The 230,686-nt window shown below is 41.5% G+C and carries 225 protein-coding genes, 9 tRNA genes, 1 pseudogene and 1 riboswitch (1 of these 236 cut by a window edge); of the genes and pseudogenes, 111 read left to right on the plus strand and 124 right to left on the minus strand.

Features of this window, described 5'->3' with window-relative positions; translation table 11 throughout:
* Positions 1 to 250 precede the first annotated feature (250 nt).
* The 5 genes from KJK34_RS07320 to KJK34_RS07340 all read right to left on the minus strand — a co-directional run bounded on the left by KJK34_RS07320 (position 251) and on the right by KJK34_RS07340 (position 4,693).
* On the minus strand, positions 251 to 541 hold the full coding sequence (locus tag KJK34_RS07320) for a hypothetical protein (protein WP_223053217.1): 291 nt from the start codon (positions 539 to 541) through the stop codon (positions 251 to 253).
* A 68-nt stretch (positions 542 to 609) separates the two neighbouring features.
* Entirely contained in the window at positions 610 to 879 is a 270-nt protein-coding gene (locus tag KJK34_RS07325) for a hypothetical protein (RefSeq protein WP_223053218.1), read from the minus strand.
* A 233-nt stretch (positions 880 to 1,112) separates the two neighbouring features.
* Entirely contained in the window at positions 1,113 to 1,670 is a 558-nt protein-coding gene (locus tag KJK34_RS07330; RefSeq protein ID WP_223053219.1) for a hypothetical protein, read from the minus strand.
* Positions 1,671 to 1,728: 58 nt separating this feature from the next.
* Positions 1,729 to 2,844 (minus strand): hypothetical protein, encoded by a 1,116-nt coding sequence (locus KJK34_RS07335; RefSeq protein ID WP_223053220.1) that lies wholly within the window; start codon positions 2,842 to 2,844, stop codon positions 1,729 to 1,731.
* Between the two features lie 70 nt (positions 2,845 to 2,914).
* The gene (locus KJK34_RS07340; protein ID WP_223053221.1) at positions 2,915 to 4,693 is read right to left on the minus strand and encodes an AMP-dependent synthetase/ligase; all 1,779 of its coding nucleotides are present in this window, start codon (positions 4,691 to 4,693) and stop codon (positions 2,915 to 2,917) included.
* 266 nt (positions 4,694 to 4,959) lie between these two features.
* Between KJK34_RS07340 and KJK34_RS07345 the strand changes: the two genes are divergently transcribed.
* Positions 4,960 to 5,355, plus strand: coding sequence for a hypothetical protein (locus tag KJK34_RS07345; protein WP_223053222.1), 396 nt, complete (start codon positions 4,960 to 4,962; stop codon positions 5,353 to 5,355).
* Between the two features lie 42 nt (positions 5,356 to 5,397).
* Here the strand turns inward: KJK34_RS07345 and KJK34_RS07350 are convergent, their stop codons facing one another.
* From KJK34_RS07350 to KJK34_RS07370, 5 genes are all read right to left on the minus strand, one after another.
* The gene (locus KJK34_RS07350) at positions 5,398 to 6,291 is read right to left on the minus strand and encodes a hypothetical protein (RefSeq protein ID WP_223053223.1); all 894 of its coding nucleotides are present in this window, start codon (positions 6,289 to 6,291) and stop codon (positions 5,398 to 5,400) included.
* A gap of 245 nt (positions 6,292 to 6,536) precedes the next feature.
* Positions 6,537 to 10,214: a phosphoribosylformylglycinamidine synthase gene (purL, locus tag KJK34_RS07355; RefSeq protein WP_223053224.1), complete on the minus strand. Its 3,678-nt coding sequence runs from the start codon at positions 10,212 to 10,214 to the stop codon at positions 6,537 to 6,539.
* Between the two features lie 88 nt (positions 10,215 to 10,302).
* Positions 10,303 to 10,962, minus strand: coding sequence for a DUF7151 family protein (locus tag KJK34_RS07360; RefSeq protein ID WP_223053225.1), 660 nt, complete (start codon positions 10,960 to 10,962; stop codon positions 10,303 to 10,305).
* 269 nt (positions 10,963 to 11,231) lie between these two features.
* Positions 11,232 to 11,798, minus strand: coding sequence for a DUF1579 domain-containing protein (locus KJK34_RS07365; protein ID WP_223053226.1), 567 nt, complete (start codon positions 11,796 to 11,798; stop codon positions 11,232 to 11,234).
* A gap of 66 nt (positions 11,799 to 11,864) precedes the next feature.
* On the minus strand, positions 11,865 to 13,454 hold the full coding sequence (locus tag KJK34_RS07370; protein ID WP_223053227.1) for a choice-of-anchor Q domain-containing protein: 1,590 nt from the start codon (positions 13,452 to 13,454) through the stop codon (positions 11,865 to 11,867).
* Positions 13,455 to 13,618: 164 nt separating this feature from the next.
* On the opposite strand from KJK34_RS07370, the gene KJK34_RS07375 reads away from it, so the two are divergent.
* From KJK34_RS07375 to KJK34_RS07400, 6 genes are all read left to right on the plus strand, one after another.
* Positions 13,619 to 14,047, plus strand: a complete 429-nt coding sequence (locus KJK34_RS07375; RefSeq protein ID WP_223053228.1) for a hotdog fold thioesterase — start codon at positions 13,619 to 13,621, stop codon at positions 14,045 to 14,047.
* Between the two features lie 15 nt (positions 14,048 to 14,062).
* Entirely contained in the window at positions 14,063 to 15,121 is a 1,059-nt protein-coding gene (locus tag KJK34_RS07380; RefSeq protein ID WP_223053229.1) for an isochorismate synthase, read from the plus strand.
* A 47-nt stretch (positions 15,122 to 15,168) separates the two neighbouring features.
* Entirely contained in the window at positions 15,169 to 15,885 is a 717-nt protein-coding gene (gene bshB1 / locus KJK34_RS07385) for a bacillithiol biosynthesis deacetylase BshB1 (protein ID WP_223053230.1), read from the plus strand.
* Between the two features lie 64 nt (positions 15,886 to 15,949).
* Positions 15,950 to 16,025: transfer RNA gene (locus KJK34_RS07390), tRNA-His, on the plus strand.
* 196 nt (positions 16,026 to 16,221) lie between these two features.
* Positions 16,222 to 16,716, plus strand: coding sequence for a DUF4468 domain-containing protein (locus KJK34_RS07395; RefSeq protein ID WP_223053231.1), 495 nt, complete (start codon positions 16,222 to 16,224; stop codon positions 16,714 to 16,716).
* Positions 16,717 to 16,785: 69 nt separating this feature from the next.
* On the plus strand, positions 16,786 to 17,760 hold the full coding sequence (locus KJK34_RS07400; RefSeq protein WP_223053232.1) for a hypothetical protein: 975 nt from the start codon (positions 16,786 to 16,788) through the stop codon (positions 17,758 to 17,760).
* Here KJK34_RS07400 and KJK34_RS07405 read toward each other — a convergent pair.
* Together KJK34_RS07405 and KJK34_RS07410 are read right to left on the minus strand one after the other, a co-directional pair.
* Positions 17,757 to 18,272 carry a L,D-transpeptidase family protein gene (locus KJK34_RS07405; RefSeq protein ID WP_236937610.1) on the minus strand — a complete coding sequence of 172 codons (516 nt, stop codon included), beginning with the start codon at positions 18,270 to 18,272 and terminating at the stop codon, positions 17,757 to 17,759. The two genes, KJK34_RS07400 and KJK34_RS07405, sit on opposite strands and share 4 nt — an antisense overlap.
* Before the next feature lie 526 nt (positions 18,273 to 18,798).
* On the minus strand, positions 18,799 to 19,812 hold the full coding sequence (locus KJK34_RS07410; protein ID WP_223053233.1) for a 3-oxoacyl-ACP synthase III family protein: 1,014 nt from the start codon (positions 19,810 to 19,812) through the stop codon (positions 18,799 to 18,801).
* Between the two features lie 304 nt (positions 19,813 to 20,116).
* On the opposite strand from KJK34_RS07410, the gene KJK34_RS07415 reads away from it, so the two are divergent.
* Positions 20,117 to 20,368, plus strand: a complete 252-nt coding sequence (locus KJK34_RS07415) for an energy transducer TonB (RefSeq protein WP_223053234.1) — start codon at positions 20,117 to 20,119, stop codon at positions 20,366 to 20,368.
* Here KJK34_RS07415 and KJK34_RS07420 read toward each other — a convergent pair.
* Positions 20,365 to 21,324, minus strand: a complete 960-nt coding sequence (locus KJK34_RS07420) for an ABC transporter ATP-binding protein (protein WP_223053584.1) — start codon at positions 21,322 to 21,324, stop codon at positions 20,365 to 20,367. The genes KJK34_RS07415 and KJK34_RS07420 overlap by 4 nt on opposite strands.
* A 300-nt stretch (positions 21,325 to 21,624) precedes the next feature.
* Between KJK34_RS07420 and KJK34_RS07425 the strand changes: the two genes are divergently transcribed.
* Complete coding sequence (locus KJK34_RS07425; RefSeq protein WP_223053235.1) at positions 21,625 to 22,242, plus strand: hypothetical protein; 618 nt, start codon at positions 21,625 to 21,627, stop codon at positions 22,240 to 22,242.
* Positions 22,243 to 22,310: 68 nt separating this feature from the next.
* Here KJK34_RS07425 and KJK34_RS07430 read toward each other — a convergent pair whose 3' ends face one another.
* Both KJK34_RS07430 and KJK34_RS07435 read right to left on the minus strand, forming a co-directional pair.
* Positions 22,311 to 23,006 carry a YiaD family glycine zipper/OmpA-like lipoprotein gene (locus tag KJK34_RS07430; protein WP_223053236.1) on the minus strand — a complete coding sequence of 232 codons (696 nt, stop codon included), beginning with the start codon at positions 23,004 to 23,006 and terminating at the stop codon, positions 22,311 to 22,313.
* Positions 23,007 to 23,041: 35 nt separating this feature from the next.
* Positions 23,042 to 23,491 (minus strand): lipocalin family protein, encoded by a 450-nt coding sequence (locus KJK34_RS07435; RefSeq protein ID WP_223053237.1) that lies wholly within the window; start codon positions 23,489 to 23,491, stop codon positions 23,042 to 23,044.
* Between the two features lie 345 nt (positions 23,492 to 23,836).
* On the opposite strand from KJK34_RS07435, the gene htpG reads away from it, so the two are divergent.
* Positions 23,837 to 25,723, plus strand: a complete 1,887-nt coding sequence (htpG, locus tag KJK34_RS07440) for a molecular chaperone HtpG (RefSeq protein ID WP_223053238.1) — start codon at positions 23,837 to 23,839, stop codon at positions 25,721 to 25,723.
* 88 nt (positions 25,724 to 25,811) lie between these two features.
* Positions 25,812 to 26,324, plus strand: coding sequence for a PsbP-related protein (locus KJK34_RS07445; RefSeq protein WP_223053239.1), 513 nt, complete (start codon positions 25,812 to 25,814; stop codon positions 26,322 to 26,324).
* 28 nt (positions 26,325 to 26,352) lie between these two features.
* Here the strand turns inward: KJK34_RS07445 and KJK34_RS07450 are convergent, their stop codons facing one another.
* The 10 genes from KJK34_RS07450 to KJK34_RS07495 all read right to left on the minus strand — a co-directional run bounded on the left by KJK34_RS07450 (position 26,353) and on the right by KJK34_RS07495 (position 35,790).
* Positions 26,353 to 27,081 carry a DUF4369 domain-containing protein gene (locus KJK34_RS07450; protein ID WP_223053240.1) on the minus strand — a complete coding sequence of 243 codons (729 nt, stop codon included), beginning with the start codon at positions 27,079 to 27,081 and terminating at the stop codon, positions 26,353 to 26,355.
* A gap of 95 nt (positions 27,082 to 27,176) precedes the next feature.
* On the minus strand, positions 27,177 to 27,464 hold the full coding sequence (locus KJK34_RS07455) for a hypothetical protein (protein ID WP_223053241.1): 288 nt from the start codon (positions 27,462 to 27,464) through the stop codon (positions 27,177 to 27,179).
* 63 nt (positions 27,465 to 27,527) lie between these two features.
* Complete coding sequence (locus tag KJK34_RS07460; protein ID WP_223053242.1) at positions 27,528 to 29,357, minus strand: M61 family metallopeptidase; 1,830 nt, start codon at positions 29,355 to 29,357, stop codon at positions 27,528 to 27,530.
* Positions 29,358 to 29,445: 88 nt separating this feature from the next.
* Positions 29,446 to 30,837 carry an alpha/beta hydrolase family protein gene (locus KJK34_RS07465; RefSeq protein WP_223053243.1) on the minus strand — a complete coding sequence of 464 codons (1,392 nt, stop codon included), beginning with the start codon at positions 30,835 to 30,837 and terminating at the stop codon, positions 29,446 to 29,448.
* Between the two features lie 73 nt (positions 30,838 to 30,910).
* Positions 30,911 to 31,186 carry a TIGR03643 family protein gene (locus tag KJK34_RS07470; RefSeq protein ID WP_438839204.1) on the minus strand — a complete coding sequence of 92 codons (276 nt, stop codon included), beginning with the start codon at positions 31,184 to 31,186 and terminating at the stop codon, positions 30,911 to 30,913.
* A 209-nt stretch (positions 31,187 to 31,395) separates the two neighbouring features.
* Positions 31,396 to 31,749, minus strand: a complete 354-nt coding sequence (locus tag KJK34_RS07475; RefSeq protein ID WP_223053244.1) for a DoxX family protein — start codon at positions 31,747 to 31,749, stop codon at positions 31,396 to 31,398.
* Positions 31,750 to 31,771: 22 nt separating this feature from the next.
* Complete coding sequence (locus KJK34_RS07480) at positions 31,772 to 32,674, minus strand: EamA family transporter (protein ID WP_223053245.1); 903 nt, start codon at positions 32,672 to 32,674, stop codon at positions 31,772 to 31,774.
* Positions 32,675 to 32,756: 82 nt separating this feature from the next.
* Positions 32,757 to 33,926, minus strand: a complete 1,170-nt coding sequence (locus KJK34_RS07485; RefSeq protein WP_223053246.1) for a DUF1501 domain-containing protein — start codon at positions 33,924 to 33,926, stop codon at positions 32,757 to 32,759.
* 2 nt (positions 33,927 to 33,928) lie between these two features.
* Positions 33,929 to 35,314 carry a DUF1800 domain-containing protein gene (locus KJK34_RS07490; RefSeq protein WP_223053247.1) on the minus strand — a complete coding sequence of 462 codons (1,386 nt, stop codon included), beginning with the start codon at positions 35,312 to 35,314 and terminating at the stop codon, positions 33,929 to 33,931.
* Between the two features lie 68 nt (positions 35,315 to 35,382).
* Positions 35,383 to 35,790, minus strand: coding sequence for a DUF2721 domain-containing protein (locus KJK34_RS07495; RefSeq protein ID WP_223053248.1), 408 nt, complete (start codon positions 35,788 to 35,790; stop codon positions 35,383 to 35,385).
* A gap of 180 nt (positions 35,791 to 35,970) precedes the next feature.
* On the opposite strand from KJK34_RS07495, the gene KJK34_RS07500 reads away from it, so the two are divergent.
* A complete protein-coding gene (locus tag KJK34_RS07500) occupies positions 35,971 to 36,507 on the plus strand; it encodes a pyridoxamine 5'-phosphate oxidase family protein (protein ID WP_223053249.1) in 537 nt (178 codons plus the stop codon).
* Between the two features lie 53 nt (positions 36,508 to 36,560).
* On the opposite strand, the gene KJK34_RS07505 is transcribed toward KJK34_RS07500, so the two are convergent.
* The 8 genes from KJK34_RS07505 to KJK34_RS07540 all read right to left on the minus strand — a co-directional run bounded on the left by KJK34_RS07505 (position 36,561) and on the right by KJK34_RS07540 (position 41,183).
* A tRNA-Thr gene (locus tag KJK34_RS07505) sits at positions 36,561 to 36,634 on the minus strand.
* Between the two features lie 79 nt (positions 36,635 to 36,713).
* The gene (locus tag KJK34_RS07510; RefSeq protein ID WP_223053250.1) at positions 36,714 to 36,980 is read right to left on the minus strand and encodes a hypothetical protein; all 267 of its coding nucleotides are present in this window, start codon (positions 36,978 to 36,980) and stop codon (positions 36,714 to 36,716) included.
* Positions 36,981 to 37,034: 54 nt separating this feature from the next.
* Positions 37,035 to 37,997: a type I phosphomannose isomerase catalytic subunit gene (locus tag KJK34_RS07515; RefSeq protein WP_223053251.1), complete on the minus strand. Its 963-nt coding sequence runs from the start codon at positions 37,995 to 37,997 to the stop codon at positions 37,035 to 37,037.
* A gap of 1 nt (position 37,998) precedes the next feature.
* Positions 37,999 to 38,409, minus strand: a complete 411-nt coding sequence (locus KJK34_RS07520) for a 6-pyruvoyl trahydropterin synthase family protein (RefSeq protein WP_223053252.1) — start codon at positions 38,407 to 38,409, stop codon at positions 37,999 to 38,001.
* An 11-nt stretch (positions 38,410 to 38,420) separates the two neighbouring features.
* Entirely contained in the window at positions 38,421 to 38,957 is a 537-nt protein-coding gene (gene idi / locus KJK34_RS07525) for an isopentenyl-diphosphate Delta-isomerase (RefSeq protein WP_223053253.1), read from the minus strand.
* Between the two features lie 116 nt (positions 38,958 to 39,073).
* Positions 39,074 to 39,229 (minus strand): DUF2256 domain-containing protein, encoded by a 156-nt coding sequence (locus KJK34_RS07530; RefSeq protein ID WP_223053254.1) that lies wholly within the window; start codon positions 39,227 to 39,229, stop codon positions 39,074 to 39,076.
* Positions 39,177 to 40,511: an ABC1 kinase family protein gene (locus KJK34_RS07535; protein ID WP_223053255.1), complete on the minus strand. Its 1,335-nt coding sequence runs from the start codon at positions 40,509 to 40,511 to the stop codon at positions 39,177 to 39,179. Before KJK34_RS07535 ends, KJK34_RS07530 begins: the two co-directional genes overlap by 53 nt.
* Positions 40,512 to 40,520: 9 nt before the next feature.
* A complete protein-coding gene (locus tag KJK34_RS07540; RefSeq protein ID WP_223053256.1) occupies positions 40,521 to 41,183 on the minus strand; it encodes a TetR/AcrR family transcriptional regulator in 663 nt (220 codons plus the stop codon).
* Between the two features lie 172 nt (positions 41,184 to 41,355).
* Between KJK34_RS07540 and KJK34_RS07545 the strand changes: the two genes are divergently transcribed.
* Positions 41,356 to 41,586, plus strand: a complete 231-nt coding sequence (locus tag KJK34_RS07545; protein ID WP_223053257.1) for a hypothetical protein — start codon at positions 41,356 to 41,358, stop codon at positions 41,584 to 41,586.
* Here the strand turns inward: KJK34_RS07545 and KJK34_RS07550 are convergent, their stop codons facing one another.
* The 4 genes from KJK34_RS07550 to KJK34_RS07565 all read right to left on the minus strand — a co-directional run bounded on the left by KJK34_RS07550 (position 41,587) and on the right by KJK34_RS07565 (position 54,392).
* Positions 41,587 to 43,140, minus strand: a complete 1,554-nt coding sequence (locus KJK34_RS07550; RefSeq protein ID WP_223053258.1) for an NAD(P)/FAD-dependent oxidoreductase — start codon at positions 43,138 to 43,140, stop codon at positions 41,587 to 41,589.
* A gap of 90 nt (positions 43,141 to 43,230) precedes the next feature.
* Entirely contained in the window at positions 43,231 to 44,283 is a 1,053-nt protein-coding gene (locus tag KJK34_RS07555; protein WP_223053259.1) for a DUF2891 domain-containing protein, read from the minus strand.
* 111 nt (positions 44,284 to 44,394) lie between these two features.
* On the minus strand, positions 44,395 to 51,390 hold the full coding sequence (locus KJK34_RS07560) for a RemA C-terminal-like gliding motility protein (protein ID WP_223053260.1): 6,996 nt from the start codon (positions 51,388 to 51,390) through the stop codon (positions 44,395 to 44,397).
* A gap of 269 nt (positions 51,391 to 51,659) precedes the next feature.
* Complete coding sequence (locus KJK34_RS07565) at positions 51,660 to 54,392, minus strand: RemA C-terminal-like gliding motility protein (protein WP_223053261.1); 2,733 nt, start codon at positions 54,390 to 54,392, stop codon at positions 51,660 to 51,662.
* 306 nt (positions 54,393 to 54,698) lie between these two features.
* Here KJK34_RS07565 and KJK34_RS07570 point away from each other — a divergent pair, with 306 nt between their 5' ends.
* Positions 54,699 to 55,097 (plus strand): hypothetical protein, encoded by a 399-nt coding sequence (locus tag KJK34_RS07570; RefSeq protein WP_223053262.1) that lies wholly within the window; start codon positions 54,699 to 54,701, stop codon positions 55,095 to 55,097.
* On the opposite strand, the gene KJK34_RS07575 is transcribed toward KJK34_RS07570, so the two are convergent.
* From KJK34_RS07575 to dapF, 4 genes are all read right to left on the minus strand, one after another.
* Positions 55,094 to 55,789, minus strand: a complete 696-nt coding sequence (locus KJK34_RS07575) for a peptidoglycan-binding protein LysM (RefSeq protein WP_438839205.1) — start codon at positions 55,787 to 55,789, stop codon at positions 55,094 to 55,096. The genes KJK34_RS07570 and KJK34_RS07575 overlap by 4 nt on opposite strands.
* A gap of 225 nt (positions 55,790 to 56,014) precedes the next feature.
* Positions 56,015 to 57,055 carry an endolytic transglycosylase MltG gene (gene mltG, locus KJK34_RS07580; RefSeq protein ID WP_223053263.1) on the minus strand — a complete coding sequence of 347 codons (1,041 nt, stop codon included), beginning with the start codon at positions 57,053 to 57,055 and terminating at the stop codon, positions 56,015 to 56,017.
* Between the two features lie 11 nt (positions 57,056 to 57,066).
* Positions 57,067 to 57,597 carry a GNAT family N-acetyltransferase gene (locus tag KJK34_RS07585; RefSeq protein WP_223053264.1) on the minus strand — a complete coding sequence of 177 codons (531 nt, stop codon included), beginning with the start codon at positions 57,595 to 57,597 and terminating at the stop codon, positions 57,067 to 57,069.
* A complete protein-coding gene (gene dapF / locus KJK34_RS07590; protein WP_223053265.1) occupies positions 57,591 to 58,373 on the minus strand; it encodes a diaminopimelate epimerase in 783 nt (260 codons plus the stop codon). Before dapF ends, KJK34_RS07585 begins: the two co-directional genes overlap by 7 nt.
* A 118-nt stretch (positions 58,374 to 58,491) precedes the next feature.
* Between dapF and KJK34_RS07595 the strand changes: the two genes are divergently transcribed.
* Both KJK34_RS07595 and KJK34_RS07600 read left to right on the plus strand, forming a co-directional pair.
* Positions 58,492 to 59,883, plus strand: coding sequence for a trypsin-like peptidase domain-containing protein (locus KJK34_RS07595; protein WP_223053266.1), 1,392 nt, complete (start codon positions 58,492 to 58,494; stop codon positions 59,881 to 59,883).
* Between the two features lie 138 nt (positions 59,884 to 60,021).
* Positions 60,022 to 60,387, plus strand: coding sequence for a hypothetical protein (locus KJK34_RS07600; RefSeq protein ID WP_223053267.1), 366 nt, complete (start codon positions 60,022 to 60,024; stop codon positions 60,385 to 60,387).
* 78 nt (positions 60,388 to 60,465) lie between these two features.
* On the opposite strand, the gene KJK34_RS07605 is transcribed toward KJK34_RS07600, so the two are convergent.
* Complete coding sequence (locus KJK34_RS07605; RefSeq protein WP_223053268.1) at positions 60,466 to 60,981, minus strand: hypothetical protein; 516 nt, start codon at positions 60,979 to 60,981, stop codon at positions 60,466 to 60,468.
* 103 nt (positions 60,982 to 61,084) lie between these two features.
* Here KJK34_RS07605 and KJK34_RS07610 point away from each other — a divergent pair, with 103 nt between their 5' ends.
* The gene (locus KJK34_RS07610) at positions 61,085 to 61,645 is read left to right on the plus strand and encodes a DUF1543 domain-containing protein (protein ID WP_223053269.1); all 561 of its coding nucleotides are present in this window, start codon (positions 61,085 to 61,087) and stop codon (positions 61,643 to 61,645) included.
* Here KJK34_RS07610 and KJK34_RS07615 read toward each other — a convergent pair.
* Positions 61,642 to 62,877: a T9SS type A sorting domain-containing protein gene (locus KJK34_RS07615; protein WP_223053270.1), complete on the minus strand. Its 1,236-nt coding sequence runs from the start codon at positions 62,875 to 62,877 to the stop codon at positions 61,642 to 61,644. The two genes, KJK34_RS07610 and KJK34_RS07615, sit on opposite strands and share 4 nt — an antisense overlap.
* Before the next feature lie 164 nt (positions 62,878 to 63,041).
* Here KJK34_RS07615 and KJK34_RS07620 point away from each other — a divergent pair, with 164 nt between their 5' ends.
* From KJK34_RS07620 to KJK34_RS07660, 9 genes are all read left to right on the plus strand, one after another.
* Positions 63,042 to 63,581 carry an IS1096 element passenger TnpR family protein gene (locus KJK34_RS07620; RefSeq protein ID WP_223053271.1) on the plus strand — a complete coding sequence of 180 codons (540 nt, stop codon included), beginning with the start codon at positions 63,042 to 63,044 and terminating at the stop codon, positions 63,579 to 63,581.
* Between the two features lie 28 nt (positions 63,582 to 63,609).
* The gene (locus tag KJK34_RS07625) at positions 63,610 to 64,668 is read left to right on the plus strand and encodes a nucleoid-associated protein (RefSeq protein ID WP_223053272.1); all 1,059 of its coding nucleotides are present in this window, start codon (positions 63,610 to 63,612) and stop codon (positions 64,666 to 64,668) included.
* Between the two features lie 132 nt (positions 64,669 to 64,800).
* A complete protein-coding gene (locus KJK34_RS07630; RefSeq protein ID WP_223053273.1) occupies positions 64,801 to 66,663 on the plus strand; it encodes a BamA/TamA family outer membrane protein in 1,863 nt (620 codons plus the stop codon).
* A gap of 85 nt (positions 66,664 to 66,748) precedes the next feature.
* Complete coding sequence (locus tag KJK34_RS07635; protein WP_223053274.1) at positions 66,749 to 67,660, plus strand: ABC transporter ATP-binding protein; 912 nt, start codon at positions 66,749 to 66,751, stop codon at positions 67,658 to 67,660.
* Between the two features lie 11 nt (positions 67,661 to 67,671).
* On the plus strand, positions 67,672 to 68,511 hold the full coding sequence (locus KJK34_RS07640; protein ID WP_223053275.1) for an ABC transporter permease: 840 nt from the start codon (positions 67,672 to 67,674) through the stop codon (positions 68,509 to 68,511).
* A 16-nt stretch (positions 68,512 to 68,527) separates the two neighbouring features.
* Positions 68,528 to 70,834, plus strand: coding sequence for a T9SS type B sorting domain-containing protein (locus KJK34_RS07645; RefSeq protein ID WP_223053276.1), 2,307 nt, complete (start codon positions 68,528 to 68,530; stop codon positions 70,832 to 70,834).
* Positions 70,835 to 70,871: 37 nt separating this feature from the next.
* Positions 70,872 to 74,207: a T9SS type B sorting domain-containing protein gene (locus tag KJK34_RS15315; protein ID WP_223053277.1), complete on the plus strand. Its 3,336-nt coding sequence runs from the start codon at positions 70,872 to 70,874 to the stop codon at positions 74,205 to 74,207.
* A gap of 106 nt (positions 74,208 to 74,313) precedes the next feature.
* Entirely contained in the window at positions 74,314 to 77,649 is a 3,336-nt protein-coding gene (locus KJK34_RS07655) for an FIDD domain-containing protein (RefSeq protein WP_223053278.1), read from the plus strand.
* A gap of 112 nt (positions 77,650 to 77,761) precedes the next feature.
* Entirely contained in the window at positions 77,762 to 79,300 is a 1,539-nt protein-coding gene (locus KJK34_RS07660; protein WP_223053279.1) for a T9SS type A sorting domain-containing protein, read from the plus strand.
* 79 nt (positions 79,301 to 79,379) lie between these two features.
* Here the strand turns inward: KJK34_RS07660 and KJK34_RS07665 are convergent, their stop codons facing one another.
* From KJK34_RS07665 to typA, 3 genes are all read right to left on the minus strand, one after another.
* The gene (locus KJK34_RS07665) at positions 79,380 to 79,883 is read right to left on the minus strand and encodes a TlpA family protein disulfide reductase (protein WP_223053280.1); all 504 of its coding nucleotides are present in this window, start codon (positions 79,881 to 79,883) and stop codon (positions 79,380 to 79,382) included.
* 15 nt (positions 79,884 to 79,898) lie between these two features.
* Positions 79,899 to 80,702, minus strand: coding sequence for a hypothetical protein (locus KJK34_RS07670; protein WP_223053281.1), 804 nt, complete (start codon positions 80,700 to 80,702; stop codon positions 79,899 to 79,901).
* 104 nt (positions 80,703 to 80,806) lie between these two features.
* Positions 80,807 to 82,606 carry a translational GTPase TypA gene (gene typA / locus KJK34_RS07675; RefSeq protein WP_223053282.1) on the minus strand — a complete coding sequence of 600 codons (1,800 nt, stop codon included), beginning with the start codon at positions 82,604 to 82,606 and terminating at the stop codon, positions 80,807 to 80,809.
* Between the two features lie 232 nt (positions 82,607 to 82,838).
* On the opposite strand from typA, the gene KJK34_RS07680 reads away from it, so the two are divergent.
* Genes KJK34_RS07680 through KJK34_RS07700 form a run of 5 tightly spaced genes read left to right on the plus strand, consistent with a single transcriptional unit; the run spans position 82,839 to position 87,059 of the window.
* Positions 82,839 to 83,738, plus strand: coding sequence for a MerR family transcriptional regulator (locus KJK34_RS07680; protein ID WP_223053283.1), 900 nt, complete (start codon positions 82,839 to 82,841; stop codon positions 83,736 to 83,738).
* A 55-nt stretch (positions 83,739 to 83,793) separates the two neighbouring features.
* On the plus strand, positions 83,794 to 85,290 hold the full coding sequence (gene crtID / locus KJK34_RS07685; protein WP_223053284.1) for a bifunctional phytoene desaturase/3,4-desaturase: 1,497 nt from the start codon (positions 83,794 to 83,796) through the stop codon (positions 85,288 to 85,290).
* Positions 85,287 to 86,126, plus strand: a complete 840-nt coding sequence (locus tag KJK34_RS07690; protein WP_223053285.1) for a phytoene/squalene synthase family protein — start codon at positions 85,287 to 85,289, stop codon at positions 86,124 to 86,126. Before crtID ends, KJK34_RS07690 begins: the two co-directional genes overlap by 4 nt.
* A 10-nt stretch (positions 86,127 to 86,136) precedes the next feature.
* Positions 86,137 to 86,586: a sterol desaturase family protein gene (locus KJK34_RS07695; protein WP_223053286.1), complete on the plus strand. Its 450-nt coding sequence runs from the start codon at positions 86,137 to 86,139 to the stop codon at positions 86,584 to 86,586.
* Positions 86,586 to 87,059, plus strand: coding sequence for a YdeI/OmpD-associated family protein (locus tag KJK34_RS07700; protein ID WP_236937611.1), 474 nt, complete (start codon positions 86,586 to 86,588; stop codon positions 87,057 to 87,059). Before KJK34_RS07695 ends, KJK34_RS07700 begins: the two co-directional genes overlap by 1 nt.
* Before the next feature lie 69 nt (positions 87,060 to 87,128).
* Here KJK34_RS07700 and KJK34_RS07705 read toward each other — a convergent pair whose 3' ends face one another.
* The 5 genes from KJK34_RS07705 to KJK34_RS07725 are packed head-to-tail and all read right to left on the minus strand — an operon-like array spanning position 87,129 to position 89,668.
* On the minus strand, positions 87,129 to 87,677 hold the full coding sequence (locus tag KJK34_RS07705) for a GFO_1091 family lipoprotein (RefSeq protein WP_223053287.1): 549 nt from the start codon (positions 87,675 to 87,677) through the stop codon (positions 87,129 to 87,131).
* A 2-nt stretch (positions 87,678 to 87,679) separates the two neighbouring features.
* Positions 87,680 to 88,201 (minus strand): GFO_1090 family protein, encoded by a 522-nt coding sequence (locus KJK34_RS07710; protein ID WP_223053288.1) that lies wholly within the window; start codon positions 88,199 to 88,201, stop codon positions 87,680 to 87,682.
* A 30-nt stretch (positions 88,202 to 88,231) separates the two neighbouring features.
* Complete coding sequence (locus KJK34_RS07715) at positions 88,232 to 88,702, minus strand: DUF4252 domain-containing protein (RefSeq protein WP_223053289.1); 471 nt, start codon at positions 88,700 to 88,702, stop codon at positions 88,232 to 88,234.
* Positions 88,699 to 89,172 carry a PG0215 family putative anti-sigma factor gene (locus KJK34_RS07720; protein WP_223053290.1) on the minus strand — a complete coding sequence of 158 codons (474 nt, stop codon included), beginning with the start codon at positions 89,170 to 89,172 and terminating at the stop codon, positions 88,699 to 88,701. The genes KJK34_RS07715 and KJK34_RS07720 overlap by 4 nt, the downstream gene beginning before the upstream one ends.
* Positions 89,153 to 89,668 carry a GFO_1088 family ECF-type sigma factor gene (locus tag KJK34_RS07725; RefSeq protein WP_223053291.1) on the minus strand — a complete coding sequence of 172 codons (516 nt, stop codon included), beginning with the start codon at positions 89,666 to 89,668 and terminating at the stop codon, positions 89,153 to 89,155. Before KJK34_RS07725 ends, KJK34_RS07720 begins: the two co-directional genes overlap by 20 nt.
* Before the next feature lie 117 nt (positions 89,669 to 89,785).
* On the opposite strand from KJK34_RS07725, the gene KJK34_RS07730 reads away from it, so the two are divergent.
* Positions 89,786 to 91,234 carry a GFO_1087 family putative carboxy terminal peptidase gene (locus KJK34_RS07730; RefSeq protein WP_223053292.1) on the plus strand — a complete coding sequence of 483 codons (1,449 nt, stop codon included), beginning with the start codon at positions 89,786 to 89,788 and terminating at the stop codon, positions 91,232 to 91,234.
* Between the two features lie 89 nt (positions 91,235 to 91,323).
* Here KJK34_RS07730 and KJK34_RS07735 read toward each other — a convergent pair whose 3' ends face one another.
* The gene (locus tag KJK34_RS07735) at positions 91,324 to 92,394 is read right to left on the minus strand and encodes a YncE family protein (protein WP_223053293.1); all 1,071 of its coding nucleotides are present in this window, start codon (positions 92,392 to 92,394) and stop codon (positions 91,324 to 91,326) included.
* A 6-nt stretch (positions 92,395 to 92,400) separates the two neighbouring features.
* Complete coding sequence (locus KJK34_RS07740; protein WP_223053294.1) at positions 92,401 to 94,227, minus strand: TonB-dependent receptor plug domain-containing protein; 1,827 nt, start codon at positions 94,225 to 94,227, stop codon at positions 92,401 to 92,403.
* A 32-nt stretch (positions 94,228 to 94,259) separates the two neighbouring features.
* A riboswitch (cobalamin riboswitch) is annotated at positions 94,260 to 94,466 on the minus strand.
* A gap of 53 nt (positions 94,467 to 94,519) precedes the next feature.
* Between KJK34_RS07740 and KJK34_RS07745 the strand changes: the two genes are divergently transcribed.
* Genes KJK34_RS07745 through KJK34_RS07755 form a run of 3 tightly spaced genes read left to right on the plus strand, consistent with a single transcriptional unit; the run spans position 94,520 to position 97,496 of the window.
* Positions 94,520 to 95,659, plus strand: coding sequence for an ABC transporter substrate-binding protein (locus KJK34_RS07745; RefSeq protein ID WP_223053295.1), 1,140 nt, complete (start codon positions 94,520 to 94,522; stop codon positions 95,657 to 95,659).
* Positions 95,660 to 95,686: 27 nt separating this feature from the next.
* Positions 95,687 to 96,700 carry an iron chelate uptake ABC transporter family permease subunit gene (locus KJK34_RS07750; protein ID WP_223053296.1) on the plus strand — a complete coding sequence of 338 codons (1,014 nt, stop codon included), beginning with the start codon at positions 95,687 to 95,689 and terminating at the stop codon, positions 96,698 to 96,700.
* 4 nt (positions 96,701 to 96,704) lie between these two features.
* Positions 96,705 to 97,496, plus strand: coding sequence for an ABC transporter ATP-binding protein (locus KJK34_RS07755; protein ID WP_223053297.1), 792 nt, complete (start codon positions 96,705 to 96,707; stop codon positions 97,494 to 97,496).
* Here the strand turns inward: KJK34_RS07755 and KJK34_RS07760 are convergent.
* Entirely contained in the window at positions 97,493 to 98,143 is a 651-nt protein-coding gene (locus KJK34_RS07760; RefSeq protein WP_223053298.1) for a hypothetical protein, read from the minus strand. The genes KJK34_RS07755 and KJK34_RS07760 overlap by 4 nt on opposite strands.
* Before the next feature lie 172 nt (positions 98,144 to 98,315).
* Here KJK34_RS07760 and KJK34_RS07765 point away from each other — a divergent pair, with 172 nt between their 5' ends.
* The 3 genes from KJK34_RS07765 to KJK34_RS07775 are packed head-to-tail and all read left to right on the plus strand — an operon-like array spanning position 98,316 to position 99,520.
* A complete protein-coding gene (locus KJK34_RS07765) occupies positions 98,316 to 98,573 on the plus strand; it encodes a hypothetical protein (RefSeq protein ID WP_223053299.1) in 258 nt (85 codons plus the stop codon).
* Between the two features lies 1 nt (position 98,574).
* Positions 98,575 to 99,084 carry a hypothetical protein gene (locus tag KJK34_RS07770; RefSeq protein WP_223053300.1) on the plus strand — a complete coding sequence of 170 codons (510 nt, stop codon included), beginning with the start codon at positions 98,575 to 98,577 and terminating at the stop codon, positions 99,082 to 99,084.
* 25 nt (positions 99,085 to 99,109) lie between these two features.
* Positions 99,110 to 99,520, plus strand: coding sequence for a hypothetical protein (locus tag KJK34_RS07775; protein ID WP_223053301.1), 411 nt, complete (start codon positions 99,110 to 99,112; stop codon positions 99,518 to 99,520).
* Between the two features lie 64 nt (positions 99,521 to 99,584).
* Here KJK34_RS07775 and KJK34_RS07780 read toward each other — a convergent pair whose 3' ends face one another.
* Entirely contained in the window at positions 99,585 to 100,124 is a 540-nt protein-coding gene (locus tag KJK34_RS07780; protein ID WP_223053302.1) for a YceI family protein, read from the minus strand.
* Positions 100,125 to 100,368: 244 nt separating this feature from the next.
* On the opposite strand from KJK34_RS07780, the gene KJK34_RS07785 reads away from it, so the two are divergent.
* Positions 100,369 to 100,509 carry a hypothetical protein gene (locus tag KJK34_RS07785; RefSeq protein WP_223053303.1) on the plus strand — a complete coding sequence of 47 codons (141 nt, stop codon included), beginning with the start codon at positions 100,369 to 100,371 and terminating at the stop codon, positions 100,507 to 100,509.
* Between the two features lie 22 nt (positions 100,510 to 100,531).
* Complete coding sequence (locus KJK34_RS07790; protein WP_223053304.1) at positions 100,532 to 100,942, plus strand: hypothetical protein; 411 nt, start codon at positions 100,532 to 100,534, stop codon at positions 100,940 to 100,942.
* 90 nt (positions 100,943 to 101,032) lie between these two features.
* On the opposite strand, the gene KJK34_RS07795 is transcribed toward KJK34_RS07790, so the two are convergent.
* From KJK34_RS07795 to KJK34_RS07815, 5 genes are all read right to left on the minus strand, one after another.
* Positions 101,033 to 101,470, minus strand: a complete 438-nt coding sequence (locus KJK34_RS07795) for a DUF6526 family protein (RefSeq protein ID WP_223053305.1) — start codon at positions 101,468 to 101,470, stop codon at positions 101,033 to 101,035.
* Positions 101,463 to 102,077, minus strand: coding sequence for an N-acetylmuramoyl-L-alanine amidase (locus KJK34_RS07800; RefSeq protein WP_223053306.1), 615 nt, complete (start codon positions 102,075 to 102,077; stop codon positions 101,463 to 101,465). The genes KJK34_RS07795 and KJK34_RS07800 overlap by 8 nt, the downstream gene beginning before the upstream one ends.
* A 75-nt stretch (positions 102,078 to 102,152) precedes the next feature.
* Positions 102,153 to 102,851 carry an HAD family hydrolase gene (locus tag KJK34_RS07805; RefSeq protein ID WP_223053307.1) on the minus strand — a complete coding sequence of 233 codons (699 nt, stop codon included), beginning with the start codon at positions 102,849 to 102,851 and terminating at the stop codon, positions 102,153 to 102,155.
* Positions 102,852 to 102,936: 85 nt separating this feature from the next.
* Complete coding sequence (locus KJK34_RS07810) at positions 102,937 to 103,308, minus strand: nuclear transport factor 2 family protein (protein ID WP_223053308.1); 372 nt, start codon at positions 103,306 to 103,308, stop codon at positions 102,937 to 102,939.
* A gap of 73 nt (positions 103,309 to 103,381) precedes the next feature.
* Complete coding sequence (locus KJK34_RS07815) at positions 103,382 to 103,930, minus strand: HD domain-containing protein (RefSeq protein ID WP_223053309.1); 549 nt, start codon at positions 103,928 to 103,930, stop codon at positions 103,382 to 103,384.
* A 168-nt stretch (positions 103,931 to 104,098) separates the two neighbouring features.
* Here KJK34_RS07815 and KJK34_RS07820 point away from each other — a divergent pair, with 168 nt between their 5' ends.
* From KJK34_RS07820 to KJK34_RS07840, 5 genes are all read left to right on the plus strand, one after another.
* The gene (locus tag KJK34_RS07820; RefSeq protein WP_223053310.1) at positions 104,099 to 104,983 is read left to right on the plus strand and encodes an SDR family oxidoreductase; all 885 of its coding nucleotides are present in this window, start codon (positions 104,099 to 104,101) and stop codon (positions 104,981 to 104,983) included.
* Between the two features lie 24 nt (positions 104,984 to 105,007).
* A complete protein-coding gene (locus KJK34_RS07825; RefSeq protein ID WP_223053311.1) occupies positions 105,008 to 105,949 on the plus strand; it encodes a 1-phosphofructokinase family hexose kinase in 942 nt (313 codons plus the stop codon).
* Between the two features lie 157 nt (positions 105,950 to 106,106).
* Positions 106,107 to 106,331, plus strand: a complete 225-nt coding sequence (locus KJK34_RS07830) for a hypothetical protein (protein ID WP_223053312.1) — start codon at positions 106,107 to 106,109, stop codon at positions 106,329 to 106,331.
* A gap of 9 nt (positions 106,332 to 106,340) precedes the next feature.
* Entirely contained in the window at positions 106,341 to 106,580 is a 240-nt protein-coding gene (locus KJK34_RS07835) for a hypothetical protein (protein ID WP_223053313.1), read from the plus strand.
* A gap of 111 nt (positions 106,581 to 106,691) precedes the next feature.
* A complete protein-coding gene (locus KJK34_RS07840; RefSeq protein WP_223053314.1) occupies positions 106,692 to 107,588 on the plus strand; it encodes a hypothetical protein in 897 nt (298 codons plus the stop codon).
* Positions 107,589 to 107,643: 55 nt separating this feature from the next.
* On the opposite strand, the gene KJK34_RS07845 is transcribed toward KJK34_RS07840, so the two are convergent.
* Positions 107,644 to 107,717, minus strand: a tRNA-Met gene (locus KJK34_RS07845).
* Between the two features lie 151 nt (positions 107,718 to 107,868).
* Here KJK34_RS07845 and KJK34_RS07850 point away from each other — a divergent pair.
* Positions 107,869 to 108,261, plus strand: coding sequence for an START-like domain-containing protein (locus KJK34_RS07850; protein ID WP_223053315.1), 393 nt, complete (start codon positions 107,869 to 107,871; stop codon positions 108,259 to 108,261).
* 54 nt (positions 108,262 to 108,315) lie between these two features.
* A complete protein-coding gene (locus KJK34_RS07855; RefSeq protein WP_223053316.1) occupies positions 108,316 to 109,164 on the plus strand; it encodes an aminotransferase class IV in 849 nt (282 codons plus the stop codon).
* Here KJK34_RS07855 and KJK34_RS07860 read toward each other — a convergent pair.
* The 5 genes from KJK34_RS07860 to KJK34_RS07880 form a co-directional block, all read right to left on the minus strand.
* Positions 109,156 to 109,716, minus strand: a complete 561-nt coding sequence (locus KJK34_RS07860) for a YqgE/AlgH family protein (protein WP_223053317.1) — start codon at positions 109,714 to 109,716, stop codon at positions 109,156 to 109,158. The two genes, KJK34_RS07855 and KJK34_RS07860, sit on opposite strands and share 9 nt — an antisense overlap.
* 114 nt (positions 109,717 to 109,830) lie before the next feature.
* Complete coding sequence (locus KJK34_RS07865) at positions 109,831 to 110,109, minus strand: HU family DNA-binding protein (RefSeq protein ID WP_223053318.1); 279 nt, start codon at positions 110,107 to 110,109, stop codon at positions 109,831 to 109,833.
* Positions 110,110 to 110,296: 187 nt separating this feature from the next.
* Positions 110,297 to 111,244, minus strand: a complete 948-nt coding sequence (fmt, locus tag KJK34_RS07870; protein ID WP_223053319.1) for a methionyl-tRNA formyltransferase — start codon at positions 111,242 to 111,244, stop codon at positions 110,297 to 110,299.
* Positions 111,244 to 113,136 (minus strand): RecQ family ATP-dependent DNA helicase, encoded by a 1,893-nt coding sequence (locus tag KJK34_RS07875; protein ID WP_223053320.1) that lies wholly within the window; start codon positions 113,134 to 113,136, stop codon positions 111,244 to 111,246. Before KJK34_RS07875 ends, fmt begins: the two co-directional genes overlap by 1 nt.
* A 7-nt stretch (positions 113,137 to 113,143) precedes the next feature.
* The gene (locus KJK34_RS07880; protein ID WP_223053321.1) at positions 113,144 to 113,680 is read right to left on the minus strand and encodes an AAA family ATPase; all 537 of its coding nucleotides are present in this window, start codon (positions 113,678 to 113,680) and stop codon (positions 113,144 to 113,146) included.
* A 195-nt stretch (positions 113,681 to 113,875) separates the two neighbouring features.
* On the opposite strand from KJK34_RS07880, the gene KJK34_RS07885 reads away from it, so the two are divergent.
* The 10 genes from KJK34_RS07885 to KJK34_RS07930 all read left to right on the plus strand — a co-directional run bounded on the left by KJK34_RS07885 (position 113,876) and on the right by KJK34_RS07930 (position 122,204).
* Positions 113,876 to 114,043, plus strand: a complete 168-nt coding sequence (locus tag KJK34_RS07885; RefSeq protein WP_223053322.1) for a hypothetical protein — start codon at positions 113,876 to 113,878, stop codon at positions 114,041 to 114,043.
* A 208-nt stretch (positions 114,044 to 114,251) separates the two neighbouring features.
* Positions 114,252 to 114,725, plus strand: coding sequence for a hypothetical protein (locus tag KJK34_RS07890; RefSeq protein ID WP_223053323.1), 474 nt, complete (start codon positions 114,252 to 114,254; stop codon positions 114,723 to 114,725).
* Between the two features lie 93 nt (positions 114,726 to 114,818).
* Positions 114,819 to 115,313: a DUF5004 domain-containing protein gene (locus KJK34_RS07895; protein ID WP_223053324.1), complete on the plus strand. Its 495-nt coding sequence runs from the start codon at positions 114,819 to 114,821 to the stop codon at positions 115,311 to 115,313.
* Positions 115,314 to 115,457: 144 nt separating this feature from the next.
* Positions 115,458 to 116,729, plus strand: coding sequence for a T9SS type A sorting domain-containing protein (locus KJK34_RS07900; RefSeq protein ID WP_223053325.1), 1,272 nt, complete (start codon positions 115,458 to 115,460; stop codon positions 116,727 to 116,729).
* A 130-nt stretch (positions 116,730 to 116,859) separates the two neighbouring features.
* A complete protein-coding gene (locus KJK34_RS07905; RefSeq protein WP_223053326.1) occupies positions 116,860 to 117,636 on the plus strand; it encodes a ParA family protein in 777 nt (258 codons plus the stop codon).
* Positions 117,633 to 118,535 carry a ParB/RepB/Spo0J family partition protein gene (locus KJK34_RS07910; protein WP_223053327.1) on the plus strand — a complete coding sequence of 301 codons (903 nt, stop codon included), beginning with the start codon at positions 117,633 to 117,635 and terminating at the stop codon, positions 118,533 to 118,535. The genes KJK34_RS07905 and KJK34_RS07910 overlap by 4 nt, the downstream gene beginning before the upstream one ends.
* A 2-nt stretch (positions 118,536 to 118,537) precedes the next feature.
* The gene (locus KJK34_RS07915) at positions 118,538 to 119,110 is read left to right on the plus strand and encodes a DUF5683 domain-containing protein (protein WP_317196874.1); all 573 of its coding nucleotides are present in this window, start codon (positions 118,538 to 118,540) and stop codon (positions 119,108 to 119,110) included.
* 5 nt (positions 119,111 to 119,115) lie between these two features.
* Positions 119,116 to 119,814: a 4-hydroxy-tetrahydrodipicolinate reductase gene (gene dapB, locus KJK34_RS07920; protein WP_223053329.1), complete on the plus strand. Its 699-nt coding sequence runs from the start codon at positions 119,116 to 119,118 to the stop codon at positions 119,812 to 119,814.
* Between the two features lie 45 nt (positions 119,815 to 119,859).
* Entirely contained in the window at positions 119,860 to 121,578 is a 1,719-nt protein-coding gene (gene lepB, locus KJK34_RS07925) for a signal peptidase I (protein ID WP_223053330.1), read from the plus strand.
* Between the two features lie 8 nt (positions 121,579 to 121,586).
* Positions 121,587 to 122,204, plus strand: coding sequence for a WbqC family protein (locus KJK34_RS07930; protein ID WP_223053331.1), 618 nt, complete (start codon positions 121,587 to 121,589; stop codon positions 122,202 to 122,204).
* 5 nt (positions 122,205 to 122,209) lie between these two features.
* On the opposite strand, the gene KJK34_RS07935 is transcribed toward KJK34_RS07930, so the two are convergent.
* From KJK34_RS07935 to proS, 10 genes are all read right to left on the minus strand, one after another.
* Positions 122,210 to 123,250: an endonuclease/exonuclease/phosphatase family protein gene (locus KJK34_RS07935; RefSeq protein WP_223053332.1), complete on the minus strand. Its 1,041-nt coding sequence runs from the start codon at positions 123,248 to 123,250 to the stop codon at positions 122,210 to 122,212.
* 37 nt (positions 123,251 to 123,287) lie between these two features.
* Positions 123,288 to 124,199, minus strand: coding sequence for a rhomboid family intramembrane serine protease (locus tag KJK34_RS07940; protein WP_317196875.1), 912 nt, complete (start codon positions 124,197 to 124,199; stop codon positions 123,288 to 123,290).
* Positions 124,190 to 124,939, minus strand: coding sequence for a rhomboid family intramembrane serine protease (locus KJK34_RS07945; RefSeq protein WP_223053333.1), 750 nt, complete (start codon positions 124,937 to 124,939; stop codon positions 124,190 to 124,192). The genes KJK34_RS07940 and KJK34_RS07945 overlap by 10 nt, the downstream gene beginning before the upstream one ends.
* Positions 124,936 to 126,810, minus strand: coding sequence for a DNA mismatch repair endonuclease MutL (gene mutL / locus KJK34_RS07950; protein ID WP_223053334.1), 1,875 nt, complete (start codon positions 126,808 to 126,810; stop codon positions 124,936 to 124,938). The genes KJK34_RS07945 and mutL overlap by 4 nt, the downstream gene beginning before the upstream one ends.
* 144 nt (positions 126,811 to 126,954) lie before the next feature.
* Positions 126,955 to 127,407, minus strand: a complete 453-nt coding sequence (locus tag KJK34_RS07955) for a hypothetical protein (RefSeq protein WP_223053335.1) — start codon at positions 127,405 to 127,407, stop codon at positions 126,955 to 126,957.
* 94 nt (positions 127,408 to 127,501) lie between these two features.
* Positions 127,502 to 127,828, minus strand: a complete 327-nt coding sequence (locus KJK34_RS07960; protein ID WP_223053336.1) for a hypothetical protein — start codon at positions 127,826 to 127,828, stop codon at positions 127,502 to 127,504.
* Positions 127,829 to 128,013: 185 nt separating this feature from the next.
* Positions 128,014 to 128,265 (minus strand): 30S ribosomal protein S20, encoded by a 252-nt coding sequence (rpsT, locus tag KJK34_RS07965; protein ID WP_223053337.1) that lies wholly within the window; start codon positions 128,263 to 128,265, stop codon positions 128,014 to 128,016.
* 40 nt (positions 128,266 to 128,305) lie between these two features.
* Positions 128,306 to 128,377: transfer RNA gene (locus KJK34_RS07970), tRNA-Glu, on the minus strand.
* A 38-nt stretch (positions 128,378 to 128,415) separates the two neighbouring features.
* Positions 128,416 to 128,487, minus strand: a tRNA-Glu gene (locus tag KJK34_RS07975).
* Between the two features lie 84 nt (positions 128,488 to 128,571).
* Positions 128,572 to 130,047 (minus strand): proline--tRNA ligase, encoded by a 1,476-nt coding sequence (gene proS / locus KJK34_RS07980; RefSeq protein WP_223053338.1) that lies wholly within the window; start codon positions 130,045 to 130,047, stop codon positions 128,572 to 128,574.
* 100 nt (positions 130,048 to 130,147) lie between these two features.
* Here proS and KJK34_RS07985 point away from each other — a divergent pair, with 100 nt between their 5' ends.
* Complete coding sequence (locus KJK34_RS07985) at positions 130,148 to 131,197, plus strand: hypothetical protein (RefSeq protein ID WP_223053339.1); 1,050 nt, start codon at positions 130,148 to 130,150, stop codon at positions 131,195 to 131,197.
* A gap of 63 nt (positions 131,198 to 131,260) precedes the next feature.
* Positions 131,261 to 132,763, plus strand: a complete 1,503-nt coding sequence (locus KJK34_RS07990; protein ID WP_223053340.1) for an OmpP1/FadL family transporter — start codon at positions 131,261 to 131,263, stop codon at positions 132,761 to 132,763.
* Positions 132,764 to 132,842: 79 nt separating this feature from the next.
* On the opposite strand, the gene KJK34_RS15455 is transcribed toward KJK34_RS07990, so the two are convergent.
* Complete coding sequence (locus KJK34_RS15455) at positions 132,843 to 133,241, minus strand: Rieske 2Fe-2S domain-containing protein (protein ID WP_438839207.1); 399 nt, start codon at positions 133,239 to 133,241, stop codon at positions 132,843 to 132,845.
* A 57-nt stretch (positions 133,242 to 133,298) separates the two neighbouring features.
* Positions 133,299 to 134,219: pseudogene (locus KJK34_RS15465) on the minus strand (NAD(P)/FAD-dependent oxidoreductase); the annotation flags it as partial.
* Between the two features lie 316 nt (positions 134,220 to 134,535).
* On the opposite strand from KJK34_RS15465, the gene KJK34_RS08000 reads away from it, so the two are divergent.
* The 8 genes from KJK34_RS08000 (at position 134,536) to KJK34_RS08035 (ending at position 138,105) form a co-directional block, all read left to right on the plus strand.
* The gene (locus KJK34_RS08000; protein WP_223053342.1) at positions 134,536 to 134,760 is read left to right on the plus strand and encodes a hypothetical protein; all 225 of its coding nucleotides are present in this window, start codon (positions 134,536 to 134,538) and stop codon (positions 134,758 to 134,760) included.
* 21 nt (positions 134,761 to 134,781) lie between these two features.
* Entirely contained in the window at positions 134,782 to 135,066 is a 285-nt protein-coding gene (locus tag KJK34_RS08005; protein WP_223053343.1) for a SemiSWEET family sugar transporter, read from the plus strand.
* Positions 135,067 to 135,172: 106 nt separating this feature from the next.
* Positions 135,173 to 135,571, plus strand: coding sequence for a hypothetical protein (locus tag KJK34_RS08010; protein WP_223053344.1), 399 nt, complete (start codon positions 135,173 to 135,175; stop codon positions 135,569 to 135,571).
* Positions 135,572 to 135,760: 189 nt separating this feature from the next.
* Positions 135,761 to 135,970: a hypothetical protein gene (locus KJK34_RS08015; RefSeq protein WP_223053345.1), complete on the plus strand. Its 210-nt coding sequence runs from the start codon at positions 135,761 to 135,763 to the stop codon at positions 135,968 to 135,970.
* Between the two features lie 7 nt (positions 135,971 to 135,977).
* Positions 135,978 to 136,514 carry a CinA family protein gene (locus KJK34_RS08020; protein WP_223053346.1) on the plus strand — a complete coding sequence of 179 codons (537 nt, stop codon included), beginning with the start codon at positions 135,978 to 135,980 and terminating at the stop codon, positions 136,512 to 136,514.
* Complete coding sequence (locus KJK34_RS08025; protein WP_223053347.1) at positions 136,511 to 136,972, plus strand: hypothetical protein; 462 nt, start codon at positions 136,511 to 136,513, stop codon at positions 136,970 to 136,972. The genes KJK34_RS08020 and KJK34_RS08025 overlap by 4 nt, the downstream gene beginning before the upstream one ends.
* 91 nt (positions 136,973 to 137,063) lie before the next feature.
* Entirely contained in the window at positions 137,064 to 137,735 is a 672-nt protein-coding gene (locus KJK34_RS08030; RefSeq protein WP_223053348.1) for an MgtC/SapB family protein, read from the plus strand.
* A gap of 7 nt (positions 137,736 to 137,742) precedes the next feature.
* Entirely contained in the window at positions 137,743 to 138,105 is a 363-nt protein-coding gene (locus tag KJK34_RS08035; RefSeq protein ID WP_223053349.1) for a VOC family protein, read from the plus strand.
* Between the two features lie 44 nt (positions 138,106 to 138,149).
* Here the strand turns inward: KJK34_RS08035 and KJK34_RS08040 are convergent, their stop codons facing one another.
* From KJK34_RS08040 to KJK34_RS08140, 21 genes are all read right to left on the minus strand, one after another.
* Positions 138,150 to 138,869: an SRPBCC family protein gene (locus KJK34_RS08040; protein WP_223053350.1), complete on the minus strand. Its 720-nt coding sequence runs from the start codon at positions 138,867 to 138,869 to the stop codon at positions 138,150 to 138,152.
* A gap of 142 nt (positions 138,870 to 139,011) precedes the next feature.
* Complete coding sequence (locus KJK34_RS08045) at positions 139,012 to 139,380, minus strand: hypothetical protein (RefSeq protein ID WP_223053351.1); 369 nt, start codon at positions 139,378 to 139,380, stop codon at positions 139,012 to 139,014.
* 337 nt (positions 139,381 to 139,717) lie between these two features.
* The gene (locus tag KJK34_RS08050; protein WP_223053352.1) at positions 139,718 to 140,518 is read right to left on the minus strand and encodes a TIGR00266 family protein; all 801 of its coding nucleotides are present in this window, start codon (positions 140,516 to 140,518) and stop codon (positions 139,718 to 139,720) included.
* Between the two features lie 510 nt (positions 140,519 to 141,028).
* Positions 141,029 to 141,703, minus strand: a complete 675-nt coding sequence (locus KJK34_RS08055; RefSeq protein ID WP_223053353.1) for a response regulator transcription factor — start codon at positions 141,701 to 141,703, stop codon at positions 141,029 to 141,031.
* Positions 141,696 to 142,466 (minus strand): sensor histidine kinase, encoded by a 771-nt coding sequence (locus tag KJK34_RS08060; RefSeq protein ID WP_223053354.1) that lies wholly within the window; start codon positions 142,464 to 142,466, stop codon positions 141,696 to 141,698. Before KJK34_RS08060 ends, KJK34_RS08055 begins: the two co-directional genes overlap by 8 nt.
* Positions 142,436 to 143,098 (minus strand): hypothetical protein, encoded by a 663-nt coding sequence (locus KJK34_RS08065; RefSeq protein ID WP_223053355.1) that lies wholly within the window; start codon positions 143,096 to 143,098, stop codon positions 142,436 to 142,438. Before KJK34_RS08065 ends, KJK34_RS08060 begins: the two co-directional genes overlap by 31 nt.
* On the minus strand, positions 143,095 to 143,709 hold the full coding sequence (locus KJK34_RS08070) for a hypothetical protein (protein ID WP_223053356.1): 615 nt from the start codon (positions 143,707 to 143,709) through the stop codon (positions 143,095 to 143,097). Before KJK34_RS08070 ends, KJK34_RS08065 begins: the two co-directional genes overlap by 4 nt.
* A gap of 227 nt (positions 143,710 to 143,936) precedes the next feature.
* Positions 143,937 to 144,248, minus strand: a complete 312-nt coding sequence (locus KJK34_RS08075) for a hypothetical protein (protein ID WP_223053357.1) — start codon at positions 144,246 to 144,248, stop codon at positions 143,937 to 143,939.
* A 106-nt stretch (positions 144,249 to 144,354) separates the two neighbouring features.
* Positions 144,355 to 145,476, minus strand: coding sequence for a sensor histidine kinase (locus KJK34_RS08080; protein ID WP_223053358.1), 1,122 nt, complete (start codon positions 145,474 to 145,476; stop codon positions 144,355 to 144,357).
* Between the two features lie 21 nt (positions 145,477 to 145,497).
* Positions 145,498 to 145,944 carry a response regulator gene (locus KJK34_RS08085; protein WP_223053359.1) on the minus strand — a complete coding sequence of 149 codons (447 nt, stop codon included), beginning with the start codon at positions 145,942 to 145,944 and terminating at the stop codon, positions 145,498 to 145,500.
* An 18-nt stretch (positions 145,945 to 145,962) separates the two neighbouring features.
* The gene (locus tag KJK34_RS08090; RefSeq protein ID WP_223053360.1) at positions 145,963 to 146,520 is read right to left on the minus strand and encodes a helix-turn-helix domain-containing protein; all 558 of its coding nucleotides are present in this window, start codon (positions 146,518 to 146,520) and stop codon (positions 145,963 to 145,965) included.
* A gap of 201 nt (positions 146,521 to 146,721) precedes the next feature.
* Positions 146,722 to 147,525 carry a TIGR04290 family methyltransferase gene (locus KJK34_RS08095; RefSeq protein ID WP_223053361.1) on the minus strand — a complete coding sequence of 268 codons (804 nt, stop codon included), beginning with the start codon at positions 147,523 to 147,525 and terminating at the stop codon, positions 146,722 to 146,724.
* A gap of 7 nt (positions 147,526 to 147,532) precedes the next feature.
* The gene (locus tag KJK34_RS08100; RefSeq protein WP_223053362.1) at positions 147,533 to 148,621 is read right to left on the minus strand and encodes a CgeB family protein; all 1,089 of its coding nucleotides are present in this window, start codon (positions 148,619 to 148,621) and stop codon (positions 147,533 to 147,535) included.
* Positions 148,622 to 148,633: 12 nt separating this feature from the next.
* A complete protein-coding gene (locus KJK34_RS08105; protein ID WP_223053363.1) occupies positions 148,634 to 149,740 on the minus strand; it encodes a CgeB family protein in 1,107 nt (368 codons plus the stop codon).
* On the minus strand, positions 149,737 to 150,867 hold the full coding sequence (locus tag KJK34_RS08110; RefSeq protein ID WP_223053364.1) for a CgeB family protein: 1,131 nt from the start codon (positions 150,865 to 150,867) through the stop codon (positions 149,737 to 149,739). The genes KJK34_RS08105 and KJK34_RS08110 overlap by 4 nt, the downstream gene beginning before the upstream one ends.
* Positions 150,864 to 151,952: a glycosyltransferase family 4 protein gene (locus tag KJK34_RS08115; protein WP_223053365.1), complete on the minus strand. Its 1,089-nt coding sequence runs from the start codon at positions 151,950 to 151,952 to the stop codon at positions 150,864 to 150,866. The genes KJK34_RS08110 and KJK34_RS08115 overlap by 4 nt, the downstream gene beginning before the upstream one ends.
* 7 nt (positions 151,953 to 151,959) lie before the next feature.
* The gene (locus KJK34_RS08120; RefSeq protein ID WP_223053366.1) at positions 151,960 to 152,985 is read right to left on the minus strand and encodes a Gfo/Idh/MocA family protein; all 1,026 of its coding nucleotides are present in this window, start codon (positions 152,983 to 152,985) and stop codon (positions 151,960 to 151,962) included.
* Positions 152,986 to 152,988: 3 nt separating this feature from the next.
* On the minus strand, positions 152,989 to 154,011 hold the full coding sequence (locus KJK34_RS08125; protein WP_223053367.1) for an MDR/zinc-dependent alcohol dehydrogenase-like family protein: 1,023 nt from the start codon (positions 154,009 to 154,011) through the stop codon (positions 152,989 to 152,991).
* The gene (locus KJK34_RS08130) at positions 154,011 to 156,038 is read right to left on the minus strand and encodes an SDR family NAD(P)-dependent oxidoreductase (RefSeq protein ID WP_223053368.1); all 2,028 of its coding nucleotides are present in this window, start codon (positions 156,036 to 156,038) and stop codon (positions 154,011 to 154,013) included. Before KJK34_RS08130 ends, KJK34_RS08125 begins: the two co-directional genes overlap by 1 nt.
* A gap of 11 nt (positions 156,039 to 156,049) precedes the next feature.
* On the minus strand, positions 156,050 to 157,165 hold the full coding sequence (locus KJK34_RS08135) for an NAD-dependent epimerase/dehydratase family protein (protein ID WP_223053369.1): 1,116 nt from the start codon (positions 157,163 to 157,165) through the stop codon (positions 156,050 to 156,052).
* A 30-nt stretch (positions 157,166 to 157,195) separates the two neighbouring features.
* Positions 157,196 to 157,903: an SDR family oxidoreductase gene (locus KJK34_RS08140; protein ID WP_223053370.1), complete on the minus strand. Its 708-nt coding sequence runs from the start codon at positions 157,901 to 157,903 to the stop codon at positions 157,196 to 157,198.
* Positions 157,904 to 158,261: 358 nt separating this feature from the next.
* Here KJK34_RS08140 and KJK34_RS08145 point away from each other — a divergent pair.
* From KJK34_RS08145 to KJK34_RS08170, 6 genes are all read left to right on the plus strand, one after another.
* Positions 158,262 to 158,334: transfer RNA gene (locus KJK34_RS08145), tRNA-Met, on the plus strand.
* A 206-nt stretch (positions 158,335 to 158,540) separates the two neighbouring features.
* The gene (locus KJK34_RS08150; protein WP_223053371.1) at positions 158,541 to 159,002 is read left to right on the plus strand and encodes a hypothetical protein; all 462 of its coding nucleotides are present in this window, start codon (positions 158,541 to 158,543) and stop codon (positions 159,000 to 159,002) included.
* A 43-nt stretch (positions 159,003 to 159,045) separates the two neighbouring features.
* Positions 159,046 to 159,189 (plus strand): hypothetical protein, encoded by a 144-nt coding sequence (locus KJK34_RS08155; RefSeq protein ID WP_223053372.1) that lies wholly within the window; start codon positions 159,046 to 159,048, stop codon positions 159,187 to 159,189.
* 325 nt (positions 159,190 to 159,514) lie between these two features.
* Positions 159,515 to 160,096: a Crp/Fnr family transcriptional regulator gene (locus tag KJK34_RS08160; protein ID WP_223053373.1), complete on the plus strand. Its 582-nt coding sequence runs from the start codon at positions 159,515 to 159,517 to the stop codon at positions 160,094 to 160,096.
* A 67-nt stretch (positions 160,097 to 160,163) separates the two neighbouring features.
* Positions 160,164 to 162,542: a TonB-dependent receptor gene (locus KJK34_RS08165; RefSeq protein WP_223053374.1), complete on the plus strand. Its 2,379-nt coding sequence runs from the start codon at positions 160,164 to 160,166 to the stop codon at positions 162,540 to 162,542.
* 163 nt (positions 162,543 to 162,705) lie between these two features.
* Positions 162,706 to 163,485, plus strand: coding sequence for a M90 family metallopeptidase (locus tag KJK34_RS08170; RefSeq protein ID WP_223053375.1), 780 nt, complete (start codon positions 162,706 to 162,708; stop codon positions 163,483 to 163,485).
* Positions 163,486 to 163,495: 10 nt separating this feature from the next.
* Here the strand turns inward: KJK34_RS08170 and KJK34_RS08175 are convergent, their stop codons facing one another.
* On the minus strand, positions 163,496 to 164,026 hold the full coding sequence (locus KJK34_RS08175) for a hypothetical protein (protein WP_223053376.1): 531 nt from the start codon (positions 164,024 to 164,026) through the stop codon (positions 163,496 to 163,498).
* A gap of 156 nt (positions 164,027 to 164,182) precedes the next feature.
* On the opposite strand from KJK34_RS08175, the gene era reads away from it, so the two are divergent.
* Positions 164,183 to 165,067, plus strand: coding sequence for a GTPase Era (era, locus tag KJK34_RS08180; protein ID WP_223053377.1), 885 nt, complete (start codon positions 164,183 to 164,185; stop codon positions 165,065 to 165,067).
* Between the two features lie 108 nt (positions 165,068 to 165,175).
* Entirely contained in the window at positions 165,176 to 166,483 is a 1,308-nt protein-coding gene (gene der, locus KJK34_RS08185; RefSeq protein WP_223053378.1) for a ribosome biogenesis GTPase Der, read from the plus strand.
* Positions 166,484 to 166,516: 33 nt separating this feature from the next.
* Here the strand turns inward: der and KJK34_RS08190 are convergent, their stop codons facing one another.
* A complete protein-coding gene (locus KJK34_RS08190) occupies positions 166,517 to 166,744 on the minus strand; it encodes a hypothetical protein (RefSeq protein WP_223053379.1) in 228 nt (75 codons plus the stop codon).
* 186 nt (positions 166,745 to 166,930) lie between these two features.
* Here KJK34_RS08190 and KJK34_RS08195 point away from each other — a divergent pair, with 186 nt between their 5' ends.
* Positions 166,931 to 169,780, plus strand: coding sequence for an outer membrane beta-barrel protein (locus KJK34_RS08195; RefSeq protein ID WP_223053380.1), 2,850 nt, complete (start codon positions 166,931 to 166,933; stop codon positions 169,778 to 169,780).
* 26 nt (positions 169,781 to 169,806) lie between these two features.
* Positions 169,807 to 172,587 carry an outer membrane beta-barrel protein gene (locus tag KJK34_RS08200; RefSeq protein WP_223053381.1) on the plus strand — a complete coding sequence of 927 codons (2,781 nt, stop codon included), beginning with the start codon at positions 169,807 to 169,809 and terminating at the stop codon, positions 172,585 to 172,587.
* Positions 172,588 to 172,595: 8 nt separating this feature from the next.
* Here KJK34_RS08200 and KJK34_RS08205 read toward each other — a convergent pair whose 3' ends face one another.
* The 6 genes from KJK34_RS08205 to KJK34_RS08230 form a co-directional block, all read right to left on the minus strand.
* Positions 172,596 to 175,001: a DUF5686 and carboxypeptidase-like regulatory domain-containing protein gene (locus KJK34_RS08205; protein ID WP_223053382.1), complete on the minus strand. Its 2,406-nt coding sequence runs from the start codon at positions 174,999 to 175,001 to the stop codon at positions 172,596 to 172,598.
* A gap of 86 nt (positions 175,002 to 175,087) precedes the next feature.
* Positions 175,088 to 175,888, minus strand: coding sequence for a TPM domain-containing protein (locus KJK34_RS08210; RefSeq protein ID WP_223053383.1), 801 nt, complete (start codon positions 175,886 to 175,888; stop codon positions 175,088 to 175,090).
* A complete protein-coding gene (locus KJK34_RS08215; protein ID WP_223053384.1) occupies positions 175,888 to 176,328 on the minus strand; it encodes a TPM domain-containing protein in 441 nt (146 codons plus the stop codon). Before KJK34_RS08215 ends, KJK34_RS08210 begins: the two co-directional genes overlap by 1 nt.
* A gap of 1 nt (position 176,329) precedes the next feature.
* Positions 176,330 to 176,929 carry a LemA family protein gene (locus KJK34_RS08220; RefSeq protein ID WP_223053385.1) on the minus strand — a complete coding sequence of 200 codons (600 nt, stop codon included), beginning with the start codon at positions 176,927 to 176,929 and terminating at the stop codon, positions 176,330 to 176,332.
* A gap of 14 nt (positions 176,930 to 176,943) precedes the next feature.
* Positions 176,944 to 177,273: a MerR family transcriptional regulator gene (locus KJK34_RS08225; RefSeq protein ID WP_223053386.1), complete on the minus strand. Its 330-nt coding sequence runs from the start codon at positions 177,271 to 177,273 to the stop codon at positions 176,944 to 176,946.
* Entirely contained in the window at positions 177,273 to 178,250 is a 978-nt protein-coding gene (locus KJK34_RS08230; RefSeq protein WP_223053387.1) for a M23 family metallopeptidase, read from the minus strand. Before KJK34_RS08230 ends, KJK34_RS08225 begins: the two co-directional genes overlap by 1 nt.
* A gap of 165 nt (positions 178,251 to 178,415) precedes the next feature.
* On the opposite strand from KJK34_RS08230, the gene alaS reads away from it, so the two are divergent.
* From alaS to KJK34_RS08250, 4 genes are all read left to right on the plus strand, one after another.
* Positions 178,416 to 181,043 carry an alanine--tRNA ligase gene (gene alaS, locus KJK34_RS08235; protein WP_223053388.1) on the plus strand — a complete coding sequence of 876 codons (2,628 nt, stop codon included), beginning with the start codon at positions 178,416 to 178,418 and terminating at the stop codon, positions 181,041 to 181,043.
* Positions 181,044 to 181,134: 91 nt separating this feature from the next.
* Positions 181,135 to 181,869 carry a hypothetical protein gene (locus KJK34_RS08240; protein ID WP_223053389.1) on the plus strand — a complete coding sequence of 245 codons (735 nt, stop codon included), beginning with the start codon at positions 181,135 to 181,137 and terminating at the stop codon, positions 181,867 to 181,869.
* Between the two features lie 3 nt (positions 181,870 to 181,872).
* Positions 181,873 to 182,829, plus strand: coding sequence for a GSCFA domain-containing protein (locus KJK34_RS08245; protein ID WP_223053390.1), 957 nt, complete (start codon positions 181,873 to 181,875; stop codon positions 182,827 to 182,829).
* A 60-nt stretch (positions 182,830 to 182,889) separates the two neighbouring features.
* Positions 182,890 to 183,501, plus strand: coding sequence for a DUF4230 domain-containing protein (locus KJK34_RS08250; protein WP_317196876.1), 612 nt, complete (start codon positions 182,890 to 182,892; stop codon positions 183,499 to 183,501).
* A 46-nt stretch (positions 183,502 to 183,547) separates the two neighbouring features.
* Here the strand turns inward: KJK34_RS08250 and KJK34_RS08255 are convergent, their stop codons facing one another.
* The 3 genes from KJK34_RS08255 to KJK34_RS08265 form a co-directional block, all read right to left on the minus strand.
* On the minus strand, positions 183,548 to 185,311 hold the full coding sequence (locus tag KJK34_RS08255; RefSeq protein ID WP_223053392.1) for an aromatic amino acid hydroxylase: 1,764 nt from the start codon (positions 185,309 to 185,311) through the stop codon (positions 183,548 to 183,550).
* A gap of 186 nt (positions 185,312 to 185,497) precedes the next feature.
* Positions 185,498 to 186,781, minus strand: coding sequence for a citrate synthase (locus KJK34_RS08260; protein WP_223053393.1), 1,284 nt, complete (start codon positions 186,779 to 186,781; stop codon positions 185,498 to 185,500).
* Positions 186,782 to 186,972: 191 nt separating this feature from the next.
* Complete coding sequence (locus KJK34_RS08265; protein WP_223053394.1) at positions 186,973 to 189,246, minus strand: DUF7619 domain-containing protein; 2,274 nt, start codon at positions 189,244 to 189,246, stop codon at positions 186,973 to 186,975.
* 131 nt (positions 189,247 to 189,377) lie between these two features.
* Here KJK34_RS08265 and KJK34_RS08270 point away from each other — a divergent pair, with 131 nt between their 5' ends.
* On the plus strand, positions 189,378 to 189,614 hold the full coding sequence (locus KJK34_RS08270; RefSeq protein WP_223053589.1) for a hypothetical protein: 237 nt from the start codon (positions 189,378 to 189,380) through the stop codon (positions 189,612 to 189,614).
* 123 nt (positions 189,615 to 189,737) lie between these two features.
* On the opposite strand, the gene recQ is transcribed toward KJK34_RS08270, so the two are convergent.
* Positions 189,738 to 191,933, minus strand: a complete 2,196-nt coding sequence (recQ, locus tag KJK34_RS08275) for a DNA helicase RecQ (protein WP_223053395.1) — start codon at positions 191,931 to 191,933, stop codon at positions 189,738 to 189,740.
* Between the two features lie 89 nt (positions 191,934 to 192,022).
* On the opposite strand from recQ, the gene KJK34_RS08280 reads away from it, so the two are divergent.
* Genes KJK34_RS08280 through lptB form a run of 4 tightly spaced genes read left to right on the plus strand, consistent with a single transcriptional unit; the run spans position 192,023 to position 194,977 of the window.
* Entirely contained in the window at positions 192,023 to 192,988 is a 966-nt protein-coding gene (locus KJK34_RS08280; RefSeq protein WP_223053396.1) for a KpsF/GutQ family sugar-phosphate isomerase, read from the plus strand.
* Between the two features lies 1 nt (position 192,989).
* Positions 192,990 to 193,808 (plus strand): twin-arginine translocase subunit TatC, encoded by an 819-nt coding sequence (tatC, locus tag KJK34_RS08285; RefSeq protein WP_236937614.1) that lies wholly within the window; start codon positions 192,990 to 192,992, stop codon positions 193,806 to 193,808.
* Between the two features lie 5 nt (positions 193,809 to 193,813).
* Entirely contained in the window at positions 193,814 to 194,179 is a 366-nt protein-coding gene (locus tag KJK34_RS08290; RefSeq protein WP_223053397.1) for a carboxymuconolactone decarboxylase family protein, read from the plus strand.
* 12 nt (positions 194,180 to 194,191) lie between these two features.
* Positions 194,192 to 194,977, plus strand: a complete 786-nt coding sequence (gene lptB / locus KJK34_RS08295; protein ID WP_223053398.1) for an LPS export ABC transporter ATP-binding protein — start codon at positions 194,192 to 194,194, stop codon at positions 194,975 to 194,977.
* Here the strand turns inward: lptB and KJK34_RS08300 are convergent.
* Positions 194,974 to 195,474 carry a hypothetical protein gene (locus KJK34_RS08300; protein WP_223053399.1) on the minus strand — a complete coding sequence of 167 codons (501 nt, stop codon included), beginning with the start codon at positions 195,472 to 195,474 and terminating at the stop codon, positions 194,974 to 194,976. The two genes, lptB and KJK34_RS08300, sit on opposite strands and share 4 nt — an antisense overlap.
* A 152-nt stretch (positions 195,475 to 195,626) precedes the next feature.
* On the opposite strand from KJK34_RS08300, the gene KJK34_RS08305 reads away from it, so the two are divergent.
* Positions 195,627 to 196,466, plus strand: coding sequence for an energy transducer TonB (locus KJK34_RS08305; RefSeq protein ID WP_223053400.1), 840 nt, complete (start codon positions 195,627 to 195,629; stop codon positions 196,464 to 196,466).
* A gap of 166 nt (positions 196,467 to 196,632) precedes the next feature.
* On the opposite strand, the gene dnaB is transcribed toward KJK34_RS08305, so the two are convergent.
* From dnaB to tgt, 5 genes are all read right to left on the minus strand, one after another.
* Entirely contained in the window at positions 196,633 to 198,174 is a 1,542-nt protein-coding gene (gene dnaB, locus KJK34_RS08310) for a replicative DNA helicase (protein WP_223053401.1), read from the minus strand.
* Positions 198,175 to 198,327: 153 nt separating this feature from the next.
* Complete coding sequence (locus tag KJK34_RS08315) at positions 198,328 to 199,281, minus strand: acetyl-CoA carboxylase carboxyltransferase subunit alpha (RefSeq protein WP_223053402.1); 954 nt, start codon at positions 199,279 to 199,281, stop codon at positions 198,328 to 198,330.
* 79 nt (positions 199,282 to 199,360) lie between these two features.
* Entirely contained in the window at positions 199,361 to 200,245 is an 885-nt protein-coding gene (locus KJK34_RS08320) for a DMT family transporter (RefSeq protein ID WP_223053403.1), read from the minus strand.
* Positions 200,232 to 201,308: an LptF/LptG family permease gene (locus tag KJK34_RS08325; RefSeq protein WP_223053404.1), complete on the minus strand. Its 1,077-nt coding sequence runs from the start codon at positions 201,306 to 201,308 to the stop codon at positions 200,232 to 200,234. Before KJK34_RS08325 ends, KJK34_RS08320 begins: the two co-directional genes overlap by 14 nt.
* A 65-nt stretch (positions 201,309 to 201,373) precedes the next feature.
* Entirely contained in the window at positions 201,374 to 202,504 is a 1,131-nt protein-coding gene (tgt, locus tag KJK34_RS08330) for a tRNA guanosine(34) transglycosylase Tgt (RefSeq protein ID WP_223053405.1), read from the minus strand.
* 88 nt (positions 202,505 to 202,592) lie between these two features.
* Between tgt and KJK34_RS08335 the strand changes: the two genes are divergently transcribed.
* From KJK34_RS08335 to KJK34_RS08350, 4 genes are all read left to right on the plus strand, one after another.
* A complete protein-coding gene (locus tag KJK34_RS08335; protein ID WP_223053406.1) occupies positions 202,593 to 203,435 on the plus strand; it encodes a hypothetical protein in 843 nt (280 codons plus the stop codon).
* A 94-nt stretch (positions 203,436 to 203,529) separates the two neighbouring features.
* The gene (locus KJK34_RS08340) at positions 203,530 to 204,378 is read left to right on the plus strand and encodes a transketolase (RefSeq protein WP_223053407.1); all 849 of its coding nucleotides are present in this window, start codon (positions 203,530 to 203,532) and stop codon (positions 204,376 to 204,378) included.
* 103 nt (positions 204,379 to 204,481) lie between these two features.
* Positions 204,482 to 205,435, plus strand: a complete 954-nt coding sequence (locus KJK34_RS08345) for a transketolase family protein (protein ID WP_223053408.1) — start codon at positions 204,482 to 204,484, stop codon at positions 205,433 to 205,435.
* Positions 205,436 to 205,581: 146 nt separating this feature from the next.
* Complete coding sequence (locus KJK34_RS08350) at positions 205,582 to 206,004, plus strand: hypothetical protein (protein ID WP_223053409.1); 423 nt, start codon at positions 205,582 to 205,584, stop codon at positions 206,002 to 206,004.
* Positions 206,005 to 206,050: 46 nt separating this feature from the next.
* On the opposite strand, the gene KJK34_RS08355 is transcribed toward KJK34_RS08350, so the two are convergent.
* Positions 206,051 to 206,941 (minus strand): FKBP-type peptidyl-prolyl cis-trans isomerase, encoded by an 891-nt coding sequence (locus KJK34_RS08355; protein ID WP_223053410.1) that lies wholly within the window; start codon positions 206,939 to 206,941, stop codon positions 206,051 to 206,053.
* Positions 206,942 to 207,022: 81 nt separating this feature from the next.
* Here KJK34_RS08355 and KJK34_RS08360 point away from each other — a divergent pair, with 81 nt between their 5' ends.
* From KJK34_RS08360 to KJK34_RS08370, 3 genes are read left to right on the plus strand one after another with little or no spacing between them, the layout of a single operon-like run.
* On the plus strand, positions 207,023 to 207,418 hold the full coding sequence (locus KJK34_RS08360; protein WP_223053411.1) for an RNA-binding S4 domain-containing protein: 396 nt from the start codon (positions 207,023 to 207,025) through the stop codon (positions 207,416 to 207,418).
* A complete protein-coding gene (locus tag KJK34_RS08365; protein WP_223053412.1) occupies positions 207,408 to 207,989 on the plus strand; it encodes a methyltransferase in 582 nt (193 codons plus the stop codon). The genes KJK34_RS08360 and KJK34_RS08365 overlap by 11 nt, the downstream gene beginning before the upstream one ends.
* Before the next feature lie 7 nt (positions 207,990 to 207,996).
* On the plus strand, positions 207,997 to 208,494 hold the full coding sequence (locus KJK34_RS08370) for a phosphoribosyltransferase family protein (protein ID WP_223053591.1): 498 nt from the start codon (positions 207,997 to 207,999) through the stop codon (positions 208,492 to 208,494).
* On the opposite strand, the gene KJK34_RS08375 is transcribed toward KJK34_RS08370, so the two are convergent.
* Positions 208,491 to 209,003 (minus strand): shikimate kinase, encoded by a 513-nt coding sequence (locus KJK34_RS08375; protein WP_223053413.1) that lies wholly within the window; start codon positions 209,001 to 209,003, stop codon positions 208,491 to 208,493. The genes KJK34_RS08370 and KJK34_RS08375 overlap by 4 nt on opposite strands.
* Before the next feature lie 130 nt (positions 209,004 to 209,133).
* On the opposite strand from KJK34_RS08375, the gene KJK34_RS08380 reads away from it, so the two are divergent.
* The 5 genes from KJK34_RS08380 to porT all read left to right on the plus strand — a co-directional run bounded on the left by KJK34_RS08380 (position 209,134) and on the right by porT (position 211,070).
* Positions 209,134 to 209,206: transfer RNA gene (locus tag KJK34_RS08380), tRNA-Lys, on the plus strand.
* A gap of 28 nt (positions 209,207 to 209,234) precedes the next feature.
* Positions 209,235 to 209,307, plus strand: a tRNA-Lys gene (locus KJK34_RS08385).
* Between the two features lie 55 nt (positions 209,308 to 209,362).
* Positions 209,363 to 209,444, plus strand: a tRNA-Leu gene (locus KJK34_RS08390).
* Between the two features lie 184 nt (positions 209,445 to 209,628).
* Positions 209,629 to 210,360, plus strand: a complete 732-nt coding sequence (gene ubiE / locus KJK34_RS08395) for a bifunctional demethylmenaquinone methyltransferase/2-methoxy-6-polyprenyl-1,4-benzoquinol methylase UbiE (RefSeq protein WP_223053414.1) — start codon at positions 209,629 to 209,631, stop codon at positions 210,358 to 210,360.
* A gap of 2 nt (positions 210,361 to 210,362) precedes the next feature.
* Positions 210,363 to 211,070: a type IX secretion/gliding motility protein PorT/SprT gene (porT, locus tag KJK34_RS08400; RefSeq protein ID WP_223053415.1), complete on the plus strand. Its 708-nt coding sequence runs from the start codon at positions 210,363 to 210,365 to the stop codon at positions 211,068 to 211,070.
* On the opposite strand, the gene KJK34_RS08405 is transcribed toward porT, so the two are convergent.
* Complete coding sequence (locus KJK34_RS08405; protein ID WP_223053416.1) at positions 211,057 to 211,794, minus strand: TrmH family RNA methyltransferase; 738 nt, start codon at positions 211,792 to 211,794, stop codon at positions 211,057 to 211,059. The two genes, porT and KJK34_RS08405, sit on opposite strands and share 14 nt — an antisense overlap.
* Before the next feature lie 39 nt (positions 211,795 to 211,833).
* On the opposite strand from KJK34_RS08405, the gene tamL reads away from it, so the two are divergent.
* From tamL to accD, 3 genes are all read left to right on the plus strand, one after another.
* On the plus strand, positions 211,834 to 214,398 hold the full coding sequence (tamL, locus tag KJK34_RS08410) for a translocation and assembly module lipoprotein TamL (RefSeq protein ID WP_223053417.1): 2,565 nt from the start codon (positions 211,834 to 211,836) through the stop codon (positions 214,396 to 214,398).
* A 49-nt stretch (positions 214,399 to 214,447) separates the two neighbouring features.
* Positions 214,448 to 215,515 carry a class II fructose-bisphosphate aldolase gene (gene fbaA / locus KJK34_RS08415; RefSeq protein WP_223053418.1) on the plus strand — a complete coding sequence of 356 codons (1,068 nt, stop codon included), beginning with the start codon at positions 214,448 to 214,450 and terminating at the stop codon, positions 215,513 to 215,515.
* A 66-nt stretch (positions 215,516 to 215,581) separates the two neighbouring features.
* The gene (accD, locus tag KJK34_RS08420) at positions 215,582 to 216,436 is read left to right on the plus strand and encodes an acetyl-CoA carboxylase, carboxyltransferase subunit beta (protein WP_223053419.1); all 855 of its coding nucleotides are present in this window, start codon (positions 215,582 to 215,584) and stop codon (positions 216,434 to 216,436) included.
* Positions 216,437 to 216,594: 158 nt separating this feature from the next.
* Here the strand turns inward: accD and KJK34_RS08425 are convergent, their stop codons facing one another.
* Together KJK34_RS08425 and KJK34_RS08430 are read right to left on the minus strand one after the other, a co-directional pair.
* On the minus strand, positions 216,595 to 216,882 hold the full coding sequence (locus KJK34_RS08425) for a hypothetical protein (protein WP_223053420.1): 288 nt from the start codon (positions 216,880 to 216,882) through the stop codon (positions 216,595 to 216,597).
* A 59-nt stretch (positions 216,883 to 216,941) separates the two neighbouring features.
* A complete protein-coding gene (locus tag KJK34_RS08430; RefSeq protein ID WP_223053421.1) occupies positions 216,942 to 218,192 on the minus strand; it encodes an ABC transporter permease in 1,251 nt (416 codons plus the stop codon).
* 157 nt (positions 218,193 to 218,349) lie between these two features.
* On the opposite strand from KJK34_RS08430, the gene purH reads away from it, so the two are divergent.
* Genes purH through rodA form a run of 6 tightly spaced genes read left to right on the plus strand, consistent with a single transcriptional unit; the run spans position 218,350 to position 225,431 of the window.
* Entirely contained in the window at positions 218,350 to 219,876 is a 1,527-nt protein-coding gene (gene purH, locus KJK34_RS08435; RefSeq protein ID WP_223053422.1) for a bifunctional phosphoribosylaminoimidazolecarboxamide formyltransferase/IMP cyclohydrolase, read from the plus strand.
* 53 nt (positions 219,877 to 219,929) lie between these two features.
* Positions 219,930 to 220,958, plus strand: coding sequence for a rod shape-determining protein (locus tag KJK34_RS08440; protein ID WP_223053423.1), 1,029 nt, complete (start codon positions 219,930 to 219,932; stop codon positions 220,956 to 220,958).
* Positions 220,959 to 220,969: 11 nt separating this feature from the next.
* Positions 220,970 to 221,797, plus strand: a complete 828-nt coding sequence (gene mreC / locus KJK34_RS08445; protein ID WP_223053424.1) for a rod shape-determining protein MreC — start codon at positions 220,970 to 220,972, stop codon at positions 221,795 to 221,797.
* Positions 221,790 to 222,296 carry a rod shape-determining protein MreD gene (locus KJK34_RS08450; protein ID WP_223053425.1) on the plus strand — a complete coding sequence of 169 codons (507 nt, stop codon included), beginning with the start codon at positions 221,790 to 221,792 and terminating at the stop codon, positions 222,294 to 222,296. The genes mreC and KJK34_RS08450 overlap by 8 nt, the downstream gene beginning before the upstream one ends.
* Positions 222,293 to 224,152, plus strand: coding sequence for a penicillin-binding protein 2 (mrdA, locus tag KJK34_RS08455; protein WP_223053426.1), 1,860 nt, complete (start codon positions 222,293 to 222,295; stop codon positions 224,150 to 224,152). Before KJK34_RS08450 ends, mrdA begins: the two co-directional genes overlap by 4 nt.
* A 22-nt stretch (positions 224,153 to 224,174) precedes the next feature.
* Entirely contained in the window at positions 224,175 to 225,431 is a 1,257-nt protein-coding gene (rodA, locus tag KJK34_RS08460) for a rod shape-determining protein RodA (protein WP_223053427.1), read from the plus strand.
* Positions 225,432 to 225,507: 76 nt separating this feature from the next.
* Here rodA and KJK34_RS08465 read toward each other — a convergent pair whose 3' ends face one another.
* Together KJK34_RS08465 and KJK34_RS08470 are read right to left on the minus strand one after the other, a co-directional pair.
* On the minus strand, positions 225,508 to 226,617 hold the full coding sequence (locus tag KJK34_RS08465; RefSeq protein ID WP_223053428.1) for an ABC transporter permease: 1,110 nt from the start codon (positions 226,615 to 226,617) through the stop codon (positions 225,508 to 225,510).
* A gap of 3 nt (positions 226,618 to 226,620) precedes the next feature.
* Entirely contained in the window at positions 226,621 to 228,867 is a 2,247-nt protein-coding gene (locus KJK34_RS08470; protein ID WP_223053429.1) for a carboxy terminal-processing peptidase, read from the minus strand.
* Between the two features lie 138 nt (positions 228,868 to 229,005).
* Here KJK34_RS08470 and surE point away from each other — a divergent pair, with 138 nt between their 5' ends.
* From surE to lpxB, 3 genes are all read left to right on the plus strand, one after another.
* On the plus strand, positions 229,006 to 229,785 hold the full coding sequence (surE, locus tag KJK34_RS08475) for a 5'/3'-nucleotidase SurE (RefSeq protein ID WP_223053592.1): 780 nt from the start codon (positions 229,006 to 229,008) through the stop codon (positions 229,783 to 229,785).
* 68 nt (positions 229,786 to 229,853) lie between these two features.
* On the plus strand, positions 229,854 to 230,336 hold the full coding sequence (locus KJK34_RS08480; RefSeq protein WP_223053430.1) for a lipocalin-like domain-containing protein: 483 nt from the start codon (positions 229,854 to 229,856) through the stop codon (positions 230,334 to 230,336).
* 105 nt (positions 230,337 to 230,441) lie between these two features.
* Positions 230,442 to 230,686 carry the 5' portion of a lipid-A-disaccharide synthase gene (lpxB, locus tag KJK34_RS08485; protein ID WP_223053431.1) on the plus strand. The gene runs 868 nt beyond the window's last position, so the window shows 245 of its 1,113 coding nt (coding positions 1-245); its start codon is at positions 230,442 to 230,444; its stop codon lies off the right edge, out of view.

The raw sequence follows: 230,686 nt of genomic DNA on the forward strand, positions 1-230,686 counted from the left end.
ACTTTTTTTCAGGGCATTTCTTTGCTTTTGCCGCTTCTTTTATTATCAGTTTGTGTGTGAACGTTGCCTTGATTACTTCACCTAATCCATATGTTGTTTTGGAGTTCAGTGATACGCCTTATGGCTTTATTGCGGGTGCAAAAGTAGGCCCTTTTTTGCCTTTTCCAAACTTTTAAACACCTTTTTTTAATGTTTTTTTAACCTTAATCCGTAACTCGCTGAAATACCAGTAAATGCAGGTGAAAAAAAATCAGGCGGTATCTCCTGTAATTTTACTGAACTGCTCAATACAGTTCTTTGCATAGAGTTTGGTGATGGTTAAAACCCTTTTTTTAGCCTCGGGGTTGTCCTGCAAGTTTCTTTTATATATAAATGTTTCGGCAGCCTGCTCAAACTCTTTTTGCAACTCGTCTATAAAAGCATCAAGCTTCGCACCTCTTACAGATATATATGCACCGTCGTTAAAACGTTGCACGAATTTTTGATTTACCAATTCGCATGCTTCTTCAAGCTCCTTTTCTAATTTCTCGTAATCAAACATTGGTATTTGTTTTTACGCTGCTAAATTAGAAAAATTTTTAACTTATTTTTTGTAGTTTTTTTCTTTTGTTAAATGCCGGTAAATTGTGTGGCATATACTGCAACTGCACTTTCTATAAGTATATTGAGTGATGTGCATACATTTTTAAGGTCTAAAAGTGCTGCGTCCGGGGTTTTAAAATTGTGCCAAAGTGTGTTAGATGGCAGCAGATGCACTTTATTGTTAGACATTTCGCCCCACCTGTCCATATATCCTTTTTTTTCGAGCTGCTTCACTACATCCGCATGACGGCTATGAACTTTAAATACCAGAAGTATTGTACTTACCGATGATCCCATATTAAGTGATTACTATCTATTTAAAATTTGAATTAACAAAAATAGATATATCTCTCAATTTTAATGATAAAGGAACATTATTTTTAAGCAATAATTTGTTTTATAAATAATGGCTGTCTCAAAATGTGATTTTTTAAAAAAAAGGATAAAAACCTCATCAATATTTAATCTTTCGTTAGATTGAACACTATAGATTTAAAAGCATTTTGAGACAGTTATTTTATTTTAATGATTTAAAAACTGTAACCTATGCGAATACCTGCCCGCACGGCCCACTCGTCAGTATAACGGTTATCTACATCGCCACTGCCTTTTATCTCGATTTTCCACATGGCACCTATGGACGGGTCTATAGAGAAATCTCCTAAAAATATTTTATATCCAATTTCGGGTGAAAAGAAAGAAAAGTAACTGTAGTTGCCTTCAAAATCATCTTCATCAAATTTTATATTACCGTAGGTTAGGTAATTTGCCGAGTAGAATCCCTGCCTTGTATTAGACTTATTATAATAAGACCTGCTTCCGAATTCAAGAACAAAACCGGTTCCGTCTATATCAAAAACATCAGCATCATAATTCATGCTTCCGTACGACAGGTTTATTATTGTACTGGAGTCAGATTCCCCGGTTATAAAATCAGGAGCTTCATAAGTAAGCCCGAGTTGAGACGGGTCTGAATAATTTGCATGAACCGATATTGTGTGCGGTTTTAGTGCTGCATCATCATCATTTTCCTGCGAAAACAACAGGCCGCATGCAGACAGCGCGGCAAGGGTAAAAAGTTTTTTCATAAGATTTTGTGTTTGGTTATTGCTATTGAAAGATGGAAAAACAAATTTTATGCCTAAATTATAATTGCAGAAAACGGGTAGCTTGTTTTACTTCATCATAATACAAATCATCCGGGTTTATGAGTATGCTTTTGATAAGTTGTTTCCATGACTCGCTACCTAAAATAGCAGCACAGTTGATAAGTGAATTAGTTATGGTGCTGTCATTCCAGCCATTATTCCTGTCAGTATCTACTAACTGCTGCTCAAGGTAAAATTTAATGTAAGATACCGTAAGAAAATGCTTTATTGCTTTTGCGTGGGTTGTAGCATGCACCAAATAAGAAGTTATTGCCTCGGCTGCATGCGGATAAGTAGCTATACATTCTGAAGGGCTGCCAATCAGCATGGCCTGAAGGATATCTGTAGCCTCATTAAAGAATTTAATATCTATAACATCTTTACCAAGTTTGATATGCAATCCTCCGTATAATGCACAAGTGCAGGCAAGGTAGCCGTTATCTACTGTATTTTTGTATCCCTCAGCTATAAGCCAGTCTTTTATTTTGTCTCTTTTACAAACAACCGCAAGGCGGCTTACCAGTTTTATCTTTCCCCAGCCATGCAGCTTGCCGGCTATATGAAATAGATCATCTTCCGGATTAGCAGATAAGTTTAATAATGCAATTGTGCTGTAAACGGTAAGCTCTTCATAAACCGCCATAACCTTAAGCTTATCGCTAACAATACGGTTTTGGCATAAGCCCAAAACAGCTATGCCAAACTTTGCGCTGTTGATATGTGCTGTACAGAAAGCCATATCGTGCGCAAAAGAAAAAAGATAAGGCTCAATAGGTAATGCGTAGTTAGAAATTTCTTCAAGAAATACATCAATAACATTTAATACATCGGGTAAAGCAACAACATCCTGAAAAAATGCGGCTGCCGTTGCTTCATCTCCTGTATTGGCAATCTTTTTAAGTTGTTTTGCCAGCTCACGTATCTTTTCGGCAGGAACTACTGCTCCTTCCGGAAAATATACTGAAGTGACTGTACTGGTGTATATGTATAATTCAGGCAATTCAAAATCTACAGGCAGCTTTCCGCTAGTATCAAGCGCGTCTGCAATATACAGGTAGAGCGACTGCCGCGTTCGCCACCTGTATATGGTTTGCGGTTGTTCCCTTCGGAACATTTTGAAAAGCCTTTTTAGCATAGCTAAAGCCTGTTAAACTGAAAAGATGTATCAGAGACATTGAAAAAGATTATGCCGACCTGTATATTTTATCGTATAAAGCTTGGTATTTCTCTTTTATAGCTTTACGCTTCAGTTTAAGCGTTGGTGTCATTTCTCCTTCATCTACCGACCATGGTTTAGGTGTAAGCTCAAATTTTTTAACCTGCTCCCAGTGGCCGAACTTCTTGTTGATGCCCTCTACTTCCTCCCCTATCCTTTTAATCACATCAGGATTATTGATAAGATCTTCGTTTGTACTGCCATAATTAATGCCTTTACGCTCTGCCCAGTGCTTTACAAACTCAAAATCAGGCTGAATAAAGGCCGCAGGCATTTTCTCCCCGTCGCCAATTACCATTATCTGCTCTATAAAGCGCGACTGTTTCATGGCGTTTTCTATAAGCTGTGGCGCAATGTACTTACCACCGCTTGTTTTAAACATTTCTTTTTTCCTGTCGGTTATTTTAAGGAAACCATCTTTATCTATTTCCCCTATATCTCCGGTATGAAAATAACCGTCTATAATTACCTCATTTGTTTTTTCTTCATCTTTAAAATACCCCATCATTACATTAGGGCCTTTGCAAAGTATTTCGCCATCCTGGGCAATTTTAACCTCAACACCTTTAAGCGGCCTGCCCACAGTACCAATGCGGAAACCACCATTACGCTCGTCGTTAACCGCGATAACGGGAGAGGTTTCGGTAAGGCCGTAGCCTTCCATAACGGGTATGCCTGCTGCGGCAAATACCCTTGCAAGGCGTGGCTGTATGGCCGCGCTACCCGACACCATAAGACCAAGCCTGCCACCTAAGCCTGCCTTCCATTTGCTGAAGATAAGCTTTCGTGCCAACCACAATTTTGCGGCATATATCGGGCCGTTGGCGCCATAAGGCTCATACTTAAGCCCTACCTCAACAGCCCAAAAGAAAAGTGCTTTTTTAATTCCGGTAAGGTCAGAGCCTTTGGCAATAATCTTGTCATATACTTTTTCAAGAAGCCTCGGCACTGCCGTAATAACATCTGGTGTGGCTTCTTTAATATTATCGCTTACTTTTTCGATAGATTCGGCAAAATATATAGATACGCCATAGTACTGGTACAGGTACAATATCATACGCTCGTAAATATGGCACACCGGCAAAAAGCTCAGCGCCCTGAATTTACCCGCTTCAAAAGGAACCCTTTCAGCACTCATTAATACATCTGAAGTGATGTTCTTGTGCGAAAGCATTACACCCTTTGGCCTGCCTGTAGTACCCGAAGTATATATTACAGTAGCAAGGTCATTTTCGGTAATACTATTTTTTATGGCCTCAACTTCCTGCTGGTTGCTTTCGTCTTTGCCAAGCTCCAGTATTTCGCTCCAGTTTTTGCAGCCGTTTATGGTATTAAAGGAATATATCTCTTTCAACCCTGTAAGATTGTGGCGTATAGACATCAGTTTGGTGTACAGCTCTTCATCAGAAACAATGCAATATACCGCGCCGCAATGGTTAAGTATGTATTCGTAATCTTCTTCTGATATGGTAGGATAAACCGGAACGTTTTGCGCCCCTGTCTGTAATATCCCGATATCAACAATATTCCACTCAGTGCGGTTGTTAGAAGATATTACGGCTATTTTATCATCTTTATTAACGCCCATGCGCAACAGTCCGCGCGAAAAGGCATTTGCTTTATCGAGATACTCCTTTGTAGAAGTTTTAACCCATTCATTACCATACTTAGTAACCAGTGCCTCAGGCAGGTTATATTTTTCGAGCTGGTAGTACGGAAAATCAAAAAGGCGTGTGATGGTTGTCATATATTTACATGATTTACTTTATGCAAATTAGGAAAATATATTTTATAAAGCAATATATTACATTTTGAATAATATATTCAGAAATACATTATACATCTTTTATTTATAACATTCTCATAGTAAAGTTATAGCCGTAATAAAGCCAGATGTTTTGCTTGCAATACATCACAATTTTATATTTTTACGCAGACTAAAAAATAATGAAATATCTGATTATCCTCTGTCTTTCCCTTACAACAGTAATAAATGCTCAAAATACTAAAGGCGTGAGTAAAGAACAGCTGGCAGAAGCCGAAAAGTTATATTCTGAAATGTATGCTTCTCCGACTTTTAAAAAACTTGAAGTTGCCATGAAGACTTTAACTGAAAAAACTTATCCCGGTTTTTTTAATGAATATGGCAGATTGTATACCAAGCAAAAAGGCGAAGGAGATGTCACTTCGGCGATAATCAGTAAGCTAAAGAAAGAGCAGCCTGAAACAAAATTTTCTTCTAAGCAGGAAGCTTTTAACCTGATATTTAGTTTTGTGCAAATCTTCAGGCAGTTGTACAATGAAAATCAGGCTTTATTCACAATGTGGTATAATGCCACACCAAAACAAAGAATCAGTATTATGCAGGGCAGGCGTAGTGTTATGGTGCCGCGTTTGAGAAGTAATTAAAATAAATAAAATAAAGCCCCGCAATTGCAGGGCTTTATTTTATTAGAAGTTTAAGTCTGCAATTGTAGTTGCCTTTTGATCATAAATTTGCTGTAATGAACTGTCAAATTCGTTCAGAATATTACTATAATCTTTTACGATTTTATCAAGTTGCGCTTCAAGTTCTTTAACTTTATCATTAGCATTATTTTCCTTCAATGTTTTTATCGACGACTTCATCTTTGCTATAGCATCATCATACTGTTTACATATACCTTCTCTTTGTAATAGTAGTTCATTTATCATATCTTCAAATAGCTTGTCAATTTCAGAAGATAACTCTTTCTGCAGATTAAACCTAAACTTAGTTTCTTCTGCAGATATTTCAGATGTCATTTGATTTGATAATTTACGGGCTTTCTCTTCCTGTTCTTCAATTTGTGCATCAAGCTTCTTGAGGTAAAATTGTGGTAAATCAATCTTTATCTCAACTGGCTCCATTCTTATTTCAGGCAAATCAAGTTTTATTTCCACAAGTTTACTTGTAATTTTAGGTATATCGGTTTTTATCTCAACCGTATGCATATAAACTTCAGGAACCTTAGTTTTCATGACACAACCGCCAAACGGATTCTTAATAACACATTTTAACACCATTCGGGTTCTCGGTACATCAAACTTTATACTTTCAGTTTCCATTCGTATTTCTGGAAGATCAAATTTTATTGATTCCGTTTTCATTGAAAACTGTGGAACATCAAATTTTATTGATGTAGTTTTCCATTTAATATCGAAAGTAAAGTTTAAAATGGCTTCAACTTGGGAAGGATCAGGATTACCATCCTCAATCTCGTCCATTTCTCTTGCACTACTTTGCTTAATTTCCTCAATTTTCTGCTGAAATTGAGCTTTTAAGGTTTCAACAATCTCTTCAATTTTAATACGTGGAGTTTCCATGATTGGCATGTTTTTAGGTTAGGATATAAAGGTATTCTTTACTAAAAACACAATCAATACCCATTAAAGGTGATTTAAATAAAAAGGGGCTGTCTCAAAAGTGTCATTCAGAACGAAGCGATAGCGAGTGAAGAATCTTAAATGGTTGATTTCGTTAAGATTCCTCCTATCGTCGGAATGACAAAATGCTGGTAAAAGCACTTTTGAGACAGCCCCTTTCATTTTCAAATTTCCAAATTGGCAAATTACCTGTTCTCAATCCACTTACGGGCATTAACAAAGGCTTCGTGCCACGGTGAAACTTCATCATTGCGGCCTTCCGGGTAGTACGCCCAGTTCCACTGGAACATAGAGCGCTCTATGTGCGGCATCATTACCAGGTGGCGACCATCGTTACTGCACATCATGGCAATATCAAAGTGGCTTCCGTTAGGGTTGGCCGGGTAGCCGTTATAGGCATATTTAGCAACAATACTGTATTTGTCTTCCTCATACGGCAGGTCAAACCTGCCCTCGCCGTGGCTTATCCACACGCCAAGGGTGCTACCTGCAAGCGTATTTAGCATAACCGAATTATTTTCCTGCACCTTAACCGATGTAAAACCACTCTCGTGCTTGCGGCTGTCGTTATGCAGCATGCGGGGCTTCTGCTCATGGTCGGGGTTTATAAGTCCAAGCTCTATAAACAACTGGCAGCCGTTACAGATACCAACCGAAAGGGTATCCTCGCGCTTAAAGAAATTATCAAGGGCAGCCTTTGCTTTTTCGTTATACAAAAACGCACCCGCCCAGCCCTTAGCCGAACCAAGCACATCACTATTAGAGAAACCACCCACCGCACCGATGAACTGTATATCCTCCAGTGTTTCGCGCCCGCTGATAAGATCGGTCATGTGTACGTCTTTCACATCAAACCCTGCAAGGTACATGGCGTTTGCCATTTCGCGCTCTGAGTTACTTCCCTTTTCACGGATGATTGCTGCCTTTGGCCTTGGAGCCTCACCCCCGGCCCCTCTCCCAGAGAGAGGGGAGAGAATTTTACCTGTAAAATGTTCCGGGAATTTGTAAACCAGCGGCTGTGTTTTATAATTCACATAACGCTCTTTTGCTTTTTGCTCACCACTTTGCTTCTGGTCTAATAAGTATGATGTTTCAAACCATGTATCGCGTGTTTCTGCAATATCAAAAGTCAGTATATCATCCCCATTCTTAACGGTTACCGTATCTCCCTCTTTAGGCGCACCTATTTTTGTAAAGTTAATACCATTAGCTGTAAACACTGTTTCTACAGCGGCATCAGCCTGAACCACAACAGCAATATTTTCAGCAAACAAAGCCTTTACGGTATCTGCCTCATTAAGTGCAGTAAGGTCATATTCGGCGCCCAGGTTTACTTCTGCAAAGCTCATTTCCAAAAGCGTAGTAATAAGTCCGCCGCTTCCAATATCATGCCCTGCTACAATTTTACCTTCTTTAATTAATTTTTGCAGGGTATTGAAAGCTGTTTTAAACTTAGCTGCATCGGTAATGGTCGGCACTTCGTTACCTACTTTATTCAGTACCTGTGCAAAGCTTGAGCCGCCCAGCTTAAAGCTGTCGTTACTAAGATTGATATAGTAAATGTTACCGCCGTTTCTCTTTAGTACAGGCTCTACTACTTTGGTAATATCATTACAATTACCCGCTGCCGATATAATAACAGTACCTGGTGCAATAACATCGCCATCAGGGTACTTCTGCTTCATACTGAGCGAGTCTTTACCTGTTGGGATGTTTATACCCAATTCTATGGCAAAATCACTGCAACCCTGTACCGCTTCATAAAGCCTTGCATCTTCGCCTTCATTTTTACATGCCCACATCCAGTTGGCAGAAAGCGATACACTTTTTAAACCGTCTTTAAGCGGAGCAAATACTATATTGCTTAATGCTTCACCTATAGAATTACGGCTGCCCGCCACAGGATCTACCAGTGCCGATACCGGCGAGTGCCCTATTGATGTGGCAACACCTTCCTTACCATTAAAATCGAGCGCCATAACGCCCACATTATTTAGTGGCAATTGCAGCGGCCCGGCACATTGTTGTTTGGCAACGCGGCCACCAACACAGCGGTCTACTTTATTAGTAAGCCAGTCTTTACAGGCAACAGCTTCAAGCTGCAATACCTGGTTAAGGTATTCGTGAATTTTATTTTTATCGTATTGCGGAGCGTCATAATTTGCCGTTACGGTTTTATCGGTCATTATGGTTTTTGGTGACGAGCCAAACATATCCTCAAGGGCAAAATCCATTGGCTTGGCACCTGTGGTTGCACTTTTAAACGTAAACCTGTGGTCGCCCGTTACATCGCCTACGGTGTACATTGGCGAACGCTCGCGGTCGGCAATGCGTTGCAGTATATCAATATCTTTTGCACCGATAACAAGCCCCATACGTTCCTGGCTCTCGTTACCGATTATCTCTTTTGCCGAAAGCGTTGGGTCGCCAACCGGCAGTTTGTCAAGGTCAATTAAACCGCCTGTTTCCTCTACCAGTTCGCTAAGGCAATTAAGGTGACCGCCTGCGCCGTGGTCATGTATAGAAACTATTGGGTTGTTATCGCTCTCTACCAGCCCGCGTACTGCATTTGCGGCGCGCTTCTGCATTTCGGGGTTAGAACGTTGTATTGCGTTAAGCTCTATGCCTGTACTAAATTCACCCGTATCGGCAGATGAAACCGCAGCGCCACCCATACCGATGCGGTAATTCTCTCCGCCAAGTATCACTACTTTATCGCCTTCTTTGGGTTTTTGTTTTTTACTCTGGTCTTCTTTGCCATAGCCTATACCGCCTGCCAGCATAATCACTTTATCAAAGCCCAGTTTACGGGCATCTTCTTTATGCTCGAAGGTAAGCACCGAACCGGCAATCAGCGGCTGCCCGAATTTATTACCAAAGTCAGATGCGCCGTTAGAGGCTTTTATAAGGATATCCATCGGTGTCTGGTAAAGCCACTTGCGCTCTTCCATGCCTTTCTCCCACGGGCGGTTCTCTTCAAGGCGCGAGTATGATGTCATGTAAACCGCTGTTCCTGCTAATGGCAGTGAGCCCTGCCCACCGGCAAGCCTGTCGCGTATTTCGCCGCCACTGCCTGTTGCCGCACCGTTAAACGGCTCTACGGTTGTGGGGAAGTTATGGGTTTCCGCCTTTATAGATATTACCGAATCAAACGGTCTGGTTTCGTAAAAGTCGGGCTTGTCTGCGCTTTTAGGGGCAAACTGCTCTACGCGCGGGCCTTTAATAAAAGCAACGTTATCTTTATAGGCCGAAACAATATCATTAGGATTTTCCTGGCTTGTTTTTTTAATCAGCTTGAATAATGAAGATGGTTTTTCTTCGCCATCAATAACAAATGTGCCGTTAAATATTTTGTGGCGGCAATGCTCTGAATTGACCTGGCTAAAGCCGAAAACCTCGCTGTCTGTTAAGTTCCTGCCCAGCTTTTCAGAAAGGTTGCGCAGGTAGTCAACCTCTTCTGCACTCAGGGCAAGCCCCTCTTTTTCATTATAAGCCGCTATATCGGTAACCTCAAGTATGGCTTCGGGCTGAATGTTGATGGTAAATATATCCTGGTTAAGCTCTTTATACTTCTGCGAAAGCATAGGGTCGAAACCTGTAAAGCTTTCCTCTGTTTTATGGAATTCCTCTATACGCACAATACCGCTTATGCCCATATTCTGAGTAATTTCTACAGCGTTGGTACTCCAGGGGGTTATCATGGCGGCACGCGGGCCAACAAAAAAATCCGTCAGGACGGATTTTTCTATTTTATGTGCGTTGCCAAAAAGCCAGTTTAATTTTTGTACATCTTCTGCCGAAAGCTCGTTTTGCGACTGCACCGCAAAAACAGTATTGGTCTGGTTTCCGAAGAAATGGATCATCAGTTATGTAGTTATGTTGTTGAAAGCGCAAAAATAACTATTAATTTGATGATTTGGAAATGATTTTCTATATACAATGGTGCATTAATTATTCTCTTAGTATATATAAATATGAAAACGTACCAGTGCCTCCACAACTATCTTCAGTTTTATTTTTCACCCTTATACAAAGAGAAATAGGATAGTCAGGAAGATAATCATAAATATTTTCTGAATAGTGGAAAACAAAATTGGTGTTATTGTGTGTCAGCTCAGTATTTGCAATTGGAACATTATCTGTAAGATTAAATAGTTCTAATGTAGTCGAACTTCCTTCGTCATAACATACTATTGATGGAACAAATAATATTGACTTTACATTCTGGAAGTCCATTTTATTGAAATCATGTAGTTGCCAACTGTTATGCTCTGTATATTGCCATTCGGTACCACAAACTGCAAAGTCCGGCGACCCTAAATTAATACGAACTAAGTTATCCAGTTCAACTGTACCTGCACCACCACTTCCATTACATAAGTAATCTGTAGTCTGTATTTCTTCACCATCGAGAACATTATTTCTGTTACTATCTAAACCTGTATTAACTTTTATACCTCCGTTCAAGCAATTTGAGCCCGCCACTTCAATTTCTGTTGACATAAGAGAGTTCATACCAGCTGCACCATCTTCACCATCGCAGGCAAAAAATAAAACTGATGTTAATAATAAAATTTTACTTTTAATGTAATAGCCATGATTTGTTTTCATAGTAATTTTTTAATTTATTAGATTTAATTAGATATAAATATTTAACAATTACGCTAAATCACAAATTAATACTTTGCCAACAGCATATCCTAATTATCATTATATTAAATTTTCCTTCATCGCCAGCAGTTTGCTGCAAAAGGTTTTATAATGCCAGCCTGTGTGCTTCGGTAAGAGGCTCTCGGCTGTAACAGCTACATCAGGCTTACTCAACACTTCCAATGATACTAATAAAAATCCGGCACTATGGCCGGATTTTAGTATTTATTTTAAGCTCTTCTCTTCATTACAATCTCCATGCTCTTCACTTCTTTACCATCTTTGGTATCAAACATTTCGAGCTTGCGGGTATTTTTATCTACAATAGTATAGACCTCACGCACTTTGCATGGTTTGCCGGTCATTGGGTCGGTCATTTCACCGTTAAATGTTATTGTCTTACCGTCTTTAGACAGGTTGCCGTACATTACCATCATACCGGTACCCATGTTATCTACCCATGTAGAAATGAATTTTTTTGCTGCATTATCATAAGCTACCGTGCTTAAGCCCTCAAACGGCATACCCATCATACTGCCCGAATAACGGCCTTCCTGATAACGCCCGCCCATTACCATTTTTATGTCCGCTACAGATTTGTAGGTTTCCGGGGGAGCACCAGGTACCATCCAGAATTTCATCTCACAATCCCAGTTACCTGTTTCTTCCGCCAATAGCTGGTGTTGCTGTCCAGGAGTCATGTAAGCCATCCAGGCCTTCTCTTCCTCTGTTTGCGCATTTGCGTTAAAGCTAAGCATGCCAACGGCAAGCAAAGCTAAGGTGTACATTTTTTTCATATTTAATTGTTTAGCGTTTGTTGCGTTAAAAATATGAAAAAAAGGTTCCCGTTTTATAAGAATTTACTATTCGGCAGCATAATATTCATAAGCACCAATATCAGGAATTCCTGTTGAGGGGTTTGGCCTTACAGCAGTTGTTATATCAGTAATAATACCAATGTTTACAGCCGCATCAATAGCATCGGAATCTTCGCCCAGTGTTAGCACATTATCAAACGGCGCTGTAAAATCAGGCGTAATACTAAAGCCGTTTGCTATAATGCACCCATCGTTATAAGCCGCAAGTTCAGGTACATTACCATCAAACGGATACAGGCTGTTGTTGCGCAAACGGTTGGCGCTGTCAACAATTTTAATGAGGCAGTTGTTAAACCTTGTGCTGAAAGGCTCTTCTGCCCTGCGCTCTGACGAAAGCCCTAAGTTGCCCGAACCATACATAATGCAGTTATCGAACTGCGCATCCATTGCCGCTATATAAACCGCATCCGGCCTTTCTTCATAATCGTTAAGCGCAACAGGCACCTGGTTAAAATTATTAAAATAGTTTGCAAAGGTGCAGTGCTTAAAGCTATAGGTACCGCCCAGTGTGCAGGCAAGCGAGGCTACCCCGGCGTTATTAGCCGCAAGGTTAGTTCCGCTGATATTGGCATTAACTGCCCATATACAAAAGTTGCGGTTATTGTAAATCTGCGAGTTGGTAATGGTGAGCTTCGGTATTGTGGTATCATCGCCCTGCGGGGCTTTGGCATAAATGCCGACAGTAGCGTTTTTTAGTGTAAGGTTGCTTACAGTATTCTCTTCGCCTGACATCAGTAAAATACCGAACCATTGCCCTGCTATATCTGCAAAATCAGGCTCAAGCCTGTCGCCTTCAAAAATCACTTCGTTTTCCAGTACTTCAGGGTCAGCCGACGGGGCACCGTTTATAACAAGCCTCGCACCCGGGCGTACCATAAGCCCCGATTCGTCATGAAAATGTATTCGTGCCCCCGGGTCTACCGTAAGCGTTTCGCCATCAGGCACTGTCGCTATCCCATAAATAACATAAGGCTTGGTGTTGTTCCAGCGGTATTCATCGCCATTATTAGGGTCATTACGGTCAAGGTTAAAGCCTCTCAAAAAAACCGGGTCGCCCGGATTATCATCGCTGTCGTACCGCACTGCCTCATACTGCCCCTGCTCGTTACGTTGCGGAAACAGGAAATAAGCATCCTGAACAAGTGTTACCAGTTCTACCTTCTGGTAATTGGAGCCGTTATCAAACTCTATCCTGTCAGTATATAAAAATGTAGTATTGTCGTTAGCGTACTCGCTGTAATCTATTGTAGTTTCAATAAATATATACATACTGTCCTTTGCCAGCAGCTCTACATTGTTGAATACCTTGCCCGGCATGCCGTCTACCATAAGGCGGTATTTAGAGTCTTCGCCCTGCCCGAGGCGTATGCTCGGTATGCTTATATCTTTATTACTGCGATTGTACACTTTTAGCGTGTAAGTACTGGAGCCTATGTTGGTAAATACGGTGTCAAGGTAAACCGTATCGCGCGAAAATGAAAGGTCGCCCGTGCTGGGTTCAAATTCAAAATCGTTACGGCATGAAGCTGTAAGCAGCGCTAAAGCAGCAATAACAAAGAGTACACAATATCGCATAGCAATTAATTATTTTTGGTAAAAGTAGCTATTTCCTGTAAATAACAGTATATCATTTTGATTGTAACGCCTGTTTGGGTGTTTTAGTCTTAACACCTGCATAAACCTGCACGCCTTACTGATTTTTTGTATTTTTACGCTTCTTAAAATAACTGGATACCCTTATGGCATTTGATAAAGAAAAAGCGCTTGAAATGTGCAACCGCTATAGCAATAATACCCTGATGCAAACTCTTGAAATTGTTTATACCGATGCAGGCGAAGGCTTTCTTGAAGCTAAGATGCCTGTTAACCCTCGGGTGCACCAGCCAATGGGACTTTTGCATGGCGGAGCAACTGTAGCACTGGCAGAAAGCGTGGGCAGTGCGGCATCTTTACTGTTCGTAAACCCGGAGTTACAGGAGGTGCGCGGTATAGAAATATCGGCAAACCATTTGCGCAGCAAGCGCGATGGTATAGTTACGGGTACAGCCCGTATTGTGCACCAGGGGCGCAGCCTGCACCTGTGGGAGGTAAAAATTACCGACGAAGAAGGAAGGCTTATCTCCTTATGCAAAATAACCAACATGGTGCTGCCGCGCAAAAAGAGTTAACTCCCCTATTTTACAATGACTGAATTAACAGATAAAATTAAAGATCATCTTGAAAACCAACTGCCTTTTGCTGTGTATTGCAAACCGGGAGCAAGTGTTGTTACAGGTTTGTTTGGCAGTAAAAACAGCATAGAAACCACAACTGATTTGAGTGGCAAAGGCTTTGTTTTTGCACCATTCTCCAGAGATGAAGCTGTTTTTTTACCCGCAGCGGAATGTGAGGTACTAACTCAACATATAGATTTGCCTTTAGCAGAAATTCCATCTGCACCCGAATTTACTATTGATGCAACTGCAAAAGCGGCTTTTGAAGAGTTAGTGGCAAAATGTGTTACTGCTATTAAAAGCAATACTTTCACCAAACTGGTAGCCTCACGCACAGAAACGGTTGAGACCGATACAGATGTTGCTACAATTTTCAGGAGACTGCTATCGGCTTACCCAAATGCTTTTAGATATTGCTTTTATTCTGAAGCAACAGGGCTTTGGATGGGCGCAACGCCTGAACAATTACTGCAGGCAAATAATGATAAAATACATACTGTTGCACTTGCGGGTACACAGGTATATAACGCCGAAAAAGAAGCCGTATGGCAGGAAAAAGAGCAGGAAGAGCAACAAATTGTTACCGATTATATCACACAAGCATTACAGGAAAGCTGTACAAATATTACTGCCACCAGCCCATATACATTTCATGCAGGCAACATTGTCCATATAAAAACAGATATAACAGCACAATTAAAAAATGATATTGCGCTAAGCGATGTAATTAAAAAACTGCACCCTACTCCAGCCGTGTGTGGGATGCCCAAAGATGAAGCGGCTGTTTTCCTGAAAGAAAACGAAGGCTATAACAGGGAATTTTACTCCGGTTTTCTGGGGGAACTTAATACGGATTTTGCGAGCGGACAACAGGATAAATCGGATTTGTTTGTAAACCTGCGCTGCATGAAAATTAAGGATAGCACTACTCAATTGTTTATTGGCTGCGGTATTACAAAAGACAGTAACCCTGAAAAAGAATTTCTTGAAACCGTAAATAAAAGCATTACCATGCGCAGGGTTTTATAACACCTCCTGCTCATGTTTTTGTACCTTTACATCTTTAAACAGATAACATGAAACTAGATATACTTGTTTTTGGCTCGCACCCTGATGATGCAGAATTAAGCTGCGGCGCCACGATAGCCAAAGAAATTTCGCTCGGCAAAAAAGTCGGGATTATAGATTTAACCCGTGGCGAGCTGGGCACACGCGGCACTGCAGAAATTCGTGATGAAGAGGCTGCCGAAGCCGGCAGGATACTTGGTGTGGAAGTAAGGGAGAACCTGAGGTTTCGCGACGGTTTTTTCACCAATGATGAAAAGCACCAGCTTGAAGTTATAAAAATGATTCGCAGGTACAGGCCTGATATTGTGGTATGCAACGCTGTTGACGACAGGCATATAGACCACGGCAAGGGCAGCAAACTGGTTTCTGATGCCTGTTTCCTTTCTGGGTTAAGAAAGATTGAGACATCTTTTGAAGACGAGCCTCAAGAAGCTTGGAGGCCAAAGCTGGTGTACCACTACATACAATGGAAAAACCTTATCCCTGATTTTGTTGTGGATGTTACAAGCTTTATGGATAAAAAAGTAGCGTCTTTAATGGCATATAAGTCGCAATTTTATGACCCCGACAGCAAAGAACCTGTAACGCCAATAGCCACCAAAAACTTTAAAGAAAGCATACTTTACCGTGCACAGGATTTAGGAAGGCTTATAAATACCGAATATGGCGAAGGCTTTACCGTAGAAAGGTATGTGGCAGTGAACACTTTAAGCGATTTGATATAAAAAAGTTGGCTTTTTGCTTGCAGAAAAGCAAATTCGGGCTTATATTTGCACTCGCAAAATAAATGGTGATTGTAGCTCAGTTGGTTAGAGCGTCGGATTGTGGTTCCGAAGGTCGTGGGTTCGAGACCCATCATTCACCCTTAAAAGCCGGAACTGATGTTCCGGCTTTTTTTATTTATACTTCCTTAAAATCTTACTTTCCTCATTCTGCAAAGCATATACCCAAGTTTTAACTTTGATTAACTTTAGGTAATGTTAAACTACTGTCCGGTCTGTCTGGGTGTGCGTAATTTTGATATATATCAAAAATGAAGCGAACCCAAAAACCGAATTGATATGAAAAAGTTAAACTACATTACGATAGCATTAATACTGATGCTCACTACCATTACAGCAAATGCACAGCACAAACTCCCCGTAAATGCGGACAAGCTTATTGCCTATAAAGGCGAAATCAAATTAGATTCTGTTAAGCAGGATCTTATGGCAGAAAAAGCAGCAGAATGGCTGAGGGCGCATTATTTTTCGGGAGAAGTAGTACAGGATGAAACCGATAAAGCCCTTGTTGTAAGAGGCTTTTTCAGGATGCCTGAATTTAATGACGAAGGCACAATGTACCATGAATGCAGGATTAAGCTGGATGAAGGTAAATATACATACATGTTCCATAATTTCATTTATACAGAACCGGGCGGAGTATCTTTCCCTGCCGAATCATATCCCGCGGGATGGAAGGGCGATGAGCGGTTTTATGAGTTAATGAACAATGGCGTAACACTTATGATAGAGGACCTCCAGAAATATATGGCATCCGGTGTAGCCTCCAGATAAATCATCTCATTTGTGTTTGCAGTGTTAGTTTAAAATTGGTATAATTGCCTACCAATAAACCAAACACTAATGAACAAACTTATAACTTTATGCAAGGCTTTAGTTATGGTGCTGCTTTTACAGAGCTGCAACGGAACCGAAACCTTTACCGATAATGAAATTGACCCGAAGCTGCAGGAACTGATAAGCCGTAAAAACGACAGCCTGCTTGCCGCAATGAGCAACAGCGACCTGCAATCTTTTAAAGCTTTAGGCTCACCTGATTTTGTAAAGTTCCTCCGCAGCCGCATAGAAAGTTCAGTATGGGCATTCCGTAAAGGTGTACTGAATACCGAATACAAGATTTACAAACAATACTATAACAAGCACAGCAATACAAACAGTTATGCTAAGCTTGAATCTGAAGATGGTGATTATACTTTCACTTTTAAAAACAACACCAAAGAAACCTATGTAGCCTTACTGAAGACTTCTTACATGGGCATAGGAGATTATTTGGTGACGGTAATATATGAACTGCATGACAACCAATGGAAAGTAGATCATGTTAATGTGGGCGTTCTTGGGCAATTCGGTAAAAATGCCAGCGAATATTTCGAGCTTGCCAAACAAAAAGAAAAAGAGGGTTATCTTATAGATGCCTTGTTCTACTCTGATATTGCCATGAGTTGCCTTGAGCCTGCCGGAAAGATGATGGTATATGAGAATATAGATAAAATGCAGTATTACCAAAAAGAATGGCAGAACAGGGTTAGCAGCCAGTATAAATTTCCGCAGGTTGTAAGTGGGGTGAGAAGTAATCCGCAGATAGTAGATTTAAAACCTGTAGTAAACACAGAAGGCATGTTCCCTATGTTCAGCTATGTAACTCCTGTTCCCCTTGCGGACAAAAAAATACTTACTATGGAGTTTGAAGATATAAAGCGTGAAGTAAGAAATTTATATCCCGCACTGGATTTCAATGCCAAATACATTTACTACAGAGCGTATAATAGCCCATCGCCCGGTGCCGACTATCACGAATTTAAAGAAACTCAAAACTAAGGATTGATTTCAATTTCAGCGCCCGGCACCACTGCTTTATACAGTTCATCTATTTCAGTGTTGGTAACTGCTATACAGCCTGCTGTCCAGTTTTTCCACCTGTGAAATTTAGATATATAACCCCTGCCGTTACGCAGCCCGTGAATCTTTATATCGCCGCCGGGAGGTTTTCCCAGCATCGCTGCATTTTTCTTGTCGGCCTCGTTAGGATATGATATGCCTAAGTTTTTATGATAGGCGCTATTCGGGTTACGGTCGTTTATCGTATAAACACCTTCAGGTGTACGGCAGTCGCCTTCGTACTGCTTATGCCCTATGGAATTTTTGCCAAGTGAAATAGTATATACCTTTAGTAACGCATTGCCATCATACGCATACATTTTTCGTTTGCTTTTATATACAACCAGCTTATTTATAGTGCTTCCTTCAGGCAGCCTTTTCTCAGGGAGGAAGTAATAAACTACTGTCAGAGCAAAGAGCAATAGTAAAAGCCAAAGCATTTTGCGTATCATTAATTAATTTACTTTTAGTGAAAGTACAAAAAAACAACTTCACATTATAAAAGTTAATTGCGTAAAAACCGCACTCTTCATACCTACCTGACCCATACATTTGCATCCTTAAATTACGTTGAGATGAAGAATGCTGTAAACTGGTTATTGGCGATATATTTTATCGGTTCTTTTATTACTTATAAGTGGGGCACGCCCAAACTGCATGATAATTACATGCTTGGTGCTATAATAGTATTTTTGTTACTTGTAGTAGCAAAACTATATCTGTTGTTAACCCGTGCTAAAAAAGAGGATTATAGAGAACAACTCTTTAAATACATATTTTCATTAGTTATCCTGGTGGCGTGCCTGGCTCTATTCGTCATATAAAAAAGGGCTGTCTCAAAAGTGTCATTCTGAACGAAGCGTAGCGAAGTGAAGAATCTTAAATAATTGATGTTTCAAGATTCCTCCTATCGTCGGAATGACAAAATGCTGGCAAAAGACTTTTGATACAACCCCAATATTATAAATAACTACTTTTTTACCACCTAATAATAGCACTGCCCCAGGTAAACCCGCTGCCAAAAGCTGCAAGCACTACGGTATCACCTTCTTTTATCCTGCCCTGCTCCCATGCCTCGGTAAGCGCAATAGGCACAGATGCAGCCGTGGTATTACCATACTTCATGATATTATTATATACCTGATCATCCGTAAGCCCAAACTTTTGCTGAATAAACTGTGAAATACGCAGGTTAGCCTGATGCGGTATAAGCATATCGATATCGCTCACTTGTAGGTTATTTGCTTTTAATCCTTCCATAATTACCTCACTAAAGCGCACAACGGCATTTTTAAATACAAACTGGCCGTTCATGTACGGATAATAGCTTTCATCGTCAGGGTTATTATCGGCAATTATATCAGTAACCCAACGCTTACCCATGCCCGGCGCTATAAGCGAAAGTTCTTCGGCATGTTGCCCTTCGCTATGCAGGTGGGTAGAAAGTATGCCTTTAGTATTATCTTCTTCCCTGCTTAAAACAGCGGCTCCTGCACCGTCACCAAATATAACCGATACAGCACGACCGCGTGTGGTCATGTCAAGCCCGGTTGAGTGAAGTTCAGAACCTATTATCAGGATGTTTTTATACATCCCGGTTTTAATAAACTGGTCGGCTACTGATAGCGCATATATAAAACCCGAACACTGGTTGCGCACATCAAGCGCCCCAACAGTACGTTTCATGCCCAAATCACGCTGTACCAGTACACCCGGCCCCGGAAAGTAATAATCAGGGCTCAGTGTTGCAAATACTATAAAATCGATATCCTCAATACCCAGCCCTGAACGTTCTATGGCTACCTTTGCGGCTTTTACCCCCATAGTTGTGGTAGTATCGCCATCGCCTTTAACTACGTGCCTTCTTTCTTTTATCCCGGTACGCTCCTGTATCCACTCATCATTGGTATCCATCATCTTAGACAGGTCGTTATTCGTAACAACATTTTCGGGAACGTAATAACCAAGCCCGGATATTTTCGAATTATACATCTATTCTTATTTTAAATAATTGAACTGCAAAATTAGCAATTATGTAATTTAGATACTGTTATCTACTACCATTTTAGCAAAAATAAAAAAACACTATTTACTAAATTCACTTATTTTTACAGAAAAAAAAAATGACAAAAGCATTATATAGCTTATTCTTTACTTTAGCATTTAGCCTGGTTTAAAAGCACAGGAAACGGTTTCAGATTCTACGAGTACATTAATAGAAGTAAAAGATTCAACTTCAGTAAATAAAAGACTTTTAAAGTCCGGAGTTAATTCTATGCCCGAACCCCCGGGAGGTATGAAAGAATTTTATGCATACGTAGCCCGAAAAATGAAAAACCATCGCCCTGCACAAAGAGGAAAAATGAAGATATCATTTACTGTTGAGAAAGATGGCAGTATAACCGGAATTAAAATTATTGAAGGCCTTGATGAGAAAACCAATAAAAAAATTATAAAAATTATAGCATCAAGCGGCAAATGGACTCCGGGCTTTCAGTTTGGAAAACCCGTAAGGGCCACGTTCATTTACCCTATCACAATCAATTAACCAAAAGCATTCCTGTCAACCGCAAGGCTTACTTCTTTATCTACAGGTAATGCTGTGTAATGTTCAAAGAATATAACCTGCCTGCCCAGAGCCGATTTTATAAGGTACCTGCTGCCTTTAAAGTAGCTTTGCTTAACAACAACTTTAAGCGGTCCGCCTTCTGTAATTTTTAGCTGGTGCGGGTATATCAGTACGGTTTCATCACTTTTGTTTGTGAGCGTTAACAGTTCCAGCTTAATTTCGTTTACCTCTCCAAACAAAGAGGCGGTATATTTATCTTTAGGATTGTAGTAAATATCTTTGGGCGCTGCTTTATCGATCAACCTGCCGTTTTTAAGCACGATGGTTTCATCTGCAAAAGAAAGTGCATCGGTGCTGTCATGCGTGGCTACAATGCATATAATCCCTTTTTGCTTCAGGTAAGCAAAAAGATTACGGCGCAGTGCATTCTTCCTGAAGTTATCAATATGACTGAAAGGCTCATCCAGCAAAAGCACTTCCGGCTCCAGCGCCAGCACCCTTGCCAAAGCAATGCGCTGTTGCTGTCCGCCGCTAAGGTATTGTGCCTTAACATCGGCAAAACCATCCATTTCCACTATCTGTAACAATTCCTTGATGCGTTGTTGTTTCTCTTCAGGATAAAAATTCGAAAGAAACTTGCCCACATTCTCAGCCGCGGTTATATAAGGCATAAGGTCGAAATCCTGCGCCAGGTATTTCATATAAGGCATACCGGGTATCAGGTTATTCGCCGGCCCGAGCACAGGCTCATTTTTATATGTTATAGTGCCGCTATCAAGGTCATAAAGTCCGTAAACCAGTTTCAGCAATGTGCTTTTACCACATCCGCTTTCACCTATAACAGCGATATTCTGGCCTTTTTTAGCAGTAAAAGATATATTATGGAGTATGGTGTTCTCGGTATAGCCGAAAGATATGTTTTGTACAGCAAGCATAACAATTTTATTACGCTGCAAAAATATTCAATTTACAGGCTTTAAAGCCTAATACTCTATTAAAAAAGTAAGGTGCGGCTTAATGGCCGCACCTACCGTCAACCTAACCAATAAATAAAACACACATCATAAAATGTTTTCATTAATACTGAAACCATTTTGAAGTTATTTACGTAAAAATGAGACAGATGGTTTTAAATTATGTAGGAAAACAAAATTACAAACTGTTAATTTTTTAAAATTTTTTATTGATTAAATACCACATAATAATATCTTTACACAAATTTAAATACGCTGTTTATGGTAAGAAAGATTACTTTATTTTTGCTATTTATTTCTTTTTCAGTTTCTGCGCAACGAAAATTTGACCAATATTCGATTGAAGCAGGATTTGGGTTAGGAATGTCCGGAAGTCCCGGTATTACACAATTTGGGCACTTTGATGTCGGTTTCCGCTATATGGTTGATGAAAGCTGGGGGATTAAGTTTGACTACGGCCAGGACAAATTCAGGACAGGAAGCAACCCTGAACTGGGTACAGACTATTCAAGGTATTCGGTACAGGCTGTTCATAACCTGGGCAGGACACTGGCAATACCTTATGCTACCAACAACTATTTTAACATGCTGGCACATGGCGGGCTAGGTTATTCTTCATTAAAGTCTATAAACAGTAGCGGTACAGATAATATTGGTAATGTTATTGTTGGTGTAACACCTCAGCTATATCTTAGTGAAGATTTTGCACTTATGTTAGACCTTTCTTTCATAATGAACTTTTCTCAGCACTATGATTTTGACGGAACATACCCGAAAGGAAAACCAAGCAATAATGCATTTATGGGTACTATTTTTAATGCTTCTTTCGGATTAACATATTATTTCGGGAGAAACAAGAATGCACCTGATTGGGACTAAAACCAAATTAAGATTAAAACAAAACGGCAGCCAATGGCTGCCGTTTTGTTTTATCTGATATTGAATAATTATTGTTTTGCTTCTTTTTGTGCATCCTGTATCATTTGCTCGTTTGCAGTAATGGCAAACTCTACTCGCCTGTTCTGGCTCCTGCCCTCAGCTGTTTCATTTGTGGCAACAGGATCTGCGATACCTTTACCAATAGTACTGAACCTTGAAGCACTAATACCTTTACTGCTCAGGTAATCTTTTACAGATTGTGCCCTTTGCTCACTAAGCCTTAAGTTATAATCTTCCGGGCCTGTGCTGTCAGTATAGCCGAATATCATAATGTTAGTGTCCGGATATTCTTTAAATACATTTACAAGCTTATCAAGGTTTGCCTTTGCTGTAGGCGTTAGTGACGATTTGTTAGTATCAAACCTTACAGAGTTTTCGCCAAGTGTAAGTTTGATACCCTCGCCTACCCTTTCAACTTCTGCACCCGGTAAAGCCTCATCTATCTTTTGGGCCTGCTTGTCCATCCTGTTACCGATAACACCACCTACAGTACCACCTACTACACCGCCGATAATGGCACCTAGTGCAGTATTACCGCCTTTACCTACGTTATTACCTATAACGCCACCAATTACAGCGCCTGAGGCAGCACCTATACCTACGCCCCTTTGTGTATTGTTAGTATTTTTAACTGCTTCGCACGAACTGATACCGATGCTCACTATAAAAGCCAGTGCCAGTAAATAAATTTTTGTTGTTTTCATACCTGTCAATTATTATTATTTTCTGTTTTACTGATTTACATTTTCTGGAACTGGTAAACAACCTCTACATTGTTACCGCCCACATTTACATTATCCACAAGCTGGAAAGAGCTCTCACTCTGGTTCCTGAGCTTAAGATAATAACCCTGTGCCACACGCTTTGCTTTTTCACCTTCGGTAATTTTAAGTGTGAAATCGCCTTCTTTGGTTACTGTCCACACAATCGGGCTGCTGAAAGAAGGGCATCCGGCCTTAGCAATGTTCATAGTACCGGTATTGTTGTTGGAAACAAAGTTCCACGAACTGCCTTCAAGGCATTTAGAGTCGGCAATGTCAAAAGAGTTTACCTTTATGTACTCCGAGCCCGGATAACTAACCTGGGTAATTGTCCAGTTGCCTTTAATGCCCACCTGAGATTTGTGGTCTATAGAACCGCACGATGCCAATACGGCTACAAATAAAGAAAGGATAAGAAATTTTTTCATAGGTTATTCAAGGTTTAATGTTTATAACTGCATGCAAAATCAGGAATAAAGTTACTAAGATAATAACCTAATATACAACAGTGCACATTATTTTTTAACAGGAAATATTTTAATATTGGCAGTGCTGATAATCAGCCACAATGGCTAAAATATTTTATTTAAAGGTATTTATAATACAGCGGTATAGCTCTTGCGGCAGTACTAATCTTTTCTTAAAACGATATTTCTTTAACAATTAGAGGCGAGAGTTGCGTTTATATCTTTTATAAAATGTCAATTTGTCACTTCTGTAAAGATGGTATTTTATTTGAAAGACAACAGGCAGAACAATAAATTACTTATAACATGGCAACAGGAAAAATTAATGTTTCTGTAGAAAACATATTCCCCTTAATTAAAAAATTTCTTTACAGCGATCACGAAATCTTTTTGCGTGAACTTGTATCTAATGCTACCGATGCAACGCTAAAGCTGAAACATTTAACCAGCATAGGCGAAGCAAAAGTAGAATATGGTAACCCTATTATTGAAGTTAAGGTTGATAAGGAGAATAAAAAAATCCATATCATTGACCAGGGTATAGGTATGACCGGAGAAGAAGTTGAGAAATACATTAATGAAGTTGCTTTTTCGGGTGCGGAGGAGTTTTTGGAAAAATATAAAGACTCTGCCAAAGATTCAGGTATTATAGGCCACTTCGGACTTGGTTTTTATTCAGCCTTCATGGTAGCCGAAAAAGTAGAGATAATCACTAAATCGTATAAAGATGAGCCTGCTGTACACTGGGTATGCGACGGTAGCCCTGAATTTACGCTTGAAGCGGCAGACAAACAGGAACGCGGTACCGAAATTATACTGCATATTGCAGAAGACAGCACAGAGTTTCTTGAAAAGCACCGCATAAGTGAACTCCTTAAAAAATACAACAAGTTTATGCCGGTGCCTATTAAATTTGGCACTAAAACAGAAACACTTCCTAAGCCTGAAGATGCAGGAGATGATTACAAACCTGAAACAATTGAGGTTGACAACATAATAAACAACCCTAACCCTGCATGGACAAAGCAGCCTACCGACCTTAATGATGAAGATTATAAGGCTTTTTACCACGAACTGTACCCTATGCAGTTTGACGAGCCACTTTTCAATATACACCTTAATGTAGATTATCCGTTTAACCTTACGGGTATATTGTATTTCCCTAAACTATCTGCTGACCTGCAGGTTCAGAAAGATAAAATACAATTGTACCAAAACCAGGTTTTTGTTACTGATAATGTAGAAGGCATAGTACCTGAGTTCCTTACTATGCTGCGCGGTGTGATAGACAGCCCTGATATTCCGCTGAACGTGTCGCGCTCTTACCTGCAGGCTGATGGTAATGTAAAGAAAATAAGCAACTACATTACCCGAAAGGTAGCCGATAAGCTAAAATCATTATTCAGTGAAAACCGGGAGGATTTCGAGAAGAAATGGAATGATATTAAAATTGTGCTTGAATATGGTATGCTAAGCGAGCCTAAGTTTTATGAAAAGGCAGGTGCATTCTCATTATATCCAACAGTAAAGGACAAGTACTATACACTTGATGAACTTAAGGAAAACCTGAAGGATAAGCAAACCGATAAAGACGGTAAGCTTATACTGCTTTATGCAAGTGATAAAGATGCACAGCACAGCTACATAGCTGAGGCAGAAGAAAAAGGCTATGAAATATTGCTTTTAGATTCGCCGATTGTTTCGCACCTGATACAAAAGCTGGAGGCAGATAATGAGAACCTGACGTTTACCCGTGTAGATTCTGACCATATTGATAACCTGATAAAGAAAGAAGACGCGCAGATATCTAAACTTTCTGATGAGGAGAAGGACAAACTTAAAGGTGTTTTAGAAGAAATAATTCCTAAAGCAAATTATACCGTTCAGCTTGAAGCTATGGACAGCCATGCAGCACCTTTCCGTATTACCCAGCCTGAGTTTATGCGCCGTATGAAAGATATGAGCAAAACCGGTGGCGGAGGTATGTTTGGTATGGGTAATTTCCCTGAAATGTATAACCTAATTGTAAACACCAATCATGAGCTTACAGGAACGATACTGAACAGTGAAGATAAAACACAACAGGAAGCACTGGTTAAACAGGCATTAGACCTTGCCAAACTTAGCCAGAATCTGCTTAAAGGTGAAGAGCTTACTGCATTTGTAAAGCGCAGCTTTGAGCTGATTAAATAAGTATTTCGATTATAGATTTAAGATAATAGACCTGCAGTGAGAGCTGCAGGTTTTTTTATATATATTTGAAAAACTGAAAAATTACATCATGCTCCATACACTACGCTTACTGATTGCTTTACTGTTTATCACTACAGGCTGTTATGCACAAAAGTTAAAGACGTATGTACACCCAACAGATGGCTTTGAAATAGGAGTACCTAAAAAATGGGTAATTGAAAAACCGAAAGGTGATGGAATGGTTATGCTTGTAACCGGGCCTCGTTATAATAAGCATTTTGTAAAGGATGGGACAATAATGATTGAATCTTATGAAGCAGGTTATTTCAGCCTCGAAGAATTATACAAAGATGATTTAGAAACATTTCGTAACGCAGGTTATGAAATTCAGGAAGTTGATGATATTATTATAAATGGGCACCTGTTTAAATATTATTACCATACAAATCAGGCAGGTGCACTTGTAAACAAAAGCATTATATTTTTTACTGTAAAGAACAAAAAGCTTTACAGGTTTACGATGGGTGCGGTTGAACAGAACTTTGACGAACTGGAACCGCTTTTCAGGAGAGTAGCTGAAACTATAAAGCTGAACGACTAACAGCTAATATCCATAAATAAATATAATGCTACTCTACAGGTGTTGCGGCTTCTTTTTTACGTTCTTTAACGTAATCTGTAAGCATTTTACCATAATATGATTTAGAAACCTCGGGTGTCATCTTCTTTTGTATGGTGTCAAGGTAAATAACATTGGCATCATATATTTCAGAAAGTGCCAAGTAAGGCCCTACTTCATAGTTGGCATTGGTTAGTGCAAAGTTGGCTGTAAAAAGGTACCTTCGCTTGGTAAGCTTTTCCATCGCGTCAGCTATACTGTCTAAGCGTGTGGCGTCATTGCTCTTGGCAGCTTCCATATTTTTTGTGATAAGCTCTAGGTTAGTACCTGTAAAGCGGCTCTTCATTTTCAGGAAGTCCTCATAAATTTTATGATTTTCAGAGCCTGTAACCTTAGCTTTTGCAAAGAACTCATCATTAGTTGTTTCTATAGTCATTTCACCGGGCTCGGCAAAAAACGGCAGGTTGTTATCAACAGAGTTGGTTTGCCCCCTGTCTAAAAACAAGTAAAGCATTTCGGGCGACTCCAGTTTAAGGTGGCTTTCAAATTCAGACTTTCCGTTAATTATAATGCTGTCCATTACAATCAACGCAGTATCCCTTAGCTGCTGAATGTAAAGCTTACCCTGCTTTAATCCTTTTATATTGCCTTTAATGTGCAGATTGGTATCGCCATGGTCGGCTTCATTACAAGCAACAAATACTAAAAGCGCAGCAAACGCAACAATATATTTTTTCATAAAAGGTCACACAAAATTAAATCCGTGCAAAGTAAAGAAAATTATATTGCATTGGGCAGGGCCGTATAAAAAAAGCTGCCATACGGCAGCTTCATTTAATCTTTTAATATACGCTTGGCAATTTTAATATTACTGCGATTTATAAAATCTACAATATAAACGCTCAGGTCAAAACGCGCACCTTCTCCGCTAAGCTGCGTTGCAAGCGGCGCCTCTTTCTTTTTAGATTGCAGCGTATCATTTTTGGTGTTCCCGTTTCCTTCTTCATGAATTGGTATAAAAGCAAGCGAAGCAGCTTTTACAGGAGCTTTTTCTCTCTCTTTGGTACCGGCCATTGCAATTGCACTAAAGCCAAGCATAAACAATACTAAAACTTTTTTCATACTCGTAAGGTTTTGGTTGTTGTGTAGTATAAGGCTGTGATAAAGCACAGCCTTATTATTTCTTTATCCTTTAAGCCATGCCTGCCTTAAAGCCGACTTAGCCTCATGTGTTGCTTTATATCCTTCAACTTCCTCTACAGGTAGTTTTACATTGCCCTTAATTTCCTGCTCTTTACCATCACGCTTAATAGTAAGGGTAATTGGCTCGCCTTCTTCCCAGGCCATACTCGCCATTATAAGGTCGTAAATATTTTCTACAGTATAAGCAGTACCGTTTACCGACAGTATTGCATCGCCGCCTTTAAGCCCCAAATTAGTCATAAAAGCGTTATCTTCAATATTTGGCAAGATAATAATATTTCCGTTAGCATCAACAGTTACATACGGAATCTGCTGATTTTTAAGGAATGGGTTGCCGGGTTTTTGAATGACAGCCTGTGTAACACCCATTTTTGCGAAGTAATTTTCATACGGTATCGGGGTATCTCCGGCTACATATGTTTTTAAAAATTCACCAACCTGCGGATAAGTCAGCGCTGTTATCCTTGCAAAAAGTTCATCATCATTAAATGGTTTTTCGCTTCCGTACTCCTTGCTCAGGTCGCGCATAAGGCTAAGTATACCACGCTGCCCGTTGCTTGCTTCGCGCATCTCGATATCAATACACATAGCTATAAGCGCGCCTTTCAGATATACATTATAATAAGAATCTTTATAAGGCTGCTCCAAGATGTTCTTACTCATCTTGGTAAAATTCATAGTATCGTCAAACTGCCTCGACTGGTTTATCTTATCTGATATCCTTGTAAAGAATTCTTCTTCAGAAATAAGCCCCTGGTTTACCTGGAAAAGGTTTGCAAAATATTCGGTGACACCTTCATACATCCAAAGGTGTTCTGACATTTTCGGAGTGTTATAATTGAAGAAATGTATTTCTTTAGAGTGTACACTTAGAGGTGTTACAATATGGAAAAATTCATGCGAAACCACATCTTTTAGTGTAGAAAGCAATTGGTCCATCGGCATTGCCTCAGGCATAACAACTGTGGTAGAGGTTGTGTGCTCTAACGCACCAAAACCTTTTGCATCGTTACCCATAACATCAGACAGGTAAAGCAGTATAGCATATTTCTTTGTGCTGTTTATCGGGCCTAAGAATTTTTTCTGGGCACGCATCATCACTTCCATTTCAGGAGTTATTGCTTTAGCGGTTACTGCCCCGGTAGGCGAATACACACTTATCAGGATATCCATACCATCTACAGTAAATGTAGTATAGTCAGGCTTAGAGTACATTATCGGGTGGTCAACCAGCTCAGGGTAACGTGATACTGTAAACACATCTTTTTCAGAACTTTCGTCAGTATCTGTCATAGAGGTTGCTCCCCATAGTGTAGCAGGGTGTATAACCGTAAGTTCATATGGCATCTCACCTTTGCCATCAAAATACCCCACAAAACCATGTGTGTTAATCACAAAATTTTCGTTAGCAGCTATATTAGTTCCAGAAGGTGAAAAAATTTCGTGCTTGCCTGTACCTTCGGTATCATAGGTATCATTTACCAAATATGACACTTTTACAAGTTTATCCGCATTTTCAATTTTCCATGAGTTTTCGTCTGCTTTGGTAACGGTCAGTTCCTTACCTTTTTTATCGTAAGCCTTGAAGCCTTCAACAAAAGAACCGTAGTTATCTACCGAATAAGTTCCCGGTACAATTTTAGGAATAAAATAGGTTATGGTCTTTTCTTTTATCTTAGGTGCGGTTACAGTTACGCTAACCTTATCATCCGTTACATTTTTAAGATCTACGTTAACCTTAACGTTATCCTGTGCCATTGCCTGTCCGGCAACAGTAAGCGCTACAGCAAGCGAATAAATAAAATGCTTCATTTTACAGTTTTTAATGCCTATATGTAGAATGAAATCCTGTTTTGTTACAGCATATTAAAATTTTTCAAAAAAATAATTGAAGAAATTATTAAACGCGCTTTTTAATCCACTGCAAAATTTCATTCAGGGCAGCAGGGGCTATTGTTTGCTCTATCTCGCCATACTCGGCAGGAAGTCCCGTAGCACTTTCCTGGAAAAGGTGGTTAAGCCCCGGCAGTTCTTTTACCGTTACATCTTTATTCCCGCTTTTTGCCGCAATACGCTTTATTGCGTCAAGGTTAGCTACAGGAGCCACCTGTAAATCGTTACTGCCGTTTATTGCCAGTATAGGGCATTGCACCTTTTCTAAAGCAGGCGCAGGGTTATAACGTATAAAATTTACATACCACGGCGAGGTAAGCTCAGCCACTTGCATTTCTATATATTGTGCCACCTGGCTTTCAGGAATGCCTTTAGAAATAAAAAGTGGCTTGAGTTCTTTATTAAAAATCTCGTTAAGTTTTGCTTTTAAAACATTAGTATCTGTTTCCTGCTTAATCGCATCATATATCTTACGGTTAATGCCACCCAGTTTGGTAAGCTCTGCTTCGGGCATACCGGCAGCTTTGTTGATAAGGTAGTTTTGCAGCAGCATAAGTTCATCTCCCGGTATGGCAGTGCCTGCCAAAAGTACTATGAATCCTGTATCTTTATTAGTATTTGCTACCATAGGGGCTATAATACCGCCTTCGCTGTGCCCTATAAGGCCGGTTTTCTTCTTATTGATCTCGGGCCTCGACTGCAAATAAGCCAATGCTGCTGCGGCATCGGCTGCAAAATCTTCGGTGGTTGCACCTGCAAACTTACCGCCGGATGCGCCTGTCCCCCTATCATCATACCGCAGCACGGCTACACCGTTACGGGTTAAATAATCAGCAAGAACTAAAAAAGGCTTGTGCCCAAGCAGTTCTTCATTACGGTCCTGAGGCCCGCTACCGCTTATAAGCACTACAGCAGGAAAGTTGCCCTTTTGTTGTGGCAGCGTTAGCGTACCGGCAAGGGTTACGCCGTGCTTAGCGTTGGTGAAAGTTACCTCCTCTGCATGGTAAGGATACGGCTTTGCAGGTTCCTGCGGCCGTTTCGGAGCTTCTGTCTTAACTTCTTTCCTGCCGAGGTTTAGCGGCATGGGGAAATTATTTTGGGTAAAAGTTCCTGTTATGGCATTATTAGCATAAGTGCCTTTATATTCTGCTTTAATGGCAGGTATGGTAAATGTAAGTATATTATCTGTAAAAGCTATTTTGCTTACCGGAATACCTTCCGCACCCTGGTCGGGGCTGTCTAACGTTGCGGTATAGCCATCCTGTGCTTTATTTACATGCAGTGTAAGCCTTAGCTGCCCGCCCGGAAATTTAAGGAGTCCGTACCAGTTACCCGTAACATCCTGTGCGAAGGCTGCAACCGTAAAGAAAAGAAGAAAAAATAGGATTTGCTTTTTCATGTATAGTGGTTTTAGTTACCAAATATACTTAAAACTAACCGGCATAAAAAAAGCTCCCGTGCGGGAGCTGCTACTAAAACTTCTTATTAATATAATACTTTTCGTCTAAATCATCGTCTTCAAATGCATTAAAGCTTTGTGGTTTCGGCTTTGGTTTCCTGCCTGCCACTTTTTTCTTCCACAGTTCAAAAGTGTCCGTGGATAGCCTCTTGCGCATAATTTCCGTTACATCCTTTTCAGATAAACCAAATTCCTTTTTTATTTCCTCAAAAGGTTTCCTTTCCTCCTGAGCCAGCGTTACTATCCTTTCTATCGCCTCTTTGTCCAGTTCTGTACGGTTCTTTTTCATCAGATGAAAAATTAAATCATGTAATAGTTTTAAATGTTTAAGATTTGTATTATCAATATTACTAAAAAAATTAATAGATGCCGACCCTAAATTTAATTTTTACAGATTTTTTAAAAATCATACATTGAAACTAGCCCTGCTTTAAGATTTTTCTAAATCCGGGCAACTGTAGTGAGCTAAGCCTTTATGTTTTAAGGAATGTAAAAACTTCAGGTATAGCACCATGCCCAGTAGATAAGCACCAATTGTAACGGCAGGCGCAGGTATAAAACCCACAAGGGCAAACCAAAACCCGCCTTTTTGTTCATTGCCATGTATATATTAGCCGGAAATACCGCAATAAGCAAAGCTATTATGCCCCATGCGGCTATAATGCTGAATTGTGGCAGCATAAGTAAAAGTCCTAATATCACTTCTGCCGCGCCACTTATAAGGTTAAGCGCTTTCGGGGCAGGCAATGCCGGAGGTATAATCCGTTCATACATTTTGGGCTTCCTGAAGTGGTTAAGTCCTGCCAGTATGTACAGTGCGCCCATTAAATATAAGTGCCAGGGTAACGGCATAAGCAATCGGTTTTACCCAAAGTTACGCATTTTGCCCTTTGCGGGAGCGGATGTTCATGATAATTATTGCAGCAATAATAAGCACGATACCACCCCATTGTATAGCTGTTACCTTTTCATCTAATATTATGAAGGCCATCATTACCGATACAGGAAGCTCTAACGATGATACTATACTGCCAAGCCCCAGCCCGGTGTGCGGAAAACCCGCATTCATAAGCATAGGCGGTATAATTGTCCCGAAAAGCGACAGCAAAATACCCCATTTTAAAAAAATATCGGTATTAAAGCTGCCTGTCCATGTATAGGCTGCAAAAGAAAATACAATTACCGCCCCACCCATAAGCATATACAGGCTTCGCTGTGCGCTTGACAGATGTACCGCCACACGGTTAGAAGTAAACATAGTGGTGGTAAAAGATGCCGCAGCCAACAGCCCCCACATAATACCACGCCAGTCGGGGAAGGTGCTGCTCTCTACAAGATTGGTAGCAAGCGCTGTACCCACAAGCACAATAACTGCTGCAACTACCTTGCGCCCTGACGGAAAGGTGCGGCTAAGGATACCTTCCAGCACTACGCCCATCCAAACCGTTTGCATAAGCATTACGATACCTATAGATACGGGTATGTATTTAACAGCGAGATAGTAAAAAATACTCGTAAGCCCCAAAGATGTACCGGCAACCATAAGCTGCATTATGTCTTTCTGAGTAGCCTTTATTACCGCGCCTTTTTTGCGGGTTTTAGTAAAAGCGTTTATTAACAGCAGCCCCAGCAGCCCCAGTATAAACTGAGATGACGTTACCTCGGCAGTAGTGTAGCCCTCGCCATAAGCAAGCTTTACAAAAGTAGCAAGCATACCATAGCTCGTTGCGCCCAGCCCTACCAGAAAAACACCTTTAAGTATATTTGTTTGCGACATGTTTACCCATTTAAAAAAGCGGGCAAAGATAGGATAATACACTTAAAGCTGAAAGCAGGCAAGGTTAAATTAGCAGGCACTTTTAGAAGATGCCTGCTACAGGCGCATTGCTAATACCGATCAATTTTGGGTTAAAGCTGAATTTATCCTGGAGCAGCGAGGCATACACACTCCTGAAATCTGTTTCGTGCATAAGGTCTCCGTTAGAATCAAAATCAGTAAGGTTTGGGTTATTCCCAATATTTGTCCCTTTGTTCCTGCCCCCAATCACAAACATTGGTGCCGCAGTACCATGATCGGTGCCGCTGCCGTTGTCCTGTACCCTCCTGCCAAACTCGGAGAAGACAACAATGGTAACCTCATCCAGCTTACCTGCTGCTTTAATGTCTTTGTAAAAGGCATAAACAGCATCATTAAGGTCGGATAGTCTTGAAGCATGTTCAGATAACTGCCTGCTGTGGGTATCAAAGCCACTTAAAGATGTATAGTAAACACTTGTATTCAGATCGCCTTTTATAAGCCTTGCTATCCATTCCAGATTTTTGGCAAGCTTAGACTGCGGATAAGAAACTTCCTGTGGCGGAGCCTTCTTATAAGCCCTGTCCAGCTCTTCAGAACCGTCAATGGCAGAAGCTGCAATCCTCCTTACAAAATCAAGCTGCGGATTTTCGGATAATTTACCTGAACCGCCAACCACCTCTTTTGTATTAAAGTTAAGGTTATTCATAGTCAGGCTGTTCGGCTCCTCCCCTTTCAGGGCAAGGGTATCTATATTATCTATATTAACGCCACCCACCGGGTGATGTTCTTTATAATGCTGGTCTAAAAAACGCCCCAGCCAGCCGTGGCTTAAAAATTCATTAGAGGACGAAGCTGTTTCCCATATTTCCTGGCTCCGGAAGTGTGAACGGTTCGGTTCTGGGTAGCCCACATTTTGTATAACGGTAAGGTTGCCCTGTTGCTGTATATCGGCAAAGCCCCTTAATGCCGGGTGAAACCCCATTTCGTTACTGCCGCTTATTACTTCTTTCTTATTAATTGCAACAACAGGCCTGTACTTGTAATACAGTTCGTTCTTATAGGGTATAAACGTGTTTAGCCCGTCATTACCGCCAAGCAGTTGTACAAAAACAAGGCAATTAACGGGCTTAAAGCCATTTTGCTGCACTGCATATTTATATAAGAAATCAGGCAGTACCACCAGCCCCCCGGTGCAGGTAGCTGTTATCTTAAAAAAGTTTCTCCTGTTCATAGCTATATAATTTGAAATTCGGGGGTTTTAACCATGTAATTAAAAAGTCTCATAACGGCATTGTCGGCACCCGGTGACTGGGGCTTAAAATCATATACCAGCATTTCTTCGAAATTTGGCTGAAGGCTGCCATCAGCATAGGTTAAGACTCTTTGCTGTAAAGCGTTTATAACATCTTTGTTAGTGCCGCTATGCTGCCAGTTTATCTTTACCGCAAACCCTTCAGTATGTTCATCATCCTTATCACCTACAGACCGCAGCATATTTTTGCTGAAGTTCCTGCCGTTGCAAAACATATCAGCCACCCTGTTCCGCTGAACGTAAAGTTGTGCAGTTAGCCAATAGCTGCCCCCTTTCCAGCCCTTAACATTCGGCTGGTTAAACAGGTCCATACCCTGCTGCCTTATAAACAAAGCCGTAAGCTTGTGGTTCTGCCCTTTTATATTAAGCTCATCCAGCAGGTGCAACATATAGGTAAGCGGATCTTTTATTTTAGAACCTTCGGTTGGTTTATTAAATTCTTCGGTCACCAGTTTTTTAAGGAACGGCTTTATCTCATAATTCTCCTTGCGAAGGTAATCACCATATTTCTTTACCAATGCATCGGGCGGGTTATCATAAATAAACCATTGCAAAAGCTTACGGGTTATATGGTAAGGAGCATTGGGCTGCCGGAAGATAATATCCACCATTTCATCGCTTTTAAAAGCGCCTCTCTCGCCAAAATATTCAAAAGTGCCATCAAACTCGTTTCGGGGTACATATACCGCGCCATTATCTGCCGGGGCTAAACCAGCAAGGCCTTTAGCTCCTTCTTTTATGTCATGTTCAGTATAATTCCCCTCGCCCAGTGTAAACAGTTCTAAAAGCTCTCGGCTCAGGTTTTCATTAAAGCCTTTTGCTGTGTTTTTGGTATTATCAAGATAAACCACCATTGCATTAGAACGCAGCACTTTTTTGGTAATGTCTTTAAAATTGCCAAAGGCATTTTCCCTGAAAAGGCGGTTGTATTCGTAAAGCCAGTAGTTATTTTTTACTTTATCTCTGGTGGCGACAAAGTGGTTGTGCCAGAACAACGCCATTTTTTCGCGAAGCGGATACTCGTCCTCCTCCATTTTGGATATCCACCAGGCTTTCAGGGCAAAAAATACCTTGCTGTCCTCTTGCCTCATCTCCCTGCCAAGCTGCCTGTCTTTATGCATTAACTGCCGCTTTGCTTTTATATCTTCAATGGTTTTAGGCTCGTCTTCCAGAAAATGCGGCAGGCTGCTGCCCGGCTTTTGCTTGAACGACTGTTCCAGAAACCTCTCTGCTCCCAGCTTTTTTATTGCAGTGGCCTGCCTGCCCGAAAATCCCAGTCGTAACGACCATAATACATTTTTATCCATACCGGCATTTTTTAAAGGATGTAAGTTTTACAGGTAAGACTTTTTTAAACGCCGATAGTTTAAAATAATTATGATTTTTTGCTGGCCTCTTCGGTTAAATCGCTGAGGTGTATCTGTAGTGCCTTAACAGAAATTGATATTTCCCAAAATGAAACGGCAAGCGAAATAAGCATAAGCAGCAGGCTAAGCCCGAAAAGATAAGTACCCCAGTTGTGTATATCAGAAAAAAGCAATGCCATGCTGAATACTGAGAAGAACAGGCTGAGCACGCCATACATCTGCATTTGCCTTATGAGCTTTAGGCGAAGGCTAAGATTCTTTATTTCCAACAGTATGCTCCTGGTCTGGTTTTCCTGGTAATTCTTTTTAAGCCCGCGTACTATAGAAGCAACCGTTAAAAAACGATTGGTATAGGCCAAAAGGATGAGCGAGGTGGCAGAAAATAACAGTGCGGGGGTTTCAAGAGCTATTGTCATATTTTTAGGTGCAGATAAATATCTTCAAAGATAATATAAATACACGACAGGCAGTATAGTAACCTGAGCTACAGAATGCATGTAACTCAGCTTCAATGCCTACAATACTTTATAATATCCATAACACATAACCGCTTTTATTTGGTTTACCTTTAGGTATAAACTAAAAAACAAATTGTTATGGATTCTATTAACAGGGAACAGCCCGAAGATAATTTTAAAGACCTTGTGGGCACAGAAGCCCTCGATAAAATTAAAGAACTTGCCAAAGCAGCAGGATCATGCTTTTTCTGCACACAGATACGCACATCTCAACCGTTTGACACACGCCCGATGGCTGCTGAAAAGATTGACGATGAAGGTAACTTTTGGTTCTTAAGTGCAGATGACTCGCACAAGAACAGCGAACTGGAAGCCGACCCAAGCACGCAGTTGCTCTTTCAGGGTGGGGCACACACCGATTTTATGACGCTTTACGGTAAATCATACATCAGCAGGGACAAACAAAAGATAGATGAGCTTTGGGACCCAATGATGAAAACATGGTTTACGGAAGGTAAAGACGACCCGAGGATAACCGTTATTAAATTTACACCCGAACAGGGTTATTACTGGGATACTAAACACGGCATGGCGATAGCGCTGCTAAAAAGGACTGTGGGAGCCATTAAAGGCGAAACCTATGATGACAGCATTGAAGGGAATATAAATATATAATACGGCTGTATATACGCAAAAACGCTTCAGTTTCCTGAAGCGTTTTTTTATTGAGCCGATGGAGGGACTCGAACCCACGACCTGCTGATTACAAATCAGCTGCTCTAGCCAGCTGAGCTACACCGGCAACTCAATTCGGGTGCAAATATAAACCTGAAACCCAAATTTGCAAAAAAATAACTGCAAATTTTTGCAGTTATTTTTAATTAAAGTGCGTTGATTTTGTCAACCAGTTGTTTAGCAGACTGTTCAAATTCCGCGTTAATTTTATTATAGTGCTCTTTTTTATTCTCTACACCTTTTTCGTTCACTTTTTTAATAAGGCTGTCAAAAGAAGCGATAGCCTCATCAATTAAAGCTTCGCTTTCTTTAGTCGGTTTTCCCTGGGCTGTCATTTCCCAAATGTAAACCGCTTCTATAATATCGCTGAATACGTAGTTAATGTCTTTTTTAAGATTTTTTACACTTGCCATTTTCTGTATGTTTTAAATTTGGTACAAAATTATAATTTATCTTGGTTGCAACTGTTAAGAAATATATATTTCCAACAAAGTCGCATTGCCTTCAAGTTTATAACGCTTTAAAGCGGCGGGTATCAGTATAGTGTCTCCCTTTTTAAAGTCGTAAGATTTACCACCTGACTTAAAAGTAAAACTTCCTTCGGTACAAATATAAACAGTAAAGCTGCTACCGTCTTTTTCTTCTTCCATTATACCGATAAGCGGCACGTATGATGTTGTAAAGTAAGGGCAATCTACCATTACATTAGCCGTATTGGCTATATTGGTATATTTGCGTTTAGCATTGGTAGTATTATAATTCATGGCATCAAGTGCCTGCTCTACGTGCAATTCGCGCCCTTTGCCGTTTGCATCGGTCCTGTCCCAGTCATAAACCCGGTAGGTTATATCACTGGTTTGCTGAATTTCGGCAATTATAATCCCAGCACCAATGGCATGTATTGTCCCGGTTTCCAGGAAAAAAACATCACCCGCTTTTACCTCAACCTCATTAAGTATCTCGGTCAGGTTTTTATTATTAAGATGCTCAAGATATTCTTCCGGACCCGATTTATGCTTAAAACCTACTATAATCCTCGCGCCCTCATCTGCCTGCATTACATACCACATCTCTGTTTTACCAAAAGAATTATGGCGTTCTTTTGCCAGCTCATCATTTGGGTGTACCTGTATAGAAAGATCTTCGCGGGCATCGAGGAACTTAAAAAGCAGCGGAAACTGTATGCCAAACTGCGCCGAAAGCTTTTTACCTAATATGGCTTCATTATAATTTTCGAGCAGGTTGGTTAAGGTTTTCCCGGCATAGGTACCGTTCTTTACAACACTTACGTCTCCCTCGACACCGCTTAGCTCCCAGCTCTCGCCGGTAGTTTGAAAAGGAATTTTCTTACCGAGTACTTCGCCCAGTTTTGTGCCCCCCCAAATCCTTTCTTTCATTATTGGCTCAAAAACCAGCGGATATAATTCCATGTTATTCTCCTTTATAGGTTACAAAATTCCTCGGTGTTTCATAAAGGGTCACCTCTACCTCCATCGCTTTATCGATACGCCTGCGTATCCTGTTCCATATAACCACTGCAATATTTTCGGCAGTAGGGTTAAGGTCTTTAAAGTCAGATACATCAAGGTTAAGGTTTTTGTGGTCAAAAGGTGCTTCCACCTCTTCAAAAATAATATCCTTAAGCACCTTCATGTCTATAACATAACCGGTTTGCGGGTCTATTTCCCCTTTAACGCTCACAATAAGGTCATAATTATGACCATGAAAGTTAGGGTTATTGCATTTACCGAACACGCTGTCGTTCTGCTCATTCGTCCAGCCGGGCCTGTAGAGCCTGTGTGCTGCATTAAAATGTGCTTTCCTGCTAACTGTTACTTTCATTGTTATAGTGTTTACTGTAAAGGAAATTTATGCTCTTCCAGGTAATGGTAAAATTCATCAAATATAATCCTAAACCATACCGTATAAATATCAGGGTTGGCTTTCATATCCTGCTTTACCTCTTCTATGCCCATCCATTTCCAGCTTTCTGCCTCTTCCCTGTTTATTTCAGGCTCATTATCATAGTAGCCAATCATTACGTGGTCAAGCTCATGCTCTGTGAGGCCATTATCAAACGGTGCTTTATAGATAAACGAGAACAGTTCTTTTAGCTCAGTCTTTATACCCATTTCTTCCATAAGCCTGCGTGTGCCGGCCTGTATGTTAGTTTCGCCTTCGCGCTGGTGGCTGCAGGTGGTGTTGGTCCACAACAGTGGCGAATGGTACTTATCAGCAGCCCTTTGCTGCAGCATAATTTCATTCTTGGAATTGAGTATAAAAACAGAAAATGCACGGTGCAGCAAACCTTTTTCGTGGGCCTCCATCTTAGGCATAAGCCCCAGTTGCTCGTCCTGCTTGTTTACCAGTATAACTTTTTCTTCAGACATAGTACTGTAATAGCTTTCAAAAATAAGAAATTATTTGCGGGATTAGCCGTATTAACTTTTTGTTAGTACTGATAAATAAAACGGTACAGGTGAATTACCTGTACCGCACTTCTTATCTATGGTTGTTTCCTGCACCTTTCGCTGCAGTATTTTACATTCTCCCAGTTTTTCTCCCACTTTTTGCGCCAGGTAAAGGGTTTACCGCAGGCGGCACATATCTTAGAGGGCAGGTAAGACTTGTTCCCCTTGTGGGAGGTATTTCCTGAAGGCATAAATATCTACTTTTGCTTTTATATCGAACAGCAGGCTGTATAACCCGAAAAACGTACGGTTTACATATATAAAATGCTTGCTGCCCCTGTTAGTATTCATCTTACGGATATTCTTATCATTGGCAAAACGCTCGCTAAGCCCTGCTATGGCATTACTGAAACCTTCCTGCGAAAAATCGAAATGCTCGTGGCGGTAAGGCTCTACAAATACATTAAGCAACTCATGGAACAAGGCCTTAAAATACTCAAACTCTTTAGGCTCATCATCCGCTTTTAGTACCTGAAGAGTCATAAGCCTTTCTGTAAACCTTTCATCATTGGCCAATGTTTCGGGCTGTATCAGGTCAAAATACGGCTCATAAAACTCCTCTGGCAGTGCTTTCATACAGCCAAAGTCTATTGCAATGAGGTTGTTATCTGCATCTACCAAAAAGTTCCCAGGGTGGGGGTCGGCATGAAATTTATGCAACCCGTGTATCTGGAACATATAAAAATCATATAGTGCCTGCCCTACCTTATTGCGTTCTTCCTGCGTGTGCTCTTCTTTACACCATTCAGAAAGGTGCTTGCCCTGCATCCAGTCCATCGTAATGATCTTCTCGCACGACAGTTCGGGGTAGTATTTCGGGAACACAATATTCTCGAGCACGCTGCAGTCTTTACGGATTGCCTCGCTCTGCTGCAGCTCCAACGTGTAATCGGTTTCCTCCATCAGCTTGTCTTCCACTTCCTGAAAGTACTCATCGCTGGTGCCTTTAAGGTTAAACATGCGTAACGCTATAGGCTTTACAAGGGCAATATCTGTACCTATACTTTCGCGCACGCCGGGGTATTGTATTTTTACCGCAAGGTTTTTACCGTTTTTCCGGGCGCGGTGCACCTGCCCTATACTCGCTGCGTTTATGCTTTCGGGTTCAAACTCATCAAACAGTACATGCGGCTCGCAGCCAAAATATTTTTTGAAGGTTTTCATAACCAGCGGCGCCGAAAGCGGCGGCACGCTAAACTGGCTTAACGAGAATTTCTCAACATAGCTTTGGGGCAGCAGGTTCTTTTCCATGCTAAGCATCTGTGCTACTTTAAGCGCACTGCCCTTAAGCTCTTTAAGGCCGTCATAAATATCTGTAGCGTTGCTTTCATGCAGGCTGTCTTTGGTAAGCTCGGGGTTTACCATTTTTTGCCCGTAATACTTTATGTAATTCCCACCTATTTTCACACCGGTATGCACAAGTTTTGTAACCCGCTCAATTTTATTGGTGGGGATTGAATCTAATCGTTTCATAAATTTGGCTTAAGCTGTGAATTTTTCTTTCCAGATGAATTTGCCCAGGTCAAACAGGCTTTGCAGCGGTGTGTTATACACCAAATCTGAAGACGCCTTTACCGACTTTTCTATAAACACATCTGTTTTTTCAAAGCCGGGAGATGTATCCTGCATCCAGAATTTAAAGATAGACAGGAACTGCAGCCACGCGGCTTCTTTAAGGGCTGTGCCTTGTGCTTTGTCGGCACGCTCATGCTTTATTTCAAAAGGCTTTTTGAGTACCGAGGCTGCATATTCTGTAAATACTTTACGGAATTCTTTAAGCTTGAGCAGGTTGCGAAGGCGGTGGCTGCCATCGCCCATCAGGTACATTATAAAGCTGCGGTTTGCAGTGGCAAGCTCAAAGAAGGTAAAGTGAAATGCCGACAGCTTTTGCGTTCCGTCATATTCAGGATAGGCGGGCGACTGGTGCAGCATTTCAAGCGTATAATCAAACATCTCTTTAAAATACTGGTGTTCTAAAGCATCGAATGATGCAAAAAACCTGTAAAACTCTGCCTCTTCATAACCATTATCCTTTGCAAACTTATAAACGGTTGCAGGACGTGTTCCTTGTGAAAGGCAGTAGTCGGTATATTGTTCTATAATATCACTTTTAGTTGCTGCTTTCTTTATTTTTTTTGTAGCCATAATAGTAAATTTTATACTACAAATTTAAACAACAACCATGCAACAAGCTTCTGAACGCCTGTTAATTATCGTTCAAAAATTTTGAAAGTTATAAGATGGTTTTGGCTATTCTTTAAAACAGTTTCAGGTTGATAAAACGTAACTTTATACTACTAACCTAAAGAACCTGATTATGAAGATGACAACCATATTTTTAGCTGCTATCCTGCTGTTTGCAGGACTTAGCTGTAATGATGGCAAGAAAGAAGAAAGTGTTACCGTTACCACCACTGAAGAAGTAAAACGTACCGATACCGTGAGTGGGCACGTGCGCACAACAACCGCAGTAACAAGGACAGTGGAAACCGACACTACCGAAACCGAAATTACTACAGGTAATGTTGAACTGGAGCCTGTTGAGTAATTACAGGCACTTTAGTGCACATTTCTCTCCGTCTATTGCGGCAGAGATAATGCCGCCTGCATAGCCTGCGCCCTCCCCGCATGGGTATAGCCCTTTTACCTGCACATGCTGTAAGCTCTCAGGGTCGCGCGGTATGCGAACCGGCGATGATGTTCTTGACTCCGGGGCATGCAGTATAGCATCATTGGTTAAGTAGCCGCGCATTGCCTTGCCGAACTCTTTAAAGCCTTCGCGCATGGTTTGGGTTAAAAAGCCCGGAAAAACCTGCCCAAGCTCTACAGGCGTTGTACCCGGTACATAAGACGTTTTGGGAATATCAGCCGATAATTTGCTTTGTGTAAAATCTACCATGCGCTGTGCAGGTACACGCTGCGTTTCACCTGCAAGGTGCCATGCCTTCTGCTCAATCGCTTTTTGGAACTCAAGCCCTGCAAGTGCGCCAAATTTAGCAAACGGCTTAAAATCTTCGAGCTTTAGCTCTACCACTATACCCGAATTTGCCGTTTCCTGGTCGCGCTTGGATGGCGACCAGCCATTCGTGACCACTTCGCCCGGGCTTGTGGCACATGGTGCTATAACACCCCCGGGGCACATACAAAACGAATACATACCCCTGCCGCCAACCTGTTTTACTATGGCATAAGGAGCCGGCGGAAGATAATCGCCACGGCCTGTAATAAAATCGCAACTGTACTGTATGCTGTCTATCAGCTTTTGCGGATGTTCAGCCCGAACACCCAATGCAAAAGGCTTTGCTTCTATATATATTTTTTTGCGGTCGAGCATTTCAAAAATGTCTCTTGCCGAATGCCCTGTTGCAAGGATTATCTTGTCTGCTTTAATGATATCACCATTTTGCACCTGAACACCCTGTACAGCATTCTCTTTAACAAGAATATCTGCTACGCGGGTATCAAACAGTACCTCGCCACCAAACTCTTTTATTTTTTCGCGCATCTGCTGAATTATCTTCGGCAGCTTGTTGGTACCAATATGCGGATGCGCCTCTACCAGTATATCGGGTGATGCGCCAAAGGCTACAAATAACCGTAGTATGCGGTCAACATCACCACGCTTTTTAGAGCGGGTATATAATTTACCATCAGAGTAAGTGCCTGCCCCGCCTTCGCCAAAACAGTAGTTAGAATCTTCGTTAACAATATGGTCGCGGTTAATAGCTTTAAGGTCGCGCCTGCGCGTCTGTACATCTTTACCACGTTCTATTACAATGGGTTTAAGCCCTAACTCTATAAGCTGCAATGCCGCAAAAAGCCCTGCCGGCCCCGCCCCTATCACAATTACCTCTTTTGCGTTACTCACATCTTTATAATCGGGCAGTGCCAAAGGCTGCTCATTATACTCCTCATTATAATAAACGGCAACCTTCAGGTTTATTTTAACGGCTTTTTGGCGGGCATCTATACTGCGTTTAAGTATGGCAATATGCCTTATATCATCAGGGTTTACGTGCATTAGTTTTGCAACGTGGGCAGTAAGCAGTGGCATTTGCCCGGCAACCTCCGGTGCAACCTGTATTTGTAACTCTCTTGGCATGCCGCAAAAGTAAATAATTTGTTTAAGGTTTCAAGTTCTAAGTTTAAGGTTGCTTATCCTTCAGTCCTTAACAATTACCCCCTTTGGGGGTTAGTGGGCTTCCTCAAAAGCATGCAGGGCAAAGCTTGCCAGCCAGTGCTCGCCTTCATAATTGCCATCTACAATAGCAGGTAATGAATAGGTAAGGTGCTTACTTGCCAGCGCGGAAAGATGCCCCAGTTGTTTAGGGTATTCTTTGGCAAGGCGGTAAAAATTCCAGGCACGGCTAAAGTTAAGCCCGTCTAAATGCACCAAGTGGCCATCCTCCCTGTCAGAAACTTTACCCGGCTCCCAGTCATATTTTTTACTGAAAATGGCAGGTGCAAAATCTTTAAGCCATTTTAAAAATTCATCTTTTGGCATGATGCGCTGCATGATACCTATTTCCTCAAGGCAGGGCGACAGGAAGTCGGTTCCGCTTGGCTCCCAGCCAAAGGGGCAGTTTTCGTCATTTTTAAACAGGCGCAGGGCATTATCCCTGATACTGTTTTGCAAGGCAGTGTGCTTTGCGTGCACAGCATAATCCCACGCGAAAGACATACCAAAAGCAGTGTTGCTGTGTGTGCCAACCCGTAGAGCGTAATTTAGCTTTGGCAAGAACTCTATATACCTTTCGGCAAGCAGGTTGGTTAGCGGCTGTAAATTCGCAGCAAGCTGTTTTGCGAAAGGTTCATTATAGGTATCAAGTTCCTGTTGCAGCTTTAACAGCCATGCCCAGCCATAGGTACGCTCATAAGACTTTTCATGTTTTTTATTGAAGTAGGCTACCTCCTGTGCAATATTCTCAGCAGAAAGGTTTGTTTTTAGTTTACCGATTATTTCTTCCCTCCTGTCAAGATCTGGAAAGTGCTTCAGTAAATAAACAAGGCTCCAATGCCCGTGTACCGATGAGTGCCAGTCAAAACAACCGTAAAATGCCGGATGCAGCACTTTAGGGCCCGCCAGTTCTGTCGAGTCGGCTAAAAGCTGGCTGAGCTTGTTAGGGTATTCCTGTTGCATGCATTTCAGCGGCAGGCCTGCCAAACCATTGGCTCGCTCTAAGGTAAGCTCCTGCGCCGAAGCAAATGCACTTATAAGTAAAATAGAGAGTAAAGTTATTTTCATCTTTCCAAAGGTCTTTTTCAAATATAGCTTTTTTTGAATAATGCTTCTACTCAAATCAAAATTCCCGGCCATGAGCCGGGAATTATAAGGGTGAGAAAGCAAAAATGTAAATTAATATAGAATCTTTTTAGTTACTCTTCCTTTTTCTGTTGTAATGTTTATTATCAGCATTTGCTGTTGCGACACCAGGTCGGATATCTCTGTTGTAACATCGTTAATTCCGTTCCTGCTGTATAGCAGCCTGCCCCTCGCATCGAATATTGCCACATCTGTAATTTCTAAATTACCTCCGTCAATGGTAATAACACCATTGTTCTGGTAAACTACAACACGGTTGTTATCCAAAACCGGGTTATCCGTACCAAGCGCCTGCGGCACATACCAAACTTCAAACCTGTCATTCACAATACCTGCTTCTGTGCTGAACTCGTAGTCAGAAAGTTTAAGGTTAGTTACCGTGTTTAGTAAGTTATCCTTCAGGAAAATATCCTGCGCCTGAAGGAAAAGACCGTCAACATGGTCAAGCGTAATGGTATAAACGCCCCCATCTGTAATCCTGATACCTACAGGTACTACATCGGCAGGTGTAAATGTACCCCTTGCCTGTACGGCAAGTTCTTCATTTGCAGCAAGCGTGTAAACCGCTACTGCACCATCTGTGCTGAATGAACGCCCGTCCCAGCCATAATCAATGCCGAGTGTGGTTTCGTCATTATAAGCAATGGCAGCCTGCTTAAACTCGCCGTTAGTACCTGTTATGTTTAACCATAAGCGCGAAATGGCAGGCTCGTCATTATTATTTTGCCCTGTCCTGAAGAACTGCCCGTTGTTAACGGCGCGCCTCATGCTGTTGGTAAATTCCAGTGTACCGCCCTGTGCCTGCACGAAGAAGCCCTGCCCTGAATTTATAACCCATTCAGAAGGGTCGCCAACAAATGCATCGCCGCCCACATCTCCGCCGGGAGCCGTGTTTGCTGTATAAGCCGCTTTGGTTATAGTTGCATAGGTTGGTGATGATGCTGTTATGTCGTTACGCTTCCTGAAGAAGTAAAGCGCTGAAGCCTGGTCTATTGTACCAATATTTATATCAAAGAAATCATGGATGTTGATTGGTGACGGATAAGGGTTACCCACCATGTTATATCCGTTAGCTGTAACCTGCATAGGTACCGGTATGTATCCGTTATTAGGTACACCTTCAAACTGGCCTGTCCACTCTTGTCCTGATACTCCTTCGCTGTAAACAACCCAGTCGTTCGGCATACGGATAAGATAGCCCCTACCCGGAACAAACTCGTTTACTGCAGGCACCATAGAGGTATAAATATCCTGCGACTCACTGTAGTCGTAAAAACGGTTAGGAACGGTGTTTGGTGAGAAATCAAGCAGGTTTTGCCCCCTTACCGGAGATGACCATATCGTATAATCGAGCCTGTAAAGCGGTGAACTGTTCTTGATAACAGTTATTTCTCCTGTATTAGGAACATCGTCAATCTGGATAAGGTTTGCGTTATCCTCTATGGTGTAAGTACCACCATTATTGGTAACAGCACCCTGAAGTGTAACGTTATTACCTGAAGTTACTGTTACATTAACCCCCGGCTCTACCTGTATGCTGCACGCTTCTATATCAGCGTTTATTACATAATCAGCCGCAAAGATAAGTGCAAGCCCCGGTGCAGGGGTACCGTTACTCCAGGTTGTACCGTTCCAGGTTGTTGAGGCTGTAGTAATAGTTATCGGGTCGGTATATACCTCATCACAAGAACCGCTTTGCACTACTGCTCTTATATAAACAGTACCTGTTATCATACCAATCTCCTGGCTGGTAAGTGTCGGGGTTGTATTGTTAATGAAAACAGACGTGCTGAAATCATTATCGTCAGAAACCTCCCAGCGCACTACATTACCTGTGTAGCCCGAAAGCGTTACAGGATCTTCTGCCATACCCGTACATGATGTCTGGTTACCCGAAAGCACACCTGCTTCAGGAGCCTCTGTTACTATTATATCGGCTGCATCGGTAGCTGTAATACCGTTTGCATCCCTCACGGTTAGTATATAGTTTGTTGTGCCGGCAGCAGTTGTTGGCGGTGTGGCTGTTGCTGCACTGCCAAGTCCGCCAGACCATTCGTAAACGTAAGGTGGCGTACCGCCTGTTACGTTAGTAGAAAGCGTTACCTCATCACCTTCGCAAAATGTGCCTTCGCCTACTATACTTACCGCCACATCCTGCACCGCAATTCCTGTAAATACAGAGGTTTGCCCCGGTGTAAGTATAGCGCCTGCCGCAGTAAGTGTGTTACCGCTAAGCACTGTATATTTTTCCCACGGGTTCGTTACCTGGTTAAAAGTGCCGTCAAGCTGGGCAGCACTAAGGTTGCTCTCTCCGCCTACTGCATCGCCTGTTACATATTGTGCCGTAATGGTAGCTGCTGCGCCTGTTATACCGGTTTGCGTTACATTCCAGTATCTGGTAAGGTAAGCGGGGGTACTGTAGTTATTAGGGTGTACCGCATCACGCACATTTACTGCTACCGAAGCATTAGTGAACGAACCGGAAAGTATTTCTACAGCTATTGGCGAATAAGTAGTGTTGCTTGTCTTTTCACCTATCGGGTAAAAATATGTACCCGGTGAACTGAACGGCCTGATAAGCTCACCTTCGCCGTCTGCAACGATCATCGTAGTGGCAGAGAAGCTGCCTGCTACTGCATTGGTACCCAATGTCAGGTCATAAGCACCAAGATTTAATAAACCTGACGTGAGCGTAAGCGTTCCCGAAACTCCTGCATTCGCAGACAGGTAAGTTTCGCCCGTAGCTTTGTTAATGGTTAAATTGGTTAACTGCGGTGATACCGTACCACCCAGGTACTGCTCATCTATACCGTTAAAGTTTACGGCAGTTGAAGCAAAGCTTACCGTTTGATTGGTCAGTAGGTCTCCAGCTATATTTAAGGTTGCAGGAAGCGTAGCTCCTGTGCCGCTTATAATAAGGTTATGATAAGCTGTAAGGGCTCCGTTAGGTGTAATAACCGTTTGGTTAGTGCCTGTATATTCCACAGTATTTTCTACTGAACCTACAAATAAAGAGCCAGTGTTGGTTATCTGCCCTGCTATACGCATTACATTGCCTGTTACTGCCCTTAATGATGCGCCCGAAGCGACAGTTAGGTTATTAAAGTTGGTTTCACCACCAATTGTGGCATCAAGGGCTGTAAAGGTTACATTACCGTTACCCGGGTTAAAGGTACCGTTGTTAATCCATGCACCTGTAACGCCTGTTATAGTTAGCTGAGAACCTGTTGGTGTATTTAAAATACCTCCGGCCTCTATGGTTAGCGTACCTATTGTAACACTGCTGTTAAGTATAGGGTCGTTTGGTGTAGTAGCCGCATTCGGAATAATAACTTTAGTATTATCAGAAGGCGTTGCATTAGGTGTCCAGTTGGCAGCGGTTGTCCATGAATCACTTTGAGAGCCATTCCATGTGGCAACCTGGTTTTGAGACTGCGCAAGAGTAAGCTCACGGTTACCAAATGTAGAATTGAAAAAAGCCACATTTACGTTGGTAAGCTCCACCCAGTTTTCGGTGGTATTAAAGTTAGACCTTCCCTGCTCTATTACCTGCAAAGGAGAAGTTACCACAACCCAGTCAACAAGCCTGTTTTCGATGTTTCCGTTAAGCTCACTATCCAAATAATGCGAACTGATTATTGCTTTTGTTCCTGAACCTCCGGTTTGTATAAAGTCATATGTACGCAAAATACCGTCAGGTTTGCCCGCAGGAGCGCTGCCAAGTGTTATCCTGATGCTCATAGAAGTTGGCAATGTGCCTACCGCCGGAAAGAATATTGAGGTTGTAGGGTGACCAAAAGTATACAGTTTGTTAGACGTTATGCCGGTATTCCTTGTAACGGTACCACTCACATCTCCCGTACCTGTATTGGCTGCATTAGGGCCCATAAATAAAGTATTGGCACCTGTAGAAAAGCTACCCACAGTAGCCGAAGGGTTGGCGTTAGGCAGGTTCAGGTTTCCGTTAACCGTTACGTTGCCTGATGCTGATGCCCCCCCGGTAGTTGAAACCGTTACGTTATTATAAGTACCGCCAGGCAGTGTTTGTGCTGCTGTGGCAGCATTCAATATTACCGTACCTGTGCCGCCCCATGTCCTTCCTGATGTAAATGGCGTGCTACCGGTATTTTGTGTCGTTATAGTACCATTGTTTACAATAGTGGATAGCGAACCCGTAAGTGTACTTGTACCCAGAGCCAGGGTTTGGGAAGCATCAACAGTAAGTGTGCCGTTAACGACGAAGTTATTTGCGGCTGTAACAGTGTTATTGCTTGTTGTATTTACCGTAAAGGCATTAAAAGCATTGGTGGTGCCCGGCGTTACCTGGTTAAAACTCAACGAAGGGCTTGTATTGCCTGTAACCACAAAGTTAGAAGAAGCGCTGCCCCTTAAGCCCCCTGCTGTGGTGTTGGTAACAGTACCCGCTAAAGTAAGTGTATTGCTACCAATAGATAGCCAGCTATTATTTAAGAATGATATATTACCCTGCACGTTAACATCTCCTGAAAGCTGGGTGTTACCGGCAACGGTAAAGTTTTGGGCCGTACCGTTAAAGTCAGCAAAGGCAGATGTAGGGTTGGCAACAATTACAACATCATCAAGCGCTATCTCATCATAGTTAGTGCCCGAAACGCCATTTAGTGTCCACCTTAAAAAGTAATAATTATTAGATGCTACATTTATACCTGTAATGGTAACCACTTTATAATAGGCTTTCCAGCCCGGCACCTCATCGGGTGTGGCGGAAGTTGTTTCATTTAAAGAAGCGATATTTGTATAAGTACCTGTGGCGCTTGAGGCGTGGCTGAAGTTGAAGCTGTTTGAGCCTGTTTCATCGTTATATACATATACTTTATAACCAACGCTTAATGATGTAATGGCAGCGCCTGTCTGGTTCTGGAACCTGAAGGTCACCGTACCGGGTGCAAAATCAGCCGGGGCAGCCTGTATACCCAGCGCATAATTGCCCGGTGCCACTTCAAATCCGTAAAGGCCCGGATCTGTCTCACCGCCCTCAGATGAGCCACTGTCATAAGCTGTATCTTCATTGTTATTACCCCCGAAGTTTATGGCACCATCAGCAAATCCGGAGAATGCCCATGAATATGAGTTAAGCTCTCCCTGTGCCGGCACATTGCCTACACCACCTCCTGTAAAAGCACCATTGTTTACACCATCTACAGTAGTATCAAAATTTATCCTGTAAGCTGTGTTAGCAGTGGTTACCTGCAGCCCAAGCGGTGCATTTTGCGTTAGCCTGCTACCTGTAGCAGGTGATGTGGTGCGGTAGTTTTGGGTACCGCCGCTGCCGTTATATTCATAAACAGCCACGTGATAGGTTGTTGCCGCAGTTAACCCCGTAACGGTAACGGATGATGCGCTGCCTGCATAAACTACATAGTTACCGGTACCCAGTTGTGAGCCTGAGCCAAATGTTGCCGAAGCAGTATAATTAACACCATCTGCAGGGGCAGTATCCACAGCGCTGCCGGAACGTACCACAACCAGCCTTTCTGCTCCGTTGCCGTTAGTCCAGTTAACTGTAAATGATGAGGCGCCCACATTAGTAAAGTTTACCCCTGTAGCCGAAACAGAAGGCTCTGCTGCCAGTACTTTGCCCGATACTGCAATAAGCCTGTTTGAAGCACCTGTTGTGCTTACAGTAATGTTACCCGAATAAATGCCTGCCACGGCAGATGCTTTTAGCCTTGCATATACGGTTACCGGCTGCCCTGTAAGCGTTGTTCCTGAACGTGGTAATATAATAGCATCAGCATAGCCGGATGCGGCTGACGTGGAAACTTCAAAGTTAGCAGGGGCTGTAACTGTAACATCATTAGTAAGGTTAGCTCCGCTCACTGTAAACGTTTGTGATGAGGATGCAGTACCTGTTACAGTTGTTACTGATGGCAATGCCGTAGTAGATGTAATTAAAGACGGGACAAGCTGCGGGTTTATGGTAAATGTAATGCTGTTAGATACAGCAGTGCCATTAGCAACCGTTACACTTGCAGTACCTTCTGAGGCTATATCTGTAGCGGTTATGGTTGCCGTTATCTGCGTCGGCGACACATAATTGGTAATACGGTTAGAGCCATTCCACCTCACTAAGCTGGAAGGCCAGAAATTCTCTCCCGTAACAGTTAAAGTAAACTGCCCTGAGCCTGCTACAGCAGCTGCAGGAGATATTGATATAATTTCAGGTTTTTCTACTGTAACGGAGATATTGTCAAATAGGGCATTTTGATTATTTTTTGTTGACGCATTCCAAAAAGCACCTAAAAGCGGCAGCGCAGTACCTGTACTTGCGCTGTTGGTTACAGTACCCTGAGAGGTGAAATTTCCTGTAGAAGGATCCTGGAAGGCACCTCCATCATTACGCAGATAGAGCTGCCACTGGTTATTAGAAGGGTTATACGTTACCCTTACACTTAAATACTGGTTACCAAAATCAGTGAAACCGGAAGCACCCGAAGACAATAATGTAGTATTGGTTCGAATACCGGCAGTATACCTGATTAAACGTACAGGGTCAGTCTTACCGCTGTTACCAAGCAATATTGCATAGCCCGTACCTGTTGTGGCAGTAGTGTTTGATGTTCCCGCCAGTACAAATACCGATGCATACAGGCCACTTGCCGTACCCGATGGGTTAGAGCGTTGCTGCCTCATATTAAAATTCCAGGTAACAAGCCCGGGATTGCTACTTAATGTTGTATTATATGGAGTAGTGAAGTTTGCTGCACTTGTATAGGCTAAAATCCAGCCATTTACGTTTGCTGCACCCGATGCATTGTTTGTAAGGGTTAATAAGCCCGAATTGATTCGTGCACCAAGGTCATTACCACTTCTCAGCATCGACCATGTAGGACTGCTGCCAATAGCACCGTTAGCTGTGGTAAACGATGTACCTGCCGAAGTGCTGAAACTATCACTAAACACAATTTCCTGGCTTTGAGCGTTACTGCCAATAAGCAGGAAAATAAAAGTTGCAGCACCTAAAAATAAGTTGCGTAATTTTTTATTCATACATTCAAATTTTAAATAATCTTCATTAAAATCTACTGTAATATAGATACTTGTGAAAAATTACCAATTTATTTTAACAAAAATTCACAACTATTAACTTATTTTTTTGTGTAATAACATGTAATTTCTTATACAATAATACTTGGTGAGTAATTGGTATCACTTATAAACCCAAAATTCTTATTTTAGAAAAATCAGCTTACTCATTTTTTAACTAAAAAAGCCCTTCCACAGAAAGGAAGGGCTTTGAAAATTGTATCGTTGATTTATCAGTTTATAATCTTCTTAATTACATTACCTTTTTCAGTTATAATGCTGAATATAAGCAACTGGTTTTTAGGCATTGCATTTGTAAAAATTACGGTATTCGTATTGATATCCTTCTTCTCCAGGATTTCCCTGCCATGCACATCAAACACCTTTACCGAATGTAATTGTGTACTGCCTGCATCTATGGTTATAACCCCATCCTTTTGGTAAAGGACTACATTTTGTGCTGAAGCAAATGCAGCATTGCCAAGAGCCTCCATAGAATATACTATTTCAAACCTTTCATTTATCTGGCCTGCCCCGGAATTAAAGGTATAGCCGGTCTCTTTCAGGTTTACAACCTGTTGTTCTTCTATATCTTTAAGGTAAATTTCATCTACATCTGTAAAAACACCATCTAAATTATCAAGTGCAATGGTATAAGTACCTGCCTGTGATACACTAAAGCCTACAGGAACTACATCCTGCACTGCAAATTCTCCCCTTGCCTGCACAGAAAGGTTTTCTCCCATGGCAGTTGTGTACAGCGCAATAGGGCCATCGTTTGCCGAGCGTCCGTCCCAGCCATAATCTATACCTGTTGTTGTTTGTGCATTATAGGCAATTGCCGCCTGGCTAAACTCGCCGTTAACACCTGTAAAGTTGAGCCAAAGCCGTGATATTGCACTATCAACATTATTATTTTCCGCCTGGCGGAAAAACTGGCCATTATTGGCTATAGCACGCATACTGTTATTAAATACTATAGGGCTGCTGTCAACTTTTACAAAAAAGCCCTGTCCCGGATTAATAACCCAGTTAGCCGGATTACCTGTAAACGTACCAGAGCCTGTATCGCCACCAGGAGCCTCGTTAGCAACATAAGCAGCCATAGTTATAGTGGCATAAGTAGAGGTGGTTGCAGAGGTGTCATTACGCTTCCTGAAAAAGTAAAGCGCTGAACCCGGTTCTATTATACCTGTATTTTCGGTATAAAAGTCATGTATATTAATAGGTGAAGGATATGGGTTGCCCACCATATTAAATCCGTTGGCGGTATTAGCCACAGGAACTGTTATCTCTCCGTTATTAAGTGTACCCGTAAAGTTACCAGTCCATTGTACACCCGGAGTTTCGCTGTCAACATATGGCGGGTGGTTATTCGGCATACGGATAAGATAGCCATACCCAGGTTCAAAATCGGTAACAGAAGGATTTAACCCTGTATATATATCCAGATTTTCGCTGTAACTGTAAAAACGTGTCGGAACTGTATTTGGCGAAAAATCAAGCAGGTTTTGCCCTTCTACAGGAGCCGACCAAATGGTATAGTCAAGCCTGTACAGCGGCGAACTAAGCTTGGTAACGTTTGCAGTACCGGTATTAGCTACATCATTAACCTGTATAAGGTTGGCGTTATCTTCTATTATAAATTCACCACCTTCTTCAATGTCAACGGCGTTTGTTACAATAAGGTTTCCGCCGCTTTCAATGGTAATGCCTGCATTACTTAAAACAGTAATGCTCCCTGCCTGTGCAGTAACACCACTCTCAATTACCGGCAGTACTGTGTTTTCGTCAACAACTACATCATCATCAGCCGAAGGCACCCCCCCGCACCAGTTGCCGGGGTTGCTCCAGTCATTATCAACAGCCCCTGTCCAGGTATTCGCATTTATCGTTACTGAAGCCACTGTTGAATACTGCACAGCGCACACGCCGCTTTGCACTACAGCCCTGTAGTAGGTAGTCTGGGTAACATTACTGAAATTATAGCTTGTTGTTGTGTTGGTTATCTGAACCACTCCCGAAGTAAAATCAGCAACCGGAGAAGACTCCCATCTTAAAATACTGCCCGTATGCCCTGTAAGGGTAAAGGTACCGCTGTTTGAGGTTGTACAGAACGTAAAGCCGCCGCTTAATGAACCGCCAACCGTTTGCGGATTCACCGTTATAGCGACAGATGAAGAATTTTGCTCTGAGCACATACCGCTTTTAACTACAGCCCTGAAGTAAGTTGTTTGGGTTAATGCACCTATTTGTGCTGATGTTAATGTAGTTGATGTATTGGTAATATCGGTTACACCCGATGTAAAATCAGCTGAAGTGGAGCGTTGCCATTTTACAACGCTTCCTGTATGGCCACTTAGTGTAAGGTTTGCAGGTGCGGTTCCTGTACAAATTGTTTGTGCAGAAGATACCGTACCGCCGACTGTCTGTGCATCTACCGTAAAGTAGGCTTTATAGTTTGCACCATTATTACTGGCATAAGCAGTACCACCCTGGCAGGTAATACTCGCATCTGAATATACCTCGAAAGTATAGTTACCGGCAGATAATCCCGCTAAAAGGTTGGTGTTGAAATCAAGTTTTTGCCACCGTTGATTTACACAACCATTGGATGAATTTTCTGAAAACCAGTTTAATGCGTTGGAGACAAAAGCCCCGCCGGAAGTTCCGGTTTGGTAAATACGGTAGTAAAGCCTCGTGCTGGTAAGGTCGCAGCCGTTGCATTTAAAAATATTATGCTCAGCTCCTTTAAAGATTAAAGCGTTGGTATTGCCCGCGCAAAAAGCACCGAGTTGTGCATCATTAAAATCATAATTGCCAGTGTTGGCATTAAGGTCATAATACAGGTTACTGCTATTGTTTATACTTAAAACAATATAAGTTGTATTAAAACCTGCACTTTGTGCTATAGCCCCCCCTCCTGTGGCTATTAACATCAATAACAACAGTATTCTTTGTATCATAATATGGCCAAAAGTTAAATATTAAATAAAATTAGCTATTTTAATAATACAAAATTAACACGTATGTCATTATTGATTTTCTACAACGTTTTCGTGTTGATAATTTTTACTATTTATGTTATAAAGTTACGATTATGATTAATTATTAATAACTAAAAATTAATTGCTATTTGTAGTGAATTTATTTATTCTTATTAACAGATTGTTAATTATACTACATGAATTAACAGGAATGCTTGAAAATCAGCAAATAAAAACGTATTTTTACAACATTCAACTTTATGCGCAACTAAAACCACACCTATTATGAATTTTCTACCGGAAACCATTATTGCCTTTGTAGTGCTGGCCGGTATTATTATTTATGCAATTACCGCAAAAGCCTACAGGAAGAAAAAGATTAAGTTACTGGCAAAGTACAGGCAGGCAAGAAAAAAGTCGATACAATACCAGGATACCCTCAGCACTTATATTCTTAAGCATAATGTTCAGCACGAAGTTTTTGTACACGATACAACTTATGGTGAATACCTGAAGCAATTGCAAAAGCACCATATTAAAAACCTCTCTGAAAAAGGATATCAAAGATTAAGGCGTTCGCCTGTGCTTATAAAGCAAAACCTGAAAAAGCTGGAGCGTGAAGAAGCCTGGCTCAAAGAAGCCGGAAATCACCTTTCAGTACTAAGGGAAAAAGAAACAGCTTAGTCAAGCTTTACCTTTGGGTTGGGGTTGGCTACAATATTCGAGGTGTCATAACCACCGAATTTCTTAATATAGCTTTTAAGCGATGTGCCAAAACCGTCCCTGAAACCGTTTTTACCGTTACTCTTAAGAAAGTTTTTTACAGAGCCTGCCCCGGCAAGGTGCGCAGCAGCCAAAAGCCCTGATTCGGTTATTTTAACGCCCTGTATAACCCTGCCTTCATAGCGTGATATCTCATGGCGAAGCTCCCATTTATTTTTGGCTAAAAGTGCTTTAAAAGCTCTTTCCTGCAGCATGGGGCTGTTTAAGAATTCTTTTGTGTTGTTGATGCCAATGGCACGTAGTGTAGTTTTGCCAAACTGGTACTTGCCCATATATCCGTACGGATTAACCAGTTTATATAAGCCCTGCGATTCTTTTATGGCTATAGCCTGCTTAAAGCCTATATACGATTTCCCGGTAAAAGGAACTGTTACCTTTGCTGTTTCGTCTATTTCAGGAACATCAGGAACAGTATAATTATAAACTTCATCTTCGGCTAAGTGAAAGCCTTCTATTTTACCAAACTGTTTTGCCTTGGTTAAAGTAAACGAAGAGCTAACGGCTCCAATAAAAATGGCAAGCCCTACAAAATACATCCACTTCTTTATCATATATGGTGTTTTCTCACCGTCTGTCACCCTGGTGAATTTCACAGCTGGCAAATATACGATAAAATTATTTAACTGAAATACAAGACATTAGAATAAGCAGTTAACTTTAACATAACGATTTGCTGATTTTGAAACACAGTTTCTCATTCTAAAGCCTTACAAATGTTAGCCTAACGCGCTTTACAGATAACAGCTTTTTTAAGGTAAATTTTAACACAAAAAAACCGATGACGATCATCGGTTTTTAATAATAATTTAAAGTCTCTTTTATCTTACAATTCCGAGTTTTTGTACCCACGCATGGTATTTCCTTGCGTTTTCCTGGTGCTGTGCCGCTGTAACGGCAAACTCATGATAACCGGGCTTTGTTGTACTGGCGCAGAAATAAATGTAATTGTGCTTTTCCGCATTAAGTACTGCATCTATAGCAGAAATATCCGGCATGGCAATAGGCCCCGGCGGCACTCCCTGATTTTTATATGTATTATATGGCGAATCTGTCAGGAGGTCTTTATTAAGTACCCTTTTTATAACCTGATCAAAATCGCCTGATTGTCTTTTAATGGCATAAATTACGGTAGGGTCGGCTTCCAGCTTCATGCCTTTTTGCAGGCGGTTAAGATAAACTCCCGCAACGCGAGGGCGCTCATCCTCCTTTACAGTTTCTTTATGAACAATAGCGGCAAGGCTCGATACCTCAAGCGGCGTCATGTTAAGCCTCTCGGCTTTGGCAAGCCTTTCTTCGTTCCAGAATCTACGGTATTCCTTAGCCAGTTTTTCCCTTACTTTAAGCGCAGAAGTATCCCAGAAAAACTCATAGGTATTCGGGATAAACATGCTTAACAGGTTATCTTCTGTAAAGTTGTTTTCTTCAAGAAAGGTTTTATCGGTAAACACCTTAAGCAGCGTAAGGCTGTCCGGCTCTATTTGCTGCGCTATCCTGCCAATGGCACGCTCAAGTGTTTCCTGGTTGTTAAACGAAATATTTACCGGAACTGGTTGGCGTAACGCATTGATAATGTCGTTGCTGTTCATGCCTCTTTTAAGTATAAACTTACCCGACTTAACATATTGCGGATAGGATTTTTTATCGGCAACCATATTAAAGCGTTCCATATCGGCAATATAGGGCTTCACGCTGTCCTGCACCTGATTAAAGGTTGCACCGGTAGGAATATATATTGCTACCCTGTCTTCAGAAAAAGCTGTATTTTCAGAAAAGATATCTTTATAAACAAGATACCCGTAAATGCTGCCGCCGATAACCACAACCAGCGATACCAGCGCAATAATCTTTCTTAGTTTCAATTGATGATGTATTAATTTTCTTTGATTAACTGATAAAATGCCTCGTCATAAAAAACACCGTCCCTTTTATTCCAGCCTTTTTTTACTCCCGAACATTCGAAGCCAAAAGTAGTAAAAAGCGAAACACTTGCAGCATTCGCTATATCTATATTTGCATAAAGCTGATGCAGTTGCAGCCTGTTAAACGCATATTGTATAACCAAACCCAGCGCTTCGGCACCATAACCGTTGCCGCGCTGCGCCTCTTCCTGTATAACAATACCTACACCTGCCCTTTGGTTTAACGGGTCAAACTCAAAAAGATCTATCAGCCCGATAGCTTTAGTCTCCTCTTTTAAGCATATAGCGAGCCGTAGCTGCTTGGCTTCAAAAATATCCTGATGTGCATTTTCGAGATACTGCCTTATTAAAAAGCGGCTGTATGGAGTAATGGTGTTGCTAACCTGCCAAATCTTTTCATCATTTTCAAGGCGGTATATAAACTCAAGGTCTTCAGGCTCTAATGCCCGCAAATGGATGGTATTTCCGGTTAGGGTTACCATTCTGCCTCTCCTTTAAAAACATAAGTGGCAGGTCCGGTGAGGTAAATTTCTGTAAACTGTTTACCTTCCTGCTTAAAAGTAACTTTCAGCAGTCCGCCCGGCGTCTGCAACCTTACAGTGTTGGCGGTTGTTTTGTTTAGTACTTTCATGGCAATGGCCACGGCTGTAACGCCCGTACCGCATGAAAGGGTTTCATCTTCTACCCCACGCTCATAGGTACGTACTGAAAATTTGTCATCTTCATTCTGGTTAACAAAATTCACATTAGAGCCTTTATCGCCATACATACCACTGTACCGTATGCTGGCTCCTATTGCCTTTACATTCATCTTACCTAAATCATCTGTCATTTCTACATGGTGTGGCGAACCTGTATCCAGAAAAACATAATCTTCATAAACCGTAACGGTATTTACATCCTTCATGTGCAGTGATACCATACCGTCTTCCTGTATTACGGCGTGGTGCTTACCATCTACAGCAATAAAATCGGCTTCATCATCTATTACACCTAAAAGGCTTGCAAAAGCCACAATGCATCGTCCACCGTTACCGCACATACTGCTTTCGTTCCCGTCAGCGTTATAATATACCATACGAAAATCGGCATCGCTTGCGTTTTCCAGTAATATAAGCCCGTCGGCACCAATGCCAAACCTGCGGTCGCACAGCTGGTTTACAAGTTTGGTATCATTTTTGGGAAATGTATTATCGCGGTTATCAACCATTATAAAATCGTTTCCCGTACCTTGGTATTTGTAAAATGTATGTGGCATTTAGTATAGATATATAAAGGGCAAAAATAACAAATAATCGGCTGGTAACCACAGCAACTTACTATAGTAAAATATAACTTTAACTATTAACCGTTTTAATTAAATACTGTTTACAAATATGAAAAAATTTTCAGGCTTACTTCTTGTGGCGCTGCTTAGCGGAGCCACCACGCTTGGGGGTTATAAATTGATATTTGATGAAGATGTAAACAATACTTCTGCCTTATCAGTTGCCCCGGCACAAAACAATTATACCAGAACCGTTGGCTATGGCGCAGAGAACATTGATTTTACCGCCGCCGCCGACCAGGCTGTGCATACTGTTGTTCACGTTAAGAACGTGTCATACTCTACCGCACCCAATAATCCTTTTATGGAATTCTTTTACGGTTATCGCGGTGGCGAGCAGCAGGCACAGGTAGGCACCGGCTCGGGGGTTATAATTACCGAAGATGGTTATATTGTAACCAACAACCACGTTATACAAAATGCATCTGAACTTGAAGTTACCCTTAATAACAACAAATCGTATAAAGCACGATTAGTGGGTACCGACTCTAAAATGGATATTGCGCTGCTTAAGGTAGATACTGATGAAAAACTGCCTTATGCAACATTTGGTAATTCTGACAATATTAAAGTTGGCGAATGGGTGCTTGCGGTGGGTAATCCTTATAACCTTACCTCTACCGTTACAGCAGGTATTGTTTCGGCAAAGGCACGTAATCTAACTAAAGACGGACTGCAGTCTTTCATACAGACAGATGCTGCCGTTAACCCCGGTAACAGCGGTGGCGCACTGGTAAATACACGCGGCGAACTTATAGGCATTAATACCCTGATTACTTCTATGACCGGCTCTTATGTGGGTTATTCGTTTGCTGTACCATCTAACGTGGCACGCAAAATTATTGAAGACATAATGGAATATGGTAATGTGCAGCGTGGCGTACTTGGTGTGCAGGGTGGCGAGCTTAATGCTTCTGTATCTAAAGAACTTGGTATTAACGAAACCAACGGGTTTTACGTGAACAGCGTGGTTAAAGGATCGGGCGCAGAAAAGGCAGGCGTTAAAAAAGGTGATATTATTGTTGAAATAGATAACAGAGCCGTAAACGGATTCTCTGACCTTAACGCAGCCATTGTTACAAAAAGGCCTGATGATGTGGTAAGGGTTGGCATTAACCGCGATGGCAGGAGGATTACACTGCCGGTTAAGCTGTCTAAAAACGAGATATACTCTTACAGTGGTTTAGACCTTGAGAACCTTACCGCTGCCGAGAAAAAGAATCTTAAACTAAACTATGGCGTAAGGATTAAGGATATAACCGACGAGCGTTTTATGCCTTATTATGAAGACCTTAAAGGTGGTATTATACTTAGCATTGATAATGTTAAAGCTAAAGATATAGAAACTGTTTCAGATGTGTTGTCGTCTAAAGGGCCAAATGAGAAAACCCGCGTGGAGATGGTAACACGCAATGGCCAGCTTGTACGCTTTTACATATAATACTACATAACACCAATTATATAAGCCCCCTGCATGTGCAGGGGGCTTTTGTTTTACACAACATAATAATAACGTTTGCGTAAACAGCAGCACGGCATGGTTTGGTAATTTTGGCGCAAAAGCACACAAAAAATTATAATGAGGAAAAGAACCGTACGCAGGCTGGAGTACTTTCTTCACTTTTTAACGGCCCTACTTTTACTGATAAAGGGTATACACGAAATAAGCAAAGGGCTTTATTACCCCGGAATAATAATAGCCGGCCTTTCGCTTGTCGTTTTTACAATCATATTTTTCTGGAGGAAACTCAATATTAAGCCAAAGCAGGCAAGGGTTATTTGCTGGTACCTGGAAGCTCCTGCACTGCTGGTTAGCTCTTATATGTTGTATCTGGAAAAAAAGGAGTTTATGCCTTACCTGTTCTTTCTTGCCGCGGTTATGTATCCGGCTATGGGTTTTATCTCTTCCAAAAAATTTAAAAGGCTTCGCAAATCCGCTTCCTGAATTTATAAAGAGTTGCATTAAAAAAAGGGGCTGCCTCATATAGAGACAGCCCCTTTTACATAGTAACACTATTATGAATTATCTTCTTTCTATACCATCAATTGTCCTTACCTCAGCGCCTGCATCATTAAGTGCGCTCATCACTGCATCATAATCAGAGGTGTCTATATCATTTACAAATGCGGCAGGAACAATTACAATCCTGAAAGACTGGTTATTTATAAATTCAGGGGCTAGTGACAGGTCAAAAGTTGCGTCAGCATAAATTAAAACATCATTAGCTGTAAAATTAAAATCATAATCAACCTCATCAGGACCACCTAAATAAATTGTTCTTGGTATTTGCTGCCATGCAGAAAAACCGTCATCAATTACATTTCTGTAAACAAGTACAACGTCCGATTCAAAAATCGCAGGGTTTAACGGATAAAGTAGCTGGTAACGCCCTGTGTTGTTATCAAATGTAAGGTTAACATTACTTAGCTGTTTGTTTTCACCAATGGTGTCATTATCTACATAAACATCGTCGTCGTTGTTACAAGAGGTAAAAGTTAGTGTGCCTACCACTGATAAAAGTAAAAGTATCTTTTTCATGTTAAATAAAGTTTATTGTTAGTACTATGTTTCCAAAAACTGAACCAAAAAATCATTTAGTACTGATTTTTTAGAAATTTTATTTAATTTATCTTTGTTTACTATGGAGCAGAATCTCAAATTATATATGGTTTTACTGGGCTGCACGCCTAAAGGCCGCTTGACTGAGCAGCATGATATTTTTTTCGGAATCGGTACTTCCGTACAGGAACTTGTGCCCCAGATGTATAATTTCTGGCCGGATGGCGGGCAGTTGCACATAGATTCGTGGCGCGAAGTAACACAGGTTGGCGATTACGTTGTTTCCATAACACAGCATACTGAAGAGCAACAGGAGCAAAAACTCTTTTTTATTAACCTTGGCGGCTATAAAGCAGGCGACTTTGAAGAATACCACTATAAAACCCTGATAGCTGCAAACACAATGGGCGAAGCAGTCAAGGCTGCAAAGCAGTCTGCTTTTTATAAGCACTATAACCTTAAAGGCGGTGGCGAATCGCACGTAGATGATAAATTTGCGCTTGATGCCGACGACCTTCATAATGTTCAGGATGTATTACCTGAAAATGTAAGGCGGCAGTACTCAATTATCCTTACACAAGCTACTACTAAACAGGATGATGAACTGCATATAGGCTATACCAAAATAGGTAAAAAGCCTTAGCTCTCTTTCACCAGCCTCCAGGCCTTGCCTTTATACATATCTATAGAAAACATATAAACACCATCCTGAAGGGCACTTATATTAATGACTGAGTCTTTACTCCTGAGCGTTCCTTTCATTACTGTTTTGCCAGCCATATCGGTAATTTCAAAACCTGTAGATAGTGTATCATCCCTTAAAACAATGTGCAGTGTGCCGTCAGTCGGATTTGGGTACAGCATAACTGCGTCTTTACTATTTATTTGGCTTCCCAAGTCCGCTTCACTGAGGTAATTTTCCAAAAAAGCAGAAAGATCATAATAACCCAGCTTAGGTTGCACATTTACAAACGGTGCCTGTATAAACCTTTCATTGCTCACAAAATAATGCAAACCATCAGTAGTGGCTATGCCTTCTGTTTGATGAAAGGGCGCCGATATGTTAACTTTGCGTTTGTTACCGCTAAAAAAATCATTCCCGCTAAAATCGTATAACAGGTAAAAAAATGGCTGCAGCAGTGTGCTGTAACCAATTAATACAATTAGTTTTTTATCTTCTACATAGGCTGCTCCTGTTATTAGCCCGTCAACATTATATGTAGTTTTAAGCGCAGCACTATAGCTTCCTGCTGTTTTGGGTAAAGCATACACACTTGTCTGTTTGCTTACCCATTGCTTTGTAAACAGGTACAGGCTGTCCTGCGTGGCAATAAAAGCCTCGCAGTCAAAATTAGTATTGTTGCCACCAGCAGGTGTAAAATCGGTTTGGTTGGAATAGGTAAAATTGATGTAGTCAATCTCTGGGGTTAAATCCGATAATGATGATTTCCTCACTTTAATTATCCTGAGGTTTTGCCTGTTGCCATTGGCATTGTTGCCAAAATCACCAATATAAAAATATTCACTGTCATGTGTTATATCCTCCCAGTCATAATTTATTACACCCGGTAAAGCTATAATTTGGTTAACTGATGCTGTCAGTGTGTCTAAAGCATACAAACTACTGTCGTTGCTATCGTTGTGGGTGTACAGGTAGCCATTCCACAGGGCTTGCCCTGAGGTTTCGCTTACTACTCCCGGCAACTGTACAGTTGTAGCAGGAAACACCGTAGCCTGGGTATAGATACAGCTGCCATTATTAACAACAGCCGAAGCATTATAGTTCTGTGCCAAAACATCTGTACAGCCCTGTGGCTGTGCATAAAACTGCATAGCGAACAACAGAGTTATTAATAGATAATTATAGTTTTTCATAGCGCTATTTTTTAGTGTGGTATTATAAATATATGAAGCATAAACAGCAAACCCAATGCATTTATAATAAGTTTAGGATGGCCTTTACCTAAAAATTCGGGAAATGCAAAAAGGATATTTAAGAATTAAAATTTTACCTTTGGGGCTCATTTAAAACTCACGCCATGATATATAAATTCAGAGTAATTCTTGATGCGGAAGAAGATGTTTTCAGGGATATTGCCATACAGGAAGAAGATACGCTGGAAGATTTGCACAATGCCATAGTTAATGCCTTCGGGTTTGACGGAATGGAAATAGCCTCGTTCTATACCTGTGACGAAAACTGGACTCAGGAAGATGAAATACCGCTTTTTGATACCGGAGATGAACCGGGTGAACAAAAAACAATGGCTGATTACCCGCTTAACAGCATACTTACAGAGGAAAGCACTAAGATTATATATGTGTATGACTTCCTGAATATGTGGACGTTTTTTGTTGAGCTTGGCGCTATTGAAGAGCCTGAAACGGGTGTAAGCTATCCGGACCTACTGTTCTCTCATGGTATAATGCCGTTATCTGCTCCTGATAAAAACTTTGAAGCCGCGGAAGGTGAAGACATGTACAGTGACTTTGATGATGATTATGACGATGAAGACCTGGATATGTTTGACAATGATAACTTTGAAGATTTAGGTTTTGACGAAAGCAACTGGAACTAATTAATGCTGTTACTTAATAGTATATATAATGATTAACCTGTTTAACACACACATAGAAAGCCTGTCGGTGCACCGTGTGGGCAATAAAAGCCGTAACGAAGCCATTTTCCTTTCAGAACAGCCTTACGGGCTTAATGACGAGATTGTACCGCTTTTAAAAGAATACTTTTTTAAGCCTTTTCGTGATAAGGAAGAAAACTACTTTCAGTTTGCGCACGATGTGCATTTAGATTACCACGACATGTACACCCTTGCTACTGAAATTTTTAATAATCCCGGGGCAGTACATGAGGTTTCTAAAAAAATAACCAAGCACTTGTTTGAGCAGTCTAACCACCCGCACATAAAAAACGGTGAGGTTTATATTGCTTATCTTACTAATGTAAGCATAGATAACAATGTTACCGATGCCATTGGTGTTTTTAAAAGTGAAATAAAGACCGACTTCCTCCAGTTTGAAGAAAGGGGCACTAACCTGGAGCTGTTGCTACAGCAGGGCATTAACCTGAATAAGCTTGACAAAGGTTGCCTTATATTCAATTACAAAAAAGAAGAGGGTTATAAAATACTGACAATAGACAGTAACCGTTATGATGCCCGCTACTGGCTGGAGCACTTCCTTTCGGTAGATGCTTTTCAGGATGAAAATTTCATGACCAAAAAATACATGAAGTTTGTTCAGGATTTTGCCAAAGATGTAGTTTTGCCTGCAGAAGACAAAAAAGAAGAGGTTATGTTCATGAACCGTTCTGTAAACTATTTTGCCAAGAACGATGAGTTTGAAGAAACCAACTTCTTAAATGAAGTACTGGATAACCCCGACCTGATACCTGAGTTTAGGCACTATAAAACAGAGCGTGCGCCAAAGTACAGCATAGAAGATGTTACCACCTTTCCTATTGCTAACGCAGCGGTAACAGATGCAAGAAAGAAAATCAAGAACATTATTAATCTTGACACCAACATACAGATAAAGCTTGACTTTGTTAACCCGGAAAGCGCAGAGAAATTTGTAGAAAAAGGATGGGACGAAGAAAAACAAATGTACTACTACCTGGTATATTTTAATAAGGAGCAAAAAAGCTAACCTATTTAAAAATGACTACAAAGGAGCCTTTACGGCTCCTTTTTTGTTAAACGCATGATAAATCTTACATTAAATACTGAATTTTTACGTTACTTAGTCGGAAAACTATAGCTAAGAAAGAGGAGGCGTAAAATGTATTTGAGGATAAAGCTGCTGTTACTGCTGCTGTTGTGGTGTATTGCCCCTGTGGCTGCCCAAAATAACCCTGCACAAAAAGATTCGGTAAAAGAAAAGCGCGATGCCATGTATAAAAGCATACAGGACTACTCTAAGCGCAGCAAGTTTACCAAATTTGTACATAAGCTTATTTTTAAGCCTGTAAAAGAGAAATCTCCCTCTAACAACAGGAAGAAAGAAAAGCAGCGCACACCCGAAATGCAGAATAATTTTCTGAACGTTGAGGGTAAAATAATCCGAAATATAAAAATAGAGACGCTCGACCCTTTTGGGTATTCTATATCAGATACTACCCGCCTGCCGGATAACTGGCTTGAGAAATTCGGTAACCGGGTCCACTTAAAAACAAAGGAGTTTACCATTCGTAACCTGCTTCTTTTCAAAAAGAATGAAAGGCTTGATTCGCTGCTTGTAGCGGAATCAGAACGTCTTATTCGTACCCAGCGCTATACCCGGAGGGTAGATATAACACCTATACCCATAGCTAACAGCAAAGACTCGGTAGATATATATGTAAGGGTTCTCGATTCCTGGAGCCTTATACCTAATGGCTCGGCTTCGGGCACCGGCACCCGCTTAGAAGTTACCGAGCGCAACTTTTTTGGGTTGGGGCACGAATTTGAGAATGATTTTGACAAGCGTTTCAACACAGGGGAAACATCATACCTTGCCCGCTATCGTGTACCTAACATAGTAAACACATATATAGATGCAGAGGTTATTTACCAGATATGGCGCAGCGATAACTCCCTGAAAAGTGTGGGCGTGCAGCGTCAGTTCTTCTCCCCTCTTACACGCTGGGCAGGTGGCGTTTACCTTGAAGAGAGGCTGGTTAGGGACTCACTGCCGGACATTGAGGGCGTGTGGGCCATGCATAACCGCAAATCGGCAGCCCAGGATTACTGGGCGGGCTATTCTTTCAAGATATTTAAAGGTTTTACCGAAGAAGACCGAACAACCAACCTCGTTACCACCGGGCGTTATTTTAACCAGAGTTTTAAAGAGCGTCCCTCGTCCGTTTATGATTCTATCAATTTTTATTCGGATGAAAAACTTTACCTGGCAAGTGTGGGTGTTACATCGCGTAAGTTCGTGCAGGACAAATACCTTTTTAATTATGATATTGTAGAGGATATACCCATAGGTAAATTATATTCGGTTACTTTTGGGCGGCAGGACAAAAACTTTGAACACCGGCTCTATCTCGGCGCACGTTATGCCTTTGGTAACCTGTACAAATGGGGTTACCTGAGTGCCAATGCAGAAGTCGGCTCCTTTCTGTATGATGAAGAACTTCAGCAAACGGTTTTCAGGTTAGACATGTTGTACTTCAGTAACGTTCGCGACTGGGGTAACTGGCGTTTCAGGCACTTTATAAAACCCTTACTGGTATTGGGTTATAACCGTATGCCTATTATAAAAGACCAGCTTAACCTTAACGGCAATACGGGCATAACAGGTTTTGACAGCCGTACAACGCTGGGCACAAAAAAGCTGATGCTCACCTTCCAGACACAGTCGTATTCCCCGTGGAATTTATCAGGCTTCAGGCTTAACCCCTTTGCCAGTTTTACAATGGGTGTTATCGGCGACAATCATCATGACCTTTACAAAAGCCGTATTTATTCAAAAATCGGCGTGGGGCTGCTTATCTACAATGACTATCTCGTTTTTAACAGCTTTCAGTTGTCATTGGCCTATTTCCCCTCTATACCCGGACAGGGTACAAATATCCTGCAAACCAACACCCTTAAAAATGATGATATTCTATTGCCGAATTACCAGATTGGCAAACCGGTAACAGTACCTTATGAATAACATTCTTTTCTTTAAAAAATAAAAACTGCGTAACATTATCGGGTATTGGTCGTCAAAATAAGTAGCAAACCATAACAATCTTATTTTGGAAACTATTTTAACCATCAATAACCTCGATAAAAGGTATGGCGCAGTACACGCTGTAAAAAATGCCTCTTTCGAAATTAAAAAGGGTAATGTTTACGGGATACTCGGCCCCAACGGCAGCGGAAAATCGACTACACTTGGCATTATACTTAATGTTGTAAACAAAACATCCGGCAATTACAGTTGGTTCGGCGGCAGGCTCGATACGCACAGCGCATTAAAAAAGGTTGGCGCCATTATAGAGCGCCCTAACTTTTACCCATATATGACCGCTTACCAAAACCTAAAGCTGGTGTGCGACATTAAAGGCATACCCTACAGTAAAATAGATGAAAAGCTGGACGTTGTCGGGCTGCTGGAAAGAAAAGACAGTAAGTTCCGCACCTATTCACTGGGTATGAAGCAAAGGCTGGCTATTGCCTCTGCCCTTCTAAACGATCCTGAAATACTGATACTGGATGAGCCTACCAACGGGCTTGATCCGCAGGGCATACGCCAGATAAGGGATATTATAAAACACATTGCCGCCACCGGCACTACTATACTGCTTGCCTCTCACCTGCTGGATGAAGTAGAAAAAGTATGCAGCCACGTTGTGGTAATGCGCCGAGGCGAAGTGCTTTATACCGGCACCGTTAGCGGAATGACAGCCAATGAAGGATTTTATGAACTCAAAGCTGCCGATATGCAGTCGCTTAAAAGTGCAGTGCAAAGCCATCCTGCCATAACAGCAACAGAAGAAAACGAAGACAAACTGCTTGCATACCTTAACGCGCCGCTGAGTGGCAGCGAACTAAACCGCTATCTTTTTGAAAAAGGCATTTGCGCAGAACACCTTATACTGCGCAGGTACAGCCTTGAAGAGCAGTTTATACAACTTACATCTAACACCGCCACCACTAACCAATAACACCAAACCAAATGAAACGCCTTTTAACTATAGAACTGCAAAAGCTCTGGAAAAACAGGGCAAGCAAAGTACTCATAATCGGTTATTTTGTGCTGCTCTCCTTTATAGCGCTGCTTGCTTCAGTCAACTTTAAAATAATAGGGATAGATTTCCGCCTTGCCGACCAGGGTATCTTTAATTTTCCGTATATCTGGCACTTTAATACGTTTATCGCCGCTGTACTTAAGCTATTCCTTGCATTGGTAATTGTGTCGATGATGTCTAACGAATATACTTACGGCACCTTAAAGCAAAACCTGATAGACGGGATGAGCAAAAAAGAATTTGTGCTCTCAAAATTCCTTACAGTAGTTTTATTTGCTACAGCTTCTACTATCTTCATTTTTATTATGTCGTTACTGCTTGGCTACAGCTTTTCTTCTTATACAGAAACATCTATAGTTTTTACAGATGTGAGTTACATACTTTGGTATTTTATAAAGCTGGTTGCCTTTTTCTCTTTCTGCCTTTTTGCAGGTATATTAATAAAACGCTCGGCATTTGCAATAGGTTTTATATTGCTGTGGAAGGTTGCAGAATGGATTATTTATGGCCTGCTGCGCTGGAAAATAATTAAAGACGGTGAAATAACTGACAGCATTATGGGTTTCTTTCCGCTGGAAGCAATGTACAATTTAATAAAAGAACCTTTTACCCGCTTTCAGGCCTACAAAGCCTTGGAAAACCTCAACTCGGGCACCGTGAACGAAAAGTACTACGGCACACATTGGTATGAAGTGTTAATTGTGATATTCTGGACGGCATTCTTTATTTTTATGTCTTACAGGAGATTGAAAAAGAGAGATTTGTAGTATCTTTGCAGCCGCTATGGAAACAAGGCTGTCATACTACTACACGTTATTTTTTTCGCTGCTATACATAACAGCATCAGCACAATACATTCAGGTTAACGATACATATACCGCACAGCAACTGGTGCAGGACGTGCTTGTAAACAGCCCGTGTGCATCAGTTTCTAACTTTTCGGTATCGGGTGCCAATTATGACACAGGCGAGCAAAGCTATGGCTACTTTACTGCTGCCGGTTCATCTTTCCCTTTCCAGAATGGTATTATCATCAGTACGGGCAGGGCTATCGGGGCAGTAGGCCCAAATACCTCTTTGCTTGACGACGGTGGCGGCATGAACTGGCCGGGTGATATCGACCTGCAGGCGGCGCTCAACATTAACAATTCTGTAAACGCTACAGTACTGGAGTTTGATTTTATACCGTTAGGTAATAAAATAAGCTTTGATTACATGCTCTCTTCAGAAGAGTATCATGATACCGCACCCTGCACCTATTCAGACGGGTTTGCTTTCCTGCTCAGGGAAGCGGGCAGTACAGGGCCTTACCAAAACCTTGCGGTAATACCCGGCACGCAGACACCTGTAAAGGTAACATCGGTTCACCCTGAAATACCTGGTGGCTGCCCAGCCGTTAACGAAGAGTATTTTGGCGCTTTTAACGGCAATGAACACCCAACCAACTTTAACGGGCAGACCACTGTGCTTACAGCCGAGGCTAATGTTACTCCGGGCGTACTCTACCACATAAAGCTTGTAATTGCTGACGAAGGCAACTACAGGTATGATTCCGCTATATTTTTAGGCGGCGGCAGTTTTGATGTAGTTACCGATTTGGGCAGGGACAGGCTTTTTGCAAATGATAATCCGCTGTGCGCAGATGAAACCCTTGAACTTGATGCGGGCTACCCTAACGCTCAGGGTTACCAGTGGTTTAAAAATGGCAGCGTGTTAAGCGGTGAAACCAATGCAACATACACTGTAATTGATGAAGGCGTGTATAGCGTGGCGATAGATTTAGGCTCAGGCTGCACTACAGAAGGCGAAATAACTATAGAATACGCAACACTGCCACCGGTAGTAAACACTACCCTTATTCAGTGTGATGACGATAATAACAGGCTAACCACATTTAATCTTGACCTTGCAACAATACTGGTAACCAATGGCAACCAGGACCTGATTGTTAATTACTACACCAGCCGTGAAAATGCCGAAAACGGCATAGATGTTTTAGGCGACTTAACCTCTTTCCAGAATACAATAGCTAACCAGCAAATTTTTGCAAGGGTACAAAACCGCTACGGCTGTTACTCAATAAGCACGGTTACGCTGGCAACATCTGCAAACGGTGTTACGAGTCCGCAACCCATAGAAACCTGCGACGATGATGATAACAGCGACGGTTTTTATGTAACCGACCTGACCCAGAGGGATGCTGAAATACTACAGAACCTGCCGGCCAACCTGCAACTGCAATATTTTCTCAGCGTGCAGGATGCCCTTGAAGCTGTTAACCCCATACCTGACCCGGAGAATTTTGAAAATACAGTGGCCGGAGGGCAAACGGTATATGCCCGTATTTTTAACGGCAGCGAATGTTACGGCATTGCAGAAATAGAAGTTATTGTTTACTATTTTGGAGACCCATCTGTAGCGGAAGAGATTTACCTGTGTGAGGATGGCTTTATAATACTCGATGCAGGCAATGGCTTTGCATCTTATAGCTGGGACACCACTCCTGAACAGAATACACCGCGCATAATTGTAACAGAACCCGGCACTTATACCGTTACTGTTACTAATAATTTTGGTTGTACAGGTACAAAAGCCTACCGTGTAATATTAACAGGTAAAGCCACTGACGCTTTATTTGACATTAATGATTTTAATGGCAGCGACACCAATACCATTACCGTAGAGCCACAGGGGCCGGGCGATTATGAATATTCCATGAACGGCATTACCTATCAGGATTCACCCATTTTTGAAGGCCTCGCAGCAGGAGAGTATATTATTTTTATCCGTGATAAAAACGGATGCGGAGTTTATACCGATACGGTTTACGTTTTAGATTACCCAAAATATTTTACTCCAAACGGTGACGGGGTAAATGAAACATGGCGCATACCCTATATGTTTAACAGGCCCGGCATAACAGTAACTGTATTTGACCGTTTCGGTAAAATAGTAGCCGGCTTCCGTGGTAACAGCAGCGGGTGGGACGGCACACTGAAAGGAAATAAACTCCCATCTACCGACTATTGGTTTGTTATTGAACTCGAAAACGGAAAATTAGTAAAAGGACATTTTGCGCTAATACGTTAATTTTTATATATTTATAAAAATTTAACGCCATCCTTTCGTGAAATGTATTTTCCGCCTTTTATGGTTGTGCATTTTAACGTCCGGCAGCCTCTACGCTCAAAGCGATTGCCCGGACGCAATTATTGTGTGCGGAAATGACGACTACTATGGCCTTAATGCAACAGGCATAGGCGTACAGGAACTCGGGCCAAATGCCTGTTTCAGTGCCGAAAATAACAGCCTGTGGCTGAAGATCATGATTAAGGAGGGCGGCACACTTGGCTTTACCCTTACCCCCGAAGAAATTGATGACCTTGTGGTAGATTTTGACTTCTGGATATTCGGTCCCGATGCCGCCTGCAGCAGCCTGGGTACTGCCATACGCTGCTCTACTACCAACCCCCTCGCGGCAGGATTAAGCTATAACACTACCGGGATGAACGATACTGAAACAGATGTTTCAGAAGGGCTGGGGCCTAACGGTAACTCTTTTGTGCAGTGGATGGATGTTAACGATGGTGACATTTACTACCTGATAATCGACAGGCCGCATGGTGCATCTAACTTTTCTATTGAATGGACAGGCAGTGCCACTTTTCATGATATACCTGTTTTTAATAATCCGGATAATATTCCGCTGGATATGGTGCAATGCGATAATGACGGCATTACAGACGGTAAATCGATCTTTGACCTTACAGTTTACCAAGAAATGTTCATCGGTTCACAAACAGGTGTGGCACTCACCTACCACCTTTCTGAAAATGACATGATAACGGGTGAGAATGCAATACAAAATCCGCAGGCATTCATCAACACAGAACCTGTACAAACCATTTATATGCGCATGGCAGATGTAGTTACCGGGTGCTATTCAAATCTTACCTATACAATTGCCGTTACACCCGGCATTGGCAGCCTTCAAAACTTATATGCATGTGATGATGATGGCATTGCCACCTTTAACCTGGCAGAAAATGATATTGCCGCAGCAAACGGAAGCCTTAATGCAGTTGTGAGCTATTATGCTTCTCAGGAGGAAGCCGAATTAGCTGAAAACAGTATAGGTCCGTTATATCAAAACTTAGTGCCTTACCAACAGCAAACAATATGGGCAAGGCTGGATAAGGCTGACGAAGGCTGTGTTGATTTTGCAACCTTTACCATCAATCCGCAATATATACCTATGTTTGCTACTGAAGGAGGACTGCCCCCTAACCTGTTGCTTTGCGATAATGACGGCTCTGCGGATGGGTTTAGAGTATTTGACCTGACTATTAATGAAAACGCCATGCAGGGCAGTCAGGAAAACATCATCTTTCAATACTATGAAGATATGGCCGGGCTACCCGCACCAAACCCTATAGCTTTTCCTGAACAATATACCAATGTTTTTAATCCGCAAACCATACACCTGAAAATAGAAAACACTATTACAGGCTGTTATACTATGGCTACGTTTATGCTTACCGTTAGTCCCGGGGCGGGCACACCGCAAAACCTGAGCCTTTGCGATGAAGACGGCATAGCTGTATTTGACCTTTCGGTTAACGATGCGGCTGTTGCCAATGGCAGTACCAATGCACAGGTAAGTTATTACACATCGTTACAGGATGCACAGGAGCAGGAGAACAGTATAGGCTCCCTTTATGAAAATACAACAGCATTTGCGACACAAACAATATGGACAAGACTGGATAAACCCGCCGAAGGCTGCACCGATTTTACGAGTTTTACCATTACTCCGGTACAGCCCCCGCAGTTTAATGTACCGGGGCAAACATTACCTCCTGTTATAACCTGCGATAATGTTGGTGAAGAAGATGGTATAGCTACATTTAATATTACTGCTAATGAAGCCCTGCTTTCAGGAAACCAGCAGGGGATTATTTTTACCTACTATGAGGATGTAAATGGCAGCCCATCACCAAACCCGATTGCAAATCCTGAAAGTTATACCAATACTCAAAATCCACAGCTTATACATATACTTGCAACCAACAGCACAACCGGCTGTACTGTTACAAGTTCTTTTAACCTGCAGGTGATACCGGGCGCAGGCACACCTCAAAATCTTTACGGCTGTAGCGAAACAGGGTTTACGGTTTTCGACCTTTCACAAAATGATACTGCTGTAGCCAATGGCAACAGCCAAGCTGTTATCAGCTATTATACCTCTGAACAGGATGCACAAAACGGCACCAATGCTTTAGGTAACCAGTACCAGAATTCGGCGGCATTTACACCTGAATATATATGGGCGCGTAGTGAAATGCTGAATGGCACCTGCTATGAAATAGTATATTTTACCATTAATGTTTTACCTGAACCTGTTTTGCATAACCCTGACAATATTGCACTCGAGATAACAAAATGCGATGATGACGGGGTAAATGATGTTTCTACCCTTTTTGATATTACCATTTATGAAGAAATGTTTATCGGCAGCCAGCAAGATATAGCCATAACCTACCATACTACAAGCCAGGGTGCGCAAACCGGAGATAATGAAATTGAGAACCCAACGGCTTACGCTAACACTGCAAATCCGCAAACTGTATATGTACGGATGGAGAATACCCTTGCGGGGTGTTATACTACAACATCATTCCCTATTAATATTGATTATACCATACCTACCGGCATACCGCAGGATTTGCTGTTATGTGATTTTGAAGGAAACGGTTTGCAGATATTCGACCTTTGGCAAAACAACGAGCTTGTGAGAGATGGAAACAGCAGCGCAGCAGTTACCTATCACACAACCGAACAGGATGCTGAAAACGGAATTAACCCCCTGCCCCGTTTTTATATAAACTCAGAGCCTTATTTTAATGAAGAGATATGGGCACGGCTGGAGAATACTGAAGGATGTTTTGGCTATGGCATAGTGCCATTTATCATTGGCATACTGCCTATACCTGATACTGATTACAATATCAGTATTGTTGACTTTACAGATAACGAGAATTCAGTTACGATTAACATGGAAAACAATCCTGAAGGTTTTGAATTTTCACTTGATGGTAGTACCTATTCCGAAAGTAACCTATTTGAAAACTTAGAACCCGGATTATATACCATATATGTACGCTCTAAAGACAACTGCACATCATTTACCATAGAAGCGCCAGTGCTGAATTACCCCCGCTTTTTTACACCAAACGGTGACGGAGCCAACGAGGTTTGGAATGTTAACTATATCCGATTCTTTCCCGATGCGCGTATTACGATATTCGACAGGTATGGCAAGCTTATAAAAAGCTATATGGGTAAAGAAATGGGTTGGGAAGGCACCTATAACGGTGAAAACCTCCCTTCTACCGATTACTGGTTTTTGCTGGAATTTGCTACAGGTCGTAAAATAAAAGGGCATTTTGCGCTTGTTCGTTAAATTCTAATCAATATCAGGTAAATACTCATCGAAATCAAACAATTAACACTATCGCGAGAATTTTTGCGTTAAGATTTTATTAATTTTGAAAGCTTAACCAATCATCATGAAAAAAATTACCCCCTTACTATTGCTTTTGCTTGCTACCTCAACCTTTGCCCAGGGTGAGGCAAACAACTGGTTTTTTGGCCTTGGCGGAGGCATCCAGTTTTCTGCGGATGGCACTGTTTCACCGCTTTTTGGCGGACAGGTACAAACCAATGAGGGGTGCAGCACCATATCTGATGCTGATGGTAATTTATTATTTTATACAGACGGGCGAAATGTTTGGGACAGGAACCATATACTGATGCCCAACGGCAACTATGGTGCCGGAACAGGGCTTTTGGGCGACCCGTCGAGTACGCAGTCGGGGATAATAGTCCCTAAAAAGGGAGACCCTAATATTTACTATATTTTTACAGTAGATGAGCCCCACCATGAAAATGCCGCTGTTTACCCGGCGCAGTTTAACGGTGTTTATACTGACACCAACGCAGGCGTACCTGAACAGGATGACGGGTTTAACAATGGTTTTAATTACTCTGTGGTAGATTTATCTGTAACAGGAGCTAATGGCAGTATAGGTGATGTGGTTACCCGCAATGAGCCCTTGGTTACCTATGACCCGGCTAACATAGAACACCTGAAGTATAAGTGCTCGGAAAAAATCACGGCTGTAAAAAATTCAAACAATACCGGCTTTTGGGTTATCACACAATTTGTTGATTCTTTTTATGCTTTTGAAGTTACCGCTAATGGAGTAAACACAACACCTGTTGTTACCCAAATAGCGCCTAACATTCCAACATCAGGTTACAGGCGTAATGCCATAGGCTATTTAAAAGCTTCACCTAATGGCGAAATGCTCGCCATTGCCCATAACCAGATTGGTACATTTGCCGGTGGCGCTACCAATAACGGTACTGTTTACCTTTATAATTTTGATAACGCAACCGGTACAGTTAGCAACCCATTACAGTTAGCGAATAATATAAACCCATATGGGTTGGAATTTTCTAAGGAATCGCGGAAATTATATGTTACTTATGACACATCATTAGTTCAGTTTGACCTGGAGGCTGCCAACATACCAGCCTCAGAAGTATTTATTGCTTCTGTAGGCACCTCAACCGGATTACAATTGGGGCCAAACGGAAAAATTTACAGGTCGGCCATAGGCACAAACCTGCTTGATGTAATTAATGAACCTGATGAAAACGGACTTGCCTGCGACTTTGTTTCAGGAGGTGTCTCATTACCATTTTCAATGACATGTACATTTGGGTTGCCACCCTTTATAACCTCATTTTTATCCGCAAATATAGAATTTACCAATACCTGCTTTGGTGATGTTACAGAATTCAGCCTTGATGCGCTTGGCGATTTTGACTCTGTTGTATGGGATTTCGGCGATGGCGCTTCTTCTACAGATAATGCACCACAGCACCAATATGCGGCACCCGGAATTTATACCGTTATAGCTACCATAACAAAAGATCAAGAGGTATTTACGGCTACCAATGAGGTAACTATACATGTGGTACCTGTTGCCAATAATGCCCTAACACTAACCGAATGTGACCCTGACAATAATGGTGTTGCTACTTTTAACCTTACGGCTAACAACCAAAATATTCTCGGATTGCAAAATGCAACCGAATTTGAGGTTAAATATTATATCTCTCAGGAAAATGCTGATACCGATACTTCGGCAGTAAATGCTACTGCATTTGTAAACACCAGCAATCCGCAAACGCTATTTGCAAGGGTACAAAACCGTGCTAACAGGAGCTGCTTTTCAACCACTTCATTTTCTGTAGCGGTTTCTAACACACCTGTACTTAACGGCAACAGCTTTGATATTTGTGATGATGCTGCCGACGGAGATAACACAAACGGTCAGGCAGAGTTTGCACTTGATGGTGTAACCGCTGCGCTGGTTCAGGACACAGTTAACTTCAGTACAGCTTATTATACAACACAGGCAAACGCACAGGCACAAACCAATGCGCTGGGTCAGACTTTCTATAACACGGTTCCCAATCAGCAGGTTATTTTCGCGCGTGTTGTAAATAATACCAATGCTGACTGTTTTTCTATTACGCCGATTACGCTGAATGTAATTGCATTGCCACCGGTTGTAAACAATGCCTTTTTAGTACAGTGCGACCTGGGTGTAGCTCCGGATGGCATTACAAAGTTTAACCTTACCGAAGCTGACAGCCAGTTTACTAATGGCGATCCTGACCTGGAAACGGCTTATTACGCCACAGAAGCAGATGCCGAAAATGATATAAATGAAATTACAGGTAGCTATACCAATACATCGAACCCGCAAACGGTTTGGGTAAGGGTAACCAACAACCAGACAGGATGCCACAGGGTGCTTCCGTTGCTGCTACAGGCTACGGTAAATACTTCGCCTGCAATAGTACTGGAAACGTGCGATGATGACGGTACAGAAGACGGCTTGCACTTTTTTGACCTTATCGAGGCCGGTATTGAAGACGGTGTACAAACTGTTGTATATTATGCCAATGCTACAGATGCGCTTTTAGAGCAAAATGCGATTGATACTGATTATACCAATGTTACACCATATCAGCAGAGTGTATATGCACGTATAGAAAACAATAATGAATGTACACTGCTTCAGGAAATAAAGCTTATTGTATTCGCATTACCGGATATAGATATTGAAGATGAGGCTATTGTTTGTAACAACACACAGGATTTTATAATATTAACAAGCGGTATAAATGTAAATCCGTCCCAATACAGCTATTTATGGTCTAACGGAGCAACAACAAACAATATAATGATAAACCAGCCGGGCGTTTATACTGTGATGGTTACTAACATTAATGGTTGCGAGAAGTTGCGGACTATTACCGTTGCACCATCTGATGTGGCTGTTATAGATGATATAATTGTAGAGGACCTAAGAGACAACAATACCATAACTGTAGAGGTTTCACCAACAGGAGGTGTAAATACTACCTACTTTTACAGCCTTGACCTGCCGGAAGGCCCGTTTACGGAATCTAATGTTTTTGAAAATGTAACTCCGGGAATCCATACGGTTTATGTATATGACACGAACGGATGCGGTATAGTACAACAGGAAGTAGCTGTACTGGCTATACCTAAATTCTTTACCCCCAACGGAGACGGTACTAATGAATTTTGGAATGTTATCGGGATAAAATCGGAATTGTATGAAAACAGTCGCATTTATATTTTTGACAGGTATGGCAAGTTTATAGCCGGTGTTAATCCGTTAAGCCCGGGTTGGGATGGCACCTACAACGGCAACAAGCTACCTGCCACCGATTACTGGTATGTAGTAAACCTGCAGGACGGGCGAACTGTAAAAGGCCATTTTAGTATGGTAAGGTAAGAGAAAAGATTTTACCAATAATTCGCAGGTTGTAAGATTAAATCATTATTTTAGTAGGGTATTGCTGTTTTAAACTGTTAAACAGAGATAGTAAAAACCAAACCTGAAAATTATGACAAACAACTACCTCAAAAAATTATTAGTAAAATCTGCTCTATTTGCACTTATAGTGCCTTTTTGTGCAAATGCACAAGACCCATACACAGTAGAATCTATCCCGTATCAGGTTTATGAAGGAAACCTGCCTATCCAGCATACTACAGATGATGTATATACGGATGTGATGGATTTGCCCTTTAATTTTACGTATTACGGTAATACCTATAACCAGTTTCTTGTAAGTACTAACGGTTATATCGATTTCCGGACCGACCTCGTAGATGAATGGTCACCTTATGCACTGAATATGCCTATTCCGGCGGGCAACTTCCCTGTAAAAAATTCGATATTGGGTTGTTACCACGATATGGATAACAGTGATGTTGGTGGAAACGGCACTATAACATGGTCTGTTACAGGTGATGCACCATACCGTAAAGCTGTATTTCTTTATACTGACCAACCGCATTATGGTGCAACTTGTAACACAACTACAAGTACATTCCAGATCATCATATATGAAACTATTAATTATATAGATGTACAAATAACTAAAAAGGGACTTTGCACTTCATGGCAGGAAGGTAATGCGCTTGTAGGGCTTATTAACAGTACGGGGCTTGAAGCTATTGCAGCACCGGGAAGAAATACAGGCGCATGGGAAGTTGCCCTTGGCGAAGGTGAAGGATGGCGTTTTAAGCCTTTTGCAGAGCCGCAGTACCGTTACATTAAGTGTGATGAAGATACTGACGGTATAGAAGCTTTTGATTTTTCTGTAATAGAAGCTGACCTTTCTGCTTCGGCAGTTTTTTATCTTACTGAAGCCGATGCTGAACAACAGGTAAATCCTCTTTCTGGTACGTCTTATACAAATACTGTTGCGTTTGAAGATACTATATTGTATGCAAATGTAAATGGTATTGTATTACCGGTAACACTTAGCATGGTAGATTGCAGCCTGCTATTTGATAACGATAATGTAGCTGCTCTTGATGAAGACCTGAACAATGATGGCAACCTTGCCAACGACGACACCGATGGTGACGGCATTCCTGACTTTGCTGATAACGATGATGACGGTGATTTAGTGCTTACAAGCCTGGAGTACGTATTCGGCAGAAATACAACTGATGGTTATCTTGATACCGATAATGATGGTATTCCTGATTATCTTGATAATGATGATGATAACGATGGTGTACTTACTGTTGATGAAGATTATAACCACAACGGTGATGCCTCTGATGATGATACTAATGGCAATTCAATTCCTGATTACTTGGAGGCAGCGGTTGCACTTGGCGTTGATGCAGTACCGGCTCTTTCGAAGAATATAAGCCTCTACCCTAACCCGGCAACAGACATATTGAACATTAGCAATGCCACAGGAAAAGTAATTTCTGAAATTGCCGTATACTCAGTTAATGGTGTTAAGGTGAAACAAATTACAGAAGGTAACAGTGTTAATGTGAATGACCTTCAGAGCGGGCTGTACTTAGTACAGGTTAAAGTAGAAAACCAGATACTTAATTATAAGTTCATTAAGAAATAAAGATATGCCAGGATAGCCTTAAAACAACAAACCCCACGCAGTGCGTGGGGGTTGTTGTTTTAAGCACTCTAATATTATCTTATTGAACAGCCTTCTTTACTGCGCGGCGCAAAGAGCGCATCATTCCTTCACTAAAGCCTATATCAGCTTTAACCAGGTTTCCCTCTTTATCATATAAAAGCGTAGTAGGAAAACCTTCCACATTAAATAATTTATAAAGCAACACTTTTGTTTTAAAAGTAGAGCGGTAATTAGCTTTTTTATAAGTAAAATAATCGGCTGCATCTTCCTGAATGTCAAAATCATTCACACCAATTATAACAAGTTCATCTTTAAACTCTTCCTGCAATTCAATAAGGTGCGGCACTGCCTTTAAGCATGGGTAGCACCCCCTGTACCAAAAATCCAACAAAACTACTTTACCCTTCAGGTCGTTTAGATTCAAAGAATCTCCGTCTTGCAGTTTAATCTCTATGTCGGGCAACGTTTTAGGCGCATTTTTAGTCTGTGCATATACAGTAAAAGGGGTTACTGTAGCCATCAGCACGCAAAACAAAATTATAATCCTGTGTTTATTTTTCATCTTGTATCTAAATTACTACTCAACTGCTGTTGCTTTCCGTTGAAATTCTTTAAATCTTTCCTCCGCATTTATGTTTTCATTATCACGAACAGTAAATGCTTCCTCGGGTATATCAGGGTTAAGTGCCAAATATTCCACTTCATAATATATATATTGTTCCATATTCTCAAATTTCATTGTAGAATAATAAGCAACCGGTAAGTAATCAGATTTCCGTATATAATGTTTTACAACCGCATCTCTGTAATCTTCAGTATCCTGATAGTGAATTTCAAGTATATACACAGGTTCATCATTTAAAACTTCTTCTTCAATTTTAATCATACCGGCAGATGCCTTATACCTCATAAAAGGTTTTTTTTCGGAAAAATATTCCTGCAGCAGCATATTCGAATAATTCTGTACTATGGCCCTCACTTCACGTTTCTTAGTATATATATCTGGTGGCATTCCTGTATTGAGAGAGTCAAGATTGAAATATGTAACCCATAGCGCTTTTTTTCCATCATACTTGCGATGCCCGTAAGTATGGCCTTCCGCACCTTTATATTCTATATCTAAAATATTATAAGCTTTAAATTTGTCTTTCGGGGCTATTAGTAAAGAGCATATTGCAGTTTCCTGTATTGTATCTCTTTTCGAAAAATATTTATTTTTACGATCCATTTTGTACACTACCGTACTGATATTACTGACAGCATTGTCAATTTTTTGTAGTATTTCTATAGCCTCAGTTTCCTTAATCTGAGCGTTGCAATAAGAAGTTGCTGTAAGAAATACTATTACTAAATTGATTACAAGAAAATATGTATGTTTCATAATTATAATATTGGATTTGCCAAATATAATTTTTTTAATAATATCGTGTAACAAAAAATCCCCACGCATTGCGTGGGGATTTTTTGTTAATTTATAAACTCGAATTACGCTATTTTATAACGTTTCCTGTCATTTTCATTAAGGTATATCTTACGGAGGCGAAGGCTCTTAGGCGTAACCTCTACATATTCATCTTTCTGGATATATTCCAGCGCTTCTTCAAGAGAGAATTTAATGGCCGGGATAATCCTTGCTTTATCATCAGCTCCTGATGAACGCACGTTGGTTAGCTTCTTGGTTTTGGTTACGTTAACCACCATATCGTCACCACGTGAGTTTTCGCCGATAACCTGGCCTTCATAGATATCCTCGTTAGGATCTACAAAGAACTTACCGCGATCCTGTAGTTTATCGATAGAATAAGGTATAGCCTTACCGTTTTCCATAGAGATAAGCGAACCGCTTAAACGTCCCGGTATTTCGCCTTTAAACGGCTGGTACTCCAGGAAGCGGTGCGACATGATAGCCTCACCCGCAGTAGCGGTAAGCAACTGGTTCCTTAAACCGATAATACCTCTTGAAGGGATAAGGAACTTAACAATCATACGCTCGCCTTTAGGTTCCATGCTCAGCATTTCACCTTTACGCACAGTTACAAACTCAACCGCACGGCCCGAAAGATTTTCAGGAAGGTCTATAGTAAGTTCTTCTACTGGCTCACACTTAACGCCGTCTATCTCTTTAATAATAACCTGCGGCTGGCCTATTTGCAGTTCGTAGCCTTCCCTCCTCATCGTTTCTATAAGTACCGATAAGTGAAGTACACCACGGCCAAATACCATAAATTTATCGGCACTGTCTGTTTCGTTAACACGAAGCGCAAGGTTCTTTTCAAGCTCTTTGTTAAGCCTGTCTTTAATGTGCCTTGATGTTACAAACTTACCTTCTTTACCAAAAAATGGTGAATCGTTTATAGTGAAAAGCATACTCATTGTAGGCTCATCTATAGCAATAGTAGCAAGTGCTTCAGGGTTTTCAAAATCAGCAACAGTATCACCAATCTCGAAACCTTCAAGGCCTACAAGCGCACAAATATCACCTGCATGTACTTCTGCCACTTTTTTACGGCCAAGGCCCTCAAAAGTGTGAAGTTCTTTAATCTTACTCTTTATTATTTTACCGTCGCGCTTAACAAGTGATATGTTCATACCCTCTTTAAGCACTCCCCTTTGCAGGCGGCCAATAGCTATACGCCCGGTAAAGCTGCTAAAGTCAAGTGACGTAATAAGCATCTGCGGCGTACCTTCAGAAACTTTAGGAGCAGGTATATGCTCCAGCACCATATCAAGAAGCGGCTCTATATTTTCTGTCTTTTGCTTGTAGTCGGTGCTCATCCAGTTTTGCTTGGCAGAACCATAAACAGTTGGGAAGTCTAACTGCCACTCTTCAGCGCCAAGCTCAAACATAAGGTCAAAAACTTTTTCATGCACTTCTTCAGGAGTACAGTTTTCTTTATCTACCTTATTAACTACAACACATGGCTTAAGGCCAAGGTCAATCGCTTTTTGCAGTACAAAACGGGTTTGCGGCATAGGCCCTTCAAACGCGTCCACCAAAAGCAGTACGCCATCAGCCATGTTAAGCACACGCTCTACCTCGCCGCCAAAGTCGGCGTGGCCCGGGGTATCTATAATATTAATTTTTGTTCCTTTATAGGTAACAGAAACGTTTTTAGAGGTAATGGTAATACCCCTTTCGCGCTCTAAGTCATTGTTATCCAATATAAGGTCGCCCGTATTTTCGTTTTCACGGAAAAGCTGGCAGTGGTACATAATTTTGTCAACCAGTGTAGTTTTACCGTGGTCAACGTGTGCAATAATTGCAATGTTTCTAATGGACGTCATCTCTCTTTTTTTGAAGCCGCAAAAATACACTTTATTTCCGTAAAAAAAACATTAACTATTAAGGGTTTAGCATTTCTTAACAACATCCTCAGCAAGATTTAATCCTGCCGCAACACAACCTGTAGCACAGAAAAGGAAAACCACCTAACAACCACCTAATCAAAAACTTTTGCCAAAAAAGACAATCGTTAAAAAATAATCAATATATTTGTTTAATCTTTTTACATAAACAATGAACAACGTAAAATCCAAATTCAATATTCGCGACCTGGAAAATCTTTCAGGCATTAAAGCGCATACAATACGCATTTGGGAGAAGCGGTATAACATACTGGAGCCTATGCGTACCGAAACCAACATCAGGTACTATGATATTGAAAACCTGCAGAAGCTGCTCAACATAACCACTTTACACAATTTTGGTTATAAGATCTCGGCAATATCTAAAATGCCTGAAGAAAAACTACCGGTATTGGTTAAAGAGATATTAAGCAACAAAAGCATGGCCAACCATGTGCTTAACAACTTTAAGCTTGCCATGATGAATTTTGACCAGTCACTTTTCCTTAACACATACAACACGGTTTTACAGGAAAAGTCTTTCAGGGAAATATTTTATGAGTTTTTTATACCGTTGTTAGGCGAAATAGGTTTTTTATGGCAAACAAACACCATATCGCCTGCCCATGAGCATTTTATCAGCTTCCTTATAAAACAAAAACTGGCCTCTAATATAGAGAAACTTTTATTAGAGCCACCACGCAGGCACGACCGTATATTTATACTCTATCTCCCTATGAATGAGATACATGAGCTTGGGCTTATGTTCATCAATTATGAATTGGCGCTTAATGGTTATAAGTCCATCTTTTTAGGTGAAAGCGTTCCGTTGGAAAGCCTTAAAGATGTAAAGAAGTATTTTGACAACATAACTTTTGTAACTTACATGACTGTAGAGCCGGCCATGGATCAGGTAAATGACTATATTGATGAATTAAAACAAGAAGTAATGAATGATAACGAAACCCAGCTATATATATTTGGGCGTATAGGGCAATTCATTCAGGAAGACAAGTTAAACGAAAGGATAAGAATTTTCGACACTATAGAAAACTTCAGCCTGCAACTCTAATTAACATTTGTTTACAACAAAATTGTTGAACAAATATTTATTTTTGATAAACAAAATGAATAAAACAGTAAAAATAATAGGTTCAGGATTTTCGTCGCTTGCTGTTGCATGCTATTTAGCACAAAGCGGGCATGATGTTACCATATACGAAAAAAATGCTACCATCGGCGGACGGGCACGCCAGTTAAAACGTGATGGCTTTACATTTGATATGGGTCCTACCTGGTACTGGATGCCGGATGTATTTGAACGTTTTTTTGCTGATTTTGGTAAAAAGCCATCGGATTATTATAACCTGATAAAGCTTTCGCCTGCGTACCGAGTTTACTTTGCCGGGCATGATTATGTTGATATTGCAGCCAATCCCGAAAAAATTATAAAAACCTTTGAAAGCATTGAACCCGGCAGCGGGGAAGCCCTGCAACAATTTCTTGATGAGGCTAAAAGCAATTATGATATTGCCATAAAAGACCTTGTTTACAGGCCCGGAGAGAGTCCGCTGGAGTTGGTTACCGCAAAGACAATGATGAAGCTGGGGCAGTTTTTCGGGAATATATCAAAAGATGTCCGCAAGCGCTTTAAAAACAAAAAACTGGTACAGATATTAGAATTCCCGGTACTTTTTTTAGGGGCAAAGCCTTCAGATACTCCATCTTTTTATAACTTTATGAACTACGCTGATTTCGGGCTGGGCACATGGCACCCCGAAGGCGGTATGTACAGTGTTATAAAAGGCATGGTAACACTGGCAACATCGCTCGGCGTAAAAATGGTTACCAACGCTGCAATAGATAAAATTGGGGTAGAAAACGGTAATGCTTCGTGGCTGATTGCCAACGGCGAAAAAATTGAAGCCGACCTTATTGTAAGCGGAGCCGATTACCACCACACCGAAACGCTGCTTGATGAACAATACAGGAATTACAGTGAAAGCTACTGGGAGAAACGCACATTTGCACCTTCTTCGCTCCTGTTTTATGTTGGGTTTGACAAAAAGATTGAAAACACTGAGCACCACACGCTGTTCTTTGATACTGATTTTGACATACACGCAAAAGATATTTATGATAACCCGAGATGGCCTGACGAACCTTTGTTTTATGCAAGTTTTCCGTCTAAAACTGATGCCGATGCCGCACCCGAAGGTAAGGAAGCAGCTATATTTTTAATACCGCTGGCACCGGGAATAGAGGACACGGCAGAGCTTAGGGAAAAATATTTTGAAAAAATAATGGCCCGCCTTGAATCGCTAACCGGGCAAGCTGTAAAACAGCATATCATCTTTAAAGAATCGTTTTGCGTAAATGATTTTATAGAAGATTACAATTCATATAAAGGCAATGCTTACGGGCTTGCCAACACATTGCTGCAAACGGCCTTTTTAAGGCCCAAGCTTAAAAGCCCGAAAGTTAAAGGGCTTTATTTTACCGGTCAGCTAACCGTGCCCGGGCCTGGTGTACCGCCTGCCCTGATTTCGGGAAAACTATCAGCCGGATTAATTGCAAAGCAACTAACAAAAGAACCACAAGTAACCGTAAAACAAACACTATGAAATCAATTTTCGACCACATCTCTAACGAAAGCTGCAGGAGCATAACGCGCGCCTACAGTACTTCGTTTTCGGCAGCGGTGCGCATGCTCAGCCCGCGGATAAGGCAGGACATATACAACATTTACGGATTTGTAAGGCTTGCCGATGAAATAGTGGATACCTTTCACGATTATGATAAGGAGCAGCTTTTTGCCCTGTTTGAAAATGATATGGATAACGCCCTTCGTGACGGCATAAGCCTCAACCCGGTGCTGAATGCATTTCAGCATACAGTGGCAAAATACCAGATACCGAGGCACCTTATAGACAGCTTTATGAAAAGCATGAGGGCTGATCTTTATAAAAAAGAGTATAAGAATGTTGCAGAATATAATGAGTACATTTACGGTTCGGCAGATGTGGTTGGTTTAATGTGCCTTAAAGTGTTTACGGGTAATGATGAGGCAAAATATGAGCAATTGAAGGAACCCGCAATGCGATTAGGTTCTGCATTCCAGAAGATTAATTTTTTACGTGACCTTAAAGATGATACCGAAGGACTTGACAGGAATTATTTCCCGGCGTTGAACCTTCAGGAAATGGATGATAACATAAAAAGGCAGATAATTGAAGAAATTGAAGCTGACCTAAATGAAGGCTTTAAAGGGATAATAATGCTGCCTGCAGAAGCAAAGTTTGGGGTATATACTGCTTATGTGTATTACAAAAAGCTGCTTAAAAAACTAAAGAATACCCCACCATTAAAAATAAGGTCTACACGCATACGCGTACCGGACTACCAAAAGCTGGGGCTGCTTGCAAAATGCTACTTAGACTGCCGTTTTAACTTTGTTTAAAAATATAATTATGTGGATTTATATACTGGTTTTTGTGCTTACCTTTTTTATGATGGAGTTTATGGCGTGGTTTACGCATAAATATGTTATGCATGGTTTCTTGTGGAGCCTGCACAAAGACCATCACCGCAAAGACCACGAATCCTGGTTTGAGCGCAACGACACCTTTTTTATCTTTTATGCTTTGGTAAGTATCGGCTTCTTCCTGCTTTGGAAAAATAATATACTGGATATAGGCCTTGCAATCGGGCTCGGCATTTTTGCTTACGGGCTTACTTATTTTTTAGTGCATGACATTTTTATACACCAGCGCTTCAAAATATTCAGGAATGCCAATAACCGTTATGCAAAAGCACTGAGAAGGGCTCATAAAATGCACCACAAACATTTGGGCAAAGGTGACGGAGAATGTTTTGGTATGCTTATAGTGCCATGGAAGTATTATAAAGAAGCGAAATAATGATCGTGGAAAAAGGTAAACAACAGGTTGAGAAACTCCCTAAAAATAAGGGTGGCTACTTTTACCTGACCGTTGATGCCGCTACTGTTGAAAAACTACCCGACAAAAAGAAAACAAGGCTTATCTGCACGCTTGATGATAAACTGGTTTTAAGGTGTGGTCTTAACCACCTGGGTGACGGCAATTACTTTATAATAATTAGTGGTAAGCACATGAAAACGCTTAACAAGCAGGCTGGTGACATCGTTCAATATGCTATTGAGCCCGACCCCGATCCTCTTGGTGTTGAAATTCCTGAAGTACTTGAAGCACTCCTTGCACAAGATGATGAAGCCAAAAAAAGGTTTGATGCCTTTACTCCCGGTAAAAAGAGAACGCTCATTTACAGTATGGCACGCATAAAAGATATTGACAAACAGGTGCAAACTGCAATAAACATCTTAAACGGCACCCATAACCTTTACAAACGCTGAAACTTATATAAAAGTAAAATGGCTGTATCAATCATTAGTCGATACAGCCATTTTTTGTGATTAAGATAATTACTGTTTGGTAACCATCATATCCTGTATGGGTTTGAACTGCTCGAGGTTAAGGTTCCCTTTTTGTAACAGTTCTATCATCTGTAGAGCATGGTTTGGGCTCATATTATCTCCTAATACCCTTACCACTCCAAAACCGTTTTGCTCCTGGTGCATAAAGAGCACAAATTCGTCTATGTCATCATTTTCGCCAACGGTATGTACAGACACCCCTGCCTTGTTTGAGCCAAAATGCATCAGCTCATCATACTGCTCATCGTTAAGAAGCTCCTTTACATTTTTCTTTTCCTTTTCATATTGCGCAGTATTGGTACCCAATGAATCTTTTTGAAAGAACAGCACATTCAGCTTTTTAACCGACTCTAAAGCGGCCCTTTCATCAGCAGAAAGCTTTATACTGTCAGACTTCAGCAGGTTTGGCGCAATGTCAATAGTCATAAAGTGCTTTTGTTCAGAGTGCTCTACAAAATATTTTTGCAGTGATGGCTCATTACTACACGATGTTAAAAGTGTTACAAACAAACCTGCAACTAAAACAATTATCCTCATTGTTACGATTTTTTAGATGCCTTGCGCAGTTCTGTACCGCCCGGCAGATTCATTTTATCAGTTAGTACAGAAAGTTCACCCAAGTCAAAATTACCGGTAAGCGACATCAGTACCGTATCATCTTTACCCCCGTCTATAAACATAAGCAGTTCTAACACCTGAGACGATTTAGCCCCCGATTTTACATATATCTTAATAGTCCTGCCACTGTCATTAACGCGCATAAGTTCTTCCAGCGGGTACTTTTTAAGGTAAGAGCTAACAGTTGCCCTCATATCTGCCACCGCTTTGGCATCTGTAGTGGTAAATACTTTAAGGTTGTCCAGCTTTTTAACAAGGCTAAGATATTGCTGGGCCTCTTTATCTTTGGCATCCAGCTTTACATTGCCCATAAGCTCAAACATCTTTTTGTTTACAATAACCGCAGTTACCCCGTCTTTACCGTCAAACTTATCAAAAGCTGACTGTGCCGAAAGCAATACAGGCATCATCATAATTGTCAGTACAAATAATATCTTCTTCATTTTTATGTATATACAACCTGTTGCCAGGTATTAATTAGTAGTTGTTTTTTTATTTTTAAGGCTTATATCGCCCACAAATGTTACAAGGACAACTTCGTTCTCTTTGGCATCTTTAGAAAGCAAAAGTAATTCTTTAATATCAGATGGCTCTGTGCCCGATACTGTATAAATTTTTACATTTTTGCCATCGCTGTTTACGCTCATCAGTTCGTCCATGCGCTTCTTTTTAAGATAAGAAGCTACAGTAGTTTCCATCTCCATTGCATATTGCCTGTCTTTGGTGGTAAATACCCTCAGGCTTTCCATAGACTTTACGTTATCAAGATAACCCTTAGCCTCTTCCGTGCCGGAGATTTCTATATTACCCAATATATCCATTAACTTCTCCCTGATAATTACAGAATCTATTCCGTCTTTATCTTCAAACTGGTCAAATTCTTTTTGTGCAAAGCCCAATAAAGGCATAGCAGCCAATACGGCGGTAATTATAAATTTTTTCATTTCTTCTTGCTTTTTGATTTTTGATTGTGATGATCTTTAAAAATTTTTTCTTTTGTTTTTTCATATTCGCCAAGGTAGCCCATGCCTGCAACACCAACATTTACGTTGCTGGAAAGCATGTTAAGCGCCTTTTGCGTTTCCCTGAAGGCTACTTCAGGATCGTCATAAGTGCCAAGCGCGCCGGATGGTTCCGGCTGCCTGTTAAGCAGGGCAATCAGCCCCGAAAGCAATACAAAACCTGCCGCTGCCGATAACCACGCTACTTTACGTCTTTTAGTTTTTAATGGTACGGTTCTTTCAAATTTTTGTGTTGCCTCTCCGGCAAAATATCCGAACATTGGCCTGTACTGCTCCAGATGCGGCGCCACATCGGCAGAAGAAAAATAAGCTTTCAGCACATTTTCTTCGGCAGTACTGGTTTCTGCTTCAAAATATTTATCCAGTAGTATTTCAATTGCTTTTAATTCCATAGCTGTGTTTTTTGGTGAGTTCTTCCCTTATTGCTTTCCTTGCTCTCGAAAGTGCGACTCTAACCGCCGTTTCGTTCATATCCATCATCTTTGCAATTTCCTCAAATTCATACTGCTCTATATCCCTTAGCTGCACAATTATCTTTTGTTGTTCCGGCAGCTCGTCCATAATCTTTTCTACCCAGTTCCAGCTGTCCCGGTCTTCAGCCTGCTGCTGCAAACCGGCATCTCTGTCTGTATAGTTAGAATGCACAATCCGCATTTCTGTGGCACGCTTGCTTTTTAGCTGGTCCAGGCAGTAATTCTTGGTTATGGTTACCGCCAGTGCCTCTACACTATTATAGCTTTTAAGCTTGCCCCTGTTATTCCATAACCGTACCAAAACCTCCTGTGTGGCATCTTCAGCCTCTTCGGTACTAACCAACAGCCTTTTTGCCAGGCGGAATAACCTGTCTTTAAAAGGGTTTATGGTTTTTATGAATTCTGACTGATTCATCTGCGGGTGGTTTGTTACCGGTTTATAATAGCAAGACGAGGCATGTATTTTTTTGTTACATGTTACATTAAAAATATTAAATTTACGTTCTTATTAAGAAACTAATAATTGCATTTAATGAAAAAGATACGAATATTGTTGGCAGCACTGGTGGTTTCGGCACTCGCCTTTCAGGGGTGCGAAGACATGGATGACAATGCGGTACCTGTTAACGATTTTATTTGGAAAGGGCTTAACCTGTACTACCTGTGGCAGCCCGAAGTACCAGAACTGGCAGACGACCGTTTTGCAAACCAGGCACAGCTAAATGACTACCTTGAAGGCTTTTCTTCTCCTGAATCTTTATTTAATAACCTGCTTTACCAGCGTGGTGTGATAGACCGCTTCAGCGTAATCTTTTCGGATTACCGGGTGCTCGAAAATGCTTTGCAGGGGGTGGTTAAAAGTAATGGTGTAGAGTTTGGGCTTGTATACTACCCGAACAGCGAAACACAGATTTTCGGTTACGTGAGATACATACTGCCGGAATCGGATGCGGCAGGTAAAGACATACAACGCGGCGATATTTTTTATGCTGTAGATGGCACTGCGCTTAATGTAGATAATTATCAGTCGTTACTCAGCAGGGATACCTATACGCTTAACCTTGCTACCTATAACGGTGGTAACATTACACCAACAGACGAATCGGTAACACTTACAAAAACCGAGTATGCCGAGAATCCTGTATATACTACCAATGTAGTTACGGAAGACGAGAATGTTATCGGCTACCTGATGTATAACGGCTTTTTCAGTAATTATGATGATGAGCTTAATGCTGCCATAGGCCAGCTAAAAGCGCAGGGCATTAATGAGCTTGTGCTTGACCTAAGGTATAACTCGGGTGGTTCGGTTAGGACTGCGACTTATCTTGCCAGTATGATTACCGGGCAGTTTAACGGCGACCTTTTTGCACAGGAGCAATGGAACCCTAAATTGCAGGCTTATTTCCAGGATGAAAATCCTGCAGCTTTGCAGGATCGTTTTACCAATCAGCTGTCAAACGGCGCTGCCATTAATAATCTTAACCTTACTACTGTATACATACTTACCACCCGCTCTACAGCATCGGCGAGCGAGCTTATTATTAACTGCCTGAGGCCGTATATAGATGTTGTGGTTATTGGCGATGTAACAACCGGAAAAAATGTAGGCTCAGTTACATTGTATGACTCCCCTAACTTTTCAAAAAATAACGTTAGCGGCTCGCATACCTATGCTATGCAACCTATAGTATTAAGAATTAATAATGCCGAAGGCTTTGGCGAGTACAGTTCAGGCCTGGAACCTGATTTACTACTTAAGGAAGACTATGATAACCTTGGCGTATTGGGCAGCCCGGACGAACCATTATTTGCAGCAGCCATAAACATGATAAACGGAAACGGAAGGTTTGGCTTCTTCCCACAAAACCAAAACACAAAACTCTTTAAAGATTCTAAGAACATGAGGCGTTTTGGAACTGAAATGTATATAGAAGACACTCCTGCCGGAGGGCTTAACCTGTTGAAAGATTTACAGTAAATAATATGCATTAAAATTAAAAAACGGCTGCCAATGGCAGCCGTTTTTATTTCCTGCTGCTTTAGCAACAGGTATCTTAAACGCAACACTTAATCATTAAAATAGAAACCTGTAGGTGTAACCCCAACAGTATATGTTTTCTTCCATACACCCGCTAAAGAATATATTAGAACCTTACCATTAGAAGTATAATCTCCTGCATCACCAATATAAATTCTATCATCTTCCACTTCAAAAGCATATATGCCGTAAACGCCCTGATCTCCTATACTGAAAAGCGGTGCAGCAGGCAGGGTACTATCGGTAAGATTCATTACATATACATCAGAATCTATAGTATAATACAGCTTTTCATCTTCTATTACCATATTGGCCGGATGCGAAGTCTCTGCAAAATTGTAAGTAGCCGCTATACTGTTATCAGAAAGATTTATAACCGTTAGCCTGCCACCAGTTTCATCCCCTGAAAATACAGATTTTCCTTCGCTCATCACATACAGCTTTCCGTTTTCCTCTTCAACGGCATCGGGCACATCTCCTACTGTCAGGGTGGCTGCTAAAGTATTGTTTGCGGCATTAATCACACTAATTGTATTACCGTAACCATAGCCTCCTTTGTGGGCTACATACAGTTTGCCGTTTTCTTCAATAATACGCTCAGGGCCTTCAGCTACAGGTATAGTTGCAGTAACCGTGTTCGTAGAAAGGTCTATAACAGCGACAAAATCATCCTGAGTGTCAAAAGGGTCGCCCCAGTTGGTAACATATCCCCTGTTGTTTTCAAAAGCTATGTATCGCGGATTATCTAAACCACTGGTTATGGCAGTTAATCTCTCCATAGTGTAACGGTTAGCCACCTCTATCTTATGAGAGTTGTTTACCACTATATATGCATACTCGCCATTAAGGCCTATATCCTGCCCGGTATCACCTAAATCGGCATTATTTACAATGCTGAAGATATTATTTTGAAGTACATCATCTTTTGACAAAAATGAAATAGTGGAATTTCCCTGTTGGAAACCGCCTTCATTTAGTATAAGTACACCATTATCATAATTGCCTTTAGGCTCATCTGACGAAGAATCGTCATCGCTGCTACAGGAAACAAAGAACAAAGAACCTGCAAATGCCACTAATAAAAGTTTGTTGATTTTCATGTTATATTAAAATTTGAAGTTAAGGTACATAGTATAATTCCTGCCCGGCATAGGGCGCTTGGTAACATTTTCATAGGCTGCATCAAAAAGGTTGTGCGCCTGTACACCCGCAGTAAGTCCACCGCAAATACCGATGGTATATTCTGCTCCGAGTGTTGCCACATTATAGGCTTCAACCTCATCGCTGTTATCAGAAGTGGTGAACACGCTGCCATTATACAGGTGGCGGTAGTAAACAGATGCGTTTTTGTAGCCATAGGCTACTGAGGCAGTAATTTTATGCAAAGGCACATATATAAGCTGGTGGCTGCTGTCGTCTTCCCTCGATACCGTATAGGCATAGGTAGCATCGGCAGTAAGGTTGCTGTTGCCAAAACTTCTTTGCCAGCCTGCAATAGCTTCAGCACCATAGGTATTTACCTTGCCAACATTTTCCGGGCGCCAAATATTGTTTACAGGAATCCACCGCAGCATATCCCTCAGCTTTATATAGTAACCTGTTAATGATAACTTTATAGTATTGAAGGTAAATTCATTACCAATTTCTGCCTGGTAAGAGCTTTCTGGTTTCAGGTCTGGGTTACCGCTCCCTACCCAATACAAATCGTTAAACGTTGGAATCCTGAAATTTCGTGAAGCGTTTAGTTTTACAGAATAAAAATCAGCGACACGATATCCGGCTCCTACCGAAAACAGCACTGGGCTATCATAAGCATTGGTTATTTCCCTTCTCAGCCCCGCTTCATAATACAGCCTTGTTGTAACATTGTGCTGCATTAAAAAGCTGAAAGAGGTAACTGTACGTCCTGCCTCTTCAATATCAGAGCCGTTGCCGTCATTATGGGTAACATCTGCTATAACATTCAGTTTAATATTCTTTGCTGCCTGATAGGCAATATCATACCTGCCAATCAGCGTATTTACTTTCCCGAAGGTGTAGTTAGGGTTTGTAGTACGTGCATAATACTTATAATGTTCTGTAAGCAGGGCTGCTTTAAGTTTAGATGTAAACCGTCCGTAAGTACCCAGCCATTCAGCCATACTACGGGAATTCCTGTCGCGGTACTTACTTAATGAGGGCGCGCTTACCGTCCCTGAAAAATGCCTTTCGCTGTCATAGATGTAATTGTAAAGGCGGAGTATGTTATTCTCGCTCAGTTTAAAACCAAGAGCCAGGTTAGTGCTCAGGTTATAGAACTGCCCGTTCTCGTTTCGGGCATTTGTATTGGGGTACTCATAATCGTTATCAGAACTGTTATGCGTAATACTAAAATCTACACTTGTTTTTTGAGTAGATGCCTTTGCATTATAATTCACTCCATAAGTGTTATAACTCCCGTAGTTGGTATACAGGCTGTTAGAAATGGTATCTGCAAAGGCAATATTGTTATTTAAGTGGATACTGCCGCCAATAGCGCTGCTGCCGTAAATAACACTTCCGCCCCCTGCCCTTACGGCGATACTGTTAAAGTCTCGGGTATTTATAGTATTGAAATCAGTAAGGCCGTTAAGTTGTGAATTGATATTGATGCCATTCCAAACAACAGCAGTCTGTTGTGCGGTGGTGCCCCTGAACGATGGCGAAGAAACCATGCCCAGTCCATTCTCTTTAAAATACACCACGGTATTGTAACGCAGCAGGTCGGTTAAGGAAGAGCCGTTACGCACAATTACAGAGTCATTTAGGCGTAAAACCGACTGCGTGCCCGAGAAGTCCTGCAACTGGGTGTCAGATATTATTACCTCTTTAAGCCTGGTAATGGTATCCTGTTGCGCCCACAAGTACGGGCACAGCAATAACATAAATAGGTAAAAAGATTTCTTTAAAGCCATATATTCCTGAACCTTTTTTCCCGAAGGCCCTGTATTGGTTACAGCGTAAGGCAGGTCTCCTGGCTTGCGTACTGTTGTTTTCCTTCCCATGGCACGAGGCCACAGTGGCATGCAGTTAACAACAGCCTCCGTTAAAACGGATAAGCTTACAGTTGCGGGTACAGCCCGGGATTTTAACCCGGTTCCCTTTTAATGCACAGACTAATACAACCTGTGCAACCTTAAACCGCCGCAAATATAAGAATACTATTGAAATATTTAATTTATACCTTTGCAACTGCCAATATTTTTTATGAAAAACTACATTAGCATACTTTCCGTTGTTATTATTGCATTGCTTTATGGCTGTAAAAACGAACAGCAAAGTACAAAAGCTGCGCCCAATAAAGCAGGTAACAGCATAAGTTACGCAAGCGGGCTGGCTATTTACAGGTATGATGATTATTCAGTTGTGAAGGTAACCAAGCCCTGGCCCGAAGCCAAAGAAGGTTTTACCTATGTGCTGAAGCAAAAAGGCGCAACCGTGCCCGACAGCCTTAAAAGCTATACTACAGTGCAGGTACCTGTTGAGCGCGTGGTGGTAACCTCAACCACACATATACCCTCTTTAGAGATGCTTGGAGAGGAAAATTCATTAATTGGTTTTCCGGGTACTGATTATATTTCTTCCGAAAAAACGAGGGTGCTTATAGATGCGGGCAAAGTACGCGAAACGGGTGCTAACGAAAGGATGAACACAGAAGTAATGATAGACCTCTCCCCTGATGTAGTTGTGGGTTTTAGCATAAGCAGCGATAACAAAACAATGGATATTCTGCAACAAAGTGGCATTACTGTTTTGTATAACGGCGACTGGACAGAGCAATCGCCGCTTGGCAAGGCCGAATGGATAAAATTTTTTGGTGAACTCTACGGCAAACAAAAAGAGGCTGACAGCATTTTTAGTAAGATAGAAACCGATTATAAAGCCGCGCTTGCGCTTGCAGCGAAAGCCACCAATAAACCTACTGTTTTAAGTGGTGCCATGTATCAGGACCATTGGTACCTGCCGCAAGGCGGAAGCTGGGCTGCCCTTTTTATAAAAGATGCCCACGCCAGCTACCTTTGGAGCGATACCAACGGCACAGGCAGCCACACCCTTTCTTTTGAAAGTGTACTGGAAAAAGCACATAATGCCGACTACTGGATTGGGCCGGGACAGTTTACGTCGTTACAGGAAATGGCGGATGATAACCCACATTATACTGAATTTAAAGCGTATAAGAATGGTGAGGTTTATTCCTTTAGCAGCAGGAAAGGCGCAACCGGCGGCGTTATTTATTATGAGCTTGCACCAAACCGCCCCGACCTTGTACTGAAAGACCTTGTTAAGATACTCCATCCGGGGCTGTTACCTGATTATGAACTGCAATTCTTCGAAAAGCTAAAATAATATCATTTGCAGGCGGGCAAAAAATATATGATTTTGTTTGGTGTGCTCACAGCCGCTCTTGTCCTGCTGTTTGTGCTTAACCTTAGCCTGGGTTCGGTTAACATTCCATTCAACGATGTGGTAAACACACTTTCAGGCAAGGGTGCCGGCAAAGCCACCTGGGAGTTTATCATACTAAACTACAGATTGCCGAAAGCTATAACGGCTGTTTTGGCAGGTATGGGGCTATCTTTAAGCGGCCTGCTTATGCAAACCCTTTTCCGTAACCCGCTTGCCGGACCTTATGTGCTGGGGTTAAGTTCCGGTGCCAGTCTTGGTGTTGCTTTTGTTATTTTGGGCGCAGGTTTTTTGCCAATAATAGTAAAAGATTTTTTCCTTTCCTCATACGGTACTGTGGCGGCTTCTATGCTGGGTAGCTTTTTGGTGTTGCTTGCCGTGCTTGCAGTAGCCGCACGCCTGCGTGATACTATGGCAATACTTATAGTGGGGCTGATGTTTGGCAGCTTTACCAGTGCAATAGTTGGTGTGCTTACCTACTTTAGTACGGCACAGCAACTGCAAAAATTCACGTTTTGGGCTATGGGCAGCCTGGGCAGCCTCTCCTGGGAAAATATTGCCATACTTGCCGTTGCCTGCACAATAGGCATATTGCTTGCCGCCACCTGTATAAAGCCCCTGAATGCGCTGCTGCTTGGCGAGCGCTATGCCAAGAGCATGGGCATCAATTTTGGCAGGGCGCGCTTTATCATAATACTTGCCACGAGCATACTGGCAGGTTCTGTTACGGCTTTCGCGGGGCCTGTGGCATTTATAGGGCTTGCAGTGCCACACATGGCGAAACTCGCTTTCCGTACCAGCAATCACATCGTGTTGTTTTGGGCTACGCTGTTATCCGGTGCTATAGTGCTGTTGGTTTGTGATATAGTAACCCAGTTGCCGGGCAGTGACCTTACGCTACCAATAAATGCAGTAACATCTATAGTAGGGGCGCCTGTGGTAATATGGCTTTTACTGAGAAAACGCAACAAAAGTTATTCGTAGGGCTATGAAAGAGGAAGTTACAATTTTATCGGCTAACAGTATAAGCATTGGCTACCGCAACGGCAAAGAAGTTACCGCTGTCGCAAACAATGTATCGGTACAGCTTAAAAAAGGCAGCCTTACCGCGCTTATCGGTGCTAACGGTATCGGCAAATCTACATTGCTGCGCACGCTTACAGGCATACAAAAGCCTTTACAGGGCGAGGTAATGCTTAATGGAAAAAACATCAGCAGCTACTCTGCCAAAGCACTTGCACAAAAACTCAGCATAGTTTTAACCGAAGCATTGCCGCCAAGCAACCTTTCGGTTTTTGAGCTTACTGCACTGGGCAGACAGCCTTATACCAACTGGTTGGGCATAATGGCTGAAGAGGACATTGCTAAAACAAATGAGGCATTGCAAATGGTGCAACTGGAACACCTTGCAGATAAGAAACATTATGAAATAAGCGACGGGCAGTTACAGAAAGTGCTCATAGCACGCGCACTTGCACAAGATACTCCGCTTATTGTGCTTGACGAGCCTACCACACATCTTGATTTGCTGCATAAAGTAAGCCTGCTTAAGCTTTTAAAACAGCTTACCGAAAAAACAGGCAAAAGCATTTTATATTCTACCCATGATTTAGACCTGGCATTGCAATTAAGCGATGAGGTAATTGTAATGACTAGCGAGGATGTGATACAAAATACCCCTGCCCTGCTTAGGGAAATGGATATTTTTAACCGCCTTTTTACTGACAAAAGCATATACTTTGACTATGCAAAAGGCGGCTTTATCATTAACCCCGGTTAAAGGGTTAGCTGCATTTTATAGCACGAATCTTCCGAAACGGTAACTGTGCCGTCCCAGCTATAGCCCGAGCAGCTTGCGGTAAAGTTATAGCTGCCGGCAGGCAGGGTAAAATTGGCTGCACCCGATGCACCGCAATCTGGTGACGAATTATAATATCCGGTAATAGCTCCGCCATATCCGTTAACCGTTACCGAAATATTGCCGCACCCAAAATCAGACGATATCCAGAACATTACATTTCCGGTGCCGCTTCCGCCACCCCCGCCGCCATCGCACGGAAAGTTATCGCTGCGGTAATATACCTGTGCATTGTGGGTATCAATGGCCTGGTCGGGAACACCTACCAGCATACTGTCACCATCAAACTGAAGCGGAAATTTTATGGTTTCCCCACCCACAACAAATGTCATAGAAGGTTCTGATGCGTTAAAAGTCCCAAACGTTTCCTGCCCACCCACACAGGTAATAGCTGTAGAAGATTCAAAACGAACATACGATTCCATGTTACTGCGCTTCCAGTCGCCGTAATAATTGCTTGTATCATCATGGTTAAAGGTTTCTGAGGGGTCTTCCTCATCACAACCAAAAGCAAGCGTGGCAAAAAATACCAACGCTGCCATTTTTAAATAAGTACTGATTGATTTCATAGTTATACATTTAGAGTTCCAATTCAAATGTATCTAAATACAAAGCACTGTGAAATACCTACTTATGTGTATTTTAACATTATTAAACAAAACACCTAAAGGCTTTAACAAAAGCTAAACAACTTTTGCAAAGGGTTATCGCTAAATTTACAAGTAACAAAAACACATTTACATGGATCAGTTCACGATAAAATACCCGGGCGACAAAGCCGGGCTGTTAAACAAGATAAAAAGCACTATAGGCGATAAAGGTAAACTGGCAGGCGATGAGCAGCAGGGCAGTTTTGAAGGCAGTACACCTGTTGGCAAGTTTGAAGGCTCTTATAAAATTGTTGGAGATGATATTACCATCAGCATAAGTAAAAAGCCATTTCTTGTTTCGACCGGCAGGATTAAAGACGAGTTTGAAAAGGCTTTAAAAAAAGTATAACATGAAACTGCTTATTGGTATAACCTGCTTTTTGGTGGCAGGCATGCTGCATGCACAACCGCCAAGGCTTACATTAACGCCAAACGGCTTTGATGCGGTAACTGTTGAAATACCGGAAACATCTAACGAAAAGCTTATTTCGTTAACCAAAAACTGGGCTATAGAATATAACCGTACACAGGAAGGCAGCGATGCAAGTAATGTAAGCGAAAGCGGGATAACTATAACAGCATATAAAAGGAATGCCTTTAATTACGGCAACCGTGGTGAAAATTTTTACCATAAAATTAAATATGATATCCGTTTCGAGTTTAACCGCACAAGCTACAAGGCATCTTTTAACGTAACTGAAATTTATCTTGATGATGTACTGCTTGAATATAAGCTGCCGGATTATTTTACATCTGAAGGTAAACTGAAAGAAGGGTATAATACGCTTGATGAAACACTTGAAGATACGGTAAATGATATAGTAAACTCGCATTATGATTTTATAATGAATTACCGATAAGTACTAACTAACAAAAGATAACAATATGGTAACCGGAACTGACGACCCTAAAGATTTAGGTTCTAAAAAAATAAATAACGAAGAAAAGCAAAGCCCTAAAAATGAAGGCTTTAGCGGTGAAAACCTACCAAAAAACTATGACCCCAGCCAGGACAAAATGAAGCAGGAACTGGAGAAGAATGAGGAAGGTGAAACCGAAACAACAGCGCGTGCCCGTGATGTGGATGAGAAAAGAGCTGTACCTGTAACAGAATCTGACCGTGCTGAAAACGGTAACGGAAGAGCTGTTGACAAGAATAGAGGCACGGCAAACGAAGCAGAAGATATGGAAACGGCGGAAAACCGCGACTTCAATTCAGATATTGATGAGGAGCGTTACCCTGCTGACCACCCGGATAATAAAAAAGTGCGTGGCAACACACACTTTGGAGAGTAAAACCAATACCGCCAATTGTAATTACCATCCTGCCGGCAACGCGCCATTGCAGGATGGTATTTTTTTATTCGGGCTTGTTGGTATATTGTATATTGGCATGCAGCTTTATCTCTTCGCCCAGTATTATACCGCTTGCCTCGGCTGCTTCGGCAGGATGAATGTCAAAATCATTACGGTCAATAACGCCGTTAATTTCAAATCCGGCACGGTTTATACCAAAGCCATCTTTTGCCTGCCCACCGAATAACACATCAAAGGTTACCTGTTTGGTAGTGCCTTTTATGGTCAAATCTCCCGTAAGCTTGTATTTATCACCATCTAAATGTGTAAATTGTGTTGACAGAAACGTGATTTCAGGATAGGCGTCGGCATTAAAAAAATCATCCGATTTTAAGTGCTCATCCCTGTCCTCATTATTAGTATCTATACTGTACACATCTATCTTCAGCGTAAAATAAGCATCTTTAAAATCATCGTGTACAGGCGTTACCATAGTGCCTGAAAAGACATTAAATGCGCCGGAAATATTAGAAATAAGCAGGTGGCGTATTTTAAATTGTATTTCGGAATGTGCAGGATCTATCTCCCAATGTTTTGAAGCCATAGTATAAAATTTATCCTACTAATTTACAGCATGTAAGGCATTACTGCAAAACCGACTGTATCAATTATTTGTTAAAAGTACATAACCAACAAATCATTGCTTTTAGATAATCAGCCATTTTACAGGCAATAGCGCTGCACATCTTCACATTTATAACATTTCCTTTAACAGGCAACGTTAAATGAGTTCATTTCATGGTATGTAATGATGAACTTTATAATGCAAAACATAAAACATTACAATCATGTCTGAAGAAAAAAAACAAACCCCCGCACCAAAGGTATCAAGCGAAAGGGATTCGGCAGCTTCTAAGCTTGCAAAGAAAACTGATAAAAAAGATTCGTCAGGCAAAGAAGCCTATCCTAAACCATCGCAAAAGGACTAATATAACACGTAAAAAACATATTATGGAAACTGATAATAACCGCAACAACAATGGCAACGGCACAGAACCGAATGAAAACACAGGCCACCTTGGCAACCACGAGCCGTATGGAATGAGCAACAAGGGCAACGGCCTTAATGACCCTGCCATGGATAAAGACAATTACCGCGGGCAGGAAAGAAAAGTTGAAGATTCGCGCGATGCAGATTCAAGGACTTTTAATGAAGATGAAGACACGTGGGAAGCTAAAAAAGAAGCCAACACCACAAATGACGGCACTAAAGATAACGACTGGAATGCCAAAGATATGACCCAACGCACCATACAGGAAGAGCAACAGGACGACGATGTGCTGCAGGGCCGTTATAATGACGAAGAGCAAAACAAATACGGCCAGGAAAATGACCGCAGGAACAGAGAAGAGTTAGAGTAAGAATTTCATATAAGTTCCGAACCTAATTCAAATAAAAAGCGTGATAAGGATATTCTTTATCACGCTTTTGCTTTTTATGCTTTCCTGATTTTAAACCCTCCTGTGGTCAGGATACCAGTTTTTAATTGCTTTTTTAATGGCATCTGCCGAAAGGTTCTCTTGTACAGCACGCTCTACAAGAGCAGGCAGTTCATCATCCGGTGCGAAGCGGAGTGCAAACAATTGCCCCTGCGTGAGTTTTTCTTCAAGAGGCTCTAAACGCGTACCCGTTGTAACGAAATAGCGGTAACGCAGCTCCAGCAGTACCAGCCTGTTTTGCAGCGTTAGCGCATAATGCTGGCGCAACATGAACGATAGCCATATTACTGCCATACCCAGCATTCCTGTAAATATCCATATTTGTTTATCATCATCTGCCTTCGATGCAAAATAGGCCACCGCAATTACAAACAGCAGCATCAGCGGATAGAATACAAAATGATGTGGCGGATAGAACCGTATATGGTTCTTATAATTTTGTTTAGCCATTTTTAACCTGTTTTATAAAATCAAGAAGTGTTGCAGCAATTTCTTTTTGTTTTTGTGTATTGGTAAGATAAGTGCGGTCGTTAGCATTGGTAAGGTAACCCAGCTCGCAAAGCACTACCGGATACTGCGAATGCTTAAGTATATACATAGGCGCTTCTTTAACTCCTGTAACTGTATAATTCTTTTTAGCAAAGTGTACAGAAAGCAAATCTGCATATATGCGTGACTGCGAATGAATAGCTGAGTTATCTTCCGGCACGAAAAACTCCATGCCATACTTTTCTTTATTAGGTGTACCATTGAGGTGCAGTGATAAAACCATGTCCGGCTTTAAGTTATTTATAGCAGCCACACGTTCCTGCAGGGTGACAAACTTATCTTCTTCGCGGGTAAAATATATTGCTATATCTTCGCCACTTACAGCTTTAAGTTCTGCAGCAATACTGGCAGTTAGGTCTTTCTCGGTTTGCCCGTCAATCTGTACGCCTGTGTCTTTACCCCCATGGGCAACATCAATAAGCACGGTAAATTTTTTAGTTTGCTGAGCAGCTGCCGCAAAGCCCGCTACTAAAAAAACTACAATAAATAGCCTTGACAGTGTTTTCATGATTAGTTGGTTTATATTAATAATGGTAGAGTGTTTATTATGTTAACTCAAAACACTACTGCATTAGTATAGAGCCTATGCACTCTTTGGCAATAAAAGCGGTAAAAGCTCTGTAATATTAGCTATCTCGCTCATGTTTTCATGCTCTACATTGTGCTCTACCATTTCGTGTGCCCAGGTAGTATGAAAAGGCACATGGCAGGCATAGCCGCCAATTTCGAGCACCGGCAGCACATCAGAACGCAATGAATTTCCAACCATGTAAAACTCCTGCGGCGCTATATCTAGGCGTTTAATGAGTTTAAGGTAATCTATCTCTTTTTTATCTGACATTACTTCTATATGGTGAAAATAATGCCCAAGTCCGCTGTTGTGCAGCTTGCGTTGCTGGTCTTTAAGGTCGCCTTTTGTTGCCACAACCAGTTTATAATGCGGCTGTAAAGCTTTTAATGTCTCCTCTACCCCTTCCAGCAGCACGATAGGCTTTTGTATCAGTTCTTTGCCCAGCTCAGTTATCATTTCGATACACTTAACGCTTACGGTACCGTTAGAAACCTTTACAGCAGTTTCTATCATGCTCAATACATATCCTTTTATGCCGTAGCCATAAAGCGGAAGGTTGTTTATCTGTGTCCTGAACAGCTCTTGAGAAAGGCTCTGGTGCGAAAGATAGGCTTCCATAATCCCGCAAAACTTCTTCTCGGTTTCCTCAAAATAGGGTTCGTTGATAAAGAGTGTATCGTCAGCGTCAAACGCAATTACTTTTATATCCATTAAATAGCGAATTTATTTACAAATCTACTAAACAAAAGGCAGCCACCCCGCCTGGTAAATGTTAATAGATTTATAATAACAGTATTTAGCGTACAATCTGGGTGCTGTGTGCCGCTATTACTTTCCATTCGCCGCCTAATTGTTTCCATACGCGGGTAAAACGGTACAGGCCTACTTCGGTATCACCAAAAAAACTGCCGCTTATCTCTTTTTTAACCGAAACTATTACAACATCATCGTATGCCTTGATTTGTTGTTCGGAAACTACAATATCATATATCGTAATGTTGCCTTCGCGGTGTGCATTAATATCTGCCTCCTTAGAAAAAAGGTCGCCGTAATGGCCGGTAAAAATAAGTTCATCTGAAATGAGAGCATCAAGCGTGGCAACATCACTTGCTTTCATTGCCTCTATTAAGCGGTTCTCCAGTAATTCAATTTGTTGATTAGTATCCATAATTGATGATTGATTTAATGCAACCAAATTAAGGAATTTCCTTCACAAACAAATCCTAAATTAAAGCTAATAGTTAACGTAAATTATCTTTTACAACCTGCATCGCTTTAGCATAAAGCTCAGCATTGCCTTTATCTGCCACTTTGAGTATACCCGATACCTCTTTAAGGTAGCGTGGTGCAAAATTTCGGTCGTTGGCAGTAATGTCAATCGCGTTATCTATAATATCGGCATACTTAATGGTCTGAGCATCTGCACCTGTTAAAGCTATCCGCTCAAGCTCCAGTTGCTTGCGCTGCTTCCTGTTTAGTTTAGGATAAGCCTCTTTTACAAATTCGTCTGTCATCTCTATAACTAACTTCAGGGTTTCCTCAGCTTCATCTTCATTCATTACACCTTTCAAAAACTCAAGCATTTGCGGAGGTTTTACCGGAGTATCTTCTAAAACATCATGCAGCAAAGCTGCTGCAAGCAGAGGCAGCCTGTCGGTATAACCTCGCAGCGTTTCCATAACCCTGACAGGATGTACTATATATCTTTCTGGCGTGTACTTGCGCATCTGGTTACCGTGGGCATCATCGGCATAGTCGCGTATTATATGTAGTATTTCTTCTTTTGTCATAGAATTACGAAGGTAAAAAATTCACACACTTAAAATTAAACCTCCTGTTATTGTCATGCTATTTGATTAGGAATACTTTAGCATGATTAACATCATATTAAACCTTACTGTCCAAAGCCTGTAAAAATATTCCTTACATTTACAGTAAATCAATCACTACATACCATTATGAATTATACTGCAAAAATGCTTCGTGAAGATGCTTTAAAAGATAAAGTTATAGTTATAACCGGTGGCGGCAGCGGCCTCGGCAAGTCGATGACAAAATATTTTATGGAACTTGGCGCAAAAACGGCCATTACCTCTCGCGACCTTGAAAAACTACAGGCTACAGCCAAAGAGCTTGAAGCCGAAACAGGCGGGCAGTGCCTTGCCGTGCAGTGTGATGTGCGCCATTATGATGAAGTGGAAAAAATGCTGCAGGAGGTATTAAGCCACTATGGTAAAGCCGATGTACTGCTTAATAATGCCGCAGGAAACTTTATAAGCCCCACAGAGCGCCTTTCTGCCAATGCGTTTGACACGATTATAGACATAGTGCTGAAAGGCTCTAAAAACTGCACCCTTGCCTTTGGAAAGCACTGGATAGATATCAAACAAGAATCGTCTGCGATATTGAATATAGTAACTACCTATGCCTGGACAGGCTCTGCCTATGTAGTGCCAAGTGCTACAGCTAAAGCAGGTGTGCTTGCCATGACGCGCAGCCTTGCGGTTGAATGGGCAAAATATGGCATACGCAGTAACGCGATAGCACCGGGCCCCTTCCCTACTAAGGGCGCATGGGACAGGCTGCTGCCGGGCGACCTTAAAGAAAAGTTTGACCTTGCCAAGAAAGTTCCCTTAAAGCGTGTGGGTGACCACCAGGAGCTGGCAAACCTTGCCGCCTACCTGGTTTCTGATTTTTCGGCTTATGTAAACGGAGAGGTTATCACTATAGACGGCGGCGAATGGCTTAAAGGTGCAGGGCAGTTTAACCTGCTGGAAGCAATACCCGAAGATATGTGGGATATGCTGGAAGCCATGATTAAAGCAAAAAAGAACAAAGAATAGCAACTACTAAACAACATACTTTTAATGAACCCCAACGTTTTAACCATAACCCTTAACCCTACTGTAGATAAAAGCAGCAGCGTGGCAAACATAAAGCCCGAAAAGAAACTGCGTTGCGAAAAGCCAAAATATGAACCCGGCGGTGGCGGCATTAATGTATCACGCGGGCTGGTAAGGCTGGGAATTGATACAACCGCATTGTTCACCTCGGGCGGGCGCACAGGCGAATTACTGCAAAAACTGCTTAAAGAAGAAAATGTTACTACACTTCCCGTTAACGTTGCTGCTGAAACCCGCGAAAATTTTATTGTGGTAGATACCTCCAACAACGAGCAGTACCGTTTTGGTATGCCGGGCGAAGCACTATCTGAAGATGAGGCACAACTAATCTTAGATACTATAAATGATGTTACTCCTTTTCCGGATGTGGTCGTAATAAGCGGCAGCCTGCCCCCGGGAATGGAACCCGGTTACATTAAAAAGTTGGTTAAGCTGGCAAAAGGTAAAGGCAGTAAAGTAGTGGCAGATACATCAGGCGAGGCATTAACCGCCGCGCTGGAAGAAGGTGTTTACCTCCTGAAGCCGAATATTGGCGAACTAAGCAGGATTGCCAACAAAGAATACCTGGATAACGAAACCGCCGATGATGCCGCCAAAGAGCTTGTAATCGCCGGCAAGGCTGAAGTTGTGGTGGTATCTATGGGGCCGCAGGGCGCATACCTTGTTACTCAGGATGAAACCATACACATAGCAGCGCCATCTGTAAAAAAGCTGAGTACCGTTGGCGCGGGCGACAGCATGGTGGCGGGCATGGTTTCGGTGCTGGCGCAAGGCGGTACGCCGGTGCAAATGGCGCGCATGGGCGTTGCGTGCGGTTCGGCAGCAACTATGAACCCCGGTACAGGGTTGTTTAAAAAGGAAGATGCCGAAAGGCTTTACAACTGGCTTTCAAAACACAAAGGTTAAACTGCCGGAAATTCAGCTATTTTGGGTGTATATAATGCATGTGCAGGTTAACAGGCAATTTCTTAAAGAATTTTAATCTTTTATTGGCAATACGTTACAAAAATTTTAAAGGTATAACAACCATCTTTGTATCACTAACCTTTAATAAAGTACTGTCATGAAAAAGAACATAGACCTTGCCACAATCAAAAAATTTATCCTTGCCAACGCACTTACCGATAATGTTATGCTGATGCTTCACCCGTCTAACTTTGACAAGCTGGTGGCAAACAGCGCTAAAAAAGCAAAGTCGCTTTGTGTATCTGGCATCAATATTATTGCCGATAACAACGATGAGATTAGCGAGGATGAGATTGACGTACTTGAAGTTAAATTTAACTAACCTGATATTATGAGACGTCACATTTGCCTCGATATGCTGCAGGAGTACATACTGGAGCACAACCTATCTGAATATGAAACCATTATACTGCACCCTGATGACTATGATGTTATTGCAGCAGAGTTTTTTAACGAAAACGAGCTGATGATATTCAGGCCGGTTGAAGTGCTGGGCACTAAAATAACCGAAGATACCCACGGCGATGTAAGGCGAAACCAGGTTATGGTTTTACCTGCCGTAGCTTCGTAAATTGTAATTAATTGGTTTAAAAGCCGCACCTGTACAGGTGTGGCTTTTTTGTTTAGCAAATATTTAACATTTAGATTTTTTTTGTAGTTTAGTACTTAAATCCAACTAATTATGAACACTGAACAAGAAATAATAAAGAAACAAGAATATATAATTAAAGTACTTGAAAATAGAATCATTCAAGCTACCGATACAATAAATAATCAAAATGCAACTATCTCTTCATTCAGTACAGCATATACTGTTGCCGGTTGGTTGTTAGGTATATTGGCATTTATATCAACTTTTGCTATTTATTTATTTGGTATAAAACCTTCTGAGGAAGCCATTGATAACTTAGAAAATACAATGGATGGGAAAATCATAGAATATTTTAATGACAAACATACTGAAGACATGAAATATGCTATTAACAATTTGGAATCAGATAATGTTCAAAATCAAAATAAAGGTTTATATTATTTACAATTAAACCTATATGACTCTATACCAGAAGATAAATTATATAGAATTGTAAACATTGCTAAATCAAATAAATTGAATGAACAGCAATTTTATGCATTAACTCAATATCTATATTATTCAGATTCTAAAATTGTTAAAGAATATTTTGAATACATACTAACTTCTAATAGTTATAACGTTAGCGTAAAAAATATATCTTCTAATTATTTTACAAAGCCTAGTCAAATATTAGAAGGATTAGAGACTATAAAAAATTATGTAATTAATTCAAAAGATGCTTCAAATGATTTTTCTGACTTAGTAAGAAATTTTATAGAAACAAATAATAAGGAAGCGGTAACTTTTCTTATTAATGATATAGCTATAGTTAAAGCAGTAAAAGAACATGGAGAATCGCTTGGCATGACATATGATGAGTTTCGTTACTATTTATATATTAATCATTTAGGTGGTATTTTTGAAATGAATGAGCTAAAAAAAACTTACATGTATAAAAACTTTAACGACAAACTTCTCGAAAATATTACAGGAACAGATGATTAATTATATTCATAAAAAAATCCCGCAACAATCATGTTACGGGATTTTACCTTTTTCGTAGCGAAGACGGGAGTTGAACCCGTGACCTCAGGGTTATGAATCCTGCGCTCTAACCGACTGAGCTACCTCGCCAATAATGGTGCATTGTTAGTATTTCAATGCGGGTGCAAATATATAACATTATTTAATGTTCGCAAATATATTTTCTCTTAAAAATATATTTACCCAAATGTTTTTTTATAAGTGTTAAATATTATATATTTCGCGAAAATTATACAGACCGATGGACGAAAAAGTAAAATATGAACTGGAATTCCCTATAACTTCCTCACCTCAGCTTCTTTACCAATATATATCTACCCCGTCAGGGCTTTCTGAGTGGTTTGCCGATAACGTAAACTCACGCGGAGAGTACTTTACCTTTATTTGGGACGACTCTGAAGAGCGTGCCCGCATGGCTTCTAAAAAATCTGGCGAAAGGGTAAAATTCCGTTGGGTTGATGAGAACAATAAAGACAGTGAGTACTTTTTTGAGCTAAGGATACTGGTTGATGAAATTACGAAAGATGTTTCGTTAATGGTGGTTGATTTTGCCGAGCAAAACGACATACAGGAAGCAAAGCAGCTTTGGGAAAACCAGGTAGCCGACCTTAAGCATGTGTTAGGCTCTGTTTAGGATATAAGCGTTATTACCTTTATATTTGCCCTGAATAAAATTCAGGGCTTTTTTATGATTAGTTATAACGGCAACCTTACCCAAAACACAGATATCAGCATACACCAAAACAGGGCTTTTTTATATGGCGATGCCGTGTTTGAAACCTTTAAGATACTGGATGGCAGGGTACTGTTTGCCGAAGACCATTATTTCCGCCTAATGGCGTCTATGCGCATACTGCGAATGGAGATACCCATGCACTTTACAATGGAGTATATGGAGAAAAAAGTTCTTGAGCTTACTGATGCACTCAACATATCATCTTCGGCAAGGGCAAGGCTCAGTTTTTTCAGGAAACAGGGGGGCTATTACCTGCCTACCAACAATAATGCTGAATTTATCATTACCGCTGACGCTTTACCCGATGCTATTTACTCTTTTACTGATAACGAGTATGAAGTTGACCTCTTTAAAGATTTTTATGTAACCAAACAACTACTCTCTACCCTTAAAAGTACTAATAAAGCAGTACAAATAACCGGCAGTATATATGCAGAAGAGAACGGGCTGAACAACTGCCTGCTGCTTAATGACGAAAAAAATATCACCGAAGCATTAAACGGCAACCTGTTTATGGTTAGCGGGAATAAGCTGGTAACACCGCCGGTTTCAGACGGGTGCCTTAACGGCATAATGCGCAAGCAGGTACTGGTGCTGGCACGCAAAACAGAAGGTTTAGAAGTTGAGGAACGCTCTGTATCACCATTTGAGCTACAGAAGGCTGACGAATTGTTTATTACTAATGTTATTAAGGGGATACAGCCGGTAACACGTTACCGCAAAAAAGAATATGCCAACGCTACAGCATCGGCACTACTTAAAAAACTTAACGCAAAAATAAGGCTTGGAGGTTTAGTTTAACGTAGGGTTCTCCGGCGCATTAGACCATATCAGGTACTCACCGCCCAACTCCATAATACGCTCTTTCCAGAATGAATTACTGGATTTGCCTATAATCTTATTCCTGTATTTGTTTTCAGAAATAATCCAGGAATTAACCTCAAGCTCGTCTTCAAGCTGGTGGGCATCCCAACCGGTATAGCCTAAAAAGAACCTGATGTTGCTCTTTTTAATCAGCCCCTGGTTCATAAGCTCTTTAGCAGATTCAAAATCGCCGCCCCAGTATATACCGTTAGATATTTCTATACTACCCGGAATAAGGTCGGGTATATTGTGTATAAAATACAGGTTGTCCTGCTCTACCGGACCACCGTTATAAATTTTAAAGTCGCTGTCTATTTCGGGTATAAGGTCGTGTATGGTAAAACCAAGCGGTTTGTTAAGTATAAACCCCACAGAACCTTCTGCATTATGATCTGCAAGCAATACAACAGACCTGTTAAAAGATATGTCCCCTATGGTTGAAGGCTCTGCTATCAGCAAGTGGCCTTTTTTCGGTTTAGTTGAAATCATAGGCATGCAATTTGAAATAAATTTAGTTAAAAAATGCACACTCCCAAAATATTTTATAACTTTTTAATAAAAAAGCCTCTCGATTGAGAGGCTTACTATACTGGTTGCGGTTAATTACTTTTTGTTAACAGCACCGTCAAGCTCTGCGCCCGGCTTAAATTTTACCACATTTTTAGCAGCAATATTAATAGTACCGCCTGTTTGCGGGTTCCTGCCTTCTCTTGCAGCCCTTTCAGAAACAGACCATGAACCAAAACCTACAAGAGAAACTCTCTTACCTTCGTTTAACGCATTGCCTACATTGCTGATGAAAGATTCTAAAGCTTTCTTTGCTGCACCTTTAGATATTCCTGCGTCGGCAGCCATTGCGTCGATTAATTCTGATTTGTTCATAATAATTGTTATTAATTGTTTGGTTTAAAATTTTGTTTTTACATATCCTGTCCTACAAATTTAATAGGAAATCCATATTATACAAGTGTTTTGCAACTATTTCAATTTAATTGTTAATAACTTTTACAACAATGTTAACAACAACGCTTGCATTTTATAAAATTTTGTTAACAGTAGTATTTTCAGGCTATTTTACAGAAGCATTATCGGATAATTTTAAGCCATTCAGTAATTCCTGAGCAGTCATTTTTTTCTTCCCCGGAAACTGTAATACTCTTAAATCAATAAAACCGTCAGAAACTGCTACCTTAATTTTACGTGCTTCACAGTTAATGCTGCCAACTACCTTATCGTGCTGTTCTTCCAGAAAAGCTGCTTCATATACCTTTACGTTCCATTCCTGACCATTATCTACAATAAATGTCCAGGCTGCGGGATAAGGGCTTAAACCGCGTATAAGGTTATAAATTTCTATACCCGCAGCACTCCAGTTTATTCTGCAATTATCTCTGTTGAGTTTATAGGCTGTCTTTACAACCTCGTCAAGCGGCTGAACAGTAGTTTGTGTGTTACCCGCAGCTATAAGTGTCAGCGTTTTTAAAACAGCATCTACCCCAAGGTGCATGAGCCTGTCGTGCAGCCCTCCTGCTGTTTCATCAGGATATATGTCTGTTTCTTCCTTCAGTATTATAGCACCCGTATCTATTTTATCATCAATAAAGAAGGTAGTGACGCCTGTTATAGTCTCCCCGTTGATGATAGCCCAGTTTATAGGCGCTGCACCACGATACTGGGGTAATAAAGATGCATGCAGGTTAAAAGTACCCAGTTTAGGCATTTTCCATACAGCCTCAGGCAACATTCGGAAAGCAACAACCACCTGCAGGTTTGCATTAAGCGATTTTAGTGCTTCTAAAAAAGTTTCGTCTTTTAAGTTTGTAGGTTGTAAAAGAGCTAACCCTTTTTGCAGTGCATATTCTTTTACCGCCGAATATTTAACCTTTTGCCCGCGGCCAGCAGGCTTATCAGGTGCCGTTATCACAGCTGCTATATCATAATTGTTCTGGTATATCGCGTCGAGTATGCCCACGGCAAAATCGGGGGTACCCATAAATACTATCCTTAGTTTTTCCATTACTTTAAAATGTATTGGTTATTCGGGTTTATTGTTATCTTCTCGTTTTCCAGCAGGAGTTGCAGTATGTAAACTGTTTCTTTAGCTGTAAATCCTAATTTATCTTCTATTTCCCTTGAATCATACGGCGCTGCCTGCAAAAGCTTCATTACAGCTTCGGCAGCTTCGCGTGGTTGTAATGCAGGCCTCTTTGCCGAAACACAATAAGAGCATATACCGCAATCTTTGCTGTCTGCTTCATCAAAATAGCTCAGCAGCAGCCTGCTTTTGCAGCACTCAGTATTGGTTATATAATGAATTACAGCATCAAATTGTTTAATTTTAATTTCATTCTGCTTTTCAAGGTATTTTGCAATCCGGCTTATAGTGTGTTCATCTTCCCTCACTTCATTAAACGTAATGCTGCTGTCGCTCCCGCTACTCCTGAAACTTATAATCTCCTTTTGCTGTAATTTTTGCAGCATAGTAAGCAATTCCTGTTCACTTTTGCCTGACTTACGCATGATAAGCGAACTGTTTATCGAAGTTTCCATATCAAACACTCCAGGATAATTTCTAAGTATAGCCAGCAGCATTTCTTCATCGGCAGGATTAAGGCTTATATAACGTATTACTTCTTTGCTTGGCACCAAAAACTGCAATGTTATGCTTTCGCTGAACTCCTTACTGAGTGTAAGTACTCCCTGCCTGTCGAGGAACTGCAATACATTATATGCTTTAACCACAGGAAAATTATACACCCTGCAAAAATCATTAAGGTTAAACGAATAAGTAATACCTATCCCCTCCCCGTAGGCTATCTGCAGGTAATTATTAAGTTTTGCATATACCTCCTTCAGGAACTTCTTATCAGGCAATACATCTATAAACTGGCTTTTGGTAACCGCAACATCAGAAGGGTTTACCAGCAAAACACTATAAGCTTTATCGCCGTTACGGCCTGCACGGCCGGCCTCTTGGTAATAATTTTCAAGATTTTCCGGAAGCTGTATATGTATAACAGTTTTTACGTTTGCTTTGTCTATGCCCATACCAAAGGCATTGGTAGCTACCATTACCTGCACCTTTTCCTGCATCCAGAGGCGCATATTATGCTCTTTTTCTTTTTCGCGGAGCCCTCCATGATAAAAAGTGGCACTATAGCCTAACTGCTGCAACTGGTTCGCGGTTTCATGGCAGGATTTGCGGTTGCGCACATATATAATAGAAGGCTCAGGGTTTTTATCAAGTATTTTACTGATGCGGTGCAGCTTGTCTTCAGTTTCAAAAACCATGTAGGCAAGATTTTCCCTCGCAAAAGATTTCCTGAATACAGCGGGATTCACCAAACCAAGCTGTTCTGTTATATCCTGCTGTACCCTTTTTGTAGCCGAGGCCGTTAATGCCAGAAAAGGAACATTAGGCAGCAACTTTTTCAGTGCTGCAATTTTAAGGTATGCCGGGCGAAAGTCGTGCCCCCATTGCGACACACAATGCGCCTCATCTATTGCCACAAGGTTTATCGGTAATTCCTTTATCCTTTCAGTTATCCATTCCTGCTGCAAACGCTCAGGCGAAAGGTATAAAAACTTATAATCACCATACTTGCAGTTATCCAGCTTGTCACTTATTTCATCCGTGCTCAGGCTGCCGGTAAGGGCTATTGCTTTTATATTGCGTTTGGAAAGGTTCTCCACCTGGTCTTTCATAAGCGCAATAAGCGGAGAAATGACAAGACACAAACCCTCCTGCATCATGGCCGGCACCTGAAAGCACACCGACTTACCCCCGCCTGTTGGCATAAGGGCAAAAGTATCGTTGCCGGCAAGCACAGAACGAATTATTTGCTCCTGCGGCTCCCTGAAGCTTTCGTGGTTCCAGTATTTTTTTAGGACATCCTGAGGTTGTAGCATAAAGTAGTTATGATAGCTGCCCCAAGATATAAAGAATTCTGTTATCAGGTGTGTCTTTTGGCACTTCTGTTATAGTGTAGCCATATTGCCTGTAGGTTTCCAGCAGATGCCCGGCAATCAGCTCAGCCTGTTCAAAGGTTTCATAACGGGCCTCATCTGCAATATAAATTTCCTTCCAGGGAGGCAGGAAGAATATTTTTGTGTATTTATGGTTGCGGCAGGCTTCATCAAAAAAAGCAGGGTAAGCATCTCCTATATAGTGCATATAGGCCAAAACATCAGGCAGCCCCCTGTCTATAAAAACAATATCGCTGTCATCCTGCTGCGCTGCATGATACTGCTTTTTTCTGCCTTCCAGTAAAAGTTCGCTAAACAGCAACGGTTTTTCAAGAAAAAGCTGCTCTATGCCCTGCCTGCGTGCTTCAAGGGTTACCTCTCTCGATATTTCAGGATAGCAGGTATAGCCTTTTTCTTCAAGCCTTTCCAGCAACGTGGTTTTACCCGATCCGGGCCCGCCAATAATAACTACAATATCTTTTGCCACAATACTACAATCAAAAGGCAAAAGTAAAGAAACATAGTATAATAAAAAACCTGCAAAAAAATCTTAACACAACTGTGTTTATTAACAGCTGTGAAATATAATATTCATCAAATCAGCACCGATTAAACAAAACTGTTAAAGTTTAAAGCTGTTTATTGAAAATGTATTATTTTTAAACAATAAATTATTGCAGCTATGAAAAATAACACACCTGACATTACACTTGACCTAAGGAAGAAAAAGCGATTTAAAAGTTATGCAGCTTTTTCTAAGAAAGATACAATTATTAAAAACCTTGAAATTATTGTTGCCTGTGTGGTAGCATTTATAGTAGGTTTTGGCCTCTATAATACGTTCAATTAATAATTACAGAAGCCAAAACCCTAAAGCTGCCCCGCAAGGCAGCTTTTATGTTTTTAAGATTTGAACATATAATAAACAAAAAGCCTGAGAACTCAGATTTACTAAGACAAAAATTTAATATCTGAACATAAACAATTCTCAATGGATTGATACAAGAAGTATTTATAAATTATAATTTTGCAATAGTAAACCGACTTAAAAACCTTGTATGAAAATTACTAATTCCCCCTCATCTCTACCGGGTACTACTAATTATCCGTATGGCAAGGTTTTCGGCAACAGGCTACAGCTCCATATGCCCAAAGATGATATTGAAATAGACCTGGGCAACATTAACAAAATACGCCTGTATGCATCTGACATTTATACATACAATATTATACTGCTTGCGGCAGGGCTCGCTATATTAGTGGTTGCCGCGCTATACATGAAAACCATGGCGAGTACAGTTATGGTTGTGGCTGCAGGCGCAGTTGTGCTTTATTTTGCGTTCAGGATAAAAATCACTGCATACAGCATAATGCTGGATCTTAGGAAAAATAACGAAACCATTAATTTAAAGGTAAAAGAAAAGGACAGAAAAATTGCGGAAGATTTTATTTTTTACGTTAACGGCGAAATACTGAAGCAGGATAAGATAAGGTATAACAGTGCCGCTTCCGCAAGAGGCAAGCTGAAATAACATATGGCGGTTAATTAAGTGTTAAGCAATACGGCTTTTGCTTTGCAAAGCCTTAACTTTGAGTAGAAACCCTTAATTAAGAAAGCCATGAAAATGAAAAAACTTTTACCTTTCCTGATGCTGGCAGGCATGCTGGCATCGTGTTCTGATGATGACGATAATAACAGCAACAACTCCGATTCTGACTTAGCCGGAACTTATAACCTTACTTCTGTAATGGCTCCAACAGCGGTGGACTACAATATGGATGAAGTTGCCTCGCAGGAACTAATGGATGAAGCAACGTGTTTTCTTGACTCATACATAACACTTAATGACGACAATACCTATACATCGGAATACAATTATGTGTTGTTTGTTTCAGAGACAGGTTGTGATACCGAAATGGGCGAAGGCACCTGGAATGAAGAGGACGGGCAGGTTACAACCACCAATATGCTGATAGAACCTAACCTGGAAGACACCTACACCATTAACAACAATGAACTTGTGATTATATATGAAAATTATCCGTACCCGGACAGGGATGAAAATGATGAACCCGTGTACAGGACCGGTACAGTCATATTAACCTATACCAAAGAATAGGCGAATAAACGATACTTACAAAAAGTAATATTTTGAAACAGGCAGATTGCCTGTTTTTTTTGTTCTATTTATTTAGACTTGTTTTAAATAATATTTTATATTTGCAGTACAATAACTATTTTTAATAAATCTAAATAAAACATCATGAAGAAATTATTACTTTGTGCTTCACTTTTAGCGGGTCTTTTCGCCACAGCACAGGAAGACTACACTGCAGTAACCATTCCCCTTCAGCAGGGCTATGCTAACCAGGTTTTCTTTGATTTTTCATCTAACACACAAACTGCTGTTGCAGCAAACACCTGGGATATTGCCTTTTTAAGGATATCACCAATGTCTATAGGCGCACGTATTAACGACAGCAGGGGCATCAGGGTTTTTGAAGTATCTGATAACATCAACGACTGGGCAACCATCGATGTAACCAGTGAAGAAGAATGGACAGAACTATATAACTCTGAAACCACATGGTTAACAGGGGCATTTGATAATGGTTCTGCAACCTATGGATGGGGAGAATACAACCCTGCAACACACCACGTTAGCGGCTCTGTAGTGTTTATACTTAAATATGCTGACAATACCTACAAAAAGTTTATGATTGAAGATTACTTCGGAGGCTACACAATCAAGTACGCTACCTGGAATGGGACTGAGTGGAGTGCTGACGAAACTGCAACTGTACCCAATGCAGGCGGTGAGGGTTATACTTTCAACTTCTTTTCGCTTGATAGTGACCAAACAGTTACCGTATCGCCTGCAGATACAGAGTGGGATCTTGCCTTTGGCCGCTACTACGGCAACATAGGCACAGAAGATGAGCCAACCATGTACCTTGTAACAGGTGCGCTTAACAACGCTGCCACTGTAACTGTTGCACAGGTTGATGAAACCGGCGCAACTGACGAAACTCCTGTATTGCCTGCGGAAGAAGCTTATTCTGAAGATATAAACACTGTTGGTGACGACTGGAAGTCGTTTAATATGCAGACTTTCACCTATGATGTAGATCCTGAAACCACTTATTATGTTAAGCAGACTGACGGTACTGTTTACAGGATGTACTTTACCTCTTTTGAAGGTACTGCTACAGGTAACCTTTCGTTCAACTATAAAAACATAACTGCAACCGCAGGTATAGAAGATGTAAACAGGAACATGACCTTCGGCTTTTACCCTAATCCGACTTCAGATAAGAACATAACCCTTATCTATGATATCAAGAACAACACAGCAGATAAAAGCACTGTGAGTATTTATGCTGTTACCGGGGCTAAGGTTTTTGAAACTGAAATAACATCTGATGCAGGCTTCTATACCAAGCAGCTTAACCTTTCTCAGTTAAACAGCGGAGTATATGTTGTGCAGGTACAATCGGGCAGCTTTACGCAGTCTAAAAAGCTTGTAATTCGCTAATCTGTATCAGTAATTTTAAGATTAGGCCGGGGCATTTCACCCCGGCTTCTTTATTTGCCATTGTTAACAATTTACACTTTCAGATACCATAAATAATTGTATTTTTACGGTTCAAAATTTTAAACAGCTAATGGGTAAAATCATTGCTATCGCCAATCAAAAGGGAGGCGTAGGAAAAACAACAACATCGGTAAATTTAGCCGCCTCACTGGGTGTCCTCGAAAAGAAAGTATTGCTTATAGATGCTGACCCACAGGCCAATGCAAGCTCAGGGCTTGGTATAGATGTAGAAACGGTAGAAACCGGCACCTACCAGATACTGGAGCACAGCAGCACGCCGGAAGAGGCTACTTTATCGTGCAACGCGCCGAATGTATCTATCATACCGGCACATATAGACCTTGTAGCTATAGAGATTGAACTGGTTGACAAGGAAAACAGGGAATACATGCTGAAGCAGGCGCTGGAAAGCGTTAAAGAACAATATGACTATATCCTGATAGACTGCGCGCCCTCTTTAGGGCTGCTAACGCTTAACGCGCTTACGGCTGCAGACTCTGTTATTATACCCATACAGTGCGAATATTTTGCGTTGGAAGGTTTGGGTAAGTTGCTTAATACAATAAAAAGCGTACAAAAAATACATAATCCTGCGTTAGATATAGAAGGGCTACTGCTAACCATGTATGATGCAAGGCTAAGGCTTAGCAACCAGGTGGTTGAAGAAGTGCAGAAGCACTTTAACGATATGGTGTTTAAAACCCTTATACAACGCAATGTAAAATTAAGCGAAGCGCCAAGCTATGGCGAAAGCATTATAAATTATGATGCCACCAGTAAAGGTGCGAGCAACTACCTGAACCTGGCGGAAGAAATAATCAAGAAAAACAGTACAGTAGGTTCATGACAAAAGCAATAAAAAAACAAGCACTTGGCAGGGGGTTATCGGCATTACTTAAAGATCCGGAGAATGATATAAAATCGGCCGAGGATAAGAATGCAGATAAAGTGGTAGGCAATATTATAGAGCTTGATATTGATGCTATAGAAATTAACCCTTTTCAGCCGAGGACAAACTTTAACGAAGAATCGTTGACAGAACTTAGCTCATCTATTAAAGAGTTGGGGGTTATACAGCCTATTACCGTTCGCAAGCTGGAGTACAACAAATACCAGCTAATATCAGGGGAGCGCCGCTTGCGTGCCTCTAAAATGGCAGGGCTTACACATGTACCTGCCTATATAAGGCTGGCTAACGACAATGAGTCGCTTGTAATGGCACTGGTAGAAAACATACAGCGCCATGATCTTGACCCTATAGAAATTGCACTTTCTTACCAAAGGCTTATAGACGAAATACAGCTAACACAGGAGCAGATGAGTGAGCGTGTGGGTAAAAAACGTTCTACCATAGCCAACTACCTGCGCCTGCTTAAACTGGACCCGATAATCCAGACCGGTATACGCGACGGTTTTATAACCATGGGGCATGGGCGTGCACTTATTAATATTGAAGACCACGATGCGCAAGCCGATATTTACCAAAAGATAGTAAGCCAGAACCTTTCGGTAAGGGAAACTGAAGCGCTTGTAAAAAAATACCAGGAAAGCCTTAAGCCATCTGCAGGTAATACTACTTCAAAGAGCAGTTCTTTTGCTGTTGCTAATGACCAGAAGAAAACCATTGCCGATTATTTCGGGGCAAAAGTAGATGTAAAGGTAGATGCAAAAGGCAAAGGCAAAATCACGATACCTTTTCATTCAGAAGAAGACTTTAACAGGATAATTAAACTATTACAGCGATAGTGGTGCGCAGTATTTTCATATCGTTGTTATTTTTTATTTTTTCGGCTGCACCTTTGCTGGCACAGGAAGAAATTAAAAACGACTCCATTACCACTATCGAAAATGTTGTTGCTTCTTCAAATTATGTAATAGACCCACTTGCACCGTCTAAAGCTGCGTTCTACTCGGCAGTTGTGCCGGGGCTTGGGCAGGTATATAATAAAAGCTACTGGAAAGTGCCAGTAGTTTACGGCAGCATGGGGCTTAGCCTTTACTATTATTCTTTCAATAATACAAAATATCGCGAATACCGCAATGCCTATCGCGACAGGCTTGCAGGCCGCGAGGTAACAGGCGAGCTTGCACCCCTTAGTGAGGACAGGCTTATAAGCGGGCAACGCTTCCATCAGCGCAACCGGGATTTATCGCTACTTATTACAGTAGGGCTTTATGTGCTTAACATAGTAGAAGCAAACGTAGATGCGCACTTAGCACAATTTAACGTAAATGAAAACCTTTCTTTTGGCCCGGCATTCGAACAGAACAGTGTAGATTATAATTACCACATGGGTTTTACCCTTAGCTACCAATTTTAATGAACATGAGAATAGCACTTTTAGGTTACGGAAAAATGGGACAGGTTATAGAACGTATTGCGCAGGAGCGCGGGCATGAAATAGTGCTTAAAAAACGGTCTGCCGATACCTTTGCCGGGCTTGAAAATGCAGATGTGGCTATAGATTTCAGCGTGCCTGGCTCGGCTGTAACAAATATTACGGAATGCCTCAATAATAATATACCTGTTGTTAGTGGTACAACCGGCTGGCTGGAGCATTACCATGAAATGGCTGCTCTATGCGAGCAAAAAGACGGTGCTTTTATATATGGCTCTAACTTTAGCCTGGGAGTAAATATTTTCTTCGAACTTAATATACACCTTGCCAAAATGATGGCAAAGCTGGAGCAATATAAAGTAAGCATGGAAGAAGTGCACCACACCCAAAAGCTGGACGCACCAAGCGGTACCGCCATAACGCTGGCAAAAGACATTATTAACAACAGCAGCTACTCCAGCTGGGCTATAGGCAACCCTAAAGAAGATGAAATATTTATAGATGCCAAAAGGGTGGAGAATGTTCCCGGCACACACACGGTTAAATATGATTCGGTTATAGATGCGATAGAAATTACGCACACAGCCCACAGCCGCGAAGGTTTTGCATTAGGAGCGGTTATAGCTGCCGAATGGATTATCGGTAAAAAAGGCACTTACGGAATGAAAGACGTTTTGGGGCTATAGTAACAAATTAAGGTAAAATACTACATATAGTAAAAATATACAGAGATGACGCTAACACAATGGTTCATATTTTTCCTGATAGTACAGGTTATACACTTCCTCGGCACATTTAAACTTTACGAAAAAGCAGGCAGGAAACCCTGGGAAGCCGCAGTGCCCGTTTATAATGCGGTAGTGCTCATGCAGATTATCGGCAGGCCCCGCTGGTGGGTTATACTGCTGTTTATCCCTATAGTAAACCTTATCATGTTTCCTGTTGTGTGGGTAGAAACGCTGAGGAGCTTTGGCAAAACTTCTGTAACAGATACCATACTTGGCGTTGTTACTTTAGGCTTATACATCTATTACATAAACTATTCGGGGCAGGCAGATTACCGCCCGGAGCGCGAGCTAAAGCCAGAGAGCAAATCAGGTGATACGGTAAGTTCGCTGCTTTTTGCAGTAGTGGTAGCTACCATAGTGCATACCTATGTTATGCAGCCCTTTACCATCCCTACATCATCGTTAGAAAAAACACTTTTAGTAGGCGATTTCCTTTTCGTGAGTAAGTTCCACTATGGGGCACGCACACCCATGACTACCGTTGCACTGCCCATGATACATGACAGTATTCCGCTTACGCAGTCAAAATCATATTCAAAATGGCCGCAACTGCCTTACTTCAGGCTGCCCGGCTTTGAAGATGTAGAGAAAAACGACATTGTGGTGTTCAACTGGCCGGTTGACAGTATTGGGTTCCGCAATGCAAAGGCAGGGGTACATAACAAGCCTATAGATAAAAAATCGAATTATGTTAAGCGTTGCGTGGGTACACCCGGCGATTCGCTTTCTATTAAAAATGGTGTTGTTTATATAAACGGAAAAGAACTTAAACTTTCGGGCAGGGCAAGGCCGCAGTACAACTATCCTGTTGTTACTAACGGGCCTGTTACCAACCTTTTGCTTGAGCAATATGATATCACAGAATTCCAGGTATTTTACAGGATACAGCCTGAGCTTTGGGATAATGCCGACTTCAGATCTTTTGTAAATGATGATAAAAAATTTAAAGGCAGCTTTACTGAGTTTTCAAGAGATTCAACGGGAGTAGTAATATTCGGTAACTTCCAGGCAGATAAAGATGCCCAGCACATGGCGCTTGCACAAAAACTGCAACCGATACCGGATATGCTTATGGCTAACCTTACTGAGGAAAAAGCAGCCATGATGAAAACCGACTCTTCAATAAAAGAAGTTAAAGATCATTTTGTATATCCCGGCTCTCCTGAAATTTTCCCATATACAGAGAACTGGAGCGTAGATAACATGGGGCCGATTTACATCCCTGAAGCCGGTAAAACAGTTGCCCTTAACAGCAAGTCGCTGCCGTTTTATAAAGAGATTATTACCAAATATGAAGGCCATGAACTCAAAACTAATGGTAATACCATAACTATTGACGGTAAACCCGCAAACAGTTATACCTTTACCTACAACTACTACTGGATGATGGGTGACAACCGCCATAACTCTGAAGACAGCCGTTTTTGGGGTTACGTGCCGGAGACACACATTGTTGGTAAACCTGTGTTTGTGTGGATGAGCCTTGATGAAAGCGAACCGTGGAGCAACTTCGGTAAAAAGGTGAGATGGGACAGGCTGTTTACCACCGTTGGCGGAGACGATGAGCCAACGTCTTACTTTAAATATTTCATTATACTGCTGGTAGCTTACTTTGTTTGGGATTATGTAAGGAAAGGCAAAAAGAAAGCCGCACAGGATTAATTTTTTATATGGGCAGTATCCTTATACATCCTACTTATTTTCCGTCTGTGAGCCATTTTGTGGCTATGGTACAGGCGGAAAATGTGATTTTTGAAACGGACGACAACTTCCAGAAGCAAACCAACCGTAACCGGATGTATATATACAGTCCTAACGGAATACAGTTGCTCAACATACCTGTAAAGCATAATAAGGGCATTCACCAAAAGTTTAAAGACACTAAAATTGAGGATGCTTTCGACTGGCAAAAGCAGCATTTTAAGTCGTTGGAAGCTGCCTACCGCTCTTCCCCTTTCTTTGAATATTTTGAAGATGACATCCGCCCCATATTCGAGCAGAAGCATGTTTATATGATGGATCTTAACTTTAAGATACTCGATATATTGACGAATTGCTTAGGTATAGATATTCCGTACAGTAAAACAGAAGAATACTTTCATGATGCGCCACAGGGTGTAACAGATTACCGCTACCTCGCAAACGGTAAAAAAGACACGTACATCTTTGAACCTTACACCCAGGTATTTGAAGAAAAAGCAGGCTTTATAAATAATCTCAGTATTTTAGATTTGCTATTTAACGAAGGCCGTTATGCGGCAGATTACCTGAAAAGGCAAAAGCTTTAGTTTTGCTATTCCTCCACTGTGCGAAGCGCAAGCCTTGCCATTATAGGAAAATGGTCTGAATTTACTATTGAATCGAATGTGGCAAATTCCTTCACCTCAAGCCGTTCATCGGTAAGGATGTAATCAATGCGTGCAGGGTAATATTTGTAGTTATACGATTTACCAAAGCCACTACCAGCCTCTTCAAAAGCATCATTCATATCGCCTTTAATAATCCTGTACACATAAGAGAATGCACTGTTATTAAGGTCGCCGCACACTATTGCCGGATAGGGGCACTGTGCCTTGTGGTTTTCTAACAGCTCGGCTTGGTACTGCTGCTTGGCAAATGCTTCGCTAAGCCGTTTGAATATTACTTTAGATTTCTGTTCGTTAATACTCTCGTGTATATCCGGGCTTATCTTTATCGACTGCATGTGCATGCTGTAAATGCGCAACGTGTCGTTACCCATTTTTACATCAGCATATATAGCATTGTTAGATGAGTTAGGAAACTTTATCTGCCCGTTATCTACTATAGGATATTTAGAATAAATGGCCTGCCCGGTTTTATACTTATCATCATTAGAGTAGATGAACTTATGAGGATAACTTTTAAACATTACCCTGTCAAGAAAAGCATATTCCTGAAAACAGATGATATCCGGTTTTTTTGCCCTTACAAAACTCCTGATACTATCAGGAACATCAGCACGCGGAAGCCAGTCATAAATATTAAACATCCGTACATTATAGCTCATAACCGTAAAATCTTCGGGAGCTTCGGGTTGCGGGTCAGCACTAAATTTATAAAACTTATTGATAAAGGTAATTCCCAGCAACAATACAATTCCTGAAAGCAGCATCTGCCTTTTCATTTGTATAAGCCAGTACATAAAAAACAGGAAGTTAAATACCAGCATGAGCGGCAGTACCAACGTAAAAACTGAAAGTATAGGAAATATCTTAGGCGCGAGGAAAGGCAGTATATAGGCAATAAACGTCAGTACTGTTAAAACAATATTGAAAAACAGCATTAGTTTATTAAACCAGGAAAGTTTTTTCATAGATACCGACTGCCTTTGTTTAGCCCAAAGCTACTTATTATTTACCAACTTTAAACAAAAATTCTTTCTCTTCTTTGGTAAGGCTGTCATAACCTGACTTGCTTATTTTATCGAGTATATCGTCTATCTGCTGCTGCGTTATATCTTTAGGTTTTCCGGTAGGCCTTTTTGCCTGTGCCTGCGGGTTGCGGTGCACTTTAAAATTCGTTTTCTTTTTTGGCTTAAACAGGTTTTGGAAAAATTCTATAATTCCCGACACACCCCTGCTTAGGTCGGTGCCATTTTGAAGCGACCTCACAAATATAAAACCGAACAGTGCCCCGGCAAGGTGTGCAACATGCCCTCCGTGGTTTTCTACCGAAACATTAATAAGGTCTAAAACCAAAAGCACAGCCGCTATATGCCACAGCTTTACGGTACCGAAAAGAAACAGCCTTACCTGATAATAGGGTGCATATACAGCTGTTGCCACCAGTATAGCCATAATAGCAGCCGAAGCCCCTACCATTTTACCGTTAAACTGCTGCAGCAACGGTATGGTATTATAGCTGAGGATAAATATTAGCGCAGCAAATATTGCTGAAAGTATATATAGCCCGAACATTTGCTTTTGCGTAAAGAAGGTAAGGAATATCCTGCCTGAAAAATACAGCACCATCATATTGAAGAGCAGGTGAAAGAACCCTGCATGCAGAAAAGCATATGTAATTAGTGACCAGGGTTTCCAGAGTAGGTCAGCCGGATTTGAGGATACACTGAATAAATCGTCAGTATTAGATATATCCCATCGCAAAAAAGGGAGGTGAACATCAAACAGCGTCAGCAGGCTGAATATAATTAAAGGTATTGCAAACAGCCCCACATTCCAGAATATGAGTTTCTGAGTAATGCCGCCAATCCTGTATTCAAGTTTTAAATCGTCTAAAAGTCCCATTAAAGTTAATCCCAACGGTTATTGTTAAACTGGTTTTTCTTCCAGTACCACATCATTAAAAAGCCTATAAGTGCGCCACCCAGGTGGGCAAAGTGCGCCACGCCGTCGTCCCATCGGCTGCCGAATATGGCCTGCCCCCTAAGCCCAAGGAAAAGGTCTATGGCGAGCAACCCCGGTACAAAATATTTAGCCTTTATTGGTACAGGTATAAATAAGAGCATAAGCTCTGCGTTAGGGAACATAAAAGCAAAAGCAACAATTATACCATATAGCGCCCCCGATGCACCCACTACGGGAGCAAGAGATGAAACCAGTCCGTCAAACTTACTTTCTGAAATATACTCAAGCCAACGCGTGTCATACCTGTCTGACAAAATAGTATCTATTACAGATTGTTTGGTAAAGCCATTATCTATTAAAGGCTGTATGGCATCATTAAACTGAATGTAATTAACCCCTAAGTGCAAAGCCGCAGCGCCAAGCCCGCAAGAAAAGTAAAAGAATAAAAACTTCTTTGCACCCCAAAAATGTTCTAAAGCACTACCAAACATATATAACCCGAACATATTAAATAAAATATGCATAAGCCCGCCATGCATAAACATATGCGTTACAATTTGCCACGGCATAAATAAAGGGCTTTCGGGGAAATACAGGGCCAGGTACTGAAAGGCAGGCTTTACCAGTAAAGAAGCCACAAAAAAGATTATGTTTATTATAATTAACTGCTTAACAGTTTCGGTAATGCGCATCATACGGCAAATCGTTTATCTAAATCTTCCACACTTACGGTAATGAAAGTGGGCTTATTAAAGGGTGATACATCGGGTTCTTTACAGGCAAACAACGAATTTACCATATTTTCCTGCTCTTTTTCGGTAAGCAGGGTACCTGTTTTTATCGCCAGGCTTTTAGCCATAGATTTTGCTATGCTGTCGCTTTGGCTAAAGCTGCTGTCGGGCACTTCCTGCTGCAGGTCGTTTATAAGCTCTTCAAGCAGTATGCTAACCTCACTTTCAGAAACATTTACAGGAAGCCCCGACACTACAATATGGTCATGGTTTACTTCTGCAAAAACAAAGCCTGTATTTTCTAATGAAGACTTCATTTCACGTATCAGGTCAAGTTCGGTTTTATTAAAGTGCAGCACCAGCGGAAACAGCAACTGCTGGCTGCTGCCATGCTGCACCGTTATATTTTTAAGGAACTGTTCGTATAATATCCTTTGGTGCGCCCTTTTCTGGTCAATTATTACCATACCCGATTTTATGGGGCTTACAATATATTTTTTATGTATCTGGTAAGTTGTCTGTACCGCCTGCTCAACCTCATTTTCATTAAAGAGCGAACCTGTAATTTCATCCTCCTCAAAATCCGTGCCTTCAAATTCTTCTGTAGCGGGCGTTAAGCCTGTATAAAGGCTCTCCCAGGCAGGCATACGTTCCTGCTTACGGAACTGCCTTACAGGTGCAGATGAACCACCCGAAGTACCAAACGCACTTTTAGCTGGTTTATCATCGGCAAATGGGTTAAAATTACGGTCAACTTCAACCATAGGCATAACAGCCTCTTTACGCTCATAATCATAAGGCGTGTCAAGATTGGCATCCCTTTCAAAGTCCAAGACAGGGGCAACATTAAACTGCCCGAGGCTATGTTTTACAGACGAACGCAGGATGGCATATAAAGCATGCTCATCATCAAACTTAATTTCGGTTTTAGTTGGGTGAATATTAATATCTATTGTATTAGGCGGAACGTCGAGATATAAAAAATAACCCGGCTGGCAGCCATCTTTCAGTAAGCCTTCATAAGCCGCCATTATAGCGTGGTGCAGGTAGCCGCTTTTTATAAAACGGTTATTCACAAAAAAGAACTGTTCTCCCCTGCTCTTTTTGGCAAATTCCGGTTTAACAATAAAACCCTGTACCTGAACAATCTCCGTACTTTCATTTACCGGAACCAGTTTTTCGTTGGTGCGGGCACCAAAAACGCCTACTATGCGCTGGCGCTGGTTTGATGACGGCAAGTTAAACATTTCGCTGCCGTTGTGATACAGCACAAAGCTGATACCCGGGTGTGCAAGTGCTACCCTTTCGAACTCATCAATAATATGGCGAAACTCTACAGTGTCCGATTTAAGGAAATTGCGGCGCGCAGGTATATTAAAAAATAAATTCTTTACAGAAAAAGAAGTCCCCTTTGGCAACACAGCTACATCCTGGCTGACAAACTTACTGCCCTCTATAATAATATGGGTACCCAGCTCCTGCTGGTCCTGCTTTGTTTTAAGCTCTACATGTGCAATAGCAGCTATACTGGCAAGTGCCTCGCCCCTGAAGCCTTTGGTGTGAAGAGCAAAAAGATCTTCCGCATGCCTTATTTTACTGGTGGCGTGGCGTTCAAAGCACAGGCGTGCGTCGGTAACATCCATACCTTTACCATTGTCGATAACTTGTATGAGGGTCTTGCCTGCGTCTTTAACGATTAGCTTAATATCAGTTGCACCGGCATCAACAGAATTTTCCAGTAATTCCTTTACTACCGATGCAGGCCGCTGCACCACCTCTCCGGCGGCTATCTGGTTGGCAACATGGTCAGGAAGTAACTGTATAATACTGGACATAGGTTTAATAAAAGTACTTGTTTGATGAACCCTCAAAGTTACACAAATATTGTGGAACATCGAAAAAATTAAGGAACGGCAAAACATCAAAAAGGCAGCAAACACAAAAGTATTGCTGCCTTAATAATTATGGTGGTTTATTGTTTATCTGATAATAGTACCATCCGGTTTAAAACGGATACTGTTACGGTTACGCGCTACCGAAATGCGTTGCAAAAACTGTAAATCGCCACTGTTGGCACCTTCAACAATTGCTTTGTACCTGTCCGCCACAGCAAAGGTTTCATCTGTACCAAATATCAGCGGGTAGAGTTTTTTATCGATTAAAATTTTACGCTTGCTGGTTTCTATCCAGCGGTTTATTTTACTGCCCGATATCTTATAGTCATAATAAAGGGTATAATTGCCATCCTCATGTATCAGGCTGAAGTAAACATCTTTATAATTACCATCAAGCTTATCTTTAAGGGCGTTGGTTACACTAACAGGCAATATGTAAACTATACTGTCATCATCGGGTATATCCGCAGCTTTCTTTTTAGAGCCGCATGAAACTATCGTAAAAACAAGCAGTAACAGTGGTATAACTTTTTTCATTTTAAAAGGTTTTTGTTTTCGAATTTTTTAAAATTAAAAAAGACAGCTTAAAAACAAAAGCCCGTTAAGAAAGGTTTAGGTTATGTTAATGCCATTACCGCTCTGCAAGCAGCACATCATTTTTAGCAAGGGTGCGTATAACAAAACATGCACAAAACAGGTAATAGTAATTAACCTGAACCCTTACATAGCCGTATGCCCCATACAGCAGGAACAGCACAAGCCCACCCATGATGATTTCTGAAAGGTACGGCATCCTGAACCTGAAACGCGCCTGGTAAAGGCTTAGCGGAGTTAATACTGCATAAGCTATTGTAGCAGTCTTTAAAACTGTGCCGGCAAGATAGACGCGCCCTAAAAATGTTAACCCGAAGCTTACAAGCATTGCAAGGTATATAAGAAAGGAAAGTTTTCGTAACATAATTAAATCCTGAATACCGCAAAAATATTCAAAAAATCATGCTATCAATTAATTAAATAGTATAACAGTTAATTAGTTATTAACATTATTTATTATATAGATAATCACAGTATACTGTATTTATATATCAAATAAAAAAGCCCCCAATAGTGGGAGCTTATTATATCTTATAACTACTGTAAAAATTACAGAGCTGCTACGTGCCTTGTTAACTTAGACTTCAGGTTAGAAGCCTTGTTAGCGTGTATAATGTTTTTCTTAGCCAGTTTGTCGATCATAGAAATAACACCTGCTAATTTTTCAGAAGCTTCATTCTTATCAGTAGCCATACGTATTGCTTTTACAGCGTTACGTGTAGTTTTATGCTGATACCTGTTCAACACCCTCTTTTTTTCGTTGCTTCTTATTCTTTTTAAAGCTGACTTATGATTTGCCATTTTCTTTTACTCTTAATAATGTCTTACTATCTTTTTTTCGTAGTCCATAGGGGAATCGAACCCCTGTTACCAGAATGAAAATCTGGCGTCCTAACCCCTAGACGAATGGACCATTTTATTGTTCCACGGGCGGGTCGCCCTTTTGTTTTGTAGCCCGTAGGGGAATCGAACCCCTCTTGCCAGAATGAAAATCTGAAGTCCTAACCGATAGACGAACGGGCCGTTTGTTCCTCTAATGCGGATGCAAAAGTACAACTAATTTTGATTTCTGCAAGAGTGGAACAAAAAATTTTCAAAAAAAAAATTCTAATATGCTTTGGCAAATAACACACGGCCTTTACTTGGCGCGCCTGTAAGCACGCAGCTTCCGGCTTCTTCTTCCCTGTTTAGCGGTATGCAGCGTATAGTTGCCTTTGTTAAGTCTTTTATCTTCTCTTCGGTTTCGCCTGTACCGTCCCAGTGCGCCGAAACAAAGCCTCCTTTATTTTCAAGTACATCTTTAAACTCTTCAAAGCTGTTTACTTCGGTAATATGTGCATCACGGTATGCAAGCGCTTTGTTGAACAGGTTTGCCTGCATTTCCTCTAAAAGGTTTTGTATGTAATGTACAATATCGGCATGGGCAACCACTTCTTTTGTAAGTGTATCGCGCCTTGCTACTTCAAAAGTACCGTTTTCAAGGTCTTTCGGCCCTATGGCAACACGCACAGGCACGCCTTTTAGCTCATATTCATTAAACTTCCAGCCCGGCTTTTGTGTGTCACGGTCATCATATTTTACGGATACCCCAAGTTTCCTTAGCATAGCCATCAGTTGTTTCGCTTCCGCAGAAATAGCTTCAAACTGCTCATCGTTCCTGTATATCGGCACAATAACAACCTGTATTGGTGCAAGGTTTGGCGGCAGCACCAGCCCGTTATCATCGCTGTGGGTCATAACAAGCGCTCCCATAAGCCTTGTGCTAACACCCCATGATGTAGCCCATACATATTCCTGCTTGCCCTCTTTGTTGGCAAATTTAACATCAAAAGCCTTGGCAAAGTTTTGTCCCAAAAAGTGCGATGTACCTGCTTGTAATGCTTTACCATCCTGCATAAGGGCTTCTATACAGTAAGTCTCTACCGCACCGGCAAAACGCTCGTTAGCGGTTTTTACCCCTTTTACTACCGGTATTGCCATAAAATTCTCGGCAAAATCGGCATATACGTTCATCATTTGTTCTGCTTCGGCAATAGCTTCCTGTTGTGTAGCATGGGCAGTATGGCCTTCCTGCCATAAAAACTCTGCTGTCCTTAAAAACAGCCTGGTACGCATTTCCCAACGCACCACATTTGCCCACTGGTTAACCAGCAGGGGCAGGTCGCGGTACGATTGTATCCAGCCGCGGTAAGTATCCCATATAATGGTTTCGCTGGTAGGGCGCACTATAAGCTCTTCCTCCAGTTTCGCATCAGGGTCAACCTCTATAGTTTTTCCGTCTTCACCTGTTTTAAGCCTGTAATGAGTAACCACGGCACACTCTTTGGCAAAACCATCTATGTGGCTCGCCTCTTTACTGAAATAAGACTTGGGTATAAACAGCGGGAAATAAGCATTTTGGTGTCCAGTTTCTTTAAACATCCTGTCGAGTTCGGCCTGCATTTTTTCCCATATTGCATATCCGTATGGTTTGATAACCATACAACCCCTTACTCCCGAGTTTTCAGCAAGGTCTGCTTTTACAACCAGTTCATTATACCATTTGGAATAATCTTCTGACCGCGTAGTTAAGTTCTTACTCATTTTATTTTAAATTGGCACAAATATTGTTTATATTTAGAAAAAGAATTGTTTCGCAAAAATAACCAATTTGTGAAGCCCAACAATAAAAAATGCAGAGATTATGAAAACCCATTACCACAGCCTTAAGCAATTATCCCTCTACTCTATAATGTGTCTGTTGGGCCTCGCAGTTAGTTCGTGCGGGTCTTACCAAAATACATCAACCTATGATAATGATGGTATTTACGGAAGCTACGACAGCAGGGAACCCCAATATAATTATAACGACGGCAACGTAACTGAATACCGTGACGGTGAGGTTACAGGCCAGAATATGAATTACCAGGCATACTTTAAGTCTTTACAGGCGCAGTATCCTGCAACAGTGGTTACTGATGTAGAGCAATACAGCTCGTATGACGCTGACACTACTGCTGTGCAACAGGGCGACTCTTATACCGCTTACAGCTATGACGCTTACCCCGGGTGGGGTGAAGACCCTGATAATGTTACTGTAAATGTTTACAGTGGCGGCTTTAACAACTGGGGCTGGGGCGCCGGTTGGGGTTGGGGTGCCGGCTGGGGCTGGAATAACTGGTATGGCGGCTGGTACGGTCCCGGTTGGGGCTGGAACACTGGATGGGGTTGGAATGCAGGCTGGGGCTGGGGCGCCGGATGGGGCTGGAATAACTGGTACTATCCTTATGGCGGCTGGTACGGAGGCTGGGCACCCTACTACGGCGGCAATTATTACTACCGCAACCAACGTTACTACGGTGGCAGGAGTACAGCATATTATGCCGGAGGACGTAACTCTTACTACAACAACGGCAGGTATAACAACAGCAGAAGGTCATCAGATTATAATGCAGGCAGGAGAAGTTTCAGCAACAACAACAGCCGCAGATATAACAGCAGTACAACTGTAAGGAGCCGTGGCGATGCAGATTATAACACATCCAGAAGCAGGAACAGCAGCAGGAGCATTTACAATAACTCGTCCCGCAACAATAGCCGTAGCTACACACCTTCATCAGGCAGGAGCAGCTCACCAAGCAGAAGCACAACCGTTAGCCCGTCAAGAAGTTCAGGCAGCTTTGGCGGAGGCAGGTCTTCAGGAGGTTCACGCGGAGGCGGCGGTTCTCGTGGAGGCGGACGCGGAAGAGGTTAACATATCAGTCCCATGTTATTTGAAAGAAGCAACATGGGATTTTTTTTAAACAAAAAATATCACATGAAAAAGTATATATTTTTAGCAGCCCTCGGGCTGGGAGCAACAGGCATGTATGCGCAAAGGCAGGACCCTAACACCGCTGCCGATGCCATGCGTTATACAACAGAAAGCATTACCGGTACTGCACGTTTCAGGGCTATGGGCGGTGCCTTTGGCGCACTGGGCGGAGACCCCTCTGCCATTATGATAAACCCTGCGGGTTCTGCAGTATTTAACTATAACTCAGGTACAATGTCACTTTCTGTGCAAAATGTACGGAATGAAGCTAATTATTTCGGGACAGGCACTACAGAAAACGACAGCTCTTTCGACCTGAACCAGATGGGGGCCGTTTTTGTTTTTAACAACGCCGATGAAAATGCAGTAATGAATAAATTTACTTTGGGTTTCAATTATGAAAACCTGAATAATTTTGATAACCGTATCTATTACAGGGGTGTTAACCCTACCAACTCTTTAGACAGCTACTTCCTTAATTATGCCAACGGTGTACCTTTAAGTAATCTTACCGACAGCTATTATGAACAGTTATCATACAACCAGCAACAGGCATACCTTGGCTACAATGCTTATATATTCGACCCGCTTTCGCAGTCACCGAATAATACCGGCTATACCTCTAATTATGATGCAACTGCCGCTAATTTTTACCAGGATAATATTGTAAACACTACCGGCTTTCATGGCAAGGTAGCGCTTAACTTTGGTGCACAGCTAAAAAAGAGGCTGTATGTGGGTGCTAATATAAATGTACACTTTACAGACTATATACAAACTTCAAGTTTTTATGAAGATGCCAATGCACCACAGGGACTACGCTCGATTGAGTTCAATAACGAACGTTACACCTATGGCGGCGGGGTATCTTTTAACTTAGGTACTATATTAAAGATTACCGAAGACTTAAGAGCCGGGGTGGCTTATGAGTCGCCTACCTGGTTAAGGCTTCAGGATGAAGTTACACAAAACCTGCGCTCTTACTGCCCCGAATGTGGTGTAAATGGTGAATCAAATTTTGATGTAAATCCGTTTATAACGTTTGTCCTGGATGATTATACGCTAAGAACACCTTCAAAATGGACAGGCAGCCTTGCCTATGTTTTCGGCAAAAGCGGGTTGTTGAGTGTAGATTACTCAATGAGGGATTATGGCAATACAAAATACATCAGCAACGGATACAGCGATATTAATTTTGACCTGAGCAATACTTTAGGCAGGGCAGGAGAACTTCGCGTAGGTGCTGAATACCGGGTTAAGGCAGTAAGTTTCAGGGGTGGTTACCGTTATGCCGAAAGCCCTTATAAAGATGGCCATACTATGGGCGATCTTACCGGTATTTCCGGGGGTATTGGTGTGGCATTCGGCAGCTCGAGGCTCGACTTTGCTTATGCATGGCAAAGGCGCGATATGGATTACCGCCAGTTTAAAACAGGCCTTACCGATCCTGCCCGTATAGAAAGTACCAACAACAACTTTACACTTTCTTATACATTAGACCTGTAATTATTTTTTCGTCTTACTATAATTAAAAAAGCCACTCTTATTTACAGAATGGCTTTTTGCTTTTTGTTATATTTCTACTTTAATCGGTTAAGGTAACTTTTTGAAGTGGCTTTAAGGTAGGCCCTTCTATAATGCAGCCATCTGTTGTAAACCTTGAGGCATGGCAAGGGCAGTCCCAGGTTTTTTCTACATTATTCCAGTGTACAACACAGCCCATGTGCGGGCATATAGCAGAACAGGCCTTCATCTCTCCTGTAATATCATGGTATACTGCCAGCTTTTTGCCGTTCACCTCCATTACCTTACCTTCCTCTACCGCTATGCTATCCATATCTTTGCTTTTCGGCAACAGGTAATCTTTTAAAATCTGGCCTGCGTTATTAAGGTTTTCTTCTACAAACTTACCTGCAGCCTTAACAGGGTTGTGGCGCGTGGCATGAAACAGTTTTGTGCCTTCTGTTTCTTTATCCATTATCATATCACATATTACCTGCGCCGAAACAACTCCCCAAATAAGCCCGTCGGTACTAAAGCCTGTCGCAATAAACTGGTTAGAACTATCGCTCTTCCTGCCAATATAGGGCAGGCCATCGGCAGGCTTATAATTTTGCCCGCCCCAGCGGTTGGTAACCTCATCTACATCAAAACGTTCTTTTAAAAACTTTTCGAGGTTAACTATATTTTCTTCATTATCTTCGTGCTGCCCCACTTTATGCGGCTGCCCTACTGCAAGCAGGTAACGTTCGCCCTCGTGGTTATAAGAACGTACAGAGAAACGCTGGTTGCCATAATAACCCCAGAATGTTCCCTGCGGATAAGCCCCTGAACCAAGCTTTACCGCAACCCCATATTCTCTGTATGGCCCCAGCAACGACTGGTAAACCGGCATAAAGCCTTTGGGTGTATGGGTGGCATGTATGGCAAACTTTGCTGTAACGCTACCCTGTGCAGTAAACACCTTTACAGTATCATCATTCTCTTCTATTTCATCAACGCGGCTGTCTTCAAAAATACGGCAGTCATCAGCATTTATATTTTTTGCCAGTTGCTGCACATAACGCAACGGGTTAAACTGGGCCTGGTTATCTATTTTTACACCGTTAACATGCTTAAAAGGTATCTCACCGGCAGCAATTTTATGTATGTCGGCTCCTGCAGCCATACCCGCCTCATATACATCATCAATCTTGCCCGCATGGGTGTCATCGGCAGCAAATAAATACCAGCTACGTGGTTCGAAATCACAATCCATACCTAATTGGTAAACCGTACTTTTTACAGTATTTAAAGCTTCCTGCCTTGCATTGATAACAGCTTTAAGCGCCTGTGTATCATATTTAGATTGTATGGCATCAAACCCCTGCTCTGTTGCCACATAAAGGTTGCCCGTGCTGTGCCCGGTGCTCCCCCCGCCTACTTTAAGCGCTTCGAGCACCACCACATTATAGCCCTGCTGCTTTAATAACTGCGCACAGGTAATGCCTGTAATACCCCCGCCTATTACAACCACATCGGTAGTAATATCTGTGTCAAGCACAGGAAAATCAGACCCCGAAGAGTATGATCTCCATATTGATTTAACGCCCGGTTTGTTGTGTAGATCTCTAAACTCCATAGTTGAATATATTTTTATGAAAAGGTACTTACTATTACAACAGGGGGCTGTTAACCCGAAGTTAATCCCGCGTTAATTAAGGCTGCAATGTGTTTTATGATGATTACTTTTAGTAAGCTTTTCCTGCAAATGCATTAATCACCTTACTGAAATGGTCATGATAAAATACCGGAATTTAGGCGGTAATTCAGGTGTTACAGCTTTTGAGGCCGGAAATGGTTACATTAAAGTAGCCTTTGGCGATGAGGCTGTTTACCTGTACACCAATGCAAGTGCGGGAAAAGAAAACATTGAAAAAATGAAGCAGCTTGCCAATGCCGGAAAAGGGCTTAGCACCTACATCAGCCGCTATGTGCGTGATAATTATGAGAAGAAGCTGTAATATAAACCTACCTCTCACACTATGGACTATACACAACTTACAGGACTGCTTGCAGCCGTGCTTACTACAGGGGCAAACATTCCGCAAACTATAAAAGTTATAAAAACACGATCTACAAAAAGCCTTTCGGCAGCTACCTATGCCATGCTGTTTCTTGGTATGGTTATGTGGGTTCTATATGGCGTTATACGCAAAGATATACCTGTTATACTTGCCAACTCTGTAGCGGGCAGCCTGTGCGGTATCATATTATTCATGAAGCTGTTAGCATTATACCGCAAACGCAGGAATCCAAACAGCAATTAATGCATTATTAACACAAAGTGTTATTATAGTGCCAATTACAATATCATTAGCATTAAATGGATTTCTGTAATTGTAATTTTACACTATAACTCAAAAAAGATTAATTATGAAAACGACATATTTAAAACATATTGCAATGGGTGTTGTTTTAAGCGCCGCGCTCGGGCTTACATCGTGCAGGAACAATAACCAGACCGAAAGCACAAATGATGCCGATGAGATAAACGGTGAAATTTACGGTAAGGGCACAGACGCTGACATGGAAGAATCGGGCACCCGTTCAGGTACCACCATGGATACTGTACAAACCTATAATAACAATAACAGGAGTGGTGCAACTAACGGACAACGTGGTGATGCTGACGAACCCGTTTTAAACGGTAATGACGGTAACCCGGTTTTAGGGCCTAAAACTCCGAAGAGTGATGGTGGTTCTATGGGTTCCGGGCAAGGAACAGGAACCGGTAACGGCGGTAACAATACCACCGAGGTAAATCCAAGATAATACAGGAAAGACTTCCACTATTTTTATACCCGAATCCCCCATAGCTTTTGTAAGCCGTGGGGGATTCTTCAGTAAAAAGAGGTATGCCTTGCAACCTTTACGTTTAATAATGTAAGGTTTTAAATATAGATAATCACGAAATTTGATAGAGAGACTTTAAAAGAAGTATAAACCTTAACACAATAAATTATGGCACAACTAAATGATAACCCAATGCAGGGCAACCGCGGCGGACAGGAATATGGGGAGGACAATTACCACAAAAGCCAGCGCAACCAGCAAAGCCAAAGGCACCAAACACCTCCTGAAGATGAAAAGCGCAAGCAGCAGGAGAACGATGACCAGTTTAGCCCCGGTGAACCGGAAGAGTATGACGGAGAAGATTTTGTAACGGATTAGGAGGATTATGGAAAGCGATATTCAAACACAGGTAAATGATACCGCACTGGAAATAGTAGCGGAATGCGGCAGGATAATGGCACAGCAAAATTTAAAGATAGCATTTGTGGAAAGTGCAACCGCGGGTTGGATGGCATCAGAATTTTCGCTGATACCTGATTCAGGTAAGGTATTTTTAGGAGGACTGGTTTGCTATGATGCCGACACCAAAAAAGACCTTTTCGGGATTACTGACGAAATGATAGAACAGTACACACCTGAGTCGGCAGAAATAACAAAACTGCTTGCCGAAGGGCTGGGCAGCTATTTTAAAAGTGATATAGCGGTAGCCGTGACCGGCCTTACTGCACCGGGCGGAAGTGAAACCCGTGAGAAACCGGTGGGTACTATTTTCCTGCATATAATACTGCCCGGTAACCGCTACTGTGCCCATAGAGAAGTATTTCATGGTTCGCCAAAAGAAATTATAAACCAAACTATAGAACGAACAGGCAAACTTTTAACCGAGCTTTTAAAAGTTAACTCTAAAAACCTTGTATTATGAGCCTGAAGCGAATTATAATTGCAGGCGCCATAGGCACCACTTTTATGACCTTATACAGCTATTGGGCATCTAAAAAAGAAAGGGAACAATTTTTAGAACCTGCCTTACTAAACGAACTGGCTGAAGATGCCGAAGTGCTGCCCGAAGCCGGTGATGAAGAAACAAACCCCGTAGGCTGGGTCGGCCATTATGCCCAGGGCGTTGTTTTTGTAGCCGCATACTACTATCTATACCGTAATGCGCTGCAAAAACCATCTGTAATAAAAGGCGTTTTTGCAGGTGCCGTGAGTGGCATTATTGGGATAGCTATATGGGAGGCAATGTTCAGGATGAGTAAAAACCCTCCTAAAACAGAAAGATACAGGTACTACAGGCAACTCTTTATAGCACACCTGATATTTTCAACCTTTGCCATTTACGGCTACAGGCTGCCAGATGTTGTGAAACAGCTTAAGTAAGAACAGATGTTTTTAAAAAATGATTAACAGCCGGCTTTAAAGCCGGCTGTTTCAACTTTAGTATAAATTTCTTAACTTTAAATAAAAACCTATGTTAAGCTGGGAAGAAATATCATTACGGCTTATACTTGCAGCCATTTTTGGCGCGGTTATAGGCGTTGAGCGCGAGCGCAAAGACTGGGCTGCCGGTATGCGCACGCATATGATGGTATGCATGGGCTCTGCACTGATTATGTTGGTGTCCTCTTTTGGGTTTTCAGATACTATAGGCAGTGAATATATAGAGCTTGACCCTTCGAGGGTAGCAGCACAAATTGTGAGCGGTATCGGTTTTATAGGGGCCGGTGCCATATTATTTTTAAAACCAACAACCATATTAGGCCTCACCACCGCATCGGGTTTATGGACGGTTGCAGGCATAGGCATGGCAACCGGGGGCGGAATGTATTTTGCGGCATCAGTTACCACAGTGCTTTCTATCATCATTTTATGGGGGCTGCAACCGCTGCAAAAAAAGTTTTCGAGTAAATTCCAGAACAAAACCGTAACCATTGTAACTAAAAAGGCGCTAAGTCCACGCTTTGTGATAGACAGGATTACAGATGGAAGCAATTTAGATTATAACAGTATATCTGTAACCAAGCAGAACAAAGAAAATATAATAGAAGTTAAATTGGAAAAACCGGCAACTACAGGTTTTAAGGATATTATAGCCGATATACAGGAAAATGAGGACGTTAAAAAAATAACATGGAATAAATAAAGAAGTTATGGAACACCTGCACACCATCAGCCACATCGAAATACCCGCACCTGATTTTACTAAAGCCATTGACTTTTATACCCATGTGTTTGGCTGGGGTATAGAGCTGGTAACAGTAGACCACTATGCTTTTTATACCATTGGCAATACCGGGCGTGGTGGCGCATTCGATTCATCATTAATGCCTGCGCCTGAAAAAACAGGGCCACAGGTGGTGATTGATGTAGAAGATATATCCGCAATGCTAAAAGCCATAAAGGCAAATGGCGGTGAAATTATTCTTGAAAAAACCGAAATACCCGGTGGCCACGGCTACTATGCCATATTTAAAGACCCTAACGGCAATTACATGCAAATACACGCGCGGTAGTAGTGTTACTACTGCCGCTTGTTAAACTGCTATATACTTATGCTCTAATAGCTGTAGATCTTTACAGTTTCCTGGCTTATTTTATCCGGTGTTCCGGTTTCCATATAACGTTTAAAGCCCATAACATCTTTACGGACCATATTTTCAAAAACAGGGTTCATTAGCTTAGCCACCTCTTCGCCTGCAGAACCAAGAGGAGCCTGATATGAAAACACAATGTGGATGAGCGTACCCAATTCACCTGCATCTTTAAACTCAACTTTACCGGCATTACGCACAGCAGAACCCGGTAAAGAACTCCATCCAACGTAACGGTTTGGCTCTTCGCCAACAATTTGCGCCTTCCAGCCTACTGTACCTATGCCACCCGGCAGTTTTGCTTTCCACTCCGACAATGATTCATTTAAAACAGTTACACTTTCCAGGTGCTCCATAAACAGCGGAAGGTTATCCAGGTTACGCCAAAAGTTATATACTTCCGCAACAGGCTTTTTTACAATAAGCCTGGCATGAATATTAACATTAGAATTGTGCTTCTTATCCTTTCTGTTATCCAGAAAGTTTTCTGCCGCCTGTGTGGCAGGGCAGTATCCGCTAACACCCCTGAAGAGCATAAAACCTGCTGCTGCAAGTTCCGGTATGCTCCTGTTCCTTTTAAGCGAATCGTATAAAAGGTAAAGCCCGCCTATTGCCGAGACAGCCCTTTCAAAATCGCTTATATTCTTTTTAACTTCCGGAATTTTTATGTTTGCTGGCAGGTTCATAATCTGTAGAAAATATTAGTGGTTTTACACCTTAAAAATAATAAAATATGGTGGCACAAAATGTTACTTTAACAGTACATTAGCAACAAAAAAAATACAGCCTGCATAAGCAGGCTGTATTAAAGTATACATCAATAAAAACTTAAGGCCTGCCTGTGGGCGGTGTTGTTGGTGTTACAGGTGTTGCGGGGTTTGTACCCGGGTTAGTAGCCGGTGGCGGTATAGTTGGCGTATTGGTTGTTGGAGGTACAGTTGGTGAGTTTGTGGTTGGCGGTGTAACAGGCGTACTCCTTGTTCTCGGGGTTGTGTTAGTTTCCGTCTTTCTTTCATTATTCCTCGTCCTGTCAACCGCATTATCCTTTTTGCGTTCAGGGGTAGTACCTGTCCTGTCCGCATCAGTACGGGTTCTGTCTGCACGGGTACGCTGGGTATCGGTACGCGTGGTGTCTGTCTGTGCCTGTGCCCAGCCAAATGCCAGCAGGGCTCCAAGCGTAAAAAATAACTTTCTCATAATGGCTTTTTTAAGATTATCACAGTAAAAGTAATGAGCCAAACCTCCAAATAACTACCTATTTTACAATTATTAACGCAAGTTTAACCGCGCTTTGTGATGTACTACAAACAGGTGTTAACACTCCCTGTTATTTTTGATATCCTGTGTTAAAACGAATGCTCCAGACCTTCTTATGTCATAAATTAAAAGAGACTGTCTCAAAAGTGCTTTTACCAGCATTTTGTCATTCCGACGATAAGAGGAATCTTGACTAAATCAACCATTTAAGATTCTTCACTTCGTTCAGAATGACACTTTTGAGAAAGCCGGCCTTCCTGCAATATTTTATGTGATTTTAGAACCTGTTATCGCCGTCCAGCAGGTTACCGAGGCCGCCTAATAGGCTACCCTCTCCCCTGTCTTTACCGCCACCCTGAGGCGCTGCGGCAAATACCCTGCTTGCAAGCCTGCTAAATGGTAAAGATTGTATATATACTATGCCCGGGCCACGCAATGTTGCATAAAAGAGCCCTTCGCCCCCAAACAGTGTGTTGCGTATGCCGCCTACAAACTGAATATCATAATCTACGGTTGGTGTAAAGCCTACAATACAGCCTGTGTCAACTTTAAGCATTTCGCCTGCGGCAAGTTCTTTACGCGCCAGTGTTCCGCCTGCATGAACAAACGCCATACCGTCTCCATCCAGCTTTTGCATTATAAATCCTTCGCCTCCAAAAAAGCCACGGCCAAGCTTGCGTGAAAACTCTATACCAACCGTTACACCCTTAGCCGCACATAAAAATGCATCTTTTTGGCATATAAATCTGCCGCCAAACTCGGAAAGGTCTATCGGGATTATCTTGCCCGGATATGGCGAAGCAAAACTTACCTTTCGTTTACCCTGATATTCATTAAGGAAAACCGTCATAAAAAGGCTTTCGCCAGTAAGCAGACGCTTACCCGCCGAAAACAGTTTACCCATTACACCTTGATTCTGATTAGAGCCATCGCCAAAAATGGTTTGCATACTTATGCCGTTATCCATCATCATAAAACTGCCAGCCTCGGCAACTACTGCCTCCTGTGGGTCGAGTTCTATTTCTACATATTGCATTTCTTCGCCAAAAATTTCGTAATCTATTTCATGTGCTGTCATTTTGTATATTTTATTTGGATTAGTATTAATCAGACTTTTGCAAACGGTATTTGTTACACATTTTTTGCGTGTAATATTGTAAATGTAGATAAAATAAGGTAATCCCGGAAAACAACGCATAAAAAAACAGCGGGTTCACACCCGCTGTTCACACATCTAAAAAATTGAATAAAAATAGACACCGTTTAGTAAAAATAGTCGGATGGATTTCCGTGATTTTTGGGGACAAATCTTTCTCTTGATAAAAGAAGCCGGCGGGCACCCTAGTTAATGATTCCTGGCTTTTATAACGTTCGGGGGGCTATAAAACAGAACCATATTAAAAACCCGCCAGCAATTCTTTCAATCAGGATTTACTATTTATGTTATTTAGCATTACTTATGTTTCATTGCTTATCCTGATACAAAGATGCGCCAATGCAGGCTTTTACCACAGGTAGAAATTACCTGATTTAGGAAAACAGGTATTTTTACCGGGGTACCGATAAAAGAAGATAAAAAGGTATGTAGCTATATTACAGGAAGTTCATCAACATTAATTATACCTTGTTGTATGGCATAAATAACAAGCCCGGCAATATTTTTTGCACCGGTCTTCACAAAAAGGTTATTCTTGTGCCCTTCGGCGGTACGTTGTGTAATAAAAAGCAAGTCGCCAATTTCTTTTGCCGTTTTTTGCTGGCATATCAGCCTAAGGACATCTATTTCACGTTCAGAGAGTGCATTATCATCTTGCAGTACCGGCTTCGGCGCTTTAGGTGCTATCTGCCCGCGGAGCACATCAAGCTGCTCCGGCTTAAAATAAAAGCCCTGCTTTGCCACTGCCCTTATTACTTCGGCAAGCTCTGCAGGCATAACTCCTTTGGGCAGAAAAGCAGATACACCCGCTTTTAACATAAAACCCATAAAGCTTTTTTGATAGTGTGATGATACCACTATTACTTTAATTCCGGGATAATGTATTTTAAGATATTCACTTACAGCAATACCGTCCATGCCCTCCATTTTTAAGTCGAGCAGTAAAACCTGCGGCACTTCAGGGGCTGCTTTAAGCTTTTCTATCAGCTCGGGGCCACTGTTGGCGGTAAACAATACATCCATATCACCTGCGTTTTGCAGGTAGCCTTCAAGAAGGCTAACAATAAGGACATCGTCATCTGTTATTGCTAAAGTAATTTTACTCATCGGATTCGTTTTTATACGGGCAAACTATTACAGTGCGTGTACCGGTGCCCGGTTTAGATTTTACCTTATACGAAGCACTAAGATACTGCATACGCATTTCTAAACTATGCAGCCCAAGCCCTTTTTTGAGTATAGAAGTATCAAAACCTTTACCATTATCCTTAACCGTAAGTATGCAAGTTCGTGCAGTTATACGTAAATGTACAGCTACGGCTGTTGCTTCGGCATGCTTAACAATATTGGTTATAAGTTCCTGTACCACACGCACCAGTTGTATTTTAGATGATGCTGCAAAATTGTGCCGGGAGCGTATATCGGTATAAAAAACAATATCCATTTTTTGCCGCCACGGGTCGATAATATTTTCTATTAAATCGGCTATATCGGTTTGCTCCAGTAATGGTGGTGTAAGGTCGTGCGATATGCGCCGGGCATCTGTAATGCTTTCACCTAACAGGCTGTCAATATCGGTTAACGGTAGCCCAAGCTGGCTTTTCATCCTGATTACCGTAAGCTTGCCTATAAGGCTGTCATGCAGGTCTGACGCTATGCGTGTACGTTCTTTTTCCTGAGCCTGCAAGCTGGTTTCGGTTAACTTTTTCTGGTGCTCCAATTGCATTTGCGCCTGCCGAAGGTTAGCCTGCACCATACGCTTATAGCCTGTATGCATGATCTTTACAACAAATAGTATTATTGTAAAGACCAGCACCAGTATAATTGCTATCCATAATGCTATAATTTTCGGATCCTGCCATTTCTCCATATATGCCAAATCAAATATCCGTAGAATAAAAGTATAACAACAATATTAACTAGCCAGAAAATAAATTTTATGCCTGTTTCTTCATTAACCAAAAAGTTGAATGGTAAAAATACTATAAGAGTTAATGTAAAGGCTATAAGCACTATAATATTTAACCTGAAATTATCCCATCTCTGCTCATTATATAAATTTACCTTCTCATAAATAAAATAAAGTGCATACATTATTATGACAAAGTTATCAGCAACTTTAGCATATGGTTGATAAAACTTAACATTTATATCATTAAGTACAAAATAATATATGGTTTCAAATATGATATAAAATAACGCCCCAAAACTCAATATTTTTAAAATGTTATTTTGCTTACTTAATAAGTAAATATTATACAGAAATGTAAAATACATAACTTCTACTGCACAATATATAGGTAGTACAATCATATTGGAATTTGAAATCTCCAATAAGATTGAACTAGCTGCTTCAAAAACTGCCATCAATAGGATATAGAAGTATAAATACCTATTTAATCCATCTAAGCTTCTGAAAGTTATTGCTCCAATTACAACTCCTATAGCCAGTAATGCCTTTACGGACAGAGGCAAAAAATTTATAAATTCATTTAATGTCATTCAGTCACTAATGCTAATTCAAGCAAAAAAAAGCTTTGTGAAACTGCTGCAGGAGTAGTAAATGGAGGCGCAGGCTGTGAAAAATCATCATAGAACACTTCTGTATCTGTTTTATTGGTAACTATCATATCTGCAATAGCATTCGCAAGAGGATCTACAGCGTCTTCCCTCAACGCTAAATTTACCTGGCACTCCTGTACTTCAAAATCTTCCCTATTAATCATAAAAACCTGAAAAATACCATCGGCCGTATCATCTATCTGCTTTTTAGCCCATGTTTTGTAGTGGGTATTCCACCTGTGCATCCTTTCCCTTGCTATAAAATCGGGTATCCTTCCGGAAGATAGGTTCCATATTGTCGGGCAAACCGTTACATACTGGTTAAATGTTTCCCTGTAATCAGGAGTATCATATTTGGCAGGTATTAAAAAGAAGGTAAACCAATTATCATGAATACCTGGGTACGCATGAATATACTGAGATTCATCATCAAAATCTGAAGGACTGAAGGCAAAACAGTTACCATCTTCGAGACGCTTGATTATTTTAGCAGAATCAAAACGCAACTCATTCCATTTGCTTAACGCACTAATAATTTTTTCTCTGTTCATGTGTATATTGGTTAAATTAATAATTGTGTGCAGTTGGTATAGCAAATATATAAAGATTGATAAACACAGCAGCAGTAAGGAAATAATATAACCCAAAAATAAAATCCCTGCTCTTGCAATAAGAGCAGGGATTCCTAACAAAAGAACCATGAGTAATTAGAAGTGTTTTGTACAGGATAGTACAAACAAAAATTTATTAAAGGAATTTAAATACGCTATATCTTTTATTACATTCCGTTTGTACTGCCGTCACTTCCCCCGGCGCCTGAGCCACTGCCTGTACCACGGGTTGTGGGGTTGCCCTGTGTGGTAGTGCGCTGAACGGTATCAGTTGCCATACCGGCATCTGTACCTTCGTCAGACGTGCTGCCTGAATATTGGTTATCGGCAGGGCTTTCTGTTCCATAGGCATCACCATTAGCCTCGTTGGCATCGGCCGCGCCCTCATTCTGGTTATTGTTACGGCCGCAGGATGTAAGACTAAGTCCGGCTACCAGTAGTGATGTTAACAGCAGATTTTTCATTTTCAGCTTTTTCATAATATCTTTTTTTAATTAGCAATCAATTACATTACGAAGTTCGCCAATATATAATGCCTTTGCTTACATAATTACGCATAAACATTACATGAGCGCTTAAGTTTAGTTATGCAGGGAAATAAAGCCGGAATATCGAACCCTGCCCCTGGTTACCTTCGGCAGTGATAAAACCTTTATGGTTTTCCATTATTTTTTTACAGATGGCAAGGCCAATGCCCGTGCCTTCATAACGCTCTTTCTGGTGCAGGCGATGAAAAAGTAAAAATAGCTTTTCAGAAAATTCCTGCTTAAAGCCGATACCGTTATCTTTTACAGAAATTTCATAATATGCACCAGTATGCACATTGCCCTGCACCTCTATATCGTCCTGCAATGTGCAGGTAATATCAATTACCGGGGGAGCATCTGCCCTACTGTATTTTAAGGAATTATTGAGCAGGTTTACAAAAAGCTGCCTGACCTGAAAGGGTATTATGGGCAAAATGGGGAGTACATCAAAATGTATTTTAGCCTGCTTTGCCTCGCTCTGTACAGATAGTTCGTTTATAGCTTCGCGAAGGGGCACAGCAAGGTTTACGGGTGCAAAAACGTGTTCATCTTTATTGGTTTGCGAGTAAAGCAACAAATCGTTTATCAGCAGCTTCATGCGTTTTGCCGCTACTGTAATCCGCTCCAGGTATTCTGCTACAGATGCAGGTACTTTTAACTCCTGGTCTTCTATACGCGAAATGTACATTATTATTTTGCGCAAGGGTTCCTGAAGGTCATGGCTTACAGCATAATTAAATGACGCGAGCTCATCTACAAGTTGCTCAAGCTCCCTGTTTTTCTCCTCAATCTTCATTAAGCCGCTTACCTGCGATGAAATGTCGCAGGTTACACCCATAAGCACTTTTTTTTCTTTACATTCCAGCAATTTGGATACCGATTTTAAGTAGCGCTGCTTGCCGTCGGGGGTTATAATTCTGTAGCGTATATCTTCTATATCAATGCCTTTTGCAGTAGTTTCACTGGCATCAAGATAAATGTGCAAATCATCAGGATGTATCAGTTTAAGCACATCATCGCCTGTAAAATCTATTTCTCCCGGTTCATAGCCAAACAAACGATATAAGTTATCCGAAAATTCTGTAGTGTTATTGCTTAAGTCCAGCTTCCAGTGCCCCATGTTTGCAAGCTGTTCTACATACTGAAAACTCATCTTCTCTATATCGGGCCTGTTTTCCATGATATAAACCTGTTTTTGGCATCAGTAGCTCAGCATAAAATTTTGCCTGTTAAGGCCGTCGGTTACATATTGCCAGCTGATATTGGTTATCTCTGTAATAATTTTTTTAAGTGCCGAAAACTCATCCGGTTTTGTAATATACACATTTGCGCCCTCTATAAATGCCTCTTCTATATTAGCAGGCGAAGCAGAGGTTGAATATATGGCAACAACGATTTCTGACAGATTTTGGCTTGAACGGATTTCCCTGAGGCACTCCATACCCGATAGCCCCGGCATATTTATATCCATAAAAATAATGTCGGGCAGTACAGATTCCTGTTTATTAAGGTAATCCATCAGGCTCATACCGTCTTCAAATATTTCGAGGGTGTGTTTTACTTTCACCTCCTCAAAAGCGTCTTTAAAAAACGAGCGGTCATCTACGTCGTCTTCCGCTAAAAAAATTTTTAATTTGTCCTGATACATACGTTTTTAGCTTTAGAGTTAATTATTTACAAAGCTTCTTCGGTGTAAGGCAATTTTCTGGAATGTTGTAGGCGTAAGCCCTGTTATTTTTTTAAACTGGTTAGATAAATGCGCAACGCTGCTGTAATGCAGCCTATAGGCAATCTCTGTAAGTGATATGTTTTCGGTAAGAAGCAGCTGCTTCACAATTTCTATCTTATGGATTATTATAAAACTCTCTATAGAGATATGGCACACTTCAGAGAATACCTGAGAGAGTGTCCGGTAGCTTTCGCCAAGCTTATCGCTTAAATAAGCCGAAACCTTTACAAGCGGGGCGGCACTGTCTTTATGCAGCATACAGATGATAGCTTCTTTTATACGCTGTGCCATGATAGCCTTTTGGTTATCTATAACTTCTATACCATAGGTATTTAAAGTAGCAGTAAGTTTCTGGTATTTCTCCATCGGGATTGTCCTTTTAAGGTTTACCTTGCCCATACCTGTTATGGTATAGTCAAGCCCAAGTTTATCAAGTTGTTCCCGGAGCAGCATCCTGCAAATTGTCTCGAAGTTATATTTTACGTAAAGGTTCATAGGTTTAGGTGTAGTGTTATCGTATAAATTTATACAGTTTAACCACAATATTATAATCGAAAACAATAAATTGGGAATATTATAACAGCATTTTACATTATCATTAAGGATAATTTAACGTTAGTAAGATAATTCTGTTTATTTAAAAGATGCGGTCAATTACAAATTGATATAAAAACCTTCAACGGGTGTTAAGAAAATCTAAACATTTTTGCTGTTGGTTTTCAAGCCTATTTCCTCATGCCAGTTTTTACCTGTTGCTGACAAATATTCTGAATAATTCCAGGTATTAAAGTCGGTTATCAGGCTTTTATCTTTAACTGCAACATAAGTTTCGTCTTCCGGCATATCCGTTACGCTAAAACCGCAGCTCCTGAGCATGGAAATTATTGCCTGATGATTGGGTGCCCACCAGTTGGTAGGGTCTCCGGCAAGCCTCTTTTCAATAAACGCCATTACAGGATAGGCAGGCTTCTGCATTATGTCCCTGCCATGAAAGTCTATATCTTCAGGTATTTCCATTTCATGTTTTCCCGGCACGGATAGTGTTTGAAATACCAGCATTTTTTTTACTTTCTGAGCAATAATATCAAGTGCCAGCATTGGATAGCGCAGGTGATAAAAAACTCCCATGAACCATACAAGGTCATATTGCTCATCGGTGTGCGCGAGGTCATAAACCTGCATTTTTCTGAATGAAATTTTATCTTCCAGCCCAAATTGCTTTGCCGTCCATTTTGCCTGTTTCAGGTAATGCTCATCAAGGTCTATGGCGGTGACCTCGGCACCCCTTTTGGCAAGCTCGACAGAATAAAACCCGGCATTGCAGCCAACATCAAGCACTTTACAGGCGGTTAAATCTTCGGGTATGGCATCTTTAATATTATTCCATTTAAAAGCAGGGAAATCACCCAGAAAATGGTTGGGTGCGGTAGTGCTGCCATCCGGCAGGTGAATGTTATGGAACCAGGGGCCCAGCTTTTGTATCTCTTCTTCAATACTCATGTACTACTTAAACTTTTGTCATTTCTTTTTCTTTTACGGCTATGGCTTCCTGCATATAGCTTTCAAGCTCTTTTGCCCGTGCTTTTGCAGTATGTGCCTGCATTACCTTCTGCCTGCCGCGTTCACCTATTTTTTTGCGCTCTTCATCATTTATATTCTCAAAAAAAGCAAGCACATCTATAGCCGACCTTGCTATCAGTATTTCTGTACCTTCTTCAAAAATGGTGGTTAAGCCTTCCCAGTAATCAGAAATAATAGGCACACCGCAGGCAGCAGCTTCAAACAGACGTACACTGGGGGCATATCCTGCTTTAATCATATCTGCACGGGTAACATTTAGCGTATATTTTTGCGTATTGTAAAAATCCCTGTGCTGCGCCGGCGGAAGGTGTTCTATCCGCTCCACATTGTCGGCCCATTCTATATCCTGCGGATACTGCGGGCCTGCAACAACAAACTGCCCGTCAGGATATACTTTTGCTACTTTATTAAGCAGCATTTCTACCGTTGGCTGACGGTCGTCGCTGTAGGTTCCTAAATAACCAAGTTGCCATTTTTGCTGTTTATTTTCAGGATAATAATGTTCGGGGTCAACAGAACAATAAAGCGCCCTTGCGGCAGAAGAACCATATTGCTGTTCTAACTGCTCAAGTATTGGCCCGCCTGTAAAAGAAAGATAAACATCATATTGGGATATAAGCTGTGGAGTGATATACTCATAATCGCCACGCTCCAGCTTGGCAAGTGTTACGGGAGTATCAATATCATAAAAAGCTTTTATACCCCTTGCTGTTTTAATAACCCATTCGCCTACGGCTACACCCTGCTGCACGTATGAACCTACAATAACAACATCGGCTTCTGCAACCTCATCATTATAATCATTCCACAACTCATCGTTTGTGGTATAAAGCCCGAGCCTGCAAAAATCAGGATTCGGCATGTCGCGGTGCGGCGCATACCACGGCACATCTTTTTCAAGGAAAAGGATTTCATGGCCCAGTTTAGATAATTCTTTTAATAAAGCCCTGTAGGTGGTGGCATGGCCATTACCCCACGAAGAAGTAACAGATAAACCTATAATTACGAATTTCATCTGGTATATGTTTTATGCCTGCACCTGTGGTGCACCGGTTAATGATTTATTGAAAATTGACTGCAGCAGCGCTGCACGGTGGTTATAGGTATGTTTTGATAATACTTTTTTATAAGCGGCATCACCTATCTGCCTTGCCTTTTCAGGTGAAAGGTTTTTTAGCAGTTGTGCTACATCATCGCCTGTACGGGCTACAAGTATTTCCTCTCCCGGCTCAAAGAAAAAATCTATCCCTTCCCAGTAATCGGTAATAATACAGGCGCCTGCTCCCGCTGCCTCAAATACGCGTGTGGCGGGGCTAAAGCCATATTTAGCCATGCTGTCGCGGCTAATGTTAAGTACTGCCATTGGGGTACAGTTAAGGGCATTGTGGTCTTTAGTATAAACATGCCCAATATACTCTACATTGCCGGGCATCTGCTTGTCGCCCCAGCCACTGCCTCCAAGCAAAAACTTGTGTTCGGGCAGCCTGGCGGCAGGTTTAAGGAAAAACTCCTCTACCCTCGCTTCCCTGTCAGGCAGGCGGTTGCCTAAAAAGGCAAGTGTGCCTTCAAAACGTGGTTCTGCCTCAACCGGAAAATGAGTGTCGGTATCAAGTGCATTATAAATCGGGATGCATTTTTTTGCCCCGTTCCTTTCATAAGCATCAATAACGGGCTGTCCGCCGCCATAGGTAAGTATATAATCATATTGCGGAATCAGGTGGTTAAATGGGTCGCTTGCATCGTTTTCAATCCTGTCGAGTGTAGCAGGGGCATCAACATCCCAAAAAATGACAAGGTTATCCTCTTTTTTCAGGTTTGCCACTTCACGCTCCAGCAGGTCATCATAAGCGCCTACTCCGCTTGCTTTGATTATTACATCTGCCGATGCAGCTTCATTAATCAGCCTCTGCAATTCCGTCTCATTACTCTGATATACAACAACCCTGCAATAATCAGGGTCTTCTATATCCCTGTGTGCCTGGCGTTCATAGATGTCCGGTTCATAAAAAGTAATGTTATGCCCCATGGCGCTAAGGGCCTTTACAATGCCCCTGTAGTAGGTTGCAGCGCCATTCCAGTAGGCCGAGACTATACTCGAACCAAAAAATGCTATATTCAGTTTGTTGTTATTCATGCCTGTATGGTTTTATGTTGTTTTGGATGTATAAGGCTTTCTTTAAAGCCGAGTTGTTTAAAAATAGTTTCAAGCTCATCAACCCTGTGCGCACAGGTATGCTTTTCCAGTATGCTATTCCTCCCATTTTCAGCCAGCATTTGTGCTATGCTTTCATCATTAAGCACACGTTGTAATTGTAGTTTCATTTCCTCACCATTGCTGGCAGTTAAATAATCGGCATCGGGTGTAAAAAGGTTCTCTGCATCCTGCCACGGAGAAGATATAAGCGGAATGCCGCAGGCCATAGCCTCAAACGGGCGTATGGTTGGGATGCCCGGCAGCCATTTTACGTAAGGCCCGCGCGGCACGTGTACCGTTACCCTATATTTTGCGAAAATTTCAGGTACTTTATAATTGGGCAGCCACCCGCCGTATGCTATACCGGCATCCTGTAATGCCTGCAACGCCTCGTCCGGATAACGCACGCCATACACTTTTGCCTTAAGCCCAAGTTCTTTTACTGGTTTTATGAGGAACTCCATTAACTCTTCTGTACGCTCGTTATCACCCCAGTTGCCAATCCATACCAAGTCGCCCTCTTTTTCAGAATCCATAGGTTTGAACAGTTCGGCATCGGCTGCCTCATGCCATGTCCAGACACTGTCTATCCAGCCTTTATCTTTATAGATGTGTTTTATAACTTCACCAAAAACAAGCGCACCATCATAGTGGGTAAAGTCATATCTGTTCATACTTTCCACTTCCGAAACAGCCCTGTGGTGGGTGTCATGAAAAAGCAGCTTATACCCGTAATGCTCTTTCTTTTTACCGACAGCCGCTACAAGTTCCGGCTCATTCCATTCATGCACAATAACAAGGTCGGCACCTGAAAGCATAGTATCATAATCCGGGTTTGCTACATCATAAAAATGCGTTTTCAGCATCGGGTAATATTTTTTGTACTCAGCTGCTTTCGTTTCTCCGTGGTCCTTTATTAAGTTTTCAAGGCTCCAACCGCCTTCCGGCTCGTAAACCTGTACATCGTGCCCCCGCTTTAAAAGTTCTTTTACAGTACCTCTTAAAAAATGGGCATTGCCGTGATTCCAGTCCGAAGCCAGCGAATGGTAAAACATAACTATTTTCATTTACTTTCAGGTTTGGTTATTTGTTTGTTTCCACACAATTTGCTGTAAAGCTGCATGTATTGTCCTGCCATAGCTTGTGCAGTAAAATCTTTAGCGCGCATAGATGCTTTGGCTGCGAGCGTTTTCCGTAATTTCTCATCATGAATGAGGCTTTGTATAGCCGCAATACTTTCATCCTCATCAAACGGATTAAAAAATACTGCTGTATCTCCCCACAGTTCACGAAGGGTAGGTATATCGCCCAGTGCCAGTGCACACCCCTGAAGGGCAGCTTCAAGCACGGCAAGCCCAAAAGGCTCATACTTGGCAGGCATACAAAAAACAGCCGCCTTAGCCATTTGCTCCTGCATATCAGCTTCCTTTAAAAAGCCTAAAAAGTGTACATTGTCATTATCATATACCACACCGGTATCAGGGCAGGTGTTACCACCTGCTATATATACCGGCCAGTCGAGATTATTTGCCACACCCGAAAGCAGGCATATATTTTTAGCTTCGTCCCACACGCGCCCCGCACTAAGCACATAAGGCTCTTTTTGCTGTAGGTGATTAACACTAATATCGCGCCCGTTATATATTATTTCTGTCTCCGGAAGGTTGCCATATATCTTCCCTGCTTCCTGCAAAATGGCTTCGGTTGGCGCAACAACAATATCCGAAGCTGCAAGGGCATTTTCTACAACCTGTTTATATTCTTCCCATTCCGCAGGGGCTTCCTCACCTTTCACGGCCTGCCACCACGTTTGCACGCATGAATGAAAAACCGTTACTACAGGGCAATCCCACAGATAAGCGTTTACCTGACCGTAATTATTAAAATGAATAACATCAGGCTTAACCTTTTTATAAACCGACGCAACCCATTGTGATGCCAGGCCTATATCCTGCCACGGGTTTTGCATCCATTCCAGCTTATAATTACTTTCGTAAAGTGTAACATTTTTAAGCTGTGCTACCTGCATCTGCTGGTCATTGCTCAGCAGTGCGCCCATTGTCATTAAGTGCACTTCTGTACCATAGTGTTCAAAAGCCTTACATAAATCAACTGTGTAGGTCCACACACCGCCAACCGTGTCTGCTGTCATTAGTATTTTAAGGTTGCCTGCCATAAATACGGTCTATCACTTCTGCGGTTTTTATGTACTCCTGCGCTGTCCGGGCATCATAACCCTGCCCTTCAAGCACTTTTTCTACCCACACCAGCCCGGCACGCCCCATCCAGTTATCTGGTGGCGTAACCAAAACTTCGGTGTTGGTACCTTTATATTTTTCTGCCTGAAATTCATAAAATGATCCATTTATATTTCGGAAAGCCACACCGCCTTCAGTTCCGTAAAAACGGGCTTCTATAACAGCATCCTGCCCTGCCGAAACATGCCAGCTGCATTCAAGGCTTATAGCAGTATCATCTTGTGTAAGCATCGAAACCTGTGCAAAATCTTCTGTTTGCTCTTCGCCTGCCTGTAGCTTTTTGCCCTTGCTGTACAACCTGCTTTTAATATCAGTTACTTCAGGAAAGCCCAGGCTCCACATGCAAAGGTCAACGAGATGGATACCCAAATCCATAACGCAGCCGCCACCGGAACGTTTAATGTCATAAAACCATTCCTTATCCGGGCCATAAGCGTTATGAAAGATGAGGTCTGCAGCAAACACCTTTCCTATTTCTCCACTAGTAATAGTATTGTATACCGCCTGGAAAGCTTTTGTGTACCTGTATGACAAGTCCACCGCCAGGTACTTATCCGCATCCTGAGAGGCCTGTACTACGCGGCGCACCTCATCGGCGGTACGCCCAAGTGGCTTCTGGCAAAATACTGCCTTACCTGCCTGTAGCGCCTGTAACGATTGTTCGGCATGCATTGCACTTGGCGTTGCAATTACTACTCCATCAAGATAATCGTCGGTATAAACTGCCTGTGCATCGGTAACAATGTTTGCTCCCGGTGCAGCTTTCAGGGCTTCATCAGCATTTTCCTTAAAAGGTTCTGATATAACCGCCGGCTGTACTTTGCCGCCGTCAATCATAGCCTCCATACGGTTACGCCCTATCCATCCTACGCCTATAAAACCTAAAGCCAGCGCTTTTTTTGCTTCTTCCTGTTCTATTGCCGTCATACTTTATTTCTTATTGTTTACAATTAGTGCTTTTATAAATCCGTCCGGCCTGCCGGTAAGATGTTCAAATGCCTGCTGCGCTTCCTCTAACGTAAATTGGTGTGTGAATAGCGGAAACGGGTTCATCCTTCCTTCCCCTACTGCTTTAACAGCTTCACAAATGCCACTTATGTACTGTTGCGGGTCGCGCTCGTGTGCACTTATCATGTCGATGCCCCTCCAGTTAAGCAACTGCACATTAAGCTGACGCATACCATTCTGGTGAAAGCCTGCAACTATCAGTTTACCCCTTTCGGCGGTAAGCTCAATCGAAAGATTAAGCGGCCACTCTTTACCTGTAACCTCTATCACCCTTTCACAGAAATGCCCGTTGGTTATTTCTTTTACTTTTTCGATAATCCTGTAATGGTCATCCATTTTTACAAGATGGTCGGCTCCGGCCTTGTCAGCGGTTTCAAGCGAAAATTCACGCTGTGATACTGCAATAACTGTGGCCCCTGCCGATTTTGCCAGCTGTATGAGCAATGCTCCCAAAAAGCCTGCACCAACAATTGCTACCGTCTGCCCCTGCTGTATATTGCTCCTGTTAAAGATGTTGAGTGCGCATCCCAACGGCTCACCCGGAAAAGGCTTACCGTCAAGAAAAGCGGGTAGTTTTACCACTTCATCTGCTTTAGCTATATCATATTCTGCATAGGCGTTATATGAGAGGCAGGCAACCCTGTCGCCTTCTTCAAGACCTTCAACACCTTCTCCCACAGCATCTATAACACCCCAGCCTTCGTGTCCCGGGTTGCCGGGCGTCTGCGGGTAATTAAACCACTCCCTGCCTTCATAAACCGGAATGTTAGAAGCACAAACACCACATCCTTCAAGCTTTATGCGTACTTCGCCTTTAGCCGGGGCAGGAATTTGTATGTCTTTTACCGCTACGGTACCCGGTGCGGTAATTACCGCTGCCTTTGCCGTAACAGTTTTTGCGGAAGTAGTATCTGTTTTCGTTGTATTGTTTAAAGTAGCCTCCATTATATAGCAACCGCTTTAGATGAAACTTTTGCTTTTGCCAGCTTTATGCCTCTCGATTCGCATAGCCAGTCCATGAGCGCCTGTACACCTTCGGTTACAGAATATTTAGCTTTCCAGCCTGTCGCCTTCGTGAATTTGGAAGTATCAGAAACATAGTACTGCTGATCGCCTGTTCGCCACTCATCAAAAGAAACGTCTATAGCTTTTCCTGTTTTTTCTTTAATTACATCAAGTATTTCAACAAGGCTTACCGTATTGGCAGGGCCTCCGCCGATATTAAAGGCGTTACCCGATATTGTATCGATGTTCTTCTGCGCCAGTATAAATGCATTAACGAGGTCTTCTACAAACAGTATATCACGCACCTGCTTTCCGTCTCCGTAAATAGAAATAGGCTTATCTTCCAGTGCACTGATAAGGAAATGGGCTACCCACCCCTGATCTTCAGTACCAAACTGGTGCGGGCCATATATACAGCTCATGCGGAACACTGCTGTTTTAAGCCCGTATGACCTTGAGTAATCAAGTACATACTGGTCGGCAGCACCTTTAGAACAGCCGTACGGGCTGTGAAAATCAAGCGGGCGCGCCTCACTTATGCCATTCTCCCTGAAATAGCTGTCTTCGGGATAGTAGCGGGTATTGTTGGTTTTTAGGCCTAGATCCATAAGGTCGCCATATACTTTATTGGTAGAGGTAAATACAAGCGGTGGTTTGTGTTCTGACTTACGGATGGCTTCAAGCAGGTTAAATGTCCCGGCTATATTTACTTCGAAATCATGCACCGGGTTGGTTAATGACGATGTTACCGCCACCTGCGCCGAAAAGTGGAATACCTGCTCAGCATTTTTTACACATTCTTCCAGTATCCTCTTTTCCCTTACATCGGCAACCTGTACCATAACCCTGTCGCCATACTCCTGTTGCAACCATTTCAGGTTTTGCTCTACCCCGGCTCTGGAGATATTATCATATATCATTACCCTTTTGCCTTCAGCCAGCAGGCGTGCTGCCAGGTTAGTGCCTATAAAGCCTGCTCCACCGGTTATTAAAACATATTTTTCGTTACCGCTGATGGTGTATTCTTTTTTGATATAGTCATGCTCGCTTATATTTTCCATACCGTGTTTTGCTAATAGTTTATAAAGTAATTTTTCAGTGCCGTCGTGCTTTTTCATCCCGAAGTAATACTCCCTGTCATCAAGGTGAAAGCCGCCAACTGTGGGATATTTTGGGTCAAGGTCTTTAAGCCCGTACCAGTACACCCTCTCGGCATTGGTATCCAGCACATTTTTAAATTCTTCCCATTGCTTTACCTCATCGTCCTGCCAGGTGGAGAAGCCTGCTTCCGATATCCATATTTCCTTTTGCAGCCCGTTGTCCTGCAAAACCTTACGCACGGCTGTAAGATTATCTTCCCATCCTGTCCATTGCTGGTCAAAAACATACGGAAAGCCATGTATGCCGATAGCATCAATACATTGCAGCAGATTTTTTTCTGCCATCATCTGCAGCCAGTTCGGGTCTATAGGGCTCATGCCGCCCAGCAATGTCTTTTTACCGCGATGCTGTGCCCAGTATGCCGCCATACCTATCATTTCAGAGAATTTATTCCACGAATAATCAAGCGTAAAATCATACTCGACATTATTGTTAGGCTCATTCCAAAGCTCAACCCATTCAAAATAATCACCATATCTGGTAATCATCACGTCGAGAAAATCGGCGAAAGCCTTGCGGTCTTTTGGAGGTGACGATACACGTGGCACCTCGCCTATAGATGGCGGTGTGTAAAGAAAGCAGGGCAATATCTCTACATGCTTTGCCAGTTCCGGAAAAAGCCAGTCATACCATTCGGCAGTACCTTCAGCATACCACTCTGCCCACGAAACGCCGGTGCGAAGATGTGTTATGCCCAACTTCCTGAAATCCTGTATTGCCTGCCTTACCTCTTCATACTGCCCGGGCCTGAACCATTCTACTATACCCACAACAGGCGTTATTTTTTTATCTGATAGTTTACTCATGTTCTTCTGGTTTATACTGTTAGTCCCCTTGAGGCCAGTTCTTCAGTAGCGCGGCTAACGCTGTCTACCGCTATTTGGCCTTCCAGCCACTGTGCAAGCTCTGTAAGGCCCTCTTCAAACGGAACCTGCGGTTCATAACCCAGGATTGCTTTAGCCTTGCTTAAATCGGAAAAGCAATGGCGTATGTCGCCCACACGGTATTTGCCTGTTACCTCTGCGTTAATGTCTTTACCCATTACATGGGCCAGCTTATCGGCAATTTCACGAATGGTGTACCGGTTACCGCTACCCACATTAAATACTTCACCGTCAGCTTCAGGAGTTTCGAGTGCAAGCCTGCACGCCCTTGCTACATCCTTAACATGCACAAAGTCCCTTTTTTGGAGGCCATCTTCAAATATCAGCGGGGCATTACCATTAAGCAGCCTCGATGCAAATATTGCCAGTACACCTGTGTAAGGATTAGACAATGCCTGGCGTGTGCCATATACATTAAAGAAGCGAAGCGCCGTTACAGGCATGTTATAAGCTTTGCCTGTTATAAGGCAAAGGCGTTCCTGGTCGTATTTTGAAAGTGCATATACAGATGACAGGTTAGGCTTTTTTGTTTCGGGGGTTGGCTGTGGCTGGTAAGGGTTACCTTTTTCGTCCTGCATATCCCACTGCTGCTGCTTAAGTTCCGCAAGGCTGCGCTCGCTTTCCTGAACAAGGCTGCCATCAGCAGTTTTGTAAAGCCCTTCGCCATAAATACTCATGCTTGATGCTACTACCAGCTTCTGCACCGGGTTTTCTATCAGTGCTTCCAGCAGTACTGCCGTACCCACATTGTTTACATCCGTATAATCTTCTATCTGGTACATGCTTTGCCCCACGCCTACCATAGCAGCAAAGTGGAAGACAGCATCTACTCCTTCAAGAGCGCGACGAACTGCATTTTTATCCCTTATATCGCCTACAATAAGCTCTACTTCAGGATTTAAATAGTCCGGGCGTACAGCATCAGGCCCATGCACCTGCTCCGAAAGGTTATCTAAAGCCCTTACTTCATATCCCTTTTCAATAAGCTCATCGGCAAGATGCGAACCTATAAAGCCCGCTCCTCCTGTTATCAGCACTCTCTTTTTCATAGTATAGTATTAGTTTTATGTTGTTTTTACTTAAAAATCCTGCTTTGCCGGGCGAACGGTAATCCTGTTTACTACAGTATTTCGTTGCCTGCTAAGGGCATATATAACATCATCTGCTATTTCATCGGGCTCCATGCTTCCCATACCTATGCTCTCTGCATTACTGCCATCGCCCCTGTTATTGAAAAAAGCCGTATCGGTTATGCCTGCACTTATTACAGTAACCCTGATACAGGGCGATGTTTCAATCCGAAGGGTTTCGGCTATTACTTCTACCGCCGCCTTTGTAGCGCTGTAAACACCTCCATATTCATAAGCCCTGCCTGCTGCAACAGAAGAGATAAAAACTATATCTCCTTTTTTATTCTGCTCCATCTGCGGCACGAAAGCCCTAATGCAGCGCAGTACGCCCATAACATTAAGCTGTAAAGTATATTCCCATTTCTCAGGGTCACCTTCAGTCAGCTTTTCATGCATATCTTTACCTGCATTGAGAACCAGTACATCCGGCAGGCCGGTAGTTTGAACCATCCACTCGAAAAGCGCATCTACATCTGCACCCTTTGTCACATCGCAATGACGATAAATGATGTTGTTTGTATTGTTCTTTTGAGGAACAACATCAGCAACAACTACATCAACATCAGCAGCAGCCAGTTTTTCGGCTATAGCTTTTCCTATACCGCCCGCCCCGCCTGTAACGAGAGCCACGGATGCTGCTATTTTTTGATGTGCCATATATCCGAGTTTTTAGGAAATTTCAGCGTAATGCCGAAGGTCTGTTTAATTTCTGTGAGGTATTTCCTTATTTGTATATCAACAAATTTAATTTTGTACGGTAGAAGATGCCTTACACAGTTTCCCTGATACGTTGCATAATTGCACATAAAGCCCAAAGAAGTGTTAAATTGCAGAGCCTTCAGAAATTTTATTTCATGATAAAAACCACTGAATAATGTTGCTTACGCACTACATAACAAAGGTTTGCAAAAACAGGAAGTATCATATATTACCGTTAGTATCTTTCCGCTAAAAAAGTTTTCTCTATTAAGCCTTGTGTATCTGTGAAAAGGTTGTATATTTGCAATCGAAACATCGCGGGATAGAGCAGTAGGTAGCTCGTCGGGCTCATAACCCGAAGGTCACTGGTTCGAGTCCAGTTCCCGCTACTAAGCGAAAGCCATTCAGAAATGAGTGGCTTTTTTTTATATTAATTTTTTATATATTTATGATTTGTTAACTATACTGAAAATAGAAAAATACAATAAAGACAAAGATGCTATTATAGCTGCGTAACGCGGAATTATCAGCACATAAGGATAACTGATAACAAGCCTAAGAAGCTTAATGTGCGTCATAAAGGTTGTGCATAGCAATGGAGAAATTTGACGACAAAACTCTAAAACTCATTGAAAGGTATCAAAAACATATAGATGAGACAAATAAAATCGCCGAGTATGCTGTAAATAGATTTGACATACTTGTAATATCTTTAAGCACTGCCGCTTTAGGCTTTTCAATATCATTTAAAAAAGATTTTGATGGTGTCGACGCTTGCGACCTTACATTAAAATTTGCTTGGCTGTTTTTAATATTATGTATTATATCAAATTTACTGAGCCAGGTCAGCAGCTATTACAGTTGTAAATATGAAGTGTTATTTCATAAAAATAAAATCCGGCTAAAAGAGAATAAAGAAGCAAATGGAGATCAGAAAAAAATAGATTTATTATGCTCTTTCTGCAATAGCGCAACAAATTTGCTGAACGGCATCTCATTGTTTAGCATTATCGTTGGAAAAATTCTACTGTTAATATTTTTTTGGAGATATGCCTGAAAGTTGAAGTATAAAATAAGTTTAAACCACTAAAATTTTTAATATGATTACAAATGATGACGACCGCCGTAGAGAAGAACAGAGACGGCAGCAAGAAGAAAGAGAAAGATTAGAAGAACAGCGGAGAAGACAAGGCGGCGACATAGAAAAGGGAAGCCCTACAAGAATTCGTCCGGATGATGATTAATTATTACGGGCAAGAAACATAGCCAGTAATACAAAAGACGAGAATAGTCTAATCAAGAACTTAAGTGAATGGTTTTTGGAGAAAATAGTCAGATGTAGAAAAAGTTATAGAGCCGACCAACAGCTAAAGACATGATAATGATGATTTTAATTTTAGGGAATTTATTTTAATAGCCATTCAGAAATGAGTGGCTTTTTTATTGTGACATTTCATCCTACACTAATCACATCAATCGAAAGCAATGTTTAAACACTTCATAAACTTTTAAATCTTATAGGAAATTTCTTTTTAAAGATATATTTTCGTGACTTAAAATACTGATGCAATGAATGTTGTGTTAAAGAGTATCGCTGAGCGTATAAAGTTCAACGAGATTGAAGGTGAGGCTTTTTTGAATATGCTGCACTACCGGGAACTAAAACGAAAAGAACATCTTTTAGTGGAAGGTAAAATATGCGATTTTGTAATATTTATTGTGTCGGGCTGCATACGGTACTATTATACTAAAGACGGTGAAGAACGCACAGGACAGTTCTTTTTTGAGAACGGCTGGTTTTCTGATTACCAAAGCTTCATTACAGAAACTCCTTCTCAACTTAATGTACAGGCTCTTGAAGACTGCGAAATGTATATTTTTTACAAACCTGACCTTTTAAAACTCTATGATGACTGGCCCGTATTTGAACGGTTTGGGCGCCTTATAGCAGAACAGGTAATCATGGCTATGATGCGTAAGTATGAAAACCTTACCAACCTGTCTTATGAGGAGCGATACCTAAAGCTTATAAAAGAGCGCCCGAAGGTTGTAGAACGTATTCCTTTAAAGTATATAGCATCTTACCTTAACATGAAACCCGAAAGCCTCAGCCGCATAAGATCAAGATTATCAGGAAGTAAAAAATCTTAACCTCAATCAATTTTTAAGATTTATTTTCACAATAGGTTTGCGTTGTTCAATCAATACAACGTAACAAATGAAAAAATTAATCTTAATTCTGTTATTCTTTTTATCCTTTAAGATGCTGGGACAAACCGGCACAATAAGAGGTACTGTTACAGATAAACAATCTGAAACAACAATTCCCGGCGCTACAGTGGCAATACTGGGTAAGGAAAGTATTAATGCCGTTACCGATGATAACGGTAATTTCGAGTTAAAAGATGTCCCCATAGGCAGGCAAACAGTTATCGCTTCATTTTTGGGATATGAAAATGTTGCACTACCCGAAATTGAAGTTACAACTGGTAAAGATGTTATACTGAACATCATGTTGCAGGAATCTTTTAAAGACCTGAATGAAGTTGTAATAACTTCAGAAAAGAGTAAGGCAAAAGCCATTAATACTATGGCGGCAGTATCGGTAAGGCAGTTTACTACCGAAGAGGTAACACGCTATGCCGGCGGAAGAAGTGATGTGGCAAGGCTTGCCTCTAACTTTGCAGGGGTATCTACTGCGGACGACAGCAGGAACGATATTGTTGTGCGGGGTAATGCACCAACGGGGTTGTTATGGAGGCTTGAAGGAGTACCGATACCCAGCCCTAACCACTTTTCTACGCTTGGTACAACAGGAAGCCCGGTATCGGCGCTGAACCCGAATTTATTGGCAAACTCTGATTTCATAACCTCGGCTTTCCCGGCGGAGTACGGAAACGCTATTGGTGGTGTTTTTGACCTCAACCTTAGGAAAGGCAACACACAGGACTATGAATTTATGGCAGGTATTGCAGCGTTTCCGGGTGCTGAGTTTGTAGCAGAAGGCCCGCTGCTAAGAGAGAACGGAGGCTCGTTTCTTGTTGCGGCACGTTATGGCTTTGTAGGGGTTCTTGGCCTCGCAGGTACAGATGCACAGCCCAACTACAGGGATTTGTCTTTCAACATAAATTTCGGCAAGAGTAAAATAGGTACTGTTTCCGTATTCGGAATTTACGGGCAGTCTGATATTGATTTTCTTGGAGATGAAATTGATGAAGACGATCTTTTTGCCGCAAAGGATACAGATGCTTATTTTGAATCAGGCTTTTATACAGTAGGACTTAAGCATACTATTGACATAGGTGAAAACTCTTACCTCAGGACTACTGTAGGCACGTCTTCATCTGCCGAAAATTATGAAGAAGACCGCTATTTTAATAAAGATACTCCTGAAGAAACCAAGATACGATATACTGAATCTGATAATACCGAAAGCAGAATCACGCTTTCAACAGTATTCAATTCAAAAATAAGCAAGAAATTCACTGTACGGTCGGGTATATTATTGGAGCGTTTTACTTTAGATGCCAAATTATCTGACCGGGAAGAACAGGATGATACTGATGGCGACGGCTATGCTGACCTTGTGCCTCTTTTATCTAACGACGGAAGCTACACGCTTTTACAGCCTTATGCACAAGGGCAGTTTAGGATAACAGAGAAGCTGACACTTAATGCGGGGCTGCACGGGCAATACTTTTCTGTAAACGAGCAATTTGTTGCAGAGCCGAGAGTATCCTTTAGCTATGCAATTAACCAGAAAAGCAATTTAAACATCGGTTACGGGCTACATCACCAAAATGTGGCGGCGCCATTACTTTTCCTGGAAGAAAATATAAACGGAACTTTTGTACAGACTAACCGTGACCTCGACTTAGTAAGGAGTAGCCACTATGTAATTGGCTATGACTTCAGGTTTGCAGAAAAATGGAGGGCAAAGGCAGAGGTATATTACCAGGATATAGACAAAGCGGCTGTAGAGAGAACGCCTACAAGCTACTCATCATTAACAGAAGGTGCAGACTTTGTTTTCTCCCGAGATAAAACCTCTCTTGTAAGCAAAGGCACAGGCTACAATACAGGTATAGAGCTTACTGTAGAAAAGTTTTTCAGCAAAGGTTACCATGCCCTGTTTACAACATCATTATTTGAAAGCAAATATGAAGGCAGCGATGGTATAGAACGCAACTCTCCTTTTAATAACCGCTATGTTATAAACCTGCTTGCCGGTAAAGAGTTTTTTGTTGGCAAGGCTAAAAAGAATATATTCTCTATCAATACCAAGTTTACAACTGCGGGCGGTCGTTACTATACGCCGGTAGATTTAGAGGCATCAAGAGCAGCGGGATATGAAATAAGGGACGAGCTAAATGCTTACAGCCTTCAGTATGACCCTTATTTAAGGATTGACCTTAAACTGGGAATGAAGTTTAACAGCAGCACTAAGAAAACATCACATCAGTTTTACATCGATTTCCAGAATATTACTGACAACCAGAATGTATTTACAAGAGATTACAACAGGCTGACACAAAACGTTGACCAAATAGACCAGATAGGCTTTGCACCTGATTTCGGTTACAGGTTTCAGTTCTAAAATACTAACAGGGTTACGTTCGGATTCCGGCAATATACTTTACAGTTGAGCCGGTTTCTGTATTTACACAATTGTTATATTTTTTATAATAATGCATGAGCCACTTATTACGGGTGGCTTTTTTAATTGTTCCTTGCTTATCTTTAACCCATAAACTTAAACTATGGCTTTTTATATAGCACTTGCAGTATTTGCAATAATCGGTATCTATATTTATACAAGCACAAGCCGCAGGGCTGTAAGCCCTTTTCCTGAAGAATGGAAACCGCTTTTGGCAGAAAATGTTGCTTATTACCGCAACCTTAAACCTGAGAGGCAGGCGGTATTTCGTAAAAAAGTCATGCAGTTTTTAAGCGAGGTATATATTGATGGAGTTGGTACTGAGATTACAGATCTAGATAAAATATTAATTGCCGCAAGTGCTGTGATACCTGTTTTCGGGTTTAAAGAGTGGCATTACTATAACCTAAGTGGTGTGTTGCTGTACCCAGACCATTTTAATCATGATCTTGAGTTTGCCGATACGGTTAAAGACAGGAATATCGGCGGACTTATTGGCAGTGGTCGTTTTGAAAAGCAAATGGTGCTGTCGCGAAAAGCGCTATACCACGGTTTCCGGAACATAACCGATAAAAGCAATACAGGTATTCATGAGTTTGTGCACCTTATAGACAAAATGGATGATATGACCGATGGCGTGCCCGAACATATTATGCAGCAGGAATATGTAGTGCCGTGGCTTGATCTCATCCACCGTGAAATGGAGGCGATAAATGATGACGACTCTGACATACGCAAATATGGTGCAACCAACCGTGCCGAATTTTTTGCAGTGGCATCTGAATATTTTTTTGAACGCCCGGGATTATTAAAAAGAAAGCACCCTGAATTATACAGGATGCTTACCAGTTTTTTTAAGCAAAAACCTAAGCCAATTAAATAGGCTCCTTTTGCTATTCCCACACAACTTCCTGAGAGGTATCGCTGTAAATTTCACCGTTAGATTTTTCAACTTCAATAGTAAATTTATGAGGTATATTATCAGCAGGCCTTTCATTAATATACATATACAGGTAATTTATTTCAGAAGGTTGAAGGTCTGTTAACCTTCCCTCTGCAATACCTGCAACAGTGCCGGCTCTAACATAAATCAGGTCATTAAGCTCGGTTCCTGCCGGATGTGTTTCATCAAAGTCTGCATCACTGGTAACTGAAATACGTACCAACGGATATTTAGGACCACCAGATCCTTTATCACAATCAACAGCAGCATAAGCAGCATTGTAATTTAAATTCACTTTTGCTGCCATATAATTCCTGTTAACCTGACGATAACCAAATGAAAGACTGTCATTTTCTGCTACAATTGGGTTATCTACCTTTGTTTTAATACCATCATAATCATAATATGTCAAGTTCCCGCAACAACTTATAAATCCGGCAAGGTTAAGCACAAAAAATGCAATTAAAATTTTCTTTTTCATTTTTTTAAGTTTTGGCATCATAGCAAAATGCCGTTTATTTTCATAGCATTGATAAACTAATATCGCTTCAATATTATAAAAAATAACCCAAGTATAAACAAAAAAGGTATGCTCATAATAAAGCTGTAACTTTGCATTTTTAATTCAGGTAAGATTATGGAACATAAAGCAGGCTTCGTAAATATTATTGGTAACCCCAATGTTGGCAAAAGTACCCTTATGAACGCGCTGGTAGGCGAACGCCTCAGTATTATTACAAGTAAGGCACAAACAACCCGCCACCGCATACTGGGCATTGTTAACGGAGAAGATTTTCAGGTGGTGTTAAGCGATACTCCGGGTATTATTAAGCCTGCCTACGAACTGCAAAGCAGCATGATGGACTTCGTTAAAAGTGCCTTTGAAGATGCCGATATACTTATCTATATGGTTGAGGTGGGCGAAAAAGAGCTCAAGGATGAAGCTTTTTTCAACAAGATAATCCATGCCAAAATACCGGTACTGCTTTTACTGAATAAAATTGATAAATCTACCCAGGAGCAGCTTGAAGAGCAAGTTGCACTTTGGAGGGAAAAGGTGCCAAACGCTGAAATTTACCCCATATCGGCTTTGGAGAATTTCTCCGTTCAGGAGGTTTTTAACCGCATACTGGAACTACTGCCGCAATCGCCGCCATTTTACCCGAAAGATGCCCTTACCGATAAGCCCGAGCGTTTTTTTGTAAATGAAACCATTCGCGAAAAGATATTGCTTAACTATGATAAAGAGATACCCTATGCTGTAGAGATAGAGACGGAAGAGTTTCTTGAAGATGATGATATCATCCGCATAAAAGCGGTTATCATGGTAGAGCGCGACACACAAAAGGGAATTATAATAGGGCACAAAGGTACTGCAATCAAAAAAGTGGGTATTCAGGCACGCGAAGACCTTGAAAAGTTCTTCGGCAAGCAGATACACATAGAAATGTTCGTGAAAGTAAATAAGAACTGGCGCAGCAACCCTTACCAGTTAAGGAGGTTTGGGTATAACAATAAATAACAGGCAAAAGCAAGGAGGCAAGAGGCAATAGCTTCTAAAAACTATTAACTAATGCCTAATGCCTTATAACTTATTATGATTACTTTTGCAAAAAATTAAAATAAGCTGATGAATAATATCGTAGCCATAGTAGGACGCCCAAATGTAGGTAAATCTACTTTTTTTAACCGCCTGATACAGCGCAGGGAAGCTATTGTTGACGCTGTTAGTGGTGTTACGCGCGACAGGAACTATGGAAAAAGCGAATGGAACGGAAAACAATTTTCTGTTATAGATACAGGAGGATACATAAAAGGATCTGATGATATTTTTGAAGGCGAAATACGCAGGCAGGTAGAGCTTGCCATTGATGAGGCCGATGTTATTGTTTTTGTTGTGGATGTAGAAGAGGGTATTACCCCAATGGATGAAGAAGTGGCAAAACTGCTCCGCAAGGTTACAAAACCGGTTATGCTGGCAGTAAACAAGGTAGATAATGCCATGCGCGAAAAAGATGCCATAGAGTTTTACAACCTTGGCCTTGGCGATTACTATACTTTTGCAGGCATGAGCGGCTCAGGCACCGGCGAACTGCTGGATGCGCTTGTAGAGCTGCTGCCACATGAAACAGGAGAAGATGAAGGTGATGAGCTGCCCCGTTTTGCAGTAGTGGGCCGCCCTAATGCGGGTAAATCATCATTTATTAATGCACTGATTGGCGAAGACCGTTTTGTGGTAACCGATATTGCCGGTACCACCCGCGACGCTATAGATACAACCTACAACCGTTTTGGCTTTGAGTTTAAGCTGGTAGATACTGCCGGTATCCGACGTAAGGCTAAGGTTAAGGAAGACCTTGAGTTCTACTCGGTAATGCGCTCTGTAAGGGCAATAGAGCACAGCGATATATGCATACTGGTTATAGATGCCACCCGTGGATTTGAGGGCCAGGATCAAAGCATTTTTTGGCTGGCAGAAAAAAACCGTAAAGGCGTTGTAATACTGGTAAACAAATGGGATCTGGTAGATAAAGAAACCAATACCGTTCGTGATTACGAACGTGCCATACGCGAACAGCTGCAACCGTTTAATGATGTGCCTATCCTTTTTGTATCGGCGCTTACCAAGCAGCGTTTACTAAAAGCACTTGAAACGGCAGTTGAGGTTTACGAGAACAGGAAACAACGTATAGCTACTTCCAAACTCAACGAAATAATGCTGCCTATTATAGAGCATAATCCGCCACCGGCACTAAAGGGCAAATATGTAAAAATTAAATTTTGCATGCAGTTGCCTACCCCTACCCCGCAGTTTGTATTTTTTTGCAACCTGCCACAGTATGTAAAAGAACCTTACAAGCGTTATCTTGAAAACAAGATGAGGGAAATTTTTAACCTTACAGGCGTGCCTATAGATATTTACTTCAGGCAGAAATAATAAAACGAAACCGAAGCAGTTGCTTCGGTTTTTTTAATCTTCAAGGGTTTCAACAGGTTTATCTTCATACCAATCCTTAAATGTTTTATCTGTCTTGTAATCATCAGTAAGTACCTTATAAACCATATAAATTGTGAGTGCCTGACCTGCAATACACATTGCAAAAAGAGCCGTAAAAGACAGTTCGTAATGTGCCAGTACAATATATATAATCAAAAATGCAGTTGTAAAAACAACTAATTTGTGTACATAGCTTTTCATAACTCAAAATTTTAACACTTTAAAATTACAAATCGTTAAAACTTTAATACGTTAAAAATCATACAATTAACAAATAATCAAACTTTTTAACACGAATTGCAAGAGTAAAACCCTTGCAGAAGGAATACTAAAACAGTTAATTAGCGGTTTATTAGGGTTAACCTTACTATAACCAACCAACTTAACATGTTCAGACTATTAATTACTGCATTAGTATTGCTGTGCACAACAGCCACGTTTAGCCAAAACATAACATTAAAAGGAAAAGTTACCGACCCTGACGACTTTCCGCTCGAATCGGCAACTGTTTACCTTACATCCGTTAAAGACACTACCCTTGTAGATTATACCATAACCGACAAAAATGGTAACTGGGAAATTAAAACACGCGTAAAGGAAGAACCTATCGATCTTAAAATTTCCTATATGGGCTTTGCCGATTATCGGCAGCGGCTTGAAAGCATTACTGCCGATAACGATTTTGGCACCCTTAAAATGGCTGATAAGGCCACAGAGCTTAATGAAGTAGTAGTTGAGGGAGAAATACCTCCTATCCGTGTAAAAAGTGATACATTGGAGTTTAATGCAGCTTCTTTTAAAGTGCGCCCTGATGCCAATGTAGAAGCCCTGCTAAAGCAACTGCCGGGCGTAGAGGTAAGTTCTGACGGAAAAATAACCGTTAATGGTAAAGAGGTGAACCAGGTTTTGGTTAACGGTAAGCCTTTTTTTGATGAAAACGGAAAAATTGCCCTGCAAAACCTGCCTGCCGAAATTATAGATAAAATACAGGTTAGCGACACCAAGACCAAGCAGGAAGAGCTTTCGGGGGAAAACGCAAGCGGCGATAACGCGAGTATAAACCTTACCATACAGGAAGATAAGAACAAAGGGCTCTTTGGCAGGCTTATGGGCGGCTACGGTACCGATGAGCGATATGAAAGCAGCGGTATGATAAATTATTTTAAAGATAAGCGCAAAATAAGCATACTCGCTTCCAGTAATAACATCAATTCCACAGGTTTTTCTATGGACGAGATATTCGACAGTATGGGTGGCGGGCGCAATTACTCTATTTATACAACATCTGACGGGGCTTTTAATATTAACGGCATGCAGTTTGGCGGCGGCAGTGGTGTAACCCGGTCTAACCTGATTGGTATCAACTACTCTGATGAATGGCTAAAAGACTCTGAAAACAGTGCAAGCTATTTTTACACACAAGCTGATACCGAAAACGAGAACCGCACACGCCAAACCACTTTCCTTACAGAAAATGAAACAGGCGGAGCCGCAACACCAGGCGAAAGAAGCATCACGTCTGAGTCTACGTCAAAATCGTATACAGATAAATATGCCCATAACTTTAATACGCGATTTGAGTTTAAGATAGACTCTACCGCGACAATATTTTTTGATCCTCAATTCAGCAGGGCAAAAAGCAAATACCGTAATACCGACAGCCAGACTACCGTGAACCAGGATAATGAACTTTTAAACGAAAGCTCGGGCACCACATATAATGAAAGTGATAATGATGCTTATGAAGGCTCAATATGGTTTAATAAAAACTTCAGCAGCAAAAAAGGGCGCTATGTGAGCGGTTATATAAATACCAGTAACCGTAAAGATGACAGTTCTAACTTTCTGCAATCGCTCACTACCTTTTACAATGGTGAAGATATTGATGGCGACGGGGTTCCCGATATTACAGAAGATAACCGAAATCAGCTAAGGCGTAATATTCAGACAGAAGACAATTATTACTTCCAGCTTGAATATACAGAGCCGGTTACAGATTCCATTAAAATATCCGTTTCAGGAGATTACAGGATAAGAGGCTCTGTAGAAAACCGTGATGGCTTTGATTTTGATGAGGCAACAGGAGGATATACTGATTTTAACAGCCTGCTTACCAACTACCTGCGCTCTGACCTGAACGACTTTTCGCCAAAAGTAGGGATGCAGCTTAATAAAAGTAAGCTGAACATTAGCTTTGATGCCGGTGTGCGCATTGCCGATTTCAATAACTTTGGCTCTTACATGGGTACGGATTATGAAGTGAATAAAGATTACCTGTTACCAGCAGCTAATTTTAACTTCCGGTACAGGTTCACTAAATCACAGTCTACCTATTTTTATTATAACTACAGCGTAGATTTCCCGAACGCAAGCCAGATACTGCCTATTGAAGACCTCAGTAACCCGCTTATAACGCAAACAGGCAATCCTGATATAGATTTGAATAAAGGGCATTATTTTTATGCCAACTTCCGGGATTATGATTATTCTACCCGCTCAGGCTATAACTTTTACGGAGGCGGTAATTTTTATGACAGCAGGGTAGTGAGCAACACCTTTATTGATGAGAGCGCCAAGAGGGTTACAACCTACACGAATGTTGCCGGTACATTTAATACGTGGTTTGGGGGGTACTATAATAAATCTATAAAGAAAGAAGCGCATACCTTCAGGTACAGTGCGGGCATAAACGGTAATATCAACCGTTGGAAAGGGTTTACAAACGGCGGGCTTTATGCTGCAAACCAGTACAGCTTTAACCCGCAGGGCAGCTTTACATATGAGTATGGCGAATTACTTGTGATTAACCCGTCTTATGAGTTTTCTTATGATGAAACACATTATACTAACTATGCTACAGATGTGGCCTATAATGCTACGCACAGGCTTATGCTGCAAACAACATCATACTGGCCCAAGCATTTTGTTTTTGGTAACGATTTCAGCTATAACTACAACTCTAACCTGGGTTCGGGCTTCCGCAGGGATTTCTATCTCTGGAATATGAGCCTCGGTTATAACTTTATGAATGATAACCTGCTGTTTAAGGTTAAAGTATATGACCTTTTAAACCAAAACACAGGAACATCTAGAACTGTAACGGCAACCTCAATTTACGACCAGCAAAATGTCGTATTGCAACGTTATGCCATGTTTTCGCTTACCTTTAAGTTTGATAAATTCGGCACTAAGAAAAAAGATGATAATGATGGCGGCTCCCGCTTCTGGTGGTTTTAATATTGTATAACCAAAACAGCAAGGCTATGGCTAAAAACCTGCTGCTGCTATTCCTTATTTTGCCTGTTCTCTGTGCGGCACAAACCATCACCCTGAAAGGCAAGGTAACCGACCCTGACGATATTCCGCTGGAGTCGGCAACGGTTTACCTTATCACAGTGGCAGACAGTACCGTTATAGATTACACACTATCTGACAGCGAAGGCAAGTGGGAAATAAAAACACGTGAAAAAGATGCCGCAACAGATTTGCGTATCTCTTTTATAAGCTTTAACGACCACAAAGAGCGCCTTGAGCAGCTTAAGGGCGATAAAGATTTCGGCACTGTTAAGCTCAAGGAAATGCCGACAGAGCTTAATGAAGTAATTGTAGAAAGAGATGTGCCGCCAATACGGGTTAAAAAAGATACACTTGAGTTCAACGCTTCCTCTTTTAAAGTACGTCCCGACGCCAATGTTGAAGCCTTGCTTAAAAAACTGCCGGGGGTAGAAATAGATGCAAACGGCAATATAACCATCAACGGAAAATCGGTAAGCAAGATACTTGTAAACGGAAAGCCTTTTTTTGACGAGAACGGGCAGATTGCGCTACAAAACCTGCCTGCGGATATTATTGATAAAGTACAGGTAACAGACACCAAAACCGCGAAAGAAGAACTTACCAAACAGGATGCTTCAGGACAGCTATCTACAATAAACCTTACCATAAAAAAAGGCAAGAACAAAGGGACTTTTGGCAAAGCCACAGCCGGATACGGTACTAATGAGCGCTATGAGGGCAGTGTGATGGCTAACTTTTTCAGGGATGAAACTAAGATAAGCCTTGTTGGCTCCAGCAATAACATTAACTCCTTGGGGCTTGATTTTGGCGGCGGGATAGGCAGCACCAGGATGTCTTACAGAATGGGCGGTATGGGAATGGGAATGATGCAATATACAGGTGCGTCGGGCATTACACAATCCGGCACAACCGGCATTAATTACTCTGATGAACTGATAAAAGGGTTTGACTCTACTGTCAGCTATTTTTACAATACCTCCGATTCTGAAAACGAAAACCGTACTAACCAGGTAACTTTTATTACCCCCGGCCCGGGCGAGAATGCAGATACCGAAAGAAGTATTACAACTAATTCAGAATCAATAAGCAACAGCGAAAGGCAATCGCACAATGTTAATTCACGTTTCAGAATAGAGATAGACTCTACCTCATCAGTGCACTTTGACCCAAGGTTTTCTTCATCACAAACAAAAACACGGGCCAGGTCTTCGCAAACTGCCGTTGACCAGGATGGGGAGCTGCTGAATGAAAGCGCCGGATCTACGTTTAACGACAGTAACAGTAATGACTTTAACGGCTCATTAGTTTATAATAAAGTTATAAACAAACGTAAAAGTTTTATCGCTGTAAGTATGCAGGGCAACAGGAACATTAACAAGAGTGCTGAGTTTAACCGGTCGCAAACCGCATTTTATAACCAAGATGCTGACGGAGACGGTGAACCCGACATAGTAACCGATAACCGGAACCAGGTGCAGTATAACCGGCAGGAACGCGGCAATTATGCTATAGAAACCGAATATAGCGAGTATGTTACCGATTCACTGCAATTGAATACCTCACTTCAGTACAACCACCAAAGCAATGTGGCAGACCGTGACGGCTTTAATTTTGATGAGGCATCAGGAGGTTTTACCAACCGTAACGACTCTATAAGCAATTACCAGTATTCCGAAAACAATGCTTTTACACCAAAGCTGGGGCTTACATGGAAGCGGAAGAAGTTCAGGGTAAACCTCTCCGGAGGACCAGCTTTTACCAGGCTATATAATGAAGGTGGCTATATGGGCCTTAATTATAACATCACTAAAAATTATATTGTTCCTGATTTACAGGGCAGCATGTTTTATAATATTACCAAAAGTAAAACCGTTTCGTTTAACTACAACTATAATGTAAACCTGCCCGATGCAAGGCAGCTCTTACCCATACAGGATCTTAGCAATCCACTTTCTACGCAGGTGGGTAACCCTGATTTAAATCCTTCCGCCAATCATGGCATTGCGCTAAACCTTCAGTCTTATGATATGGCTGACCGCAGGGGCTTGTACTTAATGGGGAGTTTTAATTATACCGAAAACAGCATTGTAAGTAATACCGTAATAGATGATAGCGGTAAAAGCACCACAAGCTATACCAACATATCAGGGAATTATTCGACACGAATTTCAGCGAATTGGAACAAGTCTTATAAGCGCGAAGCAAGTTCTATTATGGTTGGTTTAGGCATTAGCACAGGCCTGAACCACAACAGGGGCTTTACCAACGGCAGCCTATATGAAGCCGACCAGCTTAGTTTGGTGCCGAGGCTTAGCATAAATTGGGATTATGGCGAACTTTTTAGTGTTTCAACGTGGTATAACTATAACTACAACAGCACCAATTACACCAATTATACTATAGACCGTACTTCTTTCGGCAGCCATTCTTTAAATGTGAACACCACCACTTACTGGCCTAAAAATTTTGTATTCGCAAACGATTTTAATTTTACTTATAACCCGCGTCTTGGCGCAGGTTTCAGGAAAAGCTCTTACTTATGGAATATGAGCCTGGGCTATAACATAATTGAAAACAAGCTGATGATGCGCGTAAGGGTTTACGACCTGCTAAAGCAGAATGTAGGCACGCAACGCACTGTAAGTGCCACATCTATAACCGACCAGCAGAATACGGTTTTAGGGCGCTATGCCATGTTTAGCCTTACGTATAGCTTTAACCACTTCGTTAAAAACAGCAATAAATAAAACCTGCATTACTTAATTGAGAAGGTGGCAGTAAGTTTAAGGGCAAGGTTATCATTAAAACTGTCATAGACATAGCCCCCATAACGGTAAAAGGCACCCGCACCCAAGCCTAGATAACCTATGTTAAGGTAATTCATTTTTAACAGGTGATCGAGCTGCAGGCCTGTTTCAAGATAAAGCTTATCCTTTATTTTATAATCAAAATTTTGGGGGTTTTGAAATGCTGTGTTTTCCAGACTGCCCCACCCTATATTATTATGAACTGAAATGTGGGGCTGAAAGCTCCCTGCCTTGAATAACAGCCCGCCAAAATTATGGGTGGTAAACAGGTTAACATACCTGTCAGACAAAAACTCATAAGGCGTCATGGTCTGGAAGGTGTTTTTTATAATAACTTTTACATCATTATCATAGCTGCCTTCGCCTGTAAACAGCAACCCATACGGAAGTGGCTTATCTATGTAACCTGCCTCTGCCCTAAAGGTAGAGTTACCGAAATTCTTCGTAAAAAAAGTATGTTGTACTATTGCTTCTATCTTATTATAATTAAAATCGCCCTCAATAAATCCGCCAAGCCCGCGGGTATAGTTAACATACAGCACAGGATAAGGCAAACCTGTAGTAACACGCTGCCCGAAAGACTGCACAATTTTTTCCTTATAAGCAAACCGCATGCTTATACCCAGACTGGTATTGGTATAACGAAAGGTTTGCGGGTTCGTACCTGTAAATATATATTCATATTTAGGGGTAACTTTTGCATGGCTAAGGCTTACATTCCATTTGGTGTACCGGAGCGCCCTGAAAGCTGTAGTAAAGCTTTCTTCACGTATCCTGTCAAAGCGTGAGGCTATAACATTCCTGAAATCATAATAACTGAATTCAGGAAACTTAAATATATGTTCGCCAACCTCAACTATGTTGTCCTGGTATTTTAACCCTACTGTAAATTCATGCCGTTTTGAAAGCTCATAATTTAAAGAAGCTCCGTACTTCCACTCATAATCTTTGGTACCATAGCCAAAAAAGCCTCCTAATTCTACTTTTTCAAACAATCTTTCATTGGTATACGCCCCAAGCCCGAGCCTGAAACCTTCATACTTGTTATATACAAGGGTTTTGCCAATATCAATATCTAAAAATTTTACAGGAACCCTTCCCTTTACTATTTTTTCCATAAGAGTTAGCAACCCGTCAAAATTATTTTTTTGACCTATGCTGTCAATAACCCTGTATGTAGTGATATCTGAACTTTCAAGCGGCGTGTTACGCACATTAGCCCAGTAAATGCTGTCTTTTTTTGCTGCACCCTCTTTTATCCATACCGACTCCACCCTAAAATCTTTTTTATTAATGGGTGTATTTATAGCAACGGAATCTATATAACTTTTGCCCTGCACCATCATTCCCGAGCCGGGTTCAGGGTAGTTATTCAGTTCCATTGCATAATCAAGCTGCTGCGGAAACCAGTAGCCCTCGGGTGTATAAACATACTGCTGTTGTATGCGAAGGTCTATCTTACCTTTTTCATAAGGGGTTGCTGTTACATTTTGTATGGCATATTTATTTGTATTGATATACAAAAGCCCGGTTAGCCCTTCAAAATTCTTTCGTGGCAGTGGCTTATACGATATAACATATACCGTATCAAGGTTTGCATATAATGTATCCTGTAATGTAAAGCGGTATTTGTTAAGGCTGCCCCTGCTGACAGGGTTGAGGTAATTAACGTTTAGAAAGGGTATATTATCATCGTAAAAAGAAAATGGCTGCATATCAGTAGCTAAAGATGCAAATGAGGGATTGCGGAAACCCGATACTTTGGTAGCCAGTACCACCTCTTCACTGTTATCAGGGCTCACATAACGGCGTTCGGTTACAGACTCCATCATAAAAATATGCCCGTCTTTCAGTATGTTCTTAGCCTCTATACTGTCCTTCTGCTTACTGTTTTTCAGGTCAAACGTTACTTTGTTATAACAACGGTAGCTGAATGATGAAAGGTTCTCCGGGTTATTAGCATCTTTATTGGCTATCACTTTACGAATTATCCTGTTGGCAGGATTCTCGCCCGGAGTTATCACAACCTCATTCAGCTCATTAGCCGAAAACTGTAGTGCAATGGTAATATTCTGCGTATTACTACCTATGGGCATTACAACATCCTGATAGCCCACATAGCTGCATTTAAGTATAGTAACAGGTTTGGAAGAGTTGTACTGGAAGTTACCATTGATATCAGTAGTTATGCCCTGTTTTGGGTCGTTATTAAAAATAATACTCGCAAAAGCAAGCGGTTCTTTAGTAGCCTCATCTGTAACTTTACCGCTTATGCGCACTTGCCCGAAAAGCAATACAGGAAACAGGACGCACAATAACAGCAGGTACTTTTTGCAGCACATCTGTAATTCCATATAATAGATTATTTACTATCCGGAAACTAAAATATAAAAAAAGAGGGTTGCAAAAACTGCAACCCATAAATTATATATTAATTGTGTTACCAGCTACCGCCGGCACCACCACCACTAAAGCCACCACCACCAAAACCGCCGCCGAAGCCGCCGCCGCCAAAACCTCCTCTTCCGGAGCTTCCGCCACCGCCGCCAAAGCCACGGCCCAGGCTGCTAAGGATAATGATATCAGCAAGGTCTGAACCAAAACCGCCCCTTCGGCCTCCTCCACGGCCACCGCCGCCTCTTCTCGAAATGATGGATATGATAATGATTATGATGATAATTATCGGTAGCAGTATACTAAATATGTTAAGCTTTCCTTTCTTTTTAAAAGTACGGTCTTCTTTATACTTTCCTGAAAGTATATCTATTATAGCACTGGTTCCTTTATCAAGGCCTTTATAATAACTGCCTGCTTTAAATTCAGGTATTATAACATTGCGGGTAAGTTCGCCTATTATCCCCGCTGTTAGCCTGTCATCTAATCCATAACCCGGAGATATCCATATCTGGCGCTCTTTTTCGGCAAGTAATACCATTACCCCGTTATCTTTATCTTTTTGCCCTATACCCCATTTATGCGCCCATTCAGGTGTAAGTTGCCCTATACTCTCTCCTTTCAGGCTTTCAATAGTAACAATAACTATTTGCGTACTTGTAGTATCTGCATAGTTTACCAACTTTTGTTTCAGGCTGCTTTCTTCTGTTGCCGAAAGTATATCTGCATAGTCATAAACACTTGTCTGTTCAGATGGTACCTGTGGTATATCATATTGTGCGAATGCTGTTGTAACACACATTATAATGCTGAACAGCAACGCTATTTTTTTGTTAATATAAATCATTATGCTTTGGATATTGAATCAGGCAATTCATTAATATCACCTTTATCATCAAACGGAAAATATTTTTTAAGCCTTTCACCTGCACGCAGTATGCCGTTAATTAAGCCTGTTTTATATTCTCCTTTTTTAAATTCAGAGATAACTTCATCTTTGGTGCAATCCCAAAAATCATCTTCTACAACCTTATCTATGCCTTCATCTCCGATGATGGCAAAAGTATGGTCGGCAACACCCACATAAAAAAGCACACCGTTTCGGGCTGCGGTATTGGCCATGCCTAATTGCAGAAAAACCTCCTGTGCCCTTTCGAGCGGAGGTTTTTCTGAATGGTTTTCTATATGCACCCTTATTTCACCCGATGTGTTCTTTTCGGCTATACCAATGGCATTTACAATTTCCTTTTCGTCATCAGGGGTTAAAAAGTCTTTAAGTCCGGACATATTAATTAAAATCAAATTCTACATCAACAGGCTTATCAGCACCTTCAGATGAATTGAAAAACGCTTTTTCTTTATATTCTCCTAAAAGTATGGAGTTAGGAAAACGGAGTATATGGTTATTATACTCTTCTACCCTTTCATTATATCTTGTGCGTGCAGTACGTATTTCATTCTCGGTACTCGCAAGTTCATCCTGCAGCTTAAGGAAGTTCTGGTTGGATTTGAGTTCAGGATAACGCTCAACAGTAACATTACCAATAAGCTTATTAACCGACCCCATAAGGTTAGACTGCGCCCTGCTGAAAGCTTCTAACTGTTCAGGTGTTGCATCAGCAGCATTTACCTGTACAGAATTTGCTTTTGCCCTTGCTTCAATAACATCTGTCAACGTGCTTTTTTCAAAGTCTGCGGCTCCCTGTACTGTTTTTACAAGATTACCAATAAGGTCATTACGCCTTTGGTAAGAAGTCTCAACATCTCCCCAGGCTTTAGCTACTGCCTGGTTTTTACTTATTGCACCATTCTTAACACCTACCGACCAAAAAATACCGATAACTATAAAACCTATAATAATAATTACCGGAATAAGCCACTTTTTCATGTTTTGTTTATTGTTTAAAGTTCGTTTTTAATATTGATTAATGCTGTCTTTACAGCCTCTAATTTACGAATAATCTCGAATTTATCTAATGTTTTCTTCTGCCCTTCCTTAAGGTGCACCTTTGCCCCATCCAGCGTAAAGCCACGCTCTTTAACCAAATGGTATATCAGTTGCAGGTTCTTTACATCTTCGGGGGTAAACATGCGGTTGCCCTTGGCATTTTTTTTAGGCTTTAGTATATCAAACTCCTTATCCCAAAAACGGATAAGCGAGGCATTTACATTAAAAGCCTTTGCAAGTTCGCCAATAGTGTAATATCGTTTTTCGGGAAGGTTTAAATGCATTAGTCAAGCGATTGGTTTTCCTGGTTAGCTAATTTAGAAATTAAAACGTATTCTTTAGCAGAAATGTTACCGTAATAGAAGTTAACAGGGTTAATAACCTGCCCGTTTTTGTGCACCTCATAATGCAGGTGCGGTGCTTCGCTACGGCCTGTGCTGCCCACATAGCCTATAACATCGCCACGCTTAACACGCTGCCCTACTTTTGCTTTATATTTACTAAGGTGGGCATACAGTGTTTCATAGCCATAGCCATGTTTTATAACAATGTGGTTACCGTAGCCGGAGGCACGGTTATCGGCGCGGGTTATAACCCCGTCGCCCGTAGCATATATAGGCGTACCCGTTTTTGCTGAAAAGTCCATACCGGCATGAAACTTACGTATCTTGGTAAAAGGGTCGCTCCTGTACCCAAAGCCCGAGGCCACGTGGCGCAGGTCTTCATTCTTTACAGGTTGTATGGCAGGGATTGCCGAAAGCAGCTTTTCCTTATCCTTTGCCAGCTTAGCTATTTCGTCTAACGATTTGCTTTGCACAACCAGTTCTTTACTGATAATATCGAGCCTTTTTGTTGTGCTGATTACCAAATCAGAATTATTGTAACCTTCCAGTTCTTTATAACGGTTTACCCCGCCAAAACCGGCCTTGCGCTGTTCTTCGGGTATGGGCGATGTGTTAAAATATGCCCTGTACAGGTTGTTGTCGCGCTCCGCCACACCCGAAAGTACCTCTTCCACCTGATCCATCTTGCGGTTCAGTATCTCATAGCGTATCTTCATGTTCTCTATTTCGCGCGCCTGCAGTTTGTCTTTAGGCGTTTCAAAATAGGGCGTGTTAAGTAACACCACGAAACACAGGAAGCCAAACAGCCCCGAAGCCAGTACAAACAGGGCTATAACGCCTATTTTCCTGCCTTTTTTTACCTTGAGCTTACGGTAAGCTAATGTTTCGGGATCGTAATAATATTTTACCTTCGCCATGTTCTTAAATTATTCTATTTTTGCACCTTAACAAAAAAGTTGTTTAACAGCGCAAATTGAGAAACGGACAAATTTAATAATTGTTGCGGGTTTTTGTACACTATTTCTCAGTTTAAGCCATTAAACACTATTGCTGCAACCATAAAACAAAATTTATACCCAAATATGAAATCGCGGGATATCAGGAAACAGTTTTTAGATTTTTTTACAGAGAAAGGCCACCTTATCGTGCCCAGCGCACCTATTGTTACCAAAGATGACCCTACCCTTATGTTTAACAACTCGGGAATGGCGCAGTTTAAGGAGTACTTTTTAGGGAATGCAACTCCTAAAAGCAGGCGTATAGCCGATACCCAAAAGTGCCTTCGCGTTAGCGGTAAGCATAACGACTTAGAGGATGTGGGTTTTGATACCTACCACCATACTATGTTTGAAATGCTGGGTAACTGGAGCTTTGGCGACTACTTTAAAAAAGAAGCTATCAACTGGGCGTGGGAACTGCTTACCGAAGTATATAAAGTGCCTAAAGACATCCTTTATGTTACCGTGTTTGAAGGCAGCGAAGAAGAAAATGTGCCTTTTGACCAGGAAGCGTATGACATCTGGAAAACGCTGATAGATGAAGACCGCATTTTGATGGGTAACAAAAAAGATAATTTCTGGGAAATGGGCGACCAGGGTCCGTGCGGGCCGTGTTCGGAAATTCATGTTGATATACGTTCGGCAGAAGAAAAAGCATTAATACCAGGGCGTGAACTGATAAACAAAGACCACCCACAGGTGGTAGAGATATGGAATAACGTATTCATGGAGTTTAACCGCAAAGCGGACAGATCGCTTGAAAAGCTGCCTGCACAGCACGTAGATACCGGTATGGGCTTTGAGCGCCTTTGCATGGTACTACAGGGCGTGCAGAGTAATTATGACACCGATGTTTTTACTCCGCTGATTGAAAAGATAGAAAACCTTACCGGTAAAAAATATATTTCTAAAGCTGAAACCGATGAGCAGGAAAAGCTGAATATTGCCATAAGGGTGGTAGCCGACCACGTTAGGGCGGTGGCTTTTGCCATTGCCGACGGGCAATTGCCAAGCAATAACGGTGCAGGCTATGTTATCCGAAGGATATTGAGGAGGGCTATACGTTACGCCTTTACCTTCCTTGACAAGAAAGAGCCGTTTATATATGAGCTTGTTGCCGTGCTATCAGCGCAAATGGGCGAGTTTTTCCCGGAGATAAAATCACAGCAAAACCTTGTAACCAATGTTATCAGGGAAGAAGAAAACTCATTCCTGCGTACACTGGAGCAGGGGCTTCAGTTACTTGAAAATGTTGTAGCCGATACTAAAGGTAAAGAAATAGCAGGAGCGAAAGTATTTGAGCTTTATGACACATTTGGTTTTCCGGAAGATCTTACAGCCTTAATTTTAAAAGAAAAAGGCTACAGCTATGATAAAGCGGAGTTTGATGCTGAACTGAAAAAGCAGAAAGACCGTAGCCGTGCTGCCGGAGAGGTAGCGAAAGATGACTGGGTTACACTGGTTGATGGCAATACCGAAACATTTGTAGGCTATGACCACACAGAGAACGAGGTTAAAATTACCCGCTACCGCAAAGTAGAGTCTAAAAAAGACGGTACGCTATACCAGATAGTGTTAGATAACACTCCGTTTTACCCTGAAGGGGGCGGACAGGTTGGCGACAAAGGTGTATTAGTTTCAGCCAATGAAAATATTGAAGTGCTCGACACTAAAAAAGAGAATAACCTTATACTGCACATTACCCAAACCCTGCCTGAAAATGTAAATGCGCTTTTTACTGCTAAAGTTGACACACAACTGCGCGGCGAAGCGGCCCGTAACCACACGGCAACCCACCTGCTGCACCAGGCACTGCGTACTATACTGGGTACGCATGTAGAGCAGAAAGGCTCTTTGGTTAGCCCTAACTACCTGCGTTTCGACTTTTCGCACTTCAGTAAAGTTACTGATGAGGAACTAAAACAGGTAGAAGAATTTGTAAATGCGCGCATACAGGAGCAGCTTCCGCTGATAGAGCGCAGGAGCATACCTTTTAAGCAGGCAATAGAAGAAGGCGCTATGGCGCTGTTCGGTGAAAAATATGGCGATAATGTGCGCGCAATTAAGTTTGGCGAAAGCATGGAGCTTTGCGGTGGCATACATGTGCAGAACACTGCCGATATATGGCATTTTAAAATTATAAGTGAAAGCGCCGTGGCAGCAGGCATACGCCGTATTGAGGCTATAACAGGCGATGCTGTAAAAGAATATTTTGCCACACAGGAGCAAATACTGGAAGAGATAAAAGCAGCGCTTAAAAACCCTCAGGATACGCTGAAAGCGGTAAGTAACCTACAGGATGAAAACGCCAAACTTAAAAAACAAGTTGAGGCATTATTAAAAGATAAAGCTAAAAACCTGAAAGGTGAACTGGCCGCTGAACTGGAAGATATAAACGGCGTTAAATTCCTCGCTAAAAAAGTTGACCTTGATGCTAACGGCGCAAAAGACCTTGCTTATGAGCTGGGTAACTTAGGTAATAACCTGTTCCTCCTTTTGGCAACCGAACAGGATGGCAAGCCTATGCTTACCTGTTACATCAGTAAAGAACTGGCAGCAGAAAAAGGCCTTAATGCCGGGCAGGTAGTACGCGAACTTGGTAAGTACATTCAGGGCGGCGGCGGCGGACAGCCGTTCTTCGCCACCGCAGGGGGTAAAAACCCGGCGGGAATACCTGATGCGCTAAATGCTGCAAAAGAATTTATAAAATGATAATAGAGCCGCAGTTTACCTGCGGTTTTTATTTAATAATAAAATATATATTTGCAGCTAAAAAATAACTCCCTAACATTCAAAATTACTTATGAAAAAAATTTTCACAATGGCGGCAGTAGCCTTATTTATGATAACTTCATGCACTGGCGACGACGACAACAATACCAACAACAGCAATAGCGACGTTATTTTAGTTACTAAGATGGTAGAAACTGATGAGTTTGAGGATGAGTATATCTCAAATTATTTTTATGATGGTACTAAGGTAACTAAGATTACCCATAATGATGGTAGTGAACAAAGATTTACTTATACGGGCGACAAGCTTACCACTATTGAACATTATGAAGACGGCGATCTTATACAGCAGGATAACTTTACTTATAATGCTAGTGGTCAACTGGTAACATTTGTTATGCTTGATTATGATTTTGATTGGGGTACAAGAACAGAGTTTACCTACAACAACAATGGTACCGTTAATACTGCCGAGTACACAGGTAATACTGAAAATCAGGATTTATTTAATTATAACGGTACCCTGACCATTGTAGATAATAATATTGTAAGCATAAACAGTGGCGGAGAAACAATTACTTATACTTTTGATGATAAACGTGATCCTTTTAGCAATATAACTTCATATATGTCTGTTATCTATGCATATCAGGAAGGCGGCTTTAATAATGTTACCTCATATAACAGCTTTGACGAAAGCTCTACAATTACCTATACATATAATAATAGTAATTTCCCTGCAACTGCTGTTGAAGATTTTGGTGATGGAGAAACCTATACAACAGAGTTCTACTATAACAACTAATAAATGCAATTTACAACCCAAATACCGGTACCTGTAAGTAATCAGCAGATTGATTATAACAGCAGGTTAGTGTCTTTGGGTTCGTGTTTTGCTGTTAATATAGGCAGCAGGCTGGACTATTTTAAATTCAGGAATGTAACCAATCCGTTTGGTATCCTGTTCCACCCACTGGCGCTGCAAAAAGCTATCGGCTTCGCCCTGAATAATAAAACATTCAGTGAAGCTGATATTTTTTTTCATAATGAACGCTGGCAATGCTATAATGCACACAGCGATTTAAGCCATAATGATCCTGTCATACTCACAGAGCGTTTAAATAAGTCTAATGCACTGCTCAGGGAAGATCTGCTTAATGCCTCCCATATCATTATTACATTGGGTACAGCATGGGTATATCAACTTAATGCGACAGGTGAAACAGTTGCTAATTGCCATAAAGTACCCCAGCAACAATTTACAAAGTACCTGCTGTCGGTTAACGATATTAAGCAGAGCCTGGCAGCTATTATTGATTTGATTGCAAAGGCAAACCCAACTGCACAGCTAATTTTTACCATTTCACCCGTCAGGCATATTAAAGATGGCTTTACCGAAAACCAGCACAGCAAATCCAACCTTTTTTCTGCCTTGCAGGATGTGTTGCAATCGGGAAATTATTCTTCAGGAACTTTTTATTTTCCCTCCTACGAAATAATGATGGATGAATTACGGGATTACCGTTTTTATGCACAGGATATGATTCATCCTAACGATACAGCCATAGCTTATATATGGGAACGCTTCAAGGAAAGCTGTATTAAACCAGAAGCACTTACTGTAATGAAAGAGGTTGATGCTATACAAAAAGGACTTATGCACAGGCCTTTTAACCCTGAATCTGACCAACACAAAGATTTCCTCCGTAAACTTAGCGACAGGGCTGAAAAGCTCAATCAACAGTACCCGCACATTACATTTTAGGTAATTTATAACATGTTTCCTGAGTGCTTTTTCATAATTTTAAAGAAAAAGCCGAGAGCCGTGATTAAAAAAATACTCCTCTTTATTGCCGCCGCACTGGTTATTTTCCTGCTGTTCCGCTATTGCGAATTTAAAGATGATGAAACCACTGTTATAGAAGAAACCACGCTAATACAGCAGCAGATTAAAAACGTTGGTAAACTGGTAGTAACCGAAGGGCATTTTGCAGAAGTGCTGACATACAAAGACCGTCAAAAATATTTCCTGAATATACTTTCGGCTGAGAAAAAAGCATTGGTAGTAGTTAATGCTGATGTAACAGTTAGTTATGACCTAAGTAAGATGGAATATGACATTAATGAGGCTACTAAGACCATAACCATTAAAAACATACCCAAAGAAGAAATAAACATAAGCCCCGACCTTAAGTTTTATGATGTACAGCAAAATGGCTTTAATGAGTTTTCGGGAGAAGATTACAACAAAATAAACAGCACTGTAAAAGCTAACCTGAGAAAGAAGATAGAAAAGTCATCTTTAAAAACAAATGCACAAAACAGGCTGCTGAGCGAACTTTCCAAGATTTTGATACTTACTAACACTATGGGCTGGAAACTTCAATACAACGGTCAGCAGGTAAATAATGAAAGTATCAATGAAGTATTATTATAATAAAAAAGGAGCTTAAAGCCCCTTTTGTTTCTCACATGCAGTTATACTAGCTAACTGATTTTTCCTTGTCAAATATAAGTTCAAGTCCTCCATCAATAAGGTGTGCTACTTCCGGTCTTTGTGCCTTAACCCTGTCGAGGTGGGCAAGTACCTGCTGCAGCATACTTTCTTCTTTTTCTTTGTGTAGCAGTTCAGCTATTTCTACAGATAACAACCAATCTTTAGGATGGTTTTCGGTGAGCTGTGCAAAGGTTTCTTCAAGGCTTAGTGCAGCTTCTTTGCCGTCCCTTATGTTCCTGACGTTTTGGTACAGGTTTTCAAGCTCCTGCCTTTGTTCCGACTTTTTAGCCTTTATCGTTTTGCTTGACGGAACGTGTGTTATCAGGTCGAAGCTGTTAACATCTGCGGGGCCGGAGAAAGCCGAGATAACTTTCTTACCAACAGCCATATCATATATACCCCATTCCGGGCTAAACAGCACTTTATCATTATGTGTAACCGTACAATCTTTAAAGCTGATAAGGATGATTTTCCCCTGTAAATTACGAGTCCCGGTAATAATTTCCCCGCTCACGGTTATGTTGCCTTCAAACTCAAGTGTAACGCGCTCTCCTTCATAAATGGCATAAGCTTTAAGGTCGCGCGGGCTCATGTCCTCAATGGCAAGGTTAATGCCTTTAAGCTTCCCTACAGGGCTGCCAAAGCCTTCGGCGTGGTATGATGTACCGTGGCCCACCAGTTCTTTTTCGCGGTAAGCCAATGCTGTTGGGCCGGTTACCTGTATATAAACCGGCTTGCCTTCTTCCTCTATAACATTGGTAAACACTCCCGAAACCTGTAGCCCGGTGCTGAACTCTATTGTACCCAGTGCGTTAGACGCTATCAGTTTTTTTATACCTGAAAGACCGCCTGTGCGCAGTGCCATCTTGTTAGCAAATTCTTCAAGCACGAGGCTTAAATGTGCAAAATCAGGCGTAACAAAAAGCTGTGGCTGCGGCTTGGTTATATCAAAGCTTTGGTAGGCCGCATTAATATCATAGGGGAGTTTTTTTACATTGTCGGTCATGCACCAGGTGCTCTCACCAATAGAGGATAAAAGCCCTGCCCCATATATTTTAGGATTATCTACAGTACCTATAAGCCCGTACTCCACTGTCCACCAGTGCAGGTTCCTGATGAGTGCCATTTCAGATAATTCGCCCATATCGTTCTGCAACTCATCTACGCGCTTCTCAGCAGCTTCAATTTCTTCCTGTGGTGTGTCTTCGGCTTCTTTCAATATAGAAAGCAGCCTTATGGCCTCGTACATTTCATAATCGCGCGCTGATGATATGGCTTTACAGCCTATCTCGCCAAAACGGCGAAGGTACTCGGCATACTCAGGGTTAGCAATAATAGGTGCGTGCCCAGCCCCTTCATGAATGATATCCGGTGCGGGCGTATATTCAATATGCTCCAGCTGGCGGATATCAGAAGCTATGACAAGCACATTATATGCCTGAAACTCCATAAAGGCATTTGGCGGTATAAAGCCATCTACCGCAACGGCAGCCCAGCCAATTTCCTTCAGTATGCGGTTCATGCCATACATACTGGGTATGCTGTCTACTTCTATTCCTGTTTTTTTAAGCCCTTCCAGATAAGAACTGTGTGCCACACGGCTAAGGTAATCTACATTCTTGCGCATTACATACCGCCATACCGCCTGGTTTATGGATGTATAATCTTCATAATCCTGCGATTTGATAAATTGTTTCAGGTGCCCGGGCAGCCTGTCTATTAGCGGGTTGCTTTCTATATTTGCATTCATAGTATTACGCAATAGTTGTAATGTAAAATTACGAATTTCTCACAATTCACAATAATATGGTGGCAATATTATTTGTTATCAATCCTAAAAAAACCAATTACTAAAAAATAATCAAAATATGGCAAATAAAAAATCCCGATTGCCACTGCAACCGGGATCTTTAGATATAACCTGTATTTTAAAATCTTATCGCTTATCAGCAGGCTTAAACTCCCTGTGGGGTTCACCTACATAAACCTGCCTTGGGCGGCCTATAGGCTCTTTGTTTACACGCATCTCTTTCCATTGTGCAATCCAGCCCGGAAGGCGGCCAATAGCGAATAATACTGTAAACATTTCTGTTGGTATGCCCATTGCCCTGTAAATGATTCCTGAATAGAAATCTACGTTAGGGTAAAGGTTCCTTGATTTGAAGTACTCGTCCTGAAGGGCGCTTTCTTCAAGTTTTTTGGCAATGTTAAGTACCGGGTCTTCCACACCAAGTGAGCTAAGCACATCGTCTGCCGCTTTTTTGATGATCTTCGCCCTCGGGTCGAAGTTTTTGTAAACCCTGTGCCCAAAGCCCATAAGGCGGAAAGGATCGTTCTTATCTTTTGCTTTGGCAAGATACTTATCAGCATCTCCACCGTCTTTTTGTATTTCCTCAAGCATTTCAAGAACTGCCTGGTTAGCACCACCGTGAAGCGGGCCCCATAGTGCCGATACACCGGCAGATATAGAGGCAAACAGCCCGGCATGAGATGAACCTACCATACGCACTGTACTTGTAGAACAGTTTTGCTCGTGGTCGGCATGCAGTATAAACAGCTTGTCAAGCGCATCTACCACAACAGGGTTTGGCTTGTAAGGGCCTGTAGGCAATGCAAACATAAGCTGCATAAAGTTCTCTACATAACCTTTGGTGTTATCATAGTAGTTTAACGGGTAGCCCATAGCTTTCCTGTATGTCCAGGTAGCTATAACAAGGAATTTACCCATTGTTTTGCACACTGCCTCATACATCTCCTTATCATTGGCAACGTTAACCGATTTTGGGTTAAAAGCCGTAAGGGCACTTGTTAATGAAGCAAGCACACCCATTGGGTGGGCTGTTTTAGGGAAGCCGTCGATGATGTTTTTCATCTCCTCATGAACAAGGGTGTACTTCCTTATTGTATTTTCAAACTTTTCAAGCTCGGCAGCTGTTGGCAGTTCGCCAAAAATTAACAGGTAAGAAACCTCAAGGAAGTTTGACTTAGAGGCAAGGTCTTCTATGCTGTAACCCCTGTACCTTAGTATGCCCTGCTCGCCATCAAGAAAAGTAATTGCACTCTGGCATGATCCTGAATTTTTATAACCCGGATCCAGGGTTATGGCGCCTGTTTCCCCGCGCAGTTTTTCAATATCAATGGCAACCTCGTTTTCGGTCCCCACCACAACAGGGAACTCATATTTTTTGCCATCAATCTCCAATGTAGCTATATTTGACATGTTGGTAGTGATGTTATAATGATTGTAAAATAATAATTCCTGCGAATTTAATAAATTAGAATTTATTTATGAAGAAAAGTACTTATTAAAATCGTTAATTCTGCATATAAATAACAAAAGTCGATACCCGTTGGTATCGACTTTTGACAATTTTATAATGATTTATCCTTTTTAGGATAAAATTTAAAAGTTTATTGCTTAACCAGTTTCAGTACACTACTGCCTTTTTCAGTAGTAATTTTCACAAAATACAGACCGGACTGCCTCGCTGAAACATCTAAAACAGACGACTGACCCGAATATAAAAGCCTGCCCTGCGCATCATAAAGCTCTGCCTGTAGTACAGTATGTTGCGTTTCTATATTTACAACATCTGTTGCAGGGTTAGGGTAAAGCAGCACATCATTATTTACTTCAAAATCAGGTGTACTTAGCGCTGTAAAAGCCGTTTGTGCTTCGTTTGTCTGTACAGGAGCATTATAATCAAAATAAACAGACGACTGCTGCATTACGACGTCATTTTCCTGCAATGTGCTTACTGTTTTTATTTTAAACAGCAGGCTGCCTTTACCATTTACCGGAAGGTTTATATCGCCGAAATAAAACTCTGCCTCGTTACCTTTAATCCTGGTCTGTACGGTGTGGCTTGCATACATCAGTTGCAGCGAGCTGATATCAAACTGTTCGGGATTAATGCTATTTTTTATCATAACAAATCCGGCAGAAGTTGTTCCCGTATTCTGGAAGTTTACGCTATAATACAGGTACTCCCCTATCCTGCTTATATGTTCAAAATCTCCCTGCAGGCAGGTAATCTCTAAAGGGTCATATACGTCTGCCACTACCTGTTTAAAAGTAAAGTTATTATCTTCTATGGTTTCATCTCCTGCAACAGGCGCCTGGCTAACGCTGAAGGTAATCTCATCCCCTGCATTAACGGCAGGCTCATCAGCAGGGCTGTTAAGGCTTAACGTTGCAAATACACTTCTCGACTGAAAGGGCTGCAAATCAGTATAGTCCCATGTTATAGAACCGGGAGAGGCGCTAAGCGGGATATTAGACTGTACGAAATCGAAAATATCAGCATCATACGTAAGCGTAAAATGACCTGATACAACCTGGTTGCCTTTGTTCCTGCATACTACACGGTAGGTGGCATTAGAACCGGGCACTGCATCACCTACAGGATAAACAACTACCTCTACATCGGTATGGGTGCCGTTTGCGGCTACGCAAAAATCCTGTTGGGTAATACTGCTGTTCTCTTCATCAAAAGTAATTGTAGCCTCATTTGGTGTAAGTGTAAACCACTCCTGGTTCTCCAATTGGGGTGTAACAATAAAATTACCTGCGCCTGTAAAAAACACATAGCCCCCCTGCGTACTGCTAAAGGTATTACTGCCATCAGCACCACCTGCCATGCCTATACCTGTAATACCTGTAACGCCATCTGCCTCATCACAACCGTTACTGTCGGCATCAAAAGAAAATACTCCTGTAATAGCATTTTTAGCCCCGCCCGGCGCAAATGAACAATAGCTGCTTGTAAACATGTGGGTATTAAATTCATTCGGCTCGGGTAGTAAGATTTCATTGCCCTCGTCAATGCAAACATACAGCGGGTTCTCCGCATCCGATTCGAGGTCAAGATTCAGTGAGTTATATGCTTCAACGCCGTTTTTAAGATTCAGGTATTTTGGGCCGGATGCCAAATTAAAATCAAGCAATAGCGACTCGAGCATAGTGCATCCGCTTAAATCAAGCTCCGAAGGCCCTTCGGTGTGTCCCGTAATATCAATATACGTGAGTACAGGCTTTTCATCAAAAATTACTACAGGTGCTACCGGCGAATTATTAATGGCTACATATTGCAAACCCGCACAAGCCGTCAGGTTATACTCCGCAACTGGCACACTTGTAATGTTCAATGTTTCTAAACCTGTCAACTGCAAAAAGTCTATTGCATCTATAGCCGTATTTGCCAGCACAAGGCTTTTTAAGCCCGTTAACCCGGTAACATCAAGAGCTTCGTTAACAAAAAAACTATCAGCAATGGTCAAACTCTCAAGCGCTGAAAGCCCTTGTATGTTTAAGATGTTTACACCTGCTGCTGCACCTGCATTTATAAAAGTAAGGTCTTCAAGGTTTGTAAGTGCGGTCAGTTCAATTGTTGTATTGAGTGCATTACAATATTCAAAAAACAGGCTGCGCAAATTGGTAAAAGCCTCTATACCCGTTATAGAAGCCATTTCTCCGGTTATGGTTAATTCCCAGACTGCTTCCGCTTCTTCAATTTGTATTTCGTTATCATCATTGGCATCTATAACTACAGGGTTACCCTCTGCATCTGTACCCGATGCTTCTAATAAAAACTGTTTAAATGCTGTATCGGGAATATCAACATTTTGTGCATTAGCAGCTATACCGCCTATTAAAATGAGTGAAAGAAGTAATTTTATTTTCATAGACAATTTGTTGAGATAGATTTTACAGCAGCTAATATAAAGCTAATTTTGCTATTTATTTGCGATTGAAAGTTAACGAACAAAGAAGAATTAACGAGCGGCAAACGTTACTTTTGTCTTAAGCTGAAATAATTATGAGAAAAATAAAACTGATATGGGATTTTAGGGGGCCTGCAGCAGCAAAGACAGCCGAGCACCACGAAAAACATTTAAAAGAGTATATCGCTATTGAAAAGCTGCCACTGAATATTACCGGATTTGATATCATCAATGATATGCATGCTACCGCTTGGATGGTGGTAACAGATGAACACATGATAACCGTGCGCGATGCACTAAAACCGCACAGAGGGGAAGTAGCCTCTTAAAAGCCCCCTAACCCCCAAAGGGGGAATCAGAAAACAGTAGCAGTAAACAGCAGACAGAAAAAAACCTGCAAAATGCAGGTTTCTTTTATCTGTTAACTGTAAGCGGAATACTGTATACTATAATTAATTCGCCACCTCGCTAATAAACTTAATACGCATCAGCCTTAGCTCTTCGGTATCATAATCGCCGTCAAACTCTTTAAGGGCATCTTTTATATTATCAGATTCCGACTCCATGAAATAATCGTGTATTTCTTCCTGCTGGTCGTCATCCAGTATTTCGTCTATCCAGTATTTTATATTAAGGCGCGTGCCTGAATATACTATCTGCTCCATTTCTTTAAGCAGGGCATCCATATCAAGCCCTTTAGCCCTCGCAATATCATTAAGCGGCAGCTTGCGGTCTATATTCTGTATAATATACAGCTTAAGCCCCGAGTTAGCCCCTGTTGATTTCACCACAAGATCGTCCGGCCTTACAATATCGTTATCTTCTACATAACGGGCAATCAGGTCAACAAACTCTTTACCGTATTTCTTTGCCTTGCCCTCGCCTACACCGTGAACGCCGCTTAGCTCCTCTACGCTGGTAGGGTACTTAAGCGCCATATCTTCCAGCGACGGGTCCTGAAAAACCACAAATGGCGGTACTCCGAGTTTTTTTGCCACTTTTTTACGAAGGTCTCTCAGCATACCTGTAAGCACCTCATCAGATGTGCCTGATGATTTGGATGCCGTAACAGTTGTTTCCTCATCATTTTCATTATAGTCATGGTCTTCGCTCATCATGAACGACACCGGCGATGATATAAATGATTCACCTTTACCGGTAAGTTTGATAACGCCGTAAGATTCTATATCTTTAGAGAGATAACCTTCTACAAGCACCTGCCTTAGCAGTGCCATCCAGTATTTTTCATCGTGAGCGGCACCTTTTCCAAAAAATGGCTGGGCGTCAGTTTTATGCGATTTTATTACCGCGTTTACCTTACCAATAAGGGTAAAAATAATTTCTTTTGCTTTATACAACTGGCGGGTATCCCTGACGGTTTCAAGCAGCATAACCACTTCGTCTTTGGCTTCCACCTTCTTTTTAGGATTACGCACGTTGTCATCCATATCAGCGCCCTCTCCTGTCTCCTCGTCAAACTCTTCACCAAAATAGTGCAGCAGGAACTTTCTGCGAGACATAGAGGTTTCGGCATAGGCCACCACCTCCTGTAATAATGCATACCCTATTTCCTGCTCAGCTATCGGCTTGCCGCTCATAAACTTTTCGAGCTTCTCTATATCTTTATAAGAATAATAAGCAAGGCAATGCCCTTCTCCGCCATCGCGGCCTGCACGGCCTGTTTCCTGATAGTAGCTTTCTAATGATTTTGGTATATCGTGGTGTATTACAAACCTTACATCAGGTTTATCTATACCCATACCAAAAGCAATAGTAGCCACTACCACATCTACATCTTCCATCAGGAACATATCCTGGTGCTTTGCCCTTGTTTTAGCATCAAGCCCTGCGTGGTAAGGCACGGCACTAATGCCGTTTACCTGCAATACCTGTGCTATCTCCTCCACCTTTTTACGGCTAAGGCAGTATATTACACCTGATTTGCCCTTATGCTGGCGGATGAAGCGTATAATGTCTGATTCTACGTTTTTTGTCTTGGTACGTACCTCATAATACAGGTTCGGCCTGTTAAACGATGCCTTATATACATCGGCATCGGTCATATCAAGATTTTTAAGTATATCTTCCTGCACCTTTGGGGTAGCGGTAGCTGTAAGGCCGATTATTGGTACATCCCCCAGTTGTTTTATAATACTGCGCAGGTTGCGGTACTCCGGGCGGAAATCATGCCCCCACTCAGATATACAATGCGCTTCGTCTATCGCAACAAAAGAAAGCGGAACACCTTTCAGGAAATTTACATATTCTTCTTTGGTAAGCGATTCGGGTGCTACATATAAAAGTTTGGTTATACCCGATGTAATATCGTTTTTAACCTGGTTAACCTCGGTTTTGGTAAGCGATGAGTTAAGCACGTGTGCCACACCGTTTTCTGACGAAAGGCTGCGTATGGCATCAACCTGGTTTTTCATTAGCGCTATAAGCGGAGACACCACAATTGCGGTACCTTCTAAAACGAGCGCGGGCAACTGGTAACATAAAGACTTACCACCGCCTGTAGGCATTATCACAAAGGTATTGCGGCCCGAAATTATACTGCGAACAACATCTTCCTGGAGGCCTTTGAAATTGTTAAAACCAAAATATTTTTTTAACTCTTTGTGTAAGTCAATTTCGGTTGATTTCATTATTTATTAATCCTATATTTACATAAATTTGCAGAACCTAAAGATACAAAAATCTTTAATACCCGCAACTTTTTAAACACGTATAAAGTTTGATAAATACCGACTCCATACTGGCTTCCGCCAAAAAAACCATACTTTCTGAAAGCGAGAGCATTGCCGCCCTTACCCAGTATCTTGACAACGATTTTGCCAGTGCGGTGCAAACTGTTTACAACACAAAAGGCAGGGTTGTGGTAACAGGCATAGGCAAAAGCGCCATTATTGCCTCTAAAATTGTTGCCACACTTAACTCTACCGGAACACCTTCGTTATTCCTGCACGCAGCAGAAGCCATTCACGGCGACCTTGGTATAGTTCAGCCCGGAGATGTGGTAATATGCATCTCTAAAAGCGGCAACAGCCCCGAGATTAAAGTGCTGGCTCCGTTATTAAAACGCTACGGCAACATACTTATTGGCATGACAGCCAACAAAAATTCTTTCCTTGCGAAAGAATCCGATTTTGTAATGCATGCGTATGTTGATAATGAGGCCTGCCCAAACAACCTTGCGCCTACCAACAGCACAACGGCACAGCTTGTAATGGGCGATGCCCTTGCGGTATGCCTGATGGAAATGCGTGGCTTTACAGCCGAAGATTTTGCTAAGTACCACCCCGGTGGTGCGCTGGGTAAAAAGCTGCTGCTTCGTGTGGGCGATATGCTTGATGATACCCATAAGCCACAGGTAACCCCTGACTGCAGCATTAAAAAGGCAATTGTGGAGATTAGTGAAAAAAGGCTTGGCGTTACGGCGGTTGTAGAAGATAATAGAATAGTAGGTATTATAACGGATGGCGACATAAGGAGGATGCTTAACGACCGTGATAATATTGCGGGTGTAACGGCTGCTGATATTATGACAGCCAACCCAAAAACCATTCGTACCACAGACCTTGCAACAGATGCACTTAACCGGATGGAGAACTTTGCCATTACGCAACTTGTAGTGGCAGATGAGGGCGAATATAAAGGCATACTGCACCTGCACGATATATTAAAAGAAGGAATAGTATAACATGGCAAAAAGAGTAAAGAAAGAAGCCGGTGATATGTCGTTTATGGATCACCTTGAAGAACTGAGGTGGTTACTGATAAGAAGCACAATTGCCATTGTTATTGGCGGCCTTGTTGCCTACAGCTTCAGCGACTTTATATTTGATGAAATTATATTTGCACCCAAAAGCGGCGACTTTATTACCTATCGTATTTTTTGCGATATAGCTACAAAATATGACCTTGACAAAAGCTTTTGTATGGATGAGCTGCCGTTCGAAATACAAAGCCGCACGCTCGACGGGCAGTTCAGCACCGATTTATGGACGGCTGTAACCGCAGGTTTTATACTTGCCTTCCCTTTTATACTTTGGGAGTTCTGGAAATTTATAAGACCGGCGCTATATGACAATGAGCGTAAGTATGCCATTGCATTTCTGTTCTCAACATCCATATTATTCTTTTTAGGAGTACTGTTCGGGTACTACCTTATCACCCCACTTTCACTTAACTTTTTGGGCAACTACCGCATTAGCAGTATCGTAAAAAATGATATAGACCTTCAGTCATATATAAGCGTGATAAAAACCACTGCTATTTCCTGCGGGCTCGTTTTTGAACTGCCCATAGTAATGTACTTCCTTTCCAAGCTTGGGCTGGTTACTGCTGCAACCATGCGCAATTTCAGGAGGTATGCATACGTTATTATGCTTGTAATTGCTGCTGTGGTTACCCCGCCGGATGTAGTTAGCCAGTTGATTGTAACCATACCGTTGGTTATACTGTATGAAATGAGCATACTTATTGCATCGAGAATGAACCGCACACCTAAAACATCTTAAGAATTATGGCAGACCTTGTACAGGACTTTAACGATTACCGCAGCAGGATGAACGACAAGTTGCTGGCGGATAATAATAAGATTATTAAGCGTATCTTTAACCTTGACACCAATGCCTATATGGAGGGTGCGCTTGATGTTAAAACAAAAGAACTGCTTGGCCTTGTGGCTTCGGCAGTACTGCGCTGCGACGATTGCATTAAGTATCATCTGGAAACCAGCTACAAAGAAGGATTAACCAAAGAGCAGGTAGTAGAAGCACTGGGAATTGCAACACTTGTGGGCGGTACAATTGTAATACCGCATTTAAGGCGTGCTTATGAATTTTGGGAAGCACTGGAAAGCCACTACGGTGCCGGCAATGCCGAATAAAACAACAGGATAATGATTTTAAGAGCTGATAACTTAGTTAAGACATATAAAGGCCGTAGTGTTGTAAAAGGCATATCGGTAGAGGTAAGGCAGGGAGAGATTGTAGGACTGCTTGGCCCTAACGGTGCCGGTAAAACCACTTCTTTTTACATGATTGTAGGGCTTGTAAAGCCTAATAGTGGTAACATTTACCTTGATGATATGGAAATCACTGATTTCCCAATGTACAAAAGGGCTCAGCACGGTATTGGCTATCTTGCGCAGGAAGCTTCCGTGTTTAGGAAACTGAGTATAGAAGATAATATACTTAGCGTATTGCAGCTGACTAAATTATCTAAAAAAGAGCAGGAAGCCAAAATGGAATCGCTTATTGATGAATTCTCGCTAAACCATATCCGTACTAACCGTGGCGACCTGTTATCGGGTGGCGAAAGACGCCGTACCGAGATTGCACGTGCACTGGCTACCGACCCTAAATTTATACTCCTTGACGAACCTTTTGCGGGCGTTGACCCGGTAGCGGTGGAAGATATACAGCGTATTGTGGCACAGCTTAAAGATAAAAACATAGGCATACTTATAACCGACCACAACGTACAGGAAACGCTTGCTATTACCGATAAAACCTACCTTATGTTTGAAGGCGGTATCTTAAAAGCCGGCATACCCGAAGAACTGGTGCAGGATGAAATGGTACGAAAAGTTTACCTTGGGCAAAACTTTGAGCTCCGTAAAAAGAAACTTGATTTTCAGCAACGAAACCAGCCATCTAACGTACCGGACGAAGAGAATTTTTAATTATTTGTTTGTTTTTCTTCCAATAATTCTTTCAGTGCTATTTTAGCATCTGGAACAATATTCTCGTTATCGAGTTTGCTTTGTATTTGCTTTAAGGAGAGGTTTTTGAATTGCTTCCTGAAAAAATCAACATTACTATTCTCGGATAAATTCTCTACAGCTTTATCGTTTCCTGTAAATAATTCCTTCAGCTCGTGGTAACGAACCAGCAAGAGCATTAATAGCAAGAGAAACGGTATAATACTGACAGATCCGAACATTATATCAAATACTGTTGAAACTACTATCAAGCCAAATGATAATAACGCTAAGATAAGTACTACTATTACTATAGTGAACTTATTGTAATATCTCAATGAAACAGTTGCTGTTACAGCTCCTAAAATTCCTAAAATAAACTGAAGAGAATAATGTGGATTAAAAATTACTGAAAAAGTGATACTTATCCACAATAGTATAATTAAAGCAATCTCAATTTTTAATCTTTTAATCTGCATTTTTTTAATCTTAATTTATTCAAATATAAATTAAATCCAACAAACATGCTCTTTCTGTAAAACTTGATTTTTAAGAATTTATTTATACTAATTCTAATTACGAAACCGTTATAGTGATATATTTCATTAATAACCAACAAAATCATCTTATTATGTCAAAAGTCAGTGTTTTCGATCAGGGATGGATAGACCTTGTTTTTGAGGGACGCAATAAAGCTTACGGAGCCTATAAACTGCGTATGGAAGAATCTAAAACAACGGTATTTGCACTCATTACAGGTATTGCCCTGCTGCTATCATTAATGGGCATACCTGCTGCTATAAATTATTTCATCCCGGCACCTGTTGCCGATAATGTACCGCTTGATAAAGATATAGAGCTAACAGATATTGTTATACCGGTAGAAAAATTAGTAACTGAAGAGCCTAAACCGATTGAGCAACAGCAACAGGCAGCACCAGCTCCTAAAGAGCCTTCACAAACGGTAGCATTCAGGCCTTTACAGCCTACTTCTGCTCCAATAGTAGAGCCGGTGCCGACACAAGCCACACTGCAACAAAGTAACGTGGGCAGCACTACAAGCCCAGGAGACGGCAGTAATGACTTTAGTACAGGTGTTACAAGCTCGACCGGCGGAGAAGGCACAGGCACGACAGATGGTGAGGATGATAATACTGTGCATGCGGATGTAGCGCTTGATGAAGCACCTATGTTTCCGGGAGGGCTGGAAAAGTTTTATAAAAAAGTAGGTGATGCATTTAACGTACCCGAAATTGGCACCAGTACTACTATAAAGGTGTTTGTATCTTTTGTTGTAGAGAAAGACGGCAGCATGAGTAACATAAAGGTTGTACGCGACCCGGGTTATGGCGCAGGTAAAGAAGCTATCAGGGTTTTAAAATCGATAAAAACGCACTGGAAGCCTGGCAAACTTCGCGGAAAGCCCGTAAGGACAGCTTATAATTTACCTATAACCATAAATGTAAGATAATAAAAACACTAAAGGCTCCTGAATTGGAGCCTTTAGTGTTTTTAATGCATATGTGATTTACTCAGGCAATACAACCTCAGCACCACATACAATCATTTCTTTAATCTCTTCTGTCAGTTCCTGTAAATTGTTCTTCATCTCACTATTTTGTTAAGGGTGTATTTTATTAAAATGGTACATCATCATCATCATTACTGCTGCTGTTCATGTTGCTGCCAAAGGCATCATTAGCAGAAGGCAGGTTCTTTATAAACTGGGCATTATCGTTCATGCTTGATGGCAGTTCGTCAAAAGGAGAGCCAAAATCGTCAAGGTTATCAAACTTACCAAGGCTGCCGATAAACTTAAGCCTGATGTTATCGAGCCCGCCATTACGGTGCTTAGCAACGATAAACTCTGCCTGCCCCTGTGTAGGTGAACGCTCCTCATCATCCCATTCATCTATCTTATAGTATTCAGGACGGTAAATAAATGACACGATATCTGCATCCTGCTCAATCGCTCCTGATTCCCTAAGGTCAGAGAGTAATGGTCTTTTACTGGAACCACGTGTTTCAACTGCACGTGATAGCTGCGACAGTGCAATTACCGGCACGTTAAGTTCTTTTGCAAGTGCTTTAAGGTTACGGGAAATAGTTGAAATTTCCTGCTCCCTGTTACCTCCGTTTTTACCGCCACCGCCGGCTGTCATCAGCTGCAGGTAGTCAATAATAATCATCTTGATTCCGTACTGTGAGGATAGCCTCCTTGCTTTTGCACGTAAATCAAATATGGATAAAGACGGGGTATCATCTATAAATAATGGTGCGCGCTCAAGATCCTTCACTTTAATACTCAACTGCTCCCATTCGTGCTTTTCGAGCTTACCTGTACGGAGTTTTTCAGATGAAAGCCCTGTTTCGCTTGATATCAGCCTTGTGATAAGCTGTACCGATGACATTTCAAGTGAAAAAACAGCAACGGGGTGCCCAAAATCTATAGCTATATTTCGTGCCATAGAAAGTACAAAAGCTGTTTTACCCATACCCGGCCTTGCCGCTATAATGATAAGGTCGCTTGGCTGCCATCCCGAAGTAAGCTTATCAAGGTCGTTAAAACCTGTTGCTATACCGCTAAGCCCTTCTTTATTGGCTATTTCCTCAATACGCTTCTTAGCCTGTATTACAAGGCTTTGAGCCGTTTCTGAGCTACGCTTAATGTTACCCTGCGTAACTTCGTACAGCTTTGATTCGGCTTTGTCCAGCAGGTCGAATACATCTGTGGTTTCATCATACGACTCTTCGATAATTTCACTCGAAATCTTTATAAGGCTGCGCTGTATAAACTTTTGCAGTATAATTCGCGAATGAAACTCTATGTGCGCCGAAGATGATATTTTCTGTGTGAGCTGGATAAGGTAAAAATCGCCACCACTCATTTCAAGCTTACCGTTCTTTTTAAGCTGTGCCGAAACTGTTAATAAGTCAATCGGCTGGGTGTCGTTAAAAAGCTGGACAATTGCCTCAAAAATATACTTATGGGCATCTTTGTAAAAAGCATCCGGCTGAAGAATATCAATAACCTCATCAACCCCTTTTTTATCTATCATCATGGCGCCAAGCACAGCCTCCTCTAAATCGAGGGCCTGCGGTGGCAGCTTGCCTTTCTCTAAGTTGATAATTGTAGATTTATCAACTTTAACCGGGTTTATATTCCTGATATTTTCCATAGTGCTAATGTAAACAAATTTGAACGGGCGGTATTAAGTAATTGTTAAGAACAGCCTGTTCATAAAATGTTTATAACGTGTGTTGCTGTTGTTGATATGTCAAAAAAAATCCGAAGCATAGGGGCTTCGGATGTATTTAGCCAAAAAGGCTCATTATTCCTTAAATTCGCCCATATTCAGGTACTTATTCATCCTTTTCGCTAAAAGCTCATTTGTTGATAAGTCTTTAAGTTCATTATAGGCTTTCATAATATATTCTTCAACATTCCTGAAGGTGGTTTCCCTGTCATAGTGGGCGCCTCCAAGCGGTTCAGGAATGATGTCGTCTATCAGTTTTTGTTTTTTCATGTCCTGCGCGGTAAGCTTCAGCGCTTCGGCAGCCTGCTCTTTATACTCCCAGCTCCTCCAAAGGATTGATGAGCACGATTCCGGTGATATAACAGAATACCATGTGTTCTCGAGCATAAATACTTTATCACCAACACCTATACCAAGTGCCCCGCCTGATGCACCTTCTCCAATTACAATGGTTATAATTGGAGTTTTTAGGCGAACCATTTCAAAGATATTCCTTGCAATGGCCTCACCCTGTCCGCGTTCTTCCGCTTCAAGGCCGGGATAAGCGCCGGGGGTATCAACAAGCGTAATTACCGGTATGCCGAATTTTTCGGCCATCTTCATAAGGCGCAGGGCTTTCCTGTAACCTTCGGGGTTTGCCATACCAAAGTTGCGGTACTGCCTTGTTTTGGTGTTATAGCCTTTTTGCTGGCCCACAACCATAAAGCTTTGTCCGCCTATTTTACCAAGACCGCCAATCATGGCTTTATCATCTTTAAAACCCCTGTCGCCAAACAGCTCAAGGAAGGTATCGCCCATCAGCGCCCTTACATGGTCCATAGTATAAGGACGGTTAGGGTGCCTTGACAGCTGAACCCTTTGCCATGCAGTAAGGTTTTTGTAAATCTTTTTCTTGGTTTCTTCGAGCTTTTTCTCAATCTGCTTGCAGGTATTGGATACATCAACATCCGATTCCTGGCCTATTATCGTACACTTATCAAGCTGGTCTTCCAGCTCTTTAATAGGGAGTTCAAAATCTAAATATTCCATAGTTTAAGCAGCATTTTGCTTTTGGTTCGAACTACAAAGATAAAAGTTTAAGTTCAGATAAAAGCAAAAAAGCATTTAATTACTTTGCCTTTTTAGTGTATTTTTTCAGTATCCCATTCAAAATCACCGTGGTAATAATTATGGCTGCACCAACATAAAATGTCCAGCTCATTTTCTCTTTTTCATTAAAAACAAGCAGTGCCAGTATAATGCCATATACAGGCTCCATATTAATAGTAAGCATTACCGTATATGGTGATAAAAACTTCATTACCTGTACCGATGCAATAAAGGCATAAGCAGTACAAAAAGACCCCAATGCAAACAGCCATATCCAGTCGGTTGCCGGAATTATAAAGAATGAAGCACTAAAACTGCCCGTAAACAAAAGGTAAATTGAAAGAAACAGCACTCCACCCGAGAGTTCGTAAAAAGATATAACGGTTGGATTGTACTTGTGTGCGAGCTTACCGTTAATTATAGAAAAACTTGCCGATAAAAAAGCAGAGGTTAGTGCCAATACAATTCCATAGGTGTAATCGCCTTCAAAATGAAAAATGAGGTATAGCCCCGCAACTACAAAAACCCCGAACAGCACTTCATATCCCACCACCCTGCGTTTGTAGAAAATAGGCTCAAGCAGCGAAGTAAAAAACGCACCGGTACTGAGGCATGCCAGCGTTACCGAAACATTCGAGACTTTTATAGCCTTAAAGAAGGTAACCCAGTGCAGGGCTATTATGAGCCCCGCCACCAGCAGTATTGCAGCTGTTTTGCCATTAAGCTTTAACGGCAGCTTTTTAATGAATGCGTACAGCAGTATTATAAGTACTGCTATAGACATGCGGAACCACACCAGCGGAAAAGCATCGAGCGTAATGAGTGCGCCTAATACCGCTGTGAACCCCCAGATAAAGACTATGAAATGGAGGTGTATGTAACTTTTAATATTATCGCTTAGCATTTCGAAGCAGGAAGATTGCTAAAATTCCGAAAACTATGTTGGGTAGCCATACCGCTATAAGCGGATTGATACTCGATTTTTCGGCCATAGTACCGAAAACCTTATCAAAGAAAATGTAAACAAATGCAAGGCTAATGCCCATAGCAAGGTTTACCCCCATACCCCCGCGGCGTTTCATACTTGATACCGCAACGGCAATTATGGTTAATATAAAGGCCGAAACGGGTATGCTGTATTTTTTATATTTAACAACAAGATAGGTATTGATGTTACCCGAACCGCGTGCCCTTTCTTTGTCTATAAAATTGTTAAGCTCGCCAAGCGTCATGGTTTCGGCTATGTAAATTACCGGTGTAAGATCATCCGGCACAAAATTGAACTTGAACTTTTTTTCCGGTGCCGACTCCAGCACATCGCCCATTTTCCCTACAGTACGCTTAGAGTAGCCTGCAAGCGTGTAGGTACTGTCGGCTTCATTCCAGGTTATAGAGCCTGCATTTATTTTATACTCAAGCTGGTTGCCATTAAACTTTTCAAGGTTAAAATTGTAACCGCGCTTTTGCACATGGTTAAAACTGCTTACATAGATATACTCGTCGTCGCTTATCTGCTTATATACATCCTGGTTCTGTCTTATTTCAGGATTACTCTTTAAATAAGTGTACCTAAAATCGTTAAACCCCTTACTGGCCTTCGGCACAAAAAAGAATCCCATTACAAGTGCCAGCAACGATATAAACGTAGCCCCCATAATATAGGGTCTTAAAAAGCGGGTAAAGGAGATGCCCGAACTTAATATGGCGATGATTTCTGTATTATTGGCAAGTTTACTGGTAAACCATATAACCGAAAGGAACAGGAATATAGGGAACAACAGGTTGGCAAAGTAAATAGTAAAGTCGCCATAATACTCCATAACCTGGAGGAACGGCACCTTTTTAGCGAGAATTTTATTTATCTTCTCTGAAACATCTATCACTATACCAATAGGGATAAACAGCAGCAGCATTACAAAAAATGTTGCCAGGTAGCGTTTCAGAATATACCAGTCTATTAGTTTCATGCTTTGTTCAGGGTTTCAGGTTTCAGGTTTAAAATCTGAAATCTAAAATCATAAATCTAAAATGATTAAAGCCTCTGGCTCATGTTGCGTACCATCATTTCTTTCCACTCGCGGAAATCTCCCGCTAAGATATGCTTTCTTGCCTCACGAACCAACCACATATAAAAACCTAAATTATGGATAGTAGCTATCTGCTTGCCAAGATATTCGTTAGAGGCAAACAAGTGCCTCAGGTAAGCTTTGGTATATTCAGTATCAACAAAGGTTATGCCCATTTCATCTATCGGAGAAAAATCGGCTTCCCATTTTTTATTCTTGATGTTGATAGTCCCGTTAGCTGTAAACAGCATGCCGTTACGGGCATTTCGCGTAGGCATCACACAGTCAAACATATCTACACCTAACGCAATATTCTCTAAAATATTGATTGGCGTGCCCACACCCATAAGGTAACGCGGTTTATCTTCAGGTAAAATGCTGCAAACCACATCGGTCATAGCATACATTTCTTCGGCAGGTTCGCCAACAGAAAGCCCGCCAATGGCATTACCCACAGCACCGGCATTGGCAATATATTCAGCCGATTCTTTACGGAGGTCGGTATAGGTACTCCCCTGCACTATGGGGAAGAACGCCTGGCTGTAGCCATATTTAAACGGCAGTTTATCAAGGTGGGCAATGCACCTGTCCAGCCAGCGGTGCGTCATGTGCATACTGCGCTTTGCATAGCGGTAGTCGCATGGGTAAGGCGTACACTCATCAAAAGCCATAATAATATCGGCACCAATGGTACGCTGAATTTCCATTACACTCTCCGGCGAAAAGAAATGGTACGAACCATCGATATGCGATTTGAACTTAACTCCTTCTTCCTTTATCTTTCGGTTAGCTGAAAGCGAGTACACCTGGTAGCCGCCACTATCGGTAAGGATATTGCGGTCCCAATTCATGAACTTGTGCAGGCCGCCTGCCTTTTCCAGTATATCGGTTTGCGGGCGCAGGTATAAGTGGTAGGTATTCCCCAGTATAATATCGGGGTTAATGTCGTCTTTCAGTTCGCGCTGGTGCACACCCTTAACAGATGCCACCGTGCCCACCGGCATAAATATCGGGGTTTGTATAGTACCGTGGTCGGTTGTTATCTCCCCTGCCCTGGCTTTGGTTTGCGGGTCTTTGGTAATCAGGTCAAATTTCATGTCGCTCTTTTACAGCCTGCAAAGATAGGTTTTAGATTTATGATTTTAGATAAAAGCTTATATTTATAAATTATTAAATAACAAAAGAATGAATATTAATAAACTCTCTTGCGTCCAGTGTCATACTATTATTAAAGATGAAAAAGGGAGAGGACACATTGCTCCAAATCCTCATTCAGAAATATTAGGACTTACAGAAAATGCATATTATACTTTTACATGTCCTAAAGGACATGTGAATCATTTCATACATGATAATCTCAAATTCGAAATATTATTCGAATTAGGAGTTAACGCTTTAAATGATGATTACTACAGAGAAGCCATTACTAATTTTGCAGCTTCATACGAAAGATTTCATGAATACATGATAATGCTATTGTTAGACTGTAAGAATTTTGATGAATTTGACAGATCACTTGAAGCGCTAAAATTAATCGAAAAGCAGTCCGAAAGACAATATGGAGCATTTGTAACACTATATTATAAGAATTTAATGGTCTTACCTCCATTAATCCAAAAATATAATTCTAAGGACTTCAAACCTGCTCAAGATATCATACACTTTAGGAATAATGTTGTTCATCAAGGATATATACCTACAAAAGAACAAGCTATTACTTTTGCAAAAGCTACTTCAAAGTATATTGAAGATGTATTAAGTTCAATACATGAGAATGATGATTGGATCATATCAAAAACTAATGCATTCTACTTAGCGAAGAAAAAAAGTATATGCCCAGTACAGGATATAAAAATACACGCATTTAGTATATTTTCATTTGTTAAATCCAATAGCATGCTTTTGCACCCTGAGCTTAGTAGGAAAAAAAGTTTTGAAGAGCACTTACAAATGATGAAAAAATTTAAAAATAGCATATACGAGGAATTAATAAATATACAAACTCTTATTCCTATAATAGACAAATGATGTTGTTTAACTTTCTTCATCACCTTGCTAAAATTAAACTTGCCCCTCATCAAAATTAAAAGTACTTTTGCACCTGTTTAACTAATTTCTACGAATGAAACCTAACACACAACAACTTAACGATTTAGCTATTCAGGTAAGAAGGGATATCCTTCGCATGGTTCACGCTGTAAACTCCGGGCACCCGGGCGGCTCGCTTGGCTGTACCGAATTTATGGTTGCCCTTTACCAGGCCATCATGGACCGCAAGGAAGGCTTTGATATGGACGGCATTAATGAGGATATATTTTTCCTTTCTAACGGGCACATTTCACCTGTATTTTACAGTGTGCTGGCGCGCAGCGGGTACTTCCCGGTTAGCGAGCTTGCCACTTTCAGAAAACTGGACTCAAGGCTTCAGGGCCACCCTACCACCCACGAGGGGCTGCCGGGCATCCGTATGGCATCAGGCTCGCTTGGGCAAGGGCTTAGCGTGGCTGTGGGAGCAGCACAAACCAAAAAGCTTAACGGTGACAAGCACCTTGTTTACAGCCTGCACGGCGATGGCGAATTGCAGGAAGGCCAAAATTGGGAAGCTATAATGTATGCTTCTGCCTACAAGGTAGATAACCTTATTGCTACCATAGATGTTAACGGTAAACAGATTGACGGCCCTACCGACGAAGTACTGAACATGGGCAGTATAGGCGCGAAGTTTCTTGCTTTTGGCTGGGATGTGGTAGAGATACAACTTGGCAACAATATAGAGGCTATTATAGCCGGCATGCTTGAAGCGAAAGCGCGTACAGGCAAAGGAAGGCCGGTTTGTGTACTGTTGCATACCGAAATGGGTAACGGTGTAGATTATATGATGCACACACACGCATGGCACGGTAAAGCGCCAAACGATGAGCAGCTTGCCAAAGCAATGGAGCAGAACCAAATAACTTTAGGGGATTATTAAGCCCCCCGACCCCCAAAGGGGGCATTCCTACCTTATTGTTTTAATAATAACACCTGTTCCCCTTGCAGGAGTTCCCCCCTCGGGGGATAGGGGGCTTTTAGTCATGAAAAAATATACAAATACAGGAAATAAAGATACACGCTCCGGTTTTGGGGCAGGGCTCACTGAATTAGGCCAGAAGAATGAAAATGTTGTTGCCCTTTGCGCCGACCTTATCGGATCGCTTAAAATGGACGACTTTAAAAAGAACCACCCTGAACGTTTCTTTCAGGTGGGTATTGCAGAGGCTAACATGATAGGCATGGCTGCGGGTATGACTATCGGTGGAAAAATACCTTTTACAGGTACTTTTGCCAACTTCTCTACCGGTAGGGTTTACGACCAAATCCGCCAGTCGGTTGCCTATTCGGGTAAAAATGTAAAGATATGTGCATCTCACGCCGGCTTAACGCTTGGTGAAGATGGTGCAACCCACCAGATACTTGAGGACATAGGATTGATGAAAATGCTTCCTGGTATGACGGTAATCAACACCTGCGACTATAACCAGACAAAAGCGGCAACGCTTGCCATAGCCGACCATGACGGCCCTGTTTACCTGCGTTTCGGTCGTCCGTCTGTACCTAACTTTACACCGGAGAACGGAACTTTTGAAATAGGCAAGGCTGTAATGCTAAACGAAGGTACCGATGTTACCATAATAGCAACAGGCCACCTTGTTTGGGAAGCACTGGAAGCTGCCGAGGCATTAGAAGCCAAAGGTATATCTGCCGAGGTAATAAACATACATACCATAAAGCCGCTTGATGAGGAAGCTATACTTAAATCGGTAGCCAAAACAGGCTGTGTGGTTACTGCCGAAGAACACAACATATTGGGCGGGCTTGGCGAAAGCGTAGCACGCACACTGGCGCTCAACAACCCTGCTCCGCAGGAGTTTGTGGCTGTAAACGACAGTTTTGGCGAAAGCGGCACTCCAGACCAGCTTATGGAAAAGTATAAGCTAAACGACACTGCCATTGTTGAAGCTGCAGAGAAAGTGATAAAGAGGAAGTAAGTTTCTAAAAATATACATTACAACAGAAAACCGCTCTTTGAGCGGTTTTTTTATCGGGTATATATGCGATTTGTCGATTAGCAACCAAAGTTTAAAAAGCAATATAGTATATTGAGTTATTCATTAACTATTTAAATTACTATATCATGAAAAAATTAGTTTTGGCGCTTGCCATTTTTTCCGCGTTTACATTAGTTAGTTTCACTAATAATGAAGCATCTAATTCTGAAACATTATTAAACCAATGCACGAATGCATCCGCAATCACTCTTACGTGCAGCCTTACTAATGGAGGCCAGGATCTTCTTTTTGAGTGGAATGGTCCAAATCTAATTCATAACACCAGTTATACGCATACAGCCAGATTAGAATTCCTTGACTGTAATTTGCGTAAAGCAACCTATCCTATTAATAATTTTTTTAGTTCTACATCACTAATTATACCAAATGGAATTACAGGTGTGCCAGGCGCTTCAGACGATTGTTTTCAGTATAGGGTGAGGATTACAGGAGGAACCATGGGGACAACGCAGTGCGAAACAGTTACAAGTTATATTTTATTCCCATAATAATCAAAAGAAAAAAACCGCTCAAAAGAGCGGTTTTTATATTCTATTAAAAACAGGCAGGATCTAAATGCTTTTTAATTATACCGCCTTCGCACGGTGGTATATCTTCAAAATCATAAGCCTCGCCCGTTAAAGGGTTTTCAATTTCCTGGCGGGTGGTATAACCGTCGCCGTCATCATCAGTATCAAGATAATTCGGTATATCATCCCCATCAGTATCATAGTCGGCAATATCAACACCTTCAATAGTTTCATCTTTATTCAGGATACCATCGCCATCACTGTCGGCATACGTAACATCAAACAACTTAAAACTGAAGATAAGCGGCGAGTATGACGGTATATTAACCTGTGCAGAGTTATAATAGCCAAAAGCTGAAGGCAGGAACATAACCCCGGCACCGTAATTCTGGAAACTTGCAGGATCAGGGCTACCGGGTTCATCTATATACTCCCCTCCCCTGAATTGTGGCATAAGCTCCTGCCAGCCTAAAATAGTTCCGGCAAGCGAAGAATAGGTCTGCGGAAACGGATTGTAATCAAATTGTGTCCCGTCCAGCCTCATGCCACGATAGGCAGCAAGTACATTATCTGCTCTTGTAGGCTGTTTGCCTACTCCTTCGTTAAGCACCAGGTAATATAGTGTCATCTCTACATCGTCTATACTAACCTGCTTGTTTTGCAGCGGGTATGTTGTCTGGTCCCATATAGAGGTTTGCTCGGCAGGTATGGTAAGCGTATCTATCTGAACGTTAAAGTCGGCATCTACACTTGCTATATAATGTGTTTTAAGGTATTCTTCTATAAGTGGCTTTTCAACCGCATACTGTTCATCATAAGGCCTTGGCGGCGTTATAGAGTTATCGTCATCATTTTTACAGGCTGCTACAAAAAATATGGCTGCTAAAAGGCTTAAATACCTTAAATTTCTCTTCATTTTTAATTTTTATTTTAATGGCGCAAGATACAATTTTCCGCTATTTTTGTACAGCTATAACAACGATTTTTAGAGATTAGTATGAGGATTGACAAATATTTATGGTGTGTGCGCTACTACAAAACACGCAATATAGCTACAGAGGCCTGCAAGAAAGGGCATATATCTGTAAACGGGCAACAGGTAAAGCCGTCGCGGGAGGTTTTTAAAATGGATAAGATAACCGTGAGGCGCGACCAGATCAATTACCAGCTAACCGTGATTGATATTCCGCAAAACCGCGTAGGCCCTAAACTTGTAGATGTGTACCGAAAAGATGAAACCCCTGCCGAGGCTTTCGAGCATCTGGAAATGCTAAGATTAAGCAAAGAGCACTACAGGGTCAAAGGCACAGGCCGCCCAACTAAAAAAGACAGAAGGGATATTGAAGATTATACCGATGAGGGTTTTGATTTTGACGACGACAATGAATTTTGACAGTAACTATTGGGAAGAACGCTACAAAAACAACCAGACGGGATGGGATGCAGGCAGCGTAACCACTCCCATAAAGCACTATATAGATAACCTAACCGATAAAAACCTGAAAATACTGGTGCCCGGGGCCGGTAACGGGCATGAGTTTGAATACTTACTACAACAGGGGTTTAACAACAGCTATGTTATAGATATAGCCTCAACCCCGTTGCAAAACATTAAAGCACGGCTTCCTGAAGTACCTGACAGCCATATAATACATGGCGACTTTTTTGACCATGCAGGAGAATATGACCTGATTATAGAGCAGACGTTTTTTTGTGCACTGAATCCCGCATTAAGAAAACAATATGCTGAAAAGATGTACAGCCTGCTAAAACCGGGAGGCAGACTGGCAGGGCTTCTGTTCAGCTTTCCCCTAACGGAGCAGGGTCCGCCTTTTGGTGGATCTGTAGAAGAATATGAAGCAATTTTCAGCCCTCACTTCACTATTAATAAGATGGAAGAAGCCTATAATTCAATCAAGCCGCGGGCAGGAAAAGAACTCTTTTTTATCTTTGAGAAAAAATAACACTAACCTGATGAAACATATAATCTTAACACAGCAGGAAATAGAGCATAAAACAAAGCGAATAGCGTACCAGATATATGAAACTTTTTCTGATGAAAAAGAAGTGGTATTGGCGGGTATTGCCACCAATGGATATATCTTCGCACAAAAACTGGCTAATGAGTTAAATTCAATTTCTGACCTGAAGGTAACGCTGTGTGAGGTAAAAATCAATAAACAAAACCCTTTGGATAGAGTAGCAACTTCCTTATCTGCAGAAGAATATACCAATAAAGCACTGGTATTGATTGATGATGTTTTAAACTCGGGCACAACCCTTATTTATGGTGTTAAGCACTTTCTTGAAGTACCGCTTAAAAAATTTAAGACAGCCGTGTTAGTAGACCGTAACCACAAGCAATATCCTGTTAAAGCTGACTTTAAAGGCTTGTCGTTGTCCACTTCATTAAAAGAGCATATACAGGTTGTTTTTAATACTGAAGAGGCTTACGCCTTTCTTAGCTAATAAAGGCTCATAATTTCATTGACAACAACTTCGGGGCTCTTGCCATCGGTTATCACTGTGTGCTTTGCTTTATTATAAAAATAGCTTCGCTCGAACAGGTGCTGCCCTATAAATTCCGTTAAAGCATCTACCTGCAAACCTTTTAACAAAGGGCGTTCGGTAGTATCGGCAGCGAGCCGTTTTACAATTTCGGGGATTGATGCCTTAAGGTATATTGATATAACATCTTCCTGCTCCAAAAAAAGATGATTATTGGCATAACAGGGCGTTCCGCCACCCAGGCTAAGCACAAAACCATTATCGCTTTGCACAATTTCTTTTAAGGTTTCATGCTCTGTTTTGCGGAATTTAATTTCGCTTTCCTGAAAGAGCTGCGGAATTGTTTTCCCTGTATTTTGCACTATAACAGCATCAAGATCAATATACTTAAGCCCTGATGCAGATGCTAAAAGCGGGCCTGCAGTGCTCTTGCCGGAAGCCATATAGCCACACAAAATAATTTTTTTCATGCAATAAGTAGTTATATACTAATAGGTTAATATAAATTAACTATAAAAAACCCAAAAATATAATAAATTGGCTTTGATTAATAAATAATACATCCGTATATTTGCACCCGCATTCAGGGAATGATAAAATGACTCGATAGCTCAGTTGGTAGAGCACAACACTTTTAATGTTGGGGTCCTGGGTTCGAGCCCCAGTCGGGTCACAAATGATCTTAGTTTCCTTAATGCCACGACTCGATAGCTCAGTTGGTAGAGCACAACACTTTTAATGTTGGGGTCCTGGGTTCGAGCCCCAGTCGGGTCACAAAAGTTAAGCTGCAACATCTGCCCGCTTAACTTTTTTTGTTTTACATCTGCCCGGCCATGTGGAGAAATTGGTAGACTCGCCATCTTGAGGGGGTGGTGCCGCAAGGCGTGCTGGTTCGAATCCAGTCATGGTCACTTTTTATGACATGAAAAAACGTCAAAACGTATAAAAGCTCTGCAACTGCGGAGCTTTTTGTTTGTTAACCAGTTTATTATTTTATCTTAATATAATAAGGTGTTACTCCCAGTAGTTTCATACTTAAGCGCTTTATAACATATTATTATTAAAACTTCTGCTATCTTTGCGCAAAATACCGCAATGTCAAAAAACGTTACTCCATATAAAGATTCCGGACTGGGCAAAAAAGAACAGGTTGCGCAGATGTTTGATACCATTTCTGAAAATTACGACGGGCTTAACCGCGTAATCTCGTTTGGTATTGATGTGAAATGGCGTAAAAAAGTTTTGAAAATGGTGGCCGACACCAAGCCGAAAACCATTCTTGACATAGCTACCGGAACAGGCGACCTTGCTATTTTAATGACGGCAACCTCTGCAACCGAAATTGTGGGTGCCGATATATCAGCGGGAATGCTTGATGTGGGGCGAAAAAAAATAAGCGAACGCAAACTTGACAGCAAGATAAAAATGGTTTTGGCCGACAGCGAAAACCTTCCGTTTGAAGACAATTATTTTGATGCCATTACTGTAGCTTTTGGTGTACGCAATTTTGAAAATCTTGAAAAAGGCCTTTCCGAAATTTTAAGGGTATTAAGGCCGGGCGGCATTTTTGTAATACTCGAAACTTCTGTACCTACACGCTTTCCGTATAAGCAGGGCTACCGTTTTTACTCAAAATTCATACTGCCTGTTATAGGCAGGCTGTTCTCTAAAGATAAATCGGCTTATGCCTACTTAAGCGAATCGGCCTCTGTTTTTCCTTATGGTGAGGCACTAAACAATATTTTAAGGAAAATCGGGTTTATAGAGGTGAAAGATTTGCCGCAAACAATGGGAGTGGCTACTATATATTCCGCTTCAAAAAAATGAGCATGAAAAAATTTCTGGTTTACATAGCATTGCTTTCGGGCCTGTACTGCAACGCGCAGTTCGGCACGCAGGTATTTTCTAAAGACCCTATTATAAACCTCGAAAACTTTGATAAGCAAAGGGTTCACTGGGGTTACTTTTTAGGTTTTAACAGTTATGGCTTTAAGTTTGATTATAACAACACCCCCCAGGCTGATATTATAGTTAAGCAAACCACAGGTTTTAATGTGGGGCTTGTGGGCAACCTGCGACTGTTTGAACATTTAGACCTTCGTTTTGAGCCGGGGCTGTATTATGCCCAGCGCAACCTTACTTTTCCGCAGGTTGAAGATGAATTTGACAGGTTAAGGGAAGTAAAATCGACATACATACATTTTCCGCTATTGCTTAAATTTTCTGCATTACGTACAGGTAATGTAAGGCCTTACCTTGTGGGTGGATTTTCGCGCACACTTAATCTGAGCAGTAACCAGGATGCAAAAGATGACAACTATGCCCAGATATTCAGGATGAAGAAAATGACCAACAACTGGGAAATAGGTTTTGGTGTAGATCTTTATTTTGAATACTTTAAGTTTTCACCATCCATACGTGGTGTTTTCGGCTTAGAGGATGAGCTTATCCGAGATAACGACCCCAACAGTATTTACACCGGCAACGTAAACTCGATGAAAACGCGTGCTATTTTAATCAATTTTACTTTCCACTAAAATTCCGCTTCAGTTCGCTTAGCACTATTGCGGCGGCAGTTGCCACGTTAAGGCTTTCGGTTTCCTGCAGCCTGCCAAAGCGCGGTATGGCTATGCGTTTGGTTACATATGCCTCTACCCCTGCCGAAATACCATTGGCTTCATTACCCATAATTATAATGCCTTCTTCAGGCATTTTACCTGTATAAATATTATCACCATCCATAAAAGTACCTAATATAGGCAGTGTGGTTGTGCTTAAATAATCTTCAAGATTAGTATAACTTATATTTACCCTTGAGAGGCTCCCCATAGTAGCCTGTACTACTTTTGGGTTATATATATCTGCCGACTGTTCTGAGCACACGAGATGCTCTATCCCGAACCAGTCGCAAAGCCTAATTATAGTTCCCAGATTACCCGGGTCGCGCACATCATCAAGCGCCATAATAAGTCCGTGGTTTTCTACAGGTACGGGTTCGGGCATTTCAAAAACGGCAAGGCACGTATTGGGGGTAGTAAGCGCACTTATTTTTTTAAGCTCTGCTTCGGTTATTGTATATTTTTTATTGTCTTCAACCTCATTAAAATCAGGCAATGTGGTAAACAAAGAATGCAATTCAAAATTGGATGCAAGCAGTTCCCGCACTACCTTTACGCCCTCGGCAAAAAAGAGTTTATGCTGCTTTCGGTATTTTTTTTGCTGCAATCCCGTTATTAGCTTAATTTGGTTCTTGCTAATCATAAAAAATGTATTTTTGAATTACTATTTGGCACCCGCACATTGAAAAATAAAATAACAAAAATAGCACTAATTCTTTTATCGGTACTGCTCTTATATTCGTGTTCGCTCGTAAAGAGGGTTCCCGATAACAGGCACCTGCTGGAAGAGAACACCATAACCGTTAATGGCGAAGAGAAGAAAGAGGAAGCACTGCAGGAACAGCTCTATCAGCAGCCAAACACAAGTATATTGGGTTACCACTTAAGGCTTCACCTGTATAACCTTGCAAAAAAAGATGCCGACTCTTCATACCAGGCTTGGTTGGCACGCAATCCGCAAAGGCACGAAAACCTGCGCAAGCTGCTTTCTGAAAAACAGGTACAAAGGCTTGGCGAATCTTTTATTGTTGCAGGTTTAAGCAACTTCCTAAAAAAAGTAGGCGAGCCACCTGTACTTGTAGATCCTGTCCGGGTGCGTAAATCAGCTAACAGGCTGCTTTCTTACTATTATAAAAGAGGGTACTTCCGTACCAAGGTAGGCTATCGTGTAGATACACTTGGTGTAAAAAAAGCACAGGTTAATTATACTGTAGAAACAGGAAAACCTTATGTTGTAGATTCTATAGCAACCTACATTGAGTCTCCGGTGCTTGATACGCTGTATCAAAAAATAAAAGATGAATCGCTAATTAAAAGCGGAAAGCAATATAACGAAACTGATTTTACAGGCGAGCGTGAGCGTATTGCCAACTACTTCCTTAACAGGGGGGTGTATCGCTTTGAACCCAATTATATTTCTTACATTGTAGATACTGTAAACACAGGGTATAAAGCTAATGTTGACCTTATTATTGATAATGAAACCGTCCGCAGGGGCGACAGTACATTTACGCGCCCTTTCAAAATTTTCAAGGTAAGCCAGGTAAATATTTACACCCAAAATGCCGCCGACCCAAATGGTACCATAGACAGCACTACATACAATGGCTTCCGCATATTTAGTAACGGTAAGCTTAATTACAGGCCAAAGGCGTTAACCGATCCGGTTTTTATAACGCCCGGCAGTACCTTTGCCGATTTCAGGAGGGTGCTTACCTACAGGTATATCAATAACCTAAGGGTGTTCTATTATCCTAATATTAATTATGTGGTTGACAGCACAGACACAGAAGGCTCATCTCTTATTGCCAACATTTACCTGAAACCACGCGATAACTTTAAGCTCTTGTATGGTATAGACCTTACCCACTCCAACATTCAGGATATGGGTATTCAGGGTAGCACAGGGCTTTCCATCCGCAACCTGTTTCGCGGTGCTGAAATTTTAGATCTTACCCTACGTGGCAACATAGGCTCTTCGAGAGACCCTGCCATTAGCGACAGGAGCTTTTTCAACATACTGGAGTATGGCGCGGATGCAAAGCTCAGCATCCCGAGAATATTTTTTCCGCTAAACACTGATAACATAATACGGAAGGAAATGCTTCCTGCCTCATTACTAAGCCTGGGTATCAGCAGGCAAAAGAACATAGGCCTCGATAAGGAGAGCTTTACAGGTGTGCTAAATTATAACTGGATACCCAAAAGGAACCGCACGGCAAGGCTGGACCTGTTTAACATTCAGTACATACGGAACGTTAACCCCGATAATTACTTTTTTGTATATAATTCATCTTACGACAGGCTTAATGATATTGCCAATACCTATGCGGAACAGTTGAACCCAACCTACTATAGTGTTGACAGTGACGGAGATGTGCGGCTGAATATTGAAGAAGGCACAAGAGCGTTTATAACCGGTGTAGATGGCGGCGACATAACAACAACGGCACAGGATAGGCGCGAAGTGCGCAGTATAGAAGAACGCAGGCGAAGGCTTACCGAAAACAACCTGATATCGGCAACTAATTTTACCTATACCACCACAACGCAGGATAATTTAAATGATAGTGAGTTTTTTATTTTTAAAACAAAATTAGAAACGGCAGGAAACACACTATCATTAATTTCATCTTTAACCGAAAAGAACAACCGCAGCACCAGCGGCAACAGGACATTTCTTGATGTAGAATACTCACAATATGTAAAAGGAGAACTTGATTTTATAAAGCACTTCGATCTTACGCATAAAAGGGTACTGGCAATGCGGGCATTTTTCGGGCTGGCTGTGCCTTACGGCAACTCTGACAACATACCCTTTACACGAAGCTATTTTGCAGGGGGAAGTAACGATAACCGTGCATGGCAGTCCTACAGCCTGGGGCCGGGCAGCAGCGGCAGTGTTAACGATTTTAATGAAGCCAACCTTAAAATGCTGTATAGTGCGGAATTGCGTTTTAACCTGTTCGGGCAATTGAACGGGGCTATATTTGGCGATGTGGGCAATATCTGGAATGTTTTTGATAACCAGGACCAACCTAAATATATTTTTAACGGGCTTAGCTCATTCCGCGACCTGGCCTTTGGCTCGGGGTTTGGCTTCCGTTACGATTTAAACTTTTTCGTAGTAAGGTTTGATATTGGTTTTAAAACTTACAACCCCGGCAGGCCGGTAAACGACAGGTGGTTTAAAGAGTATAATTTTGCCCATGCTGTTTATAATGTAGGTATTAATTATCCATTCTAAAACTAAAAGTACTATTTTTGTACATCACAAACTCTAAAACTAACAACTAATGGCTCATAATATTAAGCCCGGTGTAGCTACCGGAGACCAGGTACAGGAGATATTTAAATATGCCAAAGAAAAAGGGTTTGCCCTACCTGCGGTAAACGTAACAGGCAGCAGCACCATTAACGGTGTGCTGGAAACTGCGGCAAAACTAAAAGCCCCTGTAATTATACAGTTCTCTAACGGAGGCGCTGCTTTTAATTCCGGTAAAGGCCTTAGCAACGATGGCCAGAAAGCGGCAATACTTGGTGCAGTAGCCGGTGCAAAACACATACATACACTTGCCGAAGCTTATGGCGCTACCGTTATACTGCATACTGACCATTGCGCAAAAAACCTTTTGCCTTGGATAGACGGGCTGCTTGATGCCAGCGAACAACATTATAAAGAACACGGTAAGCCGCTATTCAGTTCGCATATGCTTGACCTTAGCGAAGAGCCGATTGAAGAAAATATAGAAATTTGTAAGGAGTACCTTGAAAGGATGAGCAAAATGGGCATGACCCTTGAAATTGAGCTTGGTATTACAGGTGGTGAAGAAGACGGCGTAGATAACTCTGATGTTGACAGCTCTAAACTATATACACAGCCTGAAGAAGTAGCTTATGCTTATGAAGAGCTTTTAAAAGTTTCTGACAAGATAACCATAGCCGCTGCCTTTGGTAACGTGCATGGTGTTTACAAGCCGGGTAACGTAAAGCTTACCCCGAAAATCCTTAAAAACTCTCAGGAGTATGTACAGCAGAAATTCAATACCGGAGCAAACCCTGTAGATTTTGTTTTCCACGGCGGTTCAGGCTCTACGCTTGAAGAGATAAGGGAAGCCATTTCTTATGGTGTTATCAAGATGAATATTGATACCGACCTGCAGTTTGCCTTTACAGAAGGTATCCGCGACTACATGGGCAGCAAAGCTGATTATCTTAAAACTCAGATTGGTAACCCTGAAGGCGCAGACAGCCCGAATAAAAAGCACTACGACCCGAGGAAATGGATACGCGAAGGCGAACTTACCTTTAACAAAAGGCTTGAACAGGCCTTTGAAGACCTGAATAACGTTAACACCCTATAATGAACTTAAAGCTGCCGGCTGTTGTATTGCAACAGGCGGCAGCTTTTTTATTTAAACTGAAATAATATGGCTTGGTTTAAGAGAACGGAGAAAGGAATACAGACACCAACCGAAGACAAGAAAGATGTACCTAAAGGTTTATGGTACAAATCGCCTACCGGTAAAATTGTGGATGCCGACGAGCTGGCACGTAACTATTACGTAAGCCCCGAAGACGGTTACCACGTGCGGATAGGCAGCAAGGAGTATTTCTCCATTCTTTTTGATGATAACGAATTTACAGAGCTTGATGCAGGCATTACCAGTAAAGACCCGCTTAAGTTTGTTGATACCAAAAAATACAGCGACCGTCTTAAGGAAGTTATGGACAAGACCCGCCTTAAGGATGCCGTGCGTTCAGCAGTAGGTAAATCTAAAGGCAAAGACCTTGTTATTGCCTGTATGGACTTTGCCTTTATTGGTGGTTCTATGGGTGCTGTGGTGGGCGAAAAAATAGCCCGTGCCATAGACTACTCCATCAAGCACAAAATACCGTTCCTGATGATATCTAAGTCAGGTGGCGCAAGGATGATGGAAGCGGCTATGTCATTAATGCAGCTTGCCAAGACTTCTGCTAAGCTGGCACAGCTTGCCGATGCGGGGATACCTTACATATCATTATGTACAGACCCTACAACGGGTGGTACAACAGCATCTTATGCTATGCTTGGCGATATTAACATCAGTGAGCCGGGAGCGCTTATAGGCTTTGCGGGCCCGCGTGTGGTAAAAGATACTACAGGTAAAGACCTGCCGGAAGGTTTCCAGACAGCAGAGTTTGTACTGGAACACGGTTTCCTTGATTTTATCACTCCGCGAAAGGAGTTGAAAGACAAGATTAACCTTTACCTTGACCTTATACAGAACCAACCGATAAGATAAAAAACAAACCCCCAGCTACTGGCTGGGGGTTTAGTTTTTAAATATATTCAGCGTGAAGGACTGTAATCATTTTATTATAGTTATTAACGTCTCATAGAAAGAATTACTTAGCAAAAAAAATAGATCCAACATGAGCAATTTTCAAAACACATAACTTATTATTTGATAAAAGATTTTATTTTCATGTAATTGTAATATAAATCTGAATATTCTTTATCATTTCTAAAAGAGTCTTCGATAAATCTTTCACCTTGGAACCAATACATCTCTTCAGATTTTATACTTCTATTACATACTTCCTTTAACTCAAGTAAACACGCTGCAATTTCTATAGCACATAAATCGTTTCTTGTTACGTTATCAACTTCAACGGTTGATTTTTTAAATTCAACAATTCTCTCCTTAACTTTATCAACCAATAACGTAACCTCAGTTTTATTATTCATTTGGATTAATTTTTAAGTATAGAAATCTTTGTACTGCATCCAACTAAGTTATTAAAAACTTACATTCCACTCCTTATTGCCTCAACAGGATCCAGCTTACTGGCAGAAATAGCAGGTAATATACCCGATATCAAACCAATAAAAGAGGCTAAGCCGGTACCAATAATAATATTGGAGAAGCTGAGTATAAATTCAAATTCCAGTAATTTGGTCAGTACAGCGGCAATACCCCAAACCATAAGCATACCCACAAGGCCGCCTATTACCGATAATATAACCGCCTCAAATAAAAACTGGAACAATATAAAACGGTTCTTGGCACCAAGGGCTTTCTGAATACCAATAAGGTTGGTGCGCTCTTTAACCGAAACAAACATAATATTAGCGATACCAAAACCACCCACCAGTAATGAGAAGCCGCTTATAATCCAGCCGATAACCTTCATCTGTCCTATTATATTGTCTATCAAATCGGTAAACCCGGCAAGTATATCTATAATAAAATTATCAATATCGCCGGCTTTTATACCGCGGTAGCTGCGCAGTTTCTGTATTATTTCGCCCTTTACGGCCTCAGGATCTTCTCCCGATTTTGGTTTTATAACAATTATGGGCGTCATAAAATCATTATGGTCGCCATACATCTGGCGGATAAAATTCACAGGAATAATTACAGAGGTGTCATTACTCGGCCCAAAAGTACTTTCGCCCTGCTTTTTTAATACGCCAATTACTGTAAAGCGCTGCCCGTACATACGGAACTTTTTATTTATAGGGTCGGTATCGCCAAAAAGGGTTTGTGCAATTTCGTAACCAATAACAGCAACCGCGTTACCGGAGTTGCTTTCTGATTCGTTGTAAAACCTGCCCTGTGCTATTTCGAGGCTCTGAATATCTTCAAATTCATACGATACAGGCACTACATTTACATTGCTGGCAATGTTATCTTCATATTTAAGGTTCTCGCTTTTGGTAAATATCTGGAAGGCAAGATGGTCTATAGACTGTACCGCATCTTTAAGGTACTGGTATTCATCATAGCTCACATCGGGGAACTGCTCACGCTTCCACCTCGGTATATCAGAGGGCCCGAATGAAAACCGTTTCAGGTACATGGTGTTTTTATCTACTTTGCTAAGGTCGGCCTTAATTTTCCTGTCAAGGGAATCTACCGCTGCCAGCACGGCAATGATAGAAAAGATACCAATGGTAACCCCCAGTAACGAAAGGAATGTGCGCAATTTATTATTGGTTAGCGCACTAAGGGCAAAAGAAAGGCTTTCTTTTAGCAAACGCAGGTATAAAAGCATAGCTGTTTATTTGTGTTGATGTAAAATTCAATATTTTTTTTGCAAAAACCTAAAACATCAAATAATAAAATAAAAAACCTGAAATTATGGTGCCTGTGGCTTTGAATGTTAAGCCTTCATTAACTACTTTTGCAGCTTCTAAACACAACACAACAAAATGAGCACACTTAAAACCATTTCTTCGGCATTAATCTCGGTTTTTGATAAGGAAGGCCTTGAGCCGATTGTACGCAAATTGCACGAACATAATGTTACTATTTACTCAACCGGAGGTACCGAGACTTTTATTAAAGAGCTTGGCATACCTGTTGTGGCGGTAGAAGATGTAACCTCTTACCCTTCTATACTTGGCGGACGTGTAAAAACGCTTCATCCTAAGGTATTTGGTGGCATACTTAACCGCCAGGATAACGAAAGCGATGTGCAGCAAATGCAGGAATACAACATTCCACAGATCGATTTGGTTATTGTAGATTTATATCCTTTTGAAAAAACGGTGGCATCGGGCGCACCTGAAGCTGATATCATCGAAAAAATTGACATAGGCGGTATTTCACTTATCCGTGCGGCTGCCAAGAATTTTAAAGATACTGTTATAGTAGCCTCGGTAGAAGATTACAGCCTTTTCCTTGAAACCATTACTAAAAATAACTGCGCCACAACTACAGAGGAGCGCAGGCATTTTGCCACTAAGGCTTTCCACGTGTCATCTAATTACGATACGGCTATTTTTAACTATTTTAATACTGACGATACTTATTTTAAGGCAAGTGTTGCTAACGGGCAAACGCTTCGTTATGGCGAAAACCCGCACCAAAAGGGGTTCTTCTTCGGTAATTTTGATGAGATGTTCACCAAAATGCACGGCAAGGAGCTTTCTTACAACAATCTTTTAGATGTAGATGCTGCCGTAAACCTGATGCAGGAATTTAAAGATGATGAGCCAACATTTGCCATATTAAAGCACAACAATGCCTGTGGGCTGGCCACAAGGCCAACCGTAAAAGAGGCGTACCTTGATGCACTTGCCGGCGACCCTACTTCTGCTTTTGGCGGGGTGCTTATCAGCAATACAGCTATAGACAAAGACGCAGCCGAAGAAATAAACAAGCTTTTCTGCGAGGTGGTAATAGCACCGGGCTTTAGCAGCGAGGCAGAAGAAATACTGAAAGAAAAGAAAAACAGGATATTACTGGTGCAGCATGAAACTACGCTACCTGAAAAACAGGTGCGCACCTGCCTTAACGGTTTACTGGTTCAGGATAAAGACAATATTACAGACAATAAAGAGCACCTGCAAACCGTTACGGTAACATCACCTACAAACGACGAAGTGGAAGACCTGCTTTTTGCAAGCAAAATATGCAAACACACCAAGTCGAATACTATAGTTTTCGCGAAGAATAAACAACTTTGTGCATCGGGCACGGGGCAAACCTCGCGTGTAGATGCATTAAGGCAGGCAGTAGAAAAAGCCAATTCGTTTAATTTTGATCTTAACGGCGCCGTTATGGCAAGTGATGCTTTCTTTCCGTTCCCGGATTGTGTGGAGCTGGCAAAAGAGGCAGGAATTACAGCTGTAATACAGCCGGGAGGCTCTATAAAAGACGAACTGAGCATAAACTACTGCAATGAAAATAATGTGGCAATGGTATTTACAGGTACCCGCCATTTTAAACATTAATTTTATTATTTTTGTAGGCTAAATTTTTTATAATATATAAACCCTGAACACGTATGGGATTTTTTGATTTCATGACCGAGGACATTGCCATTGACCTTGGTACCGCAAATACCCTCATCATACATAATGACAAAGTAGTTATAGACAGCCCCTCTATAGTAGCCCGCGACCGCGTTAGCGGCAAAATCATCGCGGTGGGTAAAGAGGCTAACATGATGCAGGGCAAAACCCATGAGAACATAAAAACCATACGCCCGCTTAAAGACGGGGTTATTGCCGACTTTGATGCGTCTGAAAAAATGATAAGCATGTTCATTAAGAGCATACCTGCATTAAAGAAGAAGCTGTTTACCCCTGCCCTGCGCATGGTTATCTGCATACCATCGGGCATTACCGAGGTAGAGATGCGTGCGGTTAAAGAGAGTGCCGAGCGTGTAAACGGTAAAGAGGTTTACCTGATACACGAGCCAATGGCAGCGGCAATAGGTATCGGGGTAGATATTATGCAGCCAAAAGGTAACATGATTGTAGATATTGGCGGTGGTACTACCGAGATTGCTGTAATAGCGCTGGGCGGTATCGTGTGCGATAAGTCGGTTAAAATTGCCGGAGACGTATTTACTAATGATATTGTTTACTATATGCGTACCCAGCACAACCTTTTTGTGGGTGAGAGTACTGCAGAGAAAATAAAAATACAGATTGGCGCCGCGCTGGAAGACCTTGATTCTCCGCCGGAGGAAATGTCGGTACAGGGGCGTGACCTTTTAACAGGTAAGCCAAAACAGGTTGATGTTTCGTACCGTGAAATTGCAAAAGCGCTGGACAAATCGATACAGCGAATTGAAGATGCGGTAATGGAAACCCTGAGCCAGACCCCGCCGGAACTTGCAGCCGATATATACAACACCGGGATATACCTTGCAGGGGGCGGCTCAATGCTGAGGGGGCTTGACAAAAGGATATCGCAAAAAACCGACCTCCCTGTTTACATTGCCGAAGACCCGCTAAGGGCCGTTGTAAGAGGAACAGGAATGGCACTAAAAAACCTACAGAAATTCAGGAGCATACTCATAAAATAAAGAAATAGCAGATGCAGCAAATATTAAATTTTATATTTAAAAACAGTATTCTGATACTGTTTTTGCTGCTTTTGGGGATATCGTTAACGCTCACCATACAATCGCATTCCTACCACCGCAGCAGGGCTATATCATCGGCTAATGCCGTTAGCGGCTATGTTTACGAACAAGTAAACAAGGTAGAGGAATATTTCAGCCTTAAAGACCAGAATGAAAAACTTGCAGAAGAAAACGCAAGGTTAAAAAAACTGCTTTTCAATACACAGGATACTGCTAACGTGCCCCCGGTAGAAATACCCGATGCTATGGGTAATTTTGAGGTGATACAAAGCAAGGTTATAGCCAATTCTTATAACGTACACGAAAACTACCTTACTATCAACAGTGGTTCTGCGGATGGTGTAAAACCGGATATGGGTGTAGTTAGCAGTCAGGGTGTTGTAGGTATTGTAGAAAATGTTTCTAAAAACTATGCTACAGTAATCAGCGTGCTTAACCTGAAGTTTAAGCTGGCTGCCAAGCTTAAGAAAAACAACCATTACGGCTTTTTGGTTTGGGATGGCGAAAATGCCGGCTTTGCACAACTAACAGATGTACCGCGACTTGCAGCAGTAAATAAAGGCGATACTGTTGTTACCGGAGGCCGCTCTGTTATATTTCCCGAAGATGTGCCAATTGGTGTTATAGACAAAGTTTTTATAAACGAGAAAACGAACTATTATTTTCTTAACGTAAGGCTGTTTAATGACATGACAAGCCTTGGGCACGTATATATAATTGCCAACAAAGACCGTGACGAAATTATAGAGCTGGAAGAAACCACCACACAAGATGAGTAGTACCGTAATAATAAACATAGCACGCTTTATTATACTACTGCTTATGCAGGTAGTGGTTTTTAACCGTATAGACCTGTTCGGGCTGGCAGACCCATACCCATATATCTTATTCATTATATTATACCCTGTAAACGGTAACCGTGCCCTGCTGCTGGTTTCATCATTCCTGCTTGGTTTGTTTATAGATATGTTTACCAATTCTGGTGGGGTGCATGCCGCCGCTTCATTAGTACTGGCTTATGTAAGGCCCTCAATCTTTAAATTTTCGTTCGGGCTCAGTTACGAATACCAGACTATCAAGATTAATGAAAAACTATCGCCCGAAAGGTTTTCTTTTATACTCATTTCTGTTGTAATACATCATTTAATTTTATACCTTTTGGAAGTATTCAGGCTTAGCTTTTTACTGGACAGCCTTTTAAGGATGTTTATTGCAACCCTGTTTACGCTTACTCTCTGCATTATAATAATCTACTTAATTAAGCCGGGCAAACAATGAGAAAAATCTTACTGCCAGCTCTTATAATTGCTGCCGCACTCCTGATAGTAGCAAGGCTGTTCTATTTACAGGTACTTGATGATTCCTACATTAAAAAATCAGAGAATAATGCCATTAAAATTAAGTATGAGTACCCGGAGCGGGGCTATATATACGACCGTAATGGTAAACTTTTAGTTGCCAACCAGCCGTCTTACGACATTATGGTGACACCCAATGAAATGGAAAAAGACCTCGACACTATGGAGGTTTGCCGCCTTCTTAATGTAACCAAAGGATATTTTTTAGAAAGGGTAGAAAAAGCAAAAGTTTATAGTCCGCGCCTCCCCTCGGTTTTCCTTTCGCAACTCAGCAAAAAAGATTTTGCTGCCTTTCAGGAAAAGATAAGGCGCTTTAAAGGTTTTGATATTGTTAAGCGTTCACTAAGGGATTACCAGGTAAATGCCGCTGCAAATGTATTTGGCTACATAGGGCAGGTTGGCGAAGCTACTATTGCGAAGAATCCGTATTACAAAAGCGGCGACCTTATTGGCCGCCAGGGTGTAGAGCAGGTATATGAAGATGTACTTCGCGGCGTTAAAGGCGTGCAGTATATACAAAAAGACCGTTTTAACCGCGAAATAGGTTCTTTTAAAGATGGTATTTATGATACATTAGCCGTTAAGGGACGTGATATTACACTCACGCTTGATATTGAACTCCAAAAGTACGGCGAAGCACTGATGTTTGAAAAGCGCGGTGGCATAGTAGCCTTAGAGCCAAAATCAGGTGAAATACTCGCACTTGTTACCGCCCCTACTTATGACCCCGCCCTGCTTGTAGGGCGTGACCGTTCTAAGAACTACAGGATGCTGGAGAATGACACTATTGGTATGCCGCTATTTGACAGGGGCCTCCTTGCCGAATATCCTCCGGGCTCACCTTTTAAAATCCTGACGGGGCTTATTGGGTTACAGGAAGAAGTTATCAACGAAAATTCAGCCTTTACCTGCCATCACGGTTTCAGCTACGGGCGCGGTGCGTTTATGCGCTGCCACGACAGTGGTACCAACAGGCTGCATGAGGGCATCTATAAATCGTGCAACACCTATTTTGCCAATACGTTTAAGCTTACTATTGATAAATACACAAAACCTGAATATGGTGTAAATGCCTGGAGCAGCCACCTGAAGAGTTTCGGGTTGGGCGACTTTTTGGGGTACGACCTGCCACCTGGCCGTAAAGGGCTTATCCCAACTTCTAAATTTTATAAAAGATTTTACCCTAACGGCGGATGGCGCAGCTCTACCATTATATCAAATTCGATTGGCCAGGGTGAAGTATTGATGACACCTATACAGCTTGCCAACATGATGGCTACTGTTGCCAATCAGGGGTATTACTATACGCCCCACATTATTAAAAAAATACAGGATGGCAAGATAGACCCTAAGTTTACCGGTAAGCATTACACTTCTATAGACAAACAGTATTTTCAGCCGGTTATAGATGGGCTTTATGATGTGTATAACTTAGGTACTGCACGCGGGCTGGGTGTGCCCGATATAGAAATTTGCGGTAAGACCGGTACTGCAGAGAATTTTGCCAAGATAAACGGTGTGCGAACACAGCTTACCGACCACTCTATTTTTGTGGCTTTTGCACCGCGCCATGACCCTAAAATTGCCATTGCCGTTTTTGTGGAAAATGGTTATTGGGGCGCACGTTGGGCAGGGCCTATAGCCACGCTGATGATAGAAAAATACCTGAAGGGAACAATTACCCGCAAAGACCTTGAAACAAAAATGCTTACAAAAGGGCTTAAGCAGGAATATGAAAAAGTAATAAGCGGGCAGCCGTTCAGGATCAATCAATAATACTAAAAGAGGCTAATCTTGCATGAAAAACCAGAGTGTAAGCAATAACATAGACTGGCTGACCGTACTGCTGTATAGTATACTGGTGGTTATGGGCTGGATGACTATATACTCTGCCTCGCTGCCTACAGAGACAACCTCTATATTCGACCTGAGCCAGATATACGGTAAGCAGTTACTTTTTATACTCGTAACCATACCGCTTATTTTTGTGGTACTCACTGTAGATGCCAAGATCTATGAAAAGTATGCCCTCATCTTCTACGGCGCTTCAATAGTGCTTTTAGCGGGGCTTTTTGTTTTTGGTAAAACCATTAAGGGCCAAACCAACTGGTATTCTTTCGGGAGCTTTGGTTTGCAGCCATCGGAATTTGCCAAGATAGCTACTGCCCTTGTGCTTGCTAAATTTTTAAGTGACGTGCAGATAAGCCTTAAAAACACACAGCACCAGCTTATTGCCTTTGGCATAATAGCACTGCCGGTAATGCTTATTATGATGCAGCCGGATGCGGGTAGTGCCATGATTTTTGCGGCTTTAATTTTAGCACTTTATCGCGATGGGCTGCCATCGTGGTATTTATGGACGGGTGTTATAGCCATAGTGCTTTTCTTTGCTTCATTGTTTCTGCGACTGCCGTTTATATTGCTAATAGTGTTAGGGGTTATGCTGATACATTATTTTTTAAGCAGGAGGGCGCACCGAAACCCGATACTATACACGCTTTTGTTTATCGCGATAGCAGGGTTTACCTATTCAACCGGGTTTGTATATGATAACGTACTGGAACCCCACCAGAAAGACAGGATAGATGTACTTTTTGGCGAAGAAGTTAACCAGCAGGCAGAAGGTTATAACCTCAACCAGTCGCTTATTGCCATTGGGTCAGGTGGGTGGACAGGAAAAGGTTATCTTGAAGGGACACAGACAAAAGGCGGATTTGTACCGGAACAGCACACAGACTATATTTTTACCACTGTGGGGGAAGAATGGGGTTTTTCCGGAGCTATTTTGGTTATCGGTATTTTTGTTACATTGTTCATCAGGATAATATACCTTGCAGAACGCCAAAAATCAAGCTTTAGCAGGACGTATGGCTATTGTGTGGCCTCCATCCTGTTTATGCACTTTTTCGTGAATATAGCCATGCTTATACGGCTTTTCCCTACAATAGGAGTACCGCTGCCTTTCTTTTCATATGGTGGCTCGAGCCTTTTTGCTTTTACCATCCTGCTATTTATCTTTATAAAGCTTGATGCCAATAAGGTTAATGAGTGGTAGAAAGCTAAATCAGAAAGCTACTAAAGACGCGTCTATAGAGAACTCTGAATTAAAATTATAGCCTTTCAAAAACCTATTATTTCGCTTTTACATCCAATGCATCACGCAGGGCATTACCCACCATCATAAAGGCCAGTACCAGCAACAACATGGCAATACCGGGTGCAAGTGCCAAATAGGGCTTGCCTAAAATAATATAATTGTAGTGGTCTTTAATCATGCCGCCCCAACTCGGCACAGGCGGCTGTGCGCCAAGCCCCAAAAAGCTAAGGCCGCTTTCTACAAGTATGGCAGACGCGAAGTTAGCAGCCGAAATAACAATTACAGGCGCCATACTGTTAGGCAGTATATGGCTAAAGATGATCCGCGCGTCGCGGTAGCCTAATGCCCTTGCAGCCGTTACAAACTGCATTTGTTTAATGCCCATAACCTGCCCGCGCACCACGCGGGCAACCTCTACCCACATGGTTAGCCCAACTGCTATAAACACCTGCCAAAAACCTTTGCCCAGTGCAAGGGTAATGGCAATTACCAATAACAGTGTGGGTATAGACCAGATTATATTTACCAACCACATTACAAAAGCATCTGTTTTACCGCCAAAATAACCGGCTATAGCGCCAAAAAAGATACCAACCACAAGCGATATAAATACTGCCACAAACCCTATGGCTATAGAAACCCGTGAGCCTACTATCAGCCTGCTGAGCAAGTCCCTGCCCTGGCTGTCGGTACCTAATATAAATTTTTGTTTCTGAATATATTCTTTTTCTACAGCCTGAGCAGTCATGCCGTTATTGTATGCAGAAAGTGCTACAGATTTAGTTACTGCCAATGAAGGCTCATCGGCATACTCGGTATAGGTAAGGCTATCAGCTGAGAGTTTATAATCAAGTACGGGCACTTTAGGCACTGCATAAGGCCTGCCGGTAAAATAATGTGTCCAGCTTTTATCATAATTAGTTGCAGCAGGCAGGGTTATCATAGTAACTGTAAAACCGGGTGACTTACTGCTGATAGACAGGTCGCCCCAGTTGGCATTCTTTGTTTTGTCAGGCGCCAGCACATAGGCAAACAAGGCAACAAAAACCATTAATGCGATAAACCAGAAACTTAAAACGCCCCAAAAGTTTTTTTTAAACTTTTGGAGCGCCAGTCCGGTAAGAGATTTTCCGGTTTTATCCATTAATTATCTGGTTTTAACCACCTTTTCTTTTTTGCCAATAGTAATGGCATTTTTGTTCGATTTGCTGCTCTGCATGTCTTCCAGCACATTTAAAGCTTCCTCTACATAAATATCTTTTGAAAGGCTCTCGAACCATGCTTCTTTTTTCTCGGCAAGCTCAGGGTCTTTATCCATTATTTTTTTGTCCTGCGGTAACGGTTCAAAAGTAAGCCCGCTCTTATAATCGTTAAGCGCATTAAACTTCTTAGTTATGGCTTCGTTCTTAGCCAGATCGGCTTTAAACTTTTCTATATTCAGGTCAAAAGTATAATCGTCTTTCTGCTCGCTCACCCATTTGGCGTTTTCATCCATCAGCCTGAACTGCGGGCTGTTTTCCATCCTTTTCTTGCTGCGGGCAATAATAGGATCAAAATCATTTTTAAAGATGTTATATGTCGCCGGGTTAATTTTATCCCATGGCATGGCATTATCAATATCACGCTCACCCATATCAAGGTACGAATACCTGTCGGCCATTACAACATCGCTCATTACACCTTCGCGCTGCGTAGAGCCACCATTAATCCTGTAAAATTTCTGGGTGGTGGTTTTAAGCGCACCAAGGTCGCCAAAAGTGCTGCTGCGCACAAACTGGTTAAGGTCTATTACATTCTGCACAGTACCCTTACCATAAGTATGCTTGCTACCCATTACAACACCACGGTTATAATCCTGTATTGCCGCTGCAAAAATTTCTGATGCAGATGCAGAGAAGTTGTTAACCAACACTACAAGAGGGCCATCCCACTGCACTTTAGGGTCGTTATCACTAAGCACTTCTACTTTACCGCTTGGCCTGCCGTCGTCAGAGCGCGAGCGCACCTGCACTACAGGGCCTTTTTCTATAAATAATCCTGTAATATCAACAACAGTCTTTAGCGAGCCGCCACCGTTATTACGAAGGTCCATAATAATACCTTCAACCCCCTGCTCTTTCAGCCTTTGCACTTCTATGGCAACATCTTTAGCGGCATCACGGCTGTCTTTATTTTCAAAGTCGATATAAAACTGCGGCAGGTTAATTATACCATACAACTTCCCGTCTTTTTTAACAACACTTGATTTAGCATAGGTTTCCTCAATCTCTACCAGGTCGCGCACTATAGAAATCACATCTATTGTACCATCAACCTTTTTAACCGTAAGGCGTACTTCTGTGCCTTTAGGGCCTTTAATTTTTTTAACCACATCATCAAGGCGCATACCTGCAATATCCACAGGTTCTTCACTGCCCTGGGCTACTTTCATAATCAGGTCGCCCTGCTCAAGTTCTTTGCCTCTCCATGCCGGGCCGCCGGGAATCAGTTCTGATATTTCTACATAATCGCTTTTCTTTTGCAGCCTTGCACCAATACCTTCAAGTGAACCCCTCATGCGGGTGTCAAATTTTTCTTTGTCTTCAGGCGCAAAATAAAATGTATGTGGGTCAAAGCGCTCTACAATTGCATTGATGTATATGGTAAACCATTCTTCACGCTTCAGGTCATCTATAAAATCAAAATACTCGTTTAGTGATTTCAGAGTAGATTCGCGCGCTTCTTTTTCAAGTTCAGCAAAAGATTTTTTAGTTCCGTCAGCTTTTTTATCAGCAGGCTTCTTAGCGTTGCCGGCATCATCTATCTTATTTAACTCTTTGTTGGCGTCAGCCGGTGCATCCTGCACTTTTTGCTTATCTGTAACTGTAGAAAGTACCGATAACTTTAGCTGCTTTTCCCAGCGTTTTCTTAGTTCAGCATCATTTTTAGGGTATGGCTGGTGCTCATAATCTACATTAAACTGCTCGTTAGCGGTAAAATCAAACGGCTTGGCAAGTATATCTTTATAAAAACCTTCAGCCTCATCAATCCTTTCCATCAGCCTTTGGTAGGTCAGGTCGAAGAATGATAGGTCTTTGTTCAGTATCATATCATCAAGCTGCGTCTCATATTTAGAAAACTCGTCTATATCAGCTTGGGTAAAAAAGCGCTTAGAAGGGTCTATGCTCTCCAGGTAGCTTTTATAAACACCTTTACTAAACTCATCATTTATATCAGCAGGGTCATAATGCCCTTTTTCAATTACAAATGTTATCAGCTCAATCAGGAGCTTGTCTTTTTCGGGGTCGTTAGCCTGTTGCTGTTTCGGGATAAAACTCCACAATGCCACTGCAAGCACAGCAACAATCATCAATATCTTATAGTTTCTTTTCATATATCGGATAATAGCATTCATTAATAATAAATTTATATAAAAAATTGTGCCAAAAAATCACTCACTAAAACTCCGCCGGCATTTTACAGTAATGGCTACAGTATAAATTTACGTATTTTAGCAAACGTAAAAGTACAATTCTTATTTTGAAAATACTACCTGATGAAGAAAAAACCCCTTATACTGGTAACAAATGATGATGGTATATCTGCACCGGGCATACGTGCCCTGATAAGCGTTATGAAGACCATTGGTGACGTGGTGGTTGTAGCTCCCGACAGCCCGCAGTCAGCTACCGGGCACGCCATCACCATAAACAACACGCTGTTCATTAACAAAGTGAATATAGACCCTGATGTTGAGCAGGAATACAGTTGCTCCGGTACGCCGGTTGACAGTGTAAAATTTGCCGTGCACGAGATACTGAAACGCAAGCCCGACCTGTGCGTTTCGGGTGTTAACCACGGCTCAAATTCATCTATCAATGTTATCTATTCAGGCACGCTGAGTGCCGCTGTAGAAGCAGGGATTGAAGGCATACCCGCCATAGGCTTCTCTTTACTGGATTATGAATGGAATGCCGATTTTGAACCTACAAAATCTTTTATAAGGAAAATAGCGCTTCAGGTATTGGAGAACGGGCTGCCGGATGGTGTGATACTGAATGTGAATTTCCCTAAACTGAAAGAGAAAGAAATTAAAGGTATAAAAGTGTGCAGACAGGCAAAAGCAATATGGGAAGAGCGGTTCGACAAACGCACGAACCCGCAGGGGCGCGATTACTACTGGCTTACCGGAGAGTTTGTAACACTTGAAGATGGTAACGATACTGACGAATGGGCACTGGCAAATGGTTATGTCTCTCTTGTACCGGTGCAGTTTGACCTGACTGCCTATCATGCCATGCAGCAATTGAATACCTGGAAACTCAACCCATAGCGGCTAAATGTTAAATATTTGGCTTTCAACTAATTTAATATATCTTTGCCCGAAATTAAAAAATAATTATGAAGAAGTTTTTTATGCTTGCCGCAGTAGCAATTATGGCTATGTCGTGCTCAGATGATGATAATTCATCTACAAACAACAATCAAACCAGCCTTGTGGGTACATGGAAGTTAACAGCATTAACTACCGATGAGCCGCTTGACATAAATGGTGATGATGTTGAATCTACCGACTTTATTGCCGAGACAGAATGTTTCGACGAAACCCAGCTTGTGTTTAACAGCAACAATACAGCTGTAATGACACTTAACTATTACTTTTTTGGTTGTTATGAAGCTTCTGCTCCTGCTGACTGGTCCCTCAGCGGAAACACTGTTACCTTTACATATGACATGGGTGATGGCGAAGAAGAAATGACAGGAACAGTATCAGGCAACACACTTTCTATATATGACGAAAGGTGGTATGAGGTTGAAGTTGAAGTTGATGGCCAGGTGCAAACTACAAGCATACCTGCTACACTTGTTTTTACAAAACAATAATTTCTGCAAATAGATATAGTTTAGGCAGCCTGTGTTAGCACAGGCTGTTTTTTTATATAGTACCCTCAATAAATTAATGTTATTTTTGAAGTGTAAATTAAGCACATGAAATATTACATTATAGCAGGCGAAGCATCGGGCGACCTGCACGGCAGTAACCTGATGAAGGAGATATACAGGATTGACTCTAATGCGGAAATCCGCTTTTGGGGTGGAGACCTTATGCAGAATATTGGCGGCACCCTTGTTAAACATTACCGTGACCTGGCTTTTATGGGCTTTGCAGAAGTAGTACAAAACCTGCGCACTATTTTAGGGAATATAAAATTCTGCAAAAAAGACATACTGAG

This window comes from Flavobacterium coralii, assembly GCF_019891545.1.
Classification (GTDB): Bacteria; Bacteroidota; Bacteroidia; order Flavobacteriales; family Flavobacteriaceae; genus Flavobacterium; species Flavobacterium coralii.

Coding starts and splice junctions, on each gene's coding strand:
- KJK34_RS07380 (WP_223053229.1), top strand. CDS start 14,063: ATGACTGAATTAACAGATAAAATTAAAGATCATCTTGAAAACCAACTG.
- fbaA (WP_223053418.1), top strand. CDS start 214,448: ATGGCTCATAATATTAAGCCCGGTGTAGCTACCGGAGACCAGGTACAG.
- KJK34_RS07760 (WP_223053298.1), bottom strand. CDS start 98,143: ATGAAATCAATCAGTACTTATTTAAAAATGGCAGCGTTGGTATTTTTT.
- purH (WP_223053422.1), top strand. CDS start 218,350: ATGAGCACACTTAAAACCATTTCTTCGGCATTAATCTCGGTTTTTGAT.
- KJK34_RS07465 (WP_223053243.1), bottom strand. CDS start 30,837: ATGAAAAAGCAAATCCTATTTTTTCTTCTTTTCTTTACGGTTGCAGCC.
- KJK34_RS07610 (WP_223053269.1), top strand. CDS start 61,085: ATGGAGCAGAATCTCAAATTATATATGGTTTTACTGGGCTGCACGCCT.
- KJK34_RS07520 (WP_223053252.1), bottom strand. CDS start 38,409: ATGAAAGTAACAGTTAGCAGGAAAGCACATTTTAATGCAGCACACAGG.
- KJK34_RS07840 (WP_223053314.1), top strand. CDS start 106,692: ATGAACACTGAACAAGAAATAATAAAGAAACAAGAATATATAATTAAA.
- KJK34_RS07750 (WP_223053296.1), top strand. CDS start 95,687: ATGATTTTGTTTGGTGTGCTCACAGCCGCTCTTGTCCTGCTGTTTGTG.
- KJK34_RS07935 (WP_223053332.1), bottom strand. CDS start 123,250: ATGAAAAAACTTTCCTGGTTTAATAAACTAATGCTGTTTTTCAATATT.
- KJK34_RS07890 (WP_223053323.1), top strand. CDS start 114,252: ATGAAAATTACTAATTCCCCCTCATCTCTACCGGGTACTACTAATTAT.
- KJK34_RS08105 (WP_223053363.1), bottom strand. CDS start 149,740: ATGAATAACAACAAACTGAATATAGCATTTTTTGGTTCGAGTATAGTC.
- KJK34_RS07420 (WP_223053584.1), bottom strand. CDS start 21,324: ATGCTTGCTGTACAAAACATATCTTTCGGCTATACCGAGAACACCATA.
- KJK34_RS07515 (WP_223053251.1), bottom strand. CDS start 37,997: ATGGAATTATATCCGCTGGTTTTTGAGCCAATAATGAAAGAAAGGATT.
- KJK34_RS07330 (WP_223053219.1), bottom strand. CDS start 1,670: ATGAAAAAACTTTTTACCCTTGCCGCGCTGTCTGCATGCGGCCTGTTG.
- KJK34_RS07690 (WP_223053285.1), top strand. CDS start 85,287: ATGAAATCAATTTTCGACCACATCTCTAACGAAAGCTGCAGGAGCATA.
- KJK34_RS08000 (WP_223053342.1), top strand. CDS start 134,536: ATGATAAAATACCGGAATTTAGGCGGTAATTCAGGTGTTACAGCTTTT.
- KJK34_RS07765 (WP_223053299.1), top strand. CDS start 98,316: ATGGATCAGTTCACGATAAAATACCCGGGCGACAAAGCCGGGCTGTTA.
- KJK34_RS08345 (WP_223053408.1), top strand. CDS start 204,482: ATGAAAAAATATACAAATACAGGAAATAAAGATACACGCTCCGGTTTT.
- KJK34_RS07900 (WP_223053325.1), top strand. CDS start 115,458: ATGAAGAAATTATTACTTTGTGCTTCACTTTTAGCGGGTCTTTTCGCC.
- KJK34_RS07555 (WP_223053259.1), bottom strand. CDS start 44,283: ATGAAAATAACTTTACTCTCTATTTTACTTATAAGTGCATTTGCTTCG.
- KJK34_RS08120 (WP_223053366.1), bottom strand. CDS start 152,985: ATGACGGCAATAGAACAGGAAGAAGCAAAAAAAGCGCTGGCTTTAGGT.
- KJK34_RS07955 (WP_223053335.1), bottom strand. CDS start 127,407: ATGAAAAAAGTTATACCACTGTTACTGCTTGTTTTTACGATAGTTTCA.
- KJK34_RS08195 (WP_223053380.1), top strand. CDS start 166,931: ATGTTCAGACTATTAATTACTGCATTAGTATTGCTGTGCACAACAGCC.
- KJK34_RS08355 (WP_223053410.1), bottom strand. CDS start 206,941: ATGAAGAGAAATTTAAGGTATTTAAGCCTTTTAGCAGCCATATTTTTT.
- KJK34_RS07815 (WP_223053309.1), bottom strand. CDS start 103,930: ATGACAAAAGAAGAAATACTACATATAATACGCGACTATGCCGATGAT.
- KJK34_RS08240 (WP_223053389.1), top strand. CDS start 181,135: ATGAAAAAAATTTTCACAATGGCGGCAGTAGCCTTATTTATGATAACT.
- mrdA (WP_223053426.1), top strand. CDS start 222,293: ATGAGAAAAATCTTACTGCCAGCTCTTATAATTGCTGCCGCACTCCTG.
- KJK34_RS08050 (WP_223053352.1), bottom strand. CDS start 140,518: ATGACAGCACATGAAATAGATTACGAAATTTTTGGCGAAGAAATGCAA.
- KJK34_RS07535 (WP_223053255.1), bottom strand. CDS start 40,511: ATGAAACGATTAGATTCAATCCCCACCAATAAAATTGAGCGGGTTACA.
- KJK34_RS08070 (WP_223053356.1), bottom strand. CDS start 143,709: ATGAACAGAGAAAAAATTATTAGTGCGTTAAGCAAATGGAATGAGTTG.
- KJK34_RS07640 (WP_223053275.1), top strand. CDS start 67,672: ATGAAACGCCTTTTAACTATAGAACTGCAAAAGCTCTGGAAAAACAGG.
- alaS (WP_223053388.1), top strand. CDS start 178,416: ATGAAATCGCGGGATATCAGGAAACAGTTTTTAGATTTTTTTACAGAG.
- KJK34_RS07865 (WP_223053318.1), bottom strand. CDS start 110,109: ATGAACAAATCAGAATTAATCGACGCAATGGCTGCCGACGCAGGAATA.
- lepB (WP_223053330.1), top strand. CDS start 119,860: ATGACGCTAACACAATGGTTCATATTTTTCCTGATAGTACAGGTTATA.
- KJK34_RS08025 (WP_223053347.1), top strand. CDS start 136,511: ATGAGCCTGAAGCGAATTATAATTGCAGGCGCCATAGGCACCACTTTT.
- KJK34_RS07770 (WP_223053300.1), top strand. CDS start 98,575: ATGAAACTGCTTATTGGTATAACCTGCTTTTTGGTGGCAGGCATGCTG.
- KJK34_RS07775 (WP_223053301.1), top strand. CDS start 99,110: ATGGTAACCGGAACTGACGACCCTAAAGATTTAGGTTCTAAAAAAATA.
- KJK34_RS08480 (WP_223053430.1), top strand. CDS start 229,854: ATGAAGAAGTTTTTTATGCTTGCCGCAGTAGCAATTATGGCTATGTCG.
- KJK34_RS07855 (WP_223053316.1), top strand. CDS start 108,316: ATGATTAGTTATAACGGCAACCTTACCCAAAACACAGATATCAGCATA.
- KJK34_RS07475 (WP_223053244.1), bottom strand. CDS start 31,749: ATGCCGTTACCCTGGCACTTATATTTAATGGGCGCACTGTACATACTG.
- KJK34_RS07500 (WP_223053249.1), top strand. CDS start 35,971: ATGGATTCTATTAACAGGGAACAGCCCGAAGATAATTTTAAAGACCTT.
- KJK34_RS08100 (WP_223053362.1), bottom strand. CDS start 148,621: ATGAAATTCGTAATTATAGGTTTATCTGTTACTTCTTCGTGGGGTAAT.
- KJK34_RS08335 (WP_223053406.1), top strand. CDS start 202,593: ATGAATATTAATAAACTCTCTTGCGTCCAGTGTCATACTATTATTAAA.
- KJK34_RS08440 (WP_223053423.1), top strand. CDS start 219,930: ATGGGATTTTTTGATTTCATGACCGAGGACATTGCCATTGACCTTGGT.
- KJK34_RS07595 (WP_223053266.1), top strand. CDS start 58,492: ATGAAAAAATTTTCAGGCTTACTTCTTGTGGCGCTGCTTAGCGGAGCC.
- dapB (WP_223053329.1), top strand. CDS start 119,116: ATGAGAATAGCACTTTTAGGTTACGGAAAAATGGGACAGGTTATAGAA.
- KJK34_RS07570 (WP_223053262.1), top strand. CDS start 54,699: ATGAATTTTCTACCGGAAACCATTATTGCCTTTGTAGTGCTGGCCGGT.
- dapF (WP_223053265.1), bottom strand. CDS start 58,373: ATGCCACATACATTTTACAAATACCAAGGTACGGGAAACGATTTTATA.
- KJK34_RS08035 (WP_223053349.1), top strand. CDS start 137,743: ATGGAACACCTGCACACCATCAGCCACATCGAAATACCCGCACCTGAT.
- KJK34_RS08245 (WP_223053390.1), top strand. CDS start 181,873: ATGCAATTTACAACCCAAATACCGGTACCTGTAAGTAATCAGCAGATT.
- KJK34_RS07425 (WP_223053235.1), top strand. CDS start 21,625: ATGGTAAGAAAGATTACTTTATTTTTGCTATTTATTTCTTTTTCAGTT.
- KJK34_RS08320 (WP_223053403.1), bottom strand. CDS start 200,245: ATGCTAAGCGATAATATTAAAAGTTACATACACCTCCATTTCATAGTC.
- proS (WP_223053338.1), bottom strand. CDS start 130,047: ATGAGTAAGAACTTAACTACGCGGTCAGAAGATTATTCCAAATGGTAT.
- htpG (WP_223053238.1), top strand. CDS start 23,837: ATGGCAACAGGAAAAATTAATGTTTCTGTAGAAAACATATTCCCCTTA.
- KJK34_RS07625 (WP_223053272.1), top strand. CDS start 63,610: ATGATTAACCTGTTTAACACACACATAGAAAGCCTGTCGGTGCACCGT.
- KJK34_RS07540 (WP_223053256.1), bottom strand. CDS start 41,183: ATGGCTACAAAAAAAATAAAGAAAGCAGCAACTAAAAGTGATATTATA.
- KJK34_RS07510 (WP_223053250.1), bottom strand. CDS start 36,980: ATGGCAAGTGTAAAAAATCTTAAAAAAGACATTAACTACGTATTCAGC.
- KJK34_RS07990 (WP_223053340.1), top strand. CDS start 131,261: ATGAAAAAGTATATATTTTTAGCAGCCCTCGGGCTGGGAGCAACAGGC.
- KJK34_RS07485 (WP_223053246.1), bottom strand. CDS start 33,926: ATGAACAGGAGAAACTTTTTTAAGATAACAGCTACCTGCACCGGGGGG.
- KJK34_RS07480 (WP_223053245.1), bottom strand. CDS start 32,674: ATGTCGCAAACAAATATACTTAAAGGTGTTTTTCTGGTAGGGCTGGGC.
- KJK34_RS07545 (WP_223053257.1), top strand. CDS start 41,356: ATGAAGATGACAACCATATTTTTAGCTGCTATCCTGCTGTTTGCAGGA.
- recQ (WP_223053395.1), bottom strand. CDS start 191,933: ATGAAATCAACCGAAATTGACTTACACAAAGAGTTAAAAAAATATTTT.
- KJK34_RS08300 (WP_223053399.1), bottom strand. CDS start 195,474: ATGCAGATTAAAAGATTAAAAATTGAGATTGCTTTAATTATACTATTG.
- KJK34_RS07400 (WP_223053232.1), top strand. CDS start 16,786: ATGAACAAACTTATAACTTTATGCAAGGCTTTAGTTATGGTGCTGCTT.
- KJK34_RS08450 (WP_223053425.1), top strand. CDS start 221,790: ATGAGTAGTACCGTAATAATAAACATAGCACGCTTTATTATACTACTG.
- KJK34_RS07895 (WP_223053324.1), top strand. CDS start 114,819: ATGAAAAAACTTTTACCTTTCCTGATGCTGGCAGGCATGCTGGCATCG.
- KJK34_RS07665 (WP_223053280.1), bottom strand. CDS start 79,883: ATGAAAAATAAACACAGGATTATAATTTTGTTTTGCGTGCTGATGGCT.
- rodA (WP_223053427.1), top strand. CDS start 224,175: ATGAAAAACCAGAGTGTAAGCAATAACATAGACTGGCTGACCGTACTG.
- KJK34_RS07945 (WP_223053333.1), bottom strand. CDS start 124,939: ATGATGCGCATTACCGAAACTGTTAAGCAGTTAATTATAATAAACATA.
- KJK34_RS08140 (WP_223053370.1), bottom strand. CDS start 157,903: ATGGCACATCAAAAAATAGCAGCATCCGTGGCTCTCGTTACAGGCGGG.
- KJK34_RS07550 (WP_223053258.1), bottom strand. CDS start 43,140: ATGCCAAGAGAGTTACAAATACAGGTTGCACCGGAGGTTGCCGGGCAA.
- KJK34_RS08010 (WP_223053344.1), top strand. CDS start 135,173: ATGAAAACGACATATTTAAAACATATTGCAATGGGTGTTGTTTTAAGC.
- KJK34_RS07645 (WP_223053276.1), top strand. CDS start 68,528: ATGGAAACAAGGCTGTCATACTACTACACGTTATTTTTTTCGCTGCTA.
- KJK34_RS08215 (WP_223053384.1), bottom strand. CDS start 176,328: ATGTCCGGACTTAAAGACTTTTTAACCCCTGATGACGAAAAGGAAATT.
- KJK34_RS08350 (WP_223053409.1), top strand. CDS start 205,582: ATGAAAAAATTAGTTTTGGCGCTTGCCATTTTTTCCGCGTTTACATTA.
- KJK34_RS08405 (WP_223053416.1), bottom strand. CDS start 211,794: ATGATTAGCAAGAACCAAATTAAGCTAATAACGGGATTGCAGCAAAAA.
- KJK34_RS08220 (WP_223053385.1), bottom strand. CDS start 176,929: ATGAAAAAGTGGCTTATTCCGGTAATTATTATTATAGGTTTTATAGTT.
- KJK34_RS07630 (WP_223053273.1), top strand. CDS start 64,801: ATGTATTTGAGGATAAAGCTGCTGTTACTGCTGCTGTTGTGGTGTATT.
- fmt (WP_223053319.1), bottom strand. CDS start 111,244: ATGGAAAAACTAAGGATAGTATTTATGGGTACCCCCGATTTTGCCGTG.
- KJK34_RS08200 (WP_223053381.1), top strand. CDS start 169,807: ATGGCTAAAAACCTGCTGCTGCTATTCCTTATTTTGCCTGTTCTCTGT.
- tatC (WP_236937614.1), top strand. CDS start 192,990: ATGGCAAAAAGAGTAAAGAAAGAAGCCGGTGATATGTCGTTTATGGAT.
- KJK34_RS07860 (WP_223053317.1), bottom strand. CDS start 109,716: ATGATTTCAACTAAACCGAAAAAAGGCCACTTGCTGATAGCAGAGCCT.
- KJK34_RS07325 (WP_223053218.1), bottom strand. CDS start 879: ATGGGATCATCGGTAAGTACAATACTTCTGGTATTTAAAGTTCATAGC.
- KJK34_RS08115 (WP_223053365.1), bottom strand. CDS start 151,952: ATGACAGCAGACACGGTTGGCGGTGTGTGGACCTACACAGTTGATTTA.
- KJK34_RS07565 (WP_223053261.1), bottom strand. CDS start 54,392: ATGATACAAAGAATACTGTTGTTATTGATGTTAATAGCCACAGGAGGG.
- KJK34_RS07700 (WP_236937611.1), top strand. CDS start 86,586: ATGATCGTGGAAAAAGGTAAACAACAGGTTGAGAAACTCCCTAAAAAT.
- KJK34_RS08085 (WP_223053359.1), bottom strand. CDS start 145,944: ATGTATCAGGACAAATTAAAAATTTTTTTAGCGGAAGACGACGTAGAT.
- KJK34_RS08210 (WP_223053383.1), bottom strand. CDS start 175,888: ATGATTTATATTAACAAAAAAATAGCGTTGCTGTTCAGCATTATAATG.
- crtID (WP_223053284.1), top strand. CDS start 83,794: ATGAATAAAACAGTAAAAATAATAGGTTCAGGATTTTCGTCGCTTGCT.
- KJK34_RS07320 (WP_223053217.1), bottom strand. CDS start 541: ATGTTTGATTACGAGAAATTAGAAAAGGAGCTTGAAGAAGCATGCGAA.
- tgt (WP_223053405.1), bottom strand. CDS start 202,504: ATGAAATTTGACCTGATTACCAAAGACCCGCAAACCAAAGCCAGGGCA.
- KJK34_RS15455 (WP_438839207.1), bottom strand. CDS start 133,241: ATGATAATGGATAAAGAAACAGAAGGCACAAAACTGTTTCATGCCACG.
- idi (WP_223053253.1), bottom strand. CDS start 38,957: ATGTCTGAAGAAAAAGTTATACTGGTAAACAAGCAGGACGAGCAACTG.
- KJK34_RS07835 (WP_223053313.1), top strand. CDS start 106,341: ATGAGACGTCACATTTGCCTCGATATGCTGCAGGAGTACATACTGGAG.
- KJK34_RS08130 (WP_223053368.1), bottom strand. CDS start 156,038: ATGAGTAAACTATCAGATAAAAAAATAACGCCTGTTGTGGGTATAGTA.
- KJK34_RS08170 (WP_223053375.1), top strand. CDS start 162,706: ATGGCTTTTTATATAGCACTTGCAGTATTTGCAATAATCGGTATCTAT.
- KJK34_RS07790 (WP_223053304.1), top strand. CDS start 100,532: ATGGAAACTGATAATAACCGCAACAACAATGGCAACGGCACAGAACCG.
- porT (WP_223053415.1), top strand. CDS start 210,363: ATGAAAAAATTTCTGGTTTACATAGCATTGCTTTCGGGCCTGTACTGC.
- bshB1 (WP_223053230.1), top strand. CDS start 15,169: ATGAAACTAGATATACTTGTTTTTGGCTCGCACCCTGATGATGCAGAA.
- typA (WP_223053282.1), bottom strand. CDS start 82,606: ATGACGTCCATTAGAAACATTGCAATTATTGCACACGTTGACCACGGT.
- dnaB (WP_223053401.1), bottom strand. CDS start 198,174: ATGGAAAATATCAGGAATATAAACCCGGTTAAAGTTGATAAATCTACA.
- KJK34_RS08030 (WP_223053348.1), top strand. CDS start 137,064: ATGTTAAGCTGGGAAGAAATATCATTACGGCTTATACTTGCAGCCATT.
- KJK34_RS08290 (WP_223053397.1), top strand. CDS start 193,814: ATGGCAGACCTTGTACAGGACTTTAACGATTACCGCAGCAGGATGAAC.
- KJK34_RS08175 (WP_223053376.1), bottom strand. CDS start 164,026: ATGAAAAAGAAAATTTTAATTGCATTTTTTGTGCTTAACCTTGCCGGA.
- KJK34_RS07830 (WP_223053312.1), top strand. CDS start 106,107: ATGAAAAAGAACATAGACCTTGCCACAATCAAAAAATTTATCCTTGCC.
- KJK34_RS07495 (WP_223053248.1), bottom strand. CDS start 35,790: ATGACAATAGCTCTTGAAACCCCCGCACTGTTATTTTCTGCCACCTCG.
- KJK34_RS07725 (WP_223053291.1), bottom strand. CDS start 89,668: ATGAATCAGTCAGAATTCATAAAAACCATAAACCCTTTTAAAGACAGG.
- KJK34_RS07445 (WP_223053239.1), top strand. CDS start 25,812: ATGCTCCATACACTACGCTTACTGATTGCTTTACTGTTTATCACTACA.
- KJK34_RS07370 (WP_223053227.1), bottom strand. CDS start 13,454: ATGCGATATTGTGTACTCTTTGTTATTGCTGCTTTAGCGCTGCTTACA.
- KJK34_RS07740 (WP_223053294.1), bottom strand. CDS start 94,227: ATGGCTTTAAAGAAATCTTTTTACCTATTTATGTTATTGCTGTGCCCG.
- KJK34_RS07600 (WP_223053267.1), top strand. CDS start 60,022: ATGAGGAAAAGAACCGTACGCAGGCTGGAGTACTTTCTTCACTTTTTA.
- KJK34_RS07560 (WP_223053260.1), bottom strand. CDS start 51,390: ATGAATAAAAAATTACGCAACTTATTTTTAGGTGCTGCAACTTTTATT.
- era (WP_223053377.1), top strand. CDS start 164,183: ATGGAACATAAAGCAGGCTTCGTAAATATTATTGGTAACCCCAATGTT.
- KJK34_RS08430 (WP_223053421.1), bottom strand. CDS start 218,192: ATGCTTTTATACCTGCGTTTGCTAAAAGAAAGCCTTTCTTTTGCCCTT.
- mutL (WP_223053334.1), bottom strand. CDS start 126,810: ATGTCCAGTATTATACAGTTACTTCCTGACCATGTTGCCAACCAGATA.
- KJK34_RS08110 (WP_223053364.1), bottom strand. CDS start 150,867: ATGAAAATAGTTATGTTTTACCATTCGCTGGCTTCGGACTGGAATCAC.
- KJK34_RS07930 (WP_223053331.1), top strand. CDS start 121,587: ATGGGCAGTATCCTTATACATCCTACTTATTTTCCGTCTGTGAGCCAT.
- mreC (WP_223053424.1), top strand. CDS start 220,970: ATGCAGCAAATATTAAATTTTATATTTAAAAACAGTATTCTGATACTG.
- KJK34_RS07710 (WP_223053288.1), bottom strand. CDS start 88,201: ATGAAGAAGATATTATTTGTACTGACAATTATGATGATGCCTGTATTG.
- KJK34_RS07910 (WP_223053327.1), top strand. CDS start 117,633: ATGACAAAAGCAATAAAAAAACAAGCACTTGGCAGGGGGTTATCGGCA.
- KJK34_RS08075 (WP_223053357.1), bottom strand. CDS start 144,248: ATGAAAAAGCTGAAAATGAAAAATCTGCTGTTAACATCACTACTGGTA.
- ubiE (WP_223053414.1), top strand. CDS start 209,629: ATGTCAAAAAACGTTACTCCATATAAAGATTCCGGACTGGGCAAAAAA.
- KJK34_RS08165 (WP_223053374.1), top strand. CDS start 160,164: ATGAAAAAATTAATCTTAATTCTGTTATTCTTTTTATCCTTTAAGATG.
- KJK34_RS08315 (WP_223053402.1), bottom strand. CDS start 199,281: ATGGAATATTTAGATTTTGAACTCCCTATTAAAGAGCTGGAAGACCAG.
- KJK34_RS08150 (WP_223053371.1), top strand. CDS start 158,541: ATGGAGAAATTTGACGACAAAACTCTAAAACTCATTGAAAGGTATCAA.
- KJK34_RS07825 (WP_223053311.1), top strand. CDS start 105,008: ATGAACCCCAACGTTTTAACCATAACCCTTAACCCTACTGTAGATAAA.
- der (WP_223053378.1), top strand. CDS start 165,176: ATGAATAATATCGTAGCCATAGTAGGACGCCCAAATGTAGGTAAATCT.
- KJK34_RS08365 (WP_223053412.1), top strand. CDS start 207,408: ATGAATTTTGACAGTAACTATTGGGAAGAACGCTACAAAAACAACCAG.
- KJK34_RS07655 (WP_223053278.1), top strand. CDS start 74,314: ATGAAAAAAATTACCCCCTTACTATTGCTTTTGCTTGCTACCTCAACC.
- KJK34_RS07785 (WP_223053303.1), top strand. CDS start 100,369: ATGTCTGAAGAAAAAAAACAAACCCCCGCACCAAAGGTATCAAGCGAA.
- KJK34_RS08465 (WP_223053428.1), bottom strand. CDS start 226,617: ATGGATAAAACCGGAAAATCTCTTACCGGACTGGCGCTCCAAAAGTTT.
- KJK34_RS08125 (WP_223053367.1), bottom strand. CDS start 154,011: ATGGAGGCTACTTTAAACAATACAACGAAAACAGATACTACTTCCGCA.
- KJK34_RS07670 (WP_223053281.1), bottom strand. CDS start 80,702: ATGAAACATACATATTTTCTTGTAATCAATTTAGTAATAGTATTTCTT.
- KJK34_RS07810 (WP_223053308.1), bottom strand. CDS start 103,308: ATGGATACTAATCAACAAATTGAATTACTGGAGAACCGCTTAATAGAG.
- KJK34_RS08325 (WP_223053404.1), bottom strand. CDS start 201,308: ATGAAACTAATAGACTGGTATATTCTGAAACGCTACCTGGCAACATTT.
- KJK34_RS07850 (WP_223053315.1), top strand. CDS start 107,869: ATGGACGAAAAAGTAAAATATGAACTGGAATTCCCTATAACTTCCTCA.
- KJK34_RS08375 (WP_223053413.1), bottom strand. CDS start 209,003: ATGAAAAAAATTATTTTGTGTGGCTATATGGCTTCCGGCAAGAGCACT.
- KJK34_RS08230 (WP_223053387.1), bottom strand. CDS start 178,250: ATGGCGAAGGTAAAATATTATTACGATCCCGAAACATTAGCTTACCGT.
- KJK34_RS07405 (WP_236937610.1), bottom strand. CDS start 18,272: ATGATACGCAAAATGCTTTGGCTTTTACTATTGCTCTTTGCTCTGACA.
- KJK34_RS08305 (WP_223053400.1), top strand. CDS start 195,627: ATGTCAAAAGTCAGTGTTTTCGATCAGGGATGGATAGACCTTGTTTTT.
- KJK34_RS07410 (WP_223053233.1), bottom strand. CDS start 19,812: ATGTATAATTCGAAAATATCCGGGCTTGGTTATTACGTTCCCGAAAAT.
- KJK34_RS07745 (WP_223053295.1), top strand. CDS start 94,520: ATGAAAAACTACATTAGCATACTTTCCGTTGTTATTATTGCATTGCTT.
- KJK34_RS08360 (WP_223053411.1), top strand. CDS start 207,023: ATGAGGATTGACAAATATTTATGGTGTGTGCGCTACTACAAAACACGC.
- KJK34_RS07715 (WP_223053289.1), bottom strand. CDS start 88,702: ATGAAAAAATTTATAATTACCGCCGTATTGGCTGCTATGCCTTTATTG.
- KJK34_RS08020 (WP_223053346.1), top strand. CDS start 135,978: ATGGAAAGCGATATTCAAACACAGGTAAATGATACCGCACTGGAAATA.
- KJK34_RS08265 (WP_223053394.1), bottom strand. CDS start 189,246: ATGAAAATAAAATTACTTCTTTCACTCATTTTAATAGGCGGTATAGCT.
- KJK34_RS07885 (WP_223053322.1), top strand. CDS start 113,876: ATGAAAAATAACACACCTGACATTACACTTGACCTAAGGAAGAAAAAG.
- KJK34_RS07340 (WP_223053221.1), bottom strand. CDS start 4,693: ATGACAACCATCACACGCCTTTTTGATTTTCCGTACTACCAGCTCGAA.
- KJK34_RS08155 (WP_223053372.1), top strand. CDS start 159,046: ATGATTACAAATGATGACGACCGCCGTAGAGAAGAACAGAGACGGCAG.
- purL (WP_223053224.1), bottom strand. CDS start 10,214: ATGATCCATTTCTTCGGAAACCAGACCAATACTGTTTTTGCGGTGCAG.
- KJK34_RS07680 (WP_223053283.1), top strand. CDS start 82,839: ATGAACAACGTAAAATCCAAATTCAATATTCGCGACCTGGAAAATCTT.
- KJK34_RS07335 (WP_223053220.1), bottom strand. CDS start 2,844: ATGTTCCGAAGGGAACAACCGCAAACCATATACAGGTGGCGAACGCGG.
- KJK34_RS07795 (WP_223053305.1), bottom strand. CDS start 101,470: ATGGCTAAACAAAATTATAAGAACCATATACGGTTCTATCCGCCACAT.
- KJK34_RS08225 (WP_223053386.1), bottom strand. CDS start 177,273: ATGCATTTAAACCTTCCCGAAAAACGATATTACACTATTGGCGAACTT.
- KJK34_RS07585 (WP_223053264.1), bottom strand. CDS start 57,597: ATGGTAACCCTAACCGGAAATACCATCCATTTGCGGGCATTAGAGCCT.
- KJK34_RS08470 (WP_223053429.1), bottom strand. CDS start 228,867: ATGAATGCTATTATCCGATATATGAAAAGAAACTATAAGATATTGATG.
- KJK34_RS08015 (WP_223053345.1), top strand. CDS start 135,761: ATGGCACAACTAAATGATAACCCAATGCAGGGCAACCGCGGCGGACAG.
- lptB (WP_223053398.1), top strand. CDS start 194,192: ATGATTTTAAGAGCTGATAACTTAGTTAAGACATATAAAGGCCGTAGT.
- accD (WP_223053419.1), top strand. CDS start 215,582: ATGGCTTGGTTTAAGAGAACGGAGAAAGGAATACAGACACCAACCGAA.
- KJK34_RS07460 (WP_223053242.1), bottom strand. CDS start 29,357: ATGAAGCATTTTATTTATTCGCTTGCTGTAGCGCTTACTGTTGCCGGA.
- KJK34_RS07730 (WP_223053292.1), top strand. CDS start 89,786: ATGAAAAAGATACGAATATTGTTGGCAGCACTGGTGGTTTCGGCACTC.
- KJK34_RS08160 (WP_223053373.1), top strand. CDS start 159,515: ATGAATGTTGTGTTAAAGAGTATCGCTGAGCGTATAAAGTTCAACGAG.
- KJK34_RS07360 (WP_223053225.1), bottom strand. CDS start 10,962: ATGAAAACAAATCATGGCTATTACATTAAAAGTAAAATTTTATTATTA.
- KJK34_RS08255 (WP_223053392.1), bottom strand. CDS start 185,311: ATGAATGCAAATATAGAAAGCAACCCGCTAATAGACAGGCTGCCCGGG.
- KJK34_RS07615 (WP_223053270.1), bottom strand. CDS start 62,877: ATGAAAAACTATAATTATCTATTAATAACTCTGTTGTTCGCTATGCAG.
- KJK34_RS07695 (WP_223053286.1), top strand. CDS start 86,137: ATGTGGATTTATATACTGGTTTTTGTGCTTACCTTTTTTATGATGGAG.
- KJK34_RS07470 (WP_438839204.1), bottom strand. CDS start 31,186: ATGAAAAAGAACCGTACAGAACTGGACAAAGAGGCGATAGAAAGGATA.
- KJK34_RS07395 (WP_223053231.1), top strand. CDS start 16,222: ATGAAAAAGTTAAACTACATTACGATAGCATTAATACTGATGCTCACT.
- KJK34_RS07450 (WP_223053240.1), bottom strand. CDS start 27,081: ATGAAAAAATATATTGTTGCGTTTGCTGCGCTTTTAGTATTTGTTGCT.
- KJK34_RS07350 (WP_223053223.1), bottom strand. CDS start 6,291: ATGGAAACTCCACGTATTAAAATTGAAGAGATTGTTGAAACCTTAAAA.
- KJK34_RS07720 (WP_223053290.1), bottom strand. CDS start 89,172: ATGGAATTAAAAGCAATTGAAATACTACTGGATAAATATTTTGAAGCA.
- KJK34_RS07605 (WP_223053268.1), bottom strand. CDS start 60,981: ATGAAAAAGATACTTTTACTTTTATCAGTGGTAGGCACACTAACTTTT.
- KJK34_RS07435 (WP_223053237.1), bottom strand. CDS start 23,491: ATGAAAAAATTTCTTATCCTTTCTTTATTTGTAGCCGTATTGGCATCG.
- KJK34_RS08005 (WP_223053343.1), top strand. CDS start 134,782: ATGGACTATACACAACTTACAGGACTGCTTGCAGCCGTGCTTACTACA.
- KJK34_RS07875 (WP_223053320.1), bottom strand. CDS start 113,136: ATGCTACAACCTCAGGATGTCCTAAAAAAATACTGGAACCACGAAAGC.
- KJK34_RS08080 (WP_223053358.1), bottom strand. CDS start 145,476: ATGGAAAACAGGCCCGATATAGAGAAGATGAGTTTTCAGTATGTAGAA.
- KJK34_RS07660 (WP_223053279.1), top strand. CDS start 77,762: ATGACAAACAACTACCTCAAAAAATTATTAGTAAAATCTGCTCTATTT.
- KJK34_RS07620 (WP_223053271.1), top strand. CDS start 63,042: ATGATATATAAATTCAGAGTAATTCTTGATGCGGAAGAAGATGTTTTC.
- KJK34_RS08205 (WP_223053382.1), bottom strand. CDS start 175,001: ATGGAATTACAGATGTGCTGCAAAAAGTACCTGCTGTTATTGTGCGTC.
- KJK34_RS07820 (WP_223053310.1), top strand. CDS start 104,099: ATGAATTATACTGCAAAAATGCTTCGTGAAGATGCTTTAAAAGATAAA.
- KJK34_RS08045 (WP_223053351.1), bottom strand. CDS start 139,380: ATGAGAAAGTTATTTTTTACGCTTGGAGCCCTGCTGGCATTTGGCTGG.
- KJK34_RS07365 (WP_223053226.1), bottom strand. CDS start 11,798: ATGAAAAAAATGTACACCTTAGCTTTGCTTGCCGTTGGCATGCTTAGC.
- KJK34_RS07755 (WP_223053297.1), top strand. CDS start 96,705: ATGAAAGAGGAAGTTACAATTTTATCGGCTAACAGTATAAGCATTGGC.
- KJK34_RS07530 (WP_223053254.1), bottom strand. CDS start 39,229: ATGCCTTCAGGAAATACCTCCCACAAGGGGAACAAGTCTTACCTGCCC.
- KJK34_RS08260 (WP_223053393.1), bottom strand. CDS start 186,781: ATGTCAAATATAGCTACATTGGAGATTGATGGCAAAAAATATGAGTTC.
- KJK34_RS08055 (WP_223053353.1), bottom strand. CDS start 141,703: ATGAGTAAAATTACTTTAGCAATAACAGATGACGATGTCCTTATTGTT.
- KJK34_RS07705 (WP_223053287.1), bottom strand. CDS start 87,677: ATGAGGATAATTGTTTTAGTTGCAGGTTTGTTTGTAACACTTTTAACA.
- KJK34_RS08090 (WP_223053360.1), bottom strand. CDS start 146,520: ATGAACCTTTACGTAAAATATAACTTCGAGACAATTTGCAGGATGCTG.
- KJK34_RS08065 (WP_223053355.1), bottom strand. CDS start 143,098: ATGACATTAAATGAATTTATAAATTTTTTGCCTCTGTCCGTAAAGGCA.
- KJK34_RS08135 (WP_223053369.1), bottom strand. CDS start 157,165: ATGAAAAAGAGAGTGCTGATAACAGGAGGAGCGGGCTTTATAGGTTCG.
- KJK34_RS07985 (WP_223053339.1), top strand. CDS start 130,148: ATGAAAACCCATTACCACAGCCTTAAGCAATTATCCCTCTACTCTATA.
- KJK34_RS07780 (WP_223053302.1), bottom strand. CDS start 100,124: ATGGCTTCAAAACATTGGGAGATAGATCCTGCACATTCCGAAATACAA.
- KJK34_RS07430 (WP_223053236.1), bottom strand. CDS start 23,006: ATGAAAACAACAAAAATTTATTTACTGGCACTGGCTTTTATAGTGAGC.
- KJK34_RS07415 (WP_223053234.1), top strand. CDS start 20,117: ATGAAAGAATTTTATGCATACGTAGCCCGAAAAATGAAAAACCATCGC.
- KJK34_RS07455 (WP_223053241.1), bottom strand. CDS start 27,464: ATGAAAAAAGTTTTAGTATTGTTTATGCTTGGCTTTAGTGCAATTGCA.
- KJK34_RS07735 (WP_223053293.1), bottom strand. CDS start 92,394: ATGAAAATCAACAAACTTTTATTAGTGGCATTTGCAGGTTCTTTGTTC.
- KJK34_RS08040 (WP_223053350.1), bottom strand. CDS start 138,869: ATGAACCTGCCAGCAAACATAAAAATTCCGGAAGTTAAAAAGAATATA.
- rpsT (WP_223053337.1), bottom strand. CDS start 128,265: ATGGCAAATCATAAGTCAGCTTTAAAAAGAATAAGAAGCAACGAAAAA.
- KJK34_RS07800 (WP_223053306.1), bottom strand. CDS start 102,077: ATGAAAACACTGTCAAGGCTATTTATTGTAGTTTTTTTAGTAGCGGGC.
- KJK34_RS07375 (WP_223053228.1), top strand. CDS start 13,619: ATGGCATTTGATAAAGAAAAAGCGCTTGAAATGTGCAACCGCTATAGC.
- KJK34_RS08190 (WP_223053379.1), bottom strand. CDS start 166,744: ATGAAAAGCTATGTACACAAATTAGTTGTTTTTACAACTGCATTTTTG.
- KJK34_RS07960 (WP_223053336.1), bottom strand. CDS start 127,828: ATGTTACGAAAACTTTCCTTTCTTATATACCTTGCAATGCTTGTAAGC.
- KJK34_RS08425 (WP_223053420.1), bottom strand. CDS start 216,882: ATGAATAATAAAACTGAGGTTACGTTATTGGTTGATAAAGTTAAGGAG.
- KJK34_RS08060 (WP_223053354.1), bottom strand. CDS start 142,466: ATGGAGAAATGGCAGGATCCGAAAATTATAGCATTATGGATAGCAATT.
- KJK34_RS07805 (WP_223053307.1), bottom strand. CDS start 102,851: ATGGATATAAAAGTAATTGCGTTTGACGCTGACGATACACTCTTTATC.
- KJK34_RS07490 (WP_223053247.1), bottom strand. CDS start 35,314: ATGGATAAAAATGTATTATGGTCGTTACGACTGGGATTTTCGGGCAGG.
- KJK34_RS08340 (WP_223053407.1), top strand. CDS start 203,530: ATGAAACCTAACACACAACAACTTAACGATTTAGCTATTCAGGTAAGA.
- KJK34_RS08095 (WP_223053361.1), bottom strand. CDS start 147,525: ATGAGTATTGAAGAAGAGATACAAAAGCTGGGCCCCTGGTTCCATAAC.
- KJK34_RS07905 (WP_223053326.1), top strand. CDS start 116,860: ATGGGTAAAATCATTGCTATCGCCAATCAAAAGGGAGGCGTAGGAAAA.